The following is a 230,686-nucleotide window of genomic DNA, read 5'->3' as shown; positions in this document are numbered from 1 at the left end:
CCTGGAACCCTGCACCATCACCAAGGACTCCTTGTTCGTGAATGTGGGCGAACGGACCAATGTGACCGGCTCCAAGCGGTTCCTGCGCCTGATCAAGGAAGAAGACTACGATACCGCACTGGAAGTGGCCCGCGACCAGGTGGAGAACGGCGCCCAGATCATCGATATCAACATGGATGAGGGGATGCTGGAATCCGCCGAGTGCATGGTGAAGTTCCTCAATCTGGTGGCATCCGAACCGGAAATCTCCAAAGTGCCGATCATGATCGACTCCTCCAAGTGGGAAGTGATCGAAGCCGGGCTGAAATGCATCCAGGGCAAGGGGGTGGTGAATTCTATCTCCATGAAGGAAGGCGAAGCTGCCTTCCTTCACCAGGCACGTCTACTGCGCCGCTACGGTGCCGCCGTGATCGTCATGGCCTTTGACGAGGAAGGCCAGGCGGACACCCGTGAGCGCAAGGTGGAAATCTGTACCCGTGCCTATAAATTGCTCACTACAGAAGTAGGCTTTCCCCCCGAAGATATTATTTTTGACCCCAACATCTTCGCCATTGCCACCGGCATCGAAGAGCACAACAACTACGCCGTGGATTTCATCGAAGCGGTAGGCGACATCAAGCGCACCCTGCCCCACGCCATGATCTCCGGTGGGGTCTCCAATGTGAGTTTCTCATTTCGGGGCAATGACACGGTTCGTGAAGCCATCCACGCGGTCTTCCTCTATTACGCCATCAAAAACGGCATGGACATGGGCATCGTTAACCCCACCATGCTGGCCATTTATGCGGATATTCCCGACGAACTGCGCAATGCCGTGGAAGATGTGGTGCTCAACCGCAATGAAGACGGCACCGAAGTGCTGCTGGATCTGGCCGAGAAATACCGTGGCAGCGTCGGCGAAAAAGCCAAGAAGGAAGACCTGGCTTGGCGAGAATGGGAGGTAGAAAAGCGCCTTGAGCATGCTCTGGTGAAAGGCGTTGCCGACTACGTGGAAGAAGACACCGAGCTGGCCCGCCAGAATGCGGCCCGCCCGCTTCATGTCATCGAAGGCCCGTTGATGGACGGCATGAACGTGGTCGGGGACCTGTTTGGCGAAGGCAAGATGTTCCTGCCCCAGGTGGTCAAGTCCGCTCGGGTAATGAAGAAGGCGGTGGCCTACTTGATGCCCTACATGGAGAAGGAAAAAGAAGAGCTCGGCACCCAGGATGAAGCTAACGGCAAAATTCTGATGGCCACGGTGAAAGGCGACGTGCACGACATTGGCAAGAACATTGTCGGCGTAGTCCTGCAATGTAACGGCTATGACGTGGTGGACCTGGGCGTCATGGTGCCCTGCGACAAGATCCTCGAGGTAGCCAAAGAGGAAAAGGTCGACATCATCGGCCTGTCCGGGCTGATCACCCCTTCGCTGGAAGAAATGGTCCATGTAGCCAGCGAAATGCAGCGCCTGGAAATGGACCTGCCATTGATGATTGGTGGTGCCACCACCAGCCGTATTCATACGGCGGTGAAGATCGATCCGGCCTATAATGAGGCTGTGGTCCACGTGGCCGATGCCTCTCGTGCGGTCGGTGTAGCTTCCAAGCTGCTGTCCAAGACCGCCAAGGCCGACTACGTGGCTGAAATCAAGGAAACCTACGAGGCGTTGCGCGTACGCCGCAAGCAGCAGCAGGTAGATCGCAGCCTGATTTCCATCGATCAGGCTCGAGAGCACCGCTTCCAGCCCGACTGGAGTGATTACACGCCACCGGAGCCCAAGGTGAAAGGCCTGAAGGTACTGGACGATTACCCGCTGGACGATCTGGTGCAGCGTATCGACTGGACCCCCTTCTTCCGCGCCTGGGAGCTGGCCGGCAAATTCCCCAAGATCCTCGACGATGAAGTAGTCGGCACAGAAGCCACCAAGCTCTACCGGGATGCCCGGGACATGCTTGAGAAAATCGTTGAAGAAAAGTGGCTAACCGCCCGTGGTGTAATAGGTTTCTGGCCTGCAAACTCGGATATGGACGACATTCAGCTGTATCGTAATCCGGGTGACCAGGAGTCCTTCATGACTCTCCACCACCTGCGCCAGCAGCTGGACCGGAGCAAGAACGCCAAGCCGGATTTCTGTCTGAGTGACTTCATTGCCCCCAAGGAAACCGGACTCACCGACTGGCTGGGTGGCTTTGCGGTCACCGCCGGCATTGGTATCGACGAGCATGTGGCCCGCTTCGAGGCCGATCATGACGACTATTCCGCCATCATGCTCAAGGCACTGGCGGACCGGCTGGCGGAAGCTTTTGCCGAGCGCCTGCATGAAAAAGTCCGCAAGGACTACTGGGGTTACGCCAACGATGAAGCGCTGAGCAATCAGGATATGATCAGTGAAAAATACCGGGGCATCCGCCCAGCACCCGGCTACCCGGCGTGCCCGGACCATACCGAGAAAGCCCTGCTGTGGCAGTTGCTAGACCCGGAAACCCATGCTGGCATGACCCTGACCGAAAGCTACGCCATGCTGCCCACCGCCGCGGTATCCGGCTGGTACTTCTCACACCCGGAAGCCAAGTATTTCGGTACCGGCAAACTGGCGAAGGACCAGATGGACGACTACGCCGGGCGCAAAGGCATGACACGCAAGGAAATCGAGCGCATGGTGCCTCATCTTCTGGGTTACATGGACGAGAACTAGGCTCAAATCATTCAATGCTAAAAACGCGGGAACAGGATGGCCGACAAAGTCTCCGTTTCCGCATTGAGCGCTTAACTCGCGTCCTCAGCCGGAAGCTCAAAACGCGATTCCCACTCGCTGGCGTCAATCACTTCGCGGTAGGCGTGCCAGGTGGCATAGCCAAGCACCGGGAGTAGCACCACCAACGCCAGGTAGCCCGTTAGCAGCCCGACCAACAGGCAAATGCCAATCAGGCAGGCCCAAACAAACAATGCCGGCTTGTTACGTAACACCGCGTTGGTGCTGGTAATGACTCCGGTCACCATATCGGTCTTGCGATCCATGATCATGGGCAGCGAAAACGCACTGACTGTAAAGACAATGGCGCAGAACAGCGCACCCACACTACTGCCCACCCCGAAAAACAACAGCACATTGTCCATATGCCATTCGTTTACCGGGTAAAAGATATAAATGAGGTTCGCTGCCCGGGCCCACACCAAGAACACCACCACCAGAATCACCGTAAAGGTAAGCGCGTCCCCCATACAGGCGCGAGCCTGGCGTAAACTTTCGGACAGGCTGGGCACCCGCCCTTGTTGTAACTGAATGCTGATATCGTAGAGATTGAGCGCCAATAGCGGCCCAAGAAAAACAAAGCCGGAAAGCAGCCCCAGGTACAGCCCCATGTTACCGAACCACCAGGCCGCAGCACTGATCAGATAGCTAATAGCGACCATGATGCCGCCATACACCAGGCTTGGGCCCGGCGCCGCCTTGAAATCGTGCCAGCCCTTGCGCAACCAGCGCAGCGGCGCACGGGTATCTATCGTGTGGCACGGCGCCACGAACGGGCGAGTATCTTCTTCCTGATCCGGTGGTTGCGCCATGGAACCTGCCTCTGTGCGACAAGAGCAACACATGACCCGGTCGGGTCGTGTCCATTCGGCCAAGTCTTAGTTGGCGTTATCGTCATCCATAACCGGGGCGACATCAAGCTGGCCCTGGGTGGCATCCAGCGTGGCCTGCAAATTGTCCTGCACGCTATGCATCACATCACTGGCAGACCAGATAGCCGGAATGCCATACGTCACTGCCAGGCTGGCCGCACCGTTAGCCGGATCCTGCTCGGCAATCACCAGTCCCGCGGCCTGTACCAGCCAGGGCAGCCATGCGGGCTCCACCTGATCGACAACCACGATATCGCCGGGCTGGATCTTGTTAAGGCACCAGGCGCTGCACACCCGCCGAATCGGTCCTTCCACAGACCCGTTGACCAGTGGCAACCCGCGTAACAGCGGGCTGAGCCGCTGACCGCCACCGAAACCGTAACCCACCTGATCCATCTTCCAGTCTGGCGCACCTTGCAGTCCGTCATCCAGATAGCGGAGTTTGCGGTCGCCGATGACCTCTCTGCCCGCACTGGCTGGCAACTTTTGCCCCATCCAGAGCTGCCAGAGCTCATCGAAATACAGGAAATAGATATCGTCGGGGTGCTGCAGCATGCCCTGCTCCACCGCGATGGCACCCATGGATCGCAGCAGATGCCGCAGCCGATTACCGATAGCAAAACGCAGCCCGCGGGCCGTGCGCGCCATACGCAGCGCATTGGCGTCCTGCTCGCGAGGTTGCGCCAGCTGTGCGTCGCTGACCACGCCCGGTTGCTGCAAGCCATTCAGGGTAGCGGCCTGGGCCGGGCCTTCATTTAGCGGCGCGTGTACCGGATCGGCGCCAGGGCGCAGCGCGGTATGGCGCACCGACTCAACATCCCCCAGAGCCAGCGCTTGAACCGCCTGCAGTTCAGCAGGCGTAACCAGCAACGGTAACGGCAACGGTGCGCCATAGCCTGGCAAGGCATCCGCAAGGGTCAGATAAGCAAGTTCGCCGTCGACTCGGCTCAGTGCCTCACCCATGGCATCCAGTCGCATAAACGCACGCCACAGCCCTTCACGGGTCACGTCCGGTTCTTTCCAGTGGCGAATATCCAGAGACAACTGCGTCAGCGCCCAACGGTGGCGCCATTGGGTAACGGTGTTGCCAAGGCGCGAACGCGAACGCACCGCCTTTGCGTCATCGTGAATTTCCAGCTGCTGCCAGGCCGGCGGCACAAAACGGCCAGCCCCCTTGTGCTGCTTCTGAAGCTCGCGGAAAAAAGCACAATTCGTGTAGATATGGCTGTGCTGGCGTCGGTACGGCTCGATCTTGGCCAAACGGCTCCACCCGGCCTGTTCGACCAGCGGTTCCCAGAAAGCCGCTTTCAGCCAGCGACCCGCGAGGGTGTACCACAGTGGCGTTTCTACCTGGTTGAACAGACCCACGCCGGCTCGCCGCGTCCAGGCTTCCTTAGGTTCAGGAAGTGAGCCCACCGGCAACGTCTGCAGCAACCACAACTGCTCACCATCGAAAACCCACTCACCGGCCTGGGGTCGATCAAAGTTTTGTTTGAGCTGGGTATGAAGTTGGCACAGCAAGGTTTCATCCACCCGCTGACTCAGTGGCACCGCGGACTGCGTCGCATGCACCAGTCGGCTGTTGTCGTCAAAAATCAGCCGTTGACGCTCATTGCTGCCATCCACCATCCCTTCCACCACCATGTGTGGCAGGTCCTGGCGTAACGGATGACGGGTAAACAGCACGCCAGCCGCCTGTTGTCGCGGTAGCGCTTGAATCACCACGTGCTCCGGGCCCGGCTCGCGGTCAAAAATGCTTTGCAATGCCGCCGCCAGGGATTCGTCGGAATCCAGGTTCAACAAACTTTCGCGGCGGGAATCCGGGTTCATGGGCCCCTGCTGAAGGACCCAATAACGGTTATCGGTAAACATGCGCGGCAAGGCGCGCAATTGTTGGGTCAACGACGCGGCAGAACTCTCTGCCACCACGCTGCGATCAATACGCCAGCTGGGCGGGATTGGCAACCCCATGGCTGCCCAGCGTTGCAGATTTTCGCCACCCTCAACATCGGCAGTCAGTACTTCAATGCTCATGAGCCGTTTCTTATTGGTCGAAATTGGTCTGTTATGTACGCGAACGGTGTTATAGCCGCAAACCCGGCGCAAACCGTCGCACACCCCACAGGCCCAGCCAGTAGATGGCTGGCGTGAGCAGCAATGCCCCCAGAGCGATCACCGCCGCGATCCCGCCAAACAATACCGGTGCCTTCATCAGCGTACTCATCAGTGAGTCCTGCCAATAAAAAAACCATTGATGGTCAGCGGGGAAAATCCATAGATGAAACTGATAGAAAACCTGGGTCGGGCCGGCAATCAGCAACCACGCTAACACAGCCCCCACAGTGAAAACAGTAATGCCAAGCCGCCACCGCATGGGTGGTGGCTTGAGCCAGACGCAAAGCCAGGCAAGCGGCAACCAAAGCGCCAGCAACACCCAGAAAACCACGCGGCCCACATCGATAAAATCGGCCACATCCTGAAGGTGCTGCACTTCAGCCTTGTGCAGTAACGGGCGGGCTATTTTCCCGGGCGGCTGGTACTGAATATCCGTCAATCCCGCGCCGCCGTTATGCACGGCATCACGTATTTGCTCAAACGCCTTCCAGTGCTGCTCGGCGGGCAATTGTTCAAACCCGGATTTAAAGCGATTCTGAGGTCCATAAATTTGTATATGTTCGGCAATGTCGAGCTGCTGATACCAGAAGCGGTAGCCATAGCTCGACTGGCTGTACAGTGCCCAACACAATGTCACTGCCAGTAAAACGACAATGGCAGCATAAAAAAACCACACGAAAGTGGCAGTGGTCTGGCTTGGTTGAACCGTTTTTTTCATAACACCCTCACAGTAATAACAGAATAATAAACAGAGGACGTAGCCACATGCGACCGCTCTTCATGTCCATGGCCCTGTTGGCGGGCTTTTTTGTGTTATCGGGTTGTACCACCACCCTGCCTCAAACCCATTCGCCGCGCACGACCCAGGCGCAGAAACAGGATTATTACCAGGTTCGCATCCCTACCCGGGATGGCAAAAAACTGGCAGCCACCGTGTACCAGCCTGAGCTTCAAGCCGGAGAAAACGCTCCACTGATTATTGCCACGCACGGCTTTGGCGGCTTCCGCGCAAAGCGGCCCATGTCGATTTACGGAAAATCCATCCTCACCGGCGAAGCGGCCATTGCCGCATGGAAGGCCGGCTATTGGGTGGTGTTCTACGATCAGCGGGGCTGGGGCCAGTCCGACGGCCGAGTGCACATGATGGACCCGGACTATGAAGTGGCGGACCTGAGCAACGTGATCGACTGGTCTCTGGGGCACCTTCCTGGCGTCAAACGCATGCCAGACGGCCAACCTGCCATCGGCATGATTGGCGAATCCTACGGTGCCGGCTTACAAACGCTAGCCGCGTTCACCGAGCCGCGATTGCAGGCGCTGGTGCCACTCACCGGTTGGCACGACATGAACAGCATCGCCCCGAACGGCGAGTTCCGCAGTGCCTGGGGGGCCGTTTTGCTGGGCGTAGGTGGCATTAACAGCGGCTTTGATGTGGGAGTGATGTTTTCAGACCCGTGGCGAAGCGCCTTTGATGGCACCGTCAATCAGGATCTCAAAGACCTGATGTATCAACGCAGCCCCGCCGCCTTTTGCGATCAGGGCCAAGCCCCCCAAGCCGACGCCCTGTTCATTCAGGGATTCACCGACACCATGTTTCCGTTCCAGCAGGCCGAACGTAATTACGATTGTTGGCAGGAGCAGGGCCGCGATGCCCGCATTATCGGCATGCAAGCCGGTCACGTGATGCCCTGGCCCATGCAGCAATGGCGCGGCTGGTTGCCTTTCTACCAGACCGATCACATGGTGCACTGCGGCGATTACAGCGAAACCGCGGTGGATACCATCATGAACTGGTGGGATGAAAAGCTGCGGGATGGCGAAAAACAGGTGCCGCAGTATTGCGTTAATGTTACCGAGGATCGGGGCATCGCCCTGGAGGAAGGCCTTCCAATCAATAGCACTCAGTATGTGCTACCTCGCACCAAGGTTACCGTACCATTGGCCGGTGCGTTTGAATGGCTGATGGTGGGCGTGGATACCGGCACGGACCTGTTCCGTGCCATGTGGCCTGGGGCCGACCTGCGTGATATGAAGCCCAATGGCGGCTTTGGTCGTCCGAAATTCGTGCCCATGTATATCGCCCGCGGGGATGATGAAGTGCTGCTCGGCAAGCCGCACATTGATCTCAGCCTGGGTGGCACTTCCGGCGGGGACAGCATGCCCGTTTTTGTGGGCCTCGGCATTCAGCACGCCAACCGCCGTCGGGTCCATGTGGCCAGCGAACAGCTGACTCCCCTGCCGGAAAAAGGCATTTATGAACTGGAATTGCCTGCGGTTAGCCAGCCGCTGAAAGCCGGCGACCGTATCGGGTTGGTGATCTACGGATTTACCAGCCAGTTTCCGCTGAACTCTGCGTTTATCGCACGCAATGCCAGCGTCAAAGGGAATGTCTGGTTACCAATCACCCGTGAAGAGGTTCTCTCGCTGAAACCGGATCGGTCATTCTGATACCGGCTCATTGACTGCGTAGGGCACAGCAGCACTGCGCTGCTGTGCAAACGCCCCCGCCTCGATGCCATGCAGGCCTTCGTCAAAATACAGGCTGACGGTAAAACGCAATTCCTGCGGCTCCGGCCAACCTTGCAGGGAATACCCCAGATTAGGCAGCTGGCCTGTGAACTGCTCCGGTTCAACCCGCAGCGCACGATCGTCTTCATAGATCAGCTTTACCGGCGTATCCAGTAACTCGTCCGGTACGGTCATGGCCGTCAGCAGGGAAAATTGCTTGCGGCTGTCAAAGAGAATCCAGTTTTCATTCATGCTCAGTGACTGGTTCGCAAAGATCTCATCCGCATCATCCAGTTTGCCGTCCACGGTCACCGGCGTATCCGCAAAACGCGCGGTATAAACCCGCGCGCCGATCTGCGCATTGCCGTCCACGGTCACCGCCACTTCCGGATCCTTGAGGGTAGCGCGATACAGATCCGGGATGCGGGCAAAGGTGTGCGCTTCGTAATGGGCGGCATAGCGCATGGCTTGCACCTGAATCGTCATCACCGGAATACCGGCAAGCACTACCTTGGTACGCAAATGCATCACCGACCGGATCGGGCCCAGCAAATGCCCCACCTGCTTGGGGCGCAGGTTGTGGTTATCCAGGGACATCCGGGTAAAGCGAGAAAGCACCCCGGCGCTCATGCGCATTTTCAGGGTATCGATTATGGAGCCGTCACCCTGATAACCCTGATAGCCGAGATAGAGCCAGTTGAGTTCATTTTCCGGCTCCACGTTCAGTTCATAAAGCGCCGTACGCGTCTTGCCGTTATCGATGTCGTGGGCGACGTAGTAATTCTGGCTGCGCTGGCTGTTACCTTCAACCAGATAGAAATGGCAACGTTTCGCCACTTCCACATCGGCGACAATGGCACCCTGGGCTGGGCGAAGCGTGGCTGGCGCCTGCGGGCCTGCATCAGTAAGCATCATCAGCAGCTGATCTGCCGTATCCAAATGCCCGGCGTCCCCGGCCATGGAGAATTCACTTCCTTCAAACCACACCATGCCATGCTCATCCCGCTCATCGAACTGATAAGCCACTGGCACAAAGCGTCCCTGTTCAACGCGCATAACGGAAAGCGCGTTCAGCGCTTTACCCTGAACGCCAGGAAAATCCTGCCCGGAAAGTTTAACAACCCGGCCGCGATCCAGAGGGTCAAATCGGCACTCACCATGGGCAGTCAGTGCTGGAATAAAAAGGCCAAGCGCCAGAAACAGGCGTAGGGTCATAGTAATGGCTGCTACCTGGTTGTTTATTCTTGTTTGCCGGCTACTTCTGCAGCGTCGCTCGCACCGTGGCAGTCCCAGACTTCTCACCCGGTGTCATTTCCAGATTGGTCAACTGCACACCCTCTTGCTGGAGGGATTGCAGCCAGAGCATCGTTTGTGAGGCCGCCTGATTTTCCATCTGAATACGTACCGCGCGATTGCCGTCGGGGGAAAACCCTTTCAGGGTCAGACCAAACTGGTCCGCGCTGCGGCTCACGTTGCCGGTCCAGTTTCCGGTGGGACGCGCTGGTGACGAATCGCCACGCCGGGCCGCAATAACCGCGCTGCGGTTATCCTGAATCCACTGCAGTGTTTGTTGATTGGAAACAAAGCGATTCTTTGCCTGATCCCGCGCTGCCACCGAAGGCGCCCAAATCAACCAGTACAGCACCACCAGAAACGCCACCGCTGCCAACACCTGAAGAATACGTTGCTCTCGGGGCTCACGGCTTTCGTACCAGTTCACTGCCTGGTCGCGCCGGTGTGCGGCCAGTTTTTTCAGTTCTGCCGTATTACTCATCCTGGCTGCTCCACCTTGATACGGGCGCTAACGCCTTGGGCACCATTGCGGTAGTTGGCAATTGAGGCTCTCGCGCCCTGTTTTTTTAACGCATTCTGAAGCTGTTCCAGCTGGGCGTAATCCTTGGCGCCCACGTCCAGCAGCAGCGTATTGTCACGCTGGTCATACTGCAGCCGCTTAGGCTCAACCTTGATCTCTTTCAGCACCTGGGCCACCGGCGCCAGAAGCGGGAAAAAACGAGCCTGCCCGCCTTCACTACTACCGCCCAGGCGGGCAAGACGCCCCTGAAACTGCCGACTCAGGGCAGTGGTGGCCTTGTCACCGGGAAACAGCTGCTCGTAAAGGGTTTTCGCATCGGCAAAAGCCGCATGTGAAGCCTGATCATAGCGCCACTGCTGTACCCAGATTGCCACCAGCGCCAGCACAAACACGGACGCGGCCAGAATACTGACGGGTTTCCAGGGCGCAAACGCCGTGTTGTTGCCCTTTTTCTGCTTCGGGGCATACGGCCCGGTGAGCAGTTCCTGGCCCGACCCGCTTCGCAAGGCATCCACAAACGTCGAGGTGCCGGACAGAACGGTAGCGCCCGCCAGGCTGTCACCAAATAACGCCTGCATGCCGTCTCGCTGGTCGGCATCCACCACCAGGCAACGATCTCGATCGGCCATCAATAGCGCTTGCCCGCCATCCAGTTCGGCAATCAGTGGTGCCTGGCCCTGAAGCCGCTCGGCGTCCACCTGAAGCGAGCCCAGTACGGCCCCCTGTTCCGCCGCCCACTGCTCTAGCTGCACAATCAACTCGCGGGCAATGGCGGTCACTTCGTAGTCATCCCCTGCCCCTTTGCGGGAGACAAACCAGAGCGACTCCGGGCTGTCCAGCATCTGTTCTTCCAACAGATACGGCAGCACACGCTGCAAATGGCGCGCCTGCTTGCGGGTCAGGGAGACATGGGTTAACCGGGCAAAGGCCACGCTGATAATGACATGGAGGGTCTGGCCGGCAGACTGTGCCAGCGCATCACGCAAGCTGATGGCCTGTACGTCATCGGCTGCGTTGCGCTGCAACAGCACCGGAATATCGAGATTCGGTTCCGTTCCCCCTGCACCGCTTAAATAAATCAGTGGAGCATCTGCCACGCTGTTGTGTCCTTTCGTTGTTATCTGCGTTGTTATATCTGCCTGTGCCGCCGGGTCAGTGTACCAAGGCGAGCGTCATTCCGCAGTGCCGTTACTGTACATTGCAACCACTGAGCACCCATCTACTGCGTATTGTAGAAGGGATTACACGCCGGTTCGAGCGGGGTCAGCAGCGGGCTAACCTGCCGGCTGAAGACATCCGTCGACGCCTCACTACCGCTGCCGCTGCGTCGACGTAAACGGCTCACCAGACGGCTTAACTGGCCATCAACTTCCACGTCCACCATCACCTGGAAATACTCACTGCTGACGCCCAAAAGATCGCTAACCTTCTGTTTTTCGTCGGCGCTGAGGGTACTCAAGGGCGCAATCTGCATCAGATCGCTTACTGTAGTAACCGGCTCTTCTTCACGAGCTTTGACAATCGCTTCGGCAACGCCAGTACCTGCTATCCCGCCCAGCACCGCGTCCAGCACCTGGGGCGGCGCAGTATTCACATTCAATGTCGTACCCAGCGGTAGCGCCGTAAATAGCCCCCAGACCATGCTGTCCTGGGGCTGATTGGCCACCTGAAAGCTGAGCAAAGCGCGCATTTCCGATTCATGGGCGGCCGGCATATTGGGAGTACGGCGATTTCGGTAATCCGCGTCTTCCGCCCCTTCGACGCCGTCCACAATATTATTGGAATCCAGCCAGTCGGCCATTTCGTTGGCTAACCGGGAAGCATCGGTTTCCTGGGGGAAGGTGAGCTCGATCAGCCGGGTCAATCGATCAATCGCCTCAGGATCGCGAACAAACGTATCGCCTTGGGCGGTAATCAACCAATTCAGATTGAAGCGGCCTTGCAGGTCCTGAACGCTGGCGCTGAGAAAGGCATCTTCATAGGGTGTAGGCGGCAACTGCACCGCCCACTGCTCTTCTACGCAGTCATCCACCAGGGCGTTATTGTTCTGATCATCCTGCAGATCATCCACTAACCCCTGCTGTGCAACCACCTCTGCGGCCATGGCATATTGGTAGCGCTTATCCCATTGCAGCAGGTTATCTGCACGGGTGAGGAAGCGATCCTGGCGAAACAGCACTTCCACGGTAATGGTGGTCAACAGGGCCAGTAGCAACAACACAATCACCAGTGCCATCCCGCGTTGCCCATGCGCGGCCCTATGACGCTTGCGCAGCCTCAGCTCCATGGGTTCACCACTGTGCGGTAGAAACGGTGCACGATGTCACCGTTTTCCAGTTCAATCTCCAGCTCGATACTCTTGGGCAGGCGCTGCTGCCACACGGGAACAGGCGCCATTGCCACATCCGGCCACAGTTCCAGCCATTGCCATTCCCCCTGCGGGGTCAAGTCAAGGTAACGGACCGTAAAGCGCTCCACGTGATCGATGAGCACATCTTCCTGATATTCCGTGGCCACGTTGGTGTCGAGCACGGGCCAGTAACGGCGTAACAAGGAGCCATCTTCAAGGGTGTACACCACCCGCTGCATCTCACTGCGTTTTCGCAGCCCAAAGGGGTTTGACCAGCCAAGGCGGGTGAATTCCACATAATTGTCCCGGCCTAAAATGGCCGGTTGCGGGTCGCCGTAGGGGTCACGAACCGGGCGATTGATCAGTTGCTCGAAATCCAGGGTCAGGAAAGTGACTGCCCGCTGAGTCCGCTCCATTTCATCCGCGCTATCTTTCAGCTGTTCACGGCCCTGCAGGGCACTGCCAAGGAAACTGGCCACGGCCACATAAATGAACGCAAAGATGGCGATGGTGATAACCATCTCCAGCAGCGTAAAGCCCCGTTGAGCAAAACGCCGAGACGCAAAGGAGCAATGAATATTCATCCTGATGCCGGCTTTCCAATCAAACTGGCCAAGTGATACGCCATTTGCCCCTGATCATCGTTCTGCATCATGCCGACCTCGATATCCACGCGCCGGGTGTCCGGATAGGGGCCCTCGCTGACACGGGTATTGACCCACCACTCGCGCCCGTTGCGGGTCACCGTGGCGTCAGATTCGCCAGTGGAGGGCCACTGCTGATATACCTGCATTTCAACCAGCTTGTCGGAGGCCACCAGAAAGCCCAAGTGGGTTTCATTGATGTTGGTATAGGCACGGGCGGTGGCACCCATGGTCTGACCAAGTACAATCATTACCAACGCCAGAATGGAGACAGCAATCAGCACTTCCACCAGGGTAAAGCCGCGCTGTTGTTTCATTCAGGCACTTCCTCGATCATCCGAGCACGCCGCTCCAGCCATTCTTGCTTTTCCTGCTGGTCGTCCTCGTCTTCTTCAAGGTCCGGGTCGGAAATCTGCCCCAGTGCCGATATTTGCCAGCGCTGCACGTACTCCAGATCGTCCTGGCTTTGCATGGTCAGGGTTACCGGAGACACTTCGCCACTGGGGAAAAAGAAAACCTGCGGGAATGCTTTTTCTTCCTCTTCTTCGGATTCATCATTCCGTGCCCGCTGCGGTTCACGTTCCTCATCGTCGCCGCCCACGACGTCTTCGCCCAGATCCAGCGAGGTGTCTTTTTTGACCAGGGTCTCGGCAACCTGGCTGAGACTCGCCTGCTCTTCATCGGCCAGCTCGTCCAGTTGCCACACCAGCTCCAGCGCCGGCGGAATCTGGCGCGGCTTCAGGGCGGTATCCTCGATGGGCAAAAAATCGGCGGCGGTGATGTCGTAGGCCAGAGGTTCCCAGCCATCGTGGCGAAGACGCAGCGCCAGCAGCTGACCGGAGAACAGGCTGCGTTCGTTAAGCAGCGCCAGGGTATCCTTGAGCCGGGCAGACTCCTGCTCCAGCTGCCGGTCATCGGATGTCCAGTTGCCCTGGCTGACGACCACCGCGCTGAGCAGCGCAATCAGCCCCACCACCACCATGATTTCCAGCAGGGTGAAGCCGGACTGGAGTGTACGGGGCAAACGCATGTTACTGGACTTCGCGCCAGTTAATGTCCGCGTCAGAACCTTCACCGCCTTCAACGCCATCGGCGCCCATGGACAGCAGATCAAACGGCCCTTCTACACCGGGGCTGATATAAACGTAATCGTTGTTCCATGCATCCAGGGGGACTTTGGGCAGGTAGCCACCATCCGGCCATTTGCGAGCCGAATTAGGACGTTCAACCAAGCCGTTAAGCCCTTCTTCACTGGTGGGGTAGCTGCCATTGTTGAACTTGTACAAATCCAGCTGCTGGACGATTTTGCCCATGTTGGCTTTGGTCAGATCCACCTTGGCGGCTTCGCCCTGCCCGATCACGTTGGGGACAATCACAGCAGCCAACAAACCAATAATGGCCACCACCACCATAATTTCCAGCAGGGTAAACCCTGACATGGCACGCTTTGCTTTCATTCCTTCACCTTAACCGGCTAGTAAGTTATTCATTTGCATAATCGGCAGCATGACCGACAGGACGATCATGACAACCACCCCCGCCATCACCAACAGCATGATCGGCCCGAGCAGCCCCACCATAGTACTGATCGTGCTACTCAATTCTCGTTCCTGATAATCCGCCGCCCGGGTCAACATATTATCTAGCTCACCACTGGCTTCGCCGCTGGCAATCATCTGTACCAGCATCGGCGGAAAGTAACCGCTGGCATCCAGGGCACGGCTGAGGCTGCCGCCTTCTCGCACTTTGGCGGCGGCGTTTTTTACCGCATTGCGAACCGCAAGGTTGCCCACCACCTGGGCGGCAATAAACAAGGCATCCACTAACGGTACCCCGGAGCGGCCGAGAATGCCCAGGGTGCTGGCCAACCGGGCACTGTCACCAGCACGTAGCATGGTGCCCACCAGCGGCATATTCACCAGCCGCTGGTGCACCCGCAAGCGGAAACGCGGGTCGCGCATGGCACGCATGAAGATCACCACAGCCACCACGATCAACAGCACCAGCAACCAACCCCAGCCACGGGCAAAATCACTCATGGCCATGACAATACGGGTGAGCAGCGGCAACGCCTGATCACGCCCTTCAAACACGGCCACCAACTTGGGCACCACGAAGGTCATCATCAGCATGATAACGATGGAGGCAAACACCATGATAAAAGCGGGGTAAATCATCGCCTGGGCAACGGAACGGCCCGTGTCATGGCGGGTTTCCAGGTAATCCGCTAGCTGCTCAAGCACCTGCTCCAGGTGGCCACTCTGCTCACCCGCTGCCACGGTGGCACGGTACATTTCCGGGAACGCGCGGGGGAAGGACTCGAAACTGCGGGCCAGGCTGTAGCCCTCGCGGACCTTGGCTCGCACCGCAAGCATGATGCGTTCGATGCGATCATTGGCGGCCTGCTTGGAAACCGCAGACAGAGCCTGCTCCACAGGTAGGCCGGATTTCAGCAACGTGGCCAGTTGGCGGGTAATCAGCGCCTGTTCGGCGCCATTGATCTTGCCGGAACCGGCGAACCTGCCCATACCCTGGCTGCTGGTATCGCTGGCTTCGTTGACTTCAAGCGGCACCCAGCCCTTGTCACGAAGCTGCTGGCGCACTTGGCGGGCACTGTCTGCTTCCAGTGTGCCTTTGTTGATTTTGCCCCTGTGGTCCAGGGATCGGTATTCGAATGCTGGCATGCGGCTGCTGTCCCGTCAGTCCTCGCGGGTCACCCGCAGGACCTCTTCTACACTGGTATGTCCGCCGAGCACTTTTCGCCAGCCATCCTCACGGATGCCGCTGGTCAGTGTCCGGGCGTGGCGGTTGAGCTCCAGCTCACCGGCGCGGTCGTGGATCAATTGGCGCAAGGTGTCATCCACCAACACCAGTTCGTAGATCCCGGTACGGCCCCGGTACCCCTGATTATTACAGGCTTCACAGCCATTAGGGTGGTACAGCGTACAACTTTCATTGGCCGGGAGGCCCAGCATTTCCAGTTCGCTGGCACTGGCCTGATACGGGTTTTTGCAGTCCTCACAAAGCACTCTCACCAACCGTTGAGCCAGTGAGCCCAGCAAGGAGCTGGAGAGCAAAAATGGCTCGATGCCCATATCCTGCAAGCGGGTCACTGCGCCCACCGCTGTGTTGGTATGCAAAGTAGACAGTACAAGGTGGCCGGTCAGCGAGGCCTGAACCGCAATTTCGGCGGTCTCCAGATCCCGGATCTCCCCCACCATTACCACATCCGGATCCTGGCGGAGTATCGCGCGCAGGCCGCGGGCAAAGGTCATGTCCACCTTGGTGTTGACCTGGGTTTGGCCAATGCCTTCCAGCTGATATTCGATGGGATCTTCCACCGTTAGAATATTACGGGTGCTGTCGTTCAATTCGGTCAGCGACGCATAAAGCGTGGTGGTTTTACCGGAGCCCGTTGGCCCGGTGACCAGAATAATGCCGTGGGGCTTGTGGATCAGCTCGCGCATATGCGCATCACAGGTGTCGCCCATACCCAGATGGGATACCTGCAATCGCCCTGCCTGCTTGTCCAGCAGCCGCAGTACAACCCGCTCGCCATTACTGGCGGGCATGGTGGACACCCGCACATCTACATCCCGGCCACCAATGCGCAAGGAAATCCGGCCATCCTGGGGGATCCGTTTTTCAGCGATATCCATCCGCGACATCACCTTGATCCGCGATACCAGCAATGGTGCCAGCTCCCGTTTCGGCGTCAGCACTTCACGGAGCACGCCATCCACCCGCATGCGCACCACCAGGCGACGCTCGAAGGTTTCAATATGAATATCCGACGCATCCTCGCGAATGGCTTCCTGCAGCAAGGCATTGATTAACCGGATAATGGGGGCGTCATCTTCCTGTTCCAGCAGATCGGAGGTTTCCGGCAAGGCATCTGCCAAACTGGCCAGGTCGAGCCCTTCCAGATCATCCGCCGCTTCAGCGGCAGCGCCGCGCTGCTGTTCATAGGTAATCGCCATGGCCGCAGTGAAGGCGGTGTCGTCCATGGGCACCAGACGTGGCAGGCGACCAATGTGGCGCTGCACTTCACCCAACGCGGCTACGGAAACATCCTGCCGGTGGCACAGCTCTTTATGGCCATCGCGCTCACGCAACAGAACCCCAAAACGCCGCGCGAAGCCGTAAGGCAGCAGCGAAGGTGGAAGCTCCATATTGTCCAGCGTCTCCAGGTGCTCAGTCATAGCTCAATATTTTTCCATTAGGTTCTCGACCACATCCCGGGTGATCGGGTTCAACGTCTGAAACTGGAAACCCACCTGATATTCACCAGGCGCATCCAGGGTTTCAGCCCAGACCACCCGGGCGTCGAAACTGACCGTATTCACCCCGGCTATCTGGTCGGGAAGCACCATACCCAGCTGCAATTCTTCGCCATGGGGGAGTTCCCGGCGGGAAAACAGCTTGAAGCCGTCCACGCTCAGATTCATCAAGCGCCCCACGTTACCACCAGTACTGCGATCAAACACTACCATCTCACGGAACAGTTTCTTGCGCGGGTTTCGACGGTGGTCGCGGGCGCTGTCCTTAACGCCGTTTTCGTCATCGGCAGAACGCAGTACCACCACCACGCCAGTAAAGGTGCCTGAATCATCGGTAATGGCATTGGCGCGCACCGACAGAGCCAGCAACCCATCCTGGTCTGCCGTGTACAAGCTGTGTTCGTTTTTCCAGCTTTCGCCCTGTATACAGGCACTGCGCAATGGAGAGTCATCCCAGCTCCAGCGGAGCTTGCCGGCATCATCGTTGAAGAGCATGTCAGCGAGATCACGGCCCACCAGCGCATCACGGCTCTGGCGCAACAGGGCACAGGCGGCTTCGTTACAAAAGGTGACCCTGCCTTCGGCATTGGCGCCAATCAGGGCTTCGCCCAAGGCATGCAACAACCGTTCGTTTTCATCCTTGAGCCGTTTCATTTGCACCACGGCCTTCTGCAATTTCCGCCGCTGACGATCCAGCTCCAGGAAAACGCTGACCTTGGCTTCCAGTATTTTCTGGTCGATGGGTTTAAAAAGGTAATCCACAGCGCCACATTCGTAGCCCTTGAAGACGTACTTCTGCTCTTTTGAAATCGCCGTGACGAAAATAATTGGGATATGGCGCGTTTTCTTGTTCTTGCGCATGAGTTCAGCCACTTCGAACCCATCCATCTCTGGCATCTGCACATCCAGCAGCACCAGCGCAAAATCATGTTTTAGAGCTAGGGATAACGCCTCATTACCAGATTGAGCCATGACCAGATTGCGGCCGTCGGCATCCAGAATCGCTTCAAGTGCGATCAGGTTTTCCCTGTGATCATCCACAACCAAAATGTTTTGTTTCATAGGCTTACTACCCTGCAACCTGTTCCGCCAAAAAGGGCCCGATTGCCTCAAGATCGAGTACCCTGGAAATCGCACCTGTTGTTATTGCCGCTTCGGGCATTACGGGTGCTTCCGAGCTCACCGGTGATTGGGCGATGGTGACTCCGCCTCTTCGGTGTATATATTCCATGCCTGCCGCGCCGTCTTCATTGGCCCCTGTGAGGATCACTCCCAGCAGGTGACGGCCATAAACCGCGCCGGCAGAGTAAAACAGTTCGTCTATTGCCGGCCGGGAAAAGAGTACAGGCCTTCCTGTAGAGAAAGCCAGTGTCTGATCCTCTTCCACCAACATATGGTAGCCCGGCGGGGCCACATAAACGTGCCCGTCGAGGATGGGCTCCTTGTCTTCCGGGGCAATCACCGGCAGCGCACAATAGCGGGCCAGCAGCCACGGCATGCGGTTATCCGCGCTGGCATGCTGGTGTTGCACCAGCATGATCGGCAACGGGAAATCCGCAGGAAGCGCTGACAGGATACGCGTATAGGCATTCAGCCCACCCCATGACGCGCCCATTACGATTGCCCTGACTGCTCCCTTGCAAGTGTTCACGATGAGTGGCCGCTGCCCTCCTCGCCCCGCGTCTTGCCAGCTTCATAGGCTGCGCGGTGTGCCTGGGCTTCTTTGAGCTTGGCCTGCAGTTCTCGGCGCTGTTTGTCCAAACCCAGGAAGAAATCCACTTTGCTCTTGAGGATCAACGGGTCCAGTGGCTTGAAAAGGTAATCCACCGCCCCAGCCTGGTACCCTTTAAAGACGTACTTCTTTTCCTTGCTAATCGCCGTCACGAAGATAATAGGAATGGTCTGGGTGTCCTTGCGCTGACGCATCAGCTCGGCCACTTCAAAACCGTCCATGCCTGGCATCTGCACATCCAGCAGCACCAGGGAAATATCTTCCTTAAGCAGAATTTTCAGCGCCTCCTGGCCGGAGTGGGCTTTCAGGAGGGTGCGGTCCTCACCTTCGAGGACAGCCTCAAGCGACACCAGGTTGGCCGGCTGATCATCCACCAATAGCAGTTTCTGCTCAATCATCGGTTGTCTCTAATCATGCGTGGTGTGGAAACTGTCGCTTGCGAAAAATTCGCAACGACTTGTTGATAACATCGAACGCGTCTTCCTGGCCGCTGAACCGCAGGCTTTCCTTGGTTCCCAGGCATAGGTAGCCGCCCATATCCAGGCTCTCGCTGAACAGCCTGATCACCCGCTCCTGCAGGGGTCGATCAAAGTAGATCAATACATTTCGGCACAGGATAACGTGCATTTCACCAAAAACCTGGTCAGTGGCCAGGTCGTGATCGGCAAAAACGATATTGCGTTTCAGGCGTTGCTCCATGATCACGCTGTCATAACGTGCAGTGAAATAATCAGACAGGGAGTGCTTGCCGCCGGCGCGGCGGTAGTTGTCACCATACTGTTTGACCGCTTCAATGGAGTAAATGCCCTTTTTGGCCGAGGCCAATACATTCTTGTCGATGTCCGTGGCGTAAATCATGGCCCGGTCGTACAACCCTTCTTCTTCCAGCAAAATCGCCATGGAGTAGATTTCTTCGCCGGTCGAACAGCCGGCGTGCCAAATCTTTATGAAGGGGAAGGTCTTCAAAACCGGCACCACTTCTTCGCGAAAGGCACGGTAAAAATCCGGGTCTCGGTACATCTCCGTCACATTCACGGTCAGGTCGTTGAGCAACGTGACGAAAAATGGCCGGTCGCGCAGGACCTTGTCAGTCATTTCCATGATCGATGCAAAGCCTGACATGGTCAGGCGATGCATAATCCGCCGGCGCATCGACGCGCGGCTATAGAACCGAAAGTCGTAGCCGTACATCTGGTAAATCGCCTCCAGCAACAGGCGAATTTCGATGTCCTCGACACTGACTTCGTCATCGTCGATGGGGTATGTTTCAGCCATAACGCTATTCCGCCACGGTTCTTGTCTTTATAAAGTGACTGCGGGCACGTTTTGCGCCCACTACTTATGCAGCCAGACCCGTAGCAACGAGGTGAGCTTTGCCATATCAATGGGCTTGGAGCAGTAATCATTGGCACCGGCGTCGATACACTTCGCCCGGTCATCCTTCATGGCCTTGGCCGTCAGCGCCAGCATCGGCAGCTTGCTGAAACGGGCCTGTTCACGAATCCGCCCCATGGCTTCGTAGCCATCCATTTCCGGCATCATGATATCCATCAGCACAATATCGATGGATGGGTTGTCATCCAGTGATTCCAGGGCCTCTCGACCATTGTTGGCAATACTGATAGCAAAACCCAGCTCTTCCAGCTGAGCTGATAGCGCATAGATATTGCGCATGTCGTCGTCCACCAGCAGCAATTGCTTGCCTTCAAAAATGTCATCGCGATGCTCAATGGATTCTGCTGTCGGGCGACGATTGGCCGGCAAGGTGGATTCCAGCCAGTGCAGGAACAGGGACGCTTCATTGAGCAACCGCTCGTGTGAGCGCTCCGTCTTGAGGATGATGCGGTCCGCATACTTGCGCAGTTTCGCTTCTTCTTCGCGGGTCATGTCCTTGCCGGTATAGACCACCACGGGAACACTGTCGTAGTCGTCGCTGGCATGGAGTTTTTCCAGCAGCTCGAAACCGCTCATGTCCGGCAACGTCAAATCCAGGATCATGCAGTCGAACACGGTATTCTGCAGGGCATCCAGCGCTTGCAGACCACTGGTGGCGGCCGTAATCTCCACCCCTTTCTGATCAAACAACTCGCGAATGCTTTCGTGCTGGATTTCGCTGTCTTCCACCACCAGAAGCCGGCGCACATTGGTTTCGATGGCTCCCTCGATCTTGGCAAAAGCAGAAAGGATATCGTCCTGGTTGGCCGGCTTGGTCATAAAGTCCAGCGCACCCAGCTCCAGCGCCTTCTTGCGCTCATCACGCCCGGACAGGAAGTGCACAGGAATATCCTGAGTACGCGGGTCCGCCTTCAGCTTTTCCATCACTTCCCAGCCATCGATGCCCGGCAGCCCGATATCCAGAATAATGGCACTGGGGCGGTAATGGCTGGCGTATTCCAGCCCATCTTCACCGTCGTGGCAGATATGCCCTTCCAGGCCGTAATCGGAAGCCAGCTCCACCAGCACCCGAGCAAACTCTTCATCGTCCTCAACAATCAGCACGGTCTTCTCGCGGACCACAAAATCGTCGCCCCCGGTATCCAGCGGTGTCATCGACGCCGTATGCGCCTCGGCATTGCTACCAATACCTTCATCGGCATGGCCGGCAGCGGCATTATTGATTTCCAGCGCATCGGCACTACCGACAGGCAGGTAGAGCATAAAGGTGGAACCCTGCCCCTCGCCGTCGCTATACAGGCCGATCTCCCCGCCCAGCAATCGTGCCAGTTCACGGGAAATGGTCAGCCCCAGACCGGTGCCGCCGTATTTGCGACTGGTCGTGCCATCCGCCTGCTGGAAGGCCTCAAAAATCAACTTCTGCTTTTCATCCGCAATCCCGGTACCGGTATCGATCACCGCAAACTTCAGCGTCTGCCCCGGCACCAGGTGGCGGGACGGCAAGGCTTCGGAGGCATCCGGTTGCGTAATGCTCAGAGTCACCGAGCCTTGCTCGGTGAACTTCAGTGCATTGGAAAGCAGGTTCTTAATGATTTGTTCAAGACGCTGACGGTCCGTGTAGAAGTGTTCAGGCAACGTATCGCCAAGCTCGACCTTGAAATCCAGGTTGCGGCTTTCGGCCACGTGGGCGAAGTTGCGACGGAAGTGCTCTACGATTTCCGGCGGAGACAAATCGTCAATGATGACATCCATCTTGCCCTCCTCGATCTTGGAAATATCGAGGATGTCATTAATCAGGCTAAGCAGATCCGCACCGGCGGAGTGGATGACCTGGGCGTGCTCGACTTGCTTCTCTTCCAGGTTGCCGCGTTTGTTCTGCCCCAGGGCATTGGAGAGAATCAGAATCGAGTTGAGCGGCGTGCGTAGTTCATGACTCATGGTGGACAGGAATTCGGACTTGTAGCGGGAAGACATCTCCAGCTCGCGAATCTTGTCTTCCAGTTCATGGCGTAGCAGCTCAAGCTCGTCATTCTTCTGGGCCATTTCTGATTTCTGTTCAGTGAGCATGCGCGCCTGGGCTTCAAGCTCTTCATTGGTAACGCGCAATTCTTCCTGCTGGGCCTGCAAGCTTTCTTCCGAAGCTCGCAGCGCCTGAGTCTGCGACTCCAGTTCTTCGTTAATGGCTTTCAATTCTTCCTGCTGGTGTTGCAGGCGAGATTCGGACGCAGACAACTCCATGGCCTGCTCTTCCAGATCCTCGTTGGCCTGGGCCATTTCCGTTTTTTGCCGCTCCAGGGCATCGGCCTGGGACTGTGTCTGCTCCAGCATGAGAGCAAGACGGAAACGGCTTTGCGCGCTGTGCAACGACACGGAAATGACGGCCACACATTGCTCCATGAATGCCAAGTCGTCATTGCTGAAGTCGCGAAACGCGCCTATTTCCAGCACCCCTTTCACTTCGTCTTCATGGACAATGGGCATCACCATCACATTGCGTGGCTGGCCGGCTCCGGTGCCGGACGCAATGCTGATGTAATCATCCGGAACCTGCTCCAGCAGAATGCTCTTGCGCTCCAGGGCGCATTGCCCCACCAGGGATTCACCCAGACGGAATTCATTGGCCAGATGTTTGCGCCGCTGCATGGCATAGGAGCTGCTCAGGCTGAGCATCTGCGTATCCGGGTCATAGCTATAAAATGCGCCCACTTGCGCCTCAACAACCGGCACCAGGAAGCTCAGCATGTTGTTGCCCAGCTGCTCGAAGCCCATCTCTCCGCGCATGCGGTTATTCAGTTCGGCCAGATGGTTCTTCACCGTTTCCTGCCGACGATCTTCCGTATGGCGAGCCACCAGGGCATCGCGCATCTTACGAATGGCATGCAACAGGTGGCCGGTCTCATCCCGACCCCCTTTCTCAATACGGGTATCCCACTTGCCATTGGCAATATTGTCTGCCGCGTCCACAGCTCCTTCCAGCGGCAGCGTAATGGCCCGGGTAACACGTAAAGCGATCAGCGCCAACAAGGTAAAGGCGACCAGCCCCAGGAACAGCCCGATTTTTTGTGTGCCAAGATTGTCCGCACGGCTATTGTTGAGAGTCTCGCGGAACGCTTCATAGCGCTGTTTCTCGAACGCTTTCTGATTGCTCTCGTAGGTGTCCTGCAGCTCTCTCACATCTGCAATACGCTGGTACAGGTCCTCCGAGGTGCCGTTATTGGTAATTAGATTACGGGCCAGTGCGGTGGCTCCGTTGATATACGCGGTAAAATTGCGGCGTAATTCTTCCACGCCAGCAGAAAGTGTTGGGTCGGTGCGGCGAATGTCCGCCAGCCGTTGCTCGAAGGCCGACGCCCTGGACTGCGCTTCTTCAAGCAAATCCGGGTCAGCTTGGGTAATCGCCGCGATGTAGGACTCGCTGATGGCGATAAAATCCACATTGTTGGCGTTGATCAATTCCAGAACAGGAAAGTCCTGGCTCTCAATCCGTTTGAGATGATCGATATTGGTTTCGGCAATATAGAAGCTGTAGGCCGCATAGACCACAAACAGCACAATCCCCAGCCCGGCTACAGACAAAATCTTAAGCCGCACGGACAGGTTCTGGAACCAGTTCATTCAGATAGCCCTCATGCCTTTTCCGGCTTGTTGTTATCCAGGCCCACTACAGGGCTAAGACTAAAGTGTGAGGCTACCAGAAATTGACAGAAAGCGGCAATAAATCACATGAATACCGCAGGCTAGAAAGTTGATTTTTCAGGGATAAAATCAGACCAACCGACAAAGAAAAAGCAATAAAATGCAGTGATCGAACACAAACCGCATGTCGTTCAATGACTTGAGGTAGGTAGCGCAGTGGGTGATAAATCCGAATCAAGCAGTTTGGCTGTGGCTGAGCCACACGACAAAAAAGAAGGAGAAATTGGTGCGGGTAGCCGGACTTGAACCGGCATGACCTAATGGCCGACAGATTTTAAGTCTGTTGTGTCTACCAATTTCACCATACCCGCAGGAAGATCATCGTACGTGTTATGCGTGGAATAAAAATGAGATGGGCTAAGCGGCTGTTTTTACTTGTCTTTCTATCGAGATGATGACACATGATTGTGCCTGTCACCTCATCGACCGTATGGGTCGGTAATTGGAGGCGCGGGTCGGAATCGAACCGGCGTTAACGGAGTTGCAGTCCGCTGCATGACCACTCTGCCACCGCGCCATTTAACTGTATTACCAAGAAAAAACCTCGGCATAACCGAGGCTTTCAAAATCTTGGAGCGGGAAACGAGATTCGAACTCGCGACCCCAACCTTGGCAAGGTTGTGCTCTACCAGCTGAGCTATTCCCGCTTTTTTCTGCAACGCAGACATGCTGCGTTGCGGGAAAGAATTCTACTCATCACCCCTCGGGTGTCAACCCGACACCGGGTGTTTTTTCTGACTTTTCAGGACTTTGACTGACTTTTGAGCAATTGCGGCGCTGCAGCACGAAGATACGAGCCCATGGACCACAGAGTGAATGCCGTAGCCAGGTACAGCAAACCATAGCTGAGCCACAGCCACGGATTCATAATAATGTCGCCGTCCGCTGTAAAGGTCGGTTTTTGTGCCAACAGCAAGGTAATCGCCGTCATCTGGGTCACGGTCTTGATCTTGCCCAGCTGGCTTACCGCCACTTTCGCCCGCTGGCCGAGTTCCGCCATCCATTCGCGCAATGCCGAGACCGTAATCTCCCGGGACACAATCACCATGGCCGGCACCGCCAACCAGGCAGTGGCGTGAATCTGCACTAGCATCACCAGCGCTACACCCACAATCAGCTTATCTGCCACCGGATCCAGGAAGGCGCCAAAAGGGCTGGTTTGATTGAGCTTGCGCGCCAGATAACCATCCAGCCAGTCAGTGATGCCCGCGGCCAGAAATAACAAGGCGGCACACACATCACTCCAGTGAAACGGCAGGTAGAACACCAGCACCAGCACGGGAATTGCCAGCACCCGAATCAGGGTGAGGATGTTCGGCAAATTCAGGATGGGGTGCACTTTCTGCATAGGAGGGAACTACCGGCCATGAAAATAAGCCACCAGTATAGCGGAAAGCGAGCGGCGACTCATTTCTGATTTTAGATCAAAAACTGAACGCCCTATCGATGAAACCAGTCGTACAGCGTCTGCGCCATCTGATCATTGATTCCCGGCACCCGGGCCAGCTCGCTGGCTGAGGCATTGCGCATCTGCTTCAGCCCACCAAAGTGAGTCAACAACGCCTTGCGCCGCTTAGGTCCAATACCGGGAATCTCATCCAGTGTGGACTGTTTGCGGGCCTTGCCACGCCGGGCTCGATGCCCAGTCAGGGCAAACCGGTGCGCCTCATCGCGAACCTGTTGCAACAGATGCAACGCAGAGTCCGCCGGACCCGGAATCATTTCCTTCCCGCAAGGCAGATAGAGCGCTTCAAACCCAGGCCGGCGGCTGGGGCCCTTGCCGATCCCCATTACTCGCACCGTGGTTTGCAGGTCCAGCTCCTGAATGACCTTCCAGCCGCGCTGCATCTGCCCTTTACCGCCATCAATAAGCAAGAGATCGGGCAGCCTGCCCTCTTCCTTTAATACGCGCTGATAGCGGCGCCGGATTGCTTCTTCCAGTGCTTCATAATCATCCCCGGCTGCCGCAGGATTCACATTGAAATGCCGGTATTCCTGTTTTCGAGCACCTTGCTGGTCAAACACGACACAAGAAGCCACCGCTTTTTCGCCTTGCGTATGGCTGATATCAAAACACTCTATACGCCGTACCGGTTCACGGCTTTCCAGCAGCGTTTCCAGTGCCAGAAAGCGAGCCTCCATATGCTCGCGTGCGGCTAACTCCGAGGCCATGGACTGTTGGGCATTGGTCTGTGCCATGGTGATCCAGGCAGCACGATCACTGCGCACGCGCCAAGCTAGCCGGACTTTCTTGCCCCACTGACTTTCCAGTGCCTGCTGCAGCGCATCCGCGCCCGGAATATCCATGCTCAGCAATATTTCCTGCGGCTTAACCGGATCCTCCCGATCACCCAGGTAATACTGGGAGAGAAAAGCCTCCAAGATTTCGCTGCGATCTTCCTCGCCTCGGGTGTCCGGTCGGAAGGTACGGTGCCCCAGAATGCGGCCATCACGGATCATTAGCACCTCGATCACCGCCAGGCCATGGCGAGTTTCAATGGCGACCACATCCAGGTCGCCCTGCCCCGTTTCCGCGTACTGCTTTTGCTGCACAGATTGAATGGCGGCCAGCTGGTCCCGCAGTATCGCGGCTTTTTCAAATTCCAGCGCCAGCGAGGCTGCCTCCATATCCACACTGAGTTGCTCAACCACTTCCCGACTGCGTCCATCCAGAAAGTCCGCTGCCATCTTCACCTGGCGCGCATAATGTTCTTCGCTCACCAACCCCACGCACGGTGCCGTACACCGATTGATCTGGTGCTGGAGACACGGGCGGGTGCGATTACGGAAATAGCTATCGCTGCAATTACGTACCTGGAACACTTTTTCGATCAACGACAGGGCTTCGCGCACCGCGCCGCCACTGGGATACGGGCCAAAGTACTGGCTCCCAGCCCGACGCGTGCCGCGATGAAAGGTGACGCGGGGGAAACGGTCGGAGCGGGTAATACGAATGTACGGGTAGGATTTGTCGTCGCGCAGAAGGATGTTGTAAGGCGGTTTCAATTCCTTGATCAGTGACTGCTCCAGCAGCAGCGCCTCCGCTTCACTGCCGGTCACCGTCGTCTGGATATCGCGAATTTTCCCGACCAGTGCCCGGGTTTTCACGCTCGACACATTTTTCTGGAAATAACTGTTAAGGCGCGCCTGAAGGTTGCGCGCCTTGCCCACATACAAAACATCACCGCCGGCGTCCAGCATGCGATAGACACCGGGTTTGCGGGCACAGTGGTCAAGGAAATGCTTAGCGTCGAAATCGGGCAAGGAGGACATCTCAAAACAGGTTGGCAAACAGAAAGTGTATCAGCCCTGCCTAGATGATTTCCCCCTGTGACGAACCGATAATCAGGGAGCTGTATTTTCTACCGCATCAAGCATGCCGTGGCGCACGGCCAGTAACGCCATTTCCACATCGCTGGTCACGCCCAGCTTGTCAAAAATGCGGTACCGGTAGGTATTCACCGTTTTCGGTGACAGGCAAAGCTTGTCCGCCACATCCTGCACCTTGTGGCAGTTCACGATCATCATCATTATCTGCAGTTCGCGCTCGGACAACATATCCAGCAGCGAGCCTTCGTCACCGGTATAGGGCTTGAGCGCCATGGCCTGAGCAATTTCCGGGCTGATATAACGCTGCCCAGTGGCCACTACCTTTATAGCCCGGACCATTTCTTCCAAGTCGGCACCCTTGGTCATGTAACCGGCGGCACCGGCTTTCATCAGGCGGGACGGAAACGGCTCTTCTTCACACATGGTGACAGCGATAACGCGGATACCCTCATCAACGCGCAACAATTTACGGGTAGCTTCCAGGCCGCCAATTCCCGGCATTTTCAGATCCATCAACACCACTTCCGGTGTCAGTTCTCTGGCCATTTGCACGGCCATCTCACCTGAATTTGCCTCGCCGACAACCCGCAAACCATCCACTTCGTCCAGCATGCGAGCAATGCCCGTACGGACCAGATCATGGTCATCCACTACCAATACTTTGATCATTAACTGCTCCCCCCGGGTAGTTCCTTTACCCGTTAGTGTTCTGTTTTTGTTTGCTTGTAAACATAATGGTACCGCTTGTACACAGGCATGCATAGGACACCGTTATCAGACGACGCGACTCTCACAAACCCTGAGACGATTGATACCACAGACATTAGCCATTAGTCGCGTTGACCGCATAGTCAAAAAGACCAAACATAGGGCAACATTGGTAATGTCCAGTTGGCCACCGGTCAACGCTGACGACAACAGCGTAAACAATGACAAAAGGCAACCCATGAGCGCAATCATTTTGCTCCTGCTGGGGCTAGGTGGCATGGCCGCCGGCTACTTCGTCTACTCCCGTTTTATTGCATCGCGCATCTATAAACTGGATCCAAATTTCCGCACCCCTGCCCACGAATATGAAGACGGCGTGGATTTCGTGCCCACCAACCGGTATGTGCTATGGGGTCACCACTTTACTTCCGTGGCCGGCGCAGCCCCTATCGTCGGCCCTGCCATTGCCGTTATCTGGGGCTGGCTACCTGCTTTCCTCTGGGTCGTATTTGGCACAATTTTCTTTGCCGGGGTGCATGACAGTGGCGCCCTGTGGGCCAGTGTCCGCAACCGGGCAAAATCAGTCGGCGCACTCACCGGCGAGGTGGTCGGCCGCCGCGCTCGCACCGTCTTCATGATTGTCATTTTCCTGGTGCTACTGATGGTGAACGCCGTGTTTGGCGTGGTGATCGCCAAGCTGCTGATCAATAACCCCGGCGCGGTCGTCCCGGTGTGGGGCGCCATCGCCGTGGCATTGGTGATCGGCCAGCTAATATACCGCCGGATGATCGGCCTTGGGCTGGTCTCTGTCATCGGCGTTGCTGCCCTGTATAGCTTGATTTACGTGGGCCCCATGGTTCCCGTTACGCTGCCCGATCAGGTTATGGGCCTGTCGGCCAGTGCCAGCTGGATTTTACTGCTGTTTGCGTATGCGGCCGTGGCATCGCTGCTACCTGTCTGGATGCTTCTGCAACCTCGCGACTACATCAACGGTCTGCAGTTGTTCGTCGGCCTGATCCTGCTTTATGGCGCTGTGCTGCTGGGCAATCCCCAGGTTGTCGCGCCGATGATCAACAGTGACGTTCCTTCCGGCACGCCCTCGTTACTGCCGCTGCTGTTCGTAACCATCGCTTGCGGTGCCATCTCCGGCTTTCATGGCCTAGTCGCATCCGGCACCAGCTCCAAACAGCTGGACAAGGAAACGGATGCTCGCTTCGTGGGATATTTTGGCGCCGTGGGTGAAGGCGCGTTGGCACTGGCGGCCATCATTGCCGCCACGGCTGGCTTTGCCACCCTCGCTGACTGGCAGGCAGTCTATACGGCGTTTGGTCAAGGCAGCCTGACCGCCTTCGTGGATGGTGGCGCCAATATTCTTGCCAATGGCATGGGAATGGACGTTGGCGTTGCAGCCACACTGCTCACCGTCATGGCGGCGCTGTTTGCCGGCACCACCATGGACACCGGCCTGCGATTGCAGCGCTATATTTTCCAGGAATGGGGTGAAATTTATCAGCAAAAATGGATGACTCGCCCCCTGCCGGCCACACTGCTGGCGGTGGTCAGCTGTCTGCTGCTTGCATTCGGGGCAGGCGGCGCCGATGGCGCTGGCGGCCTGTTGATCTGGCCGCTGTTCGGCACCACTAATCAGCTGTTGGCCGGGCTAACCCTACTGGTGATCACCATCATGCTGGTGAAACGTGGCCGCCCGGCTATTTACACCCTGGCACCGCTGGTTTTCCTGTTGGTGATGACCCTTTTTGCCCTGCTGATCCAGCTTAAGAGCTTCTACGAGAAGGAAGACTGGTTCCTGCTGGGACTGGACCTTGTCGTGCTGGTTGCTGCTCTACTGGTCACACTGGAATGCACCTCCGCCCTGAAACGCGCCTTCAAGGCGCCGCCGGAGCCCAATTAATGGCAGAGCGAGGACAATCAACGCCAAGACAATGGTTCAAGCGCATGGGTGAATTGGGGGCGCAGTATTACAACGCGCCCTATCGCGCCGCCATAGCTCGAGCCAAACGTGACGAGGAAGACCTGTTTATGCTGCTGGTGTTCTCAGAAATGATGGGCGTGCCAAACCCGGCCGCCTGGAATACCCTGGAGCTACAACCGCTGCTAATGGACCGCTTTCATGACTGGCACACCCGCATGGGTATGGAGCGCTCACCGCTGGATCACTTTCGCTGCTGCTAATGACAGACACCCCTGTACAACATCACCTTGATCTGGATGCCCTGCTCGCCTCCCGCACTCTGCTCATGGTGGGTGGCAAGGGCGGCGTGGGCAAAACCACCACCGCCTCCGCACTGGCCGTCCGCGCCGCCTCGCAAGGTCGTAAGGTGCTGCTGGTCTCCACCGACCCGGCCCACAGTCTGGCTGACGCCTTTAATCACCCCATCGGCAACCGCCCCACCTGCCTGGCACCCAGTCTGACCGCACTGGAGCTGGACCCGGATGACGAGGTCGACGCTTACCTGGATCGGGTTAGCGCCCAGATGCGCCGGTTTGCCACCCCGGATCAGTTCCGGGAACTGGATAAGCAACTGCGCCTCAGTCGTCAATCCCCCGGCGCGCAGGAAGCGGCCTTGCTGGAACGCATCTCCCGGTTAATTGATGTGGACAGCCGCGACTATGACTTATTGATCTTTGACACCGCCCCCACCGGCCACACCCTGAGATTGTTAAGCCTGCCAGAAGTCATGGCGGCCTGGACCCAGGGTCTGCTGCGCCATAGCGATAAAGCCCGCAAGCTGGGACAGGTGCTGGGCCATCTGACACCGGACAAGAGCGTCGACAGCCCCTTGCAGGACCCCACCGAGCACGCCACCGCCGGCCTGGACCCGCGCAGCCAGGAGGTGGCGGATACCTTGATGGCCCGCCAGCGTTTATTCCACCGCGCACGCCGCAAACTGTCCGATGCCACCAATACCGCCTTTGTTTTTGTACTGACCCCCGAACGACTGCCCATTCTGGAAACTCAGCGCGCCGTTGCCTCACTCACAGAACATGGCATCCCCGTGGCCGGCGCCGTGGTTAACCGGGTACTACCGGATGCCGCAGACAGCGCTTTTTTCGCTGCCCGCCACGCGCGCCAGCAACGTCATATGGAAGAACTGGCACACGCCTTGGGCGCGCTGCCTCGCAAGGACTTGCCACTACAGGAAGATGACATTCAAGGACTGGAGGCAATTCGGGCATTTGCTGGATTGCTTGGCAATGCGGATCGCTGAGCCACACGCGACACGCTTGTAGCGTGCTGCGTGCACCACATTGATCTGAATACCAGCGTTTGATCGTAGTGACTCGGCCCGGCGGGTAAAAACCGGGACTTGGTAAGCCCCACCAAGGATTGAAACGCGGAAGTGAGACGGGGCTGTTTCACCCCTTATCGCGCCTCGGTATAGATCATCCTTCACCTGCTCCCGGTGGCAGTCAGAAGGATACCGGGTAAGCCGGAGAGTCGGCCTCCGGGCCGCTTTCTTATGCCTACCGGACAGCGAGTAATGACCACAGCAAGCAATGTTATCCAGATTGACCCTGGCGCTTTCGCCGATCACTAGGATCATAGCCAAGGCCCACTAATGACGCGAGACACTATGCTTGCTGTTAAGGGATGCCATGAATCACCACAGGAACGCCAAGATCTCGACCCACGTAAAGCTCTATGAGCTAGAGCAAGCCTATGATGACGTGGTTAGGTGCGGCCCTATGCTGCGCTGGTGCTGGGAGTGGCTGGAATGAGAGCCGGAGTGGATTACAGAACGGTTTTAAAGGTGGTGTGATGACAGCCAATTCAACGTGAGAGGCAACCAGCTCACCCTAATCAATTAATGACGCGGGACTGACACCAATCATATGCCTCAGAAAACCCTTCCAAGCTGAATGAGATAACTTCAGGTATTTTGTACTCGCCGGGACCTGCAATTTCAAATCTGATTACGCTGGCGTCATTAAGAGTTTCAACATCAAGTCCGGGTATAAACAGATTATTGGCGTTCGAGTCTGCATCGGTCAGCAGGGCTTTTTCAATCGCCGGGCGGCCATCAATTCGCATCAATGTTTTTTGATACCGGTAGCATTCTCCATCTTCGTCAGGGCAAATGGTCCCGTCAAAATAGAATGGATAGCCAGGCATACCAATTTGCACCACAGAGTAGCCACAACTCAGATTTAGGAAAACATCAACATATAGGTCGCTTTTACGAATATATAGTGGTGGTTCGCTTGGCGTCATAATCATTTCATGGATTGCATCCGTCATTAGGTCTTTGTCAGACACCGCTCGCCAGTCCTCGAACGTAATTTGATCTCTCGAACTTGCCTCACTTGCAACGAAGGTCAAAAATATCAACGTAAAATAGTAAACTGCGCGCATATCCCCTCCCTTTAATTTTCCGCATCGTAACGTCTTTGATCGACAGCGTTCAAATTCGCTATTGGAGCACAGGCACTATGCGGTAACGAGAGAGCCGTTGCGGATGTAAGCCGTGACGGCTTTTTTTGTGTGGGAGATTGGCTGGCACCTGTCTTTCTTTTATATTCGGGGATGCTTTCCAAGAAAGGGCTTAACCATGAGAAGAAAAGAAGAGTCCAAGCAACCCAATGAGCAAGAAGTGCCGGAAATAACTGGGTATGAGCGAGATCTACCCGTATCCATATATCAGAATGATGATACCGGCCACTTCACGCGAAAAGAGCGCTACCAACAATATCTCCAATCACCCGAATGGGCCCAGGTTAGAGATGACATCTTTGTCCGGGATCAAGGCATTTGCCTAGATTGTGGCAATCCAGCGGAGCAAATCCACCATCGGAGCTATCCTGAGGTAATGGGAGATGAGAACTACGACGACCTTGTTTCCCTATGTGGCTCATGCCACAGATATCGCCATGAAATTGGTTATTAACTCAAGGGTTATAAGTATCGGTGAAAACCTACTGCTGTGACGAACTTATGGAGCCTATGAGGCTTTGGATAAGTCCAAGCATGGGCAAGGCAAGGTCATTAGACAAAAAAAGCGCTCACAATTGAGCGCTTTTTAAATGTTGGGCTTTATGTTGGGTATATCGCAACATGGCTGATAACCCATTGACCGCACAACGAATTTGGCGGAGGGGGTGGGATTTGAACCCACGGACGGTCTCCCGTCGCCGGTTTTCAAGACCGGTGCATTCGGCCACTCTGCCACCCCTCCAAGGTGGCAGCAATAATACATGAGCAATAAGGCCAGTCAACGTCGAAGCCACAATAGCATGCACGACTGGTTGAGTTTTGATCGCTCAGACACATTCCCCCACTCAATCGGAATAACGGCGAAAGATGCGCTGTTTGGCACGCTCGTATTGCGCCTGACTGATAATTCGCTCAGTCACCAACCGGCGATGCTCTGCCATTTCTGCCGCCAGCCGCTCTTTCCTGTCGGGTAAAAGGTCCCAGGCCCGTTCACCCCGCAGCTGCAACGCGCTAATCACCTTGCCAAGGCGCTTGCTGTCACTGCGCTGCTCAAACAAGTCAAACATCACCACCCGGCCATTGCGGGTATAGAACAGCAAGCGTCGAGATGAGCCTCGCAGGCAGATGCCACCGCCCAACAACGCAACCCCCAGCGCCGCCAGGGCGGGAACGGGCTGTCCCACCACAAAAAACAGCCCGGCAACGGTCAACGCCAACAGCGCGACACTCAAGGACCGCCAGGCAATTTCTCGATAGTGACTTGGGGAACCTGCCAAAAACGCCAGATTAATAATCCGTGTCACCTCGCGCCGGCCACGCTGTTCCGCCCATTCCAGGTAGCGCCCATTGAACAGGATGATCCGACGATGTCGCCCCAGCAGCCGGTTCTTCTGTTCAAAAATCAACTCATGGCGACGCGACGCCAACCCTGGCACCTGCAGCAAATCTTCGTACAGCGAATGCCGGCCCTGTACTGCTGCCAGCTCAATCTGCTCACTATCTGTGCCAGCCAGCGATAATGCACCCATAAGACCCCCTTGGTTCAAATTTAGGCATTCTTGGTACGAAAATAGTATTACTTTGGCGCATCGCCATCCCACGATAAGCGTCACAAAAGTGCACATCCGCGGTCGCAAGCTAGCCACAGAGGATGACAAGCCACTATGTCATGGCGAAAAGCCGGTTTAACGCTTGATTTTGAGGCCCTCGCCCTTATGATCACAGGAACAATTCGCAATAATGAGTGAACGCATGAATAACCCGACGAACCCCTATACCGCCCCCCACCAGCACGGCGCTGCCGTTACTGGGGAGCGCGCGGCCCAGGTACTGAAAAACACCTACATGCTGCTGGGGCTGTCACTTGTTGTGGCCACCGGCGCGTCTTGGTTTGCCATGGCCAGCAATATCGGTTTTATCAACATCTGGCTGACCTTAGGCGTCTACATTGGCCTGCTATTTGCCACCAACGCTCTACGTAATAGTGCTTGGGGTATCCTCGCGGTCTTCGGCCTCACCGGCTGGCTGGGCTTCACCACCGGTCCCATTATCAACATGTATGCCCAAATGCCTGGCGGCATGGAAATTGTGACCACCGCTCTGGCAGGCACTGCCGGTATCTTTGTGGCCATGTCGGCCATCTCGTTGGTGACCCGCAAAGACTTCAGCTTCCTTACCAACTTCATCATGATCGGCATCCTGGTGGCATTTGGGGCAAGCATCGCCAATATCTTCTTCGCCATTCCGGCCCTGAGCCTGGCGGTGTCTGGCGCCTTTGTGCTGCTGTCTTCCCTGCTGATCATGTGGCAGACCAGCGCCATCATTCACGGCGGTGAAACCAACTACATCATGGCGACCGTGACCCTGTTCGTGTCCATCTACAATCTGTTCATGTCCCTGCTGCACCTGTTGACCGCACTCAGCGGCAACGATTGATGCGTTTCTCGCTTCTGGTCAATGCGGCGGCAGATTCTGCCGCCGCATTGACCGCCCTCCACACAGCCCAAGCCCTCCTCAAAAACCCTGATCACCAACTCCATTGCTTGTTTCTTTACCGGGATGCCGTGCATCTGGCGAACCGTCATGCCTGGACCGGTGATGGCAACCAGTCCAGCGCCGCCCAGCAGTGGCAGCACTGGCTTGCCCAGCATGACGTGAATGCGGTGGTCTGTGTGGGCGCCGCCCAGCGCCGGGGTATCGTCGCCACAGAAGCAGCCAGCACGCTGGCGGAAGGTTTCTCTCTGGCAGGACTGGGGCAATGGGCAGAGGCGCTCATCAACAGCGACCGGGTGATTCAGTTTGGCTAATCATACTCTCTACATCGCCACCGGGAGCCAACCGCTTTCCAGCCAATTCCAGGAAATGCTGGACATGTTGCTCACTGGTGCGGCGTTCGGGCAAGCTACGACGCTGTGGCTAACCCCCTCCGCCCTCGACACCTTACGCCTTTGCCCCAACGAGACCCTGATGCAGCTTGCTGATTTCGGTGTCCGTTGCGTCACGCAAAGCACGGAAAGAGTGGACAACCCCGCGCCAGCCGCAGACTGCCACGTCGTCGCCACCCCGCTCGGGCCTGATGAGCTGTTATCATTGCGCACCCAATGCGATCAAATACTGGTGTTCTGAATGTTGCACCTGCTTGGCTTTTCCCCTGACGATAACAATACACAGCAGCGCTTTGCCGCGCTCTATGCCCCAGGCGACATTTGTGTCTTTACCGATGCAGGCCTGTTACTTGCATCGCACCTGACACTGAAAGGAGACGGGTACTTGCTCGCGCATACCTCACTGGTATTGCCTGACAGCACCCTCCCGGTAATCGACCACGCTGAACTACTGACACTGGTCGCCGAGCACGGCCCGTGCACCAGCTGGTATTGAATCGACGCCTTCATGCATCACGCTTCACCAGCACGCCTTAAGCCCTATATGAGATGGAATCATGACTGAACACGCTTTTGCGCCATTCGTTCGCACCTTGGGCCGCGGTAAGCGGGCCCGCCGCAGCCTTACCCGCGAGGAAGCCTGCGATGCCATGCAATCCATTCTTGAAGGCAAAGTGGAAGATATTCAGCTTGGCGCCTTTCTTATGCTGTTACGGGTAAAAGAGGAAACCCCGGAGGAGCTGGCGGGCTTTCTGGATGCCTGCCGGCCTGTCTGCCACGACGCGCTTGCACAACTGCCAGACGTGCAACTGGACTGGCCCAGCTATGCGGGCAAGAAGAAACACCATCCCTGGTACTTGTTGGCCTCGGTGTTACTGGCAGGCCATGGCATCCGCACTTTTCTCCATGGTGGCCCGGCACACACACCCAATCGGGTGTATACCGATCAGCTTCTACCGCAACTGGGCCTGCCCGTTGCACAAACAGTCGCCCAGGCAAATACACACCTTGAGGCGCACGGGCTGGCCTATCTACCGCTAGAACAATTCTGCCCACCGCTGGCACGGATGCTCACGTTGCGCTATTTCCTGGGTTTGCGCTCGCCGATCAACACTCTGGCCCGCAGCCTCAATCCCGCCCAAGCGCCACTCTCCATGCAGAGCGTGTTCCACCCGGCTTACATCGAATTGCATCAAGGGGCCGCCACACTAGCCGGCGATCGGGACCTGCTGCTATTCAAGGGCGAAGGCGGCGAACTGGAAATCCGGCCAGATGCTCGCACGCAAATCCAGGGCATCCGTCACGGCGAGGCACTGCAAAGCGCGGTGATTGATAGCGCCATGCCCCGGCAAACCCCACCCGGCGACCCCAGCGCAGACACAGTGTTAAAGGTATGGCGCGGCGAAGCCCGTGATGAATACGGTGAACAAGCGGTTATTCATACCGTGGCCGTGGCCCTGTGGGGGCTCGACAAGGCAGACTCACTGGAAAGTGCGCGCAAAAACGCCGCAGCACTGTGGAAAAATCGCGACAAGGCAAGGCTTTAAGGTCCGCTGTCGGATTACGTCTTTCAGGCTCTCTGTGCCCTTGGGTAAATCTGACCTACAAAACCGTGTTCTGTAGTCGGTCGGGTTAGGCGTAGCCGTAACCCGACCTAGATCTTTTCAGGGTTTGAACCAACCAAACCTGGGATGCAAGCTGACCACGCTGCCAACGATAATCAGTGTGGGCGCGTGGATTTCCCGGCCTTCGATATCGTCCGGCAGCTGATCCAGCGATCCGGTAATGACTTCCTGCAGATTGGTCGTGCCCCGTGACACCAACGCAATCGGTGTATCACCCGCACGGCCATGGGCTATCAACTGGCTGCAGATTTCCCGCAATCCCACCAGCCCCATGTAGAACACCACGGTTTCGTGTTCACCAACCAGATGCTCCCAATCCAGATCCACCGAGCCATCCTTGCGATGCCCGGTCACAAACCGCACGGATTGCGCGTGATCGCGGTGCGTCAGCGGAATCCCGGCATAGGAAGCACAACCACTGGCGGCGGTAATACCCGGCACCACCTGAAAGTCGATCCCTTCTGCCACGATCAAATCAATTTCCTCGCCACCACGGCCGAAAATAAACGGGTCCCCGCCTTTCAGTCGGCACACCTTCTTGCCTTGCTTGGCGTAATGGACCAGCAATTCATTGATGTTGTCCTGGGGCAGCGCGTGTTTATCGCGGGCCTTGCCCACGTACACCAGTTCCGCGTCCCGGCGGGCCAGATCCACGATGCCCTTGCCTACCAGTCGGTCGTACAGCACCACGTCGGCTTTCTGCAGCAGGCGTAGCGCCCGGAACGTCAGCAAGTCTGGGTCACCGGGGCCTGCCCCTACCAAATACACTTCACCCCGGCTCAGGGTCGCCGCATCGGCGGACTCAATGGCGGCGGCCAGCATGGCCTCGGCTTCACTGTCTTTACCGGCCAGTACCTTTTCTACCACCGGGCTATCCAGTGTCTGCTCCCAGAACAGACGACGTGCGCCGATGTTATCGAGCTTGTCTTTAAGGGGCTGACGGAAACGGGCCATCAGGTCTGCCAGGCGCCCCCAGCGAGCAGGCAAGGACGATTCCAGCTGGGCGCGTAGCTTACGCGCCAGCACTGGAGAAGCACCGGAGGAGCTGATACTGATCAGCACCGGGGAACGATCCACGATGGCGGGAAAAATGAAATCGCCCAGGGATGGGTCATCCACCACATTCACCGGCAAGCCGCGTTGCTGCGCCTGGCTGGCAATCCCGGCATTGGTGTTGCGATCATCCGTGGCACAAATGACCAGCGCCACCCCGTCCAGATCCGCGCTCGCAAACGCACGATCCACACAGGCGCCACCACTTTGCACCACAATATCGCGCAACTCATCGCACACTTTCGGAGCAACCACATTGACCACTGCACCCGATCGGTGCAGAAGACGCCCTTTACGCAGCGCCACTTCGCCGCCGCCGGCCAATAGAGCTACCTTGCCCTGCAAGCGCCAGCTGATCGGTAAAAACTCCATGCTTGCTCCCAGTAAATGCCGGATGCCGGATGCAGGCGGCTAACGCAAACGGCAGGAACCCTGCATTACTACAGGCTTGCCGACATCTGCGCCAGAACAGCCTTACTTCAGGCGTTCCAGGCCTCTCATGTAGGGGCGTAATGCCTCGGGCACGGTCACGGAACCATCCTCGTTTTGATAGTTCTCCAGAATGGCCACCAGCGTACGCCCTACTGCCAGGGCAGACCCATTCAAAGTGTGTACCAATTCTGGCTTGCCGGTTTCCGGATTGCGCCAGCGAGCCTGCATGCGACGTGACTGGTAGTCCTGGAAGTTGGAGCAGGACGAGATTTCCCGGTAGCACTGCTGGCTCGGGAGCCAGACTTCGATGTCATAGGTTTTAGACGAGGAAAAGCCCAGATCCCCACCACACAGGATCACTACCCGGTAAGGCAAATCCAGTTTCTGCAAAACGGCTTCGGCATGCCCGGTGAGCGCCTCAAGCGCGGCATCGGATTCCTCCGGACGTACCATCTGCACCAGCTCGACCTTTTCAAACTGATGCTGGCGGATCATGCCACGAGTGTCACGGCCGTGACTGCCTGCCTCGGAACGGAAGCATGGCGTATGGCAGGTGTAACGGCGCGGCATGGTATCCGCGTCCAGGATCTCGTCGGCGGCCAAATTGGTGACTGGCACTTCCGCGGTGGGGATCAAATACAGCTCGCGCTCCCCTTCCATCTTGAAAAGGTCTTCCGCGAATTTAGGCAGTTGGCCGGTGCCGCGCAGCGCTTCAGGCCCCACCAGGAAGGGCACATACACTTCCTGATAGCCGTGCTCATCGCTGTGCATATCCAGCATGAAATCGATCAGCGCTCGGTGCATGCGCGCCAACCCGCCGCTCATTACCGCAAAGCGTGCGCCAGAAAGTTTGGCCGCGCGCTCAAAGTCCAGCCCGCCATCCAGCGCCTCACCGACATCCACGTGATCTTTGGGCTCAAACGGCAGCGTTTTCGGTGTGCCCCACTGGCGCACTTCCACATTGTCTTCTTCGTCGTTGCCCGCCGGCACCGCGTCTTGCGGCACATTGGGAATGCCCATCAGAAAGTCACGAATGTCTTCCTGAATCGCCTTGGCGCTAGCCACTTCCCGATCCAGTTCTGCATCAATGGTTTGCAGGGTGTCAGCTACCTGTGCCTTCGCGTCTTCTACCGCCATGCCGGACTTGATCAGTTCGCCCACCTGCTTGGAGGCTTTCTTGCGATCGGCCTGCAACTCCTGGGAACGGATGTCTGCTTGCTTGCGCTTGGCATCCAGGGACGCAAACGCTTCAAGATCCAAGGTGTAACCGCGTTTGCTCAGCGCCGTTTTGATCGCTTCACCGTCCTGCCGCAGGGCACGAATATCCAGCATGTTTCTTTTACTCCAAAATCAGAAAAGGCTGAGTTGAAAGTGTAAAGTTCAAAGTTGAAACGCGAACCAAGGCTTCACAATTGGCACTGTTTTCACTGCGCGTAACCCACGCTATGAAGGCCCTAAGCGCGAACACGGGCGCTTCTGTTTAGCTCCATGTTTTCCCGCGTTTCAACTTTGAACTTTAAACTTCCAACCTCCCCACATTATTCAAAAATCAGTCGTCCCAGTGCCAATCCCGCTATACCCAGCAGCAAGCAGACCGACACCGACGCCATCGCATAACCGGCGGCCAGCGAAAAGGCTTTGGCTTCCACCATCCGCACCAACTCAAACGAAAAGGTGGAAAAGGTAGTCAGGGCACCGAGCGTGCCGGTCATCAATGCCAACCGCCATACATCTCCCACCGGCAAGCTGGCCAGCATGATCGCCAGCAGGCCGAACAGAAAGCTGCCCACCAGATTCACACCGAATGTGGCCCAGGGCCAGGCAGGCATGGTTGGCACCCCAACCCACAGGGTGGTGCCAAAACGCAGACACGCGCCGATAGCTCCGCCGCAGGCCACCGCAATCCACGGCAGCATGCCTCCTTCAGTGATCGCTGATAGCGACATTATTTCCCCTTCCCGTAACGGGTCCAGTCGCTGCTGGCGTTCAGCCCACGCAAACGGGCCAACTTTTCCCCTACCTTGATTTCAAGCCCGCGATTTACCGGCTCATAAAGCCGGGTATGTTGCAGGCTCACCGGAAAGTAATTCTCCCCGGCCACAAAGGCCTCGGGAAAATCATGGGCATAATGATACTCGGCACCAAAGCCTTCGTCTTTCATAAGCTGGGTTGGCGCATTGCGCAAATGCAATGGCACTTCATCGGTAGGCTGCTGGCGAACCAGAGCGCACGCCTGATTATAGGCGTTGTAGACGGCATTGCTTTTCGGCGCAACGGCCAAGTAGGCAATGGCTTGGGCGATGGCCAACTCTCCTTCCGGGCTCCCCAGTCGCTCCTGCACATCCCAAGCCTGCAGGCACAGGGTCAATGCCCGCGGGTCCGCATTACCGATATCTTCACTGGCCATGCGAACCACGCGGCGGGCAATGTACAGCGGGTCACACCCACCGTCCAGCATGCGCGCAAACCAGTACAGGGCGGCATCCGGGTCGGAGCCACGCACGGATTTATGCATGGCACTGATCTGGTCGTAGAACAGGTCGCCGCCCTTGTCGAAACGACGTACTGCATCGCGCAGTACCTCGCGCATCAGCTCCGCATCGATTTGCGGTGTCTCCATGTCGGCAAGGTCCGCCGCCACTTCGAGCATATTCAATAACCGCCGGGCATCGCCGTCGGCGTAGTTGAGCAGCAGCTCCTGCGCCTCGGCATCCAACTGCATGCCGTTAAGACTCGGATCCTGCAGAGCTCGCTCCAGCAAACCGGTCAGGTCATCCGGGGCCAGCGCCCGCAACCGGTACACCCGGGCCCGCGACAACAGCGCGTTGTTTAGCTCGAACGAAGGGTTTTCGGTGGTGGCGCCAATAAAGGTGATGGTGCCTTCTTCAACATGAGGAAGAAACGCATCTTGCTGGGCCTTGTTGAAGCGGTGCACCTCGTCCACAAACAGGACAGTGCGGCGCCCCTGCCCCAGCCGAATCTGGGCCTGCTCAACCGCAGCGCGGATATCTTTTACACCTGACAGCACAGCAGATAGCGTAATGAACGCGGCATCCACGGTTTGCGCCATGATCAACGCCAGGGTGGTTTTGCCGGTACCCGGCGGGCCCCACAGAATCATGGAATGCAGCTGGCCTCGATCCAGGGCTTGGCGCAGCGGCTTGCCCTCGCCAACCAGGTGCTGCTGGCCCACATAGTCATCGAGCTGGGAGGGTCGCAGGCGCGCCGCCAGTGGCTGTGCCTGCTGGGCGGCATCGGCGGCAAAAAGATCGCTCATGGAAAACGCCTACTGGTAACCGGGCAGCGGCCGGGAGAGCCGGCCGTTACCCTCTATTACTGTTGTTGCTGAATGACATCTGTGCCTTCAGGCGGCTCGAAGTGGAACAGGTCGCTGTCGATGCCCCCGTTCAGGCTCAGGCTTTTGAAGTCGATCACCGTCTGCTGGCCCAGCGCGTCCTGCAGGCGCATGGACGCAGGCTCATCACCCTTGAAGGTGACATCCAGCTGATCGAACAGCGGGTCCTGGCCTTTCGGCGTGAGCCGGTAAGTGACTTCAGCACCCTGATTGTCTCGCTCGGAAATGCTGAACGCCTTGGCCACATCCGCAGGCTTGCCACCAAACAACAGAGCCGGTGTCTGGCCCAAATCCTGGCTCAATGGGCGCACTACCACCTGCTCCAGGTCCTTATCATAGACCCAGACGGTTTTACCGTCAGAGGCCGCCATCTGCTCGTAGGGAGATTCAGTGAGCCAGTAAAACTGGTTCCCGCGGGCCACCTGAAAACGACCCGTGGCTTCTTGCATGTGCGTGCCGCCCTGATCCAGCACCACCTGCTCAAACTCTCCTTTCATGGATTTGAGTGTCTGCAAGCGGTCCAGCAGATCATCCGTGGCGCCCGCCCATGCAGTAGACGCAAACAGCACAGCAGGCACCAACGTCAGGCTCAACAGCAACTTCTTCATTCAATCTCCTTATTTGACCGGCGGCGGCGCGATCACTTCGCGCTGGCCATTGTTACCGGCCTCAGTGACTACCCCTGCCATTTCCATAGCTTCCACCAGGCGGGCGGCGCGGTTGTAGCCAATTTTCAGTTTTCGTTGCACGGACGAAATGGACGCCCGTCGGGATTCGGTGACGATCGCTACCGCTTCATCGTAGAGCGGATCGTTTTCATCATCACCGCCGCCAGCCCCTTCCATGCCGGGCATCGGCGCGCTGAGGTCGCTCCCACCATCGAGAATTTCTTCCAGATAGTTTGGCTCGCCGCGTTTACGCCAATCGTCACAAACCCGGTGCACCTCTTCATCTGAGACAAAGGCGCCGTGAACACGTTCCGGAACACTGGTGCCGCCGGGCAAATAAAGCATGTCACCATGGCCCAGCAGCTGTTCAGCCCCGCCCTGATCAAGCACCGTGCGGGAATCGATTTTGGACGACACCTGAAAACCAATACGCGACGGCACGTTGGCCTTGATCAGGCCGGTAATCACATCCACGGACGGACGCTGGGTGGCTAGAATCAGGTGGATACCCGCGGCTCGCGCTTTCTGGGCGATCCGGGCGATCAGCTCTTCCACCTTCTTGCCCACGATCATCATCATGTCGGCAAATTCATCAATGACGATCACAATATAAGGTAGATGCTCAGCCAGCGGCGCCTCTTCCTCCAGGTTCATGGGATCGTCCGGCTTCCACAGAGGGTCCTTAAGGGGCTCACCTTTCTTCTTGGCGTCCTCTACTTTGCGGTTGTAGCCGGAAATGTTACGCACCCCCATGGAGGCCATCAGCCGGTAGCGGCGCTCCATTTCCCCGACCCCCCAGCGCAGCGCACCGGCCGCTTCCTTCATGTCGGTGACCACCGGGGTGAGCAGGTGCGGAATGCCATCGTAAACCGCCAGTTCCAGCATCTTGGGGTCAATCAAAATCAGGCGAACGTCATCCGGGCTGGACTTGAACAGCATGGACAACAGCATGGCGTTCACCCCCACGGATTTACCGGAACCGGTGGTGCCGGCCACCAGCAAGTGGGGCATTTTTGCCAAGTCAGCCATTACCGGGCCACCGGAAATATCCTTGCCCAGGGCCATGGTCAGGGGCGACGGTGCCTGATCAAACATCTGTGTGCCGACCACTTCGGTAAAGCGGATCATTTCCCGTTGCTCGTTGGGGATTTCGATCCCCACGGTGGTCTTGCCGGGAATCACTTCCACTACCCGCACGCTGATCACCGCCAGCGACCGAGCCAGATCCTTGGCCAGGTTGGTGATTTTAGACACCTTAATACCCGCAGCAGGCTGGATCTCGAAGCGAGTAATTACCGGGCCGGGCTGAACCGCGACCACTTCCGCGTCGATATTGAAATCCTTAAGCTTGATTTCCAGCAGTCGTGACATCCCTTCCAGGGCTTCTTCGGAATAACCGCCCTTGGACTCTTCCACCGCATCCAGCAGGCCCACCGGGGGCAACTCACCGGACACTTCCGTGGTAAACAGTTTCTGCTGCTTCTCCTTCTGAACCCGCACGCTTTTTTCCACCGGCTTGGCAGGTTTGGCGATTTTCGGCGGAGTTCGCGTCTCTGCCTTTTTCTTGGCCTCGGTGATTACCTTGGCGCGCTTTTCATGGGCTTCTTTCTTCTGCCGCTGTTCTTCGCGCTGACGTTTGCGCGCTTGCCACCAGGCTGGCACTTTCTCGATGGCTCCAAGCACCAGCGCCCCCAGCCCTTCGGCCAGCGCGATCCAGGACAGATCGGTAAAGATGGTCACACCGATCAGAAACAACGCCACCATCATCAAGGTGCCACCCAGCGGGTTGAACCCCGCCAGGGAGGCATCGCCGACCTCATGGCCGAGAATACCTCCGGCGCCTTCCGGCAACGCATCGCCCACGGTGAAATGCATGTACGACAGCGCCGTGCCCGCCAACATGGTCAGGATAAAACCCACCAACCGCAGGCTGAACAGCGGCCAGCTTCCCGGCAACCCGGCGTGACGCTCACGCAGCACCTTGCCGGCCCAAAAGCCCAGCAACACCGGAAACAGGTAGGCCATATAGCCAAAAAGGCCCAGCAGTAGATCAGCGCTGAACGCTCCCACACGGCCCATGGCATTGCGCACCGCGTCAACATTGCCCACATAAGACCAGCCAGGATCACGGCTATCGAAACTGATTAACGCCAGCAGCAGGTAAAGGGAAAAGGCGATCAGAGCAATGACCATGCCTTCCACCAAACCGCGTTTGAGATGGCGAGAAAACCCGGACTGTCCTTGCCCGGCAATCGTTTTACTCACGCCTTGCCCCTCAATAAAGTCAAACTATTGGATAAAGAATAGCTGATAACGGATTGAAATTATTGCGATTGTAGTCAATCACAGTGAGGGCGGCCAGCTTTGCCCCACCCGGTATGCCCGGGCGCACGGCATTATCGCACAAAATCGCCGGTTTCTGAGGCTCACACCCGCGGCAGTCGCCTCTCCCTATTGCATTGATAGCCCATGATCAGGCTTCACGACGCCCCTATTTTGCGGTAGTTTTCACTGCCTTGAATGTGCAGGCCTTGCCCCCACAACTGGACTCGCAAGAACGGACGCGGCATAACGTGCCCACCCACCTGCCCACCCTATATATTTACTGGAGTAACACATGAGCGACCTGCAGCACCACCGGCTGATTATTCTGGGTTCCGGCCCGGCGGGTTACACTGCGGCCGTCTACGCCGCCCGTGCCAACCTCAAGCCGGTTGTGATCACCGGTATCCAGCCCGGTGGCCAGCTCACCACCACCACCGAAGTGGATAACTGGCCCGGTGATGTGGAGGGTCTGCAGGGGCCGGACCTAATGGTGCGCATGCAGCAGCACGCCGAACGTTTTGACACGGAAATGGTCTACGACCACATCAACGACGTGGATCTGAGCAGCCGGCCGATCACGCTCAAGGGTGACAATGGCACCTACACCTGTGACGCTCTGATTATCGCCACAGGCGCCACCGCCATGTACCTGGGCCTGGAGTCCGAAGAAGCCTTTATGGGCAAAGGCGTATCTGCCTGTGCCACTTGTGACGGCTTTTTCTACAAGGGCCAGAAAGTGGCAGTCATCGGCGGCGGCAACACCGCCGTGGAAGAAGCGCTGTACCTGTCCCACATTGCCGAACACGTTACCTTGGTGCACCGTCGTGACAGCCTGCGCTCGGAGAAAATTCTCCAGGACAAATTGCTCGCCAAGGACAACATTTCTGTTGAATGGGACCACACCCTGGAAGAAGTATTGGGCGATGACAGTGGCGTCACTGGCATGCGCATCAAGTCCACCAAAGGTGAAGGCAGCAAGGATCTGGATCTGCAAGGGGTCTTCATTGCCATCGGTCACAAGCCGAACACGGATATCTTTACCGGTCAGCTGGACATGAAAGACGGCTACATCAAGATCGCCAGCGGCACCGAAGGCAATGCTACCGCCACCAGTGTTGAGGGTGTATTTGCGGCCGGCGACGTGGCCGACCACATCTACCGTCAGGCCGTAACCTCTGCGGGTGCAGGCTGCATGGCGGCGCTGGATGCCGAGCGCTTCCTGGACAGCCTGAACGACTGATAGACCGGAGGGCAACCACATGGTGCCATGGCTGGAAACTGGGGAGCCTTTCCCCGATACCCGCCTCGCCCTCACCGACCCGGACGGCCTGCTGGCTGCCGGGTCGGATCTTCACCCGCAGACCCTTCTGCGGGCTTATTCCGCTGGCATCTTCCCCTGGTACAACGCAGAAACCCAACCCATCCTGTGGTGGAGCCCGGCGCCCCGCTGTGTGATCTGGCTCGAACAGCTGCATGTCAGCCGCAGCCTGTCCCGGCATCTTCGTCAGGCGGATTTCACCGTCACCTTCGACCGCGACTTTGAAACAGTCATGCGCACCTGCGCCGCCCCGCGCCAAGGCGAACCCGGCACCTGGATCAGTGAGGACGTGATCGAGGCCTATTGCCGACTGCATCAGCTTGGTTACGCTCACAGCGTGGAGATCTGGCAAGACGGCACGCTGGCCGGCGGCCTTTACGGCATTCAACTTGGTCAGATATTTTTCGGCGAATCCATGGCCTCCCCGCAACGCAATGGCTCCAAGGTGGCACTAGTGGCACTGCGTCACTTGGCCCGCGCACTGGATATCCGCTTGCTTGATGCCCAGATCGAGAACCCTCACCTCATGTCGATGGGAGCGCAAATGATCGCTCGCGACACCTTTGAGATCTGCCTTCGGGATTGGATTCCTGCTCAGCCAGCCCCCACACCCTGGCCAGATAGCCAATTTGACTGGGCGACACTGCAAGCCCTGTAAACCGTATGTCAGGCTTTTTAGCACCCCGACGCTAGGCTACACTGGCAGCATGACCGACTTGTCCACGCTGCGCTTTTTCCGCACCCCCGCCCATAGCTGCAGCTACCTGGAAGACCGCCAGGCCTCCACCTTGTTTGTGGACCCCCAGGCACAGCTGTCACCGGAGCTCTATAGCGAATTGAGCCTGCTGGGGTTTCGCCGCAGCGGCGATTATCTGTATCGCCCCCACTGCGACAGCTGCAATGCCTGCATCCCCGCCCGGGTCCGCGTGGACGACTTCCGGCCCCGTCGCCGCCATCGTCGCATCCTCAAGAACAACGTCGACCTGGTCGTGAACCGGGAACCGGCCCGTTTCAGTCGAGAGCTGTACACGCTTTATGCCGCCTACATCAATGATCGCCATGGCGATGGCGACATGTACCCGCCTTCGGAGGAACAGTTCACCAATTTTCTGACCTGCGAATGGGCCGACACCCATTTCTACGGGTTTCGCCTGAAGGGCAAGCTGGTCGCCGTGGCCGTCACCGACCAGCTTGGTGATGGCCTCTCTGCGGTGTACACCTTCTTTGACCCCACGTTGCCCGAACGCAGCCTGGGCGTCATGGCGCTGCTATGGCAGATCGAACAGTGCCAGCGATTGCAGCTTCCCTACCTGTATCTGGGCTACTGGATTCGCCAATGCCAGAAAATGAACTACAAAAGTCAGTACCAGCCACTGGAAATTCTCGCCAGTGGCAGCTGGAAAGAGCACGTCGAACCCAGTGATTCCGGGGCTTAAGCCTCCGCCCCCACCCTTTTTCCAACTTCTTTTGCAGCCAAGGCTCTTTTCCTGCACAATTGCGCGTCGCTAATAGCCGGTAACCCAAGGTATTTGTTGGATGGCGAAAGAAGAGCAAATCGAACTCGAAGGTGTCATCGTTGATACCCTGCCCAACACGATGTTTCGTGTGAAGCTGGACAACGGTCATGTAATTACGGCCCATATCTCCGGGAAGATGCGTAAGTTCTATATCCGCATCCTCACAGGGGATCGTGTAAAAGTGGAAATGTCTCCCTATGACCTCACCAAGGGACGCATCACTTTCCGGATGAAATAACCCGGAACGGCTCCGGCCGAATACACCAACAAAAAAACCCGGCATTGCCGGGTTTTTTTGTTGTCTTTGCGTTGATGAAACAGCAGAGCATCTTCCGCAAAAGAAAGACGCACCGCTGTCTTTGGTTTACGCGGGTTCCGCTGTGGCCGCTTCCACGGAAAGCACCAAGTCCCCGTCTTTCTCGGTAATATTGACCTGCCCACCGGCACTGGCCAACTCCCCAAACAGCAGTTTCTCCGCCAACGGTTTCTTGATTTTCTCCTGAAGCAGACGCGCCATGGGGCGTGCCCCCATATCCTTGTCGTAACCCTTCTCGGCCAACCAGGTGCGGGCGGCGTCATCCACGTTCAGCACCACGCCGCGCTCATCAAGCTGGGCCTGCAGTTCCACAAGGAACTTGTCGACCACACCCAGAATGACCTTGCTGGTCAATGGCAGGAACTGGATGGTGCCATCCAGACGGTTGCGGAATTCCGGCGTGAATACCTTCTTGAGCATTTCCATGCCATCGGTGCTGTTGTCCTGCTCGGTAAAGCCGATAGAACGCTTGTTCAGCACCTCCGCACCCGCATTGGTGGTCATGATCAGAATCACGTTACGGAAGTCCGCCTTGCGACCGTTGTTGTCGGTCAGCGTGGCATTGTCCATCACCTGCAGCAGGATATTGAACACTTCCGGGTGGGCCTTCTCAATTTCATCCAGCAACAGCACACAGTGCGGCGTCTTGGTGATTGCCTCAGTGAGCAAGCCACCCTGATCAAAGCCCACATAACCGGGAGGTGCGCCAATTAGGCGGCTCACGGTATGCCGCTCCATGTACTCGGACATATCAAAACGCACCAGCTCGACACCCAGCGCACGGGCCAGCTGACGGCTCACTTCGGTTTTACCTACCCCGGTGGGGCCGGCAAACATGAAGCTGCCGATGGGTTTGTGCTCGCCTTTGAGGCCAGCGCGAGACAACTTGATGGCCGCAGAGATGGTGTCGATGGCCTCATCCTGGCCAAACACAGTCATCTTCAGATCGCGCTCCAGATTACGCAGCAACTCCTTGTCGGAGGATGACACCTGCTTGGGAGGAATTCGGGCGATCTTGGCCACCATATCCTCCACATCGGTTTCCTCGATGGTGTGCTTGCGCAGGTCTTCCGGGCGCAGCCGCTGCCAGGCACCCACTTCGTCGATCACATCGATGGCCTTGTCCGGCAGGTAACGGTCATTAATGTACCGGGCACTCAGCTCGGCCGCCGCTTTCAGGGCCGCATCCGTGTAACTCACATCGTGGTGGGCCTCAAAACGGCTTTTCAGCCCCTTGAGGATGCCCACCGTGTCTTCCACGGACGGCTCAACCACATCGATTTTCTGGAAACGGCGCGACAAAGCCCGATCCTTCTCGAACACGCCCCGGTATTCCTGGAACGTGGTCGAGCCCATGCATTTAAGCTCACCGGATGCCAGCAACGGCTTGAGCAGATTGGAGGCATCCATGACACCGCCGGAGGCCGCTCCGGCCCCGATGATGGTGTGAATTTCATCGATAAAGAGGATCGAGTTAGGCTCTTTCTTCAGTTCCGCCAGCAGGGTTTTCAGGCGTTTTTCGAAATCGCCACGGTACTTGGTACCAGCCAGCAGCGCGCCCAGATCCAGCGAATAGACCACCGCGTCCTGCAAGGGTTCTGGTACTTGCTTTTCCACGATCATCCGCGCCAAGCCCTCGGCAATGGCGGTTTTGCCGACACCGGGCTCACCCACCAGCAAAGGGTTGTTCTTGCGGCGACGACAGAGAATCTGCGCCGCCCGCTCAATCTCAAACGCGCGGCCCACCAGCGGGTCAATGCGGTCCTCGCGAGCCATCTCGTTCAGGTTGGTGGCGTAGTTGTCCAGCGCGCTGGCTGGCGCACCTTCTGCTCCCGCCTCCATTTCCTGCTCGGTCTCAATGGAAGGCGCGTCGTCTTCAATCTGGGAAATACCGTGGGCAATGAAGTTGACGATATCCAGGCGATGAATGTCCTGACAGTTAAGGAAATAAACCGCCTGACTCTCCTGTTCGTTAAAGATGGCCACCAGCACGTTCGCCCCGCTGACCTCTTTCTTGCCCGAGGACTGCACACTGAACACAGCACGCTGCAATACCCGCTGAAAGCCTAGTGTCGGCTGGGTATCGCGCTCCGGATCCGTGTCTGGCAAGAGCGGGGTTGAGTCCTCGATAAATTGGGATAACGCATCACGCAATTCATCCAGGTCTGCGGCACAGGCACGCAGGACCTCGACGGCCGCCTCGTTATCCAGCAGCGCCAGCAGCAAATGCTCCACGGTCATAAACTCATGACGGTGGCCACGTGCGTGGCGAAACGCTTCGTTAAGCGTCATTTCCAGTTCTTTGCTGAGCATAAGGCTACCTCACTGCATGGGCCCGCAAGGGCATCAGGCCTGTTCTACCTGACACATCAGCGGATGCTGATTCTCCCGGGCGTATTCCACCACTTGCGTGGCTTTTGTTTCGGCAATGTCCTGGGGGTACACCCCACACACCGCCTTTCCTTCAGTGTGCACCGTGAGCATGACCCGTGTGGCCTGCTCCCGGCCCAGATTGAAGAAGTCTTCCAATATCTCTACCACAAAATCCATCGGGGTGTAGTCGTCATTCAACATCAACACCTTATACATGGATGGGGGCTTAAGCTTTGGCTTGGCCTCTTCCACGGCCATGTCACCGTGTCGGTCCGGGTCTGAGGGGGAATCTGCCGGCCCGCCGCGTAGCGTGCCTGTTTCGTCAATCATTACCGGATGCCAATCTTGCTGATGCCAATTCATAAAGCCTCAAAACCGTTGTAACCCTGCTGGCGTCAGCAGGCAATGAAGAAATGATGGGTGGTCAGTGTTTTTTCAATCCCCCCGCTACAAATCAATTCCAATGGATGATTTCACGGGGTTGACACCCTGCTGTGCATGTTTAAAAGTTGCACAATAGACTCAGGCGCCAGTTTACCGCAGCGGGAAGCCAGAGGATAAAAATAAACATATTCGCCATTGGATAGGCAGAGGGAAGGACCATGGCAACGGGACGAGTAAAGTGGTTTAACAACGCCAAGGGCTACGGTTTTATACGCCCGGACGAAGGGGGCGAAGACTTGTTCGTCCACTATTCCTACATTCAAATGGATGGCTACAAAAGCCTGAAAGCCGGACAGCCCGTGGAATACGAGGTGCAACCGGCCAACAAAGGGTTCCACGCCATCAACCTGCGCGCCAACGAAGAAGCCAGTAATGAAGAAGGCGCCACTGAAGATCAGACGACGCCTTCCTGACCCGCCCTGCCTGCTGGCGGGTCTTCCACGCTAAAACCCTTATCGGTTCAACCGGGCGCCCTCAGGCGCCCATATGCCCCACCACTGCATCTCCGAACTCTGAACACTTCAGCAACGTCGCATCGGGCATCAGTCGCTCGAAGTCGTAAGTCACTGTCTTCGCCGCGATAGCACCTTCCACACCATTGATAATCAGGTCGGCCGCATCGTTCCAGCCCATGTGGCGCAGCATCATTTCCGCGGAGAGAATCAGCGAACCGGGGTTTACCTTATCCTGGCCAGCATACTTGGGCGCGGTGCCGTGAGTGGCCTCGAACAAGGATACGGAGCCGCCAATGTTGGCCCCCGGTGCGATCCCGATGCCCCCGACTTCCGCTGCCAGCGCGTCGGAAATGTAATCACCGTTCAGATTCAGGGTGGCAATCACGCTGTAATCCGCCGGGCGCATCAGAATCTGCTGCAGAAATGCATCTGCAATCACATCCTTAATGATGATTTCCTTGCCGGTATTAGGGTTTTTCATGGTCATCCAAGGCCCACCATCCAGCAATTCAGCACCAAAACGTTCACCGGCAAGCTGGTAACCCCAATCCTTAAAGGCCCCCTCGGTGTACTTCATGATGTTGCCTTTGTGCACCAGGGTGACGGAATCCTTGTCGTTGTCGATGGCATACTGGATCGCCTTGCGAACCAGCCGCTGGGTACCTTCACGGGACACCGGCTTAACGCCAATACCGCAGCCTTCCGGGAAGCGGATCTGGGTAACACCCATTTCTTCACGCAGGAAACGAATCAACTTGGTCGCTTCCGGGCTGTCGGCCGCCCATTCAATGCCCGCATAAATATCTTCGGAATTCTCTCGGAAGATAATCATATCAGTCAGCTCAGGGTGAACCACCGGGCTGGGCACCCCTTCGAAATAGCGCACCGGACGCATGCAGGTGTAAAGGTCCAGCTCCTGACGCAGAGACACGTTAAGGGAGCGGATGCCACCACCCACCGGCGTGGTCAGCGGCCCCTTGATGCCCACGGTGAACTCCCGCAAGGCTTCCAGAGTTTCTTCGGGCAGCCACTCATCGGGCCCATATACGACGGTAGCTTTTTCCCCGGCGAACACTTCCATCCAGGTGATGCCACGCTTGGTGCCGTAGGCTTTCTCCACGGCTGCATTAACCACTTTGATCATCACTGGTGAAATATCGACACCAATGCCATCCCCTTCGATATAAGGAATAATCGGATGATTGGGGACATTCAGGGACAGGTCCGCATTAACTGTGATTTTGTCACCGTCTGCAGGAACCGTGATCTTTTGGTATCCCATCTACACTTCTCCCTCTGAATAAAAGCAAATTCGGCCTCTGCTCGCGAGTATAGCATCGAGCCAAAGGCTGGGTGGAGCACCGGTTTGGCACTTAAGTGATCTGCGACAAGGGGCGTGTCGTAACGGAGGGCGCCCGGCGATTGGGCTCAATAGCGGGCATCAGGGGGATCATTGAAAAGCCTTGCAGGGCAGGCCCCGCAGCACACATCTGCTGTGCTTTGTGGCCAGGCGATTCGCCTGTCGCCACAAAACTCAACAGCTGTACGCTTCTTCAGGTCAGGCAACAGCCTGCTAGAGTTTCTCCAAAATGGCGTTAAAGGTTGCACTGGGACGCATGGCAGCCGAGGCCTTGCTGAAATCCGGGTTATAGTAACCGCCGATATCAGTGGGCGAGCCTTGCACAGCAACCATTTCCTTCACGATTTGCTCTTCGTTTTCGGCCAACGCAGCGGCAATTTCCGTAAACTTGCCTTTCAACTCAGCATCGTCGTCTTGTGCCGCAAGGGCTTGTGCCCAGTACATGGCCACATAAAAATGACTAACCCGGTTATCCGGCTGGCCGACTTTCCGTGACGGTGACTTGTTCTCCTCCAGGTACAGTTCATTAGCCTTGTCCAGCGCGGCCGCAATCACTTTCGCCTTGCTGTTTCCATACTTTTCGCCGAGCTCCTGGATGGAAACCGCCAGTGCCAGAAACTCGCCAAGCGAATCCCAACGCAGGTGATTTTCCTCGAGAAACTGCTGAACGTGCTTGGGGGCCGAGCCGCCAGCACCGGTTTCGTAAAGTCCGCCACCGGCCATCAAGGGAACAATGGACAGCATCTTCGCGCTGGTTCCGAGTTCCAGAATCGGGAACAGGTCGGTGAGGTAATCACGCAGCACGTTGCCCGTTACTGAGATGGTGTCTTTGCCGCGGATCATGCGCTCCATGGTATAGCGGATTGCCTGAACCGGAGACATGATGCGGATATCCAGCCCGTCCGTATCGTGCTCCTCAAGGTATTCTTTCACCTTCAGGATCAGCTGTGCATCGTGAGCACGCTCCTTATCCAGCCAGAAAATGGCCGGGGTATCACTCTGCCGGGCACGGACAACGGCCAACTTCACCCAGTCACGAATAGGCAGGTCTTTCGCCTGGCACATACGCCAAATATCCCCTTTCTCCACATCGTGTGTCAACAACACCTGGCCATCTTCACGAACGATACGCATGGTGCCATTCCCGCAGGCCTCAAACGTCTTGTCGTGGGAGCCATATTCCTCAGCCTTCTGCGCCATCAAACCAACGTTAGGCACGGAACCACAGGTCACGGGATCAAAGGCGCCGTGGGTTTTGCAGAAGTTGATGACTTCCTGGTAGATGGTGGCGTAGGTACTTTCCGGGATGACCGCCTTGGTGTCCTTGAGCTTGCCATCGGCGCCGTACATTTTGCCGCCCTGACGGATCATCGCCGGCATGGAGGCATCCACGATCACATCAGAGGGCACGTGCAGGTTGGAAATCCCGCGGTCGGAATCAACCATGGCCAGCTCAGGGCGGTGCAGGTAACAGGCGCGGATGGTTGTCTCAATTTCAAGACGCTGGGAAATCGGCAATTCTTCAATTTTCTGGTAGATGTGACTCAAACCATTATTCGGGTTAGCGCCAATCGCTTCCAACACATCGCCATGCTTATCAAACAGCTCCTTGTAGAAGCGCCTTACCGCATGACCAAACACAATGGGGTGAGACACCTTCATCATGGTGGCTTTTACGTGCAGGGAAAACAGCATGCCGGTGTTCTTGGCATCTTCAATCTGCTTGTCGAAAAAGTCGCTGAGCGCATTCTGACTCATGTACATGGCATCAATGACTTCGCCATCGAGAAGCGGTAGCTCTGGCTTCTTGACCGTGATATTGCCGTCTACATCTTCAAATTCGATGCGCACTTTGCAGGCCTTCTCGATAGTCGAGGAGGTCTCATGGGAAAAGAAGTCTCCGCCGCGCATGTGTGCAACATGGGTGCGCGAAGCCGGGCTCCAATACCCCATGCTATGCGGGTTTTTGCGCGCATAATTTTTAACCGCAATGGGCGCGCGACGATCAGAGTTACCTTCACGAAGTACCGGATTCACTGCAGAGCCAAGAATCTTGGTGTAACGGGCCAAGATGTCCTCTTCTTCCTCGTTCTGAGGTTCATCAGGGTATTCCGGCACGTTATAACCATGCTCATTCAGTTCAGCGATAGCGGCCCGCAGCTGATGAATGGAAGCACTGATATTGGGAAGCTTGATAATGTTGGCTTCCGGGTCTTGGGTCAGCTCCCCAAGCTCGGCGAGAGTATCATTCACCTTCTGATCGTCAGACAGATGCTCAGGAAAACTGGCGAGGATGCGGGTAGCGAGGGAAATATCGCTACTTTCAACTTCAATGCCGGCGATTGAAGTGAATTTTTCAATAATGGGTAAAAAGGAATAGGTCGCCAGCGCGGGCGCCTCATCGGTCATGGTGTAAATAATTTTAGGCGTGGTCATAGAATTACAAGGTCCCAATTGTATTGGTAGAGCTTTCCGCCTGATATCAGTCGGCTTTTGGCCGTCAGATCAGCGGGCACCCAACAGGAGTGCTCCCTCCGAATAAAACTGTATTCTGCATAGGCTGGCGAGTATAGCACTGACCGTTTAGCCTTGTTAGGACAAGCGGTAGCAACCGCAGACCAACAACAGTCATCGATACTCACCCCATGGCGCAATTGATCTTACTTAACAAACCGTTTCAGGTCCTCTCCCAGTTCAGCGACGACCAGGGCCGGCGAACACTGCACGAGTGCGTGCCGGTGCCCGGCGTATACCCGGCCGGTCGACTGGACTGGGATTCTGAAGGCCTGTTGTTGCTGACCGATGACGGCGCCCTGCAGGCACGCATCAGCGATCCACGGTACAAACTTCCCAAAACCTATCTGGTCCAGGTGGAAGGCAAGCCTGGTGAGCAGGAAGTGCAAAAACTGCGCCAAGGCATCACCCTGAAGGACGGCCCCACACGGCCAGCAAAAGTCGAACTGATTGAGTCTCCCACCTTGTGGCCGCGCAATCCGCCTGTCCGTTCGCGTAAAACCGTACCCGATAGCTGGCTCAGGCTCACTATAGACGAAGGTCGAAATCGACAAGTGCGGCGAATGACCGCAGCCATAGGACACCCCACACTGCGACTGGTTCGCTGGCAGATTGGCGAGTGGTGCATTGACGCCTTGGCGCCCGGGGAATGGCGCTCTATGACGGTTCATGCGCCGAAGCCGCCTGCAGCCAGGCAGCGGCGGCCTCGTCATCGCTCTGGCGGGCCTCGACCCAAATCCAGCGGCCGTCGATAAGCTCTTTCTTCCAGAACGGCGCACGGGTTTTCAGCAGATCCATGATAAAGGCACAGGCTGCAAACGCGTCCTGGCGATGCGGGGCGCTGACGGCCACCTGCACGATGTCCTCAGCGACCACCATGGTGCCAACTCTGTGCACCACCCAGGCACCATTGAGGTGCCATTCCCGTCCGGCCTGATCGACAATGGTGCGCAATGCGCCCTCCGTCATGCCGGGGTAGTGCTCCAGATGAAGGGCCTCTACCCTGCCCTGCTCATCACGCACCTGGCCGCAGAACTGCACCATGGCGCCGCTCAGGCCCGCGTCGCGAAGCCAGTCAGACGGCTGCGCAGGCACCAGCGCCGTGTCCGTGACGGCCACATGAATCTTCATCCGCCGGTCACCGGGGGAAACAAGGCCACCACATCGCCATCACTGATCACTGCCTGCTCCTGGCTGAGCGCCTCGTTCACCGCCACCATATAACGGGGGGTCGCCTCCAGCGCACGAGCCACCATCTCATTCTCGTCAGCCAGCCAGGACACCAGCATCGCCACCGTACCGACACCGTCCGGCGGGGTTACCGTCAGGCTGTCACTACCCACCCGCTCACGCAAAGCGGCAAAAAAACGTATCTCAATCACCTCAACTCTCCCGACGAAACTGGCCACTGCGGCCACCGGATTTTTCCAGCAGGCACACGTTTTCAATCACCATGCCCCGATCCACCGCCTTGCACATATCATAGAGGGTCAGGCTGGCCACCGATGCGGCGGTCAATGCCTCCATTTCCACGCCTGTAGTACCTTTGAGCTTGCAGGTTGCCTGGACGCTCAGCACATCCACCCCCTCCGGCTCGATAGTCACCGTAACCCCGGTCAGCAACAGCGGGTGGCACAATGGAATCAGATCCCAGGTCTTCTTTGCCGCCTGAATTCCGGCAATCCGGGCGGTGGCGAGCACATCACCCTTGGGGTGTTCGCTACCCAGTATCATTTGCAGCGTAGCCGGCTGCATACGTACCCGCGCCTGCGCAGTGGCGGTACGTTGAGTAGTGTCTTTGTCGGTCACATCCACCATCTGGGCCCGGCCGCTATCGTCCAGGTGGGTAAATCGTTGCTCTGTCATGCTCAGAGGAGTCTCCGCTCTGTTGTCTGTGGCGCCGCTGCGCTACCATTCCCGCCTTTCCAGAATTGAATGAAGCATCGCCATCAGCCTGTAACGGCACCCGGTGCTTCCTGTCCGGTAGGATACGCTATGAACAGCTTTGAGCCGCACATTACTGTGGCCTGCGTAGTCGAACAAGACGGCCGCTTCCTGTTTGTCCGTGAAATGAGCAAGGGTGAGGAAGTATTGAACCAGCCCGCGGGCCATGTGGAGTTCGGCGAGAACCTGATGCAGGCCGCCTACCGCGAAACCCTGGAAGAAAGCGCTTGGCAGGTGGAAATCACTGACCTGCTTGGCTGGTACATTTTCCAGCCGCACAAGGGCGCGGGGGTCTATTACCGCACCTGCTTCGTGGCCAGACCGATCAGCCACGACCCCAGACAGAAACTCGACACCGGCATTCTCGAAGCCGAATGGCTGACCCCGGACGAGTTCCGCGCCCGTCGGCACCAGCACCGTAGCGCCCTAGTAGAAAAATGCCTAGAGGATTATTTGTCCGGGCGCCGACTGCCCCTGGACAGCATTTATCAGCACCCCTGGCCTCTGCAGAGAGGATGATTTGTCATGAGTAAGGCCCCAAAAGACACCCATGTCATCGTCGGTATGTCCGGCGGTGTGGACTCCTCCGTGGCAGCGGCCCGCCTGATCGATGCGGGTTATCAGGTCGAAGGCCTGTTCATGAAGAACTGGAACGAGGACGACGGCACCGATTACTGCACCGCCCGGGAAGATTTGCTCGACGCTATGCAGGTGGCCGGCGTGCTGGGCATAGAGCTGCACACCGCCAACTTTGCCGAGCAGTACTGGGATCGCGTATTCGCCCACTTTCTCGCTGAATACAAGGCCGGGCGCACCCCCAACCCGGACATCCTCTGCAACAAGGAAATCAAGTTTCAGGCATTCCTTGATCATGCCATCACTCTTGGCGCCGACTACATCGCCACGGGCCATTACTCTCAGGTCAGCCATGGCGACAAAGCGCAGCTGTTACGCGCAGTCGACACCAACAAGGACCAGACCTATTTCCTGCACGCGGTGGACTACCAGAAATTCGACCGCACCCTTTTCCCGCTGGGCGATCTGGAAAAACCGGAAGTACGCCGCATCGCCGAAGAAAAAGGCTTCGACAACCACAAGAAAAAAGACTCCACCGGCATCTGCTTTATCGGTGAGCGCCGCTTCAAGGACTTCCTTGAGCAGTACCTGCCTGCCCAGCCCGGCACCATTGAAGATGATCAAGGCAATGTTATCGGCAAACACGACGGGCTCATGTACTACACCCTGGGCCAACGCCAGGGGCTGGGCATCGGCGGCCTGGCCAGTGCCAGCGAAGCGCCTTGGTATGTGGCCGGCAAGGACCTGGAGCGCAATGTGCTGCTTGCCGTTCAGGGCACCGATCACCCGTTGCTCTATAGTCGTGAACTGACCAGCGCGCCCATGCAGTGGGTTGCCCTGGAAGCACCGACGTTGCCAGCCCGGCTCACCGCCAAGACCCGCTACCGTCAACCCGACCAGGCCTGCACGGTCAGCGATGCCGGGGAAGGCCGGGTTCACGTCATATTTGATGAACCGCAACGCGCCGTCACCCCCGGTCAGTCCGTGGTGTTCTACGATGACCCGGTCTGCCTGGGCGGCGCCGTTATTGAGGAAACCGCATGAGCGAACGTTTCTCACCGGAACAACAGCAACTGCTGGCGCTGGCCGCCGTGTTAGAAGCCGCCCAGCTGGCTGACGATGTGGCCCAGCGTGGCGACTGTGACCCAAAGGCCTTCGAGGCGCTGATTGCCGGGGTCATGGCGCTGGATGCCGACGATTTCGATAGCATCTATGCCCAACCCGCTCGGCTCCGCGAAGGCGTCAGCCTGCTCAACCGCAGCCTGAACAAGGACTCCGCCGGCGCTAACCTGCGCCCACTGAACTACGGCCTGGCTCTGCTCCACCTGGCCGGCAAGTTGCGCAAAAACGACGACACCGTGAGCATTCTACGCAACCGGTTGCTGGCGCTAAGCGGTCAGCAAGCACACTTTGACAAATTCTCTGACGATGCTTTTTGTCACCGTATCGCCGGCATTTATGTGGATACCCTGGGCACCTTTCGCTTCCGCATTCAGGTCAAGGGCGATCCAGCCCACCTACAAGACGATGACAAGGCCGCCCGCATCCGCGCCCTGTTCCTCGCCGGGGTCCGCGCCGCCTTCCTCTGGCACCAGCTGGGCGGGCGTCGCTGGCACCTCCTGTTCCACCGAAAGCGCCTTCTTGCCCTTATTGATTCCATTGATATCAATAACTTATAGGCAGCTGTTAAAGCTATAAATAGCTTAGCTTTTACCCCTCGCCAACGGCGGCGCAGTTTACGGAATTTTGCTGTATGATTGCGCCGCCTTTGGAATGTACGTGTACGTACCTATTTGGACGATATTCGGGAGCCTGACATGTCCAGCCTTACCTCTTTGACTGCCATTTCACCGGTAGACGGTCGTTACGCCAGCAAAGTCGATGCACTGCGCAACACCACCAGTGAATACGGCCTGATCCGCTTCCGCGTCCATGTGGAAGTCAGCTGGCTGGAACAGCTGGCCCACGACAAAAGCATCCCGGAAGTCCCTCTGATGAGTGGCCAGGCCGCCTGGAACCTGCGTGGCATCACTCGCGATTTCGAACCTCAGCATGCCGAGCGCATCAAGGCCATCGAAGCCACCACCAATCACGATGTGAAGGCGGTGGAATATTTCATCAAGGAACAGATGGCAGAACACGACGAACTGGCCAACATGAGCGAGTTCGTGCATTTCGCCTGCACCAGCGAGGACATCAATAACCTGTCCTACTCCCTGATGCTGCGCGAAGCGCGGGAAACCCTGCTGCCGAAAATGGACCAGGTAATCAGCGCCATCCGCAAACAGGCCCACGCCCAGGCTGACCAACCGATGCTGTCGCGCACCCATGGTCAGTCCGCCTCCCCCACCACCGTGGGGAAGGAAATGGCCAACGTAGTCGCTCGCCTGCAACGCCAGCGCGACCAGTTCGCCGCCGTGGAATTGCTCGGCAAAATCAATGGCGCCGTGGGGAACTACAATGCCCACCTGTCCGCCTACCCAGACGTGGACTGGGAAGCCTTCGCACGCCGCTTTGTGGAAGGCCTGGGGCTCACCTTCAACCCCTTCACCACCCAGATCGAACCGCACGACTGCATCGCCGAATACTTCCACGCACTGATGCGTTTCAACACCATCCTGCTGGACTTCGATCGTGACGTGTGGGGCTACATTTCCCTGGGCTACTTCAAGCAGCGCACCGTGGAAGGCGAAGTCGGCTCCTCCACCATGCCGCACAAGGTCAACCCCATTGACTTCGAGAACTCCGAAGGCAACCTGGGCCTGGCCAATGCCATCATGGATCATCTGGCCGCCAAACTGCCCATGTCCCGCTGGCAGCGTGACCTGACCGACTCCACCGTACTGCGTAACGTGGGCGTGGGCTTGGCCCACAGCGTCATTGCCTTCGAAGCCAGCCTGAAAGGCATCAGCAAGCTGGAAGTGAACCCGGCGCGCCTGGACGAAGACCTGGATGCGGCCTGGGAAGTACTCGCCGAGCCAATTCAAACCGTCATGCGTCGCTACGGCATCGAAAAGCCCTATGAAAAACTCAAGGCCCTGACCCGCGGCAAGGACGGCATCAATCAGGATACCCTGACCGCCTTCATCAATGAGCTGGCGATCCCCGATGAAGCCAAGGAAATCCTGCTGGCCATGACCCCGGCCACCTATGTGGGCAATGCCGCCCAGCAAGCCCGCAGCATCTGATGCCCTCAAAGCACCCGCTGCCTACCTTCACGCTGCCGCTCACCCCGGCAGCGTTTTTGCGTGAACATTGGCAGAAAAAGCCCCTGTTCATGCCTGGTGCTGCCCGCGGGCTGGACCAACCCGACGCCAACACTCTGGCGGGGCTAGCCCTGGAAGAGTCCGTGGAAGCGCGCATCATCACCGGGACCGATAACGGCCCCTGGTCGGTGCTGCAAAGCCCGCTGGACGACAATGTCTTCGAGACCCTTGGCGAGGTGAACTGGACCCTTTTAGTCCAGTCCGTTGATCACTTCCTAACCGACACTTCACTGCTGCTGGATGATTTTGCCTTCCTGCCCAACTGGCGGGTGGAAGACATCATGATCAGCTACGCCGCCAAAGGCGGCAGTGTCGGCCCGCATTTCGACCGCTATGACGTCTTCCTGATTCAGGCCGCGGGCAACCGCCGCTGGCAGCTTGGCGACGTCTGCGACGAAAGCACACCCCGCCAATCCACCGATCAGCTAAAACTGGTGGCCGATATGCCGGTACGCGAAGAATTCGTCGCCGGCCCCGGCGACGTGCTCTACCTACCCCCGGGCGTGGCTCACCACGGCGTCGCCGAAGACAACGATTGTATTACCTGGTCAGTGGGCTTTCGTGCCCCGGATTACCAGATGCTGATGGCCGAGATTGCCGGCGAATGCCTGGCCGAATCCGACAGCCAACTGTTCGCCGACCCAGATCGGGGTGTCACGCCCGACCCCACGGTACTGGCCGACGCCGACCGTCAGCAGCTGATTCGCGGGGCCCTGGACCTGCTCCAACCGGATGCCATCGAACGGGCTGTTTATCGCTGGCTATCCACCCCCCGGCTGGATGGCCTTGAATTTGCGATAGATGATCACCATATCCGCGAACGCGATAGTAGCGTGGCCCTGGTTCGTCATGGCAGCGCGCGCCTGCTCATGCAGGGCAAACTGGCCTGGCTCAACGGCGACAGCCACACGCTAACAGAACAACAACGCCCGCTGGTGCAGCTATTGGCCAGCAAAAGACGCTACCAAGAAAGCGAGCTGGACGCAGTTATGACGCCCGCCGCAAGAGAATTGCTTCATGAATGGATTGAACAGGGCTACTTCGCCCCACTATAACGAGACCCCTATGGCTATCAGCATTATCGAAACCCGTTGGGACCAACACGAAGCCGCCCTGCGCAACCTCCGCCAGAACGTCTTTATCAATGAACAGCGTGTGCCGGAAGAGCTCGAGTGGGATGGCGAAGACAGCGCCGCCATTCACTTTCTCGCCCTGGACGCAGACCAACAGCCCGTGGGCTGTATTCGCCTCCTGCCCAGCGGCCAGATTAGCCGCCTGTGTGTGCTCTCCGAGCAGCGCAATAACGGCGTCGGCAGCTCCCTGCTGGTTGCCGCCGAAGAAGCAGCCCGCGGCAACGGCATGGAAGAAATCTTCCTCCACGCGCAGACCCACGCCACCAGCTTCTACGAAGCCGCCGGCTTCTCAGTGTCCGGGGGAATTTTTATGGATGCCAACATCCCCCACCGACAAATGTTCAAGCCGCTGATCTAGCCTATGCAGCTAGTCATCGGTGACGACGACACCCTGCATCACCCTGCCCGCAGTGACGCCGGCACGGCACTGGCGACGTTAATCGTCTCCAGTCGCCGCAGCCTGTGGCTTCGCGCTCCCGTACTGGACGCCCTGACCGATAACGTCGACGTGTGCAATGCCATCAAGACACTGGCCCTGAGCAGTGCCCGGGCCGATATCCGCATTCTGTTTGATCACCTGGGCAGCGCGGTGCGCAACGGCCACCGGCTGATTCACCTGTCACGGCGCCTGCCCTCAAGAATCACCCTGCGCCAGACCCAGCAAGACGACAACGATACCCAGCTGTGCTTTGCCATCGCCGACGGCACTGGCCTGTTTGAAGCCAGCGGCTGGCCCCGGCCCGCCCGACTCGACCTGAGTGGACACCGGCTGCCCCGTGCGCCGCGGCTAGGCAAACAGTTTAGGGAGCATTGGGAACGGGCTGGCGGATCACAGGAGCTGCGTGAGCTGAGGCTTTGAATGTCGGATTACGGCTACGCCTAATACGACCTACTTGGCTTGAAAGGTCGATTTTTGTAGGTCGTGTTTACCCAAGGGCACAGAGAGCCCGAAGGGCGTAACCCGACAATCTTTCAATCCACGATCAAACTGGCGGTCAGCTGCCAGATCGCCTGCCCGCTGGCCAGATACTTTTCCTCGAAATCCGTGGCGGCCTCCCCGTCTACCGCTAACGGCGCCAGCACCGCGTCAATCTCACTGATTGCCAGTGCCGCCTGAACCTCCTCAAGATACACCGGCCAGTTGCTGCGTAATTCCAGCTCACCCCCCAATGCCAGCACAGAGGGCCACACCGGGTGGCCCTGCCAGCGACGCTTGAGGTGGGCGCTTTTCGGCCAGGGGTTCGGATAAAGAATCTGATGGCGGGCAAGCTGCCAATTCGCCTGCTGCATCAAACGCCACAACCCGGTGCAATCCGCGCGCAGGAACAGCAGATTGTCCGGCGGCTGCAACCAACGGCGCCCGCCGCGCTCGAGCCGGTTAGCTGACTGATCCACACCGATCACCAGGGCATCCGGATTCGCGTGAGCCAACAGCACAGAAGAACGGCCCGTGCCACAGCCGGAGTCCAACATCAGCGCACGATCGTGACCACTATCATCGCGCCAGGCACGTGCCTGTTCGAATGCGGCACGGTCATGATCGGCAATGGGAGCTTGCCACACCGAAGCCAGATGTTTGCGCACCACCTTATCCAGATCATTATGAACGCCCGACTGGTTCGAGCTGACCGCACGGCTGTTGGCAAACATGGTATTCCTGACTGGCGAAGCGACTCACGGGAGGCACATTGTAGGCATGGCGGTCGCCAGTGCCACCCCTTGTTGGAATTTGGGTGGATTGGCGACTCCCATGGCACTGGCTAGCCAGCACAGGCAGCGCTACTGTAGGAAGCAAGAACGCCCTGCGCCGAACGCCAACTCAACGAGGACACCATGCGCCTGTGCCTGACACTGCTTGTCATCCTGCTCACCCTTCCCGGCCTCTCAACCGCGGACGACATGAGCATTCACGTGCTGGAGCGCCCGGATGCCCCCGCCCTGGTCCCTGTCATTGAGCCGTTATTACCGGCTGGCGGCTCCGTTCGCGCCTATCGCGGCAAACTGATTATACGTACCAGCGAAGCCAGCATGCGGGAACTGCAAAGCGTACTGGGCGGCCTGGAAGCCACACCTTCAACCCTGATCGTGCACCTGCGACGCCAGCAGAACAGCAGCCGCCAACAAGGCGGTATCGATAGCAACGTTCGCGGCCGAATTGAGTCCGGCCAAGCGCCAGTGATCCAGGGCGAGGTTCGCATCGGCCAGCAGAGCCAGCAACAGCAGCGTGAGGATCATTACCAGATTCGTACTCTCAGTGGTTACCCGGCCAATGTCAGCCAAGGCACCCTGGTTGCCCTCAGCGGCGGCTATTACGGCACCACCTTTGCGCAGCTGGATCAGGGGATTCAGGTCACCCCACAACTGAGCCCGGACGGCAGTGTGGTACTTCAGATCAGCCAGCGCTTTGACCAACCCACCCGCCACAACACCGCGCGCACCCAACACAGCGCCACCACCCTGCGGGTTACACCGGGCCACTGGCAGCCCATGGGCAGCATTAGCGTGACAGAAAGCGGAACCCGCCAAGGCATTGGCGACTACCAAAGTGGGCAGCGAAGCATGACCTTGCCGTTGGAAGTGATGGTGGAAAAGGAGTAGCTACAAGCTGCAACGCGGGTTGAGCCGCGTGCCAACACCTTGCTCGGTATGCCCGCGACATTCAGTTGAAAGTTCAAAGTGAAAAGTTGGAAAAGAAAACCAAGGAGCTTGTCCGGTTTTCCTATCCAAGCTTGTAGCTTGTAGCGCGCCCACAAAAAAGCCCCGACTTAGCGGGGCTTTTTCTGTGTGCTCGAAAGCCTTACTGGGCTTTCAGCTCACGGCGACGACGGTGCAGAACCGGTTCGGTGTAGCCGCTCGGCTGTGCGCAGCCTTCGAATACCAGCTCGCAAGCTGCCTGGAAGGCAACGGAGCCGTCGAAGTCTTTGGCCATCGGCACATAGTCCGGATCGTTGGCGTTCTGACGATCCACCACTTCCGCCATGCGCTTCATGGTTTCCAGTACCTGCTCTTTGCTGCAGATACCGTGGTGCAGCCAGTTGGCCACGTGCTGGCTGGAAATCCGCAGGGTCGCGCGGTCTTCCATCAGGCCCACATCCTTGATGTCCGGCACTTTGGAGCAACCGACACCACTATCAATCCAGCGCACCACATAACCCAGCATGCCTTGAGCGTTGTTATCCAGCTCCTGCTGGATTTCCTCAGCGGTCAACTCGCGGGTCAGCAATGGGATCGTAAGGATGTCGTCCAGAGATGCACGGGCACGGCTGGCCAGCTTTTCCTGGACCTCAGCCACATTGATCTCGTGGTAGTGGGTCACGTGCAGGGTCGCTGCAGTGGGTGACGGTACCCAAGCACAGTTGGCACCGGCTTTCGGGTGACCGGCCTTGTTGGCCATCATCTGCGCCATTTCGTCAGGCATGGCCCACATGCCTTTACCGATCTGGGCGTGGCCTTTCAGGCCGCATTCCAGGCCGATATCCACGTTCCAGTCTTCGTAAGCGCCAATCCACGGCAGGGATTTCATTTCGCCCTTGGGTGCCATGGGGCCCGCTTCCATGGAGGTGTGCATTTCGTCACCGGTGCGATCCAGGAAACCGGTGTTGATGAAGATGACACGCTCCTTCGCCTGACGGATACACTCCTTCAGGTTCACAGTGGTGCGACGCTCTTCATCCATAATGCCAATTTTCAAGGTGTTAGCGGCCAAACCTAATGCTTTTTCTACACGATCGAACAACTCAACGGCGAAGGCAACTTCTTCCGGGCCGTGCATTTTCGGCTTCACGATATACACGGAACCGGTGCGGCTGTTGCTCACCTTGTTGATCTTTTTCAGGTCGTGCATGGCGGCCAGCACGGTGACCATGCCATCCATGATGCCTTCCGGGGTTTCTTCACCGTTGTGCAGGATCGCCGGGTTGGTCATCAAGTGACCCACGTTGCGCACCAGTAGCAGGGAGCGACCGTGCAGGCTCAGGGAAGAGCCGTCCAGCGCGGTGTATTCACGGTCCGCGTTCATGGAACGGGTCAGGGTCTTGCCGCCCTTCTGGAAGCTTTCTTCCAGATCGCCTTTCATCAGGCCGGCCCAGTTGCGGTACACCTCGACCTTGTCTTCCGCGTCAACGGCGGCAACAGAGTCTTCGCAATCCTGGATGGTGGTAATGGCAGATTCCAGCAGCACGTCTTTCATGTTGGACGCATCGTCAGCACCGATCGGGTGGCTGGCGTCGAACTGGATTTCTGCGTGCAGGTTGTTGTGCTTCACCAACACACCGGTGGGTGCGGCAGCATCGCCCACGTAACCCTGCAGCTGGGAGGCGTCTTTCAGGCCGGTTTTCTCTGCGCCCAGAGAGACCACCAGTTTACCGTCTTCGATAGCGTAGCCGGTGCTGTCCTTGTGGGAGCCGCTGGCCAGCGGGAAGTTGTTATCCAGGAAATCACGGGCCCAGGCAATCACCTTGGCGCCACGTTTGGGGTTATACGCGCCGCCTTTCTCGGCACCGCCTTCGTCGGAGATCACATCGGTGCCATAAAGGGCATCGTACAGGCTACCCCAGCGAGCATTCGCAGCATTCAGCGCAAAACGGGCGTTTTTCACCGGTACCACCAGCTGCGGGCCGGCAATGGTGCCAATTTCGGCATCCACGTTTTCGGTGGTGACGTTGAAGTCTTCGCCTTCGGGCAGCAGGTAACCGATCTCGGTCAGGAACTGCTTGTACTCAGCCATGTCGATGGCCTGCCCCGCACGGGCCTTGTGCCATGCGTCGATCTGCTTCTGCAAATCGTCACGCTTGGCCAGCAACGCTTTGTTCTTGGGGGCGAGGTCATTGAGGATGCTTTCCAGCTCGGCCCAGAAGTGTTCCGGGTCAACGCCGGTACCCGGCGCAATCTCGTTGACTACCAGATCATGGAGTTCGGCGGCGATTTCCAGGCCACCCTTCTGAATACGATCGGTCATGGTGCTCCTACCCTTCTGGTCGAGAGAATCTTGGTTAATCGGGACGTTCGGGGTGAATCCAGCAGTCGGTCGGCGTCAGCGCGCCACCGTCTGGATTATCGCGAAAGCCCGGGGAACAGCTCAGGGCGCGTAAAGACGGGCACCCCGAAATAAGGCGACGGCATTTTACCGGAAACGGCGCCGTGAATCATGTGTAGCGGTAAACAAAGTCAGAACTGCTGCTTTTTTGATCAGGCAAACAGGTTCATCACATCCAGCCGATGAGCCTGCTCACCACCGCGCTGCTGCCCCTGTTCCAGGTTTTCAAAGTCGAACAGGCGGGTGTCTGCCAGCTGCGAGGGGGCGATGTTCTGCACGGCAGCAAAGATATTTTCAATGCGCCCCGGCTGCTGCTTATCCCACTGCTGCAACATCTCCTTGATTACCTGCCGTTGCAGGTTCTTCTGGGAGCCACACAGATTGCAGGGAATGATCGGGTATTCTTTCAAGGCAGAGAACTCGATGATGTCCTTCTCACGGCAATAGGCCAGCGGGCGAATCACCACATTGCGGTTGTCATCGCTGCGCAGCTTGGGGGGCATGGCCTTCATCTTGCCGCCATAGAACATGTTCAGGAACAGGGTTTCGACGATGTCATCACGGTGGTGACCCAGAGCAATCTTGTTGGCACCGATTTCCTCGGCAAAACCGTACAGGCTGCCCCGACGCAGGCGAGAGCACAGACCACAGGTGGTCTTTCCTTCCGGAACCTTCTCCTTGACGATGGAGTAGGTGTCCTTCTCCAGAATGTGGTACGCCACCCCTTCCTTTTCCAGATACTCAGGCAGGATATGCTCGGGAAAACCCGGCTGTTTCTGATCCAGGTTTACCGCCACCAGCTCGAAATTCACCGGCGCGGAGTGCTGAAGATTCCGCAGGATCTCCAACATGGTGTAGGAATCCTTGCCGCCGGACAGACACACCATCACCTTGTCGCCCTCGCTGATCATGTTGAAATCAGCAATGGCACGGCCCGTTTCCCGCCGCAGTTTCTTCTGCAACTTGTTAAGACGGGTACGCTTTTGGGTATCAGTGTTGTCCTGTGACATCAGGTGACCTTCATTTTGCGGATCAGTCGGCGGTACAGCGAGGGGGCCCAGCGTTTCAGGTAGATGCCCGCCCCTTCGCGGCCGGCGATGATAACCTGATCGCGGCCACGCTGCACGGCTTCGACCAGCCGTTTGGCGCATTCTTCCGGGGCCATGGCGGTCTGCTGGGCGTCATCCATGGTGCCCTGGCGACTGCCATCGGCGGTGAGCGCATTGATCGACACCTGGGTGCGAATAAAGCCGGGCATCACCAGCGTCACACGGATGCCCTGATCATACTCTTCCGCCCGCAGGGATTCGAAAAAGCCATGCAAAGCGTGTTTGCTGGCGCTATAGGCACTGCGCAGCGGGGTTGGCAGCTCCCCCACCAGCGATGTGATCACCACGAAACGTCCACCACCCTGCTCCTTGAACCAGGGAAGCACGGCCTTGGTCAGCGCCACGGTGCCAAAGAAATTCACTTCCATGATCTGGCGATCCACGGACAGCTCGGTGTCGGCCACCAGCGAACGCTGGGAAATACCGCCATTGTGCACCACCTGGTCGAGTCGGCCGCAGGCCTGTTTAACGCGCTCTACGGCAGGCGCCATGGCTCCGCTATCCGCCAAATCCAGCGGCAGCACCACGTGTGCCTCACTGTTCACCAACCCGGCACGCACTCGCTCCAACTCATCCTCCCGGCGGGCGGAAAGCACCAACCGCGCCCCGCGGCGGGCATACTCTTTCGCCAAGGCTTCACCAATCCCGGAGGACGCCCCGGTAATCCAGACCACTTTGTCAGCCAGTGATTCCGCCATGAACACTCCCTAAAACAACCACCAAACCCCAGCTTAATACCCTGCCCGAAAAACAAAAAGCGCGGACTCGCCGCGCTCTTCGTTTTTCGCTCGTAACTCGTCGCTATTTTTCTTATTTAAGCTCTTTCGACGACAGCCCCAGTAAGTGCCGGGCCACGATCAGTTGCTGGATTTGCTGTGTGCCTTCAAAGATGTCGATGATTTTGGAATCCCGTGCCAGCTTTTCCAGCAGGGTCCTCTCCGAATAACCCAGCTCACCACACAGCGCCACACACTTGAGCGTCACATCGTTACCCATCCGCCCCGCCTTGGCCTTGCACATGGAGGCTTCACGGGAATTGGGCTGGCCATTGTCCGCCATCCAGGCAGCCTTCAAGGTCATCAGGCGGGCCGCTTCCAGGTCAGCCTCCAGCCGGTACAACTCCAATTCGCGGGCCGTAGAGTTATAAGGTAATTTCGAGAAGTCAGCCTCAAGCCCTTCTTTTTTAAATACATCACGAGTGATTTCCAGCGCGGCACGGGCCACACCCAAGGCCATGGCAGCCACCTGGGGGCGGGTGTTATCGAACGTCTGCATCACCCCGCCAAAGGCTTTCTTGCGCGCCTCTTCGGTATCACCCACCTCGGCGGAACCGAGGATATGATCCTTGGGAATCCGGCAATTGTTGAACGCCAACGCGGCGGTATCCGACACCCGCAGGCCCATCTTATCTTCCACCCGCACCATTTGAACGCCGGGATTATCGCGGGGCACGATGAAAGACTTAATCGCCGCCTTACCCAGGGATTTGTCCAACGTGGCCCAAACGACAATGGCATCGCAGCGTTGCCCGGCGGTGCAATAGATTTTCTCGCCGTTAAGCACCCATTCATCACCATCGGCTACCGCAGTAGTCGCAACCGCAGCGGAATCGGAACCGGCGCCCGGCTCGGTGATCGCCATGGCGCAATACAGCTTGCCGTACTTCTCTTTCTGCTCCGGGGAGCCCACCGCCATGATCGCCGCGTTACCCAGCCCGCTGGCGCCCGGAATAGACAGCATCAGCCCCACATCGCCCCAACACATCGCCTCCACGCCAAGAATGCCCATCATGTTGCTGCCATTCTTGATTGCGTCGCTGGCCCCGTCTTTATTTCCGCCACTTTTTCCTTCACCGCGAGGCATGGCCGCCATCATCTGCGCCACCGGTTTCAGCTCTTCCGGGGTGTCACAGTGTTCAATAGCGTCGTACTTGCGCGCGATGGGACGAAAAACGCCGCTGGCCAGTTGCTGGGCCATTTTCTGGGTTTGTGTGAGTTTCTCAGGCAATTCCAGATTAATCATGTTGTTCTCCTACACCATCAGGCTGCCGTGAAGCACGGCAATGCTGCGCAAGTTCCGGTACCACATTTCCAGCGGGTAATCGCGAACGAAGCCCGCTCCGCCAAATAACTGGATACCGTTGGTGCCGATTTCCATGGCCTTTTCCATGCACAGCAGCTGCGCCAGATAGGCCTCCTTGTGGAAATCCAGGCCCTGTTCGGCGCGGCTGGCGGCACGCAGCATCATCAATCGCATCCCTTCAATCTCGATGGCCATGTTGGCCACCATAAATGCCACGGACTGGCGCCAGGCAATCGGTTCGCCAAACGCCTTGCGCTCATTCACGTAGGGAATGGCGTATTCCATCACCGCCTGGCAGCAGCCCACCGCCAGCGCACACTGACCAATACGCGACAGACCCAGCAGCCGGTCAAGATCGAAATGGACCAACCGGTCAGCCTCCGGCACGGTCACCGATTGCAGCGTTAGCGTGGCCGGTTCGGCACTGCGCAGCCCCATGTACGGCTCGGCCTGAATAGTCAGCCCGGTCGCGTCTTTCGGAACAATAAAGGCAGAGACGTCACCCTTTTCCGCCGCCACCACCACAAACCACTCACACTGCCCGGCCAGCGGCACCAGGCTCTTCACTCCATTGAGCACCACTTGCCCATCAACGCTTCGTGCCGTGGTGGCCGGAGCCGATGGCTCGAAGGTGGCGCGCGGTTCCGTCAGCGCGATGGCCGCACCCGTAAAGGTTTCCGTTGCCATGGCAGGCAACCAGCGCTCCTGCTGCTCTTCGCTACCGAAATCCACCAGGGCATTAACGGCAGCCATGGGCTGCAAGGCAGCCAGAGTATGAGAGATGTCCCCTTCGGCCAGATCTTCTACTGCTAACGCATTGGAGAGCGGCGATCTCGGCATAGCCACACCCCCCAGTGCCTCCGGCATGGGCATCAGCGCCAGGCCAAAACCGGCAATGCTGTTCAACAGTTCAGCACTCGCCTTCGCCGCGTCATCGGCGGCGCGGGACTGCGGGAACAGAGAATCGCGCACCAGCTTACGCATCCCTTCACGGGTCATTCGCTGCTCTTCAGTTAACGTCAGGTCAAAAAGCGGTGTGGTCATACAAGGGCCTCATCCCGGCAAGCAAACGGTTGTTTGAACAACAGTTTGTCACTGGCTATCGACCAGCGACAATGACAGATCTGTGACCTGCCACGATAAAAACGGTAAAGTTGAGCAAAAATACAACAACCTTCAGTCAGGCGTTTTTGCCCGTGTTTACACTGATACCCAAAGACTCCCCGGAGCTCGCGGTCCGGCTAAAACGCCAAATCATGGCGATCTATTCCTATTGTTTATTATGGGGCGGCACCTTTATTGGTGTAGAACTCACCGCTTTTGAACCCAACACGCCGCACCTGACCCTCTTCGCGGTGGTTTTTGCCGTCAACGCCCTGTTCTACCTGCTGATTCGCAGTGGCCTCAGCGAACGCTTCGGCGACCCCAGCCTGACCATGCTGCAAATGGCGGTGGGCATCCTGCTCACCACCACCATCCTGCATTACTCCCGCGAACTGCGCGGGGCCATGCTGAGCATCTACTTTATGGTCATGACGTTCGGCGTATTTGCCCTGGACCGTCGGCGCATGCTGCTGATGGCCGCCTTCACCCTGCTCTGCTTCACCGGACTGCTCATTTACGAATGGATCGACGCCCCGCAACGGGCCATCTTCTCTTATCTGGTCGGCCACTGGCTGATCCTGGCCCTTGGCCTGGGCTGGTTTATCTACATGGGCGGCTATATCCATAACCTGCAACTGCGGGTACGCGAGCAACGCGAACGGCTGCGTGAGGCCCACGACCGGCTCAGTGCCATTGCCGTGCGCGACGACCTGACCGGCCTGTATAACCGGCGCCACTTTCTGGAGCGTCTGGAAGAAGAAATGTCCCGTGCCAATCGTGAGGGCAGCCCGCTACACCTGGCCATCATCGATTTGGACCACTTCAAACAGGTCAACGATACCTACGGCCACCATGCCGGTGACGAAGTATTGCATCGCTTTGCGCAGCTCGCCGCCATGGGGTTGCGCAAATCTGACCTGCTCGCCCGCTACGGTGGAGAAGAGTTCGTTGTCTTGTTTCCTCACACCAGCCCCCAGGCCTGCTTGGCCGCACTGGAACGGCTGCGTCAAAGATTTTCGGAGCAGCACTACCCCTTTGCCGGGGAATTGAGCAGCGAGTTTTCCGCCGGGCTGGCGCAATACCAGCCCGGGGAAAGCGCAGAGCAATTTATAAAACGCGCGGATAATGCCCTGTATGAAGCCAAGGGCCTGGGCAGAAATCGCATCCAGCAGGCTAGCTGAGCAAAGCAGCGCAATTGGACGGTGGAGGCGCAGCCCGTCTATCGGTATGCTTGCTCGCCACCGGGAGAAAAGCATGTCTGAGATTACCAACCCAAGTCTGAAAAACACGGTCCGCCAGCATTTTGCCAACCTGGGGGAAGACGCACCGACCTGGACGGAAATTCACGGCATGCTGTGTGCCCTGGCCGCAGGCCCGCAAACCGATGATTCTGCCGTCGATTATGCCCACGAGCTGGAAATGCCGGTCCCCGATGAGGTGGCATTCGCCCTGAATCAACTGCGCCAACGCCTGGTTACCCAGCTGCTCAGCGGCGAAACGGTAAACCTGCCCTGCCTGCTCGACCCTTACCAGGAAGAAGATGGCCAGGATCTGGCCAGTTGGTGTGCCGGTTTCATGACCGGCGTCTTCGTGAATGAAGCGCACTGGTACGAGAATGACGAAGAAACCGTCGTCAATCTGCTGCTGCCCTTTATTCTGATTTCCGGCCTTGATGAAGATGAAGAGCTGGACGCCCTGTGGGACAACACCCAGGTAGTGCGCCAGATGGCCCTGGGCATCCCGGAGCTGATCGAAGAACTCTTTCTGTGTTTCCACGGACCAGATGAAGGGGGCGAGCCAGCCTAGCCCTCTTTCCGCTGACCCTGTCTCTTGCTCCACTGATCACTACCGTCAGACGTAACGTGACCCAGTTCCACGCCGTGGCCGCGCCAAGCCTCTAGGCTTGCAAGGTGAGCTACTGATACAAAAAAACCACGTAGCCACCAGGAAATAATTACCAGGGGGAACACGTGCGCGTCATTCTTTTGGCAACTCTACTGACGCCGTTGCTGGCGACAGCTCAAACCGAATCCCAGCCTGCCTGCCCGACACTGGCCCGGGCCAGCTTTACCACCGCGGTGGAAAACCGTGAGCCCACCAACACCGTTAGTCAGGTACCGGCGAACACCGACGAACTGCTTTTTTATACCGAAGTGCACGACGGCAGTAACCAGACGCTCTACCACCACTGGACCCTCAATGGTGAGCCCTTTGTGGATGTCACTCTGGAAATTGGTTCCGACTTCTGGCGAACGTGGTCGTCGAAAACACTTACCGGGCTGGGCATGAAAGCAGGCGATATCTGGGAGGTTTCCGTCACCGGCGCGAAAGGCTGCGAGTTGGGCCACTGGCAAGTAACGCTGACGGAAACCGGCAACGCACCAACGCCAACACCGGACACCACAACGCAGGGCAACCCCAACCCTGACCGCGCCTCAGAACCCACTCCCGCACAAGCGCCCGCCACCATTAAAAATGGTGGCAGCGATCCGGTGGATCTCAGTGCCAATTTCACCGTTATCGAAGAGTTACTCACCCTGGGCGATAGCCGCGGCGCGCGCTCCGCCATCAAGCGTGCACGGGCGCTTACCGACAACGCGCAGCAACTTGCTGAGCTGGATCAGATGGACAAGGACAATCAGGCATTTGCCGAACTGAATCAGCTGATCCGCCAGCGCGACATTTCTGCCGCCCGCCAGAAGCTGCAAGCGCTGATGGTCTCCGTGCCGCCGGAAAGCCCTGTGTACCCCGCCCTGCAAGGCCGCCACAAGCTGCTGGATCAACTCAATGAAATGAACCGTGACAGCGCCACCCTACAAGCCGCATCTACCCCGTAATTAAAACTTCTTTGCGGATTAGCGCGAAGGTCATCACCTTTCGTCCAAAGCCTTTCAGCTCTTGAATGAAACGTCAGGCATCTAGCGTCCAGCGGACGCTTATCCGTCGTCTTTCAGGGAAAGGTGGCTGATATCCGGTTGTGCCGGTGGTGGCGTCTTCGTGCGCTGCCCCAGATCCTCTCCGGGGGCCGCCATGCTCAGGTGGCTCACATCCGGCGCAGGTGGAGCGGGCGCGTGTTCCCCGTTATCCATATCTTCGCCCACATCCGCCACGGAAAAAGCACCGGAGAAACCGGTCCCCCCGGTACGAATAGTGCCGACGGTCTCCAGATCACCGCTACTCTGCTCTTGTGAACGGGCCTGGCCGGCGGGGGGCGGCGGGGACTGTGATGGTGCGGGTTGCGGCGATGGCGCGGCGGCCGGCTGCGCAGGCGCCGGCGTTTTCTCAGCACCGGACACAGGCCGAATCTCGCATTCCGCGCCAGCCTGCTTCATAAGCGCCCGAAATTTCATGGCCGTGGCCTGATCTGCGTCTTTCTTGATCACCACCGGTTGCCCGGAAAACAGTTTCTCAACCCGGGCATCGTCCATTTTGAACAAACGCCCCAGGTTACTCTTCACCGTCGCAAGGTCAGCACCGCCGACCAACTTTCCGGAAAACACGATATGGAAACGGGCATTACTCATGCGTTGCGTTTCTCCCTTCAGGCAATTCAGTTTTCACGCTATTCAATCCATCTGCGCCGCACAGTACTCCGCCAGCGCCGCAATGGTCCGTGACGGATTCAGGCCCAGTGCGCGGGGCACCATGGCGCCATCCACCACATAAAGATTAGGGTAATTGAACACTTCCCCGGCATGGTTCACCACCCCCTTTTCCACAGAATCCGCCATATTACAGCCCCCCAGAGGGTGGGGTGTGACCAGATTCTTGAACCAGGTCCAGGTAGCCGGGGTCATCGGGCTGCCGCCGGTGGCCGCCGTCAGCGCCAAATGGCGGTCAGCCAAGCCCTGTACCGCCTTTTCCGCCTTGCGGTAATCCCACTTGAGCTTTAAGTGATCGCGCTTCCAGGGCCAATACCAACGCCGGCCCAGGGAAAAGGTGCCGCCCGGATCATCCATGGCCTGGCCAAACCACGGCATCATTTTTCCGAAGGGATTACTGCTGTCGCCATATTCAAGCATGGCGGTGCCCAGCCGAGTGCCGGCAAAGCGGGATTGTTTGCCCAGGCGCTCCAGCCAGCTGCCGAGAAGATCCGGCAGGCCACCGTCTTCCACAAAATAGCGGGCGCCATTATCCGCACCATCCAGATAATCGATGGCGCTGGTGATGGTCGGCCCCCGAGTGGGTGAAATCTGGCGATCATCGTAAAACGCGGCAGTGGCAAAATCGCCGTTGCTGCTCCAGTTATGCCCGAGCTTGCGACTCAGCTTGGGCAAGGTCTTGTACTGATCGCGACAGCGCAGCAACAGCTCAGTAGACCCCATGGAGCCCGCGGCCACGATAACTTTTTCGGCACGGAATCCACGCCAACCACGGGCATCCAGATCCATGGCCTGCACTTCATAGCCCCCCGATGCCAGCGGGCGAATCGTGCGCACATGGTGCAATGGACGAATCTGCGCACCGGCGTTTTCCGCCGCTGCCAGGTAATTCAGGTCCAGCGTATTCTTGGCCTGCACCGGGCAGCCCAGATCGCAATTGCCACAATGCGTACAGGTGCCCTGCTGTTTACCTTGGGCGTTGACCCACGGTTTGCTGTGCCGTGCATCAAAAGAGTCGTCGTTCTCGGCGCGCCAGTCCGGGTCGAAGGTAATAGCCTGGGGCACCACAGTGAACCGACCCCCGTCGCCAAGCGCTTCCGCCGCTTCTTTCATCAGGTGGGTACGCGGCGTCCACTGGCTTGTCGGCAGTGTCTGTACGTTAAGCATCACACCAGTGATGTCGTAATACGGCTTCAGGGTGGCGTAATCAATCGCCTGAGGCCAACCATGATCAAAAGCCTCGGGCTTGGCTTCAATGCTGACGTTGGCGTAAATCAACGAACCACCGCCGACCCCGGCCCCCATGGCAATACTCATGTCACCAAAATTGCGAAAATCTATCCAGCCATTTTGTTTTTCCGGCTCATCTTCATCCCAGAACCAGTCTGCCTGTGAAACGGACGGGTAATCGCTGGGCAACCAACGCTTGCCTCGCTCCAACACCACCACCTTACGTCCCTTCTCAGCCAGGCGGCATGCCATCACAGCGCCCCCGAAGCCACTGCCGATGACCAGCACATCCACCTTTTCCATGTCGTCCCCAGTGTTTTTCTGCTTTTTGTTGTCAGCCGCCCAAGCGTTAAATGATTTTTTACTCTATTTTTTGCACTATAAATTTAAGCGCCAATCCTGTCCATTTACACCGCTTTCCAGTAACCTGACCAGCATCTTTGCCGGCCCACAGCAGCACCCATGGAACAGATCGATTTCGTTACTATTGAAGAGAAAAAACGCCCTCGCAAGCGGGCTGCTGCCCCGAAAAAGGTGGCCAACGCTTCACGTCCAGCAACACCGCGGCAAGGTGCAGTTCGTGAAGGCTACCGGCGCCTCACTGCCGACATTCCTGCCGATTTGCACAAACGCCTGAAAATGCAGGCGCTGATGGAGGACCGTTCGGTCACCGAATTGATCGTGCAAGCGGCTGAAAGCTTTCTGCGTAACCGCGACTGATTATCCCAAGCAATATTCTTTGCGTCTCTTTTTTAACGCTTCACCCTTCCACCTTGTCACTGAAGCGTCACCACCCTGTCATCCATTCGCACCCTTTTACCGGCAACCATGGCGAAAACTGTCGAGGGAGCTAGCTCATGGCTGCAGATCTGTTTCTGCTCGTCTGTGCCCTGCTATTCGGGCTTGGATTTCGTCAACTGTTCCGCCACCTTCCCGAGGAGCGTTGGCAATTCGTCGCCTCCCTGCCCTTGAAGAAAAACGGTGATGGTTCCTGGCAGGGCCTGAACCTGACCTTCTACGGGTTATTCACCGGCCTGGCCGGCGGGTTTGGCGTCGCCACCTTTATCCTGCTCACCGCCGCCGCCGGCGTTTCATTGATCACAGCCGTACTCCTGACACTGGGTGTTCTCGCCATTTGCCTGCCGGCTGCAAAGATCATCGCCACCGTGGTGGAAAAGAACCGCCACGGTTTCACCGTGGGCGGCGCCAGTTTTGTGGGCATCATCATTGCGCCGATTTTTCTATGGCTGGCAGACCAGGCCAGCCAGCATTGGTGGAACACGCCACTGCCCACCCTGCCAATGCTCGCGGCCATGTCCATTGCCTATGTGATGGGGGAAGGTATTGGCCGGCTGGCCTGTATCAGTTTTGGCTGCTGCTACGGTAAAGCGTTAAACGATTCACCTGTCTGGGCCCAGCGAATGTTTGCTACGCTCAATCATGTCTTTATCGGCAAAACAAAAAAAATCGCCTTCGCCGGTGAGATGGAAGCCGTCAAGGTTATTCCCATTCAGGCGGTTACCTGTGTGCTGTACACGGCGTTGGCCTTACTGTGCAGCGCGCTATTCTTTCATCAGTTGTTTGCACTGGCCTTTGCCCTGAGCCTGGTAGGCAGCCAGCTTTGGCGGGTGTATTCGGAAACGCTACGGGCGGATTATCGCGGTGGCAGCAAGCTGTTTTCGGTGTATCAGCTGATGGCATTGCTCGCCGCACTATACGGCGTGGCTATCAGCATCGCGCTGCCCGCCCACAGTGATTTGCAGCCACTACTGAGCGCCGGGCTTGCCGCACTGTGGACCCCGGAGGTCATCCTGTGCCTGCAGCTGATCACCGTTATCATGTTTTTCTTCTCAGGAACCAGCACCATCACCACCGGGGAACTGCGATTCGGGCTGGCCTCCGACTGGCGAAGCCAGGCCGGCTGCGACGACGATAATCACGAGCATGACAGCAAAGACGTGGGACAGCCGTCAGGCGCCTCTTCCCTGGGCGCCACCCTGCGTAGATCTACACCAGCGCCACGGCCTTGATCTGGGCATAGACCTCGGCACCGGGAAACAGGGAAAGCTGACGGGCAGAACGCCCGGAGATCCGGGCCAGAATGCACTGTCCGGCCAGGGTAAGCTGAACCAGGCATTGCCCTGGCCCAATCTCACGCAACCCCACCACCCGGGCCGGCAGGATATTAAGAATACTGCTATCGCCCGGAGCACTCAGACACAAGCTTACATCCCGGGCGGCAATGCGCAGCCGCACAGATTCACCGGCAACCAGAGCCTGCTCCACTGGCAGCCACAGCGTGGCATCGCCCACCGTAATGCCCTGAAGATGATCTTGACTGGCATAGTCCGCCACCTGCCCAGCCAGCAACGCGGTTGCGTCAGCGCGCTGGGCCAACACCCCGTCCAGCCGCGACAGCTCCTGACTGGCCGCCCCCTGGGCCGTCACCCGGCCCCGCTCCATCAACCAGACCTGATCCGCCAGGCGTAGTAACTCATCCATGTTGTGGGTGACGTAAAGCACCGGTACGGTACGCGCCGCCATGGCGATCAGATCCAGCAACTCACGCTTGTTCGCGTCATCCAAGGCCGACAGCGGCTCATCCAGCAACAACAGTTCCGGCGCCCCCAGCAAGGCCCGCGCCAAAGCCACCCGCTGGCTTTCCCCGCCAGACAGGCCCTCCACTCGCCGCGCCAACAGTGGGCCAATACCCGTCTGCTGGATCACGCGCTCCTGTTGCCCTGCCGGGCTATGACGACGCCGGGCTACATAGTCCAGATTGCCCTGCACGGTAAGGTGGTGAAACAGGGTGGGCTGCTGAAACAACATACCGATGGGCCGTTGCCACGGCGCCAGCGCCACGTGTTCCGATAACCACGTCTGGTCGGCAAAGCTGATCGAACCATCGCAGTGGTCGAGCCCGGCCACCATGCGCAGCAATGAGCTCTTGCCGGCCCCAGAGGGACCGAACAGCACTGTCACGCCCTGGGGTTTCAGGGTAGCTTCCACCTGCAAACGAAAACTGCCCCGCCGGCCCTGTACTGACAACTCCAGGCTCATGGCATCGCCCCCAGGCCTGGCCGGCGACGCTGCCAGCGGAACAGCCCCCACAGCAGTAGCAACGACAACCCCAACAACACCGCCGCAAGACGATGGGCACTGATATAGTCACCGGCTTCCACGTGTTCATACAGAGCCACAGAGGCAACTCGGGTTTCCCCGGACAGGCTGCCACCAATCATCAGCACCACCCCAAACTCACCCAGGGTATGCGCGAACCCCAAAATCGCCGCACTGGCATACCCCTCCCGACACTGGGGCAACACCAGGGAGAAAAAGCGGTCACGGGGACGGGCGCCAGCGACCGCTGCCATGTCCAGCTGTTGTGAATCGATGGAGGAAAATGCGTTTTTCAGCGGTTGCAAAACAAACGGCAGCGAATACACCACAGAGCCAATTACCAACCCGGTGAAGGTAAACGCCAGCGAGCGTTGCTCGAATGCATCAGCCAACCAGCCTCCCGGCCCGTTCGGGCCCAGACCAATCAGCAGATAAAACCCCAAGACGGACGGAGGCAACACCAACGGCAAAGCCAGCACCGCCTCCAACAGGGCCTGCCCGGGTAAACGCCGACGCGCCAACCACCAGGCCAGCGGCGTACACAGCCCCAGCAGTATCACCGTTGTCAGTAACGCCAGCTGAATGCTGACGCCTAAAGCTAGCCAGTCTCCCTCAGAAAGTATCATCGGGCACCCGGTAGCCAGCCTGATCGATCAAGGTTCGCGCCTGGTCACTGAAGAGGAAGTCGTAGAAGCGTTGCGCGGTGACATTGGTATTAGCGTGGGTATTGGCATTCAACAGGCCGCTCTGCTGGACGATCGGTGCGTACCAATCTGAAGGAACACGCCACTGGCTGCCGCCCTGCTGCTGCACCTGGCTCAACGCCACAAAAGCCGCTGCCGCTGCCCCGCTGTAGGCAAAGTGATAGCTCTGCCCCACATTCTCTGCAGTTACCCGCTTCACCACCGCGGGAAGGTTCACCCGCGACAAAGCCGATTCCGCCGCCACGCCGTAGGGGGCCGTACGTGCATTCGCCAGGGCCAGGGGCTGCACATTACCCAGACGCAAGCTCTCCGGCCCAAGCGACACACCGCGGGTCGGTGTCCACAGCACCAGAACACCCTGGGCATAGATGCGCAGCGAGGCCTCATCCAGCAAGCCTTCTTTCGCCAGTTCAGCAGGGCGGCGTTGATCCGCCGCGAGGAAAATATCGTAGGGAGCGCCTTGGCGAATTTGTGCCGCCAGTTTTCCGGTAGAGGCCACTGTCACGCCGATCCGGTCATCCGGATGGCCCTGTGTGTATAGCGCGATCAGTTGTTTGAGGGTTTGCGCAAAATTGGCCGCCACCGCCACCTGGGCGTCGCCGGCCAGCACCGGGGCGCTGAGCAAACTTGCCAAAAGAAACACCAGAATCCGCATCAGGCACTCCGCGACTATACCGGGACCGGTAATCGCTCAGTCTAAGTCAGCGCAGTAGCCCTGTCAGGAGGATTTACGCGGGTTCTGTCCACGATGTTGGCGGCCGCGTGCCCGGGCCAGCTCAATTTGTTTCTGCCGTTCCGCAAAGCGCTGCTTCTGTTCCGCTGAGGATTCGTCAAAACACTTCGGGCAGGACACACCGAGCTGGAACTGCGCAGTACTTTTGTCTTCTTCGCTAATAGGACGACGACAGGCATGGCATTGATCGAATTCACCAGGATTCAGGTCATGATCCACCGTTACCCGCTCATCGAAGACAAAACACTCGCCTTCCCACAGGGAGTTCTCTTGCGGCATTTCTTCCAGGTATTTGAGAATCCCGCCTTTGAGGTGATACACCTCATCAAAGCCCTGCTCTTTCAGATACGCCGTGGACTTCTCGCAACGAATGCCGCCGGTACAGAACATGGCGACCTTCTTGTGCTTGGCCGGGTCGAGCGTCTCTTTCACGTAGTCCGGGAATTCACGGAAGGTGCGCGTTTCCGGATTAATGGCTCCCTTGAAGGTGCCCACTTCCACTTCATAGTCATTACGGGTATCGATCAACACGGTATCGGGATCGGAAATCACCGCATTCCACTCTTGTGGCGACAGGTAGGTGCCCACGGTCCGGTTTGGGTCGATACCTTCCACGCCCATGGTGACAATCTCTTTCTTCAGCTTCACCTTGGTGCGCAGGAACGGGTGTTCGTCGTGAAAGGACTCCTTGTGCTCCAGTGCCGCCAGCCGCTCATCACTCTTGAGCCAATTGAGTACGGTATCGACCCCAACACGCGGACCCGAGATAGTCCCATTGATACCCTCATCCGCGAGCAGCAAGGTGCCACGCACATCGTTGGCATGCATCAGGTCCAGCAAGGGTTGCTGCAGTTGCTCGAAACCGTGTAGCCGAACGAACTTGTACAACGCCGCAACGACAATACTGTCCGGGGTTTCCACCCGATGCTGGGTACTCACTGTTTTTCTCCCACCGTTGTCTCGCTCTTGCTGAATTGCGGATCGTGTTTACTGCCGCCCAGGCAATCCGGCGACGCCAGTATCTCGCCACCCTTCGCTTGCCACTCCGCCGGGGTATGGGTGTGCAATGCCAGTGCATGCACCGGGCCGTCCAACTCGTCAGCCAGAATCTTGTACAGCATCTGGTGGCGACGTACCGGCATCATGCCGTCAAAGGCATCGCTCACCAGCACCAGCTTGAAGTGCGTTTCCGAGTTTGGCGGCACGCTATGCTTGTGGCTTTCATTTTCCAGCGCGAAATGTGCCACAGGCACCGCCTCGAAAACCTTGCGCTCGATCAATGTCGCTACACTCATGGTCCACCTCACAGATAAAACCCAGCTGGGCCGTTCCAGAAAACACCGCAATGGGGCGATTATACCAGCTGCAACACGGCGTAACGCCCCTCACGGGGGCGCGTATTCTACGGGGTTTACCGGTGCAGAGAAAATGCAGACAGTGGGCCTGTCATTAGACGGCGGGGATAATATCCTGCCAGAGCTGCTCACCGGCCTCATCCAGCAACAATGCCATCGGCTCGCCCGGGCCAAACTGGCGAACTTGCCGAGCGCCCTGCCAGCCATCCCAACCTGGCGCCTCCCCACGGGCGAAGGCGCCCCAGACATCCTGCACCTGCCGGGACAGCGCCCGCGCTTCATCGGTACCACCGGTGAAATACATGCCCGCCGGCGTATCGGTAACGCCAAACACAAAGGGCACATCCACCACATGGCACGCTCCCAGCGGAATGCCGAAAGGTTCGCTTTGCCAAGTGAATTGGAAGCCCCAGCAGTGTGCATTGTGCTGGCTCTGGGCATCCAGCAGCCGCACGGTCGGCACCCGGAACAGGCGATCCGACTCCATGGCCGACAGAAAATCCAGCCGGCTACGGCGGCTATCCGGCGCGACTATGGTTTGGTAATAATCCAGCGCCCGAGCGCCGTTGCCGGGCAGCGCCCGTTCAAAGCGCCGCAGGATTTCGTCGTCGTCAACCTGCTTCAGCGCATCCATACTCGTGGTGCCCGCGAGTACCCCGGCATATTGAAAGAAATGCCACTCATCCCGGCATACACCGGCCAACAGGCGTTTGTCCGCCGCCGCGCCAGCGGCAATGGCCTCGATTGGCAATTCCGGCAGCAAGTCACCATCGACCATAGGCAAAAAGTTCATACCGAACTGCGGCGTGGTGGTGCGCAGCCCCCGGTCAACCAGCACTTTGATGGCAGCGTTCTGCGCCTTAATCCAGCCTTTACTGTCGGCACTGACCAGCTTCTCTGCCGCACTACCGGTCCCTGGCAGCGCCTCCACAAAGGCATCGATAACCTTGCGAACCTGATCCGGGGCCAGCACAACATCAGCTGCACCAGACTGGGTGATCGCACCATGAAACAGATCTTTTGCCTGGGGGCAGGCCAGCAATGCACCAACACTGAATCCCCCGGCAGACTCACCGAAAATAGTGACCTTCCCGCGATCACCCGCAAACGCCTCAATGTTCTCCTGCACCCATTGCAGCGCGGCCAGCTGATCACGCATGCCCAGGTTGGTGTCCGCGCCCAGCTCCGGCGCCACCGCAGCGAAATCGGCAAAGCCCATGGCCCCCAGCCGGTAGGCAGCATTCACCACCACCACATTCTGGCTACGCGCCAGTTCCGCGCCATTGTAGAGAACCTGAGACACCGAGCCCGCCAGGTAGCCCCCGCCGTGGAACCACACCATCACCGGAAAAGGCCCCTCCCCGTCCGGCACCCAAATATTCAGGTACAGGCAATCTTCACTGGATTCCTGAATTCCCATCACCGGGCTTTTCATCTGCAGCGAGGGCAGCGGGTAATGATCCGCCATGTGTTCTGCTTCACTGTCAGGCAAGGGTTGAGGCGCCTTAAAGCGCAACTCCCCCAACGGCGCCCGCGCAAACGGCACACCGCGGTATTCGGTTACGCCTTTGTTGACCAGCCCTTGGTAACACCCCTGCCGAGTTACTGCCGTCATCTGTCCCTCTCCTCTTTTGCCCGCCTGACGCCGGCTTGAAAATTAATGTGCACCATCAAAAGTGAACGTCACGGCCGCCACATCGCCACGCATTCAGCACAAGCCATCCACCCTAGCAAAATACATACTAATGGGTAGGCCAATACACCTGTTTAATTGTTAGACAACATAAACAGTCTTGCCATATTAGTGACTTACACTTATCCACGCCCTCATCGAGGCACACCGAGGGCTTTGCAAGTCCATCGAATTTTCTAAGGAGGGAAGCCCCCATGAGCAAGACCACAACTATCGAGCAACGCTTGAACGAACGCTACGAGCAAGTGGCCACCGATGCCAAAGCAACTGTTGAAAAAATGAACAACGCCGTTCGTGGTGCTTATACTCGCCTGGAAAGCAACGGTAACGAGCTGTTCCAGAATCTGGTGAAAGCCGGCGAGAAGCGCCAGAAAGCCCAGAGCAAACCCCAGAAAAAAACCACTAAAGCCCAGCCTTCCCAGCTGGACGAAGTGCGCAGCAAAGTTGCCGCCGCACTGGGCCTGCCGACCCGCGACGAAGTCGAAGCACTGAACAAGAAGCTGACTTCGCTGACTCGCAAGGTCAACAAACTGGCCAAAGACGCCAAGTAAGCCCCAATTTGCCGGAGCGGCTCTGCCGCTCCCGGCACAATAATGCTACCCCTCCTTTTCCCTTTCTCGCTCAAACCGTCAGCCCAACCGGGCCATAAGTACGCCAACACGGTTAATAAACCAGCAATACACGCTTAACCCCACACCAAGTGTTGACTTGCCAGGCCGCGTCTCGTTATCTAGGTGGCTCTGTACCGGATAACAATAATTGCGAGCTCATGCCGTCCGCTAATTTATCTTCCTCCCTGAAACATAAAACCGTGGCGCCTTTCTGGCTGGAATACCTGCTGGATGCTGCCCTGCGCGCAGGCGTGGACCTGAGCTATACGCTGGTGGAATCCGGTATCCGCAATGAAGATCTGGAAGACCCGCAGTCCCGTATTTCCATGGGCATCGAAGATCAGCTCTTTAAACAGGCCATCACGGAAAGTGGCGATTCCCTGTTCGGGCTGCACATGGGCGAAGGTATTCGGCCCCGCTTCATGGGCGAACTGGGCTACGCCAGCATGTCCAGCGCCACCCTCGGTGATGCCATCGAGCTGATGATTCCGTTTATGAAAGTCACCACCGAGTACGCGCAACTGCGTTTCGAGTGGCGAGAAAGCGCAGACAAGAAAGCGTTGTGGCTCATTTGGGAAAGTGATCTGGAAGCATTGCCGACCTACCCGGCACGGGTGGACGCTAATTTTGCCGCCGCCATCGTCTACGGTCGCTGGTTAATTGGCCAGGCGCTGAACCCCCAACGGATTCTATTCAAGCATTCCCCGCAAGGGGACCCGGCAGAATACCAGCGTATTTTCCGCTGTGATGTCACCTTCGCCCAACCGGAAAACGCTATCGTCTTGCCCGGTCATTTACTGGATCTTCCCCTGCGCGATGCCGACCCGGAAGTCCACAAGGTGGCTCGCTCGCGCATGCAGCGCGCGGTGACCCAATACCACGCCCGCGACAATCTGCTGGAACAAGTACGCCTGGAAATTCAGAAACGCCTGCAACAGGGGGTCCCGCAACTCGAACCCATTGCCGATCAACTGGGGGTCAAACCCTGGACCCTGCGCCGACAACTACGGGCCGAAAACACCGATTTTTCCAGCCTGCTGGAAGATGAACGCCGCCGCCTGGCTTGTGACTGGCTACTGCACAGCGAGCGTTCCGTTAACCAGATCGCGCTGGATCTAGGCTACTCCGAACAAAGCGCCTTCAACCGCGCCTTCAAGCGCTGGTTTGATATTACCCCGGTGCAGTACCGTGACAGCCAAGGCAATCAGCCCTTCAACGATTGAGCTCCACGCCAATGGCGCTTGCATTGCCCCAGCGTCAGCCCCTGGGAAAAACCGTTGACCAGGCTGTCACCCAGCCGGCCCTGTAGCATCCGGGAGGAAACCGGGAGCAGTCCATAGAAAAGCCGCCCAAGCTGTGTGACTTGTTGCAGCTCTTCGCGCCACCCCGCCAATACGCGGGGATAGGACACATCCGGCCTTGCGCCCAGTACAGCTTGCGCGGCCAGTTGGCCGCTGATAACCGCCCCGTAGATCCCCTCGCCCAGCAACATTTCCGTGCAGCCCGCCGCATCGCCCGCAAACAGTACACGGCCATTGACCAGGCGCGTTTTTGGCAGCCAGGTTCCCAGCGGGTAGCCCGCCACGTGCTCAGCCGGGGTTCCCAAGCGGGCCTGACAATAACGCTGCAACGCAGCTCTCTCCGGAGCAGCCACGCCATGCTGCCAGACGTACAGCCCCACATTCACATGGTCGCCCTTGGGAAACAGCCAGCCGTAGCCTCCACGGACAACACCAAAATCCAGGGTCATGGGCGGGTAATCGCGTAGGTTTTTTCGCGGTACGCAGCCTTCGATGGCCATAGCGCCGGGCGGGTGCCTCTCCCCCAGCATTCGCGCCACAGCACTGTTGGCGCCATCTGCCGCGATCAGCCAAGGGGCAGAAAAGGATTCTCCCTCGCGGGTCTCAACACTGACACCATCGGCCTTCTGATGTATGACCCGCAGGCCTGCGGTGTCATGAAATACAGCGCCTTGTTGTTTTGCCTGGCCACGGCAGAAAGCATCCAGCTGCGTCCGCTCGGTCATGACACAGAACGGCGTGGCGGCCTTCAGGTGGCGAACCGGCGAAAGAGAATAACTCACCGCCAGCGAGGTGACGGCTTCACGAACCACCGGTTCGATGCTGAAGCGATAGCGTGCCACGGCTTTCTCTGTAACCCCGCCCGCACAAGGTTTTCCCCGTGAATGTGGGCGGGAAATCACCGCCACACGCAGTCCCGCAGCCGCCAAATCCCAGGCCGCTGCACACCCTGCCTGACCAGCGCCGACTACCAACACATCCCAGTTCGTCATATATCTCCCCCCGATTCCGTGCGATTAGGCGCCAGCTCCTTTATAATGCGCGCCGTCCGGGACCCTGACCGACGGACCTTGTTCAGCGGTCCTCTCGGTTTCAGCCATATAAGTTCTCCCGAATTAAAGCTAGGAGATTGTTCATGAAAGCACCCGTACGCGTAGCCGTCACCGGCGCCGCTGGCCAAATCAGCTATTCCCTGCTGTTCCGCATCGCTTCCGGCGATATGCTCGGCAAAGACCAGCCCGTTATTCTGCAGCTGCTCGAAATCACCCCTGCTCTGGAAGCCCTGAACGGGGTCATCATGGAGCTGGAAGATTGCGCATTCCCGCTGGTTGCCGGCATCGAAGGTACCGACGATGCCAACGTGGCCTTCAAAGACGCCGACTACGCGCTGCTGGTTGGTGCTCGTCCGCGTGGTCCGGGCATGGAGCGTAAAGACCTGCTGGAAGCTAACGCAGCTATCTTCTCCGCCCAGGGTAAAGCCATCAACGACAATGCCAGCAAAGGCATCAAAGTTCTCGTTGTCGGCAACCCGGCCAACACCAACGCCCTGATCGCCCAGCGCAACGCGCCGGACATCGATCCTCGTCAGTTTACTGCCATGACCCGCCTGGACCACAACCGTGCCATGGCACAGCTGGCCAACAAGCTGGGCAAAACTGTCAATGACGTGAAGAAAATGCTCATCTGGGGCAACCACTCTTCTACTCAGTACCCGGATCTGCACCACTGTGAAGTGGATGGCAAAGTCGCCATCGATCAGATTGAGCAGGACTGGTACGAAAATGACTACATCCCGACTGTTCAGCAGCGTGGTGCAGCCATCATTAAAGCCCGTGGCGCTTCCTCTGCCGCGTCAGCTGCCAACGCCGCCGTGGACCACATGCGTTCCTGGGCACTGGGTACCGACGAGGGTGACTGGGTTTCCATGGGCATCTACAGCGATGGCTCCTACGGCATCCAGGAAGGCCTGATCTACTCCTTCCCGTGTACTTGCAAAGACGGCGACTGGACTATCGTTCAGGGCTTGGACGTCAACGACTTCTCCCGTGGCAAGATGCAAGCCACCGAGAAAGAATTGGCTGAAGAACGTGACGCTGTTTCTCACCTGCTGCCGTAAGGTTCAGGTCGAGAATAAAAAAAGGGGCTCTTCGGAGCCCCTTTTTTTATGCCGCTACGCGGCTGCTACACGGTTTACGCAACAGGCAAAACGCGATCAATATTCGGAATAATCCATCTGCTGCATCTGAGCCTGTTGTGCATACTGCGCGTAGTTAGCCATGGTGATCGGGAACAGCACGCCGAAGTAGCCAACCATCAACAATAGAACAATCACAAACGCCGCTTTCACACCGCCGGAATTGCTGACTGGCGCTGCACCGTACTGGTTGCTGCCTTCGCTACCGCGCTTGAACAGCATCACCAAGCCGAGTACCAAGTTGGCAATCGGCACCAGCATCAGCAGGCTCAGCCAGCCGCTGGCATTAATATCGTTGAGACGACGCACCATATAGCCCCAGCTCATCACCATCACACCGATAAAGGCCACTGTGGCGATCAGGCCCATAATCATGGCACCAACGCCAATGGCACTATCACCGGCACCCATGATGCCCGGGATAATAATAGCAGCGGCGACACCCAGCACCAGATAGAAAAGTAGTGTCAGGCCGGCGGCGTACACGAAATAGCGCATACGACCGATACGCCCTGACAGAGACAAAAACTTGGGTTGATAGGCGTCCTGATTACCGGCAACGGCAACATCTGCATTGGGCGCTTGATACGGTTGGTTCATGGTGACTCCCCCTGGAGTTCAAGTTTAAAAAAACGTTCAAAAGTTATGTGCCGCGAGTCTTATAACGTGTGGCGTCGACCAAAGTCATCCATGGCACGCAGCAAATCCCGACGGCTGATCTGTCCGATCAGCTTTCCGCTGTCCAGCACCGGCAGCCGTCGGCGATGATCCGCGAGAAAAATTTCTGCCACATCGAGAATGGAATCTGAGCCTTCCACGGTCTGCAGATCCACACTCATATACTCTTTTACCGAACCGATTTCCGTGCCGTGGTAGCTTGCTTCCAGCGCCCCTTTCAGACAATCGGATTCGGAAAAGACCCCAACCACACGGCCTGTTTCATCCACCACAGGGCCACCGGAAATTTGATTTTCCAGCAATACGCGAATGGCTTCACTAACAGACATGTCGGGGGAAAAGGTGACCAGACGGCGGCTCATGTACTCCGCCACGAGCATGGACTTAAGCATAATGCTTCCCTGTGCGGTGGTAGCCGGCATCATGCCGGCCATTTGTGATTTTATTCTTTATAGCAGCATTCGTAACAACAATCGCTAACAGATGGACTTACACCAACGCCTTCGGCGCGGTGATAATGCCGTTGTTATCCGCATAGACAAATTCGCCAGGACGGAACGTTACACCACCGAAGGTGATGTCGATATTTAGCTGCCCTTCGTCGCGACGAACAGATTTAATTGGCACGCAGCCTTGCGTGACAACACCGATATCCAGTGCTGCCAACGCATCCACGTCGCGGCAGGCACCGTAAATGATCACCCCTTCCCAGCCGTTTTTCACCGCGTTTTCCGCGATCATGTCACCGATCAACGCATTACGCAGGCTGCCGCCGCCATCAACCACCAGCACCTTGCCTTTGCCATCGGTGCCCAAGTGCTCTTTGACACGACTGTTGTCTTCAAAACATTTTACCGTAACGATTTCACCGCCGAACGCAGAACGGCCACCGTAACTGAGCCAGTTAAGACCGGTTACCACGGAGACACTGTCCGCATTGTCATCACAAAGATCGCAAGTCACAAAGGTCATACTGACTCCTTCGGTTTCGTTTCAGGTTACGGCCAACACTCAGGCGGCCTTGGTCATTTTCTCGTGGAATTTACCGGCAAACACCAGAAAATCCCGGTAACGCAATCGGTACAACCCGGTATCCGGACCGATCAACGCCATACCGACCATGGCATCAGCCACCTTGCGGCTATCCACGGGCAGCCAGTGAGCATCGGTCCAGCGTGTTAGTGGCTCGACAATACGGTTGACGATGTTGCCCCAGTCTTCCGCGAGGCGCTTATCTTCTCGCTGACCGCGTAATAGCGAAGGCTGCAGGATAGCCAGCAACGGCAAATCCAGTCGGATTAGCGCACGTTCCATCTGCCCTTTGACCCGTGAATAAAAAAACGGAGAACGGGCATTGGCATTCACCGCGGAAACCACCAGAAAACGTTGCACGCCAGCACGGCGGGCCATGTTGCCCGCCAGTACCACCAAGTCGTGGTCTACATGACGAAAGGCTTGCCGGGATCCGGCTTTTTTCATGGTGGAGCCTAAACAGCAAAACACATCGTCAACCTGAAACTGGGGCTGGCATGCTTCGATATTATCGAAGTCCACCTGATGCACATCCAGCTTGGGGTGCTCCACGGATAAGGGCCGGCGAGTCAGAACACACACGCGCTCGTAATCATCACTGGCCAGCAGGTTATCCAGGCAATCGCGACCGACCAGCCCGGTTGCCCCCAGCAGCAAGGCTTTTCTTGTCATTGTTCGTCCTCGTCTTTGGCGGGCTGCTCTGGCAGCCAGCGCCGTAATACGGTTTCCAGCGCATCCAGATGCACCGGTTTGGCAAGAAAGTCATCCATACCGGCGGCCAGGCAACGGGCCTGAACCCCTTCCGCTGTATTGGCAGTCACCGCCACAACCGGCGTACGCAAATTGGCTTTATTCTGCTCCATTTCTCGCAAACGCCGGGTGACTTCAAACCCATCCATTTCCGGCATCATGCAGTCCATCAACACCAAATCGAACGGTTCCTGCTCCAGTAACGCCAGCGCGGTTTCGCCGTTACTGACGGTTTTCACCTGGAACCCAAGCTTGCTTAGCATGCCCCGGGTTACCAGCTGGTTAACCTCGTTGTCTTCCACCAGCATCAACCGGAAGCGTTTGCGTCGCTGACGCTCTTCCGGCGTCTGCAGCGGGGCATCCCCCACCGGTATTTGCCGTTGCAGGCCAACCAGCCGCGCCAGCCCTTGCCGCAATACGGTTCGGTGCGCAGGACGGACCAACACAACCAGATCATGCTTATCAATAAGCTGCTGCACCGCCGCGTGGCTGCGTTCTTCAATGGTCGCCAGCAGCACCAGGCGAACCGGACGTAGCGAGGGGTCTTCAAGCACATTTCGGCACAGGTTCAGTGCCAGCTCGGGGCGCGACCAGGTATCGACAAACAGCACATCAAAATCGCTTTGCTCGCGATGTCCTGCGCGAAGGGCCTGCAAGGCGTGATCGTAGCCCATGGCGGAAGACGCCTGACAGTCCAGCGCCTCCAGTTCTTCCTGGATGCTGGCGACGGTGCCAGAAGCGGCCCCCACAACCACGGCCTGGGCGCCATCCAGCGCCCGGATCAAGCTCTGGGCTTCGCGCATGTCCGGCTGCATTTGAACCGGCACGGTAAACCAGAAGGTGGACCCCTCACCCGGCACACTTTCCGCCCCGAGTGCACCGCCCATGGCATCAATCAGGCCTTTACAGACCAGCAGGCCAAAACCGGTATGGTGGCTGCTGTAGACATCCTGGCTATCTTCGATAAAACGGTCCTGAAACAGGTGGCGCAAGGTTTCCGGGTCCATGCCGGCCCCCTGATCACTGACCCGTACCCGCAACACACCGCCACTTTCCCCTTCCACCGTGAAGTCCACATCGAGACGAATTTCACCGCATTCACTGAATTTGATGGCATTGCTGAACAGGTTATTAAGCACCTGCATCAGCCGTTCACGATCACCGCGGATGCGCTTTGGCAGCATGCGGTCAATCACACAGGTGAGTTCCAGCCCCGTGGATTGAGCCATAGGGCCAAAGGCTTCCAGCGATTGCTCGATCGCGGCCCGGAAATCGAAAAAATCCGAATTGAGGGTAATGCGTCGGGAAAGAATGCGGGAATAATCCAGCACGTCATCAATCAATGACAGCAACAGCTTGCCGCTCTGCCCCGCCACCTGCAGGTAATCTTTCTGTTCATCATTGAGCCGCGTGTCTTCCAGCAACGACATCATGCCCATCAGGGAATTCATCGGCGTGCGCAGTTCATGGGCCAGCCGATACACCAGGCTGAGCTGCACTTCGGTACTGCTGCGCACCGGCTGCTTGCGATCCTGCGGGCCTCGACGTTCACGGGTCATGGCATGCCAGAACGTTTCATATTGGCCACGATAAAGCCGGAACAGATAAAACGCATAAGCGCCTATCAGTGCCGCCAGCACCCAGTCGTGCAGGGTTCCTGTGAATAATAAAACCGCCAACGTCGGCAGGAACATCAGCACAATATACGCTTGGCGAACCCGCAGCCCGGCCATCCAAGAACTGCCCAGTGCCGTGGTCACGCCCACGTTATAAAGGATGACAACAAAGAAGTTGAAGCCGGTGCCCAGCCGCCATATCAACCAGGCAGGCAGCAGGCCCCACAGCAATGCATGTAGCGCCAGACCCAATCCGAACAGACGTCGCCAGCGAGCCGGGCCGGCCCCATAGAGGGCATCAAAGCGCGCCACCAGCCACAGCCGGTAAGCAGTGACCACCAGGACGGCACCACCACCTACCAGCGCTTCCAATTCGAAGCTCTGGTAGACCTGGCCCCAGGCAAAGACAAGCGCATAAACCAGAAGGGCCGCCAGGACTCCCATCAAGGAGTTCTTGGCGGCCCCGTAATCTACGCGTTTAAGAACCTTTCGATCTTTCTTGTATGGCACTGTGTTTTGTTCCGCGGAAACTGGAAAAACCGGTTTCGCGCTACGTTAACACCGCCTCATCAGACTGGCTAGAGCCTATTACGCGCTGCCTCCAGTCCGCTTGCGGCGGTCCAGTGCAACCAGTAACGGCACAAAAAAGAAGAAATCCACAATCAGTGCCATGGCAATGGTGATCGCAGACAACTGACCCATGCTGGAATTGGGGTAAAAATGGCTGGTCCCGATCACGGCAAAGTTCGCCACCAGCACCACCGATGTGGCCACCAGGGCGACGCCAACGGTACGGAATGCGTACTCCACCGCCTGCTCGGTTTTGAGCCCCAATTCACGTTTGGCGCGCACGTATTTGCTCAGGAAGTGCACCGTGTCGTCCACCACGATACCCAGCGTCATGCAGGCCACCACTGAGACCGCCAACCCGATTTCCCCATTCACCAGCCCCCACAGACCAAACGCCATGGCCGCCGGAAGCAAATTCGGTAACAACGACAGGATGCCATAACGCACCGAGCGCAACGCGATAACCAGCAGCACCGACACGCTGACCAGCGCAATCAAAGCGCCGGCGAGCATGCTCTGAATATTGCGCATGGTCACCCGGCCAAACAGAATATCCATGCCTGTGCCTTTGGTTTGCATGGTTTGCGGCCAGTTGTCCTGCATCCAGGCTTCGACTCGATCATTGAATTCCAGCACCGGGTGCGAGCCAATATTCTCCAGCATCACAATCACCCGGGCCTGCTCCTTGTCGATGTCCAACTGGTCCTCCAGACCCAGCCCCTGGGGCAGCGACAGCTCATACAGCAAGGTGTATTGGGAGATCAGCTCGCGGGATTCAGGAATGCGATACCAGTCCGCATCACCGCCATGCATGTCCCGGTTGAGTCGCTTGATCACATCCGTATAGGCCGTGGCGTACACCACCTCATCCTGCTGCTCCAGCCACACTGTCAAATCATCAATATGCTGCAGATAGGCCGGCTCCATGGCACCGCCAGACTCCCCGGAATGCACGGCGTAGTCGATACGGTGCATGCCGGTGAGATTGTTCATGGCGAAGTCATTGACCTGCCGTACCTCGAAAGTCTCATCAAAATATTCGTTAAACACATCGTTGATGCGATTCAGACCGATACAGGCAGTCAGCACCACGACCACCACCGACATACCCAGCAGCCAAGGTTTGAAGTGACGGCTCAGGTGCCCGGCCAAAGCCCCCATAAGGGGCGCAAAATCCCGCTGCTTGCCCGGCTCGATCCGGTGTGGCAACAACATCACCAGCGCCGGCAACAGAATCACCGAGAACACAAATGCCAGCAGCACCCCGATCAGCACCACATTGCCCAGCGCTCGAAATGGCTGCGATTCGGAGAAATTGAGAATGGCAAAGCCAATGGCCGTGGTGAAGCTGGTCAGCCAGACTGGCTGCATATTGATACGCAGGCTTTCCAGCATGGCAGCCGCCCGGGCCTTGCCTTCCAGGCATTCATGGCGGTAACTGGCGAGAATGTGTACGGAGTCCGCCACGGCCAGGGTCAGGATCATGGCCGGGGCCATGCCCACGATGGGCGAAAATTCGATACCCAGCCACATGGCAACACCCATGGCAGAGGCGATGGAGAAACCAATCACCATCACCGTGACCACCACAAACATGCCACTGCGCAGGATCAGCCACAGGCACAACAGCATCACCACAAAGGCCAGCGGCAAGGTGGTCGCCATGGATTGCTCGGTGGCATCCGCCGATGCCTGGGAGAACACCACGGTGCCCGTCACCATGAACTCGATGTCCGGATAGCGCTCGCGATAGGTCTGTGCCATGTCGCGGGCGGCCTGGGTAATCACCGGCGCTTCGGTATTGCCCTCATCCATGGTCACCGTGGCCACAATACCGGCCACATGCCCTCGGTCAGACACCAGCCGGCCCACCAGCGCGGGCTCTTTCAAGGCGATGTCACGGGCCCGGGCAATCGCGTCCGGGGCCATCTCGGTGGCATCCTCCACCAGCGGTGCCACATACAGCTCGTCACCTTCGACTTCGGTATGCTGAAAATTGGTTAGCGAATCCACCCGGGTGGAGTATGGCAAGGTCCAGGCATCATCAGTCAGGGACTCGATGGCATCCAGAGTCTGCGGTTCGAATACTTCACCGCTTTTGGGATTAACCACAAACAGCACCACCTCATTGGCGGTAAAGCTATCTTCCAGCGCTACAAACCGTTTGAAGTCCGGGTTTTCTTCAGTGAAAAAAATACGCGGATCGTTGTTGTTGCGGAAACTCTGCAACCCGGCGGCCATGGCGGCACACAACGCGATACAAATCAGCAGTACCCACACCGGATGAGCAATCACCCAGCGACTCCATGTCTCTTTCATTGTTATTCCCACCGTCCCCTTACATTGAGCCCGGAGTCTAGGCACCGGTAAACACGGTGTCACGCACCAAAAAGGCCAAAACGCATACTTTACGTTAACGTAAACTTCCCCTAGGATTTCGCCATGAGTAAAAAACAGACCTACAGCATCGGCGAGCTGGCCCGGGAATTTGACGTGACCACCCGTACGATTCGCTTTTATGAAGACCAGAACTTGGTTAACCCGGCTCGCCGGGGTCAGACCCGTGTCTACTCCCCGGCGGACCGGGTCACCCTCAAGCTGATTCTGCGCGGTAAACGGCTGGGTTTTTCCCTGGCCGAATCCCGCGAGCTGATCCAGATGTACCAACCCAGTGGCGACAACCGCAATCAGCTACTCGCCCTGCAGGACAAAATTCAGCAACGCCGAGACCAGTTGAACCAGCAACTCAGAGATATACAGGCCCTGCACCAGGAGCTGGACGACGCCGACCAGCGCTGCGAACACGCCCTCACCGCTTTGGAGAACCCCGACCATGTTTGACAGCACCTTCAATTTTGGCCTGGACGAAACCCTGGTCGCCCTGCGTGACAGCGTGCGCCATTTCGCCCAGAAGGAAATCGCCCCGATCGCCGCAGAAGTCGACAGTAGCAACCAGTTCCCCCTGGACATGTGGAAGAAGCTCGGTGATTTAGGCGTGCTCGGGGTCACCGTCAGTGAAGAGTATGGCGGCGCCAACATGGGCTACCTGGCCCATACCCTGGTGATGGAAGAGATCTCCCGCGCCTCCGCTTCAATCGGCCTGTCCTACGGCGCCCACGCCAACCTGTGCGTCAACCAGATCTACCTAAACGGCAACGATGCCCAACGCGAGAAATACCTGCCCAAGCTGGTCAGCGGCGACCATATCGGCGCCCTGGCCATGAGCGAACCCGGTGCCGGTTCCGATGTGGTCAGCATGGGGCTACGGGCCGATAAGCAAGGCGACCACTATGTGCTGAACGGCAACAAAATGTGGATTACCAACGGCCCGGATGCCCACACCTATGTGATCTACGCCAAAACCGACACCAGCGCCGGTCCGCGCGGCATTACCGCCTTTATCGTGGAACGCGGCTTTGCCGGTTTTTCACAAGCCCAGAAACTCGACAAACTCGGCATGCGCGGCTCCAACACCTGTGAGCTGGTATTCGAAGACTGCCACGTGCCAGAAGAAAACGTACTTGGCACGGTTGGCGAAGGCGTCAAGGTATTGATGAGTGGCCTGGACTACGAGCGCACCGTGCTGTCCGGCGGTGCCACCGGCATCATGCAGGCCTGCATGGATGTGGTCGTTCCCTACGTCCATGAACGCAAACAGTTCGGCAAGGCCATCGGTGAGTTCCAGCTTATGCAAGGCAAAATCGCCGATATGTATGTAATGCTCAACGCCAGCCGCAGCTACCTCTACAACGTAGCCAAAGCCTGCGATCGCGGCGAGACCAACCGCAAGGACGCCGCCGGGGTGATCCTCTACTGCGCCGAGAACGCCACCAAAATGGCACTGGAAGCGATCCAGACCCTGGGCGGCAACGGCTACATCAACGAGTACCCCGCCGGCCGCCTGCTGCGCGACGCCAAGCTCTACGAAATCGGCGCCGGGACCAGCGAAATCCGCCGCATGCTCATCGGTCGCGAGTTGTTTAACGAGACGGCCTGATGCCCAACGCCGGACAAACACTACGGCGTCAGGCGCTTTGCGTCTGGCGTCCAGCGAGATAACCCATGCCCAAGATCAATAGCCAGATCAATCCCAACAGCCCGGACTTCCAGGCCAATCGGGAACACAACCTGCTGCTGCGTCAGCAATTGCAGGACAAGCTCGACCACATTGCCCATGGCGGTGGCGAAGCGGCGGAACAGCGCCTGCGAGAGCGTGGCAAATTACCGGTGCGCGAACGCATCAATCTGCTGCTGGACCCCGGCTCCCCGTTTCTGGAAATCTCCGCCCTGGCCGCCGAAGGCGTCTACGGCGAAGACGTGCCCGCCGCCGGTTGTGTCGGCGGCATCGGCCAGGTGCAAGGCGTGGAATGCATGATCGTCGCCAACGATCCCACTGTAAAAGGCGGCAGCTACTACCCGCTTACCGTGAAGAAACACCTACGCGCCCAGGCTATTGCCGCGGAAAACCGCTTGCCCTGTATTTACCTGGTGGATTCCGGCGGCGCCAATCTGCCCCGCCAGGACGAGGTATTCCCGGACCGCGAACACTTCGGGCGCATTTTTTTCAACATGGCCAACATGTCCGCCCGTGGCATTCCGCAGATCAGTGTAGTGCTCGGTTCCTGCACTGCCGGCGGCGCCTATGTGCCCGCCATGGCAGACGAAGTGATCATGGTGAAGGAACAGGCCACTATCTTCCTGGCCGGCCCCCCGTTGGTGAAAGCGGCCACCGGTGAAGTGGTTACCGCTGAAGATCTGGGCGGTGCCAACCTGCATTGCGAACAATCCGGTGTGGCGGATCACCTGGCCGACGACGAACCCCATGCCTTCGAGTTAGCGCGCCAGTGCATCGCCCACCTGAACTGGCACAAACCGGATCAAGTAAAACGCCTGCCCGTTCAAGCACCCGCCTACGATCCACAAGAGCTTTACGGTGTGATCCCCACCACCACTCGCCAGCCCATGCCCGCCCGCGAGTTGATTGCACGCATGGTGGATGGCTCAGAACTGGACGAATTCAAATCCCGTTACGGCACCACCCTAGTGTGCGGCTTTGCCCGTATCCACGGTTACCCGGTGGGCATTCTCGCCAACGACGGCGTACTGTACTCGGAATCTGCCCAGAAAGGCGCGCACTTCATCGAGCTGTGCAACCAACGCAAGATTCCCCTGCTGTTCCTGCAGAACATCACCGGTTTCATGGTCGGCCAGAAATACGAAGCCGAAGGCATTGCCAAGCATGGCGCCAAGATGGTCAACGCGGTGGCCTGTGCCACCGTGCCCAAGTTTACCGTGATTACCGGCGGCAGCTTTGGCGCGGGTAACTACGGCATGTGCGGCCGCGCCTACGACCCACGCTTCATGTTCATGTGGCCCAACGCCCGCATCTCAGTAATGGGTGGCGAACAGGCCGCCAGCGTACTTACCCAGGTGAAACAGGCCTCACTGAAGAAAAAGGGCCAGGCGTGGAGTGATGAAGAGGCCGGGAAATTTCAGGCTGACATGACCGAACGCTATGAAGAAATGGCTCAACCCTGGTATGCCAGCGCCCGCCTGTGGGACGACGGCGTTATCGATCCCACCGATACCCGCGATGTGCTTGGCCTGGCCATTTCCGCCAGCCTTAATGCGCCGATCGAAGAAACACGCTACGGCGTGTTCCGGATGTGATTGAGAGACGCTTGCACGCAACACGCAACACGGCTAAAGAGAGCAAGACATGAGTGTTACGACAAACATTGAAGGCCCGGTTGCCCGAATTACGCTGGATAACCCGGACAAGCGTAATGCCTTCGATGACATCATTATCGCCTCGCTGACCGAGGCGTTTAAAAAAGTTGGCCGCGATGGCAGCGTGCGTGTTGTGGTGTTGCAGGCTGCCGGCAAGCATTTCTCTGCCGGGGCGGACCTCAACTGGATGCGTGCCATGGGCAAGCTGGACGCAGAACAAAACCAGCAGGACGCCCTGCGCCTTGCCGCCCTGATGCAGACCATCGATCAATGCGCCAAGCCGGTTATCGCCCGCGTCCAGGGTGCAGCCTTCGGTGGCGCCCTGGGTTTGATCTGTGCAGCGGACATGGCGGTGGCTGCAGACAATGCGCGCTTCTGTCTTAGTGAAGTGAAGCTGGGCATTGTGCCCGCAGTGATCAGCCCCTATGTGGTTCGCGCCATGGGCGAGCGCCAGGCCAACCGCTATTTCATGACAGCAGAAGTGATTGCCGCCGAGCGCGCTCAACAGATTGGCATTGTTCACGAGGTGGTCAGCGAAGACGCATTGGATAGCGCCGTTGATGGATTGATTAACGTGCTGCTTGCTGGTGGCCCCCAGGCCCAGGTGGAAACCCGGGCACTGATTGCCCGTGTCAGTGACGGCCCCATCGACGACGCCATGCTCAACGACACCGCCGCCCTCATCGCCCGACTACGCACCGGCGAAGAAGGTCAGGAAGGGCTCAGTGCCTTTCTGGAAAAACGAAACCCCAATTGGGTCTGACCCACTATTCGCAGGAGCGACGCTAGCAGCGCGATAACCCACGCTGGAATCGCGCCGCCAGCGTCGCTCCTACGGCAGGACAAAGGCATCACCATGGCAAAGATAAAAAAACTCCTGATCGCTAACCGAGGCGAAATTGCTCGTCGCATCATGCGCACTTGCCGCCAGCAAGGTATAGCCACCGTGGCGGTCTATTCTGAACCGGACGCGACCCTTCCCCACGTCATGGAAGCCGATCAGGCCGTTTGCCTGGGCCCGGCAGCCGCACGGGAAAGTTATCTGGTTATCGACAAGGTCATCGCCGCCGCCCGAGCTACCGGGGCCGACGCCATTCACCCCGGCTACGGTTTTCTGTCTGAAAACACCGCTTTTGCCGCCGCCTGTGATCAGGCCGGCATCGTCTTTGTGGGCCCCAATGCCCGCGCCATCGACGTCATGGGAGACAAGGCTGCCGCCCGCCAATTAATGGCTGAAAGCGGCGTCCCGGTTCTGCCAGGCTTCGACAAGGAAGGCGCCAGTGACAGCGAGTTAATCGCAGCCGCCACCGAGGTCGGTTTCCCACTACTGATCAAGGCCGTGGCCGGCGGCGGCGGCAAGGGCATGCGGGTGGTGAACAGTGCCGGCGAATTTGATGAAGCCCTGGCCGCCGCGCGGCGCGAAGCAAGCAACGCCTTTGGCGACGACCGAGTACTACTGGAGCGCTACCTGGCTACCGCCCGCCACGTGGAAGTGCAGGTGTTTGCTGATAACCACGGCAACGCTGTTCACCTGTTCGAACGGGACTGTTCCGTGCAGCGTCGCCACCAGAAAATTATCGAAGAAGCGCCGGCACCGGGTCTTGACGACGCCACCCGCCATGCCTTCGGGGAGGCCGCGGTACAAGCCGCAAAAGCCATCGATTACCGTGGCGCGGGAACGGTCGAATTTCTCTACGGCGATGACAGCCAATTCTACTTCATGGAAATGAACACCCGCCTGCAGGTGGAACACCCGGTCACCGAAATGATCACCGGCGAAGACCTGGTGGCCTGGCAGCTGGCCGTGGCCGCCGGCGAACCGCTACCAAAACAGCAGGATCAGATTCAGCGCCACGGCGCCGCCATGGAAGTGCGCCTGTATGCGGAAAACCCGGAACAAGGGTTTCTGCCCTCCTCCGGCCTCCTGAGCCATCTTCGCTGGCCCCATCCCCTGAGCCGTGTGGATGCCGGCTACGAACAGGGTGACCGGGTAGACGAACACTACGATCCGATGATCGCCAAACTGATCTGTCACGGCGCGGACCGCAACGCCGCAAGGCAACAACTGGTTCAGGCATTGGACGCCCTGGAGCTGGAAGGCATCCACCACAACGCCGCCTTCCTGCGCCGGGTGCTCAACGACAATGCCTTCGCCGAAGCCGACCTGGATACTCGCCTGCTGGAGCACCGTCCGCACTTGATGGAAGCCACCGCCGAGGATTCCGGCTTGTTGGCGCTGGCCGCTGCGCGCTTGCACGCTGCCAAGGCCTGCGGAGACAGCCCCTGGCAATCGCTCAATGGCTGGCGACCGCTCAATCAACGCCTGCGCCAAACCCGGGTGGAAGCAAACGGCGAACAACTCACCGTGCGCGATGACGGCCAGCAAACCACCATTGGCGACCGCCGTGCCGCAGTCAGTTTTGCCGTGGACCCCACCGCACAAAGCTTGAGCCTACACTGGGGCACGGACAGCCTGACGGCCCGTTTCGCCTGGCAAAACACGCGCACCGTGGTGCTGTTTGTGGGCGGCCAGGCGTACCCGGTCACTCTGAATCCCAGCCGTGATACCGCCCAACATGCAGACGCCGGCGGCTTCAGCGCGCCCATGAGCGGCACCATTGTTGCCTTGCACGCCGCCACCGGCGATACGGTTGAAGCCGGTGATGCGGTGATTACACTGGAAGCCATGAAGATGGAACACACCCTGCGCGCCACCGTGCCCGGCACAGTGAATGGCTTTGCCGTCGCCGTTGGCGACAGTGTCAGCGAAGGCACAGTTTTGGTGGAGTTCACCGCCACTGACAGCACAGGAGAGACAGAATGAGCGCCCCTCTCTGGCAACCCGGTAGCGACAGCCAACACACACAGCTGGCCGCTTTCTGGCAGCAGGCACGCACCAACAGTGGCCTGCCCTTAACGGATTATCAGGCCTTGCATCGCTGGTCCGTGGAGCAGCCCGATGCCTTCTGGCAACAGGTCTGGGACCACTGCGATGTGGTCGGTCGCCCCGGTGACACCGTGCTGACACCCGGTGAAACATTCCAAAGCACTCGCTGGTTTGCTGGCGGCGAACTCAATTACGCGGAAAACCTGCTCAAACGTAACGACACCCACACCGCCATCATAAGCGTGCTGGAAGATGGTAGCCGCAGCACCATCAGCTATGCGCAACTGCGGGTGGCAGCAGGCAAAGTAGCCGCCCAACTACAGGCCGCCGGCATCCAGCCCGGTGATCGGGTGGCGGGCTATATGCCCAACCGCACCGAAACCTTGATTGCCGCCCTGGGCGCCGCCTGGATCGGCGCAGTCTGGTCCTCCTGCTCACCGGATTTTGGCGTCTCTGGGGTGCTGGATCGGTTCGGCCAGATCGAACCCAGGGTGCTGCTGACCTGCGATGGTTACCATTACAACGGCAAATGGGTTGATCTGGGCGAGCGTATCGATGCGCTCCATGACGCCCTGAAACCCGAGTTGCTGATTGTGGTCCCCGGGCGCGGAGACAGCAGCACGGTTCCCAAAGCCCTGATCTGGGGAGCCTGGTTGGACGCCGCTGGCCCGCCCCCCGCGTTTGTGCGTCTGCCCTTCAACCACCCACTCTTTATTCTCTATTCCTCCGGCACCACCGGGCAGCCCAAATGCATTGTTCATGGTGCCGGCGGCACCCTGCTCCAGCAGACCAAAGAGCTGCACCTGCACGGCGATGTGCGTGACACCGACACGCTGTTCTACTTCACCACCTGCGGCTGGATGATGTGGAACTGGCTGATCTGCGGGCTGCATACCGGCGCCACGCTGGTGCTGTACGACGGCAACCCGGCCTATCCGGATACCGGCAGGTTGTTTGACCTGATCGACGCAGAAGGCATTACCCATTTCGGCACCAGCGCCAAGTTTGTTCAGGCGGTGGAGAAATCCGGACTGTGTCCCAAAGACAGCCACGATCTCTCCACACTGCGCACCCTATTCTCCACCGGTTCGCCGTTGCTCCACGAAAGCTACGACTACCTTTACCAGCAGGTAAAATCGTCACTTTTGGTGAGCTCCATTTCCGGCGGCACCGACATCATTTCCTGCTTTGCACTGGGTAACCCGATGCTGCCGGTGTATCGCGGCGAGCTGCAATGCCCGGGCCTGGGAATGGATGTGGCGGTGTTCGACGATAACGGCCAACCGTTAGCCGACAGCAAAGGCGAACTGGTCTGCCGGACGCCCTTCCCTTCGTGCCCGGTCAGCTTCTGGAATGACCCGGACGGCCAGCGTTTTCACGCTGCCTACTTTGCCCGCTTCGAGGGCATCTGGGCCCATGGCGATTACGCCCAGATGGCACCCCATGAGGGCCATCAAGGGCTGATTATTCATGGCCGTTCCGATGCAGTTCTCAACCCCGGCGGAGTGCGTATCGGCACTGCGGAAATCTATCGTCAGGTGGAAACCCTGTCAGAAATCCGTGAAGCCATTGTGGTGGGCCAGCAATTCGACGGTGATGTTCGGGTAATATTATTTGTGGTTCCCGCAGACGGCGGGGAGCTCGATGACACGCTGCAAACCCGAATTCGCAAAGCCATTCGCCAGGGCGCCACGCCACGGCACGTGCCCGCCGTTATTCTGTCGGTTCCGGAAATTCCCCGTACCGTTAGTGGCAAAATTGTGGAGCTGGCGGTGCGCGAAGTGATTCATGGACGCCCGGTCACCAACCGCAACGCCCTGGCTAACCCGGACGCCCTGGCCCACTTCGCCAATCGCATTGAGCTTGAAGACTGACCGTCCGGTCGCCGGGTCATTGACGGCCCGGCGCAAAGGCGCATCATGGGCGCTGTATCGACAGCCATGACAGACCATAATGATAAAAAATACCGTCGTCCGCGCACTGGCTACCGCCTTACTGCTTTGCGCCTCCCCAGCTCTCTGGGCACAGATCATTACGCTCACCGGTGCCGACTTCAAACCATTAATCGGCAAACAAACCGGTCTGTACTCCTTCTTTGCCATGCAGGATGGCCGCCTTTCACCGGTTCCCCATCAGTGGGTTCAGTGGTCAAAAGAGGGGTACCCCTACTTTGAGGAAGACGACAGCACCCATCTGATTGGTGACCCGCGCCGCATCGATAGTGAAGACCGTTTACTGCTGCGCTTCGAAGATGGCGGCCCGGCGCTCAGCGGTAACGTTTCAGAACAAGTCGCCGCCGACCTGGTGGTCTCCCATAACGACAAAGAGCATCATTTCTACCTGGTCAAAAACGCCTACCTGCAAAGCACCGAACGTTATGTGCAGTTCGATCCCGACAGCATGACGATCAAGAGCACTGACTTTGCCCTGAGCATGGCAGACCAAAACCTGTTTAAGTGGAACGACTTTTATTTCCGCGGTTTCGAAGGGGAAAACGGTCAGCGCCAGAGTATTCTTGATACGCTAAAATTACGCCTCAGCGCCGGTGTATTCGGCGAAAACAACCGCGTTACTTTGAACAACAACAACCTGGACCCGACAGTAAAACAGATCATTAGCGGCCCACTGGCCGCCATGGTCTATGCCACCACCTCCGTCAAGGTGGCACGGGTGCCTGTGCTGCGCATTCACAACTACTTCCTGGTGATGCCTCAGCAAGTCGACATCCATAGCCGCTTCACCCTGCCCGGTATCGCCGACACCGTGCTGGAACGCCCTGCTCTGGATATTTCCCTGGATGGCAACGATCTGTACGACAGCAAACTGGTGACCAGCTGGACGGGCAGCCACGTGGGCATCACCGATGGGCTGCTCTCGGAATCGGAAAAAGCCATGCTCGCCATGCCACTGAAAGGGAATAACTGGATCTGGTTTGGTACCGGCCGGGGCTTCGACATGCTCGCCCAGCTGGCTTTCGTAAAGGGCTTTGATACCCCCGCCCGACTGCTGTACCAGGACGATGCCAGCCAGGTGAACGAGCCGGAACGGTTTGCCGGGCAATTACCCAATGTGGGATTTTCGTTGACCGATATTCCGTTTGGTAAGGAATTTTATTTCATCACCCGAATGTATTATAGCCATGACAGCAATGGCCTGCCGCCGGGTGTCTATGCAAAAAATCTACTCTCGGAACCCAAAGCTAGATTGCTAATGAAGTAAATGAAAAAAGCCTCTGATCACAGAGGCTTTTTCTTTTAGTGATGGCTTAACCGATGGTAGACCTCGTCCTTCAGCCTTATTCGATCCTGTTTTAACCGTTCCATCTCAGGATCCGAAATCGGGCTCTCGCGCATCTCCAGCCCCCGTATCTGTTTGTCCAGTTTGTCGTGCTCCAGAATGAGTGCCTTGAACGTGGGATCTGCGTTAGCAAGCTCGTCTATCTTCTGGTGAAAATCGGGAAATTCGTGATGAATGCTGTGATTTTCGCCCAACATGAAAGTCGCTCCTTTAACGGAAATGGCAGGCCAGCCAATACAGCCGACCCTGTATTATGCGACAAGCAGAAACGGCTCACCGTTCCCCTTAAGACTCAAATCACCACATTTTCTGATTAGATTCAATCGTCCGTGGTCGTAAGATAAAAGTGAGCATGACGGCACGGTCATGCCGGACTCTGCGCTACGTAGTCCCCCTGCAGCCTTGCCCTGCAGTGTTTGGTGGTAGTCGGTAAACCCTATCCATCTGCAGAACGGAGGCGTGCACATGGCATTACCGAAATTAATCACCCGAGATCACCTGGAACACGGTCTGTTACGCACCAACGACCGCTGCCATCACCCTGATGCCGGTCTGTTCGGCCCCGGCTCTGTGTGCTGGCAGCTAATGCGCGAAAACCTCATGTGCCTGGCTCAGGGCCGCGTATTGTTGCTGGCACTGGCAGACAGCCGCACAGCACAACTGGCCACCTCAAAGAACGACATGGTTCAGCGCCTGCAACACACTCAGGTATTCATGCTGAAGCTGGTTTTCGGCAATCTGGACCAGGCACTACTGACTCTGAAAAGTACCCTTACCCGCCGCAAAACCCTGTTTGATGTGGAAGACAGCGACACCCTGCTGTACATGCTTAGCGCCTGGATGGATTCGTGCCTGCGGGTTTATCAAAGCGTGATTGAACCGCTCTCCACCGCACATCAGGAACGCTTGTTCGAAGAAACCATGGTGATGGCCGAGGCACTGGGCATACCGCCACAGCGGTTGCCCGCACACTGGCACGCCCACCAGCGTTGGTGGAATAAGCGGCTGGCCCGCAACGGCGATATTCCCCGCCACCGTCGGCAACTGGGTCACACCCTGATTCGCGAACAGGGTTATCCCGGCCGGCTCCCCTACGGGAGCTACCTGGGCTTGGCGTCTTTCCAGATTCCGGAGCACTTGCGCGAACAGTTTCGGCTGCCACAGACCGGGCTGGATGCCCACCGCCGCTACCAGAAACAGATTCACCGGTTGATGGACCTGACCTGCCGACTGCCCGAACGGTTGCGCTACCAGCCGGCCTACCATGAAGCCCAGCAACGACTTAGTGGCCGCGCCCGGGCAGATCTGCCTACTCGCTTGCTGAATCGCTGGTGGTCCGGGGAGTCCGATCTGGTCAGCAGTGGCTGGTCGATTCCGAAAATCGATCGTTTGCAAACCGTGGGGTAGTAGTCGAGCGAGAGACGCCGGGCATGATTCCCGGCGTCTTCTTTCGGTTTATTTAAACCCGCGATGGTCCTTGATCATCTCGTAGGCTTTACTGATTTCCGCGGTTTTTTCCGTTGCCACGCGAATCATTTCCTCCGGCACGCCTTTGGCGGCCAGTTTGTCCGGGTGGTGTTGGCTCATCAGCTTGCGATAGGTTTTCTTCACTTCCTGATTGCTGGCGCTATCGGTGATACCCAGCACCTGATACGCCTGCGACAGTGACGGCCGTGACGGCCCGGCAGCCTGCTGCCCACCTTGATAGGAGTAGCCACCACGGGCACCGGAGAATTGCGCCTGGGCCAGCAGCATATTGAGAATCTGCTGGAACTGGGCACGCGGCACGCCCAGCCCTTCTGCCACTCGCACCAGGATCGCTTCTTCGGCCGGGTCCAGTTCGCCGTCGGCCAGCGCGGTTTGCAGCAGAATTTCCAGCAATACCAAAATCAGCTGTTTGCGGTGCTTCACCGTTGCCGCAAACGTGGCCACCGCGTCATCCAGCGGGAAATCACCCTGCTTGCCCTGATTAAACAGCGCGACAGCCTGCTTGCGTTGCTCCTCGGAGAGCTGCATGCGGTCCATGACCGCCCTGGCCTGGGCAATTTCGTCCTCACTGACGCGGCCATCGGCCTTGGCCAAGTGCCCCATGATCGTAAACGCGGTATCGAATAGCGCCGACTGGACCTGCGATTGTTCGCCCGGTCCATAGGGCCGAAACGGATTAAAGGTCTGTACCCGTTCGGCGCCCTTGTCGAGCATGTGCCCAATCAGCACGCCGATACCCAGGCCAATGGGCCCACCCGCCAGCATGCCGAGCAGGCCAAGGATGATCTTTCCACCCCAATTGAATTGCATCACGGTTCCTGTTTGGTTGCGTTAAACCAGCCCAGGCTGGTTATCGTGTCGGCCTGTGGCCGGTACTCCGCACTCACCCAGCCCGCATAGTCCAGCGAGTCGATATGAGCAAACACGGTATCAAAATGAATTTCGCCGCTACCCGGCTCATGGCGCCCCGGATTATCAGCAAACTGAATATGTCCTATATGGGGACAAAGTTTCGAAAGGGAACGGCACAAATCCCCTTCCATGATCTGCATATGATAAAGATCGTACTGCAGGCGGATATTATCGCGACCTGCCGCTTCGATTACCGCCATGGCCATGGCCGAGGTATCGACCAGAAAACCGGGCATATCGACCCGGGAATTGATCGCTTCCAGGGTTAATGTCAGCCCCTTGGCGGCGAACAGATCCGCGGCAAAGCGCAGATTGTCCACCAACGTCTCGAACGACACATCTGACGGCAAGGCTTGCGGTTTCAGGCCAGCCAGACAATTTACCTGCCCGCAGCCCAGCGCCTCGGCATAGTCCATGGCGGTGAACACGCCTTCACGAAAGGCCTCCACCCTATCCGGCAAGCAGGCAATACCGCGCTCGCCAGCATCCCAGTCACCGGCCGGCAGATTGAATAGCACCTGGGTCAGCCCATTATCCGCCAGCAATGACGCCAATTGGTCAGCAGGCCAGTCATACGGGAACAGGTATTCCACCCCCTTAAAGCCGGCAGCCGCCGCCGCGGCAAAACGATCCGGAAATGGCATTTCGGTGAACAACATGGACAGGTTGGCGGCAAAACGTGGCATTACCCACTCTCCTCATCAGAAGTCGCGCCACCCGTGCCAGTGGGCAAGCGCACGCCGTTGAGCCTTTCCAGCTCCAGCAACAAACCACTGTGGTCCACATCACCATGGCCGCTGGCCAACAGCGCTTGATACTCCTCAAACACCCGTTGGCTCAGGGGCAAGGTCAGCCCTTCGGCCCGCGCCTCATCCAGAATCATGCGCAGATCCTTAAGCTGAATCCGCGCCGCAGCCCCGGGTTCAAAATCCCGCGACAGCATGCGCTCACCATGCTGCTCAAGAATTTTGCTGCCCGCAAAGCCGCCCAGCAAGGCTTCACGGACTTTTTCCGGGCGCGCACCGCCCTTGGCCGCCAGCAACAGGGCTTCTGAAACGGCACCGATGGTGATACCGACAATCGCCTGATTCGCCAGTTTGGCCAGCTGACCGCTGCCCACCGGGCCAATGTGCGTCGTCTTGCCCAGGGCCTGAAAAACCGGGGCTGCCCGGTCGAAATCCGCATCACCACCGCCCGCCATAATTGACAGCGTCCCAGCCTCCGCCCCGCGGGTGCCACCGGATACTGGCGCATCCAGATAACCACCGCCCAGCTTCGCTACCTGCTCGCCGTGACGGCGCGCGGTTGCCGGCTCAATAGAGCTCATGTCGATCACCAGCGTCCCCGGACGCAGCCCGGCAATGGTCTCCTGCTGGTACAACACCTGATCCACCACCGCGCCATCTTCCAGCATGGTGATCACCACATCGGCTTCGGCCACCGCTTGCGCAGGCGTTGTAGCAATCCGCGCCCGGCCAGCAAACGGCTGCGTCTTTTCAGGGCTACGATTCCAGAGGGTGAGGGAAAAACCGGCATCCAGCAGTCGCGCCACCATGGGCGCACCCATCAGGCCGATGCCGAGAAAGCTGATGTGAGGCATGACATTTCCTGAATGAACGGAACGAAAAGTCTACGCGATTCACACCGGTGACTGTAGGCATCAGCAGTCTCTGAAATCAAAAAAGCCGCCCGAAGGCGGCTCTTTCAATCCGGGACACGACACCCGGAGCAACTTGGTGCTCAGGCCGACTGGCCGCGACGTCCACGCAGCCAGAAAACCACGGCCAGGATAATCGCCACTGATTGTGCGACCACACCTTGCACGGTCGGGTAGAGACCCAGCCACTCGATGGTGGGCACGTTCAGATAGAATGCACTGATCAGCCCAGCTTCCTGCAGGGCGGCAATGCCGTTGCCAAGCAGAATCACCGACAGGATCAGCAAAACAATGCTGGTCACGCGGAAGAACAGACTCAGCGGTAAGCGCATGCCAATGCGGAAGAACAGGAAACATACCACCGCCAGCGCCAAAATGGCCGCACCCATACCGTAAAAAAGATAAGGCTGAGTCGTCGCCGTCACCTGGCTCAACAGTGCCTCATAGAACAAGATGGTCTCGAAAATTTCGCGGTACACGGAAATAAAGGACACGAACGCCAACACCCAAATGGTGCCACTGCCCAAGGCATTGTCCACCTTGCTCTTGATGTACCCCATCCACTTCTGGCTATTGCTGTTGCTATGCATCCAGAAGCCCACGTAAAACAGAATCAGCGCGGCCACGACACCGGCAAAGCCTTCGGTCATTTCCCGTGATGCCCCGCTGAAGGTAATCAGCGTGTTGGCCACGTACCAGGTCAGCACGCCGGCCACTAGCGCCGTAATCCAGCCGTAGTGAATATGACGAGTAGCTTTCGCGGCGTTCGCCTTGCGGGTAAACGTCAGCAATGCGGCCACCACCAGCAAGGCTTCCAAGCCTTCGCGGAACAGGATAAAGAAGCTGGCAGACAGGGTCGCGGCCGGACTCAGGCCATCACCGGACAAGGCGTCGCCGGCTTGCGCCAGGCCCTGTTGGGCTGCGGCCACCTTTTCTGTCACTTCGCTGGCATCACGGCCACGGTCGATGGCTTCGCGTACGGCCATGAAGCGCGCCTCGGCACTGCGCATCAGCTCGCTGTCCACTGCGGCCAGCTGCTGTTCAATCATTTCGAAACCGTCCAAATAAGCAGACAATGCTGCCGCTTTGGCGGCGCCTTTGTCGCCGGCCTGGTAGGCACTGTCAGCGTCGCTCAGCTTGTCATGGCTCAAGGCAATAAAACGGTTCTTATTGAAGAGCGCCCCCGGGGTGCGGCGCAAATACCCTAAGGCCGCATAGGCTTTTGGCCCCTGCTCCTTGAGCACATCTTCCGGCGCTTGGGCCACAAGGGTATCCAGCGTCAGTGCGCTTTTCATACCCGGTACAGTGGTGAAAACCTGTTCACCCTCTTGCGCCACATCGTCCTCAACCGCCTTGGCACCCACATAAAATGCCAGCGCCCAGCGGTCTTCTTCGCTCAGGGTATCGCCATAGGCGGCCATCCCCGTACCTTCCACCCCTTGGGTGATGGTGGTGTGCAGCCCCAGCAGTGAACGGCCGTTATAGCGCCCCACCTCGGTAAAGTCGGTGGGTGCTGGCTCCAGCGCCACGCCGGCAGGGCCATCGCCCTTGCCCTGCGCACCGTGGCAGGCCGCACAGTGGCTCTGATACAACGCCGCTGCATGTGCCTGATCCGGCGCCTGCTTGGGTGACACAGGAATGCCGTACACGCTCACCAAGGTCGCACGGATAGACTGCGCCAAAGCCTTGATCTCACTCTCGGCCGCTTTGCCGGCCACCGCTTGTTGCAGGTCACTGGCTTGGGTTTGCAACATCAGCTTGCCTTCAGCCTCAGGCAGTTCTGCCACCCCTTCGGCCAACAGCACGGAGAATTCTGACATTTCGGCATATTCTGCCGGGCTGACAATCTCACCATCCACCACGGCATTGATATAGTCCGCTCCCACATACTCGACCAGCTGGACAAGGGCGGTCTGATTGGCGGCATGGGCAGGCAGGGAAAAACAACAAAACGCGAGCAGGGCCCCGAGAAATGGTCGGGCCAGGAAAGTGCGCGGCATAAGAATGAACCTAGTTCAGAAGATTAAGGCGAGTCATTATCATTTATGTTCCCGCCTGCATCAAGGAAACCGCCACTCTTAATAAAGAAGGGGCTAATACAGCACGAGGGTACCAGTAATTTTCAGCCCACCGTAAACGCCAATACCTTGCTGATGTGTGCCTGTGGTCGACCGCTTTCCGCCTGCCAGGTATTAAAGGCCCCTTGAGCGGCTTTCTGGTCCCGCTGACTCGCCGGGGCCTTGTCGATAATGTTCTGCGCCTTCAGGGCGGCCACCACATCGCCAGTGGGATACCAGGTATCGCGACCCACCATGCGCAGGAATGCGGCGCCGGAATTGCCGCCCAGCTGCTTGCCCCGCTTCTTCAGCAACAGCCACATGCCCACGGTGTCGTCTGCCGGCCAGTCCGCCAGCCAATTCCCCACGCTGCCGTATTCTTCAGCTAGATCGAGCACCAGCTGGGCGTTATGGCGGATCGCCTTCATCTTGCCCCAGTGGCGAATCAAGCGGGTATCCTGCATGCGCTCATCGAGCATCGTGTCGGGCATCAGCACCAGCTTTTCCGGGTCGAACCCAAAAAAAGACTCCTCAAATGCCGGCCATTTGTTATCCACCAGGGAATGCTTCAAACCGGCGCGAAAAATTCGCCGGGTCAGCGCCGACATATAAAACGCATCGTCACGACCGCGCAGGGTCTGTGCATCGGCCACGGCGGGCAACTGTGACTGCACCGCCTTCAGCGAGCCTTTGCGGTTCACCGCCAGGGCCAGTAAATCCTTGAATGGGGTCACGCTCTACTCCGGTTTGCGCCTTTGTATGCAGGCGGCAGAAATACAGTGTCGGATATACAGTGAAAAGGACGCATTGTAGAATCACTTCCCTGCCCTCTACGAGTCGACCTGCGGGAACTTCATGACAAGCGATCAATACCACGTCAGCAAATCCGACAAACTCAAAGGCGTATGTTACGACATCCGCGGTCCCGTGCTCCGTGAAGCGCACCGGTTGGAAGACGAAGGCCACCGCGTCATCAAGCTCAATATCGGCAATCCGGCACCGTTCGGTTTCGAAGCACCGGAAGAGTTGCTCCAGGACGTGGTTGCCAATCTGGCGGATTCTACCGGTTATTGCCATTCCAAGGGCCTGTTCCCGGCCCGGAAGGCTGTAATGCAATACACCCAGACCAAGGGCATTGAAGGCGTCACCGTGGATGATGTGATCATCGGCAACGGGGTGTCCGAGCTGATTGTCATGGCCATGCAGGCACTACTCAACAGCGGCGACGAAGTACTGCTGCCCGCTCCAGACTACCCGCTGTGGACCGCCTCGGTACGCCTTTCCAGCGGCACCCCGGTCCATTATTTGTGCGATGAGCAGCAAGATTGGCAGCCGTCTCTGGAAGATATTCGCGCCAAGGTGAACAAGAACACCAAGGCACTGGTGATCATCAACCCGAACAACCCCACTGGTGCCAACTACGAGCCGGCCATGTTGCGCGAGCTGTTGCAGATCGCCCGCGAAAACAACCTGATCGTGTTCGCTGATGAAATCTACGACAAGATTCTCTACGACGGTGAAGAGCACACATCTATTGCCTCCATGGCTGACGATGTACTGTTCATCACCTTTAACGGCCTGTCCAAAAACTACCGCGCCGCCGGTTTCCGTGCCGGCTGGATGGTGATTTCCGGCGCCAAGCATCGTGCGCAAAGCTATATCGAAGGGCTGGATATGTTGGCCAGCATGCGCCTGTGCGCCAACGTACCCAGCCAGCATGCCATCCAGACTGCTCTGGGCGGCTACCAGAGCATCGGGGATCTGGTGCTGCCCACCGGACGCCTGGGGCGCCAACGAGACTTGGCCTGGGAAATGCTCGACTCGATTCCCGGCGTCAGCTGCGTGAAACCCAAATCAGCACTGTACCTGTTCCCCAAACTGGACCCGAAGGTGTTCCCGTTTGAAGACGATGAAGCCTTTGCACTGGACCTGCTCCGCGAAGAAAAAGTGCTGATCGTTCAGGGCACCGCTTTTAACTGGCCGGACCCGGATCACTTCCGCGTGGTGTTCCTGCCCCGCCCGGATGATCTGGAAGATTCCATCGGCCGGATTGCCCGCTACCTGGACCGGGCCCGCAAAAAATAAAAACTGCCCGCCGGAGCATCGCGGGCAATGCGATGTATTGAGTTAAAAGTTCCAAGTTGAAAGTTCAAAAGCGCGGCACGGGATCATCATTTTCATACCGTGCCTGCAATTCAAGTACTGTGAGCTCGGAGAGCCAAACCCTGAGCAAAAATCACAGCTTTTGCCTCGCGCTTCAACTTTAAACTTTACACTTTCAACTGTTTCTCATCGCACCGCCAGCCACGCGCCTGCCACATTAAAGAGCTGCCTATGTCCCACCTACATATCGATGATTTCACCCACGACGTGGCCCGCATTCTGATGCAGTGCTACATGAGCTTTCCGCGCCCGGGCGCTCTGTACGTGGAAGATATTATCGGCCCCACCGAGGTCGATGATGTGGGGCTGTACAGCACTCGCCACATGAGCTGTCTGGGCGCCATGCTGTGGTTGGCCGATGAAGGCTACCTGCGTTACCAGGCGACGATTTTTCAGGAAGGCCTCGAACAAGCGGTTTTAAGTAATCGCGCCTTTGTGCTGCTCACCGCGCTCAGCGATCTGCGTTTCGAAGAAACTGACCCACAGCTACCCGCCACCGTACAGCTGGAAAAGGCCACGCTTGCCGAGCAGATTATTCAGGCGATACGTGCCCAGGATTCCGTACACACCACCGCACTGGTGCGCTATTTCCTGTCACGCAGCCCACAGCCAGTGAACAAAGAAGAGTTCGCAACGATCGGTGCCCAGTAAACAGGGCCACGCCAAACCCTTCGTGATACCGGCTACCTCCCCTGCCCGCATTCCTTTGATGGCTCCGGCGCCACTGGCCGCTCATAACGATAATGCAGCGTTTTCAAGGCAGGCTCTCCTGCTTCATCAAACCCGTTGGCACCCGGCAGAGCAGACTGCAGCACAGCACCAGACAGGTTCTCCGCCACGCACTGCTGCAACCAGGCGTAATCTAGCCAGGGCGCATTAAGACAGATAAGCAACTCTGCCTCCGGCGCCAATAGTTTATGCAGCTTACGCAAGGTTTTCGGGTAATCCCTTGGCGCCATAAAGCTGCCCTTCTGAGCACTGGGCGGGTCAACGATGATGAGGTCATACGGCCCCAGGTTCTGGAGCTTTTTCCAACTACGGAAAATGTTGTGCGGCAGATAGTGCACGCGGGCGTCCTGGAAACCGTTTAGAGCGTGATTCTGCTTGCCCAACGTCAGCGCGGCATCGGATAAGTCGATATTGACCACGGACTGCGCCCCGCCTGCCAGTGCCGCCACAGAAAAACTGCAGGTAAAGCTAAACAGGTTAAGAACCTTTTTCCCCTCGGCGCGCTCACGCACCCAACACCGCCCTTGTGCCATATCCGCAAAGAAGCCCAGATTCTGACCACGCTGGAAATCCAGTTTGTAATCGAGCCCCTGCTCAGTCGCCACCGGCGTCTGGGGTAATGCACCACACACCACTGCATGATCGCTCTTACCGTCGTAACGGTGCTGAAACACCAGCACATCACAGCCCAACCCAGTGAGCGCCTCACGGAGGCAGGCTTCCAATGCCGCTAACACCGCGTCGTCCTGAGGCCGGAACAGCGTTGCCACCAACATTGGCGGGAAACAGTCCACTGTCAGCCATTCCAGCGGTGGCACGGTTTTGCCGCGGCCATGAAAAAGGCGAAGTTTTGTCTGGGACGAAGGAACCAGGTATGGGGAAAGCAGGTCTGACAAGGAGGACGAAAGCATAGGGATCAATACAGGCAGAAAGAGAGGCAGATAAGCGCTAATTATAGCCCAAGCCTTGAACCCTTTCGCCCCGCCCCCAATAAATGATTACCTATCTGATGGAGACAACCCACGATGATGCGCATCGCGCTTTATCTGCTCACTAACCTGGCGGTTATTGTGGTCGCCAGCATTACCCTTAGTCTGCTGGGCGTTAACAGCTATTTCGCGCAGAGCGGCGGCGGCCTGGACCTGACCAGCCTGCTTATTTTCAGCGCCGTATTCGGTTTCGCCGGTTCATTGATATCCCTGCTGATCTCCAAGCCCATGGCCAAATGGTCCACCAAGGCTAAGATCATCAAGGAACCCGGCAACCAGGCGGAACGCTGGTTACTCGATACGGTGAAAGAGCTGTCGGACAAGGCTGGCATCAAAATGCCGGAAGTGGCTATTTTCCCGGCCCAGCAATCCAATGCGTTTGCGACCGGCTGGAACAAGAATGATGCGCTGGTGGCGGTTTCCCAAGGGCTGCTGAGCCGTTTCCGCCCCGAGGAAGTTCGCGCGGTGTTGGCCCACGAAATCGGCCATGTGGCCAACGGCGACATGGTCACCCTCAGCCTGATTCAGGGCGTGGTAAATACCTTTGTGATATTCGCCGCCCGCGTGGTGGGCTATGTGATCGACAGCTTCCTGCGCCGCGACGGTGGCGGCGGCCTGGGCTTTGGTTATTACATTGTGGTGATCGTGGCGGAAATTATTTTCGGCATTGCCGCCAGCACCATCGTGATGAAGTTCTCCCGCTTCCGGGAATATCGGGCCGATGTGGCCGGGGCCCAACTGGCTGACCGCCGTGACATGATTTCTGCGCTGCAGCGCCTGAAAGCCGAGTCCAAGGTGCCCAACCAGATGCCCGACACCCTGGTAGCTTTCGGCATCAACTCCGGCGTCAAACAAGGCCTGAAAGCCCTGTTTTCCTCGCACCCGCCCCTGGATGACCGCATCGCGGCACTACAGGAAAAGCGCCACGGGTAATGGGTCGATTGAATGCGGGGAGTTCGCACCTGACGTTCACTAAAACCAAGACGAAAGAGGCCGCGCTCATGGCCATGGGCGCGGCCTCTTTATTGTCAGTTGATAACCCGGTCCATTGGCACAGGCCTCAATTATCCGCTCTTAACCCTTTCTCAAGCGTCAACAGCTTCTGTGCTCACTCGGTAAAGAATCTGATCCTCATACCCGGTAGTCACCGGCCATAAGCCACACAGCTGCTTGTCCAGATCCGGATCACCACTGTCCACCAGCAAGGGCCGCCCCTCCAGCGTTTCCAGTTTTGTACGGGTAGCCAGTATCTGAATATTCTCCTTACCCAGACGTCGAATCAGTGCAGGGCTGAATTGCTGGTTGCCGCGGCCAAACAGATGCCCCTGGCCGCCAATCACAGTAACCACCGCGTTGGCAGGCTCATCGCCTATGCGCTCCAGTAACTGTTGCGCCCCCAGATCGGCAGCAACCACTTCACCATTGCGAACCAGATCCACGCCCAGCAGCGTATTCTCCAGCCCCAACTGCTCCATCACCACGGCCACCGTGGAACCAGATCCCATCAAGTACCAAGTGTCGTCCTCCAGGCTATCCGCCACCCAGGCCGCCACTTCGGTAATCACCAGGTCTTCGACTTCCCGGCCGCCGCATTTTACCTGTTGCAGGTAACGGGCCTCTGCCGGTACTTGCAGTTCCCCATAGTGACGAGCCTTAACCACACCCTCACGAAACGCGGCTTCGTCGATATCACGCACTTCGGCACTTTCCAGCGCCACCAAACCGCCGCCGGCCAGTTCCGCCAGCAAGCTTCCCGCTGCCTCAGGGTTCACCGCATACACGGCAGAATGCATCTTGCAGCCAGCCGGCACGCCCAACACGGGCGTACCGAGGCCAATGGCATCCACCAGATCCCGGGCGGTGCCATCGCCCCCGGCAAACAGGATCAGCTCGGCCCCCGCCGCTTTCAAGGCGGCAGCAGCGGCACGGGTGTCATCCGGGTTGCTAGGCATGGGCGACTCGCCAATCACGGTGCAGGGCACATTCGCTGCTCGGCAACTGTTCTCGCCCATATCACCGCCCCAAGTCAAAACAGTCACATTGGAGACGGTGGACAGTGCTTTCAGTGCCCGGCTCATTCGGGCGGGTGCCTGGGGCTCAGCCCCGCGACGCAGGGCTTCATCACGGGTTTGCACCCCGTCGCTCCCCTTCAGGGCCACGCTGCCACCGAGCCCGGCATAAGGGTTGACCAACACACCGAGACAAAGACCTTGATCGACTTTCATAAAAGGGTCATATCCAGATACAAAAATGGCGTTGCTGTCACTGACAGTCGCTAAGTAAATTTAAAGGCCAACTGCACAGGCAGGGATGACACATGAACCTGAACAATACTTCTTCAGCATCGCCTTTCCATGGCGCAGCCATCATTGATGACGACGGCAGGGAAATCCCCATTACCGAAGACATGATCCAACGCGCCTGTGAGCACCTGGAAGATCAGTGGCAATACCCTACCGCGCAACACCATCGGGCTCAAAAAGTCGGCTAACCACAGCCGTCCAGGCGTCCGCCACAGGCCCGTCGTGCTGCCAGTGGTGCAATTCATGACGGACCGGATACTGTTTGCGCAGGCGATCAAACGCCGCATCAGGCGCAGCCTCATTCAAGCTGTCACCCAGCCGCCGGTAATCGTCTTTCAGCCGATAGGCCGTTTGCAGTAACGCCAACAGGTCCTCATTACTTGTCACTGGCTGGCGTAGCACCGAGGCATCTGCCCCACCGCTTTCTGTCACCGCTTCCCTGCCAGACCATTCGCACACCGCGTCGTAGAGCATGCGGGTTCCTTTGAGTTTGCCTTCCAGGCTGTAACCGGCAATGTGCGGGGATCCCATCAGGACCTGTTGATACAGTGTCGGCGGCACCGTCGGTTCGGTTTCCCATACATCCAGCACCGTTAACGGCCCTGTGTCGTCGGTAAGCTGCTGCGACAATGCCTCATTGTCGATCACCGGCCCACGGCAGGTATTGATCAGCATCTGCTCAGGCCCCAGCCGGGAGAGCCGGTCCGCATCCAGCAAATGCCGGGTGGCGTCATCGCCCGTCTGGGTCAGCGGCACATGCAAGGTGATGATATCCGCCTGGAGCAGCTGATCCAGCGGCGCCAGCGGCACCGGCCCCGCGTAACCGGCTCGCTCCAGCAGAGGGTCACAGCCCTGCACCGTCATGCCCAGTGCGTCCAGCCAATCCGCCACACGACGCCCCACATTGCCCAGGCCCACCACCGCCACACGGCTTTCCTGTGGGCTGCGGCCCTGGGCGGCGCACAGTAACAACACCGCCTGCAGCACATATTCCGCCACCGCGCGGGCGTTACAGCCCGGCGCATGAGCAAACTCGATATCCGCTTGCGCCAGATAAGCCAGATCCACGTGATCTGTCCCGATGGTGGCAGAGCCCACGAAGCGCACCCGTGAACCGGCCAGCAAGGTGGCATCGACGCGGGTGACGGACCGCACCAGCAGGATTTCGGCTTCGCCCAGCTGCTCCCGGGTCAGGGTGCGGCCGTCCACTCGCTCAACGGTAGCAAAGTCCTCAAAGGGCTCCAGGCCCGGCATATTGGCATCGGCAATAATGTGCATCGATATCCTTGGATCAACATCAGTCGTGGAGCAGGCTATTCCAGCTCCCGGCAGAGTATTGCGGCCGTATCGTTCACGGCCGAGAAATAGGAATGGCCAAACAGGTTGAAGTGATTCAGCCAGTGATACAGGTCATACACCGGCCATCGTGCCCGTTGCTCCGGCGTCGGCAAATGCCCTTGATAACCATCATAAAACGCTTGGGGCGGTCGGCCGAACAGGTTAAGCATGGCCAGGTCCACCTGCGGGTCGCCATAGTAACAGGCTGGATCAAAGAACACCGGCGCTCCACCACCAACCTGCCCCAGATTCCCGATCCAAAGATCACCATGCAGCAACACACTGGCAGGTTGCTGCGGCAACCAGCGCGGCAGATGTTCAATCACCCGGCGCACCGCTCGGCAGACTTGCGGAGGTAGCCCCTTCTGCTGCGCCCACTGCAACTGTGGGTGCAGCCGCTGACGGGCAAAAAAACGGGGCCAGTTGCTGTCGTCCGCATTATGCTGGGGCATGCCGCCGATAAAATTATCCGCCACACCGCCATAAACGGCGTGAGTCGCCTGAGAGTGCAATCTTGCCAGCGCCTTACCGGCGGCCTCCCAGCCGTCCAGACCTAATGGCTCCAGCGTCAGGGGTTCAAGAAACAACACCCCGCCCGTGTCGTCGGTAAACCGGCCCTGCACCCGAGGTACCGGCAGCCACTGCGCCAGTAACTGCAACCCCATCTCTTCCGCCGCCAGCAGCGCCGAATCCGGGTGTATTTTAACAAAACAGCGACCCCGCGAATGGGACAGCAAACCGCTACTGGCGGTATCCCCTCCCGCGCCGGGCTGATATTGCACCTGCAGGTTCCAGCCCTTGTCAGACAGCGCCCGGCTCAGCACTAGTGGCAAATTCGTATCATTGCTATCCATAAACTTGACTATAGAGGCCTCCGCCAGTGGTGCTAAGGGCCAATCATGACCGATGGTTACCCTTGATTTAAGCCGTTCTTCTGATTACAACTAAGCACTAAAGAATGCCGCGTTGCCGGCCCATAACAACAAAAGAAGCGATCGCCACCCCATGAAAGCATTTTTGCCCTTCTGCGGCGCCGTGTTAGTGAGCCTGTGTTCCATTGCCGGTGCGGCTGACGATGATGGTCTCTCCGAGCAAATTCGCCAACTCAAGAGCGAAGCCCTCAACCTGAACCGGGATCTCACCCTGCTGGAACAGGAGTTACTTTACGCCAGCCCCCAAACCAGCATTTTTGTCTCCGTCGACGTGGGCACACCGATTCGTCTGGTAGATATCAATTTGACCATCGACGGTGACCACGTTGGCTATCACTTCTACTCCGATCAGGAGTTCGAGGCGCTCACCAAGGGCGGTATTCAACGCTTGTATACCGGTAACCTGACCAGTGGCCGCCACGTCATGGAAGCCACCATTACCGGCTACGACCCTCTCGGCAAGGACTACCAGAAAACCACTCGCTACGACTTCACCAAGGGCCCCGGCCGAAAAATGGTGGAAATGCAGGTGGTCGATGACCTAAACAGCCAGCAGCACAAATTCGAATTCCGTGAATGGAATCAGCAATGACACACCCCAGGATGAAAGGGTGGCTGTTATATGCGCTGCTTGCCTTCAATCTATCGCCGGCCCAGGCCGCAAAGGTCGAATTCTTTGATGAGATAGACACCGGCCCACAGACCCTTGGCGAAGAGGAGCATCGTTACCTGGCGTTCGGTGAAGTCATGTATGACTACTATCGCGAGGACAACTTTGACGCCATCAACCTGCTGCTGACCAACCAACAGCAGCAGGTATTCAACGAAAACACCGATTACGCCGAGTTGGTCCTCGGGGACCTCTATGTCACCTACGGCCTGCCGGGTAAAGCCGAAGTCATTTTTAACCGGCTACTGGCCAAGGATATCCTCAGCCGTACCCGCGCCCAAACGTGGCTCCACAAGGCTGCCCTGCACTACCGTGAAGGCAACCATACCGATGCCGTCATGATCCTCGATGGCAAGAATGTGGAAGGGTTGGAACCCGCGAACGAAGCCCGCCGCCGACTGATGCTGGCCAATATCTTCATGGCCGAAGGCGACTTCACTGGCGCACTGGACTATCTCCACTCTGTGCCCCTCAACACTGACGAAGGCCGTTACGCCAGCTACAACATGGGCGTAGCACTAATCCGGGCTGGCCACCAGAACCAAGGGCTTCAGTTGCTCAAATCGCTTTTATCTGCCGGAGGCAGCAGCCAACAAGCGCTGGCACTGCGCGACCGAGCTGCGCTGGCATCTGGCCTGACAGAGCTGAAAGACGGCAAACTGGAAAACGCCCGTTCCGATCTGCGCCAGGTGCGCAGCGACGGACCTTTTTCCGAAGATGCCCTACTCGCCCTGGGCCTGGCGAACTACCGTGCAGGCGACGTAAAGCGTGCCCTGCCCCTGTGGCTGGAAGCCGTGCGCCGCAACAGTAGCCACCCGTCCGTGCAGGAAGCCCTGATGCTGGCGCCCCGTGCCTACGAAGAGCTAGGCGGCCTGCCCCAGGCCTTGTCTGGCTACCAGTATGCGGCCACTCAATACCGCGAGGCGCTCAAGGACATTCAACGCGCCATCGACAACATCGCCAAACCCGGCTGGTCTGAAGCCTTGCTGCCAGATGACGAAAACGCCGCCGGCATGCTCCCGGCCAACACCAATGACATGGCCAAAGGCGGCGAGCTGTCTTACTTGTACAAGCTGTTTTCCAGTAATCATTTCGCCCAACGTTTTGAGCATTACCGACAAATCCAGCAGATCAAAACCATGGTGGAGCACTGGCAGCAGTCATTGCCCGCCTTGCAGCAGAGCTACCAGCAACAACGTGATACGCTGAACCGCAACCTGCCGCATGTGCGCGGACAGGTCACCGGCTTGATGAGCAGGCAGGAAACCCTCAGTCTCGCCAGTGACACATTAGCTAACCGGATTCCCAACGACGTGGACATGGAAAAACCCGCCGACGTGGCCACCGCGGAACAGGCCATCATGTGGAAAAAAGTCGACGCCCTGGCCCATCAGTTCGGGCGTATCCCAGGTTCCGACCACGACAATGCCATTCGCCTGCGGCGGGTTCGCGGCCTGTTACTTTGGGATATTGCCCACCAGTCGGTGGAACAACGTGAGCAACAAGTGCAAGCTACTACCCAATTACGTGAAGGAAGCCAGGTACTGTCACAACGCATTGCGGCGATAAGCCAGCAAATCCGTGACGCCACCCTGCGCACCCGTGACGACGTAGGGCAACGCCTCGCGGCACAAGACCAGAAAATACAACAAATAAAACACCTGACAGAAGACACCCTGCTGGCCCTGGAGCAAAACATGCAGGCCGACGCCCTCGCCCTGCTGCACACCAACCAGCAAAAGCTGGCGGACCAGTTGGCCGAAGCACACCTGGCCATTGCCCGCCTGCAGGACTCGTCTGTTTCCGGTGAGAAAAACCAGAGGAAAGGATCGTGAACCGATTTCGCCTGCACAGTCTGGCTGCAGCGATGGTGGCCTTGGGGGGCTGCGCATCCGCACCGCCAAGTGGCACCCTGGAGCAACAGGCCCGTTTCGGGGGAACTACCCTGGCGGACCTGGAAAGCACAGACATTGTCATTGAAGAGCAGCAACTGGAAAGCGCGTCCACCCAGGATGCCCTGAACAGCTACCGTCAGGCAGCTGAACTGTTCGATGATCCGCAGCGCCGGGCCAAAACCCTGCGACGGATGGCCGATCTGGCGTTGTCCTCAGCCACTGAGCAGGACATGCAGATTGCCCAGCAGGAAGACGAACAGCTGGAGCAAAAAGTCGACCAGCTCGTCTACGACAACACGATGTCCCAGGTGAATACCACCGACGACACCGAGCGAAAACTGGCCCTGCTGGACTTGGCAGGCACCATGTCCCCCACGCTTACCGACGAGGATGTGGACTACAGCACGGCGATCCAGCTGTATCAGGAGCTTCTCAACAGCACCAACAATGCCAACGAACGTGCGGAAGCCTACTATTTGCTCTCCAAGGCCTACGCCATGGATGGGGACCTGGACAAGGCCCGCAGCAGCCTGGATTCCCTGGTAGAGCAATACCCCAACAGCGAATGGGCACTGGAATCCCAGTTCCGCCGCGGCGAAATGCTATTCTCCGAAGGTGATTACGAATACGCGGAAAAAGCCTACGCTGATGTCATTGAACGGGGCGAGCGCAACGAGTTCTATAACCAGGCGCTGTACAAACACGGCTGGAGTTACTACAAACTGGGCGAATACGAACGCGCCCAGGACAGCTTCTTTACCCTGCTGGACAACCTCAATGGCCAGTCTGTTCTGGCAGACAACACCAGCATGGAAAGCAAACTGTTCGGCGATACCCAACGGGTTGTCAGCCTTAGTTTCAGTAATCTGAACGGCGCCAAGTCCGTCAAAACGTGGTTTTCCCGCAACGGTAACCGGGATTACGAGCCGGATATTTACCGCAACCTGGGTGACGTTTACCTAAACCAGGAACGCTTTCGCGATGCGGCGGAAACCTACGACATGTTCGTTCAGGTCTATCCGGATTCTCGCCTGGCGCCGGAATTCTCTACCTTGCAGATCGAGTCTTACCAGAAAGGTGGCTTCCCGACCCTGGTACTGCCCGCTAAAGAAAAATTCATCGACCATTATGGGGTGAATAGCGAGTACTGGAATCGCCACCCGGATATCCGCCAGCAATATGTGGGCCTGCTCAAGGGGCACATCCTCGATCTGGCTGAATATCAGCACGTGCTCGCCCAAAAAAGCGGCAAGCCTGCGGATTACCAGGCACCGGCACGCTGGTATAAGGAATACTTGGATACGCCGCCCGTCAGCACCAACCAAGGTGACGTGAACCATCGCTACGCGGATGTGCTGTTCGCCGCCAATGACTATCCGGCAGCAATCAGCGAATTCGAACGTACCGCCTATGGCTACCCGGAATATACTACCAGTGGCGACGCTGCCTTCTCCGGTCTGGTTGCCTACCAAAAAGTACTCGATAGCGAGTTGGAGCCTGAACAGGAAACCCTGTGGCGCCAACAGAAAATCGCCAGCGCCCAGAAGTTTGGTCAACGCTTCCCGCAACACCCGCAAGCCGCCAACGTCTTGCACAACACCGCCGAGGACCAGCTGGCCCTGGGTGACGTGGAAGGCGCAGTAAAAACCGCCGGCATTCTGGTCAACCGCGACCCCGCCCCTGCACCGGAAATGCTCCGTTACGGCTGGGCCACCATCGCCAACGGTGAATTCGATCTGGGCCGCTTCAAAGTGTCCGAGATGGCCTACAATAAACTGCTGCTACAAGAACAAATACCGCCGGAACAGCTCGCCGAATACCGCGAAAAACTGGCACTCAGCATCTATCGCCAGGGCGAACAGCAACGGGACCAAGGCAGCCTGGATGTGGCAGCAGCCACCTTCCTGCGCGTTGGCCAAGCCGTACCCGAAGCAGCCGTGCGCAAAAATGCCGAGTTTGACGCCGCCACCCTGTTCATTCAGCAACAGCGTAGCGCCGATGCCATTCCGGTACTGGAAGCCTTCCGTCAGCGTTACCCGAATGACCCGCTCACCGATACCATCCCGGACAAACTGGCAGTGGCCTACGAACAGCAAGGCAACTACACCGCCGCCGCAGGCGAGCTAACCCTGATTGCCGCCAACCATAAAGGCGAAAACGATGAATTGGCCCGCCAGGCCATGTGGCGCGCAGCAGAAATGCAAGACCGGGCCGAGAAGCCGCAGGCGTCCATCGCACTCTACGAGCAGTACTTGCAGGAGTGGCCGCAGCCCTACGACTTCCGCTCTGAAGCGCAGTTCCGGCTGGTCGAGCTAAACCGAAAAACTGCCAACAGCGAACAGGAAACCTACTGGTTGAAGCAGCTGGTCACCAGCTACCAGGATGCCGGCAACAATGCCGACGACCGCGTCGCCTGGCTGGCCGCCTACGCCAGTTTCACCCTGGCGGAACCGAACTTTCAGGAGTTCAATCGCATCAAGCTTGAGCAGCCGCTGAAAACCTCCCTGGCAGCCAAGACCACGGTGATGAAAAAAGCCCTGGCGGATTACCAGGCCATTGCCCAGATCGGCGTCGCCGAATACGCCACCGCAGCCAACTACAAAATTGGCGAGATGTACCGCGTGCTGGCCAATGACCTGATCAATTCAGAGCGCCCCACCGGTATGGATGAGCTGGAGCTTGAGGAGTACACCATGCTGCTTGAAGACAAGGCCTTCCCCTACGAGGATCAGGCCATCGATATTCTTATCGCCAATGCCAACCTGGTCACCGATGACATCTATGATCAGTGGGTGAAAAAGAGCTTTACCGCGTTAGCAGAGCTGATTCCCGGCCGTTATGCGAAGTTTGAACAGGTTGAGAGCCATGTCGACATTATCTATTAACGCAACACGTAACACGCAGCACGCAACACGTGGCACTTGCCTCTTGCTTGTACTGCTATTCGCTGGCTGTGCCACCAACCAAGGTGGCGGACTGGACGGCATCGCTGAAGGCCATACCAGTAAATATGAGCAGCAAAAAAGTGGCGGCTCGGCGGCCAGCAGCGATGCCGTGCATATTCCACCAGTGCCCCACGACCCGAAAGTAGAAAAGATCGCACAGCAGGCCATGGGCGAATACGCCCGCGCCCTGCAAACCCGGATGGCAGGCAACAACAAACAGGCACTGGTCATGTTCCAGTCCCTGGCGGAACGCTATCCGCAGCTGTCCGGCCCACAACTCAACATCGGCCTGATACAGATGGAGCTGGAGGACTACGAAAAAGCTCAGGCGGCCTTTGAGCAGTCCTTGTCCATCAATGATGCCAACCCCTATGCCCACAATGGGCTTGCCCTGGCTCTTCGCGAGCAAGGCGAGTTCGATAAGGCCCGCATTCATTATGAACGCGCCTTGGTGCTCGACCCCAAGTATGCCCGTGCCCATTTCAACTTGGCCGTACTCGGTGAGCTCTACCTGCAGGATATGAACCTGGCGCTCAATCATTTTCGTGCCTATCAGAACCTGCAAAAACTGCCGGACGAAAACGTAGCCAACTGGATTGTCGATCTGGAACGTCGTGCGCCGGAACAGCCCAGCCAACCGGTGGCCGAGAACGGCTCTACCCTTAACCCCGGGGAGATGAACTGATGCGAAGCCTGTTGACCCTTGTTGCACTGCTGCTGGCCACTACCAGCCATGCAGCCGATGATTCAAGCGAACCCTCTACCAACGTGATCGGCACCCAGGAAGCGCCTACGGTACTGAACGTGGTGCCCTGGAAAGACCGAGAAGTAAAACTGGAAAAGAAAGATCCCACGTCATCACTACTCAATCGGGTGCTTGAGCCTCTGGACCAGGAAGTACTGATGCGTGAAATTGAGTACCACCAGTTGCTGACCCAGGAACCGGACAATGACGGCCTCTTTCTGGATTAAATAAAGACGGTAAATAGCATTAGCGTGCGTACACGCTTTTTTTCTGATAAAAACGAACACTTTGGGGAAAGGCGCCAGCACGTTCACATCAGCCAAACGTCGCGGCGCCCAACAATAACGCTAAACAGAAACATCGCAGGAGAAGTTCATGCCCACCACCGCCGCTGCCGCCCAAAACCTGGGTGTCATTGAGACCTCTATCAAATTTATTCAGGACGGCGGGTTCTTCATGTACCCCATTCTGATTGTATTGGCACTGGGTCTGGCCCTGTCTCTGGAGCGCATCATCTATCTCCAGGCCACCAAGGCAAAAAACCAGAAGACCTGGAAAGACGTTTACCCACTGATTGCCAAAGGCCAGTTCCGCCAGGCACTGGACGTAGTCAGCAACAGTAACACCGGTATGGCCAAGGTGATTGGCTATGGTCTGGAGCGGGCCAAATCCGCCAAACGCCACGATGATATCGAGCTGGCCATGGAAGAAGGCCTGATGGAAATCATCCCGCGTCTGGAAACCCGCACGCCCTATATCGCTACTTTTGCGAACATTGCCACCCTGCTCGGCCTGCTCGGTACCATTCTGGGCCTGATCAGCGCGTTTACCGCGGTTGCCAGTGCCGACCCGGCCCAGAAAGCCGATCTGCTGTCAGCCTCTATCTCTGTGGCCATGAACACCACCGCGTTCGGCCTTATCGCAGCGATCCCGATGCTATTGGCTTTTGCCTTTATCAATTCCATGACCGGCAAACTGGTCGACAGCATGGAAATGGCCTCGGTGAAATTCGTTAACGTATTCCGCCAGGTTTCTGCCCAGCAAGAGCGCAAGAACGACGGCCAATAAGCCGATTTCTTGTTTTCGCTAACCTGGTGTAAGGATCTGGTATGCGTTTTCGCAGACGACGTTCGCACGACACCGAGGTGGAACTGAACATCACTGCCTTTTTGAATTTGATGGTAGTGCTGATTCCCTTTCTGCTGATCAACGCGGTCTTCGCGCAGGTATCCATCCTGCAGCTCGACCTGCCCGCGGTGAATGACAGCAGTACGCCCTCGGAAGACGACGAAAAAGACAAGCTGGTGCTTGAAGTGCTGATTTATGGCAACCGCTATGAAGTGGTCGACCGTAATACCAGCGCGGTACTCAAAATTGTGAAAAGCGATGGCGAGAAACCCAATAGCACCGGCCTGCACGACTATCTTGTGCAAGTAAAAGAAAAGTTTCCCCAGGAAACCGCCATTACCCTGCTGTGCGAGGATGACACCCCCTACGAGGTGATGATCCAGACCATGGACGCTGTGCGTCTGTACAACAGCGAGGTCAACGGCCAAACCATCAAGAAAGAGCTGTTCCCGAGCATCAGCATCGGCTCAGCCCCCAAGGATCAAAGCGCCAACAACGCCGGCCAAGGAGGTGATGCATGAAGAAGTCATCCCGCGCCCGGCGTATGGCCCGGCACCACGGTAAGCACAAGGCCGTTGCCACGCTGAACCTGACATCGTTGATGGACATTTTCACCATTCTGCTGATCTTTCTGCTGGTGAATAACAACAATGCGGCCAAGTTGCCTGACAATCAGGATATCCAGTTACCGGAATCCATTGCCCAGGAATTGCCCACCGAGGTGCTGACCATTCAGGTAAGCCCCATGGACATCATTGTTGAAGGGCAGAAAATCGCCGATACCGAGTCGGTAAGAAACCAGGAAGAGCGCACTGTCGCCTCCCTGGTGGAAGAATTGAACTTCCGTGCCTCACAGGGGCTGGCGATCAGCCCGGACGAAGACCGGGAAATCATGATTCTCGCAGATCGCTCGGTGCCCTACTCGGTGATCAAGAAGCTGATGCGTAGCTGTATGGAAACCCCGTACACACAAGTCGCCTTCGCTGTGCTGAAAGTCGCAGAGGAGGAAGAGGAATGACGCAGAAAAACAATAACAAGCTGCGCATACTCATCGACGGGTCGCTGCCTTGGGACAAACAGGAGGGGGAAGACCGACGCCTCTATGGCATCGTGGTCGTTCTGCTGATTCTTTCTCTGCTGATTATGATCATGGTGAATGCGGTGACCATCGAGAAGCCGGACCGCCGTGAGCAGCAAAAAATTCCGGAGCGTCTTGCGCAACTGGTCATGGAGAAGAAAAAGGAACCACCACCGCCGGAGCCAGAACCGGAACCCGAGCCGGAAGAAAAAAAGGAAGATCCCAAGAAAGAGGAACCCAAATCGGATCCCAAGCCTGAGCCAAAACCCGAGCCCAAGCCCAAACCGGTACCGGAACCTCAGGAGCGCGAGCAGGCCCGTGAAAAAGCACAGGCCAAGCTGGAAGAGGACCTAGGGGATTCCCTAGCCGGGCTGGACGACATCGGCCCATTGGTGAACTCTGGCAGCGACCTGCGAACCGGCGGCAGCACCACTGCCAAGGCTGAGCGTGACTTGATCGGCACCCGGGCCGGCAGCGGTTCCGGCGGCGTGGCGGTAGCGCGTGCATCCAGCGGCGGCGGTGGCGGCGGTACGCTATCCTCCGGCACCGTGGGCAGTGGCGGCAAACAAGTGGACAGCAAGATTGCCCAGGCCGGTGAAGCCGCTAGCACCTCACGCAAAGGCAGCGACGGCAAGAGTCGCCGTACCCAGGAGCAATTACGCCGCGTATTCGACCGCTATGCAGGCAAGTTCAACAGCCAGTATCAGCGGGCATTACGCAGCAATCCTGCCCTGCAAGGTACCGTGGTACTTGCCCTGACCATCGCTCCCAGTGGTGACGTGCTGAACGTGAAGATTAAGTCCAGCCAGCTGGGTGACGACAAGCTTGAACGGCGGATCCTGTTGGTGGCCCGAAAAATGAACTTCGGCGCCATGAATGTGGAAACCTGGAAAGGCGATTACAAGCTGAACTTCTTCCCCAACTAAGAAGCGGCACGCAACACGCCGTATGCAACACGAAAAAGGCGGAAATGGACTAACACCCATTTCCGCCTTTTTTCTATCATCGCCATGTAGGTCGCATTTACCCAAGGGCACAGAGAGCCTGAAAGGCGTAATCCGACATCCGGCACGCAAAGCAACGCAAACGGCTTATTGTCGGCTTACGGCTACGCCTAAGTCGACCTACATGAACAAGCTGTTCTTGCCTATCGCTTCTTTCAGACAACGCAACGATAACGCACTATTGTGCCAATCGCGCTAACGCTTCGCGCAGAGCATCGGGAATCGCCACAGGCCGCCCTGTCGCTCGGCTCACAAACACATGCACAACAAAGCCCGTGGCCTTGGCAGGTCCGTCACTGCCGAATAGGGCCAGGCCATAGCGTACTGAGCTGTTCCCCAACTTATCCACCTTCATCCCCACCACCAGCGATTCCGGATAGGCTGCGGCTTCCAGGTAGTCACAACCGGAGCTGACCACATAGGCGATGTGCTCTCCTTCGTGGATATCCAGTCCGCCTTCGTCGACCAGGTACCGGTTGATGGTGGAATCAAAATAACTGTAATACACCACGTTGTTGATGTGGCCGTAGATATCGTTATCACTCCAGCGGCTATCCACCGAGCAGAGATAGCCGTATTCCTCACGCAGAGGGCGGCTTTGCTTGTCACTCATTCGTGTTATCCCCAGAAGGCCACAGCCCGTGTCGCGTGCTGCATATCACGTGTTGCGTCTCTTGAATCAATAAACTGTCTTATAAATATTCAGGGCATCCGCCTCCGTCACTTCACGGGGGTTATTCACCAGCAGTCGTTGCTGCAGCATGGCATCCGAGGCCAGCGTTTCCAGACTGTCCTCGGTGACCCCTGCATCGCGCAGGCGTACCGGCAGGCCTACCTCACGGATCAGCGACTCCAGCGCCGCGACCAATACTCCGGCGCCATCTTCATGGTCAGCAAAGGGGCGGTCACTGAGAATCGGCGCCAATTCAGCATAGAGCGGCGCCGCCTTGGGCAAATTAAAACGCAGCACTTCAGGCAACACCAGAGAGTTGCTCAAGCCATGGGGGATGTGAAAATGCCCTCCCAGAGGATAAGCCAGCGCATGAACAGCCGCTACCGGGGCATTAGCAAACGCCTGCCCCGCCATCATTGCGCCCAACAGACAGGCTTCACGGGCAACCAGATTGCTGCCCTCTTTCACCGCCGTGGCCAGGTTACCCCCCAACAAGCGAAGCGCTTCGCGGGCCAGCATGTCGGAATACGGATTTTTCTTGTGCGCACTGGTATACGCTTCGATGGCGTGCACCATGGCATCCACACCGGTGGCGGCCGTCACATGAGGCGGCAGGCCGAGGGTGAGTTCCGCATCCAGCACCGCCAAATCCGGCAGCAATGACGGCGCCACAACACCGGCCTTGGTGGTTGCCCCGGTGGTCACAATCGCCACCGAGGTAACTTCAGAGCCTGTGCCCGCGGTCGTGGGTACCTGCACCAGTGGCAAGCGTGGGCCCGTCGCCAGGCCAACGCCGTAGATATCCGACAATTGCTGGTTGGCCTTGGGATGAGACAACAAGGCAACCAGCTTGGCCACATCCATGGACGAGCCACCGCCAAAACCAATCACCAGGTCTGCTCCGGCGTCCTTGGCCTGGGCGGCTGCATCCAGCACGACCGAGTCGGCCGGGTCCGCACTCACCTTGTCGAAAATCGCCAACGGCATGTTCGCGCGGCGAAAGCTCTCTTCCACCGGCCCCAGCAAAGGAGTGCTGCGAATACCGGGATCGGTGACCAGCATGACCCGACTGGCACCCAGCTGTTGACACAATTCAGGCAGCCGGGCTGCGGCACCGGCTTCCACCAGCACGCGGTGCGTGGTGGCAAATTCAAACCCCACCATGGTGTCTCTCCATCGAAATTTGGAATGTAATTTTATGCTAGCACAGGTGGCGATGGGCAATGGCGCCAATCCCCGCAGGTTTTACGCCAACAGTATTTCTGTTTATTCATAAAAAACGCGCCCGAAGGCGCGTTCTGTGTCGTCGTGATGGACCCGATCAGCCGATAAAATAACTGCTCGCCTTGGCGTTGATCTGGTCACTGACATACTTGGCCAGCGCCTGCACCGTCCACTGCGGCGGCGCACTCATGGGCTCGGGAATCAGGCTCGCATCCGCTACAAACAGCCCGGCAGTGCCATGGACTTCCCCATTGGGCGCCACCACGGAATCATAGCTGTCAGCGCCCATACGACATGTACCATGAGGGCTGAAGCTGTTTGAGCGGAAGGTGTACATGCCCTTGATGCCATAATTCACTTCCGCCAGTTTCTCATCGAGACTGAAGACGGAATCCACTTCCAGGCTTTGGAAGGTGGGCATGAACACTTTCTCGGCGCCACCGGAAAAAAAGATTCGCGCAGCCAGCGCCGCTGAGGCTTTCATGTTTTCAAACTCTTCACGATTGGGATTCCAGTGAATAGTCTTGCCACCCGTATAGGCATCACCGTCCCACTGCACATAGCCACGACCCTGGTCAGTACTGAAAGCGTTCACCCCAGCGTAGTACTTGTAGTCCTTCATGAAATCGATATGCGCTTTGCCGGCTTTCATATCCCCTTGTGCCATCAAGGATTCTGGCTCGGCTAGGCCCGAAAAAATGGTGTAGCCGTCAGTACGGGTAAACTCATCTACCTGCACGCCCACCAGGGCACCACGAAAACCGTAAAGCGGTTCCTTGAATTTTCCCATCACCTGAGTAAATGGCTGGATAGACAAATTACGGCCCAGTTGCCCACTGCGATCTTTGATCTCACTTCGCTGCATGATCAGCGGGCTGTGAATCGCCCCCGCCGCCAACACGACCAGGTCCGCATCCACCTGCATGTCTGCCACATGGGCGCCGCTATCCGGGTCGGTCACGCGGGCTTCCACCCCACTGGCCCGACCATTTCGAGTTCGGACTTTTACCACTTCCGTATCTGAGAAAATGCGCGCGCCGTGGGCCGCTGCCCAGGGAAGATGGGTCACCAGGGAACTCATTTTGCGGTCCGACGGGCATCCCGCCAGACAATGCCCGGTGAGCGCACATTGCTTCACATTACGCTGCGCCGGTTTCCAGGAGAACTGCATCTTCTCACAACCCTGAATCACCTTGTGGGCGCAGGCATTGATTTCATGAGCTTCGTTGATATGAATCTGTAGTTGATCGGCCACCGTATCCAGGTAGGGCTTAAATTTTTCCGCAGACAAATTGTCCAGCCCGTACTTGCTGGCCCAACCATCCAGCACGTCATCACCGGGCTTCTCCATGACGCAGGCACCAATAACGGTGGAGCCGCCCACGCAGGCACCCTGGACAAAAATGATATCCGCGGTGGTGTTCACCTGGCCCACCTGATCCTGGTAGATCTTGGTCATGGTATCGCCCAGATGCTCGGTAAATTCCGAGCTGGGGTAATACCGCCCGGATTCCAGCACCAGTACATCGCGGCCGGCCTTGGCCATTTCATAAGCCACCATGGCGCCGGCTGCACCGGAGCCCACCACCACCACATCGGTTTTCAGTGTGAATCGCTTGCCCAGACTGGCATCCAGGGCCATATCTTTTGCTTGAGTGACCGGCACCCCGTCCCGGGGTATTCGTACAAACGCCATTATTATTCTCCGCCCTTACGCCCGTGGTAACGGGGCATTCCCCAATCGTCGTACACCCCACAACTCTGTCACCGGCCCGTGGTATTCAAGACCCGGCCAGGTTCGCTCATCACGCCAGTAGTTCAAGGCCACCAACGCTTTCAGGGTAGTCATCAGCCCGCGCTCGAAGAACGAGCCTTCCTGCATGGCGTTCACATAATCCAACGCCTTGTCATCGGACAAGCTGGTAAAGCGACTGAACTTGAAGCTAACCATGGGCCGGTTATTAAACACCCAGACGCCCAACCCCAGCAGTTCACGGGTTTGGGGGGGCATGCGCTGAGTCATGGCATCTACATTCTTCACCGTGGGAACCACATCGGTACTGGAAGGAAGGCCATATCGCTCGGCAGGGATCATCACCTCGGTCAGGCGGGTGATCACCTCAACTTCGTCGTTATTCAGACTATGATATTGGAGGGTTTGCGGTGCCTCACGGCGACCAAGCAGGCTGGAACAGCCGGTAGTGAACGCGGCCCCCGCCAGTACACTGGTGCGCAGGAACCCGCGGCGGCTCAGCGGCTCAAGACCAGCCAGAAAGCCGGGCAGCGGCGCACGGTTATTCTTCTTCATTCAGACCCTCTCCTGGGCAGGCCTGTTTTTGCTCAGGCCCTTGTTGTTATTGGTGGAGCGGTACTTGCCATCATTGTTATGCGTTGAGTCTATAACAAACCGTTACAAACGCCAAAACCACCAGAGCAACCGGGGGTGGGCGTTATGATCAAGAGTGAATACAGGGTTACGGGGGGTTGGCGTGCGGGCATCTTTGCCCGCTGCCATTACGCCATTTGCCGAGCGATACGGGTCGCCAGTGCATACACTGTGATTTGCGGGTTAACGATAATGGAGGTCGGTAACAGGCTGGCGTCAGCCACATATAATCCAGGCACATCGTGGCTTTGCCCATCGCTACCAACCACACTGTTATCAGGGTCTGCCCCCATCCGGCAGGTGCCTTGTGGGTGGTAACTGACCATGCGCAGGTGCTGCGGCAGGTTTTCCAGACTGTCGACCATAACGTCGATATCCGCCTCACTACGAATTACCCGGTTATCACTGGCCGGCACATAGACTTCCTCAGCGCCCGATGCCAGATGCAGGCGAGCCGCCGCCTTCAAGGCCCGCTGCATGGACGGAAAATCCATATCACTGAGCTGATAGTTGATCTTCTTGCGCTCCCCATCCCACTCGATGGTCCCCACATTATGATCGTGTATCAGGGTAACCAGCGCTCCCAGATGCTTGGCATCCTCCATGTAGTCCATGAAGGGTTTACCCGTGCCCGGTTCTGCCGTCATAGTCAGTTCCACCAAGCCGGCACCGCCATCTTCAAGAACAAAGCCCCCCTTGTCGGGATGCATAAACTCGTCCACATACACACCCAACATGGCGCCGCGCCAAGGGTAAACAGGTTCTGGGTAACGGGCCGTTACAAATAGCGACGGGTGGCAGGCAAAGTTCTGCCCCACTTGCCCCGACCGGTTCGCCAGCCCACTTTTCAGCAATAGCAGCGGACTTTGCACGGCGCCAGCGGCGACGATCACCCGAGGTGCGGTTACAGTCATGCGTGCTGCAACGGAACCGTCACGGTGAGTGACAGTCGCTTCAACACCGCTTGCCTTACCGTTTTCGGTGAGAATCTTCTCAACCCGTGTATCCGCGTAAATTTGTGCGCCATGGGCAGTGGCCCAGGGCAGATACGTGACTAGCATGGACTGCTTGCGCTCAGTCTTGCAGCCGGACAGACAGTGCCCGGTAAGACCACATTCGCGGATATTGCGCTGCAACGGCTTCACCGACCACCCCAGGCTATTGGCACCGCTTCGAATCAAGCGCCCGTGACGAGGGATCTCATGTTCACCGTTTTCGTGAACCGCCAAATTCTTTTCCACTTCATCGAAGTACGGGGTCAATTCCGCTGTCGTCAGGTCATCCAGACCAAAATCCCGCTGCCAATCCTGGAGAATGAAATCCGGGGTGCGGAAACACACACAACCATTCACCACCGTGGACCCCCCCACACAAGCGCCCTGCAATACCAGCAGATCGCCACTGGTATTGGCCTGCCCACCGTGGTCCTGGTACAAGGTGTCCAGGCTTTCGGTGAAACGTTCGGTAAAGTCTTTAGAAGGCACATAGGCACCCGCTTCCAGAACAACAACCTTAAAGCCGCGCCGGGCCAGCTCATAGGCACTAACCGCACCACCCGCGCCCGAGCCGACAATCACCACATCCGCATGAAGATCGATGTGCTCATTAGCCACATCACTGGCTTGGTGCACAGCAAGCCCTTGGGCCTGCCAGCCGGGCTTGTCTGACATTGTGGTTGTTATCGTGTCACTCATGCCTGCCCCTCCGGCTGCTTAGCTCGCAGCTCATCATTTTCCGGTAGCGGTGCATTGCCCAAATAGGCAAGCCCCCACTTATCACTAACCGGGCCATCGAAATCCACCGGCGCCCAAGTGGTCGGTTCCTGCCAGTAGGCACTGTAGGTGAGCTGCTTGATCACCGTGGCCAAGGTGCGCTGAATCACGCTGGCACGGCCCCAGCTATCAAAATAGGCCCGCGCCTCCTCGTCGGATAAATCCACAAACCGACGGCCATGGCTGAGCACTGCTGCGTTATCGAACAATCCCAGACCAGTGCCCATTTCCTTGCGCGTGGCCGGGTCCAGGTTATTCAACAATGCCTGAACATTACGCACCACTGGCACCTGGTCACTGGGGGTCAGCGCGGTGCCTTCCACCGGTAACAACACCTGGCGGGCACGATCAAAAAGGTGATATTCCGCAGCGGAAAGCCCGGTGGCCCACGCCGGCGCAGGCTGGTTGTCCAGCGGGGAGCGGCGCAGAAAGGCAAAACCGCCGGCGGCCACGGCAGCGACACCGGCGGAACCCAGCAGGCTCCATTTCAGAAAGCGCCGTCGGGCCATGCCCTGCTGCCAGATTGCCGCCACGTTGGGGGCGGAATGGGGGCTTTTCATGGTCTATCCTCAACACAAACAAGTCAGTGATGAAGCTACTGAAAAGCCCCTATGAAAACAATGTGTTTACCTGCACAGCCAAGTTTGACCGCACAGTACAGCCCTGCATTGGCGCGGGGTTGGGAGGAGTCGTCAGGTTGGAGGGCGGTCGTCGAGGGTCACTTTTGGCCCAACGGCTACCGGATCTTGATGGATAATCACATCCGCCATGGGAAACGCCTCCTGAATACGCGTTTCAATCCGGGTAGCCAGATCGTGAGCCTGCAATAGGGTCAGGTTCTGATCCATATCCACATGCAGCTGAATAAACTGGGTGCGCCCGGACTGGCGGGTGCGCAGATCATGAAACCCCAGCGCCTGCGGATGATCCGCCACAATCGCGGAAATCACCTCTCTCACCTCCCCCGGAATTTCCCGGTCCAGCAACAGCTGTGCAGATTCATAGGCAATGTGCCAGGCGCTGAACAGAATAAAGACCGCAATCACCAGCCCCACCACACCGTCCAGCCATAGATAGCCAAACTGACTGACCACCAACACGACAATGATCCCCACATTCACCGCCAAGTCTGACAGGTAATGCAGCGAGTCCGCCTCAATGGCGGTGGAGCCGGTTTCCCTAACCACATACTTCTGGATCAGCAATAACCCGAATGTCAGCACGATGGAAAACAGCATCACCACCACCCCAGCACCATTTTCGCTGATGGGCTGCGGGTCCATCAGCTTGCCCACCGATTGGTGAATCAGGAACACCGAGGAGCCGGCAATGAAGACCGCCTGCCCCAGGCCGGCCAGCGCTTCGGCCTTGCCATGCCCGAAGCGGTGCTCTTCATCCGGAGGCACCAGCGAATAGCGAATGGCGAAAAAATTGATCAGCGAGGCAATGGAATCCATCACCGAATCCACCAGCGAGGCCAGTAGACTGACAGAGCCGGTCATCAGCCAGGCAATGGCTTTTGCCGCAATCAGAATCAGTGCCGTCAGGACGGATGCCAACCCTGCCATAAGCAGCAGACGATGTTCACGGCGATCATCTCGACGCATAAAGGTATTCCGTTCCAATCGGTTGAGGAAACGCGGAGCCGGGGAATCAGCGCTTGGGCAAATAACCCATGGGGTCGACGGGTTTACCGTCTTTGCGAATTTCAAAATGCAGCTGCGTGCGGAAAGTCCCACTGGCGCCCATGGTGGCAACCTGCTGCCCCCCTTTCACTGCATCCCCTTCCTTGACCATCATCTTATCATTATGGGCATAAGCGCTTAACCAGCGTTCGCTGTGTTTGATGATCAGTAGATTACCGTAGCCTGTGAGGCCGCTACCCCGGTAAACCACGCGGCCCGGAGCAGCCGCCACCACCGGGCTGTTCCGGCGCCCGGAAATGGCAATCCCCTTGCGGCCCTGACTGGCGTTGGAAAACGATTCCACCACCTCGCCACTTGCTGGCCAGCGCCATTCCACTGGGCCAGTCGTTACTGAAGGCTTGGAAGCAGGCTTTGCCGCCGGGGCCGGTTTGGACGCGAGTTTTGACACTGCGGGTTTACTGGCAGGTTTTGTAGAAGAGGTAGCCGGTTTACTGGCCACCACCGGGCTGGACGTTTTGATGCCCAAAGAGATGCGCTGGCCGGGATAAATGGTGTACGGGGCCGGAATATTATTGGCCCGGGCCAACGAACGAAAGTCCCAGCCGTAACGCCAGGCAATGGAATATAACGTCTCCCCTTCACGTACATGGTGAGTACCGGAGGTGACTTTGCGCGGCTTGGGCTCCTGGCCGTAAATATCCACCACCGGCGCAAAATTGCCGGCACTGCAGCCACTGACCAAAATCCAGACCATGAACGCTGCCAGTGCGCGCATCAGTAAGTGTCGGTGCCTGTGTGAAGATTTACTGCCATCAACCACCCCGTTGCCAGGAAACCTGAATTGAAATTGCTCAAACCTAATCTGTCCCCGTTGGCTTCACGGAGCCAGTATTCAGCCTTGCGGTGTCTGTGCAGCATTATGCACTGGCGCGGCCCGGTAAAGTAACCACACCAATACGGCCGCAACGGCCACCATGGCCAGTGCCAAAGGCAACTGTGCTGACTGATCAGTAAGCGTCGCATACTGTGACGGCCACAACCATGTATCACCCAGGCCGTGCTCACCGCTCAATCGCCACGGCCACAATTTCAGTAACGAACCGGCCATAAAGCCGGCAAGCAACGCCATGACCGTGTCATGGAAACGGTGCAACGTCCACTTGAGCACATGCACAAAGCTCAACAGGCCCACTGCGCAACCCGACAGAAACGCGAAGAGCAGCGCGAACTCAGCCTGCTTCACAGCTTCCAGCACAGGCTGGTACATGCCCAGTAAAAGAAGGATAAAACTGCCGGAGATGCCCGGCAGGATCATGGCGCAAATGGCGAGCATGCCGCTGAAGAAAAACACCAGGGCGCCACTCCCCGCTGCCGACAGTGCCGGTGCCAGACCGATGACTACTGCCACGCCGGAGCCAACCAGAAAGGCCCCTATTTGCATCGGGCCACGCTGCTGCAGGGGTTTCAACACCAGGAGAATGCTGGCGAGAATCAGGCCACTAAAAAAAGCCCATACCGGTACCGGATGCGTATCCAGCAGCCAGGTAATCAACCGAGCCAGCACGGCAATGCTGGTGAAGATACCGGCCAACAAGGTGAACAAAAACGTGAAATTGCCCTGTTGCCAGGCGGCAACGAATCCCTGCTGACGCCACACAACCAACAAGCGCGGCGTAATACTGCCCAGAGTGTTGATCAATTCTTCATAGATGCCCGTAATCAGGGCCAGGGTGCCACCGGACACACCCGGCACTACATCGGCAGCTCCCATGGCCATGCCGCGAAAAAAAATACCGGGTCGAATCATGTTTAGGCCTCACGCATCACGCTGCACGCAACAACGCAGATTGGGGGTTAGTTGTCTCAAACGCCTGGAGCGGGCAACAAGCGACAAGCTTCAAGCTGCAACACGAATCAAGAATCGCAGTTTCTCAAACCTTTCAGCCGCGCCCAAGCAGTAAAGCGCGGGCAAGGCCTACAAGACGGCACGTACCGGGATCGCGCCTTGTCGCGTAGGCTTGAGGCTTGTCACTGCCCTATCGCATCACCCCGCGCTGGAACGGCACAAACCGTACCGGGTCCAACGTTTGGGTATGAAATTGATCCCCCTCACGATCGACCACGGTAAGAATTTGCTGGCGATCACCGCCAACGGGCATCACCAGGCGACCGCCATCTGCCAGTTGAGACAATAAATCGTCCGGAATATCTACACGGGCACACGCCGCGAGAATACCATCGAACGGCGCCTCCGCTGTCCAGCCAAAACCGCCATCCGCATGCTTGAGCTGCACCTTGGCCAAGCCTAACTGCAACAGGCGCTTACGGGCCTGATCCTGCAAAGGGCGAATCCGTTCCACAGAGTAAAGCTCATCACAAAACGGGGCCAACACCGAGGTCTGGTAACCACAACCGGTACCGATTTCCAGCACCTTGCGTGGCTTCCCGTTGGCGATCAACAGCTCGGTCATGCGAGCTACCACCCAGGGCTGGGAAATGGTTTGCCCATGACCGATCGGCAAGGCGGTATCGTCATAGGCCTGATGCGCCAAGGCCTCTTCGATGAACAAGTGTCGTGGTGTATTGCGGATGGCATCCAGTACGCGCTCGTCCTGGATACCGGCATCACGCAGCCGCTGCACTAACCGATCCCGGGTCCGTGCAGACGTCATGCCGATGCCGCTGAGTTGGATATCCATCTGTGTTCGTTTGCCTCAATGCGAGTTAATCAGCCGGTGAACTGATCAGCTCTGCCATTACTGTCGTGGCAAAAGCGCCTGTGGGTAGCGTAAACGCCAGCTCCAGGCAGTCTTCCCCTTCCCGTTCCGAGTCTTTATGCCAGACCCATTGCAAGTCCCGTACCGGTAGCCTTGTGCTTCGGCGGGCTTCTTCTACCTTGATCTGGCGCAGGCCCTCAATCACCGGGGCATGGGGCGCCAGTATCTGCTGTTCGAGTATGTTACAGGGGCCAGATGATGCCATGCCGGGCAAGCCCGGCAAAGGGGCGGTGGGATGCACCTCCCCGCTCGTTACCCGTTCCACTGCCTCGGGATCATCATCGGCCAGAAATAATCCGCGGCTGCCTTCCGGTTGCAAAATATCGCCGGCCAGGACCCTGTTCCAACAATCGCGACGTACTCGTTCAGCCAATACCTGATTGAACAGATTGCTGCGCACGGCGGACAACCACATACCCCGCAGGGCTTTCTTGCGCGGCGCCTCCCCGCCCAGTAGCCATTCGGTGCCACGCACCAGATTGCCGGCCCCGCGACCAAAACGCTGCTCGCCAAAATAATTCGGCACCCCTTGCGCCATGATGGTGTGCAGCTGGGTTTCCAGCACATCCCGGTCCCCTTGGAAACCGGTAACGCGTAGCCGAAAATCGTTGGCACGATGGGTGCCACGATTGAGCTTGCGGCGGTGACGCCCGGATTGCAGCACCGTCAGCCCTTCGGGCCAGTCGAACGCAGGGTCATCCTTACCCGGCAAATGCAGACTGAACCATTGCCGGGTCACCGCGTGTTTGTCTTTCAAACCGCTGTAACCCACGGACAAACGGTGCACACGGGCCTGTTTGGCTAGCAACATGGCCACGTCTTCGGTATTCCAGCGGGTTTTCTCGATTTCCAGCCAGAGGTGCTCCCCCTTCCCGTCCAACGTCACGTGCATCTGTTCTGCAACATAAAAATCGTCTGGCCGAGCCTTTAATACCCCTTGGCATACCGGGCCGCCGTGTGCGCAGGGCAAGCCTTCATGAAGAATTTCGGACGAGGAATTCACTGGCTCTCCAGCAGCACAACAGCTTGCACCGCGATGCCTTCCTTGCGACCGGTAAAACCGAGTTTTTCCGTGGTCGTCGCCTTGACGGACACTTGCCCCATATCACATTGCAGCAGTTCAGCGACCCGCTCACGCATGGCGAGAATGTGCGGTGCCAGCTTGGGGGCCTGACAAATCACCGTAAGGTCCGCATTACCCAGTCGCCATCCGGCGTCCAAAATGGATGAATAAATGGCGGTCAGCAGCTGGCCGGAATCGGCACCTTGCCATTGCGGGTCGGTATCCGGGAAATAATGCCCGATATCCCCCAGCGCCAGGGCGCCGAGCAAGGCATCGGATAAAGCATGCAACGCCACATCGCCATCGGAATGCGCCTTGAGCCCATGACTGTGGGGAATGGCAACGCCACCGAGCATGACATGGTCGCCCACATCGAAAGCATGAACATCAAACCCCTGGCCAATACGCACGCTCAACACTGCTCTCCTTCATTAATGCCATCGCCCTGCTGTCGGCTCAGATAAAACCGGGCCAGCGGCAGATCGTCGGGTACCGTTATTTTGATATTGTCACTGTGGCCCGCCACCAGCCCGGGCTGCCAACCGTCACGTTCCATGACAGAGGCTTCATCGGTAATGGTGGCCAAGTCTCCACTCAATGCCGCCAGCAAAGCCTGGGCCGGAAAGAGCTGAGGTGTCAGGGCCCGCCAAATATGCGCACGGTCCAGGGTGGCAGCGATACGCTGTTCACCCAGGGTCTGCTTGATGGTATCCACCACCGGCAAGGCGAGAATGGCGCCCTGAGGGCCTGTCTGATCCAGCAGGGATTGAATATCCGAGAGTCGGATCAGCGGGCGCGCCATGTCGTGCACCAACACCCAAGCGTCGGCTCCTCCCTCATCCAACACCGCCGTAACACCATTGCGTACCGAGTCGGCACGGGCAGCCCCCCCGGTCACCGTCTGAATGCGCGGATGGCGCGATACCGCCAACGTGGGCCACCAGGGGTCGTCAGCAGACACCGCCACCACCACTTTGTGGATCGGTGCGAACGAGAGCAATCGGTTCAGGGTGTGTTCGGCCAAGGTTTGACCGGCCAGGGAAAGATACTGCTTGGGAAAACCCGCGCCCATTCTGCTCCCAACGCCAGCAGCGGGAACAACGGCATACAGCGGGCCAGAAATAACAGAGTTCACTTGCTGCCCCGGGGCTGCTCAAGAATCAGGAAAAACGTTTCTCCCTTGCGAACCATGCCCAGGTCCTTACGCGCGATTTCTTCCACGGCTTCCGTGCCCTGCTTCAAGTCGTTCACGTCGGCGGCCATCAGTCGATTGCGTTCAGCCAGCTTCGCATTGCTTTCCTTCAGCACCGCCACGTCTTTTTTCAGCGCGGCCACATGCCGAAGGCTGCCTTCACCAAACCACAAACGGACCTGTAGACCCAGAAACAGCAGCGCCAGCAACGCCAGAGCGACTTGCCGGGCGGGTGACACTTTCAATGTCATCCGCTCGGCATTGCCCTTGCTGTTGCCGGCGCTGGGTTTTGCCTTGGGAGCTGGCATCGCTTAGCCGAGCAGCTTGAACTCTTTGCGACCGTGGTAAGCCGCACGGCCCAATTCCTGCTCAATGCGAATCAAGCGGTTGTACTTGGCAACACGGTCAGAGCGACACAGGGAACCGGTTTTGATCTGACCCGCTGCAGTCGCTACCGCGAGATCCGCGATAGTCGTGTCTGCCGTTTCACCACTACGGTGGGAAATGACTGCGGTGTAACCGGCATCCTTGGCCATCTTGATGGCGTCCAGGGTTTCGGTGAGAGAGCCGATCTGGTTGAACTTGATCAGGATGGAGTTAGCCACTTTCTCGTCGATACCGCGCTTGAGAATTTTGGTGTTGGTCACGAACAGATCGTCACCCACCAGCTGGATTTTCTTGCCCAGTTTTTCGGTGAGAATTTTCCAGCCATCCCAATCGGATTCGTCCATGCCATCTTCAATGGAGATGATCGGGTAACGGTCGCACAGCTCCGCCAAGTAGTCGGCAAACTCTTCCGAGTTCATGCTGCGGTCTTCACCGGCCAACACGTACTTACCATCCTTGTAGAATTCGCTGGCCGCGCAATCCAGGGCCAAGGTCACATCATCACCAGCCTTGTAACCGGCAATCTCGATGGCTTCCATGATGGCTTCCAGTGCCGCTTCGTTGCTCGGCAGGTTCGGCGCAAAGCCGCCTTCATCACCAACCGCGGTATTCAGGCCACGCTTCTTCAGCACGCCTTTCAGGGCATGGAATATTTCCGCCCCGTAGCGAATCGCTTCCGCCACCGTGGGGGCGCCCACTGGCTGAATCATGAATTCCTGAATATCCACGTTGTTATCGGCGTGCTCGCCCCCGTTGATGATATTCATCATCGGCACCGGCAAGGAATACTCGTTGTCATCATCCTGCAGGTCGGAAATATACTCGTACAGGGGTTTGCCCTGATCCGCCGCCGCGGCTTTAGCCGCCGCCAGTGACACAGCCAGAATCGCGTTGGCGCCCAGGTTCGCCTTGTTCTCGGTGCCATCGGCATCCAGCATCGCCTGATCCAGCGCCTTCTGGTCGCTGGCATCTTTGCCCACCAGCAGTTCACGGATGGCGGAGTTCACATTACCCACCGCCTTGGTGACGCCTTTGCCCAGGTAACGGGACTTGTCGCCATCACGCAGTTCCAGTGCTTCGCGGGAACCGGTGGAGGCACCACTGGGCGCGCAGGCACTGCCACTGGCACCGGACTCAAGAATCACATCGGCTTCGATGGTCGGGTTGCCACGGGAATCCAGAATTTCGCGGGCCTTGATATCAACGATCTTGGACATGTCGATCAATCTCCAAACTCTAATCAGTTATTTTCAAAGGCAGGCAGTGCCTTGACGGTATTATCCAGGGTTTGCATCTGTGCGAGGAATGGCTCCAGACGATCCAGTCTCAGGGCGCAAGGGCCATCGCATTTGGCATTATCCGGGTCCGGGTGAGCTTCCAGGAACAGGCCGGCAATGCCTTGGCTGATCCCCGCCCGGCCCAGTTCCGCCACCTGGGCACGACGGCCATCGGCGCTGTCGGCTCGGCCGCCAGGTTTCTGTAAGGCGTGGGTCACGTCGAAAAAGACCGGATAGTTGAATTGCTTCATGATGCCGAAGCCGAGCATGTCCACCACCAGGTTGTTGTAACCAAAGCTGGAACCGCGCTCACAAAGAATCAGCTGGTCGTTACCGGCATCCTCACACTTGTGCAGGATATGCGACATTTCATGGGGCGCCAGAAACTGGGGTTTCTTGATATTGATGATGGCGCCGGTTTTCGCCATGGCTTCCACCAGATCCGTCTGCCGCGCCAGAAACGCTGGCAGCTGGATGATATCCGCCACTTCCGCCACCGGTGCGGCCTGATAAGGTTCGTGCACGTCGGTGATCACCGGGCAGTTGAAGGTCTTCTTCACTTCTTCGAAGATCTTCAGGCCCTCGTCCAGGCCCGGCCCCCGGTAGGAACTCAATGAAGACCGGTTGGCCTTGTCGAAACTGGCCTTGAATACCCAGGGCATGTTCAGCTTGCTGGTCACTTCCGCGTAAGCTTCGGCCACTTGCATGGCCATGTCCCGGGACTCCAGTACATTCATGCCACCGAACAAGGCCATGGGCTTGTCGTTGGCGAACTCCAGCCCGTTCAGGGCAATAGTCTTCTGGCTACTCACGGATCACTTCTCCTTGTGGGCCTGCTGTTCCGCCAAGGCGGCTGCCACATAGCCTTTGAACAAACCGTGACCGTCACGGGGGGTGGAAGTGAACTCCGGGTGGAACTGGCAGGCGACAAACCACGGATGGTCGCCCACTTCGATCACTTCCACCAATTCACCGTCCACGGAACGGCCAACGATGTTCAAACCTGCCGCTTCCAGCTGCGGCAGGTAATTATTGTTTACCTCATAGCGATGGCGATGGCGCTCCACGATATGCGTGTTGCCATAGCACTGAGCCGCGCGACTGCCTTCTTCCAGCACACATTCCTGGCCACCCAAGCGCATGGTACCACCCAGGTCGGAGTCCGCAGAACGTTGTTCCTTCTGGCCATCTTCGGTGGTCCATTCGGTGATCAGCCCCACCACCGGGTCCGGGGTGTTCGGGTTCAGCTCCGAGGAATGAGCTTGCTCGATGCCCGCCACGTGGCGGGCATATTCGATTACCGCCAACTGCATGCCCAGGCAGATACCCAGATACGGCACCTTGTTCTCACGGGCATAACGGATCGCGGCAATCTTGCCTTCCGTACCCCGGTCACCGAAACCACCGGGTACCAGAATGGCATCCAGGCTTTCCAGCACACTCGTGCCCTCACGCTCGATATCTTCCGCATCCAGATACAGGATATTGACCTTGGCGCGGTTGCTGATACCCGCATGGATCAGGGCTTCGTTGAGTGACTTGTAGGCATCGACCAGTTCGATGTACTTGCCCACCATACCGATGGTGACTTCGTTTTCCGGGTTCAGCTGCGCTTCCACCACACGATCCCACTCGCTGAGATCCGGTTCGGGCAGGTCCAGGCCAAACTTTTCCACCACGATGGCGTCCAGGCCTTGCTCGTGCATGCCACGGGGGACCTGGTAAATGGTCTTGCAGTCCGGTGAGGAAATCACCGCCCGGGCTTCCACGTTGGTAAACAGGGCAATCTTGTCCCGGGCGCTCTGCGGAATCGGGTCATCTGCACGACACACCAGGATGTCTGGCTGCAGGCCGATGGAACGCAGCTCTTTCACGGAATGCTGGGTCGGTTTGGTTTTGATCTCACCGGCGGTGGCGATGTACGGCACCAGCGTCAGGTGCACCAAAAGCGACTGGCTGGAGCCCAGCTCCACCCGCATCTGACGAGCCGCTTCCAGGAAAGGCAGCGATTCGATATCGCCCGCGGTGCCGCCAATTTCGACAATGGCCACATCCGCATCCCCTGCCCCTTCGCGGATTTTCAGCTTGATCTCATCGGTGATATGAGGAATTACCTGGACGGTGGCGCCCAGATATTCACCACGGCGCTCTTTATCCAGCACATGCTGATAAACCCGGCCGGTGGTAAAGCTGTTGCGGCGGTTCAGGCGAGTGCGAATAAAACGCTCGTAATGACCCAAATCCAGGTCGGTTTCGGCGCCATCGTCGGTCACAAACACCTCACCGTGCTGGTAAGGGCTCATGGTTCCGGGATCCACATTGATGTAGGGATCCATTTTAATCAGGGTGACGTTGAGGCCGCGGGCTTCCAACAGAGTGGCCAGGGACGCAGAGGTAATCCCCTTTCCCAGAGACGACACCACACCGCCGGTGACAAAGATGAAACGAGACATGCACTCACCAGATCGCTAGTGGGTTGATAGCACCATCGTCAGTTTGTACTGGCCCCCATAAAAAAAACACCCTGCACGTTACAGACGCGCAAGGAGCTTTCGTGAATCGGGTTGGCCAGCTACGCAAGAGACGATTGAACACCTGAAAATTCAGGAGCTTGCGCTACATCAGGACGGGAGAAAATGTTAACAGAAGCCGCCCCGCGCCTCAATCGGAATCGCTCTCAGGAGCGTAAAAAGTGATAACGGCAGACGCCAAGAGCGACATAACGAAGATCAACTCACGCCTAACTCGGCCATTCCACGTTTCACACCCGGCCTCAGTCCCTCTCACACGCCGACAGCACCTCGGCAAAAGGAGCATCGATCAGCGACGCAAAGGCGGGATGCCGCGCAAGACGGGCGCGGCTGGCGCGGGGGCTGCTAATACCACACAGAAAGCGGGCCAGTTGCCGGGGCGTCGCCAGCGCCCCATGCCCCTCTGCTCTCACCGCCCGAATCATCGCCTCATCAGGAATACGGTGACGGCGCGTAGTCATCGGCCAATGTTCACCCTTGCAGTTATTGCACTGACCACAGGGCTCGGGCAAACGCTCACCAAAATAGTCCACCAGAGCCTGTTGATAGCACTCGCCTCCCTCGGCCCAGGCACAGACTTGCTGTAAACGCTGGATATCACGCTGTTCGCGCACTCGAAACTGCTCTTGCATTCTTGAGGCCAGCGCTTGCGCACCCTGCGGCCGATTGATCATCCGATAGCCCTGACGCACCCCGGCCACCCGCATCTCAATCATCCCCTGCTGCTCCAGATAGCCCAAGGCCTTGAGGATGCGAAGTCGATCAACCTGCAGCTCCTCCGCCGCCGCAATGGGCTTCAACGTGAGCCAGATACGCCCTTGCTTCCCGGTGGCGAAAACCCGCTGCAGAAAATCAGCCCTGTCGCTGTTGAACTGACCAATAACGTCATCCTGCGGGGTCTGAAAGGCCAGTTTGTACTCCGTATAAAACGGTGCCGTGGCGCGAATCACTTCTGCCAGCTCCAGGTAAGTCAGCAGTGTATTGATCACCAAAGGGCGCACATCGAACTGCCCGGACAATTCATGTACCGACAGGTCAAACTGGTCAGGCTGGCCCACCAGCCAGTCAATCAATCCCGCCAGCGATTCACTGTCCGGCGTGTCCCCGTAACTGAAATTTTCCAGCACCGTCAGATCGTCCGAGCTGGCCAACAGCACGCACCGGGAAGGCTGGCCGTCGCGCCCGGCCCGGCCGATTTCCTGCATGTAGTTTTCCAGGGACTTGGGCAGGTTGTAATGATAAATGGCACGAATATCCGCCTTGTCGATGCCCATCCCAAAGGCAATGGTGGCAACCACAATATTCACCTGACCGGCCATAAAGGTTTCCTGGGCCTGGTGGCGCTCATCATCCTTCAGCCCGGCATGGTAGGCCTGTGCAGACAACCCCTGTGCTTGCAGAAACCCGGCAACCCGCTCTGCGGTTTTCTGTAAGGTGACATAAACGATGGCGGGCTCCGACGGCCGGGCCTGCAATACCTCCAGCAACGCCTGATCTCGCTCACGGGCATCATGTGGCTGAACACTTAACGCCAGATTGGGACGAAAAAAGCCTGTCTGCACGTGGTCCTTACCCGCAATCGCGAAACTATCGCAGATCTGCTTCGCCACCTGGGGCGTGGCAGTGGCCGTCAGCGCCAGCACCCGGCCCACATCGAGATCTTTCGCCAACTGTGCCAGTTTCAGGTAATCCGGGCGAAAGTTATGCCCCCATTCCGAGACACAATGCGCTTCATCCACGGCCATCATGCTGATGGACAACCGTTTCAACCGAGCCAGAAATCGCTCGTTGGCCAGGCGCTCCGGCGCCACGTACAACAGCTTGATAGTGCCATCATCCAGGCCTCTGTAGATCTCCTGCAATTGTTCCGCATCCACGCTGGAATCCAGCCGCGCCGCTGCAATACCCAACCGCTGGAGCTGATCCACCTGGTCTTTCATCAGTGCGATCAGTGGTGACACCACCAGGGTTACGCCATCCAGCATTAATGCTGGCAATTGATAACACAGGCTTTTCCCGCCACCGGTGGGAAACACCGCCAGCGCCGATCGGCCGGCCAGCAAAGCATCGATGATCGCCTCTTGGCCAGGTCGAAAAGACTGAAGCTGGAATGTCTGCTGTAAATGCTGCTGAAGGGCCTGCATGGCACTCTCTTTTTGGCTGTGAGGGTGGACTTGGGTCCGGGCAGGGCAAGTTTGGCAAAGGAGGAACGCTGAGGCGAGGTGGTGTTGCGTATTTAACTGTCCGCCAGCACGGACAACCACCCGGCGGCAGAGTCACACACGGACAGGTTTTCTAGTGCGCCGTTGAGTCGCCAGGCAGCAAATACCAACGCTCACTGTGGCCAGGTTCTTCCCCATCAGCCACCCCGATCAGCGGCACACTCACCACCTCACCATGACGAAAAAGCAGTGGCCACTGTCGCCGTTGCCAGGGAGGCACCCCTGCCGCCCGCCACAACTCCTTGATCTGTTGATGCAAACCATTACGGAGCAGGCTCCGGGAGCCAGACAGTGGCCGAAGCCGCAGGTCGCCCGGAGGCCGAAGCACCCAGACAGCGCCTTCCTTGGCTTGTTGTGTCCAGTGCCAGTGGGGCACGGCCGGCGGCGGCGCCCCTTCCGGCCAACACGCATCTCCCTGCCAAGGCTGAAATGTATCACGCAGGGCCAGATACAATGCCCCCTGATACAAACGCACCGCGTATCCGCCCCACTCCACCCGTGCCTGGCTATCTGCGGCGGCCAGATGCAACGTCCGCATCTGCTCAAGCACGGCGGCACTGGGAGCGGTGACCCGGTTTTCTTTCAGCCACCAACGCAGCACATTGCGCTGACGCGCCAAAGACAAGTCTGACAACCCGGTGAGCGGCAGGACCGTCCCGGTCACGCCGAGCCGGTCTGCATCCTGTACCGCGATTTCATGGAGCAGCTCACTGGCTTCAGCCATATGGTCAGCGGCCCGGGCCAGCGTGGCGTCGGCACCCGGCCAGCGCTCACGCAATGCTGGCAGAATGGCATGGCGCAGATAATTACGGCGCAGGGACTGATCCTGATTGCTGGGGTCTTCGCGCCAACGTAGCGATAACGCAGCACCCCAGTGCTCGAGTGACTCACGGCTCAGCCCCAACAGCGGGCGCCAGAGGGAAACATCCTGCTGTTTGCTATGCTCGCCCATGGCCGACAGTCCCCGGACACCGGCCCCGCGCAGAAGCCTGAACAACACTGTTTCCGCCTGGTCGTTGCGATGGTGTGCCATGACCAGCGTCGCCCCCTTGGCCCGTGCCAGCGGTAACAACACGCCGTAACGGGCATCACGGGCGCCGGCTTCCAGGCCCTCCGCGCTGTCGACAGCCACCCGTTCAATAACAAGCTCAATACCTTGCTCATCTGCCAGCGTCTGGCAAAAGCGCGACCAGCTCTGGCTATCGGCCTGTAATTGGTGGTCCACATGCACCGCAGACAGGCGCGAGCCCAAACCCGCGTTGATCAGGAGGTAAAGCAATAGGGAGGAGTCCAGCCCACCGCTGAGGGCCAGCAAAAGAGGCCCATCAGGGGCCTGCTCAGCCAGCGACTGGCTGAACGCGGCAGCATCGGACATGGTTATTCGTCAGCGGGATCGCTGACCACGTTGCCGTAGCTCATCAGGCGCTCGTAACGGCGGTCAATCAGCGCGTCCATATCCAGGGCGCGGAGCGATTGCAGCTGTGTTTCCAGTGCCTTGCGAATGGCATCGGCCGCCTGGTCGTGATCGCGATGAGCGCCACCCAGTGGCTCCTTGATCACCTGATCTACAATACCAAGTTCATGCAGCCGCCCGGCCGTAAGGCCCATGGCTTCTGCCGCTTCCGGTGCCTTGTCGGCACTGCGCCAGAGAATGGAGGCGCAGCCTTCCGGAGAAATCACCGAATAAGTGGAAAACTCCAGCATCTGCAAATGATCGCAGACACCAATGGCCAAAGCGCCGCCGGAGCCGCCCTCGCCAATAACCGTAGCGATAATCGGCGTTTTCAGCTGGGACATGACACGCAGGTTACGGGCAATCGCTTCGGACTGGCCACGCTCTTCGGCGTCAATGCCGGGAAACGCACCGGGGGTATCAATAAAGGTGAGCACGGGCAGCTTAAAACGTTCGGCCATCTCCATCAGGCGCAACGCCTTTCGGTAGCCTTCCGGTTTCGGCATGCCGAAATTACGGCGCACCTTCTCTTTCACTTCGCGGCCTTTCTGGTGGCCAATCACCATTACAGGCTGACCCGCCAAGCGTGTCATACCACCGATGATGGCAGGGTCATCGGCAAAGGCGCGATCACCGTGCAGCTCATCGAAATCGGTGAAAATCCGCTTGATGTAATCCAGCATGTAGGGACGTTTGGGGTGCCGGGAGAGCTGGGAGATCTGCCAGGAGCTGAGGCCGCGAAAAATGCTTTCGGTGAGCGTAATGCTCTTTTCCTGCAGCTTGGCCACTTCCTCGGAAATGTTCACCTCGCTGCCACTGCCCACCAGACGCAGTTCCTCGATTTTCGCTTCCAGGTCGGCAATCGGTTGTTCAAATTCGAGGAAATTGGGATTCATATTCTGAGCCTGTTCAAGGTGTTATCAGCATGCGCCCGGACCAGAATGGCCGTTCCCTGGCGCCAAAACGGCAGAAACGCTACGTCGGCAAACCCCGAACGCAACCTGCCCATAAAAGAATGCAACAAGTGTAGCCCCAACCCAATGACAACGTCGAGACATGGCCGGCATGGCTAGGTTGCAAACTGTTTCAGTAAGAGACGCAGCACGCCCCACGCTTCACGCAACAACGCGGGAGAGCATCGAGCGCAAAGAGCGGCCCCGCCCTCGCGTCCAAGCGTTTGAATCGCGAAACTCGACACCCTGGTCATCACTCAGCTTTCTCGTGTTGAAGCATGCTGCGTGCTGCCTGCTGCGTCTAGCGTTAATACTCCATCCGCACGGCGCCTTCGCCGAAACGGACGCGCAGCTCTTCCACCAGTGATTCGTGGGGGCTGATTTTCCATTCATCGCCCAGCCAGAAACTGGCAGCGGCGATGTTATGGTCCAGATCCAGCAATACCGGGGTATTACCGCCCTGGTACGGTGACAGCATCTGCTGGAGCTGCTGAGGCAGATCGTCCGCCACCGGCACCGCCACTCGCAAACGGCGGGCAAAGGTTTCACGGGCCTGGCGCATATCCATGATTTCATCGGCAATCAGATTAAAACCGCCAGTATATTCGTCGTTGCGCACCCCGCCCTTGAAGATCAACAGGGTATCCTTCTGCACCAGCTCGCCGTATTCGGCAAAGGTTCTGCCGAATACGGATACTTCCACCCGCCCGGTCTTGTCATCCAGGGTGATGAACGCCATCCGTTCACCACTGCGCTTACTGCGGGTAATGCGCAGTGCCACCACCAGCCCGGCGATCGTGGCTGCTTCGCCCTTGCCGGTAGGCTGCAGGGAATTGATCCGGGCGGTGACAAACTGGCGCACTTCTTTTTCGTACTGGTCGATGGGGTGGCCGGTCAGGAACAGGCCCAGGGTATCGCGCTCTCCGTTCAGGCGAGTTTCGTCATTCCATGAACGAGCCGGCTTCCACTCCACTGCCGTGGCCGGGCTGTCATCCACCGCGCCAAACATATCCATGATGCCGGCGGCTTCGTTGCGGGCATCTTGGTCGGCGGCAGCAATGGCATCCGGCAAGGTGGCCAATAACTGTGCCCGATCGTGGAAACTGCTGTTGGGACCCAGCTTGTCCAGCACCCCGGCGCGCACCATGGCTTCCAGGGAACGGCGGTTGATCTTTTTCAGATCGATGCGGCGACAGAAATCAAACAGGTCTTTGAACTCACCGCCATCGGCACGCGCCGACACGATGGCATCGATGGGGCCTTCACCCAGCCCCTTGATGGCACCCAACCCATAGACGATGTCGCCCTCCGGGTTCACGGTAAAGCGGTAACCACAGGAATTCACATCCGGTGGCAGCACCTGCAACCCCATGGTTTTGCATTCATCAATGAAGGTCACCACCTTGTCGGTGTTCTGCATATCTGCAGAGATGGTGGCGGCCATGAATTCTGCCGGGTAGTGAACCTTGAGCCAGGCGGTCTGGTAGGCGACCAACGCATAGGCCGCGGAGTGGGATTTGTTGAAGCCGTAACCGGCGAATTTTTCCACCAAGTCGAAAATCTTCATGGCCAGGTCCGGGTCCACGCCCTTCCCTTTTGCCCCTTCTTCGAAAATTACCCGCTGCTTGGCCATTTCTTCCGGCTTTTTCTTGCCCATGGCCCGGCGCAACATGTCAGCACCACCCAGCGTATAGCCGGCCAGCTCCTGGGCAATCTGCATCACCTGCTCCTGATACAGGATAACTCCGTAGGACGGCTTCAGGATCGGCTCCAGCCACTCGTGCTGGTATTGGGGGTCCGGGTAGGCCAGCGGTTCGCGACCGTGCTTACGGTTAACGAAGTTGTCCACCATGCCGGATTCCAGCGGCCCCGGGCGATACAGGGCAACCAGTGCAATAATGTCTTCGAATACATCGGGCTGGAGCTTTTTGATCAGCTCCTTCATGCCCTGACTTTCCAGCTGGAAGACCGCCGTCGTGTCGCCTCGCTTGAGCAGATCGAAACTGGGGCTGTCATTCAGTGGAATATGGTCGATGACCAGATCATCCAGCCCTTCGCGCCCACGCTTCACGTTGGCGGCTTTGACGGCCCAGTCGATGATGGTCAGGGTTTTCAGGCCGAGGAAGTCAAACTTCACCAGCCCGGCGGACTCCACATCGTCCTTGTCGTACTGGGTGACCAGGTTGGTGCCGTCTTCTTCACAGTACAGCGGCGCGAAATCAGTCAGCTTGCCCGGTGCAATCACCACGCCCCCGGCGTGCTTGCCTACGTTACGGGTCAGGCCTTCCAACTTGAAGGCCATTTCCATAATTTCGTTGGCGGCATCCTTGTCGGAGTTTTCATCGCTTTCCAGGAATTCACGCAGGGTTTCTTCCTGCTCCAGCGCCTTGGTCAGCGTCATGCCTGGAATGCCGGGGATCATCTTGGACAGGCGATCGGCAAGACCATAAGGCTTGCCCTGCACCCGCGCCACGTCTCGCACTACCGCCTTGGCGGCCATGGTGCCGAAGGTTATGATCTGGCTCACCGCATCACGGCCGTATTTATCCGCCACGTAGTTGATCACGCGGTCGCGCTTTTCCATGCAGAAGTCGACGTCAAAGTCAGGCATGGAGACCCGTTCCGGGTTCAAGAACCGCTCGAACAGCAGGTCGTAGCCGATGGGATCCAGGTCGGTAATTTTCATGGCATACGCCACCAGCGAGCCGGCACCGGAGCCCCGGCCTGGGCCCACTGGCACCTCGTTGTCCTTGCCCCACTGAATAAAGTCGGCAACGATCAGGAAGTAACCGGGGAACCCCATCTGGTTGATGATATCCAGCTCGAATCGCAGCCGGTCATCGTAGTCCTTTCGCTTAATCGCATACTCGGGATCATTCACATCCAGCAGCGCCTTGAGACGCTCTTCCAGCCCATCGCTGGAGACTTTTTCAAAGTACTCCTCGATGGTCATGCCATCCGGAATCGGAAAGTCCGGCAGGAAGTTTTCCCCAAGGCGAATATCCAGGGTGCAACGACGGGCAATTTCCACCGTGTTCTGCAGCGCTTCAGGCAGGTCAGCAAACAGCTCCGTCATTTCCTCGGCGGACTTCAGGTACTGCTCTTCGGAATATTTTTTCGGCCGGCGCGGATCATCCAGGGTGTTGCCATCGTGGATACACACCCGCGACTCGTGGGCTTCAAAATCTTCTCTGCGCAGAAAGCGTACATCGTTGGTCGCCACCACGGGCAGCCCCAGCTGCCCGGCCAGCGCAACGCTGGCATGCAGGCAGTCTTCATCGCCCGGGCGCGAGGTGCGCTGCACCTCCAGATAAAAGCGGTCGCCATACACAGAAGCAAGCCAGCTCGCATATTGCTGCGCCTGTTCGTGCTTTTCGGCCAGCAGTAGCTGCCCGACTTCGCCCTGGGAGGCCGCAGAAAGCACAATCAGACCTTCATTCAGCTCTGCTACCCATTCCGGCTTCACCAAGGCCCGGCCGCGATCCTGGTTGGTCTGCCAGGCGCGGCTGATCAACAGGGTCAGGTTCTGGTAACCCACTTCGTTGAGCACCAGAAACGACAGGTAGGCAGGCTCCTCAATGTGCGTACCCTGCACCCACAGATCCGCACCCAACAGCGGTTTGATCCCGGCGTTCATGGCATTCTGGTAAAACTTGATCAGGGCAAACAGGTTCGAATCGTCGGTGACCGCCACCGCCGGAATCTGCTCGTTCACACAGGTCTTGGTCAGTTCCTTGACCCGCACCACTCCATCGACCAGCGAATAGTCGGTATGCAGTCGCAGGTGGACAAATTTGGGGTCACTCAAAACAGGTTCCCTTGTTCAATGGCTGCGGCGACCGGGGCAAAAGAGCGGCGATGCTCGGCCAGGGCGCCATGTTGTTTCAGGGCCGCCATATGTACCGCTGTTGGGTAGCCTTTGTGGCGGTCGAAACCATATTGGGGGTAGCGGGCATGCAGCGCATGCATTTCACGGTCTCTCGCCACTTTGGCCAGAATCGATGCGGCGGAAATAGCCGGTACGCGGCCATCTCCCTTTACGACAGCTTGCGCTGGGCATGGCAGCTCCGGCACCCGATTGCCATCGATAAGTACGGCCTGCGCCGCCACGGGCAAGCCAGCCACCGCGCGCTGCATGGCCAGCATAGTGGCATGCAGGATATTCAATTCGTCAATTTCATCGGGCTCGGCCCGGCCCAGCGCCCAACCAAGGGCATGAGACTTTATCTCAGCTTCCAGCAATAACCGCTTCTTTTCACTTATTTTTTTGGAGTCAGCCAAGCCGGCAATGGGGTGCTGAGGATCGAGAATAACAGCCGCCGTCACCACCGCGCCAACCAGCGGGCCACGACCGACTTCGTCCACCCCTGCCACCAGCATACCGGGCTGCCAGGCAAATACAGAAGGAATGAAAGGGTCCGCCAGGGGGTATTCCGCAAAAGGGTCACCCGGTTGCGATTGTGCCATCAGGCCTCCAGCAATTGAGCGACCGCAGCCGCCGCTTTCTCGCTGGCGCCACCGCGAAGCTGTTGGTGCACGTCCTGGAACCGCGCTTTCAGGGCCTGGGCCTGCTCAGGCTGATCGAACCAGCGGCGCACGGCGGTAACGATGGCATCCGTAGTCAACGCCTCCTGAATCAGCTCAGGCACCATTTCCTGCCGACACAGCAGGTTCGGCAGCGAGACAAATTCACTTTTTATTAAGCGACTGACGATGGCGTAGGTCACCGCGCCAACCCGGTAGCCAACCACCATGGGCTTGGTCAGCAACAAGCCTTCCAGCGTGGCGGTCCCTGATGCCATGAGCACCACATCGGCGGCGGCCATTACCGTCCGGCTCTGGCCATCCACCAAGGATACGGGTAAGTCAGGCTGGGCATCCAGCAATGCCTGGATTTGCTCACGGCGAGCCTTGTTGGCCGCCGGAATCACGTAATGTAACGCGGGATCCTGCTGGTTCAACATCACCATGGCCTCGAGGAAAGCGGGCATCAACTGCCCCACTTCTCCGCCGCGGCTTCCCGGCAGCACCGCGAGAATGCGCGCTTGCGCATCCAGCCCCAGCGCCTTGCGAGCGCCCAGCACATCAGTTTCAAGCGGAATGCGGTCAGCAAGAGGGTGCCCCACAAAAGCCACCGGCACTTGGTGCTGTTCATAAAAACGGGCTTCGAACGGCAACAGGGTCAGCATCAGATCAATGCTTTTCTTGATGCCTTTAATACGTCCCTGCCGCCAGGCCCAGACTGACGGGCTCACATAATGCACGGTTTTCAGGCCGCGATCGTGAAGCCGGCGAGCAATGGGTAAGGTAAAATCCGGGGAATCAATGCCGATGACCACATCCGGCTTCTGCTCCAGCAGGAAGCGGACCAGGGACTTTCGCAGACGCAGCAATTCAGGCAGATGGGACAACACTTCAGTGATGCCCATCACCGACAGCTTTTCCATGGGAAACAGGCTGGTGAGCCCTGCCTGAGCCATCTCTTCACCACCGACGCCGATAAACCGGGCACCCGGATAGCGAGCAGTAAGGGCCTGCATCAGGCCCGCGCCGAGAATATCCCCGGAAGCTTCCCCGGCAATCAGCGCAACCAGCGGTGCATCCTTGCGGCGTGCCATATCAGCGGGTGATACCGCGCTCGGACGCTTTCAAGGAATCGATAAAGATTTGTAGCGCGTCCGACGGCTCCATGGCTTCCAGTTCGGCCAGCGCTTGCTCCAGCGTCAGGCCCTGACGGTACACCAGCTTGTAAGCCTGACGCAGGCTGCTCACCACTTCCTTGGACCAGCCACGACGACGCATGCCTTCAAAGTTCATGCTGCGCGCACTGGCCGGGTTGCCGGAAACCATCACGTATGCCGGAATATCTTTCAGCACCAACGAGCAACCGGAGGTCATGGCGTAAGAGCCAATTTTGCAGAACTGGTGTACACCGGTCATGCCACCGAGAATCACACCATTGCCCACATGAGCATGGCCCGCCACCGACGCATTGTTGGCAAAGATGCAGTCATCGCCGATCATGCAATCGTGCGCCACATGCACATAGGCCATCAGCAAATTACGGCTACCGATTTTGGTCAGGGAATTATCCTGAATGGTGCCGCGGTGGATGGTGACCGATTCACGGATAACATTATCGTCACCGATTTCCAGCCGGGTCGGCTCCCCGTTGTATTTCTTGTCCTGGCAGTCCTCGCCAACGGACGCGAACTGGAAGATGTGGTTGTTGCGACCGATAGTTGTCGGCCCTTTAATGACCACATGGGACGCCACGATGGTACCAGCGCCGATTTTTACATCGGGGCCAATGATCGAATAGGGACCCACCTGCACATCCTCTGCAAGCTCCGCGGCCGGATCAATAAGGGCGGTCGGATGAATCATGGACTAGTCACTTTTATTTTGATGATGAAGGCAGGCAGTATACGCCAGCTGGACACTGGCGTACGGGTGGGGATCAGACTTTTTGCTCAGCCACGAGCATTTCTGCGCTCGCCACGGTTTTCCCGTCTACCTGCGCCTCACAGGTGAATTTCAGAATATTACGCTTTACCACCACGTACTCGGCGAACAGGTGCAGGGTATCGCCCGGTATCACCCGGCGTTTGAAGCGCGCCTTGTCAGTCCCCACCAGCAGGTAGATATAGCCGTCAGAGGGCTTCTTGTTTTCCGTCACAAACCCCAGAATGCCTGCAGCCTGCGCCATCGCTTCAATGATCAGCACACCGGGCATGATGGGTTCTTCGGGAAAATGGCCGTTGAAGAACGGCTCATTAATCGTCACGTTTTTCAACGCTTCGATCCGTTTCCCGGGCTCGAGATTCAACACCCGGTCAATCAACAAAAAAGGGTAACGATGGGGCAGGTATTCCCTGACCGCTTGGATATCCATCATCATGTGTTCCACACAGGCAAGTACCGCAAATCGCGGAAATTTAGTCGCTTAAACGCTCAAGCTTGCGCACACGGCGGGCCAGATCATCCAGATTCCGGAAACGCGCCACGTTCCTACGATAGCGGGATTGGCTATCCACAGGCAACGCAGAACCATAGGTACCCGGTTCCTTGATAGAGCTGGAGACTAGTGACATGGCCAGGATTTGCACCTTGTCACACACCTCAATGTGGCCAGCAATACCAGCCGCTCCGCCGATCAGGCAGAAAGAACCGATTTTGGCTGAACCAGCGATGCCAGCTTTCCCGGCGATAGCGGTATGATCACCAATGACAACGTTGTGAGCGACCTGAATCTGATTATCCAGAATCACGCCGTTGCCAATAATGGTGTCTTCGATTGCACCACGATCCACTGTGGTGCCGGCACCGATTTCTACATCGGCACCGATGGTGACGCCACCGACCTGGTGAAGCTTGGTCCAGCCCGCGCCATTAAAGGCGAACCCGAAACCATCGCCACCGATCACGCAATTGGCGTGTATGATAGTGCGTGGACCCAGTGTGACACCATGGTAAATTGTAACATTTGGCCAAATTCGACACTGGTCACCGATACGGGAACCGGCTCCCACCACGCTGTTGGCCATAATCACAGCGCCCTCTCCTACCGTCACATCCGCTTCCACCACCGCATTTGGACCGATTGAAGCTGAAGCAGCGATCTGAGCCGTGGCATCAACCACCGCAGCAGGATGCACCCCCGCTTGCGGTTGCGGTGCCACCTCAAAATACGCACTGGCTTTGGCAAAGGACAGATACGGGTCTTTAACGATCAGGGCGGCAACCGGGCAATATTCCCGCTGGGATTCAGGAATCAGCACCGCCCCTGCACCGGTCTGTTCAAGAAACGACCGGTAGCGAGGGTTGGCAAGAAAGGTAAGCTGGCTGGATGCCGCGGACTGGATCGTGCCCAGGGCGTCCACCACATGGCTGGCCTCACCGACCAGCTCCGCATCCAGCTTTTCTGCAAGCTCTCCGAGAGTCAGCATTATTTCATGCTGTTCAGTTGTTTGCCCACAGCCTCGGTAATATCCAGGTCAGGTTTTGTGTACATCACTGCCTGGGCATTGAGAACCACATCCAGTTTTTCACGCTTGGCCACCGCTTCCATGGCGGTTTTCAGTTTCGGCTGCATTTCTTCCAGAATTTCACGCTGCGCTTCGTTGGCACGTTTTTGCAGCTTGCGCTGCAGGCTCTGGATTTCGATCATCTTCTGCTGACCTTGCGTCTTCAGCGTTTCCTGCTGATCAGCGGACATGGTCATGGCTTCTTTCTGCAGTTTTTGCTGCAACTTTTGCACATCACTCTGCAGAGAGTTGAGCTTTTGCTCGTCGGCAGACAGTTCATTTTCCAGTGAGGACATTTTTGCCTTCACGTTATCCGAGGATTGCAGTGCAGCAATCGGATCGAGAACCCCAATAGTGCCATCGGCCATAGCCAGAGCCGGAAGAATAAGTGTCAGTGCTACCAGTGTTTTTTTCATCATTATTAAACTCCTAAAAAGTCTGTCCCAGGGAAAATTGGAATACTTCCGTGTCATCGCCAGACTGGTCGTTCAGCGCCTTGGCGAGGTTGAAGCTGAGCGGCCCGATGGCCGTCAACCAGGTCAGCCCGATACCGGCAGAGGTGCGAATGTCCTGCGCCTCGAAGTCCGCAAAAATATCATCTCGCTCGGTTTCAAACACGTTCCCCGCATCCACGAACAGGAAGGTTCTCACGCTTCGTGACTCCGGCGCAAAGGGCGTCGGAAAAATCAGCTCCATGCTCGCTTCTGTCAGGAAGTTACCACCGATAGGATCCGGGCTTGGATCCGTGGTGCCATTGAGGGCATAGCTCAAGCCTTCAGAGCGCGGCCCCAGCGAGCGGGACTCATAGCCACGCACGGAACCGATACCGCCCGAATAGTAGTTCTCGAAGAACGGCAATACCGCATCATCGCCATAGCCATCACCATAGGCCACATCAGCCCGGGTACGTAATGTCCAGCGCTGGGTAATCGGGAAATACTTCTGCCCGGTCCAGTTGAGCTTGTAGAAGGCAGCATCCGAACCTGGGACAGCAACCTCAAGACCCAAGGTGCTGGACCAGCCGCGATCAGGAAGAATGCCCCGGTTCAGGGTACTCGTCTGCAGCGATGCATTGGCCTTGTACTCGTTGAATTTGGTCCCTTCCTCAATCAAATACTTGGCAATATCCACCGCGACAAAATCACCAACGGTAATATCCGTTTTCTCGTAAGTGCCGCCGAAGCTCAATCGGGAATATTCGGAAATCGGATAGCCAAATGTCACCGAGCCACCCAGACGGTCCGCCGCGTAGGACGCCACCGTGGTTTCATCGAAATCAATTTCGGAATAGAACAGGCTGAAGCCCCGGCTGACCCCGTCCAGCGTGTAATACGGGTTGTAATGGGAGAAGCTGTAAGAATCGCGAATATCGGAACGGCTCAGAGCAAAAGACACCCGGTTGCCACTGCCGCGCCAGTTATTCTGGGTCACGTTGGCACCGAAGATGAAACCGGAAGCATCGGAGAAACCCACGTTGGCACCGATGGACCCGGAAGGCTGCTCTTCCACCTTGTAGTTCACATCCACCAAATCATCGGCATTGGGCACCCGCGGCGTGTCCGCTTCTACCACGCTGAAGTAACCCAGACGCTGCAAACGCTGGCGGGATAAATCCACCAATGAAGTGTTTGCCGGCGCCTGTTCAAACTGACGCAATTCACGGCGCAGCACTTCGTCATCAGTCTTGGCGTTACCACTGAAGTTGATCCGGCGGACATAGACCTTACGTCCCGGATCCACATAGAAGGTCACATCAACCGTGTGATCTTCATCGTTGGCATTATGCTCACGGCCGTTAACTTCCGCGAAAGTGTAACCTTCATTGCCGAGACGACGCTTGATCAGATCGTTGGTATAGGTCACCAATTGCTGACTGAACACCTGGCCTTTCTTCACGATCAGCAAAGGCCGTAATTGGTCCTCTTCCACCACCAAATCGCCAGCGAGATTTACCTCATTCACCGTGTACTGTTCACCTTCGGCCACATTCACGGTGATAAACACACTACGGCGGTCCGGCGTCACCGACACCTGGGTCGATTCGATGGAAAAGTTGATGTAACCGCGATCCAGGTAATAGGAGCGCAACCGCTCCAGGTCACCGCCCAGTTTTTCCCGGGAATATTTGTCATCACCCTTGATGAACGACCAGAAGCCGGAAGAATGCAGCTCGAAGTCTTCCAGCAAAATCTCATCGTCAAACAACTGATTGCCGACGATGTTGATGTTACGAATCCTGGCGGCTTTGCCTTCATAAATCTCGATTTTAAGACCCACCCGGTTGCGCGGCAGCGCCACCGATTCGGTCTTGATATCTGCCCCGTAGCGGCCCTGACTCACATACTGACGCTCCAGCTCGCCCGCGATCGCTTGCAAAGTGGAGCGCTGGAATACTTCGCCTTCCGCAAGCCCGGCTTCTGTCAGACCCTTGCGCAGGTTCTCTTCATCAATGGATTTGTTACCTGACAGTTCAATACGCGCAATGCTTGGGCGCTCGGCAACGATCACCACCAGGTCGTCACCATCGCGACCCAGCTGCACATCCTCGAAATTGCCGGTGGCAAAAAGGCGCTGGACCGCATCAACTACCTGATCACGATTGACCGTGTCACCGGCCTGAATCGGCAGGGAGGCATAGACCCGTTCGACGGGCAGACGCTGGAGCCCCTCTACACGAATGTCGTGGACCGTAAACGGTAACTGTGTGTCCGCATTTAGCAGCGGCGCTGCCAACAGGCAAAAAACCGCTAGCAGGCCCTTCAGGGGGCTGCTCAGAATGTCCCCAAATCTCATGAAAACTGCTTCACCAAGTCGTTGTAAATGGCCAATAACATGAAGCTGACCACGAGCGTCAGCCCAACACCTTGTGCGGCCATCAAGAACCGCTCCGGTAAACTGCGACCGCGAATCATTTCAATGATTCCAAAGAAAATCCAGCCGCCATCAAGCATTGGTACAGGAAGAAGGTTAATCACCCCCAGCGTAATGCTGAGGTAAGCCAGCAATGCCAGGAAACTGGCAATGCCGATAGAGGCACTCTCACCGGCCACCTGGGCGATGGTAATAGGGCCACCCAGATTATCGAGAGAGAGCTTCCCGGTAACCAGTTTCACCAGGCTCGCGCCCACCACGTTGACCTGCTCGACAAAGCGGCCACTCGCGGCACCGACGGCGCCGAACACACCAAATTCCTGCTGGTAAACGCCGCCCAGACCCACACCGATACGCCCGAAGGATTCACCGTTCTCGGTCCGCGTGGCGGGTACCACCTGAAGTGTCTCGATGCGCGTTCCACGCAACAGGCCTACAGTGAGGGATTCACCCGGCGCCGCCATGATGCTTTCCTGCCACTGGGACCAGCTGAATACCGGCTCACCATTCAGTGAGAGCACCTGATCGCCGCCGGTCAGCCCAGCCTGTTCTGCCGGGCTATCCGACTGGATATCACCAATCACTACGGCTTGATTGAGACCCAGAGCTTCCAGTGGCGGTTTATCCAGATCAGCGGACCAAGGTGAGGTATCCAGCTCACGGACCGTAGAGCCCCCACCCGCCTGCTGCACCGTGATGGACAAAGTCTCGGGCTCGCCCAAGTGCAAAATCAGCTCATTGTAGAAAGCGCGCCAACCTGCCAGTTCAGTCTCGCCCACCGCCACAATGCGGTCACCGGGCATAAACCCGGCCTGTTCAGCCACGGAATCCGGCGTGACCGGACCCACCACAGCCTCCAGTCCGCGTTGGCCGTAGCTGAACATCAGCACCCAATAGATCAGCATGGCGAGGATAAAATTGAACACCGGGCCTGCCGCATAGGTAATCACCCGCTGCCAAGCTGGCTTGCCGGAAAACTCACCCGGGGCGCCTTCCGCCGTTTCATCTTCGCGCAGATCCAGCGGTTTCACATAACCGCCCAGAGGGATCGCACTGATCACCCACTCCGTACCTTTTTTGTCGGTAAAACGCAGAATTTTCGGACCGAAACCCACGGAAAAGGTCAGAACACGAACACCAAAGGCGCGCATGGCAAGAAAGTGGCCCCACTCATGGAAGGCCACAATAATCACAATCGTGACGACGAATGCCAGCAACGTCAGCATCCACGCTCCTTAATCCAGCGGCAAGCAACTTGCCGCGCCTGGTGATCAATATCCATGACCGCATCTACATCCCGGCAGGCTGGCGCATCCTGTTGTTCCAGGGTCCGCGCCACCACATCCGCAATGCCCATAAAATCGAGCTGGCCAGCCAGAAAAGCCGCCACAGCCTCTTCATTGGCTGCATTGAGCACCGCCGTTGCCGTCCCGCCAGCCGCCATGGCATCACGCGCCAGGCCCAGGCAGGGAAACCGCTTCAGGTCAGGCAATTCAAAATCCAGACCGGCCAGCGTCGCAAAATCCAGCCGCTTGGCCCCGGACTCCACACGCTCGGGCCATGACAGACCGCAGGCAATGGGCGTGCGCATATCCGGTGTGCCCATTTGTGCCAGCACCGAGCCATCCCGGTAAGCGACCATGGAGTGAATCACACTCTGAGGATGCACCACCACATCCACCATGGCGGGCGGCACATCGAACAACCAGCAAGCCTCAATAAACTCCAGCCCCTTGTTCATCAGGGTGGCGGAGTCCACGGAAATCTTAGGCCCCATATCCCAGTTAGGGTGTTTAATCGCCTGCTCCGGGGTCACCGCCTTCAGCTGTTCTGCACTGAACTCCCGGAAAGGGCCGCCAGACGCCGTCAATAACAGGCGCTCTACTCCGGCATTCACGCCTTCCGTTGGCAGGCACTGGAAAATCGCGTTGTGCTCGGAATCCAGCGGTAACAATGTGGCCCCATGACGCTTGACCGCGTCCATAAACAGGGAGCCTGTCACCACCAACGCTTCCTTGTTGGCCAGCAGCACTCGCTTGCCCGCCGTAACGGCAGCCAGTGTCGGGCGCACACCGGCAGCGCCAACAATACCCGCCACCACCGTATCAGCATCCGGGTGGGCAGCCAGTTCACAAAGGGATTCAGGGCCCGCCAGAACCTCTACCTGTGACCCAACCTCCCCTAGATGGTTCCGGAGGGCCGCTGCTGCGGCAGAGTCCGCCATGGCGGCATAACGCGGCTGCACGGTTTCGCAGAGCCGGGCCATGGCCTGCCACTGCGTGCCGGCGGTGACCGCAAACACCTCATAGCGTTCCGGGTGGCGCACCACCACATCCAGGGTTTGCTGACCAATACTGCCAGTGGCACCCAGCAGCGTCAGACGCTGCCTGCCGGAGCGAACAGCGCGGTGTGAATCGCCTGCAGAGGGTGTCACAAACTGCCCCCCGGCAGGGCAAACCAGTTAAATCCTGCTAAAGCGATGGGCATAGCGGCAGTGACGCTGTCGATGCGATCGAGCATCCCACCGTGGCCCGGCAGAATAGTGCCACTGTCCTTGAAGCCCCGCTCGCGCTTCACCATGCTTTCAAACAGGTCGCCCAAAGCCGACGCCAGCACAGTGAACAAGGCAACCAACATCAGCGGCCACAACTGGGCATCCAGCAGGCCTGCGGCGTAGACGCCCGCCACCACCGCCAGAGCCAGGGCCACACCACCCAGCAGGCCTTCAATGGTCTTGCCCGGACTCACCCGCGGTGCCAGCTTGTGTTTGCCAAAGGTCCGGCCAGCAAAATACGCACCGGTATCCGCCGCCCACACCCACAGAAGAATAAACATCAGCGCCCAGGGGCCCGCCAGGCCCAAAGCGCCATTGCTCTGCAGCTGCACAATGGCAGCCCAGGACGGCACCAGCAGCAGCAGGCCCACCAGTGCCATCAACGCAGGGCGGTACCAGACGCGGGCATTGCCCGGATAGCCCACCACCAGCACCAGCGCCAACAACCACCACACAGGAATGGCATTCAGCAGCCAGGCGGGATGGAAATACTCCGCTGCCGCCATTACCACAGCCAATGCCACCACCCAGGCCAGGCGCACAGCCATGCCGACCTTGCCCATCATCGCCGCCCATTCCCAGCCAGCCAAGACAAAGAACACCCCGGCCACAAGGGCAAACGGCAGGCGGTCCAGCCCGAAAACGGCGCCCAGCACGATTGGCAGCAGCACCAGCGCGGTAATCACGCGCAGCTTTAACATTATTGTTCTCCACTCAAGCTGGCGACTTCATCACCGGAACGACCGAAGCGTCGCTGGCGGCCAGCAAAGTCCTGTAACGCTGCATCAAAGGCTTCAGCGTCAAAATCTGGCCACAATAACGGTGAGAAATACAGCTCACTGTAAGCCAGTTGCCACAACAAAAAGTTGCTTATTCTTTGGTCGCCACCGGTCCGGATCAGCAAATCCGGCGGCGGCAAATCTGCCATCGACAGATGCGGGGCCATGGACTCAGCGTTGACCTGTTCCGGCTGCATTTCGCCGGCGGCCACTTGTTCAGCCATTATTCGGGCCGCATGCGCTATATCCCACTGGCCACCGTAATTCACCGCAATCACCACGGTCATACGGTTATTCACGCCGGTCAGCGACTCCGCCTCGGCCATGCCGTCCTGCAAATCCGGCGCGAACGCCGAGCGGTCACCAATAAACCGGATACGCAGACCGTGCCCGTGCAGCTCTTCAACCCGGCCACCCAATGCCTTCAGAAACAAGGCCATCAGGTGATCCACCTCAGCCTGGGGGCGGCGCCAGTTTTCCGAGCTGAACGCGAACAGGGTCAGGGCTTCCAGGCCCCGGTGAGCAGCCTGGCGAATGATCGCCTGGACCGTGGCCTCCCCCGCGCGATGCCCTTCCTCACCCGGCAAGCCCCGCTTACGGGCCCAGCGGTTATTGCCGTCCATGATGATCGCCACATGGCGAGGCACGGAACCCTGATGGGAATCGAAATCGGGGGCGCTGGAATGCGGTTGATTGTCGGCCATACTGCATCCGCCAATAATAAAAACGGGCTGACGCGCAGCCCGAAATGTCAGTCAGATCACCGTTCGCAAGCAGCGATTAAACGGTCATCAATTCCTCTTCTTTCTCTTTCAGAACACTTTCCACTTCCGCCACCATTTTGTCGGTGAGCTGCTGGATCTGTTCTTCGCCACGGCGCTGCTCGTCTTCGGAGATTTCTTTTTCCTTGAGCAGCTCTTTCAAATCGCCATTGGCATCACGGCGCACGTTGCGCACGGATACTCTAGCCTTCTCCGCTTCCGCACGAACCACTTTAACCAGATCCCGACGAGTTTCCTCGGTCAGCGGCGGCAATGGCAAACGAATCAGCGTACCTGAAGTAGACGGGTTAAGGCCCAGATCAGACATCATGATGGCGCGTTCAATTTGCGGAATCAGAGACTTGTCGAACGGTGAGATCGTCAGCGTTCGGCCCTCTTCCACGGAAATGTTGCCCATCTGGTTGAGGGGCGTCTCTGCGCCGTAGTACTCGATGGTAATGTTGTCCAGCAGGCTGGGGTGTGCCCGGCCAGTACGCACCCGTTTCATGGCCGTATCCAGCGCCTCTAGACTCTTTTTCATGCGGCTTTGCGCATCACTACGAATATCGTCAATCACCGTTGTTCCTCGCTTCTATCAGCGGCTATCGCCAGCGCTTATTGCGCGGCTTCCACCAAGGTACCTTCACTGCCGCCCAGCATCAGGTTGAGCAAGGCACCCTTCTTGTTCATATCAAAAACACGCAGCGGCATGGCATGATCACGGCACAAACAAATCGCCGTCAGATCCATGACACCCAGCTTCTTATCCAGCACTTCATCATAGGTCAAGGTGTCATACTTGACCGCATCCGGGTTTTTCACCGGATCGTCATTATAGACCCCATCCACCTTGGTCGCCTTCAATACCACATCGGCGCTGATCTCAATGCCGCGCAAGCACGCAGCTGAATCCGTGGTAAAGAAGGGGTTGCCGGTACCCGCGCAGAAGATGACCACTTCACCGTTTTTCAGGTGGCGGTTGGCATTGCGATGGTCGTAGTGCTCTACCACACCGCTCATGGGAATGGCTGACATCAGGCGGGTGCGGATATTGGAACGCTCCAGCGCATCGCGCAGGGCCAGGCCATTCATTACGGTAGCCAGCATGCCCATATGGTCCCCGGCGACCCTGTCCAAGCCGGCGCTCTGCAACGCGGCACCACGGAACAAATTGCCACCACCAACGACCAGGCCGACCTGAACGCCAATGCCAACTAATTGGCCGATTTCCAGGGAAATGGCATCCAGCACCTTCGGGTCAATTCCGAAGCCCTCTTCACCCGCCAGTGCCTCACCGCTCAGCTTGAGCAGAATACGGTTATAGCGCGGTGAGCGCTCCTTGTTCGTCGGCATGTCTTTCTCTCCACCACTCATACGAAACCGCCACCCATGAATAACCCGCCATCATCATCATTTTCACCGGCCCAGGCCGGCCTTTCGCTGCATTCAGACGCGCGAGCCTGCGCTGCATAGCACAGTACCGCCCCGCACGATGGTTGCAAGCGCTTTTCACTTTTCGTCATTCAACAGGCGAAAAAAACGCCCTGCTGATCAAGTCAGCAAGGCGTCTTTTCACACATCGAACTCGCAAGCCTTAGCCTTTGGCCGCAGCTTCCACTTCGGCAGCGAAGTCGACTTCTTCTTTCTCGATACCTTCGCCGACAACCAGACGCTCGAAAGCGACGATTTCAGCACCGGCCGCTTTAACCAGCGCACCAACTGTGGACTCCGGATTTTTTACGAACGGCTGATCCAACAAGCTCACCTCTTTCAGGTACTTGTTGATACGGCCGCCGAGCATTTTTTCAACGATCTCAGCCGGCTTGCCTTCCATGTCAGGCTGGGCACGGATGATCTCTTTCTCTTTTTCCAGCACATCGGCAGGCACCTGATCGCCGCTGACGACCATCGGGTTAACGGCAGCCACATGCATGGCCACGTCTTTACCCAGCTCAGAATCGCCACCTTTCAGGGCAATCAGAACACCAATACGGCCGCCGTGAACGTAAGCGCCAATGGCACCTTCCGCTTCCAGCTTGGCAGCACGACGGATCTGGATGTTCTCGCCGATTTTCTGAACCAGCGCCTGACGGGCTTCTTCAACCGTCGCGCCGTCTTCCAGTTTCAGCTCGCCAATTTTAGCAGCGTCAGTTTCACCGGCAACCAAAGCAGCGTTAGCCACTTTGTCGCAGAAGCCCAGGAAGTTTTCATCACGGGCAACGAAATCGGTTTCAGAGTTGATTTCCACCATCACGCCAACAGTGTTCGCGTCGTTAGTAGCAATCACAACACCACCTTCAGCGGCGGTGCGACCGGCTTTCTTGGCCGCTTTGGCCTGGCCGGATTTACGCATATCGTCAATGGCTTTTTCGATATCGCCATCTGCTTCGACCAGCGCCTTCTTGCACTCCATCATGCCAAGACCGGTACGCTCACGAAGCTCTTTAACCATTGCAGCAGTGACAGCAGCCATGATTATCCTCTTAAATTGGGTATGTTTCGGTAAAGCGGGCGAGCCAGAGGCTCGCCTACCATAGATTAACCTTCGGCTTTTTCGCCTTGGGCTTCATCTGCTACCTCGACGAACTCGCTCTCGCCACCGGTCTGGTTCTGGGCGTACTGCTTGCCTTCCAGAATCACGTCAGCTGCTGCTTTCACATACAGCTGAATGGCGCGGATTGCGTCGTCGTTGCCGGGAATGACGTAATCAACGCCATCCGGGTTGGAGTTGGTATCAACCACCGCAACAACCGGGATACCCAGCTTGCGAGCTTCCTGCAGCGCAATATCTTCGTGATCCACGTCGATCACGAACAGTGCGTCAGGCAGGCCGCCCATATCCTTGATACCACCGATGGAACGCTCGAGCTTATCCATCTCGCGCTTACGCATCAGGGCTTCTTTCTTGGTCAGCTTGTCAAAAGTGCCATCTTGGAACTGGGCTTCCAGCTCACGATACCGCTTGATGGACTGACGAATGGTTTTCCAGTTGGTGAGCATGCCGCCCAACCAACGGTGATCCACATAGGGCATACCGCAACGCTGAGCTTCTTCGCTCACCGCTTTCTGCGCTGCACGCTTGGTACCAACAAACAGGATCTTGTTGTTGCTGGCAGCCAGCTTGTTCAGAAACGCCATGGCGTCGTTGAACAGGGGCAGGGTCTGCTCCAGGTTGATGATGTGAATCTTGTTGCGGGCGCCGAAGATGTAAGCATTCATCTTCGGGTTCCAGTAACGGGTTTGGTGACCGAAGTGCACACCCGCTTTCAGCATATCGCGCATCGTTACGCTAGACATTGTTAGTACTCCACTTTGGGTTAGGCCTCCACGCCCCCGCATAAACCCAACCAAATCGGTCTGACTTAAAGACCAGAAGGCACCCAGGGCTATGTGACGGGGCATGTGTGATTTCCTTCCCCACTCATCGGCGGTTACAATGCGACACCGTCGTGTGTTGACCGACGCAGAGCGGGAAAGCGCGCGCTTTATACCACAGCCGCCCCTCGCAGGCAACGAAAAGGTGCCTACCCGGCCCGAAACGCTTTGCCCAAGCCCCGCCCAACTCACTGAAAAAGCAGGAGTTTCCCCAAGCATCATGAATGTCGTCATTAAAACCCCCGAGCAAATCGAGCAAATGCGTGAAGCGGGCAAGCTGGCCGCCGAAGTCCTGGAAATGATCGGCGAGTACGTCAAGCCGGGGGTCACCACCGAGGAACTGGATCGTATCTGCCACGAGCATATCGTCAATAAGCAGCAGGCAATCCCTGCTCCGCTAGGCTATGGCGGCGCCCCAGGTCGCATGCCCTTCCCCAAATCGGTTTGCACCTCGGTAAACCATGTGGTCTGCCACGGCATTCCCAGCGACCGCAAAGCCCTGAAAACAGGCGATATCGTCAACATCGATGTCACTGTCATCAAAAACGGCTGGCATGGCGACACCTCAAAGATGTTTTACGTGGGCGAACCGTCTGTATTGGCCCGCCGACTGGTGGAAACCACCCGCGAATGCATGTTGGCCGGTATCCGCATGGTCCGGCCGGGCATACAGCTTGGCGACATTGGCCATCGGATTCAGAAAATGGCCGAGGGCGAACGCTTCTCTGTGGTGCGGGAATACTGCGGGCACGGTATCGGCGAAGGCTTCCACGAAGAGCCCCAGGTGGTGCACTACGGCAAGCCAGGCACGGGTCTTGAATTACAAGAAGGTATGGTGTTCACCATCGAGCCCATGATCAACGCCGGCAAAGCCGCCAATAAACTGCTGCCCGACGCCTGGACCGTGGTCACTAAAGACCGCAAGTTGTCCGCCCAGTGGGAACACACCATCGCCGTCACTGCCGATGGCTACGAAGTCCTCACTGCCCGCAGCGAAGAAACGGACCTTTATTAAGTGTCATTGCTACCCGCAATATCTCAGGACTCCCTGCTCGACGCTCTGCAGGAAAACGCCCAACCCGGCCAATACGCCCGTCAATATCTGGCTCAGGGGCAAGAACGCCTGAACCAGGCGTTTGAAGCCACCAACATTACCGAGCTGGTCCAGGCCCGAGCGACCATGGTGGATCAGGTGATGATCGCGGCCTGGTCCCTGTTTGGCATGGCCGAACGGGATGATGTGGCGCTGGTTGCCGTAGGCGGCTATGGCCGCGGGGAACTGCACCCCTGCTCCGATGTGGATTTGCTGGTGCTGCTCGCTGACACGCCGGAACAGGCGCTATGCGATAGCCTTGAGCGTTTCGTCGCCTTCCTTTGGGATATGGGCCTGGAAATTGGCCATGCGGTGCGCACCTTGGACGAGTGCGTGGACCTGGCACGGGAAGACATCACCGTGGCCACCAACATCATGGAAGCGCGTACCCTGGCGGGAAACGACACCCTGCGCGGGCATCTGGAAGACCGCACCGGCCCGGAACATATGTGGGACTCCGCCGCCTTCTTCGCCGCCAAGTGGGAAGAACAGACCGCCCGCCACAAGCGCTTCAATGACACCGAATACAATCTCGAACCTGACCTGAAAAACGCCCCCGGCGGCCTGCGCGATGTGCAGATGATCGCCTGGGTCGCCAAACGCCACTTCAATGCCGACAGCCTGGAAGCACTGGTCAACGACGGCTTCCTGACCCCGGAAGAGTACGGTGTGCTGCGCAAGTGCCTGGACTACCTCTGGGAAGTGCGCTGGCAGTTGCATGTGCAAACCGACCGTAACGAAAACCGTCTGCTATTCGATCACCAGCGGCAACTGGCTAGCCGACTAGGCCACGAAGACACCAGCGCCAACCTGGGGGTGGAGCACTTCATGAAGGGCTTCTACCGAGTCGCCCTTGCCCTGTCCGTACTCAACGAAATGCTGCTGCAGCTCTTTGATGAAGTGATACTGCGCAGCGACACCCAGGAGCAGGTGCGCCCACTCAATCGCCGTTTCCAGGTGCGCAACGATTACCTGGAAATCAGCAGCCCGGATGTCTTAGAGCAACACCCAAGCGCCCTGCTGGAAGCCTTTGTCCTGATGGCACAGAACCCGGACCTGAAAGGTATTCGCGCCTCCACGGTCCGCGCCCTGATCTACAATCGCCGCCAGATCGACGACGCCTTCCGCAACAATCCGGTTAACACAGACCTGTTCATGCAGCTGCTACGCAGCCCCCATGCCCTGTTCTCCCAACTGCGCCGCATGAAGCGCTACGGCATTTTGGGTAAGTACCTGCCGGAATTCGGCGGCATCATTGGCATGATGCAGTACGACCTGTTCCATATTTATACCGTGGATGCCCACACCCTGCTGGTGATCAAGAACATGCGCCGGCTACGCTACGAAGACCTGCGCGAAGAGTTTCCGCTGGCCAGTGAAGTGTTCTACCGCCTGCCCAAGCCCGAGTTGCTGTACGCCTCCGGCCTCTACCACGATATCGCCAAAGGCCGTGGCGGCGACCACTCCCAGCTCGGCGCAGAAGACGCCATCGCTTTCTGCCAGCGCCACGGGCTCACCGCCTGGGACGGCAAGCTGGTGGCCTGGCTGGTACGCAACCACCTGACTATGAGCGTGACCGCCCAGCGCAAGGATATCTCCGACCCGGACGTGGTCTACGATTTCGCCCGCAAGGTGGGCGATCTGGTGCATCTGGATTATCTCTATGTGCTCACCGTGGCGGACATCAACGCCACCAACCCCACCCTGTGGAATTCCTGGCGCGCCTCCCTGTTGCGTCAGCTGTATACCGAAACCAAGCGCGCCCTGCGCCGTGGCCTCAACAACCCGGTGGAAAAACAGGACTGGATCGACGAAACCCGCGATGCGGCCCTGCGACTGCTCACAGACCGGGATCACGACGGCGGCAAAATCGAAGCCCTGTGGAGCAACATCGGGGATGAATACTTCCTGCGCGAAACCCCGCGGGATATTTCCTGGCACACCGAAGCGCTGCTCGACCGGGAAGACCCGGACGATCCACTGGTACTGATTCGCGAATCCAGCCAGAGCGTGCTGGCCGGCGGCTCACAGATCTTCATTTACACCCCGGACACCCGCAACCTGTTCAGCGCCACCGTGAACGCGCTGGACAGCCTGGGCCTGACCATTATGGATGCGCGCATTATCACCAGCGTGGACGGTTTCAGCCTGGATACCTACATCGTGCTGGACGAACACGGCACCCCCATCGGCGAAGACTGGGCGCGCATCGAACAGATCCGCAAAACCCTCACCGAAACGCTGAAGTACCCGGACCGCTATGCCACCACGGTGAGCCGCCGTATGCCTCGGCGCAACAAGCACTTTGATGTACCCACCCAGGTGGTAATCAGCAACGACATCGTCAACGATCGCACGGCCGTGGACATTCAGACCCTGGACCGCCCCGGCCTGCTCGCCCACATCGGGCGCATTTTCATGCGCTTTGAAATTCTGGTTCAGAACGCCCGCATTGCCACCCTGGGCGAACGCGCCGAAGACGTTTTCTTCATTACCGACCTTGATGGCGAACCGGTTTCCGACTCAACCTTGTGCCAGGAACTGCAGCAAACCCTCAAGCAAGAACTCGACGACAAGAACAACGGAAACACCTGACCCTATGAATCCAGATCTGGAACGGTTGCACCCCTACCCGTTTGAAAAACTGAAAACCCTGTTCAGCGGCTTGCCCCAATCGGACAAGTCGCCCATTGCCCTGTCCATCGGCGAACCGAAACACCCGTCGCCGGATTTCGTGCAACAGGTATTGAAAGACAACACCGCGCGGTTATCCAACTACCCGACCACCGCCGGCATACCGGAATTGAGCGAGGCCATCGGCCAGTGGCTCAAGCGCCGCTTTCACCTGCAAAATATCGACCCGGCCAGCCAGGTGCTGCCGGTAAACGGCACCCGGGAAGCCCTGTTTTCCTTTACCCAGGCAGTGGTAGACCGCCAGCGTCAGCCGCTGGTGCTAATGCCCAACCCCTTCTACCAGATTTACGAAGGGGCAACGCTGCTGGCCGGCGGCGAACCCATGTACCTGCCCTGCACCGATGCCACTGGCTTGCAGCCGGACTTCGATGCAGTCAGCGAAGACACCTGGATCCGTACCCAGCTACTGTTTATCTGCACCCCGGGGAATCCCACCGGCGCCACACTCAGCAAGGCCCAGCTCAAGGCCCTGATTGAGCTGGCCGACAAGTACGATTTTGTCATCGCCTCGGACGAGTGCTATTCGGAAATCTACCGCGACAAGCCCCCCGCCGGGCTGCTGGAAGCCTGCGCTGAAATGGGCCGCCACGATTACCGCCGCTGCGTAGTCTTTCATTCCCTGTCCAAACGCTCCAACCTGCCGGGCCTTCGTTCTGGCTTTGCCGCCGGTGACAGCGAAGTGTTGAAACGTTTTTTGCGCTACCGTACCTATCACGGCTGCGCCATGCCGATTCACCACCAGCTGGCCAGCATCGCCGCCTGGAACGATGAAAAACATGTACAGACCAACCGAGCCCTGTATCGGGAAAAATTTGACGCGGTACTGGACATTCTTGGCGGCCCCCTTAAGGTATCCGCCCCGGCAGCGGGCTTCTACTTATGGCCCAAAACGCCCATCAGTGACGAAGTGTTTGCCCAGCGCTTGCAAGCAGAACAGAACGTCACCGTACTACCCGGCCGCTATTTATCACGCACCATCAATGGTAAAAACCCGGGAGAAAATCGAGTGCGCATGGCCTTGGTGGCACCGCTGGATGAATGTATGGAAGGCGCCAAACGCATCAAGGCGTTGCTGGATGAGTTACAAGATGAAAGTTAAAAGTTGAAAAGCGCGTGACAGGACAGGCCTGGGCAGGAATCAAATACCCTGCCCGAGAAACAGATGAGCCCAAGCGTGAGTAAGACATCGAGCTTATGCAGGACCATGATCGCGTTTCAACTTTGAACTTTGAACTTTCAACTGCTTTATAGGTTTTCCATGGAACTGACCGTCTTTGGTATCAAGAACTGCGATACCATGAAGAAAGCCATGAAATGGCTGGATGACAACGGCGTGGCCTATCACTTTCACGACTACAAGAAAGAAGGCGTGCCGGAACAACGTTTACGCCAATGGCTGGAAGCGCTGGGCTGGGAAACCGTGATCAACAAACGCGGCACCACCTGGCGTAAACTGGACGATGCGGTCAAGGAATCCATGAACACGGAAAAATCCGTCAATCTGGCCATGGAAAACGCGTCAGTCATCAAGCGCCCGATTTTGCAGAACAACGATTTCATTCTTGCCGGCTTCAAGGCCGACGAGTGGGAAGCCACATTGAAATAACGCCGGACGCCCAGCCGGATGCCCGACGCTCCCTAAATCAGCGTCCGGCCTCCTGCATCAGGCCTCCAGCTCGACGTCAGGAGACATCATGAGTAATTTTTTCGCCATCGCACTGGGGTGCGGCACCAAGAACCGTAACGATAACTGGCTCGAAGTCTTTTACCCGGACCCGGCTCTTAACCCGGACGACAAACTGATCGACGTGATTCGCGACGAGCTGGATTACCAGGGCGGCAACGCAGCCATGGAACTGACCCATCGCCAGGTTCAGCATATTGCCCGCGAATGGCGTGAAGCCGGTTTCGAGCACGAAGCCAGCTATGCCGTAGCGTTTCAGGAATCCGATCGCCCGGTGGTGCTGACCGTTCTGGAAACGGACGCCGAGCCCGCCACCACCCCGGAAGCCTATCTCAAGCTGCACCTGATCTCGCACCGTCTGGTGAAACCCCACGGCGTTAACTTGTCCGGCATGTTCCCGCTGCTGCCCAACGTGGCCTGGACCAATGAAGGTGCCGTAGATCTGGAAGAGCTGCCCGAGCGTCAACTGCTGGCCCGCCTGAACGGCAAGGTGCTGGAAGTGAACAGCGTGGACAAATTCCCCAAGATGACCGACTACGTGGTCCCTGCCGGTGTACGCATCGCCGATACCTCCCGGGTTCGCCTGGGCGCCTACGTGGGCGAAGGCACCACCATCATGCACGAAGGCTTCATCAACTTTAACGCCGGCACTGAAGGCCCGGGCATGATCGAAGGCCGCATCTCCGCTGGTGTGTTTGTGGGTAAAGGCTCCGACATAGGCGGTGGCGCGTCCACCATGGGCACCCTGTCTGGCGGTGGCAATATCATCATTTCCCTGGGCGAAGGCTGCCTGCTCGGCGCCAATGCCGGCACCGGTATCCCACTGGGCGACCGCTGCACCATCGAAGCCGGCCTGTACATCACCTCCGGCTCCAAGGTGCAACTGCTGGACGACAAAGGCGAGATCGCCAACACCGTCAAAGCCCGAGAGCTGGCCGGCCAATCCGACCTGCTGTTCCGTCGTGACACCCTCAGCGGTGCCGTGCAGTGCCTCACCAACAAGAGCGCCATTGCCCTGAACGAAGAGCTGCATAAGCATAACTGAGCCGCAGCACGCACCACGCCTCATGCAGCACGCTTTTCCGTGTTGCGTGTTGCGTGAGACGTGCCAGCGAAGCTGGAGCGTATATTAATGTCCCGCACCCTCGACTACACCAAGGAACTCATCCGCCGCGCTTCCGTCACTCCGGAAGATGAAGGCTGTCAGGACTGGATGATCGAAAAGCTCGAAGCGCTGGGTTTCGAGTGCGAAACCCTGTGGTTCAAGGAAGTGCGAAACCTGTGGGCTCGCCGCGGCAAGCAAGGACCGTTATTCGCCTTTGCTGGCCATACCGATGTGGTGCCCACCGGTGACGTCGCCGCCTGGAAATACGATCCGTTCACGCCCACCGAAGAAGGCGATTTGCTGTACGGGCGTGGGACCGCGGATATGAAAGGCTCCATCGCCGCCATGATGGTGGCCATGGAAGATTTTATCGCCGCCCACCCGGACCATAACGGCAGCCTGGCGTTTCTGATTACCGCTGACGAAGAAGGTCCGTCAGTGAACGGTACCGTCAAGGTGGTAGAGCACCTGGAAGCCCACCAGGAACATATGGATTACTGCCTGGTTGGTGAACCGTCCTCCACCAACACCGTGGGGGACGTGATCAAGAACGGCCGCCGCGGTTCATTGGGTGCAAAGCTCACCGTGAAGGGAATCCAGGGACATGTGGCCTACCCACATCTGGCCCGCAATCCGGTCCACGATGTGGCCCCCGCTCTGGCAGAACTAGCAACGACCGAATGGGATCAGGGCAACGATTTCTTCCCCGCCACCAGTTTCCAGATTTCCAATATCAACGGTGGCACCGGTGCCACCAATGTGATTCCCGGCACCTGCGAAATCATTTTCAATTTTCGTTTTTCCACCGAGCTCACTGACGCCATTTTGCGCGAGCGTACTGAGGCGATCTTTGCCAAACATGGCCTGGACTATGACCTGAAATGGACCCTGTCCGGCCAGCCGTTTCTCACCGATCGCGGCGCGCTGGTGGATGCAGCGGTGGACGCCATCCGTGATGTCACTGAGCTGGACACCGAACTGTCCACCGCCGGCGGCACCAGCGATGGCCGTTTCATCGCCCCCACCGGCACTCAGGTGGTGGAACTGGGCCCCACCAATGCCACCATTCACAAGGTGGACGAGCACACCAGCATCAGCGAACTGGACACCCTCACACAGATTTATCAGCGCCTGCTCCAGCACCTGATGACCAACGGATAACCCCGTTACGACAAAACCATGAAAACAACGTGCCTGATGCCTGCCTGAACGACGGCATCAGGCAAGCGCAGCGCCCCGCTACACATTCAGGCAAACTGCCCCTACTATAAAAACGTCATCACGGATCGGGAGTCACCATGTGGCTGCATGAAATCCCTGTGGGCGGCATGCTGTTCAGCCCCATGGTGCTGCTTGTACTGCTAGCGCTTACGCTCACGTTAATCAGCCACCTATTGCTGCGACAACTGGGTTGGCACAATCAAGTCTGGAAAGGCGCCTGGTTCTACCTTTCCCTGTTCATCTGTTTCGTCGCCCTCTCCCTGCGACTGTTGAGCTAACCTTTACTGAGTGACACAAGGACGCGCCATGCGACAATCGTTTCGAATTCTGGTCACCGTCGTGCTGGTCATTCTGGCCTTAATCGCCGGAAACTGGGTGTGGAATTACTATCTCTATGCTCCCTGGACCCGGGACGGCAAAGTGCGGGCAGAAATTATCACCCTGTCTCCGGATGTGTCCGGCTGGGTCCGCGAACTCAACATTGAAGACAACCAGACCGTCAGCCACGGCGACCCACTGTTCAGCATCGATGACACTCGTTATCAGGCCGCGCAGGCCAAAGCCGAAGCCCAGCTGCTCTACCAGCAGGAAGCACTGCGTCTTGCCCAACACCAATACCAGCGACGCCAAGACCTGCACCGCAGCAACAACAACAGCATCAGCAAGGAGGCCCTGGAAAGCGCCGGCATTCAGGCCCAGCTGGCGAAAGCCAATGTGGCCTTGGCCAACGCCGAGCTGGACAGCGCCAACATCAACCTTGAGCGCACCCGTATTCATGCACCGGCAGACGGCACCATCGTCAATCTGACCCTGCAGGAAGGTAACTTTGTAAACCAGGGCAACCCGGTAGTGTCGATGGTTAAAGCCGACAGCTTCTATGTCACCGGCTATTTCGAGGAAACCAAATTGCCGTTGGTGCACCTGGGCCAGAACGCATCCGTGATTCTCATGAATGGCTCGCGCACCCTGCAGGGAAAAGTCACCAGCGTGGGACAAGCCATCGCCAACGCCAACACCCAGACGGACCGCCAATTACTTCCACAAGTACAACAAACCTTTAACTGGGTGCGACTGGCCCAACGCATTCCGGTGCATATCGAACTGGAATCGGTGCCCGATGACATCCTGCTTGCCGCCGGCATGACCGCCACCGTGCGCCTGCACGACGCACCAGCCAAAAAATGATTTTCCTGCCATGACGTTACCGCCTCGCTTGGCCGTGATCCTCACCCCCGAGCGCCACTCGGTGCTCTTTGCGCTCAAAGGCATTATTGCCATGAGCCTGGCGCTCTACCTGTCCATGCTCATGCAACTGGAGCGCCCCTACTGGGCGCTTATTTCTGCAGTGTTTCTGCAGGTGCGCCCTGAAACCGGCCTGGTGATTGAAAAAGGCCTGTGCCAGATTGGCGGCACCCTGGTGGGCGGCGCCATGGGCCTACTGATCCTCGCCACCTTGTTGCCCTACCCGTTCATGGCACTTTTGGCACTGACCCTGTGGATCGGCCTCAATGCGGCTGCTTCTGCCTGGGTGCGGCAAGCCAATTTCATTTATGGCTTTGCCATGGCCGGCATTACCGCAACCCTGATTGTGGTGATCTCCATCGCCAACCCGACCACCACTTCCAGTGTGGGCATTTTTCATGTGGCCAACGCTCGTGTCAGCGAAATTATTGTCGGCGCGGTTTGTGCAACCCTGGCCAGTAATCTGCTCTGGCCGGCCCGCGTCAGCCATCTGCTACAAAAACACGCCCGTGGTGCCCTCAATAAAACCCTTGCCTATCTGGAACTGGAGCTCAACCCGACCGGCACCCACGCCCAACGTCACATCCAAGTGGACACCCTGTTGCAAAGCATTTTCCCCTTGAGTGATGACAGCAGCGCCGTCCTGTACGAAGGCGCCCAAGGCCCGGGCCGGGCCCGCGCCGCCACCGTCATCTGCCACAAGACCCTGTCGCTGATTGCCCGCATTCGGGTCATCGGCCGCCTGATGCGTAACCACAGTGAATTACTGACACCCGCTCTGCAGGACATGCTTGAATCATTACGTCAGTCATTCAAGCGCATGCGCGAAACTCAATCCGCCGAAGACGCCATGGAAGAAGTGCAATCCCTGCGTCAACAATTGCGTACCGCCAGCGGCGAACAGGACGACGACGCCTCACCACTACAAAGACGTTTTTTCCAGGTCGCCCTAAATTTGACCGCTGACATCATTCTCGCTCTGGAAGCCAACCGGGCCCTGCATTTCAGCAAGGAAATGCAACTGCGCCCACAGGGCCTGAAACCCTACCGTGACCTGCAAATCGCCGCCGCCGTAGGGGTTCGCAGTGCGCTGGTGTTCATGATTGCCGCAGGATTGTGGATCGGCACAGCGAGCCCCATGGCCATCATGCTGATGATCATGCCGGTGATCTTCACCATTCTTTTTGCCCGCCTGCCCGAACCAGATGTAGTACTGCGCCGGGCTACCATTACCTCGGTGCTCGCCGCCCCCGTCGCCCTGTTTTTCACTCTGCCCCTGCTGGCCCTGAGTAATGGAGACTTCCCCCTACTTATCCTGATTCTGGGCGCACCGTTGTTCGTAGCGTTGCTGGCCATCAGCAACCCGTCCACCCTGGCTTATGGGCTCGGTTTCTGCACCCCCTACATCATCTTGGTGCAGCCCGGTAACGCCATGGATTTCGATGTGGCCCGTGTCGCCAGCAACGGCCTGGCCATTTCCGGTGGCATCTTCATCGCCTTCATGATGTTCCGCTTAATCACACCACCCAGCGGGCCCAGCCTTCGCCGACGATTAATTCGCGATACCGCCGCGGACCTGGCGATGATTGGCCATCATCGCCACCGTATCAATGAAGAAGGTTTCAATGCTCGCATGGCGGACCGCCTTCGTTGGCTCACTATCTGTGACAAGGCTCTGCCCGAAGAGCAGCGTCACTTCACCGACCTGGGGCTGACCGGTCTCAACCTGGGTCAGGTTTCGTTATGGGTACAAGGGCGTATCAATACCCAGACATCCCCCACCCTGCAAAACAGCGCCGCACAATGGCAACAGTCCCTGGCCGATGCCTACCAGGCCTGCGCCAGGGGACACGCGGACGGAGGTTTTCGAGACGCCTCCGAGCACCTGAAAGCGGCCATGGCCGAAGCCGGTAATCTGGAGCAACGCAACCAGGAGCTGATTGCCGGCGCCGTGGAACGCATAGCGCTGACCTTCGAGCGCATGGCCTCTCGCCTGGCCGGGACTGCACAGCTGGATGGCACAGCAGGGAATGCTTCCGGTACCGGCTAGGCGGAACTCCCCCAAATTCCTGTCGACAGGCCCTAGCCAGCGTGTTTACTCTATGTTTCCCTAGCGATCGTTTATACGCCCCGAATAGCCCGCTGGCCGCCCACTGCGGCCCGCCGTGATGGAGCCCCCCTTCACATGACTGCACAAGAGAAACTCACCGCCAATGTGGTGGTAGATACCAATCCGGCCACCGGCACCGCCGTCGCTGAATTGAGCGAAACCAATCTTGAAGCCCTGCCACAAATGCTGGCAAAGGCCCGCGAGGCGCAAGCCATCTGGGCGGCCAAATCCTTCAAGGAGCGAGCCCACCATATTCAGATGATGCGCAGCTACATCGTAGACCGTGCGGACGACCTGGCCCGCACCGTCAGCGAGAGCAACGGCAAAACCCTCACCGATGCCCTGGCCACCGAAGTGCTGCCCTGTGCGCTGGCCTGCAAATGGTATGCAAAAAACGCCGAACATTACCTGAAAGAACGTAACCGCCCCGCCGGCAGCATCCTGTTCTTCAACAAGCGCACGCACATGCTGCGTGTGCCGCTCGGTGTGGTGGGCATTATCAGCCCGTGGAATTACCCACTGTCGATTCCCTTCGGTGAAATCATCATGGCCCTGATGGCCGGCAACGGCGTGATGCTGAAAGTCGCTGCCGCCACCCCGGCGGTGGGCCGCGCCATTGAGCAAATCGTCGCGGCCGGCGAACTTCCTGAAGGCTTGTTCCAGCACATCGTTGGCTCTGGCTCCAAAGTGGCCACTGGCTTTTTTGATAACGGCATCGACAAGCTGTTCTTCACCGGCTCAGTCCCTGCCGGCAAAACGCTCATGGCCCAGGCAGCTCAGACGCTGACCCCGGTATCGCTGGAACTGGGCGGCAACGACCCCATGCTGGTTCTGGAAGACGCAGACCTGGAGCGCGCCACCAACGGCGCCGCCTGGGGCGGCTACCAGAATGCCGGGCAAAGCTGCGGTGGCGTGGAGCGCGTCTATGTCGTGGATGCGGTATACGACCAATTCGTGGACCTGCTGGCCAAGAAGACTCGCCAACTGCGCCACGGCATCGGCTGCAGCGGTTTTGATGTGGATATCGGCAGCCTGACCACCGCAGGGCAACTACGTACGGTGCAGCAGCATATGGAAGATGCGCTAGCCAAAGGCGCGCGTATCGAAGCCCAGTCTCGCCCAGTGGGCAATGTGGAGAACGGCTTCTTCTTCCCGGCCACCCTGCTCACCCAGGTCACCGACGACATGCTCACCCTGTGCGATGAAACCTTCGGGCCATTGATTGCCGTGCAGCGCGTGGCCAATGAAGAAGAAGCTATTCGCAAGGCCAACGATTCCAACCTGGCCCTGACGTCCTCTGTGTGGACCAAAGACAACAAACGCGGCCGCGCCATTGCCGCCCGATTGCAAACCGGTGTCACCACAGTGAACGATCACCTCTACAGCCACGGCCTGTCCGAAACTCCCTGGGGGGGTTGGAAGGAATCCGGCATTGGCCGCACCCATGGCCCGGAAGGGCTGGAAGAAATGACCCAAGTGAAAGTGGTCAACTGGGATATTCTGCCGGCCAAGCGCAATATCTTCTGGTACCCGTTTGATGAAGCCACCTACAACGGCATCAAAAATGCCCTGCTGTTCGTCTTCCCGTCCAGCATCGGCCAGTGGCTTGGCGCGTCCCTGAAGCTCACCCCCTTTCTGGTGAAGAAAATGTTCACCGGCTGGAAAACCGGCGACTAAGGTCATGCTGCTGCCGGATTCCCGGTGGCAAACTTGACCTGTGTCATCACCATCCTCCCTGCTCCTGTCATGCTAGAACGACAGGTACAGGGAGGATTTTTTATGTATATGGATACCGTGGTATTGGCAGGCATTGCCGTTATTGCAGGAATTTTGCTGTTTGCGGGCTGCTTTGCCCTGTTTATCTGGCTCGACTCCGGCAATGAAGACCATGCGTCACCGAGCGACAAGGACTGACCAAGGCAGCCACTCTGCCGAGATAGGCTCTCACGCCCCCCCTCCAACTGAATTACCAGGATGGCCAAGGCGGAAATCAGCGCTAGCCGATCTCCGCCATGGTGGTAGACGTCAAAGTGCTTCCAGCCAATCCTGGGACGGGGCATACCACCAGGAACCCATCACCGGACGAGTGAAGTCCAGCAAGCGATCCTTCACCGAATCATCGGCAATGCCATACATACGGCGCATCAGAAAATCGTAGCGGTCAAGCTCGCAACAAAACGCCAGGAAGTACAAACCGTGTTGGCCACTGTCTCCGTAAGGGACCGAGCGACGCCACATTTTCTGCGGCACACCATCTCTGTCCACATCCACACGCCCCACATGGGCATTTGCAGGCATTCGCTCATCATCGAACTCCACCGCATCTTCCTTGGTACGGCCAAACACGTTCTCTTGCTCACTAACCGCCAGCTGGTTGAATTTAGCCAGATCGTGTATCCACTTCTGGGTCAGCACCCAGCTACCACCGGCCCCCGGATGCGGCTCGGCAATAAACGCGGCCTGTTCTGCCTTTTCTCCGGTAGGGTTACCAATGCCATCCACAAAGCCGGTCAAATCACGCATGTCGTGATAGACAAAAGCCGTCAGCTCCAGCTGGGTGGCGAGCAAGTTACCCACGGCCTGGCGTACCCGCATGGTGGTATCGAACAAATCCCCCGCTTCACGAGCTTGCACCCACACCCACAAATCGCCTTGCGTGGCCGGAATATGCCCTTCCAGGGAGAACGCAGGAAAACTGAAACGGGAATCGAAACAAGCCCAGAGGTCCGGACCGAAAGCCAATAAAACCGGCGTTGTTTCACTCTTCAGCGCAACCAGATCACGCAGAACCTGGCGCAATGACTCCGTTTTATGGCCACTACCAAGGCTAAACTCGAAAAACACATGATGGGCGTAACTGCGGTCAAAAATACCGGATTGCGGTGTCGACACCGGAGGCTCCTTCACTTTGCGTGGTAATTATCTCCACAATTATAGCAGGTGAACCCAGAGCAGACCCCTGTCATACACGTATGATGGTGCCTTTCGCAGCAATTCTGAAACAAATTGAAATATCCACTGGTGTTCCGGGATCAGGGCTTTCGATACACTTGGCACACATTCGTTAACTGTACCCGACTATGACACCGTGGCTTGGCCTGGATCGACTAGGTTTCTTTCTCATACGCGTATTTTTACGCCTGTGCACCCGCGCCAATGCGCTCCCTTCAGATCCCAAGGAACTACAACTCGCCGCCAACACCCCGGTGGTGTATGTGCTTAGCGACCGTTCTGCGGCCGATGCCGCCGTGGCCGACCAAACCGCCCGCCAGCTGGGACTCTCTTCTGCCCTGCGCGGCCTGACGCTGGGTAAAACGCACCTGAGCCACAGCTATTTCCAGCTCTACCGCCGCCAGCTGGGTAACCGCCGGCAGCGCCGCGCCGTGTCCCCTCCCCGGCTGGAAAAACTGGTTGCGGCCCTGCGTGCCAACCCGGAGGCAGATGTACAGCTTGTGCCAGTATCGGTGTTCTGGGGCCGCCGCCCGGAAAAAGAAAACTCCATGTGGCGCATCCTGTTTTCGGATAACTGGTCCCCCGCTGGTTTCATCAAGAAATTCTTTATCATCATCACCCAGGGGCGCCAGCTGTACGTACAGTTCAGCCGCCCCATGTCTTTGCGCACTCTGGTAGATCAATGCCAGAAAGACGACCAGGCAGTGCGCAAGGCTTCCCGCATTCTGCGTGTCCACTTCCGCCGCCAGCAGGAAGCGGCCATCGGCCCGGACCTGTCACACCGGCGCACCCTAACCAACACCGTGGTGGACTCCATTCCCGTGCGCGAAGTGATTCGGGCAGAGGCAAAACGCCAGGACGTTAGCGAGGAAAAACTGGAAGCCAAGGCACGCAGCTATGTCATGGAAATTGCCGCGGATTATTCCCACACGGTGATCCGGGCTCTGGAGTTGCTGCTCAACTGGGTTTGGAACCGTTTGTATGGCGGGATTCGTCTGTACAACATGGACAACCTAACCAAGGTCGCCGGCGATCACGAAATCATCTATGTGCCTTGCCACCGCAGCCACATCGACTACTTGCTACTGTCCTTTGTGATGTTCCGCAACGGCTTGGTGCCCCCGCATATTGCTGCCGGCATCAATTTGAATCTGCCCGTTGTGGGAACGATTCTACGCCGTGCTGGCGCCTTCTTTATGCGCCGCAGCTTCCGCGACAATCCTTTGTACGCAGCGGTGTTCAGCGAATACCTGCACACCATTACCGCGCGCGGCTTCTCCATTGAATACTTTGTTGAAGGCGGTCGCAGCCGCAGCGGACGAATGCTCAAACCGCGCACCGGTATGCTGGCCATGACCGTTCGCAGTTTCCTGCGTGATTCGCGCAAACCCATTGCCTTCGTCCCCGTGTATGTGGGTTACGAAAAAGTGATTGAGGCAGGCTCGTACATCGGCGAACTGCACGGCAAGAAAAAGCAAAAAGAATCCGTGGGCGGGCTAATGAAGTCACTGTCCGTTCTGCGCAGCCACTTTGGGCAGGTGCATCTGAATTTTGGTGAGCCGATTAAACTGGTGGACTACCTGGATCAGCACAATTCGAAATGGCGTAACGAAACCGTGGCCGCCGGTGACACCCCCCCCTGGTTCAAACATGTGGTGCAAGAACTGGGTCAGGAAGTGGTCGAATCCATCAACGCCGCCGCCGTAGCCAACCCGATCAACTTACTCAGTTTGGCATTGCTGGCGTCCCCGAAACACACCATGGATATTGCCCAGCTTCGCCAACAGCTGGATCTGTATATCTCACTGCTCAAACAGGCGCCTTACAGCGACAGCGCCGCACTGGCCACGGACGATGCCAACGCCATCATCGAATACGGCCTGGAACACGATTTTCTGGATCGCATCGAACACAAACTGGGCGACGTGGTCACCACCGATGAGAAAACGGCCCTGCAGATGGCCTACGTGCGCAACAACAGCCTGCACCTCTTTATTCTCCCCGGCCTGATCTGTTCGCTTGTGATGAATGCGCGTTCCATCAGCATGGATGTGCTGCAAAGCATGGTGCGTCTGCTCTACCCCTTCCTGCGTAACGAGTACTTCTTGCACTGGCAGGATGACGAGGAACTGGCTGCCGCGGTCAACAATCTGGTGACTGTGCTGCAACAGGAACAACTGATTGGCCGGGAAAATGACTGCCTGCATGGCGCCGCGATTCATACCCATGAATCCGACATGCTCGACCATCTGGGACAAACAGTGATGCCCTCGCTGGAGCGCTACTACCTGACCATTCGGTTGCTGGTGCAGTACGGATCCGGGATGCTCACCGCCGAACAATTGAGCGAGCTGGCTCACCAGACCGCCCAACGACTGTCGTTACTCTATGAATTCAACTCCCCCGAATTCTTCGACAAGGTAGTACTGAAAAACTTTATCGCCCAGCTGTATTCCACCGGCCTGGTAACGCCCGATGACAATGGCGCACTGGAATTTGGGGAAAAACTGGAAGCGCTGGATGACGAAGCCAATCGCATCCTCAGCCCGGATATCAGTGATGCGATTCAGCGCGTCACTCGGGTAACCAACCTGGGGAATTTGGTCACAGCATCGTCAGATGCATCGTGATATCCGATAGCCGGCCATCGCGGCTGGCCTGATTGACCGACGCGTTATCGCGCTGAAAAAAGAGGAGAAAACATTCTAGGGGCAGGTATAAATATCGAAACGTACAGCCTTGCCCTTTTGGCTGAATGACGGCATAACGCCGGCCAGATAGCCAGCCTTTACCGGACGCTTCACCACCACACGAGCGGGTTCAAGCCCACGGGCCCACGCCAGCAGCAAATGCTCTTCATCGGCGTCAGGATAAGCACAGAGACGTTGTAACCACTGCAGGTCTTTCTTCACCGCCGCACTTTTTTCCCGGGCAGGAAACATGGGGTCCAGGTACACCGCGTGTAAATCACTCACCTGTCGCGTTCGGCTGTCCTCGCAACCGAGCAGCTCCATGTTGGCAGCAAGGCCAGCAGGCGCCCGTTGTAGGCCATCTGCAAGCATAGCGTGCAGTACAGGTGAGCGTTCCGCCAGCAATACCTGAAATCCCGCTTGCGCCATTAAGGCGGCGTCGCGCCCCAACCCCGCCGTGGCATCCACCACGCGATTACGGTCGTTTTTAGGCTTACCCAGCGCCTTGATCAAACGCTCATGGCGCACCCTCTCCGACGTCAGCCGGTAACCCTGCTTCCCCTCGCAGAAACTGACCGTCAGCGGCGTTTCCTTGCCCTGCGGACGCCACAGGCTCAGGCACTCATTGTGCCAACCCAGCACCAGTTCAAGCTCGGCAGCACAGGCCAGTGCTTCACTGTCCACGGGCCTTCCGGGCAGCCCTTCCGGGCAGCCAGGCAACAGACCCAGTATGGCATCCAGAGACCCGCTCAACGTCATGCCAACCAGAACAACAGTGCTACACCCAACACCAGCCGGTAGATGACAAACGGCAGCATACCGATGCGCTCCAGCAGGCGGATGAAGAACACAATGGTCAGATATGCCGTCACCGCGCTAACCAATACGCCCAGTGCCATCATTCCCCAATCCACCGCAATTTGCTGTTCGATCAGGTCTTTGGTTTTCAACAACCCGGCACCCAGAATTACCGGAATGGACAACAAAAAGGAAAAGCGGGCCGCGTCTTCCCGGCGATACCCCAGCGCCAGTGCGGCGGTAATGGTGATGCCACTACGGGACGTGCCGGGGATCAGCGCCAGTGCCTGGGCCAGGCCAATGAAAATCGCACCGGCAATGCCCAAGCGGGCCAATGAAAACTCCCGCTTTCCGAAAGCATCCGAGGCCCATAACAGGGCGCCAAATACCAGGGTAGTGATGGCAATCACCAGTGCCGAGCGCAACTGATGTTCAATAAAATCATCACCGAGAAAACCAAACACCACTGCCGGTATAGTGGCCAATACCACCAGCAAACCCAGTTTGAGATCATCATTCATGCGGCGCTGTTGCACCGCCACACCGGCACCGCCGACCATGGCTACCAGATCACGGCGGTAATACACCATCACTGCCAGCAAGGTGCCCAAATGCACCGCTACATCAAAGGCCAGGCCCTGATCGGGCCAGCCCAAAATTTGTGACGGAAGAATCAGGTGGGCAGAACTGGAAATAGGGAGAAACTCGGTGAGCCCCTGTATCAGAGCAAGAACCAGAGCCTGAAACCAATCCATGGAATATCCTTGTTGAATGAAACGTCAGTGACGAGTCACGAGTTTCGAAGAGCGAAAATCAAAACCGGTTTGGTTTTACGAAACTCGCTTCTCGTCACTCGTAACGTTTTCTATTCGTCAGCGGTAATCTGATAACCCTTGAGGAACTCCGGGGGCATGCGGCGAGGCTTGCCAGAATCCAGCGCCACACACACCCAGCGGGTACGGCCGCGAAGCAAGGTGCGGCCGTCGGATTCACGCACAATCTGGTAACGACGAGTAATGCTGATGCGCTCATCATTTTGCACGATCCAGGTACCGATTTTCAGGTTTTCACCCTCAAAAGCCGGCGCCAGATAATCCACTTCGGTATGACGTGCCACCATGCCCCGATTAAGCTTCTGATACAGGTCCCAGCCCAACCCCAATTCGGTGGTGTGATGCCAGGCGATCTGCTCCATGAAGCGCAGGTACTCGGTGTTGTTCACATGCCCCATCACATCAATGGCTTCGGCAGGTACGGTCACCGTCAACTCGTGCACATTGGGAAGGTCCCAGTTGATCATCGTGCTGCTCCCTGAATCACTTGGTCACGCAGATACACCGGCTGTGCTTGTTCAGCACTCACACCGTCTCCGCGTTCAAATGCTGATAATGCCAGTTGCGCCACCGCTTTCGCATGGGGATGGGCGTCAGCAATGCAGCAGCTTGCGCCATAGGCTTCCACCAGTGCGTCCTGATACACCAACCCGGAGCCCACTATCATCCAGTCCGCCGACGGCAAATCCGGCAAGTCATCGGGGTTGAACAGGCCATCGTTGAAGATGGCACTGGCTGCAGCCTCCTCACAGGCATAAGCGCCCAGGTACACCTCGCCCATGCGCGCGTCAAAACAGGCAATCACATGAGAATGTGCCTGTATGGCCTGTGCACTGAGCGCGCAGGCAGCCAAGGTGGAGATGCCCACCACGGGCAGATCCGCCGAAAAAGCCAGACCCTGAGTCACCGCGGCAGCCACGCGCACGCCAGTGAACGCGCCCGGGCCGTGGCCAAACGCAATGCCGTCCAGGTCTTTCAACCGGACCCCGGCATCGGCCAGCAGCCCTTCCACCATCGGCAGTACCAGCTCGGTCTGTCGCCTTGGCGCGTGCTCAAAGCGTTCGAGCACATTGCCATTGTCCAGCAGTGCCACCGAGCAGGTTTCGCCGGCGGTTTCCAGTGCGAGTATGCGCGTCATGATTCCATTTTTTCCGCTTCCAGGCCCTGGCGGGCCAGATAATCAAAGAACCGTTCTACCACGTCCAGCTTACGGGTGCGGGTCATGTTGGGCAGACTGTTGACGAAAAGTTTGCCATAACTGCGCGTCAACAGCCGTGGGTCCGCAACCACCAGCAGGCCAGTATCTTTGGGGTCGCGAATCAATCGCCCGGCTCCCTGTCGCAAGGCCAGCACCGCCTGGGGCAATTGGTAGTCACGGAACGCATTACCGCCATTGCGATTAATGTGTTCGATACGTGCTGCGGCTACCGGATCACCGGGCGAACCAAACGGCAGCTTGTCGATAATCACACAACTGAGTGCTTCACCGCGCACATCAATGCCTTCCCAAAAGCTGCTGGTACCCAGCAGCACTGCATTCCCTTTTTCCCGGAATGACTCCAGCAGTTCACGCCGACCGGATTCCCCCTGCACCAACAAAGGGAAATCGATTTTCCCGCGCAGGATGCCAGCGGCTTCGCGTAGTGCCCTATGACTCGTAAACAGGAAAAAAGTGCGCCCTTTCGCCGCATTAATCACCGGCACCATGGCATTGGTGAGTTGCGCTGTGTACTCGCGGTCGTTCGGCGCCGGCAGGCCTTCCGGGGCATAGAACACCGCCTGGCGTTTGAAATCGAAGGGGCTTTCCAGCCGCAGCGTGCGGGCCGAGTCCAGCCCCAGGCGATGCTGAATATGTTCAAAGCGCCCGCCCACCGACAGGGTGGCCGAGGTAAGAATCCAGCTGCAAGGATGACGTTCCCGCTGGGCTCGCAACTGCGCGGCCACGGACAACGGCGTGCTGTGCAATACAACGGAACGTTTGAAGGTCTCAAACCAGTACACGCGATTAGGCTGGCCGCCTTTCAGGTAGGCCGCCAGGCAGTCCACCTGTTCGCTGGCACGCCGGGAACAAGCATCCATGCCCCTGCTCGCCTTGGCCAATGGTCCAAGAAATGCGTCCAACTCTTGCAAGGCTTGCAACAGGCCTTCCCCCGCCTCAACCACCGCCTTGTTTTCGGCCACTTCGGTCCAGGGTTCACGGCGCTCGCCATCCCCAAGGCTCAGGCGTAAATCCATGCCGCCTTTATCCACGGCGGCGACCAGGCGGTTCAACTCCGCCAAATCGGCGGCGGTGTGTCCGGCTTCGGACAGGCTGTCGCGCCCCAGCTCCTGAATCTGTCGTGTGCTCAGGGTGTCTGCAAAAAACGCCGCGGCAATTTCGGGCAGTTGATGCGCCTCATCGAAAATCACCGTGTTTGCCGTAGGCAGTAATTCAGAAGCCGCACCATTGCCACGCAAAGCCGCATCGGCAAAAAACAGATGATGATTCACTACCACCAAATCCGCTTCCTGGGCCTCTTTGCGCGCCTTCATCAACGGGCATTCATTATAGCGAGGGCACTCCGTACCCAGACAATTGTCCGCGGTACTGGTGACCCAGGGCCACACGGGAGCATCTTCTGGAATCTGCTGTAGTTCGGCGATATCACCGGTGCGGGTGCGCCCAGCCCAGTGCGCCACAATCTGCATCTGCCCAACGGTTTCACGGGTTAGAAAACGGGCGTCTTCCTGATGCAATTCCAGCCGGTACGGGCATAGATAGTTGGCGCGACCTTTTAACAGCGCCACTTTTCTTGGCAAGTTCAGGGCTTTCTTGACCATGGGCAGGTCTTTGAAGAACAGCTGGTCCTGCAAGCTCTTGGTGCCAGTGGATACCAACGTCGGGCCTTCAGACAGCAGCGCAGGCACCAAGTAAGCCAGCGTCTTGCCTGTGCCGGTTTCCGCTTCCACCAGCAAAGTGGCACCACTGCCAATCACGTCCTCCACCGCATCAGCCATTTCCAGCTGCGGTTCACGCGGCTGGTAGCCGGGCAGGAGCGGCGCAAAGCGCGCTAAATCGGTAAGATGATTACGGGCGGTAGTCACATAATTTCCCTGAAACGTGTCTGCACCTGGGGCCGGCACACCGGAACCCGCCGGGATAGCCCAAAGCGCGCGCAGAGCATAGCCCATTCGCCCCCGGAACCCAACGCGAGAGCAAGACGAGAAGGCAATATGATCGACTATACCTTAATCATTCTGGCCGGCGGACAAGGGCGACGCATGGGCGGTGCCGACAAGGGACTGGTGGCAGTGGACGGGAAACCCCTGGTCGCCCATCTGATCACGCACCTGTCGCCCCGCCCTGCCCGTATTATCATCAGCGCCAACCGCAACCAAGACCGCTACAGACGCTGGGGAAATCAGGTGGTCGGCGATCGCCGCGAAGGATTTATGGGCCCCCTGGCCGGGCTTGAAGCCGCGCTAGGCGAAGCCCACGGCCTGTGCCTGTGCCTGCCCTGTGATCTGCTTGCGCCACCCGCTGCCATGATTCGCGATTTGCTGGCAGCTGCATCAGCGGAACACATCTGCGTCGCCCACGATCCGTTACGTCGGCAACCGCTATGCCTGGCCTTGTATGCCGAGCCCTGGCAAGCGTCGCTTAGGGATTATCTTGATGCGGACAAGCGTAGTGCGCACGGCTGGCTAGACCAGGTATCCGTTCACCCCGTGGCCGTGGCCACGCCATTGCAGAACCTGAATCACAGAGAAGGGCTCACGAGAGACACATAACTCGCTACGGGCGTGCCGCCGGCTCCACGCCTAAAACAACAATGCCCGCACGAGGCGGGCATTGTGTTGGTGCAAGAACGCGAAATTACGCGGTCTGCTCCTGGATCTGCTTCATCAGGGCTTGCTGATCAGCAGAAGGCTGTGCAGTTTGCAGCGCCATCAGCTTGCTCATGTCCCCTTCGATGCGGATCTGGCCGCTCATGAAACCCTGCATGCCTGCAGACTGGTCACCTTCAATGAAGATGCGCTTGGCCAGGTCGGCCGGCAGGATCATGGTAGTTGGGGCATCAGCGTGATGACCTTCTTCGATCATGCCGCCCACCAGAGCCATTTCTTTGTCGCCACCGTCAGCATTGACGGTGATGTTGATGACCAAGTCAGCCAGGGCTGCCGGCGTTTCAACATCGCCCGCGCCTTCACGGATTTCTTTTACTTTTGCAAACCATTCATCAGACAAAAATTCCAGGCTCATTGCTATCTCTCCATAACGTATCGTTGCGGCGTTGACGCCCCTGTTTACAGGGCCTGCCAAGGCCTAGCCATTCAAACGAGCGTTCGAAACTTACCCGTACCTTATAGAAAGGCTCAGAGGGTGGCAATAGCCGCAGATGAGTCCTTACGGGACAAAAAAGCCCGGCAAAATGCCGGGCTTTCCGAGGGTCTGAGAGCCAGCCTCAAGCGTAACAATCAGAGGTCGTAGCCTCGCTCTTCATGCAGCGCGATATCCAGCCCCTGGGTCTCTTCATCACCACTCACACGCAGCGGCGCAAACAGACTCACTAGCTTGAGCAGCCCCCAGGTCACCAACGCCGTATAAACAAAGGTTGCCACTACACCGAGAGCCTGCACACCGAGCTGATCCAGCATGGTGTATTCAGGCTTGGCAAAGCCGTAGCCTGAGAACAGGCCCAACTCGGTGGAGGCAAACACACCCGCCAGCAAGGTGCCGAGAATGCCGCCAATGCCATGAACCGGGAAGACATCCAGGGAATCGTCAATCTTCAGCTTGTGCTTGACGAAAATCACCATGTAGAAACAGATCACGCCGGCAGACAAACCGATCACCAATGCGGCTGCCGGGCTGACAAAACCTGAGGCCGGGGTAATCGTACCCAGGCCCGCCACCATGCCGGTAGCAATGCCCAGCGCAGATGGCTTACCGAATTTTTTCCATTCCATGGCCATCCAGGCCAGAGAACCGGCAGCCGCAGAAATGTGCGTCACCAGCATGGCCATGGCCGCATCGCCATTGGCCGCCAGCGCCGAACCGCCATTGAACCCGAACCAACCGACCCACAGCATGCCGGCACCGGTGACGGTCATAGTCATGTTATGGGGCATCATGCCCTGGGTGGGAAAACCCTTACGGTTACCCAACACCAGCGCCGCCACCAGCGCAGCCACACCTGCGGTGATATGCACCACGGTTCCGCCAGCAAAATCGTACAGGCCCAGTTGCGCCAGCCAGCCACCACCCCAGACCCAGTGACACACCGGGATATAAACGCCCAGCAACCAGAGAACGGAAAACGCCAGCATGGGACCGAAACGCATGCGCTCGGCAAAAGCACCGACGATCAGCGCCGGGGTAATGATGGCAAAGGTCATCTGGAACAGCCCGTGCAGGCTTTTCGGCAAGGTGCCTTCCAGGGTGTCCCGGCCAATCCCGGAGAAGAAGATATGGTCCAGCCCACCGATCCAGGCATTCATGCTGCCGCCATCGGAAAACGCCAGGGAATAACCGCAGATCAGCCACACCAGCGACACGACACAGGTAATGGCGAAACACTGCATCAACACGGACAGAATGTTCTTCGCCCGCACCAGCCCGCCATAGAACAAGCTCAGGCCCGGCAGGGTCATAAACAGTACCAACGCGGTGGCGGTGAGAATCCAGGCACTATCACCGGAATCCAGGCCGTCGGCCAGCGCCAGCGAGGGCAGCATCAACAGTACAGCAATCAATTTTTTCATCATGGGCCCCTTAAATGGCTTCGCTGCCGGTTTCACCGGTACGGATACGGATCACCTGCTCCAGGTCGCTAACGAAAATCTTGCCGTCACCGATCTTGCCGGTCCCCGCCGCCTTCATGATGGCCTCGATTGCCTGATCTAATTGCTCTTCACGGACCGCCAGCTCCAGCTTCACCTTGGGCACAAAATCCACCACGTATTCAGCGCCCCGGTACAATTCGGTGTGGCCTTTCTGGCGACCAAACCCCTTCACCTCGGTAATCGTCATGCCCTGCACCCCAATCTGGGCCAACGCATCACGCACTTCTTCGGCCTTAAACGGCTTGACCACCGCTGTCAGCATTTTCATTCGGTATCTCCTCGTCCTCATGCACCAACACAACACGTGCCGGAAAGTTGCACCGACAAGGAGCATTCAAGAATCAGGCCACAAAATAGTGCACTATTTTTCAGTCACTTACCCATGAATAGCATTCACTTCGCACCACTCACGAACACTGCACCATTTAAATGCACCATATCGGTACAAAGGAAAGATCCCTCATAGGGCATATCGCAGTCGGTGTGTCGCTTTACACAAATAACGCGCACCAAAAAACACCATCTGCAACGACGCTCAGAGACAGACAAGAAGAGAAAGGGAGAGGAAGAGGAAAAAGCAAAGCGATGAAATAGCGACAGGGAATAACCCTGTCGCCAGCAAAGGTCTCTCAATCAATACAGATAATTGAACATCTTGCGGCGGTACTCACTGGCAAGCGGATCTCCTTTGGGAAGGCATTCGAAAACTTCCAGCAATGCAGCACGTGCAATGCCATCTTTGAAATCCCGATGATCACGCAACAATTGCAGCAAGGCTTCAAGCCCCGGCTGAAACTGCCCGGCAGCGGCGGCTTGCAGACCGTAGGCATAAAGGTCGTCAGCCGTGGCGTTGTCGGCAATGCGAGCGGCCAGCGCGTTCAGCGACTGCCCTTCCCCTTCCAGTTTTTCCAGCAGCGCAAAACGCGCCCTGAACGGGCGCAGGGGCTCGGCATCCTCGGTAACTTCCGCGAGCACCGACTGGGCATCGTCCAGACGGCCTTCACCCAAGAGAAGCTCCACCAGCAAGGCACGAATAGCGTGCTTGTCCGGGCTCTGCTCCAGTGTCTGGCGCAAGGCGCCTTCTGCTTGCTCGCTGTGACCCGCCTCAATGGCCATGCGCACCTGCTCGATAAACCCTTCTTCCTGCTGCTGCTGGGCAGCTTCCGGATCAACCACCGGTGCCAACCACTCGCGCAGGGCGCCTTCCGTCTGGGCGCCATCCAGTTCACTGACCAGCTGCCCCTGGTACACCAACTTCAAGCTCGGCAGGCTGCGCACGCCAAACTGACTGGCCAACATTTGCTGCTCGTCGGCATTCACTTTCGCCAGGATTACCTTGCCCTGATATTCATTGACCAATCGCTCCAGTATCGGCGCCATCTGCAAACACGGCTGGCACCAGCTGGCCCAGAAATCCACGATCACCGGAATTTGCTGAGACTGCTCAAGAATTTGCTGAATATTCTGCTCGGTGGCTTCGATGATAGGGCTGTTCGGCTGCAACGCTATTGCTCCTGAAAACGCATTCAAAGTGTCGCCAAGTGTAAGGCATCATCTAGATTAAATCCGGTTAAATCCTGTGCAAGAGATGGCATCTGCGCGTTAGACTGAAAGTGAGTATGCGGTTTCGGTCCCTGGCGACAGCTTCACGCCCTCCCCATGGCCGTGCCCGTATGCTGGAAGGTATTCCACCCAGGCAAAGGAGATCACCATGCTTAGCCTATTGGCTATTGTGTTGTTAATTGCCACGCTGATGACCCTCTTCTATCAGCAAATCAGTCGAGGCATTGGCAGTGCCGTTTTCGTTATCGTCTGGCTGCTCTGCGGCTTTCTCGCTTCTTGGCTGTTCCACCCCGTTTCCCTGATTTTGCTTGCCGCCGGCGTCACTGTGCTCAACCACGTGGACCTGCGGCAGAAATTCATTACCAAACCGGTCTACAACGCCTTGGCCAAGGTGATGCCGACTATTGGTGATACTGAACGCGAGGCCATTGAAGCGGGCACCACCTGGTTCGAGGCTGACCTGTTTTCCGGCCGCCCGGACTGGGAAAAGTTCGCCCACATCCAGTTCAGCACCCTCAGTGATGAAGAGCAGTCGTTCATCGACAACGAAGTGGTACAACTCTGCGACATGCTTGATGAATGGCAGATTTTCCACGAGCTGCGCGATCTGCCTGAAGAAGTCTGGGACTTCCTCAAGCACAAGGGCTTCTTCAGCCTGATCATTCCCAAAGAGTACGGCGGCAAAGCCTTCACGCCCTATGCGCAGAGCCGCATTATGAGCAAGATTGCCACCCGCTCTCTCACCGCTGCAGTCACGGCCATGGTGCCCAACTCCCTGGGCCCGGGTGAGCTGCTGGCCGAATATGGCACCCAGGAGCAGAAAGACCGCTGGTTACCCGGCCTTGCCAAAGGCGACGAAATTCCCTGCTTCGGCCTCACCGGACCAGAAGCCGGCTCCGACGCCGGCGCCATCCCCGATACCGGGGTAATCTGCAAAGGCAAGATCGACGGCAAGGAAGTGCTGGGCATGCGCCTGAACTTCGCCAAACGCTGGATTACCCTGGCCCCGGTGGCCACCGTGGTGGGGCTGGCGTTCAAACTCTATGACCCGGAAAAACTGCTCGGCGACGAAGAAGATCTGGGCATTACCTGCGCGCTGATTCCCGCCGATACCCAAGGCGTGGAAATTGGTCGCCGCCATTATCCTGGCTCGCCGTTCATGAACGGCCCCATCAACGGCAAGGATGTGTTTGTGCCGCTGGACGCCATCATCGGTGGCCCAGACATGGCTGGCAAAGGCTGGCGCATGCTGATTGAGTGCCTCGGCGCGGGGCGCGGTGTCTCGCTGCCGGCACTGGCCACCGCCAGTGGCGAAATGGGCTATCGCATGACCGGCGCCTTCGGTCGTATTCGTCGCCAATTCAACACCGCCGTAGGTGAATTCGAAGGGGTACAGGAAGCGTCCGCCGATGTGGCCGCGCTGGCCTACACCCTGGAAGCCTATCGCCACCTGGTCACACGTTCACTGGAAGATGGCGCACCCTCCGTGGTCACCGCCATGGCCAAGTACCACGCCACGGAAATGATGCGCGAACTGATCAATCATGGCATGGATATCGCTGGCGGCCGCGGCATTCAGCTCGGCCCGCGTAACTTCCTGGCTCTGCCGTATCAGTCCACTCCCATTGCCATCACCGTGGAAGGGGCGAACATTCTTACCCGTTCGCTGATGATTTTTGGCCAGGGCGCCATGCGCTGCCATCCCTACCTTTATGATGAATTGCAGGCGATTCAGGCAGAGGACAAAAAGCAGGGGCTGCAGGATTTCGACGACCTGTTCTTCACCCATGCCGCGCATACCCTGGGCAATATGAGCAGCGCCATCGTGCAGGCCGTCACAGGCCCTTACTTGTCTGGCGCGCCAGGCAACTCCGACGCCTTCAGCGCCCCCTGGTACCGGTTGATCAGCCGCTATAGCGCCGTATTGGCCAGCACTTCGGACATGGCCCTTGCCCTGCTGGGCGGTGACCTGAAGCGCCGCGAACTGCTCTCCGCCCGCCTGGGGGATGTGCACAGCCAGCTGTTGATTGCCTGCTCTATTCTCAAGTATCACGCCACGCTCCCCAGGGACGAGGCCAACGACGCCCACGCGCAGTACGCCCTGCGGCTGTCCTTCAGCCGGGCCCACGATTCCCTGGAAGCCTTCTACAGCAACTTTGGCTTCTTCGGCATCGGGCATGTGCTCAAGCGCCTGTTCTTCCCCTGCGGTCGCCCGTGCAAGGCACAGGCACCCAGTGACGATCAGATACGCACCCTGGGGCAAATGATCATGGAGCCCACCTCCGTGCGCGATGCGCTGGCGGAGCCGGCCTATATCTCTCAGGATCCGGAGGATTCCATTGGCCGCGTAGAAGCTACCTACAGCAAATTGCTGGAAGTGGAACCCGGCTTCCTTGCCTACCTGAAAGCGGAAGGCAAAGGCCAACTGGAAGGCAAAACGGTGCTGGAGAAACTGCAGGACGCTGCCAGCAAAGGCATCATCAACGAGAGTCAGGTAGACGCCATCAACGAGTACGACGCCATGCGTTACGACTGCCTGCTCACGGATGCCTTCGACAAGGACCTCAAAGAAGTGCAGGTCCATGCCGAACGGCCAATGATGTAACTCACCCGGGCGCAATGGCCTCGCCATTGCGCCCGTCTTCCCATGCCTAAACATTAACCAGCGCACATTTTCACAAAAACGCAACGCCGGCGCTTCCTTTCAAAATGCTGCTTTTTCCAGCAGTTAATCCCCCGTTTATCCCATCTCACAGAGATTTAACATTCAGATCACCCTTTTGGCGCTTTTACGCATGGTCGCTTTCGTCTAGTCTTGCCCAAATTACGCCCCACCGGGCCTGGAGCGCCGTTACGCCTCCCTTTGCCCCTCGGACAACAGGTCAGTAATGACAGCAGTCGTCGAAGAAAAAACCGCAATCGAATTCAAGGGCCGCATGTTGATGATGACGGTCCTCCAGTTGAAAGACCTGGATGCCAACGTGCTCCACCAACAGGTGAGCCAGCGTCTGGATGACGCCGCCCAATGGCTGCAGGAAGCCCCCGTCGTCATCGATGTGAGCCCCGAACTGGACCCGGATCCGGTAGCCCTGATGGCCGCCGTAGACACGCTGCGCAGCTTGGGCGTGAACATGGTCGCCCTGGCCCGCAGCGAGAACATTGATGCGGACACCGCCACCATGTTGGGGCTTGGCACCTTGAGTCTGGCCGGCGGTCGTGATGTGCCCCGCCGTGCGGAACCGGCACCCGCTGCCGCAGAGAATAATGCCGTCAGCGACACCGACACTACGCCGCCCCCGCAACAGGCCGACACCATGGTGATCGACCAACCGGTACGGTCCGGTCAGCAGGTCTACAGCCGCGGTGACCTGATTGTGCTCGCCCCGGTCAGCACCGGGGCCGAAATCATGGCCGACGGCAACATCCACGTGTATAGCAACTTGCGTGGCCGTGCCCTTGCCGGGGTTCGCGGCGACACCAGCGCACGTATTTTTTGCCAGCAACTGAATGCCGAATTGGTATCCATTGCCGGCCATTATCGGGTAGCCGAAGATCTGCCCGAGTCATTCCGTAACAAGCCCGTGCATCTTTGTATGCAGGGCGACGCGATGCATTTTACCGCGCTTAACTAGCGTGCATGAAACATGGAAGGTAAGGAGAAGAGCGTGACGAAGATCGTGGTCGTGACATCCGGCAAGGGTGGCGTCGGCAAAACCACCACCAGTGCAGCGCTGGCCACAGGCCTTGCCCTGCGCGGTTTTAAAACCACTGTGATTGATTTTGATGTAGGCCTGCGCAACCTGGACCTGATCATGGGGTGCGAACGTCGTGTGGTCTATGATCTGGTCAACGTGATCAGTGGCGATGCCAACATCAAGCAGGCGCTGATCAAAGACAAGAAGGTGGACAACCTGTTCATCCTTCCGGCTTCCCAGACCCGCGACAAGGACGCCCTCACCATTGAAGGCGTGGAAGGCGTGCTCAACGCCCTTCGTGATGACATGCAGATGGACTACATCATCTGTGACAGCCCCGCCGGCATCGAAAAAGGCGCACTCATGGCCGCCTACTTTGCTGACGAGGCCGTTGTCGTCACCAATCCGGAAGTCTCCAGCGTGCGGGACTCCGACCGCATCATCGGCATTCTGGCCAGCAAGACCCGCCACGCCGAACTCGGCGACGGCGACATCCCGTCCCGCCTGCTACTGACCCGCTACTCCCCGGAACGGGTGGAAAACGGACAGATGCTGTCAGTGGAAGATGTGCAGGAAATTCTCGCCATCGAACTGCTTGGCGTGGTCCCGGAATCCCAGGCGGTGCTTAATGCCAGCAACTCCGGCAGCCCTGTGATCCTGGATACGGATTCCGATGCCGGCCAGGCTTACAGCGATGCGGTTGCACGTTTTCTGGGTGACCAGCTGCCGCACCGCTTTCTCACCACTAACAAGAAAGGTCTATTCGGCCGTCTGTTTGGAGGCTAAGGGATGAGCATCTTCAGTTATCTGCTTCCTAAAAGGCAGAACACGGCATCTGTGGCAAAAGAACGCCTGCAGATCATTGTCGCTCGTGAACGATCCACCCGGGGCGGTCCGGATTACCTGCCGCAGCTTCAGGAAGAGCTACTGCAGGTGGTGCGCAAGTATGTGCCAGTGGGTCAGGACGCCGTTAACGTCCAGGTTGACCGGGAATCCGGGTGTGAAATTCTCGAATTGAATATCACCCTGCCGGAAGGCTGATTCCACGGCGAAGACCCTGGGCTGGCAAAGACTGCAGCTCAGGGGCTAACCGCCTCTGCCCACCGCTCACCGCTAAACAACCCAACGACTCAAGGCGGCAACACCTGCCATTCAGGCTCGTCGTACTCCCCAATCACGGTGACCTCTACCACCTTCGCATGCTTTTCCAGTATTGCCTTTACCCTGGCGCTACGACTGTCGTCTTTGGCATCCCGATGTGCCTTGCTCTCCCAGTGAGCGATAGCCAGCACGGTATCAGGATGGCCGATCTTGCGGTGCAGATAGGTGCCTTTTGCTCCCTCGCTCTGCTGAATAATTTCACTGGCTTCCACCCAGCCCTGGGCGTATTCCTCCACGCTAAAGCCCGCCTTTACGCGTACCTCAAAAATAAATTTCATCATCGTTCTCCCTGCCGATAAAACTGGGCCAACAGGCGATAGAGGGTCGGCCAATCCTTGTAGAGCTGATCTGGCCCTTCGAAAAAGGCTTCACTGCACACCGCAAAAAACTCGCCCGGCCCGGTCAACGCGTAGGAATCCACGGGCATGTGCCTATGGTGCTGGTAATCGCTCAGCAACTCTTCCCAACAAGCGGTGAAGGTGTCATGCCATTGCTTCGGGTTCATCCCTCTATGCAACGGCGGCCTGCCGTTGGCCCCATTGCGGCGCATATCCAGTTTGTGGGACATCTCGTGAATCACCACATTACTGGCCTGGTTGTCCATCTCACAGGCATCACAGATTGCGTCCCAGGACAGGATCACCGGCCCCTGGTGCCAGGCTTCACCCGCCAGCACCGGCCCCTGGGCATGCACCACGCCATCTTCGCTGAGGTGTGGCCGATTGGGAATGAACGCGCCTTCATACAAAATCACCGTATACCAGCCGTCATACCAGTCCAGCCCCAGGTACAGAATCGGCACGCAGGCCATGGTGGCCACTTTTAGACACATGGCATCGGTATAAACGAAGTCGCCACCGGAGGCGATGCTCTTGCGGGCCAGAAAACGCAACGACAGATCAAACAACGCGCTCCGCTCTTCACCCTCAAACTGGGCCATCAACGGCCAGTCCGATACCGCGGCTTCCCACTCCCCCCGGGTATAGCCCATTTTTTTGACTCGCCGTGCATCACGCCAGTTTTTCCAGGCTGCAAACATCCACCCTCCTTTTGCTGTAGATCACTCTCTATCCGTAGACCACAATGACTAACCCGTGTTTCATCAATCGTACACAATCAATGATGGCTACTTTGACCATGAGAGCGGCGTTTCACCAGCCGTTACCGGTCACCGTGGCTGTGCTACCATCGCCGGCCAGTCCTTAATGCGAATATTGTTCAGTGCCTATCCGCCCCGCCCATAAAGCCGATTTGCTGCTTCTGGTGGTCACGCTCCTGGCCGCCATCAGCTGGATGTTCTCCAAAGAAGCCGTGCTGGCCATGCCGCCTCTGCTGTTCATGTCGCTGCGCTTCCTGTTGGCCTCATTACTGCTGGCCTGCGTGGCCCACCGCCAGTTGCGTCGGCTCAGCCGTCAGCAACTGATGCGCAGTATGCGTGTAGGCCTGGTATTTGGCACCGCCATGAGCTTTTGGATTACCGGGCTGGCCGTGGGCAACCATGTGGGTGAAGGCGCCTTCCTGACCAGTCTGGGCGTGGTGCTGATACCGGTGATCGCCCGTATCTTCTTTGCCGAAGCGGTGCCCGGTAGTACCTGGCTGGCCCTGCCAGTGGCCGCTGGCGGGCTGGCGTTGTTGTCACTGGAGCAAGGGCTGCATCTGGAAGTCGGCCAGCTCTGCTTTGTGGCGGCCGCCACCATTTTCGCGTTGTACTTCAATCTGAACACCCGCGCCGCCAACACCATCGCCACTGAGTCTGCCGACGGTGAACGCATCGAACACCCCCGCATTCCCGCCATGGCCCTGACCACCGTCGTGCTGGCCGTCGTGGGGCTGGTTACCGGCATCCTGTCCGCCTTCAATGAAGCATGGAAGCCCGTGTTTACGTCGATGCCCCCCACCCTGGTGATGTGGATCGTTCTCAGCGCCACTATCGGCACGGCTCTGCGTTTTCTCGTACAAACCTATGCCCAGAGCCTGTCCCTGCACAGCCATGGGGTGGTCATCATGGTACTGGAACCCATGTGGACAGCCCTCATCGCTGCCGCCTGGTTTGGCGAAAGCATGACGGGTACGCAGCTGGCGGGCTGTGCGCTAATCTTTGCATCACTACTGGTGAACCGTTGGCGAGCGGTGCGCACCTTGCTCAAGTCACTGATCGCACCGAAACACCGTCAGAACCGTTAATTTAACGCATTGCCGCCAAGGCGGTACTACCCAAGGAGACAACATGGAACCGGATTTCCTCACCCTGCTGATTATTGCGACCCCGGGCGCCCTGATCAGCCTCCTCTGTTTTGTCCTCGCCGGCGTCTTTATGGACCGCGCCCGCACTCCCGCCATGCTGGTCATGCTGGCCGGGCTGCTCACTGCCATGCAGGCAGGCTTTACCATTCTCAACCAACTCTTGCTGATGCCCCTGCTGATGGATGGTGTGCTCTCCAACGACGTCTATAGCGTGCTCGTCAATGGCGCCTACCATTTGCTGTATCTGGGGATCACCGCCAGCTTGCTGACCGCCGCCTTTATTGGCCGCTCTCGGCCACCCGCACCCTCTCAGGCACCCGTGCATGCCACAGCAACCGGCGGCGGCGACACATCCACGCTAAGCTCTCCCGCCATGGTAAGCGCCCAGCGTCCCCATCGCGGCGGGCTGGTACTCGTACTGGGCATCCTCAGCATGCTCATGTTCGCCCCTCTGGGTATCGCCGCCTGGATCATGGCAAACGGCGATTTGCGGGCCATGCGCGCTGGCCAGATGGACATCACGGGTGAAGGCATGACCACCGCCGGCAAAGTGCTGGGTATTCTGGCAACAGTACTGATGGTCATCGGTATTTGCCTGGCCATCGGGATCATGGCGCTGGGCCTTTCTATGCATCGCGGTTTCTGACACCGGCCCCCGCAGCCATAAAGTGCACAAAATTGTGTAATATCCTGTGATCTGGTTCCCTCATTGGCGCGCCAGTTGGCGCACCATTTGGAGCCGATAACGCCAATAATAAAAAGACTGACATGATGACGGGATTCTTTTCACGTACGGCGATTGCCAGCCTGACCCTGACACTGCTGCCCCTTGGCGCCATGGCCGACTCGGCCTGCCTGAGCGCTGCCTCCTCGGCAGCCTCATCATCCTCACTGACCATCAGCCAGAATGATGAACAACTTCTGAAACTACTGGGTCACCAAGCCACGGCCACACACGCCGGCACCCTGCTGGCCTATAACCAGCACGCCAACAGCATAAACAAACCCATACTGGGGAATTACGCTCGCCTGCGGCTGGCCGCGCTGGCCCTGAAAGACGGCGATACCGACTTTGCTCGTCAACAACTCAGTGAAGTGGAACAGAACAGCCCAGCGGCTGTGGATGCCGCTTTCCTGCTGGCAGAGAGCTACCGTCGCGACGGCGATAAGGAGCGAGCCAGAGCCTGGTTTATCCGTATCGCCGCACGCTTCCCGGGTAACCCCCGAGCGGTATCCGGGCTAGTTCTCGCCGGCGATGACTGGCGTAACCAGGGCGCCGATGCGCTAGCGCTACCGGTGTATAATCTGGCGCTGACCAAGGCTGCAGAAAACCTCAACGCCCTGGATCAACTCGCCAACGAGCCGGAGCAGCTGTACCGTACTCTGACCAACACCGTCGCCGGCAACAGCACTACAGTAATGGACCAGCTGGTACTGGCCATGGTCCGCGATGACGATAGCCAGGTGCTCGCCGCCACCCGCCAACTCATGGCCGCACACCATCAGCACAAGTGCCTGGCGCACCAGGAAACCGACCTAAATAATGCCATTCAGCATGCCACCGCCAGAGACCTGACCAATGGCGCCTTTCGCACTGCCGCAAAGCGGGAAAAAGCGGCAACGGAACAGGAAGTGGCCGATTTGCAACGCATCCTGCAAAACGCCCCGGATGCCAATGGGTTAAGCGCACGGCTGGCCGACGCCCAGGAACGACTAGAGCGGCTCAATACCCGGCTCAATAAACTCGGCGGCACCGCACTGCCAGCGGCCCTTCAGCAACGCAAAGATCTGCTCGCACTGGAGAAACAGCAGGTGGAATCGAATCTGACCAAGGCACGGCGCCAAGTACGTGACGCGCTGGAAGCACAGCTTCCGGAATTGGAAACGTTCTACCGGAACCTGGCGGGGGAAGCGCAGCTGGGCAAGGCCCAGCTGCTGCAGAAAAAATCCTGAAAGGAGCGCCTAATGCGGGATGCCTGAGCCACGCTGACCATCGTCACAGGCTCCCGCACCCTCACCCCTTGTGGCTTTTCAGCAGGGCATCCACTTTGTCGATATATTTCTGTTTGGCTTCATCTGCCCCCAACCCTTTCAGCTTCGCCCAAGCGTCATACTTGGCGCGACCCACCATATCCAGCATTCCCGGGCGCTTGCCGGACACGTCCCCTGCGCTTCCCTGCTTGAAGTGAGCATAGAGAAACAACAGGTCATCATTGGACGGTTTGCTGTCGAGGGTTTTGACATCTTTCTGAGCTTGTTCAAATCGGGCAGTATCGGTCATGATGTTTCCTGTCATATGTGATCATCGATGTATAAGGCACAAGCCGTAATCTGTGCAGGAAATAGTGCGCTGTGATCACGGATGAATCAACATACCAACAAAACCAAAACGAAGAACAATCAGGTTACGCCATGAGCGACGCAGGGCAATCCCAGGCCAGCCAGACCCTCGACCCACAGCAAGAGGGCATCCTTCGCAATGCCATCAATACCTTTCTGGTGCAGTTTGATCGTGCCCTGGAACGCCGTTATAGCGAGCACGCGCATCAGCGCGCCCGCGATCTAATCAATCGCTCCGTCTACCTGTTGATGGGGCTGTATCTGCTGGTCGTACTGCCGGTCATTCTGCTGGTGAAAACGCCGGAGATGGACGCTTGGCGAAACTACGGCGTATACCCCATCGCCGTTGCACTGATGGGGCTCTGGTGCTGTACCCGCCTGGCCTGGCTTCGCCCCCACGCCATTGGCGTCATGTACCTGGCGTTGGGATTATCCCTGTCCGGAACGGTTCTAGGGGCTATCCGATTCAATGGCAGTTTCCCCGGGCAAATTTCTTCTTTTGAAACCATTTACCTGCTCATTATCGGCTTCTCAATTCTGCGGCTGCCGCCCCTCCAGACGCTGATCACTTGCACCGTTGCCGCCGTCGCCGCCTTCGCAATCAGCCTGCTTATGCGGCTGGACCTTCCGCTGCTGCTGGTGTCCCTCTCATTCGGTATCCCGCTGATCATCTGCACCGTGAACGGCTACATCCTGGATATCAGTGCACGCCGCAATTTTGCCAACAACCTGTTACTGGCCCATGAATCCGAGCAGCTGAAACACTGGCGGGAACAGGCAGAAAAAGATACCCGCCGGCAACAACAGCTCAATACCTTTATGGAACAAATCGCCGGCAACCTGACACCTACACAATTACTGGAACGGGTGCTGGGTTATCTGGTTCAGCAAGTGAACGCACAGGTGGGCGCCGCCTACACCCTGGAAGAGGACACACTGGTGCGCCAAGCCGGCTGGGCACTAAACGACGCGGCGCAAACCCGGGACACCCTCCCCGCTGGCGAGGGCCTGCTGGGCGCCGCGCTTAACCAGCGGCTACTGATGCAGCAACATCACGTACCACAGAATTATCTGGATCTGGAGACCGGCCAGGGCAAACGGCCACCGGGCGCCGTGCTGCTATGGCCACTGATACAGGGAGACCTCCCTCTGGGCATTATTGAAATCGCCAACACTCAAGGGTTTGATCAGGAGCAGCAAACACTGATCAGCGAGCTCCATCGCCCACTCGCCTTTGCGCTGCAATCCGCCCAGCGCCGCCAGCAGTTTCTGGATCAGGCCGCCAGCGCTAACGCATAAAGGCCCTTCCCGGTTACGTCAGTCAATACCACGGGCGGCTTTGGCCGCCTTCAGAGGGGCAGACAGCAGCGCAGGCTTACGCGGCACGATATCGGCCAGCGATGCCACCATCCGAGCCATGTCCGCATCCATGTCACCCGTCGGCAAAAAGCAATCGACGATGCGCACCTGACGGCGCCGGTAGCAAAAGCCCAACACCACAATCGGTACCGACATCTGTTCGGCAATACGGTAGAACCCGGTTTTCCAGCGCTTGGCGCCGGTACGCGTACCCTCCGGAGCCAAACCCAGCCAGAATGGCGTATCACGCATGACCGCCGTAGTCTGATCGACCACATCCCGAGCGCTGTCACGGTCCACCGGGATCCCCCCCAGCCAGTACATAAATCGCCCCAGACGTCCCTCAAACAGGGTGTGCTTACCCATAAAGCGCACCTGTACCCGTAGCGACTGGATGGCGCTGATACCAATCAGCCCGTCAATGTTCGAGGTATGCGGTGCCACCGCCAGAACCACACGGGAGGTATTGGGCAGGCTACCAACAATGCGCCAACCCATGGCCCCCAGAATCAGCCGGCCCAGGCCCGCTAGCAGCCAGTGGCCGCGCCGGGGTACCTGAGCCCCCAATGTTCGCGCTGTCAGCGGTGCCAGTTCTGATTTCATGCAAATACCGTAAAGGTTTGTCGACTCAGAGCCACGGGCTTGCCGGCCGCATCCCAAATCACCGCCTGGCTTTGCCCATAACCATCACTACACTGGTCAGTGTTGACCCGATACTGCCACAGCGTATCCGCCGGGCGAGCCCCCGGATCATCCAGTAACTCCATGGTCCAGGTCAGGGAGCTGGCAGGGGCCGGGCCTTTGAGCAACGGCAGCACCGAAGGCGGCCAGGTGTCCACCAGGGCAATTAGCGCCGCCGTGCTCATAGTCGCCGGCGGCACCACAAAGCCCATATAACCCGCAAAATCCGGCACCGCGCTGGCGCTGAACGGCGGCATACCTTCTGCGTAACGAATATCAAAATGGGAGAGGAAATCCGGTGTCAGCCCGTTGATAAACGGCAATGCGATACTCTCATCAGCCGCTTTCAGGGTGGGCGCGGCAGGTCCTTCTACAACAACCCTCGACTCCCGGCCCACGCCAAAGCTGGCCAGCATAACTGCCACAACCTGCTCCCCCTGACGGGCAGACACCATGGCCTGCATCACCGATTTTCCTTCCCGCAACACAGTGGCCTCCAGGGCAACCGGTCCTGGCGTGGCCGGCGCCACAAACGACAGGGAAAAGCTGCGCAAAAATCGCTCTGCCGCCACCGTCTTCTGTAGATGATCAAACAACACGGCTCCCACCAGGCCACCAAACAATGCCCGGCCCTGCCCCCACCCTTCCGGAAACGAAGCATTTCCCTTGCCATCTACCGTGGCCAGAATTTCATCGAATGTCATGGTCTCTCTCTATTCTGCATACCTGAAATCAGCGGCACTTTATTTACCATCCCAGCCGCATCAGTAAAAGTCATTATCCCGACGCAAAGGTGACCAACGGCGCCATAGCCAGCAAGACTACGCATAAAACCACCGTAAAACGCGTTTTCCCCATGCGCTTGGTCCCCCTTGTCGGTAGCATAGGCGCCTCTTTTTCAGTTTCGCCAGTACGGAGATAAACGCATGACCTGGTTGAAATCCCGACGCCTGCAGTACCTGTTGGCCATCACCGCGCTCTTTTTCTCGCTGATGGTAGTACTGCGCGCCGTGTTTTATTTCGGCTTTTCCCCTTTATCCGGTGACAGTGATATCGCCACCGACACCATTCTCACCGCCTGGGGCATTGGCCTGCGCTTTGACTTGCGCCTGGCCCTGCTGATGATGCTCCCGTTGGCCGCACTGGCCTACCTGCCCTGGCTCAACCTGTTACGCAGCAGCATTGCCCGCTTTGTCAGCCATGCCTACCTGCTGCTGGCCCTGTTGCTGCTGGTTCTCACCTATATTCTCGACTTTGGCCACTACGCCTACCTGGCCGACCGGCTCAATGTCACCGCGTTACGCTTTCTGGAAGACACCGCCATTTCCACCCAGATGGTCTGGGAGAGCTACCCCGTTATCTGGATCACCCTGGGCTGGCTGATCACCACCGCGCTCACTTTCTGGGCCGCCCTGTGGATTGAGAAAACCTTGCTCGGCCGTCCGCAGACTCGCATCTCCAAAAGCCAGGCCACATTAGGCTTTTTTATCTGCTTCGCCCTGTTTTTCTTCGCCATTCTTGGCCGCGTCAGCAACATCAATTTTTCCAACCCGATTCCGCTGCGCTGGAGCGAAGCCTTTGCCACCGGCAACAAGGCCGTAGGGTCCCTGGGGCTGAATCCGGTACTGTATTTCTACGACACCACCCTCATTCCTGCCTCGCCCTACGACAAGGACGCGGTGAAAGAGTATTACCCTCTGATGGCGGATTATCTGGGCATTCCGGCAGACCAGCGCGAGGACCTTAACTTCGACCGTATTGTGGATGTGCAGTCCCACAAGCTGGATTACGATCAGCCGCCAAACGTGGTGTTCGTAATGCTGGAGTCTCTCGGCGCCAGCCGTGTCGGCGCCTATGGCACCCCCTTTAACCCCACTCCTAATCTGGATCAGATTGCCGATGAAGGCTGGTTCTTCAAACACTTCTACGTACCGGTTACCGGCACCGCCAAAACCATCTGGGCCACCTTCACCGGCATTCCTGATGTGGCCCCCACGGAAAGTGCCAGCCGTAACCCTCTCACCGGCCATCAACGCATGGTGTTGAACGAATTCAAGGGCTACCGCAAGTTCTACTTCGTCGGCGGCAACGCCGGCTGGGCCAACATCGACGGGCTGATTCAGCAAAGCATTGACGGAATAGAGTTATACGAGGAAGGCGACTGGAAGGCCCCCAATGTGGATGTATGGGGAATATCCGACTTGGAGCTATTCCGCGAGTCCAATCAGATACTGGCCGATCTGCCAAACGATCAGCCCTTCTTCGCCTTTATCCAGACCGCCGGCAATCACCGCCCCTTCACCATTCCTGAAAAAAACGGGGACTTCGAAGCGCGGGATATACCGGAAGAAGAACTGAGAGAACACGGGTTCCGTAATCCCGCGCAATACAACGCCGTACGCCTGCTCGACTACAACGTGGGCGCATACATGAAAATGGCGCGCACCAGTGATTATTTCGATAATACGATCTTTGTGTTCTTCGGGGATCATAACAACCGCATTACCACCATCCCCCACATGCCACCGGCCATGGAAAAACTGGGACTGGAGAGCAATCATGTGCCTCACATGATTTATGCACCCGCTTACCTGAAACACCGTGTAATTGAACAGTCAGTCGGGCTGACCGATGTGATGCCCACCGTCGCCGGCATGCTGGGCCTGACCTACCGCAACACCACCCTGGGCCGAGACATTCAGAGCCCGGCACCGGAAGGCGACCGAGCCAGCTTTGTGGTGATGCAGGAAGGGCCACGCCCGGTGTATGGCGCCTTGACCAAGGATTACTTCGTGCGCATGAACCACGATGGCAGCAACGCCACCCTTCACGATCTACACAGCGATGACCCGGAAACTGACCGCGCCGAGCAACACCCCGAAGTCTTTGAAAAACTGTACGACCTGGCCCGTGGACAATACGAAACGGCCCGTTATATGTTCTACGACAACGTGGATGACAAAGACGGAAAAACCGGGAAATAAAACACCTGACGCTTGAGGCTGGAAGCCTGACGAAACACATACCGGATAACCTGTGTTTTCGTCGGGCATCTGCCGTCAATTCACTTTAGTGATGGCGCCCCATTACTGAGCCCGCTAGCCGTGCCACCCAGGCGCCCGGCAATACACGCGTCACCGCGACCATAAGCTTATAAAGCACACCAGGCACCACAACCGCTTTTCCACTGGCAAGCCCCTGCAACCCTGCAGCAGCTACCCTGTCCGCTGGCATCATCGCTTTCTCCAAATCCGGATCCATTTTTTCACGGGCCAGGGAAGAAAATTCCGTACGAGTGCCGCCCGGACACAACACACTCACGATAATGCCGAACGGCTTTAATTCTTCATGGAGCGCCCGACTCAGGTGTAGCACCGCCGCTTTACTGGCCGCATAAGTGGCCATGCCTGGAATAGGAAACCACGCGGACACCGAACTCACATTCAGCACCCAACCCTGCCCGCGTTGCACCATGGGGGCGACAAAACGTTGGGTTAACGCCAGCAGGCTGCGCACGTTCACATCCACCATGCCCAGCTGATCCGTCATGGGCAGTGACAACAAGGGTTTCTGAAAACCAAAACCGGCATTGTTGATCAAAATATCCACCTGCCGCCCCAACGCCTGGGTTCGTTCAAACACATCATCGGCGGCGAGTGGATCAGCCAAGTCCGCGGTAATCACATCAACAGTGACCGCACCAAGCTCGCTGGCCAACGCATCCAGCCTGTCCGTACGCCGCGCCACCAGAATCAGGTGGCAGCCACCAGCCGCAAGCTGTCGCGCCATTTGTTCACCAATACCGCTGGAGGCGCCTGTGATCAGTGCCGTTTTTCCGTTGAAAGTTTGCATCGGGTATCTCGGAGGGACGATGAGTTGAAAGTTCAAAGTGCAAAGTTAAAACGCGACCAAGGGCCGAGAATCCTGCCGGGTCGTCACCGCGATTATCGTTAATGGCGCGAGCACGGCCACTCAAAACCAGAGGGGGTCCCCCACGCTTTTTAACTTTACACTTTGAACTTTTAACTGGCTTTTCTTCTGACCAGAAACAAAAAACCCGGCACAAGGCCGGGTTTTTCTGGTGCTTAACTGCGAGCTGTTTTTACAGCTTGCCGTCCAGCTCCGGTACTGCTTCGAACAGGTCAGCCACCAGGCCGTAGTCCGCCACCTGGAAGATGGGGGCTTCTTCGTCCTTATTGATAGCAACGATGACCTTGGAGTCTTTCATGCCGGCCAGATGCTGGATGGCACCGGAGATGCCAACCGCAACGTACAGGTTCGGCGCAACGATTTTACCGGTCTGACCGACCTGCATGTCGTTGGGTACGAAACCTGCGTCAACGGCGGCACGGGATGCACCCACGCCAGCGCCCAGCTTGTCAGCCAGCTTGTACAGGATTTCGAAATTTTCGCCGTTACCCATGCCGCGACCACCGGAGATCACGATCTCGGCAGCGGTCAGCTCAGGACGGTCAGACTTGGCGAGCTCTTCACCTACAAAGGAGGAGATGCCCGCGTCTTTAACAACGTCCAGGCTCTCAACAGAGGCGGAACCGCCTTCTGCTGCAACACCATCGAAAGAGGTACCGCGCACGGTGATCACTTTCTTGGCATCGCCACATTTCACGGTAGCAATGGCATTACCGGCGTAGATCGGACGCTTGAACGTATCCGCATCGACCACGTCGGAGATCTCGGAGATCTGAGCCACGTCCAGCAGAGCCGCCGCGCGGGGCGCGAAGTTCTTACCGGTGGTGGTGGCAGCCGCCAGAATGTGGCTGTAATCGGCGCCCACTTCAGCAACCAAATCACCAATATTTTCAGCCAGCTGATGCTCGTAGGCATCGTTGTCTGCGCACAGTACCTTGGAAACGCCATCAACCTTGGCCGCTTCTTCAGCAACAGCGCCACAGCCTTTACCGGCTACCAGCACAGTGATGTCACCGCCGATATCTTTGGCAGCAGCAACCACACTCAGGGTAACTTTGTTGAGCGCGGCGTTATCGTGTTCGGCGTAAACTAATACACTCATCAGATCACCTTCGCTTCGTTCTTCAGTTTCTCGACCAGCTCGTCAACAGAGCCAACGATGATGCCAGCCTGACGCTCGGCCGGTGCTTCCACTTTCTCGGTGGTAACACGCGGAGTCAGGTCAACGCCCAGATCAGCTGCGGTCTTAACGTCCAGCGGCTTCTTCTTGGCTTTCATGATGTTCGGCAGAGACGCGTAACGCGGCTCGTTCAGGCGCAGGTCAGTGGTAACCACTGCCGGCAGGCTCAGCTCAACGGTCTGCAGGCCGCCGTCGATTTCACGGGTAACCTTCACTTTACCGTCAGCCACATCCACTTCGGATGCGAACGTGCCCTGCGGCAGACCAGCCAACGCAGCCAGCATCTGGCCGGTTTGGTTGTTGTCGCCGTCGATAGCCTGTTTGCCCAGGATAACCAGCTCAGGCTTCTCTTCATCAACAATGGCTTTCAGCGCTTTGGCAATGCCCAGCGGCTGAACGTCTTCGTCGGTTTCGACCAGGATGGAGCGGTCAGCGCCCAGAGCCATGGCAGTACGCAGCTGTTCCTGAGCGGTCTTTGGACCGATAGAAACGGCAACGATTTCGGTAACCACACCCTTTTCTTTCAGACGCACTGCTTCTTCTACAGCGATTTCACAAAAGGGATTCATGGCCATTTTAACATTGGCGAGATCAACACCAGTGTTATCAGCCTTCACGCGAACCTTGACGTTGTAATCAACGACCCGCTTGATGGGTACAAGAACCTTCATAGGATCCTCGGAATGTTCCATTGGGTGACTTGTAGAAGGAGGCGACATGACGCCGTTGCCGGGTCCACCCCCGCGAAAGAGCCGCTATCTTGAACGCTCGCCCACAGCAGGTCAATAGGCCGAAAATCTGTAAGCAGATGATTTTGCTGCAAATAGACCACACAAACTGTCCACTTTTTGTGACCTGTCGGTCGGCGATTTTGTTGAAAATCAACCATCTAGCAAGAGATAATCCAAACACTTGTTTGAAAGTGTCCCGCGGCTGTTCAAATGTTGACACAGGTTCACGTCAGCGGGGTCAACCCCAATAGTGGTGTGGTTTCTTCTATCTCTATATACTCCGCGCCACCCCAAGGTTGGTCTCGGTCGGCCACTGAGAAAGATTTTCTGTTGCTGCAAATGTCAGAACATCTTTCTCAGTGGCTCCCGGGCCAAACACGCAATTGATAGCGAGGAGACAGGCTGTGGAACGCGAATCTATGGAAGTCGACGTAGTCATCGTTGGCGCCGGTCCTTCCGGTCTGGCAACCGCCTGCCGTCTGGGCCAGATTGCCCAGGAAACCGGTCAGGAAATCAGTGTTGTTGTTGTAGAGAAAGGCTCCGAAGTTGGCGCCCATATTCTTTCCGGTGCTGTGCTCGAGCCACGCGCCCTGAATGAATTGTTCCCCAATTGGCAGGAACTGGGTGCGCCGGTGAACACCAAGGTCACCGGTGATGAAATCTTCTTTCTCACCGGCCCGGAAAAGGCACAGAAAGTGCCTAACATGTTCGTTCCTAAAACCATGCACAACGAAGGGAACTACATTATTTCCCTGGGTAACCTGTGCCGCTGGTTGGGTGAGCAGGCCGAAGGCCTGGGTATCGAAGTGTTCCCCGGTTTCGCCGCTAGTGAAGTGCTGTATAACGAAGATGGCTCGGTAAAAGGTATCGCCACCGGCGATTCCGGTATCGGCCACGATGGCGAGCACAAACCCAGCTACACGCCGGGCATGGAGCTGCACGCCAAGTACACCATTTTCTCCGAAGGCTGCCGTGGCCACCTGGGCAAGCAGCTGCAGGAAAAATTCAACCTGCGCGAAGGCACCGACCCGCAACACTACGGCCTCGGCATCAAGGAACTGTGGGACATTGATCCGGCCAAGCACCAGGAAGGCCTGGTGGTTCACACCGCTGGCTGGCCGCTGACCGAATCCGGCTCCCCGGGTGGTGCGTTCCTGTACCACATCGAGAACAACCAGGTTGCCTTGGGCCTGATCACCGATCTGGCCTACTCCAACCCGCACGTCTCTCCGTTCGATGAGATGCAGCGTTGGAAGACCAACCCGGAAATTCAAAAGCATCTGGAAGGCGGCAAGCGTGTCTCTTATGGCGCTCGTGCCATCTCCAAAGGTGGTCTGCAATCTCTGCCGAAGATGACCTTCCCCGGTGGTCTGATGGTGGGCTGTAATGCCGGCACCCTGAACTTTGCCAAGATCAAGGGCACTCACACTGCCATGAAATCCGGCATGATTGCCGCTGAAATCCTGGCTGAAGCCCTCAAGGGTGGCCGCGGCAGCGACGAGCTGACCGAATATAAAGACGCCTTCGAGAAAAGCTGGGTTTACGAAGAACTGCACGCGCAGCGTAACTTCGGCCCGGCCCAGCACAAGTTTGGCAACCTGATCGGTTCCGCCTTTGCGTTCGTAGACATCAACCTGTTCAACGGCAAACTGCCCTTCACCATGCGCGATACCACCCCGGATCACGCGACCCTGAAGCCAGCGGACCAGAGCAAGAAGATCGACTACCCGAAACCGGATGGCAAGATCACCTTCGCCAAGTTGGACAGCGTATTCCTGTCCAACACCAACCACGAAGAAGATCAGCCGTGTCACCTGACACTGAAAGATCCAAGCGTGCCGCTGGAAGTCAACCTTCCCAAGTGGGACGAGCCGGCTCAGCGTTACTGCCCGGCTGGCGTGTATGAAGTGGTAGAGGACGAGAACACCGGCGAAAATCGTTTCCAGATCAACGCCCAGAACTGCGTCCACTGCAAAACCTGTGACATCAAGGACCCCACCCAGAACATCAACTGGGTGGCACCGGAAGGCACCGGCGGCCCGAATTACCCGAACATGTAATTCGCCACGGATTCCGTGTCACAAACAAAAAAGGCGCCCATTCAGGCGCCTTTTTTGTTGCCGGGTGTCAGGGGAAGCACCCGAGCAATGCAGAGACAGGGTTAAGCCAACGGCCTTTGCAGGCGCTGAATCACCTGAGCACGCTGCGCCGCGCGATTCTTGCGCAGGCGGTACCAAGCCAAACGAATGCGATAATCCAACGCATCCATCATCGCCAGCGGAGGCATGGCAGGCATGTGCAAATCCGGTTTGCGGGACTGAATCTGTACCGGGGCTTCAAGTGTCTGGGTTTCGTTGTGCTTCATGGTCTCCTCCCTGTCTGGTGACAATATGGAGTGGTTGAATTGAGCAGCTGGGCTGTGATTGGCCTCCATAATGCAATCCGGTTTATGATCAGTAAATCGAAAAGAACTGCACCTATCGTTCAATTTTTCTGAAAGGTCAATCATGCCACCCAGCCCCCCTCTCCAGCCCCTGCTGGATACGGAAATCCTGCGCAGTTTCGTGGCCATTGCTGAAACCGAGAGCTTCACCCAGGCCGCCAACGAAGTGTTCCGCACTCCTTCCGCGCTGAGCATGCAAATCAAGCGCTTGGAGGAACAGGTTGGCCAACGGTTATTTCTCCGCGAAGCCCGGCGAGTCAGCCTGACCGCCGAAGGAGAGGCCATGCTCGGTTACGCCCGGCGGCTACTAAAACTGAACCAGGAAGCGATCAGCCACTTCACCGCCCCGGAGCTGGAAGGCACCGTGCGGCTCGGCACTCCGGATGATATCGGCACCCGCATTCTGCCCCAGGTGTTGACCCAATTTTCCCGCTCCCACCCTGCCGTACAGGTGAATGTTCTTGTCGGACGCAGCGCCGACATGTTGCAGCAACTGGATGCCGGCAAACTGGACCTGATTATGGTGACCACGGGCAAGCAAGCGCGACCAGCACGGGGGGAAGTGGTGCATAGCGAACCGTTGGTATGGGCAGGCGCCCAGAGTGGTATCGCGGTCACCCAGAATCCGCTGCCGCTGGCTTTGGCCAGCCAAGGCTGCCCTTGGCGCAAAATAGCGCTGGAAGCGCTGGACCGCAGCGAGTATCGCTACCGGGTCGCCTATACCAGCGAACATTGTGCCGGCCAGGAAGCTGCCATGCAGGCAGATCTGGCCATCGGTCCCTTCCCTCTTAGTCTGATCCAGCCACCCTTGCAGCAGCTGGATGACGAATACCCCCTCCCCGAACTGGGCGATTACCAAATCGCTATGCTTTATCGGGGCGAGGAAGGCTCTGCCACCCATGTGCTCGCCGGCCATGTGCGAGCGGTTTTCCGGGCATTGCGGCTATAAGCAGCCAGAAAAAGGCAACATGATACAGATAGTTTATTTTGTCTCATTGTTTGATGGCGTACTCCTCGCTAGCATGAAATGAAGCAGGCGCATGAACCCGCTGACCGCGAGGAAAAAAAACAATGACCGCTCAAGCCAACCTGAAAAGCCGCCAGGCGCGACTGGAACACGAATGGCCCACTCCCCTCACAGCCGGGGAACTGGACCAGCAATTCCCCGGTATCTTCGATGGCGCCATGCTGTTGGCCGGTGGCGCCAACATCATCCTGCAACTGGCTCTGCCAGCAGTGGGGTATGGGGTGGTGGAAAGCCGGGTGGAAAGTGGCTCAATCCTGCATCATCCTGTCAAACGCTCGCGCACCACCTTCACCTACCTGGCCGTCGCCATGATGGGCACCAGCGAAGAGAAGCTGTCCTACCGCAAGGCAGTGAATCGTTCCCATGCCCAAGTACACTCCACCGAAGATTCACCGGTGAAATACAACGCCTTCGATGAAAACCTGCAGATGTGGGTCGCCGCCTGTCTCTACTGGGGCTTCGTGGACACCCACCAGAAACTCCATGGGCCAATGAGCCAGGAGGAACAGGAAATCTTTTACCAGCTGGCCCACCCGCTGGGGACCACCCTGCAAGTGCGCCAGGATACCTGGCCGAAAGATCTGGAGGCGTTTGACGCCTACTGGCAGGAGAGTCTCCAGAAGCTCCACATCGACGAGCGCATTCGCCAGTATCTGATGATCATTGCCGACCTGACATTCCTCAGCTCGCCAACCCGGTTTCTGCTGGGGCGTTTCAACCGGTTTGTGACCACCGGTTTCCTGCCAGTCGAGATCCGTGAGCAAATGCAGCTGAAATGGAATGACAAGAAACAGCGGCGTTTCGAGCGTACCGTGCGCACCATTGGCCGCATCAGTCTGCTGCTACCGCGCGTCATCCGACAGGCACCCTACAACCTGGTGTTATGGGATTTCCGCCGCCGCCTGAAGCATGACAAGCCGCTGGTTTAACGACTCAAATCCGGGACACCGGAACCTTTTGGTGACGCTCATCCCCTGCGCCTTGTGAACAAGCCTCCAACAATAATCATTGATCGCTGTTGGAGCCTTGCCCGCAAAGTGAATGCTTTCCCTTGCCCTCAGGAAAAATCGAGGAAAGCTCCAGCGACGAAAGCTCTCGCCACTCGCCCGGCTTCAAGCTGTCATCCATCACAAGATGACCTATTGCCAACCGATGCAACGTCAGCACCTTGTTATCGAACCGCCCGAACATTCTCTTGATCTGGTGATACCGGCCTTCGCACAACCAGACATCCGCTTCGTAAGTACCAAGGATCCTGATCGTTGCCGGGCGTGTCTTTATGCCCTCGAATTCGAACCACATGCCTTCCGAAAACGCGGCCACATAATCCTCCGTCAGAGGCTGCTCCACCGTCACCCGGTAATGCTTGCGAACCTGATTCTCCGGCTGGCTCAGCTGCCGGGACCAGGCGCCATCGTTCGTCAGCAACACCAGGCCAGTGCTGTTGAAATCCAGCCTTCCTGCCAGGTGTAAACCCTCGCGCTGGGACGCGGGCAACAAATCCATCACGGTGGTGTGTCGGTCATCGCTGGTGGCACTGACCACGCCGGCTGGCTTATTCACCATCAGATAACGTGGCGCTTCACTTTGCAGTAGCTCACCATCCAGCTCTACCCGGTCGAAGGGGCCGATTCTCTGCTGGCGGTCACGTACCGGCACACCGTTCACCTGGACACGCCCCGCAGCCAACACCGGCCGCAGTCCACTGCGGCTGACTTGCAGAGCCTGGCTGAGAAAACGATCGAGACGATGGTAGCGGGTTGGCATCGGCGCAGTTTACCTGTCAAGAATCGAGATGGTGATAGCTAAATGCTATTTATGCATTAGAAAATATCATTATGAAAAGAGAACACAAACAGTTCTTATTAGTAATCATAATTTTATCAAGAGCACACTGAATAACGCTTTGCGCCACTGCCGAGCCGGGCCGTTATCCAAATACTCCCTCCGCTGCCACTACAGGATTGCCATGTCGACCTTCCCCTATCGCCTGACCGCACTGACGCTCGCCTGTATCACCGCCCCCTTTGCTCATGCAGCCGATGAAGAAGGCCATGTTCTTGAAGCGGTAAAAGTACAAAGCAGTGCTGATGCCTCCAAAGAAGGGCTCAGTGACGCCTATGCGGGTGGCCAAGTAGCCGAGGGCGGATCCCTGGGAGTTCTGGGCAAGCAGGACACACTGGAAACGCCTTACAATTTCACCAACTACACAGAGTTGCTGATCGAAGACCAGCAGGCCGAAAGTGTCGGTGATGTACTTTTGAATGACCCTGCGGTTCGCGTTGCCCGTGGCTTCGGCAACTTCCAGCAGGTCTATCTGGTACGCGGCCTGCCGGTGTATTCCGACGACATGAGCTACAACGGCCTGTATGGCCTGCTGCCCCGCCAATACCTGTCCTCGGAGTTCATTCAGCGCGTCCAGGTATTCCGCGGTGCTAATGCGTTCCTGAACGGCGCCGCGCCCGGCGGCAGTGGACTGGGCGGTGCAATCAACGTACTGCCCAAACGCGCCCCCAACTATGCGGTGAACCAGTTTACCCTCGGCGTGGAGAGCGGCGGCCAGGGTTACGGCGCAGTAGACTTGGCACGCCGCAGTGATGATGGCCGTGCCGGCATCCGTATCAACGCCGCCCGCCGCGATGGCGACACCGCTGTGGATGGTGAGAACCAGAAAATATCCATGTCACATATCGGTGTGGATTTCCGCGAAGAAAACCTGCGCTTATCCGCTGATCTGGGCTTTCAGAAGGTCAGCATGGATGCATCCATGCCCAGCATCACCTTTGCCTCCGGCGTGCCCATCCAGAAAACCCCGGATGCCGACAAGAGCGTCGCCCAACCCTGGACTTACTCCAACTCTGAAGACCTGTTTGGCACCCTGCGCGCAGAATATGACTTTGCCGATAACGTCACCGCCTGGCTTGCTGCCGGGGTCCGCCAAGGCGACGAAGACGCCATCTTCGCCAACCCCACCGTGAACAATACCGCTGGCGATTACACCGCGAACCGTTTCGAGAATGTCCGGGAAGATACCGTCATCACTGGCGAAGCCGGGGTTCGCTGGGAACTGGCAACCGGCGAGATAGGCCACACCCTGAGCCTGTCCACCGCCAGCTATGAACTGGACTCCAAGAACGCCTTTATCTTTGGGGGAGGCATCACCGGCAATATCTATAACCCCCAGACGGCTCCCATGCCGGCGTTGGGTTTCGCCGGTGGCGATCTGAACGATCCCAAAACTACCATCAAAACCCAGATGCGCAGCGTCGCACTGGCTGACCAGCTTGCCATGCTGGACGATAAACTCCTGGTGACGCTCGGTGCCCGCTACCAGGAAATCGAAGACACCAGCTACGATTACAACACCGGTGATCGAAGCAACAAGTACGAAGATAACGATGTGACCCCGTCCGTTGGTGTGCTGTACCGACTCACCAATTCCGTCTCCCTCTACACCAATTACATCGAAGGCCTGGTGAAAGGCGGTAACGCCCCCGCCAACAACAACAGCCAGCCGGTGGCTAACGCCGGGGAAACCATTGCCCCCTTCACCACCGAACAGACCGAACTGGGTATGAAGTTCGACGCCGGAAATCTGGGCGGCAGCATTTCACTGTTCCAAAGCAAGAAACCCATTACCGGCTACGACGGCAACAACACATTCAAAATCGTGGATGACCAGACAAACAACGGCCTGGAACTGATGGCCTACGGTAAGCCACTGGACAGCCTGACGGTGCTCGGTGGTGTCAGTTTGCTGGATACCGACGTGGATGGTGAAGACGCCATTGGCTCCCCGGACACCCAGGCCAACCTGAATGTGGACTGGGCTGTCCCCGGCACGGAAGGCCTGTCCCTGGACGGCCGCGTGATTTACACCAGCTCCCAGTATGCGAATGCCGCCAACACCCAGAAGATACCGGACTGGACCCGCCTGGATCTCGGTGCCCGCTATCTGATCCCAGTCGGAGACGCTAAGATGCTAACCCTGCGCGCCCGGGTCGAAAATGTGGCAGATGCGGACTACTGGGCTTCCGCCGGCGGCTTCCCCGGTTCCAGCTACCTGACCGTAGGCGCGCCACGTACCGTTATGCTATCCGGCACCTACGAATTCTGATCCCTGGGAAACGCCCCGGCTTGTGCCGGGGCAATCTTTTATGAAACAAAGCACGTTCCGAACCTGGTCCTCGCTGCACACCTGGACCAGCCTGATCAGCACCGCTTTCCTGTTGATGCTTTGTATCACCGGACTACCCCTGATCTTTCATGATGAACTCGACAGCGTTCTCCACAGTGACCACTGGCAACCCGCCAACCCTGACGGTGCGCTGCTAAGTCTGGACGATATTCTCGAGCAGGCGGCGCAGCACCGCCCCGGCGAAGTCCCGCTGTACATGAGCTTCGATATCGACCGCCCGGTGATTAACGTCACCAGTGGTCCCGCTCCGGATTCCCCCGGCCGCGATATGACCATGGCGTCCTTCGATCGAACCAGCGGTGAACCGGTACCCGGGCACGATGGCTTCGACATCATGGAATTCCTGCTGCAACTGCACACCGACATGTTCCTGGGCTTACCCGGCATGCTGTTCCTGGGCGCTATGGGCCTGCTGCTGATCATCGCCATTGTGTCCGGCGTTGTGCTCTATGCCCCCTTCATGCGCAAGCTGGAATTCGGTGCCTTGCGCACCCAGCGCGCCAAACGCATCAAGTGGCTGGACTATCACAACCTGCTTGGCATCGTGACCGTCGCCTGGCTCACCGTGGTGGGCCTCACCGGAGTGGTGAACAGCCTGGCTGACCCCATCACCACTACCTGGCGAACCCAGGCACTGGCCGACCTGACTGCCGGCTACCAGGACGACACTGTTCCCACCCCGGCTGAGATGGCCTCGCTGGATGATGCCGTCAAGCAGGCAGTGGAAGCAGCGCCAGACATGACCCTGCAATTCGTGGCCTTCCCCGGTGGCTCCTGGTCTACCAACTATCACTACGCCATTTTCCTGCACGGCAACACGCCGTTGACCTCGCACATCACCACACCGGTGCTGATTGATGCACGCACCGGAGAGTTTGCCGGCATGCGCGAGATGCCCTGGTACAACAAGGCACTCGCCCTTTCCGGGCCACTACACTTTGGGGATTACGGCGGATTACCGCTGAAGATTCTCTGGTTTGTACTGGACCTGTTTACCATTGTGGTGCTGGTGACCGGTCTGTACCTGTGGTGGGTGCGGCGACGAAATCGCACAACAGGAGGTGCATGATGGGCCGTATTTTTGCCCTTCCCCTGCTGATCGGCATCACCAGTATCGTGGGATTGCTGGCCGCCCTGCTCGGCGATGGTGTCTACGACACCGTGTCGTGGTTAGGCCTGGGCCTCCCGGTTGCCGCCGTGATTTACGCCTACGCCAAACGACACTGACACCCGCCATAGGCTACTGTAGGAGCCACCCCACGCTGATATACCCCAGCGCGACGACAGCCCCGACAACCTGAAACATAGTGGCCATGACAGCGGCTGGCCGCGTCCACGGATATCGATCCAGCACAAAAAGAGCTACGCCAAGGGCAAGGCAGAACGTAGCAGGGATCTTGAGTTCAAGAGACGAGCCAGAAACCGTAGTGAGGTTATTACTCGACACAGGCGACCCGATATCGGCAGCCCAAAACATCACGCCGAGAAAAACGTCCAGAATAGCGACGGTCCTGACCATCCAAACGTTAATCATCCCGCACCTTTTTTTAACGAGAAATCCGCTGCTTCACAGCCACGGCCAGCCAGGCAGCACGCCTACGGCTGCCTGTCGAAGGTTTTCACCCCTTCCGGAATCTTGAACCAATCCTGTTTTTCGCTGATCCAGATATGCGCCTGAGGCTCAAGAATACTGGTATCCGCCAGATTGGCTGGTTTGAGCTTAATACTATCGGGGTCATCCGGGTTAACGTGGTAAATGCGATTGCCGCAGGTGGGACAGAACATGGCCGCACTGGTATTGCCACTGTCAGCGGTACGCAACCATTCGCGCATTTCACCGTGAAACACGATGTCTTTGGCGTGTACAACGGCAGTCAGGCTGAACGCACTGGTGGACAGCTTCTGGCAGGCCTTGCAATGGCAGGCCAGCACCTTCTGGGGTTCAGCCAATAACTGGTAGGTCACCTCGCCGCACTGGCAAGCGCCTTGGATCGGATAAGTTGCCATCGTTTCCTCCGCTTATTCAGTCATCTGATTGACGGGCCTTTTCGGCACGCCCATAACAGGCTAAATCGTCCCTGCCTGATTGTCTGGCCCATTCATCAGCCCACTGAGCCAACGGCCCTATGGACTCCATGAGCTGGCCCCCCAATTCGGTAAGGGCGTAGCCGCTGCTCTCTTCCAGCACCACGATTCCCGCCTCGCGAAGCTCCTTGAGCCGCGACATCAACACGTTGGGCGAGCTGATACCGCATTCCTGTTGCAATACGCGGGTGCTCTTTTGCTGATGGTCTCGCAGGCACCAGAGGATACGCAACGCCCAGCGACGACCCAGCAGATCCAGAGCCACCATGATGGGCTGGCCGGATTGAGAATTACGGACCGGCTGGCCCGGTTTAACAGGTCGACTTTGCGCCACGCTTGATCTCCTGACAGATCGCTATTACTTTAATAGCGTTATCCATTTAATAGCACCATGCTAGCACACGCGAGGAGCAAACCATGATCATTGATGCCTGGGCCCAACACCCCACGTTGCGTCACCTACAGGACCCTATCTTCGATTCGCTACGGCGCTGGACGAAAATGCCAAAACCGCAATCGGAGCTTCCCGTGTCCACCACGATTGCCCTGATGGATGCCGGCAACGTGGATCAGAGTTTGATTTCTGCCTGGGAAGCCCCCGGCAAGAGCATGATTTCCAATGATGAAGTCGCTCAGTTCGTTGATCAGGCGCCAAACCGATTAATTGGGGTCGGCTCGGTGGATATCTCACGCCCCATGGCAGCGGTACAGGAAATTCAACGCTGCGTTAATGAACTGGGCTTCAAAGCCATACGCGTACTGCCCTGGCTATGGGAAGTGCCGCCCACCGATCGGCGCTTTTATCCGGTGTATACGGCCTGTGCCGAACTCGGCATTCCTTTTTGTACCCAAATTGGCCACACCGGCCCGTTAATGCCCAGCGAAGTGGGCCGTCCCCTCTATCTGGATCAGGTCGCGCTGGATTTTCCAGAATTGAACATTGTCGCAGGCCATATCGGCTACCCATGGACCGAAGAAGCCATCGCCGTTGCCACCAAGCACGAAAATGTCTACATCGACACTTCCGCCTACACCGCCAACCGCTATCCCGCCGCACTGGTAGATTTCATGCGCCACCACGGCCGTAGCAAGGTATTGTTCGGGACCAATTACCCCATGATCACTGCCGAAAAGGCACTGGAAGGGCTCGACGCCCTCGGCCTGGATGAGGAGGCAAAATCGCTATTTCTCGCCGGCAACGCCCAACGGATTTTTGGCCTGTCCTAACAGGCAATGATTTACCGGGTGTTCCCAGCGTTCGATGAGGGACGGTAACGGTAGTGCCCGGTAATCGGATAGTCGAACAGCATGTCCTCCAGTTCGGGGCCGGCACCAATGTTATGCACAATTAGCGGGTTGTCGCTGCCCTCGCTTGTCCGGTCTGTAACAATGCCGATGTGCGGCAGGTTACCCGGCAACATCCAGGTCACCAGATCCCCCGGCACATAATCCGCGGGGCTATCACTGACGGGCAATGACTCACCATGGCGACTGAAGAAAGCTTGCAGATTGGGCACGCGGCGGTGGTCGATATTGCGATCAGTGGAAGCTAGCCCCCAGATCCGTTTGGACGGATAAGCTGCGAAGTTAGCGACCATATCCTCATGGACTTTGACCTGCAGATCCGTGCCAACGGCACGGTAAGCACGGATGATGACATCCGTGCAGACACCAATATTGGCCGGCACATCGCCATTGGGGTAATCCAACCGGTAATAGGCACCGTTGTAGCTCACCTGATGCTGCGTGCGCTCAAGGGCCGCCGACACCAGCTCCTGTTGAAAAGCGTTAGCCTGCACAGCGCCTGACAACAGCATCCAAAGTAACGCTAACCCACGTGCCAAGCGTAGCGGCATATTCCTGCCCCTCTTTCCCTCATCCATTTAACGGGTTCTTTCCTGTCGGTTAGCAGAGATTCAAAATGAATGGTTAGCTATTAGAGCGTTGCGAAAACGCCACCCAACCAAAGAACAACATAAAGGCCACGTCATTGAGCCCATAGATGCTAAAGAAAGCCCCGGCGAAAAGGTCTTGCTCGTACAAAGCACCAAGGTCATTGCCAGAGATCCACAACACCCAGGCCACAACGTACACCAGCTTCTCAATGGCAAAGGCCGCCGCTAACCAGCGAAGATTCCCCTTAATAAAGGCCGCCCCCAAATACGCCAGCCCCCACACCACAATCATCAAGAGCCCAAAGTTGGACATCACCACCGGATCGGCCTGGTTGATGGCGTCATTGGTAAAGGCACGGGAAAAAAGCAGCACACCACCGATATTCATGGCAGCAGCGGCGATAAAACCGTTTCGGATCAGGTTGGCGTTCATTATCTCTCCAAAATATTTCAGGGTTATTTTGATTTCATTCGGCTTGCCAGAGAACGACAAGATCACTATTTCTACGCTGGTGCGAAAGCCTGCTGTAGGAGCTCCGCTTGAGGCGCGAACAGCCGAGCCATCAACGCTCCCCTCCGGGTTCGATGAAATACACGGAGCAAGACCTGCGCCCACATCATGTTAGTGCTCTTATTTCTACGATATTATTTGGATTGACAGGGACAGACTGGTACCCGTCTTGATCAATACGGCAAGCTTCGGGATTTACCATAAAATGGTACGAGGATACCAACATTTTCCCCCAAGGATATTCGATAAACGTTTTCACTAAGGATGGCTGAAGTACACACTTTACTACCAGAGGCTGTCCAATCTTTGCGAGCTTTTGGCCAATGGGCTCATCAAGTTCGAAGCACATACTGACCTGCTCACCGCCATAAAGGCCAAGAAGGTATTTCGTACCGCTTTTGCCTAGCTCCTTTTCAGTAAAGTTAAAGAATATACGTCCATCTCTCCCATCGCTTTGGCTACCAGAAAAATAGCTTCCCCATCGTTTCTTGATCTCATCGATCTCGGATGATGAAAATATATAGCCATGATCCTTCAAGAAGGATTGCCTGATATCCTCGCCATTTCTTACCAACAACCCGCGCGTTCGGATACTGGCGGGGATAGCTCTAGTGTAGTGAACGCCTATCACTTGATTCATATTACAAAAGCGGTCGATATCGTGGACTAGGGAAACCACCTCTGGGTTACCAACCAGCTCCTCGGAAAATTCCGTCTCTTCGCAAAGCCGCCGAATGGATTCTAACTTTGAAGCAAACCGTTCGGGCAGATCTTTTGGTTTGGTGAGATCTATATTCATGCGTGTATCACTCACAATTCCGGGGGCAGGTCTTGCCTTTTTCTACTTGGCGCACGGGGCAAGACCTGACCCCGCATCGCGCCATAAACGGCCGAGTGAAACGAGGTCAGGCGACCGCAGGGAGCGAATTTAATGGCTTTTTTATGTGTGGATTTCAAAGAGAAGCTCGCCTCCCTTAATGCTAAGGTTTCCGAAATCACCTGAAACTTCGAACCCGTCTTCCAGTAAGAAAAGCGAGTCAATATTCCCAAAGTCTATCTCTCCCACCTCATCAGTGGACTTTGGCGCACTTGCCATGGGTAACAACCCTACGCATTCACTAATATTCTCGAACGCCAGCGTAGCTCTGCGATAGCAAGTGTATTCATTGGCCTTCGGTGTCATGTAATGCTCAGAAGATGGCCAAATGCTTGCTTCAATATCGAAAATGACATTCCAACCTTCGTGACGCCACCCCAAAACGAACGAATCATTGAGATCAATGCCCTGGAACAGTTTAAGCTCAGTCCACTCCATACTTGCCTACACTTAACAGGTATTAGAAAGCCCGCTCGAACATCCAATAAAAGCGCCGGCGTCATATCCTATTTATCGAAATCATATATCGACCGATAAAAGCAGAAATCTCAACGGGTTACAACGGCATGCTTTCCGGGCGGCTGTGATATGAGGAAGGTGCTAGCGGGGGTCCAAGTTTTAATACCCGTTTGGGCGAATTTTTCTGACGAAGGTGGCTTTTGAAAGGGTGTTCGCGGCTCAAGCGCCGTATTCGCTTCGCTCACCCTTCGGGCCGCACGGAACTACGTGCGTTACTTCGCTACGCTACGTTCCTACAGAAACAAAGGTAACAGGCAGGGCCGGACGGCCCTGCCCTGAGGGTTTAGTCTTTCTTCTTCCAATCCAGGCTATAAAGATCGTCCCGACGATCCCGCAGGTTGGTCACCGACCCTTCCCGGTGCAGCAGTTTCAGTTTTTCCAAATCCACATCCGCAAACATCAGCATTTCGGTGTTGGGCACCGACTCACTGATGATGGCATCGTGGGGGAAGTAGAAATCACTGGGAGAAAACACCGACGACTGGGCGTACTGGATATCCACCGCGTCCACTCGCGGCAGGTTGCCCACGGAGCCGGAAATGGCCACGTAGCATTCGTTCTCGATGGCGCGGGCCTGGGCACAGTGACGCACGCGCAAGTAGCCGTTTTTGGTGTCGGTCCAGAACGGCACGAATAGGATGTCCATTTTCTCGTCGGCTAGGATGCGGCCCAGTTCAGGGAATTCCACGTCGTAGCAGATCAGGATACCCACCCTGCCCGCGTCGGTATCGAACACCTGCAACTTGTCACCGCCCTGGATCACCCAGTCACGGCGCTCGTGGGGGGTGATGTGAATTTTGTACTGGGATTCTACCGAGCCATCGCGGCGCATCAGGTAGGCCACGTTGTAAACCTTGTCATCTTCAATCACCGGCATGGAGCCACCAATGATGTTGATGTTGTAGCTCACTGCCATATCCGCCAGCGCATCGCGGACTTCTTCGGTGAAGCTGGCCAGGAAACGTACCGCTTCCACGGAATTAAGCTCCGGGCGCAGGCCCATCAGCGGCGCACTGAAGAACTCCGGCAGCACGGCAAAATCGGCGCGATAATCGGACAGCGCGTCGATAAAGAATTCCACCTGATTGAGCAGGTCCTGCACGTCACGAGCGGCGCGCATGCGGCGCTGGACCACGCCCACACGCACCACGGTACGGCGCGGCCATTCGGCGTCGTCGTCTTCCGGTTCGTAGAGAATGTTGTCCCATTCCAACAAGGTCGCGTAGCCGTGGGAGTCTTCATCTTCCGGCAGGTACGCTTTCATCAGCCGTTTTACGTCGAAACCGTTGGAGAGCTGAAATGACAGAATCGGATCATAAATGGCGCGCGATTCCACCTGCTCGATGTACTCGGTGACCTTCATCTGGTCAGCGTAGTTGGTGAACCCCGGCAGGCGCCCCCCGGCCAGAATGGCGCGCAGGTTTTCTTCCCGGCACAGCTCTTTGCGCGCTTCGTAAAGACGACGCCCCAACCGGTAGCCGCGGTATTCCTTGTCCACGAACACATCCAGGCCGTAAAGCGCATCCCCATTTTTGTCGTGGGAACGCACCTTGTCATCGGTAATCAGGTCTTCGTAGCGGTGCGGGTTGGAGAAACGGTCGTATTTGACCTTGATGGTCAGCGCCGTGGCCACCAGCTCGCCATTGTCTTCGATCACCAACTGCCCGTCCTGAAAAATACGGATCAGGGTCTTGATGGTATCTTCCGGCCAGGCGCCACCGATATCGTGATAGACCTGATTCATCAGACGCGCCAACGCCGGGTAATCGTCTTCGGTAAGCGTACGCAGACGCAGGCGAGTGGTTTCTTCGGCCATATAAAACTCCGTTTTTCGCTGCACGCGTCACGCTCAACGCAACAACGCGATACAGGTCAATTCATCTCTTCAATGCCGCAACCGCGCTTCAATGCTGCAGGTTACGACGTTTTTTGCTTTTCCGTGTTGCGTGCCGCGTGTCGCATGCTGCGTCTCTTCTACGCATTCAATGGCGGGAAAGGAATCAGCCAGCTCATATCCCGATTCTGCAACGCATGCATGCCACTGGGATAGAGCGCCACGCCGTCCGGACGAATAAAAATCACCCCATCGCCGTTCAGCCCCACAAAACCGGACTGGTGCTCACGGACAAAGCCGCATTCGCTGCTCCACTGCGGCTGTAATGAAGGTGGAATGGTTTCGTAGCCGATGACACCATTGGCCAGAGGGTCATCGATGGCGACCCGGTCGCGATACAGGCCCACCGCATCTTCGCCGACCAGCAGCACCATGCCCTGATGAAAGTGCAGCAGGCTCACGTTACCGCGCGGTGGCAGGCTGAGGTTTTCCTGTAGGTCGATAATGGTATCCATAGAGTCTCAAACCTTACGTAATACGGGCGGATAAATGGCTGAAAACATTGTAATACTTACCGGCGCCGGAATCTCTGCGGAATCCGGTATCAAGACCTTCCGCGCCGCTGACGGGCTGTGGGAAAACCACCGGGTGGAAGATGTGGCCACCCCGGAGGCATTTCTGCGCAACCCCCTGCTGGTGCAGAACTTCTACAACCAGCGCCGCCAACAGCTGCTCACGCCGGCTATTCAGCCCAATGCGGCTCACCGGGCGCTGGCCACGTTAGAGAAAGCGTTTCCGGCGGGCAAGGTGCTGTTGGTGACCCAGAACATCGACGACCTCCACGAGCGGGCCGGCAGCCGCAACCTAATTCACATGCACGGCGAACTGCTCAAGGGGCGCTGCCAAACCAGCGGCGGGCTGGTGGACCTGGACCACGACCTGACCGTCAGCCTGCCCTGCCCCCTTTGCGGCGGCAAAGGCTGCCTGCGCCCCCATGTGGTGTGGTTCGGGGAAATGCCCTTGCAGATGGAAACGATCTACCGTGCTCTGGCCCAGTGCGACCGTTTTATCAGCATTGGCACCAGCGGCAATGTGTACCCGGCCGCCGGCTTTGTGGAAGAAGCCAACCGCCATGGGGCGCACACCGTGGAGCTGAACCTGGAGCCCTCCCAGCGGCTTACCGCCTTCGCGGAGCACCAGCATGGGCTGGCCTCGGAATTAGTGCCGGCCTATGTGGAAGCGTTAATAGCCGGTTTATAGCTACAAGCTACAAGCTGCAACACGAGGCTGGATTCACAGTATCCGCCAGGGATGGATCTTCGCGCTGATACGCCGCAACGCGGGCACTACCCGTTCCATTACCCGAGACCTATCCCGCGCCTTGTAGCTTGCAGCTTGTGGCTTGCTAAATTGCCCCCATCTATTTCTCCCAGAGCCCACCCCGTATTTCTCTAGCCGCCTGATTCCGCTAGACTGCTGAACCTCTACAAAAGGAGTGTCAGCCAGAGCCCGCCGCGCAAGAACGGGGTACGGGGCCTCCAGCAACTACAGGTAGCAAAGCACATCATGACCGACAAGCAGGTAGACGACCTCAACATTGCCTCGCAGGACGTACTGGTTACGCCCAACGCCCTGAAGGAAAAGCTGCCTCTCAGCGAGAATGCCCTTCAGACAGTGATCAGCGGCCGCGAGACCATCCGTAATATTCTGGACCGCAAGGACCATCGCCTGTTCGTGGTGATTGGCCCCTGCTCGATCCACGATACGGACGCCGCCATGGAATATGCCGCCAAGCTGAAGAAGCTGGCCGATGAGGTGAGCGATACCATCTACCTGGTGCTGCGTGTCTACTTTGAGAAGCCGCGTACCACTGTCGGCTGGAAAGGGCTGATCAACGACCCTTACATGAACGATTCCTTCAAGGTGGAAGACGGCCTGCATATCGCCCGCAAGTTGTTGCTGGATGTGGCTGAACTGGGCCTGCCTGCTGCCACCGAGGCGCTGGACCCGACCACCCCGCAGTACCTGCAGGATTTGATCGCCTGGAACGCCATTGGCGCGCGCACCACCGAAAGCCAGACACACCGGGAAATGTCTTCCGGCCTGTCCAGCCCGGTGGGCTTCAAGAACGGCACCGACGGCAGCCTGGATGTGGCCGTGAACGCCATGCTCAGCGTGAAGCACCCGCACCGCTTCCTGGGCATCGACCCGGAAGGCCGCGTGGCGCTGACCACCACCAAGGGCAACCAGTACGGCCACGTGGTATTGCGTGGCGGTGGCGGCAAGCCAAACTACGATTCCGTGTCCGTGGCGCTGGCCGAGCAGGCGCTGGAGAAAGCCGGCGTTTCCACCAACATCATGGTGGATTGCTCCCACGCCAACTCCAACAAGGACCCGGGCCTACAGCCGCTGGTGATGGAAAACATCGCCAACCAGATTCTGGAAGGCAACGAGTCCATCCTCGGTTTGATGGTGGAATCACACCTGAAATTCGGCAACCAGAAGATCCCGCCGAACCTGGACGACATGGAATACGGAGTGTCCATCACCGACGGCTGTATTGCTTGGGACACCACCGAAGAAGCCATTCGCAGCATGGCCGACAAACTGCGCGAGGTACTGCCGAAACGGCAGAAATAACGCCCCGCAGTATACGAAAAGCCGCCCTAGAGGCGGCTTTTTTGTGGGTGTCGCCCTTCGCCCTATGAGGTTTGCTGCTGCCTATCGATCCACTTCGCTTGCAGACCAGCTCCCGGCGCAACACTCTTCCTGGAAAACAGAACAAAAAAAGCCCGGCAATTGCCGGGCTTCTTCAAACGGTTAGCAGGGCTAACTTCAGCCGCCGAACAAGCCGGCCAAGCCAGAACCGCCTTCCAGCAGACACTCGAATGCCAGCGTCGGGCTAAGGCCACCCGCTGCCGCATCAGGGCAGATTCCATCAAGGATCGGATCCAGCGGCGTACCATTACCTCCAGCGCCACCACTGATCGCTTCCATGAAACATGCCGCAGGGTCCACAGTACCGTCAGCCGATTCTTCTGAACAAATCTGCTCGGTCAACGGATTAGAACCTGAGATAGCCTCTTGAATGTCGCCAAAGGCGGAACCCGCTTCGATCAAGCATTCAAACGGCACCGTCGCGCCAAGGGCCGCTTCAGCGGTTTCTGGGCAGAACGGTTCCAGCACCGGACCAAATGGATTTCCGTCTGTGCCTGGCAAACCGCCGCCATCTGGGGCAAGCCCTTCGGCCGCTTCCATGAAGCACGCTGCCGGGTCAATCGGGCTTTCAGCAGACGCTTCCGGGCACAATTGCTCGGTCAGCGGATTGCTGCCCAACAATAGGTCCTGCACGTCACCGAAGTTGCCGCCCGCTTCGATCAAGCATTCAAACGGCACCGTCGCGCCAAGCTCCGCTTCAGCGGTTTCTGGGCAGAACGGTTCCAGCACCGGACCAAATGGATTTCCGTCTGTGCCTGGCAAACCGCCGCCATCTGGGGCAAGCCCTTCGGCCGCTTCCATGAAGCACGCTGCCGGGTCAATCGGGCTTTCAGCAGACGCTTCCGGGCACAATTGCTCGGTCAGCGGATTGC

At 57.7% G+C, this 230,686-nt stretch carries 216 protein-coding genes, 4 tRNA genes and 1 pseudogene (1 of these 221 cut by a window edge); 85 read left to right on the top strand and 136 right to left on the bottom strand.

All coding sequences use genetic code 11. The features are described from left to right. Positions 1–2,674, top strand: partial view of a methionine synthase gene (gene metH / locus ABNH18_RS08440; protein WP_349382394.1) — the 3' portion only. Its footprint begins 1,028 nt before the window's first position; the window shows 2,674 of its 3,702 coding nt (coding positions 1,029–3,702); the start codon falls outside the window, past its left edge; its stop codon occupies positions 2,672–2,674. 71 nt (positions 2,675–2,745) lie between these two features. Here the strand turns inward: metH and ABNH18_RS08435 are convergent, their stop codons facing one another. The 3 genes from ABNH18_RS08435 to ABNH18_RS08425 all read right to left on the bottom strand — a co-directional run bounded on the left by ABNH18_RS08435 (position 2,746) and on the right by ABNH18_RS08425 (position 6,436). Continuing rightward, the gene (locus tag ABNH18_RS08435; protein WP_349382393.1) at positions 2,746–3,543 is read right to left on the bottom strand and encodes a DUF2189 domain-containing protein; all 798 of its coding nucleotides are present in this window, start codon (positions 3,541–3,543) and stop codon (positions 2,746–2,748) included. 66 nt (positions 3,544–3,609) lie between these two features. Further along, the gene (locus ABNH18_RS08430; RefSeq protein WP_349382392.1) at positions 3,610–5,637 is read right to left on the bottom strand and encodes a PEP-utilizing enzyme; all 2,028 of its coding nucleotides are present in this window, start codon (positions 5,635–5,637) and stop codon (positions 3,610–3,612) included. A gap of 49 nt (positions 5,638–5,686) precedes the next feature. Next, complete coding sequence (locus ABNH18_RS08425) at positions 5,687–6,436, bottom strand: lipoprotein intramolecular transacylase Lit (protein ID WP_349382391.1); 750 nt, start codon at positions 6,434–6,436, stop codon at positions 5,687–5,689. Between the two features lie 47 nt (positions 6,437–6,483). On the opposite strand from ABNH18_RS08425, the gene ABNH18_RS08420 reads away from it, so the two are divergent. After that, positions 6,484–8,166, top strand: a complete 1,683-nt coding sequence (locus ABNH18_RS08420) for a CocE/NonD family hydrolase (protein ID WP_349382390.1) — start codon at positions 6,484–6,486, stop codon at positions 8,164–8,166. On the opposite strand, the gene ABNH18_RS08415 is transcribed toward ABNH18_RS08420, so the two are convergent. The 21 genes from ABNH18_RS08415 to uvrY form a co-directional block, all read right to left on the bottom strand. Next, positions 8,158–9,441 (bottom strand): hypothetical protein, encoded by a 1,284-nt coding sequence (locus tag ABNH18_RS08415; RefSeq protein WP_349382389.1) that lies wholly within the window; start codon positions 9,439–9,441, stop codon positions 8,158–8,160. The genes ABNH18_RS08420 and ABNH18_RS08415 overlap by 9 nt on opposite strands. A gap of 40 nt (positions 9,442–9,481) precedes the next feature. Further along, positions 9,482–10,000 (bottom strand): type II secretion system protein M, encoded by a 519-nt coding sequence (locus tag ABNH18_RS08410; RefSeq protein ID WP_349382388.1) that lies wholly within the window; start codon positions 9,998–10,000, stop codon positions 9,482–9,484. Next, a complete protein-coding gene (gene gspL, locus ABNH18_RS08405) occupies positions 9,997–11,136 on the bottom strand; it encodes a type II secretion system protein GspL (protein ID WP_349382387.1) in 1,140 nt (379 codons plus the stop codon). Before gspL ends, ABNH18_RS08410 begins: the two co-directional genes overlap by 4 nt. A 122-nt stretch (positions 11,137–11,258) precedes the next feature. Next, positions 11,259–12,275: a type II secretion system minor pseudopilin GspK gene (gspK, locus tag ABNH18_RS08400; RefSeq protein WP_349382386.1), complete on the bottom strand. Its 1,017-nt coding sequence runs from the start codon at positions 12,273–12,275 to the stop codon at positions 11,259–11,261. A 41-nt stretch (positions 12,276–12,316) separates the two neighbouring features. After that, on the bottom strand, positions 12,317–12,973 hold the full coding sequence (gene gspJ, locus ABNH18_RS08395; RefSeq protein WP_349382385.1) for a type II secretion system minor pseudopilin GspJ: 657 nt from the start codon (positions 12,971–12,973) through the stop codon (positions 12,317–12,319). Beyond that, positions 12,970–13,350 carry a type II secretion system minor pseudopilin GspI gene (gspI, locus tag ABNH18_RS08390; RefSeq protein ID WP_349382384.1) on the bottom strand — a complete coding sequence of 127 codons (381 nt, stop codon included), beginning with the start codon at positions 13,348–13,350 and terminating at the stop codon, positions 12,970–12,972. Before gspI ends, gspJ begins: the two co-directional genes overlap by 4 nt. Next, the gene (gspH, locus tag ABNH18_RS08385; protein ID WP_349382383.1) at positions 13,347–14,063 is read right to left on the bottom strand and encodes a type II secretion system minor pseudopilin GspH; all 717 of its coding nucleotides are present in this window, start codon (positions 14,061–14,063) and stop codon (positions 13,347–13,349) included. Before gspH ends, gspI begins: the two co-directional genes overlap by 4 nt. A gap of 1 nt (position 14,064) precedes the next feature. Beyond that, positions 14,065–14,490 (bottom strand): type II secretion system major pseudopilin GspG, encoded by a 426-nt coding sequence (gene gspG, locus ABNH18_RS08380; RefSeq protein ID WP_349382382.1) that lies wholly within the window; start codon positions 14,488–14,490, stop codon positions 14,065–14,067. A gap of 9 nt (positions 14,491–14,499) precedes the next feature. Further along, the gene (gene gspF, locus ABNH18_RS08375) at positions 14,500–15,717 is read right to left on the bottom strand and encodes a type II secretion system inner membrane protein GspF (RefSeq protein WP_349382381.1); all 1,218 of its coding nucleotides are present in this window, start codon (positions 15,715–15,717) and stop codon (positions 14,500–14,502) included. A 15-nt stretch (positions 15,718–15,732) separates the two neighbouring features. Then, a complete protein-coding gene (gene gspE / locus ABNH18_RS08370; RefSeq protein WP_349382380.1) occupies positions 15,733–17,235 on the bottom strand; it encodes a type II secretion system ATPase GspE in 1,503 nt (500 codons plus the stop codon). A 3-nt stretch (positions 17,236–17,238) separates the two neighbouring features. Continuing rightward, entirely contained in the window at positions 17,239–18,375 is a 1,137-nt protein-coding gene (locus ABNH18_RS08365) for a response regulator (RefSeq protein WP_349382379.1), read from the bottom strand. Between the two features lie 7 nt (positions 18,376–18,382). Then, positions 18,383–18,928 (bottom strand): chemotaxis protein CheB, encoded by a 546-nt coding sequence (locus ABNH18_RS08360; protein ID WP_349382378.1) that lies wholly within the window; start codon positions 18,926–18,928, stop codon positions 18,383–18,385. Positions 18,929–18,960: 32 nt separating this feature from the next. Further along, entirely contained in the window at positions 18,961–19,443 is a 483-nt protein-coding gene (locus tag ABNH18_RS08355) for a response regulator (RefSeq protein ID WP_349382377.1), read from the bottom strand. Between the two features lie 13 nt (positions 19,444–19,456). Continuing rightward, positions 19,457–20,320, bottom strand: coding sequence for a CheR family methyltransferase (locus ABNH18_RS08350; protein WP_349382376.1), 864 nt, complete (start codon positions 20,318–20,320; stop codon positions 19,457–19,459). 60 nt (positions 20,321–20,380) lie between these two features. Continuing rightward, on the bottom strand, positions 20,381–24,055 hold the full coding sequence (locus tag ABNH18_RS08345) for a response regulator (protein WP_349382375.1): 3,675 nt from the start codon (positions 24,053–24,055) through the stop codon (positions 20,381–20,383). A 305-nt stretch (positions 24,056–24,360) separates the two neighbouring features. After that, a tRNA-Leu gene (locus tag ABNH18_RS08340) sits at positions 24,361–24,447 on the bottom strand. Positions 24,448–24,579: 132 nt separating this feature from the next. Next, positions 24,580–24,653 (bottom strand) — tRNA-Cys (locus ABNH18_RS08335). A gap of 54 nt (positions 24,654–24,707) precedes the next feature. Continuing rightward, a tRNA-Gly gene (locus ABNH18_RS08330) sits at positions 24,708–24,783 on the bottom strand. A 95-nt stretch (positions 24,784–24,878) separates the two neighbouring features. Further along, positions 24,879–25,484, bottom strand: coding sequence for a CDP-diacylglycerol--glycerol-3-phosphate 3-phosphatidyltransferase (gene pgsA / locus ABNH18_RS08325; protein ID WP_349382374.1), 606 nt, complete (start codon positions 25,482–25,484; stop codon positions 24,879–24,881). Between the two features lie 92 nt (positions 25,485–25,576). After that, the gene (gene uvrC, locus ABNH18_RS08320; RefSeq protein WP_349382373.1) at positions 25,577–27,409 is read right to left on the bottom strand and encodes an excinuclease ABC subunit UvrC; all 1,833 of its coding nucleotides are present in this window, start codon (positions 27,407–27,409) and stop codon (positions 25,577–25,579) included. A 72-nt stretch (positions 27,410–27,481) separates the two neighbouring features. Next, positions 27,482–28,135 carry a UvrY/SirA/GacA family response regulator transcription factor gene (gene uvrY / locus ABNH18_RS08315; RefSeq protein ID WP_349382372.1) on the bottom strand — a complete coding sequence of 218 codons (654 nt, stop codon included), beginning with the start codon at positions 28,133–28,135 and terminating at the stop codon, positions 27,482–27,484. A gap of 277 nt (positions 28,136–28,412) precedes the next feature. Here uvrY and ABNH18_RS08310 point away from each other — a divergent pair, with 277 nt between their 5' ends. Genes ABNH18_RS08310 through ABNH18_RS08300 form a run of 3 tightly spaced genes read left to right on the top strand, consistent with a single transcriptional unit; the run spans position 28,413 to position 31,404 of the window. Beyond that, a complete protein-coding gene (locus ABNH18_RS08310) occupies positions 28,413–30,086 on the top strand; it encodes a carbon starvation CstA family protein (protein ID WP_349382371.1) in 1,674 nt (557 codons plus the stop codon). Between the two features lie 44 nt (positions 30,087–30,130). Further along, positions 30,131–30,367: a cory-CC-star protein gene (locus tag ABNH18_RS08305; protein ID WP_349382435.1), complete on the top strand. Its 237-nt coding sequence runs from the start codon at positions 30,131–30,133 to the stop codon at positions 30,365–30,367. Next, a complete protein-coding gene (locus ABNH18_RS08300) occupies positions 30,367–31,404 on the top strand; it encodes an ArsA family ATPase (protein WP_349382370.1) in 1,038 nt (345 codons plus the stop codon). The genes ABNH18_RS08305 and ABNH18_RS08300 overlap by 1 nt, the downstream gene beginning before the upstream one ends. A gap of 593 nt (positions 31,405–31,997) precedes the next feature. On the opposite strand, the gene ABNH18_RS08295 is transcribed toward ABNH18_RS08300, so the two are convergent. Further along, a complete protein-coding gene (locus ABNH18_RS08295; RefSeq protein ID WP_349382369.1) occupies positions 31,998–32,549 on the bottom strand; it encodes a hypothetical protein in 552 nt (183 codons plus the stop codon). A 112-nt stretch (positions 32,550–32,661) separates the two neighbouring features. Between ABNH18_RS08295 and ABNH18_RS08290 the strand changes: the two genes are divergently transcribed. Then, a complete protein-coding gene (locus tag ABNH18_RS08290; protein WP_349382368.1) occupies positions 32,662–33,081 on the top strand; it encodes an HNH endonuclease in 420 nt (139 codons plus the stop codon). Between the two features lie 200 nt (positions 33,082–33,281). Here ABNH18_RS08290 and ABNH18_RS08285 read toward each other — a convergent pair. Together ABNH18_RS08285 and ABNH18_RS08280 are read right to left on the bottom strand one after the other, a co-directional pair. After that, positions 33,282–33,369: transfer RNA gene (locus tag ABNH18_RS08285), tRNA-Ser, on the bottom strand. A 103-nt stretch (positions 33,370–33,472) separates the two neighbouring features. Next, on the bottom strand, positions 33,473–34,156 hold the full coding sequence (locus ABNH18_RS08280; RefSeq protein WP_349382367.1) for a hypothetical protein: 684 nt from the start codon (positions 34,154–34,156) through the stop codon (positions 33,473–33,475). A 223-nt stretch (positions 34,157–34,379) separates the two neighbouring features. Here ABNH18_RS08280 and ABNH18_RS08275 point away from each other — a divergent pair, with 223 nt between their 5' ends. The 5 genes from ABNH18_RS08275 to ABNH18_RS08255 all read left to right on the top strand — a co-directional run bounded on the left by ABNH18_RS08275 (position 34,380) and on the right by ABNH18_RS08255 (position 37,059). Further along, positions 34,380–35,063 (top strand): Bax inhibitor-1/YccA family protein, encoded by a 684-nt coding sequence (locus tag ABNH18_RS08275; protein ID WP_349382366.1) that lies wholly within the window; start codon positions 34,380–34,382, stop codon positions 35,061–35,063. Continuing rightward, positions 35,063–35,434 (top strand): sulfurtransferase complex subunit TusD, encoded by a 372-nt coding sequence (tusD, locus tag ABNH18_RS08270; protein WP_349382365.1) that lies wholly within the window; start codon positions 35,063–35,065, stop codon positions 35,432–35,434. The genes ABNH18_RS08275 and tusD overlap by 1 nt, the downstream gene beginning before the upstream one ends. Beyond that, entirely contained in the window at positions 35,427–35,753 is a 327-nt protein-coding gene (locus ABNH18_RS08265; RefSeq protein WP_349382364.1) for a hypothetical protein, read from the top strand. Before tusD ends, ABNH18_RS08265 begins: the two co-directional genes overlap by 8 nt. Further along, positions 35,754–36,008, top strand: a complete 255-nt coding sequence (locus tag ABNH18_RS08260) for a hypothetical protein (protein WP_349382363.1) — start codon at positions 35,754–35,756, stop codon at positions 36,006–36,008. It abuts the gene before it with no gap. A gap of 61 nt (positions 36,009–36,069) precedes the next feature. Further along, a complete protein-coding gene (locus ABNH18_RS08255) occupies positions 36,070–37,059 on the top strand; it encodes a glycosyl transferase family protein (RefSeq protein WP_349382362.1) in 990 nt (329 codons plus the stop codon). Between the two features lie 117 nt (positions 37,060–37,176). On the opposite strand, the gene cysG is transcribed toward ABNH18_RS08255, so the two are convergent. The 6 genes from cysG to ABNH18_RS08225 form a co-directional block, all read right to left on the bottom strand. After that, complete coding sequence (gene cysG, locus ABNH18_RS08250; protein WP_349382361.1) at positions 37,177–38,562, bottom strand: siroheme synthase CysG; 1,386 nt, start codon at positions 38,560–38,562, stop codon at positions 37,177–37,179. Between the two features lie 102 nt (positions 38,563–38,664). Then, positions 38,665–39,954, bottom strand: a complete 1,290-nt coding sequence (gene serS / locus ABNH18_RS08245; protein WP_349382360.1) for a serine--tRNA ligase — start codon at positions 39,952–39,954, stop codon at positions 38,665–38,667. A gap of 206 nt (positions 39,955–40,160) precedes the next feature. Beyond that, entirely contained in the window at positions 40,161–40,568 is a 408-nt protein-coding gene (locus ABNH18_RS08240) for a fluoride efflux transporter FluC (protein ID WP_349382359.1), read from the bottom strand. Further along, positions 40,568–41,899, bottom strand: coding sequence for a replication-associated recombination protein A (locus ABNH18_RS08235; protein ID WP_349382358.1), 1,332 nt, complete (start codon positions 41,897–41,899; stop codon positions 40,568–40,570). Before ABNH18_RS08235 ends, ABNH18_RS08240 begins: the two co-directional genes overlap by 1 nt. 56 nt (positions 41,900–41,955) lie before the next feature. Beyond that, a complete protein-coding gene (gene lolA, locus ABNH18_RS08230) occupies positions 41,956–42,585 on the bottom strand; it encodes an outer membrane lipoprotein periplasmic chaperone LolA (protein WP_349382357.1) in 630 nt (209 codons plus the stop codon). A 9-nt stretch (positions 42,586–42,594) separates the two neighbouring features. Continuing rightward, the gene (locus ABNH18_RS08225; protein WP_349382356.1) at positions 42,595–44,910 is read right to left on the bottom strand and encodes a DNA translocase FtsK; all 2,316 of its coding nucleotides are present in this window, start codon (positions 44,908–44,910) and stop codon (positions 42,595–42,597) included. 352 nt (positions 44,911–45,262) lie between these two features. Between ABNH18_RS08225 and trxB the strand changes: the two genes are divergently transcribed. From trxB to infA, 4 genes are all read left to right on the top strand, one after another. Beyond that, positions 45,263–46,210, top strand: coding sequence for a thioredoxin-disulfide reductase (gene trxB / locus ABNH18_RS08220; protein ID WP_349382355.1), 948 nt, complete (start codon positions 45,263–45,265; stop codon positions 46,208–46,210). A 19-nt stretch (positions 46,211–46,229) separates the two neighbouring features. Next, positions 46,230–46,946, top strand: a complete 717-nt coding sequence (gene aat, locus ABNH18_RS08215) for a leucyl/phenylalanyl-tRNA--protein transferase (protein ID WP_349382354.1) — start codon at positions 46,230–46,232, stop codon at positions 46,944–46,946. A gap of 49 nt (positions 46,947–46,995) precedes the next feature. Beyond that, positions 46,996–47,724: an arginyltransferase gene (locus ABNH18_RS08210; protein WP_349382353.1), complete on the top strand. Its 729-nt coding sequence runs from the start codon at positions 46,996–46,998 to the stop codon at positions 47,722–47,724. Between the two features lie 100 nt (positions 47,725–47,824). After that, positions 47,825–48,043: a translation initiation factor IF-1 gene (gene infA / locus ABNH18_RS08205; protein WP_007149029.1), complete on the top strand. Its 219-nt coding sequence runs from the start codon at positions 47,825–47,827 to the stop codon at positions 48,041–48,043. A 126-nt stretch (positions 48,044–48,169) separates the two neighbouring features. Here the strand turns inward: infA and clpA are convergent, their stop codons facing one another. Both clpA and clpS read right to left on the bottom strand, forming a co-directional pair. Further along, the gene (clpA, locus tag ABNH18_RS08200; protein WP_349382352.1) at positions 48,170–50,434 is read right to left on the bottom strand and encodes an ATP-dependent Clp protease ATP-binding subunit ClpA; all 2,265 of its coding nucleotides are present in this window, start codon (positions 50,432–50,434) and stop codon (positions 48,170–48,172) included. Between the two features lie 33 nt (positions 50,435–50,467). Next, positions 50,468–50,824 carry an ATP-dependent Clp protease adapter ClpS gene (gene clpS / locus ABNH18_RS08195; RefSeq protein ID WP_050760192.1) on the bottom strand — a complete coding sequence of 119 codons (357 nt, stop codon included), beginning with the start codon at positions 50,822–50,824 and terminating at the stop codon, positions 50,468–50,470. Positions 50,825–51,096: 272 nt separating this feature from the next. Between clpS and ABNH18_RS08190 the strand changes: the two genes are divergently transcribed. After that, positions 51,097–51,351: a cold-shock protein gene (locus ABNH18_RS08190; RefSeq protein ID WP_349382351.1), complete on the top strand. Its 255-nt coding sequence runs from the start codon at positions 51,097–51,099 to the stop codon at positions 51,349–51,351. Between the two features lie 61 nt (positions 51,352–51,412). Here the strand turns inward: ABNH18_RS08190 and icd are convergent, their stop codons facing one another. After that, complete coding sequence (gene icd / locus ABNH18_RS08185; RefSeq protein WP_349382350.1) at positions 51,413–52,675, bottom strand: NADP-dependent isocitrate dehydrogenase; 1,263 nt, start codon at positions 52,673–52,675, stop codon at positions 51,413–51,415. A gap of 291 nt (positions 52,676–52,966) precedes the next feature. Then, positions 52,967–55,189, bottom strand: a complete 2,223-nt coding sequence (locus ABNH18_RS08180; RefSeq protein WP_349382349.1) for an NADP-dependent isocitrate dehydrogenase — start codon at positions 55,187–55,189, stop codon at positions 52,967–52,969. Positions 55,190–55,398: 209 nt separating this feature from the next. On the opposite strand from ABNH18_RS08180, the gene ABNH18_RS08175 reads away from it, so the two are divergent. After that, complete coding sequence (locus ABNH18_RS08175) at positions 55,399–56,022, top strand: pseudouridine synthase (protein WP_349382348.1); 624 nt, start codon at positions 55,399–55,401, stop codon at positions 56,020–56,022. Here the strand turns inward: ABNH18_RS08175 and ABNH18_RS08170 are convergent. From ABNH18_RS08170 to moaC, 3 genes are read right to left on the bottom strand one after another with little or no spacing between them, the layout of a single operon-like run. Then, positions 55,925–56,398 (bottom strand): molybdenum cofactor biosynthesis protein MoaE, encoded by a 474-nt coding sequence (locus tag ABNH18_RS08170; RefSeq protein ID WP_349382347.1) that lies wholly within the window; start codon positions 56,396–56,398, stop codon positions 55,925–55,927. The genes ABNH18_RS08175 and ABNH18_RS08170 overlap by 98 nt on opposite strands. Further along, positions 56,395–56,649 carry a molybdopterin converting factor subunit 1 gene (moaD, locus tag ABNH18_RS08165; protein ID WP_349382346.1) on the bottom strand — a complete coding sequence of 85 codons (255 nt, stop codon included), beginning with the start codon at positions 56,647–56,649 and terminating at the stop codon, positions 56,395–56,397. The genes ABNH18_RS08170 and moaD overlap by 4 nt, the downstream gene beginning before the upstream one ends. A 1-nt stretch (position 56,650) precedes the next feature. Further along, on the bottom strand, positions 56,651–57,133 hold the full coding sequence (gene moaC, locus ABNH18_RS08160) for a cyclic pyranopterin monophosphate synthase MoaC (protein WP_349382345.1): 483 nt from the start codon (positions 57,131–57,133) through the stop codon (positions 56,651–56,653). A gap of 129 nt (positions 57,134–57,262) precedes the next feature. On the opposite strand from moaC, the gene ABNH18_RS08155 reads away from it, so the two are divergent. The 7 genes from ABNH18_RS08155 to ABNH18_RS08125 all read left to right on the top strand — a co-directional run bounded on the left by ABNH18_RS08155 (position 57,263) and on the right by ABNH18_RS08125 (position 63,045). After that, positions 57,263–57,730, top strand: coding sequence for an NUDIX hydrolase (locus ABNH18_RS08155; protein ID WP_339343955.1), 468 nt, complete (start codon positions 57,263–57,265; stop codon positions 57,728–57,730). A gap of 6 nt (positions 57,731–57,736) precedes the next feature. After that, positions 57,737–58,831: a tRNA 2-thiouridine(34) synthase MnmA gene (mnmA, locus tag ABNH18_RS08150; protein WP_349382344.1), complete on the top strand. Its 1,095-nt coding sequence runs from the start codon at positions 57,737–57,739 to the stop codon at positions 58,829–58,831. After that, entirely contained in the window at positions 58,828–59,466 is a 639-nt protein-coding gene (hflD, locus tag ABNH18_RS08145) for a high frequency lysogenization protein HflD (RefSeq protein WP_349382343.1), read from the top strand. The genes mnmA and hflD overlap by 4 nt, the downstream gene beginning before the upstream one ends. Positions 59,467–59,604: 138 nt before the next feature. Then, entirely contained in the window at positions 59,605–60,975 is a 1,371-nt protein-coding gene (gene purB / locus ABNH18_RS08140; protein ID WP_349382342.1) for an adenylosuccinate lyase, read from the top strand. After that, positions 60,975–62,108 (top strand): JmjC domain-containing protein, encoded by a 1,134-nt coding sequence (locus ABNH18_RS08135; protein ID WP_349382341.1) that lies wholly within the window; start codon positions 60,975–60,977, stop codon positions 62,106–62,108. Before purB ends, ABNH18_RS08135 begins: the two co-directional genes overlap by 1 nt. A gap of 10 nt (positions 62,109–62,118) precedes the next feature. Then, complete coding sequence (locus ABNH18_RS08130) at positions 62,119–62,544, top strand: GNAT family N-acetyltransferase (RefSeq protein WP_349382340.1); 426 nt, start codon at positions 62,119–62,121, stop codon at positions 62,542–62,544. 3 nt (positions 62,545–62,547) lie between these two features. After that, positions 62,548–63,045: a DUF7931 domain-containing protein gene (locus tag ABNH18_RS08125; protein ID WP_349382339.1), complete on the top strand. Its 498-nt coding sequence runs from the start codon at positions 62,548–62,550 to the stop codon at positions 63,043–63,045. Between the two features lie 113 nt (positions 63,046–63,158). Here ABNH18_RS08125 and trmB read toward each other — a convergent pair whose 3' ends face one another. Further along, positions 63,159–63,836, bottom strand: coding sequence for a tRNA (guanine(46)-N(7))-methyltransferase TrmB (gene trmB / locus ABNH18_RS08120; protein WP_349382338.1), 678 nt, complete (start codon positions 63,834–63,836; stop codon positions 63,159–63,161). Positions 63,837–64,019: 183 nt separating this feature from the next. Here trmB and ABNH18_RS08115 point away from each other — a divergent pair, with 183 nt between their 5' ends. Continuing rightward, positions 64,020–64,784, top strand: coding sequence for a hypothetical protein (locus ABNH18_RS08115; RefSeq protein WP_349382337.1), 765 nt, complete (start codon positions 64,020–64,022; stop codon positions 64,782–64,784). A gap of 199 nt (positions 64,785–64,983) precedes the next feature. Here ABNH18_RS08115 and ABNH18_RS08110 read toward each other — a convergent pair whose 3' ends face one another. The 5 genes from ABNH18_RS08110 to ABNH18_RS08090 all read right to left on the bottom strand — a co-directional run bounded on the left by ABNH18_RS08110 (position 64,984) and on the right by ABNH18_RS08090 (position 71,456). Beyond that, complete coding sequence (locus ABNH18_RS08110; RefSeq protein WP_349382336.1) at positions 64,984–67,143, bottom strand: malate synthase G; 2,160 nt, start codon at positions 67,141–67,143, stop codon at positions 64,984–64,986. Positions 67,144–67,373: 230 nt separating this feature from the next. Next, positions 67,374–68,231 carry a tRNA 2-thiocytidine(32) synthetase TtcA gene (ttcA, locus tag ABNH18_RS08105; RefSeq protein ID WP_349382335.1) on the bottom strand — a complete coding sequence of 286 codons (858 nt, stop codon included), beginning with the start codon at positions 68,229–68,231 and terminating at the stop codon, positions 67,374–67,376. Continuing rightward, positions 68,231–69,028 carry an SDR family oxidoreductase gene (locus ABNH18_RS08100; protein ID WP_349382334.1) on the bottom strand — a complete coding sequence of 266 codons (798 nt, stop codon included), beginning with the start codon at positions 69,026–69,028 and terminating at the stop codon, positions 68,231–68,233. Before ABNH18_RS08100 ends, ttcA begins: the two co-directional genes overlap by 1 nt. Before the next feature lie 112 nt (positions 69,029–69,140). Next, a complete protein-coding gene (locus tag ABNH18_RS08095; protein WP_349382333.1) occupies positions 69,141–70,352 on the bottom strand; it encodes an acyl-CoA dehydrogenase family protein in 1,212 nt (403 codons plus the stop codon). A gap of 9 nt (positions 70,353–70,361) precedes the next feature. After that, complete coding sequence (locus ABNH18_RS08090) at positions 70,362–71,456, bottom strand: acyl-CoA dehydrogenase family protein (RefSeq protein ID WP_349382332.1); 1,095 nt, start codon at positions 71,454–71,456, stop codon at positions 70,362–70,364. Between the two features lie 152 nt (positions 71,457–71,608). On the opposite strand from ABNH18_RS08090, the gene ABNH18_RS08085 reads away from it, so the two are divergent. The 3 genes from ABNH18_RS08085 to ABNH18_RS08075 all read left to right on the top strand — a co-directional run bounded on the left by ABNH18_RS08085 (position 71,609) and on the right by ABNH18_RS08075 (position 74,353). After that, complete coding sequence (locus ABNH18_RS08085; protein ID WP_349382331.1) at positions 71,609–72,697, top strand: GGDEF domain-containing protein; 1,089 nt, start codon at positions 71,609–71,611, stop codon at positions 72,695–72,697. A 73-nt stretch (positions 72,698–72,770) separates the two neighbouring features. Continuing rightward, a complete protein-coding gene (locus ABNH18_RS08080; RefSeq protein ID WP_349382330.1) occupies positions 72,771–73,322 on the top strand; it encodes a YecA/YgfB family protein in 552 nt (183 codons plus the stop codon). 164 nt (positions 73,323–73,486) lie between these two features. Then, a complete protein-coding gene (locus ABNH18_RS08075) occupies positions 73,487–74,353 on the top strand; it encodes a DUF2914 domain-containing protein (protein WP_349382329.1) in 867 nt (288 codons plus the stop codon). Between the two features lie 99 nt (positions 74,354–74,452). Here ABNH18_RS08075 and ABNH18_RS08070 read toward each other — a convergent pair whose 3' ends face one another. Continuing rightward, entirely contained in the window at positions 74,453–75,040 is a 588-nt protein-coding gene (locus ABNH18_RS08070; RefSeq protein WP_349382328.1) for a hypothetical protein, read from the bottom strand. A gap of 42 nt (positions 75,041–75,082) precedes the next feature. Continuing rightward, complete coding sequence (locus ABNH18_RS08065; protein ID WP_349382327.1) at positions 75,083–76,651, bottom strand: GMC oxidoreductase; 1,569 nt, start codon at positions 76,649–76,651, stop codon at positions 75,083–75,085. A gap of 159 nt (positions 76,652–76,810) precedes the next feature. Between ABNH18_RS08065 and ABNH18_RS08060 the strand changes: the two genes are divergently transcribed. Both ABNH18_RS08060 and ABNH18_RS08055 read left to right on the top strand, forming a co-directional pair. Beyond that, the gene (locus ABNH18_RS08060; protein ID WP_349382326.1) at positions 76,811–77,068 is read left to right on the top strand and encodes a hypothetical protein; all 258 of its coding nucleotides are present in this window, start codon (positions 76,811–76,813) and stop codon (positions 77,066–77,068) included. 137 nt (positions 77,069–77,205) lie between these two features. Then, positions 77,206–78,378 carry a prolipoprotein diacylglyceryl transferase family protein gene (locus ABNH18_RS08055; RefSeq protein ID WP_349382325.1) on the top strand — a complete coding sequence of 391 codons (1,173 nt, stop codon included), beginning with the start codon at positions 77,206–77,208 and terminating at the stop codon, positions 78,376–78,378. On the opposite strand, the gene modC is transcribed toward ABNH18_RS08055, so the two are convergent. The 6 genes from modC to ABNH18_RS08025 all read right to left on the bottom strand — a co-directional run bounded on the left by modC (position 78,356) and on the right by ABNH18_RS08025 (position 83,875). Continuing rightward, positions 78,356–79,408: a molybdenum ABC transporter ATP-binding protein gene (modC, locus tag ABNH18_RS08050; RefSeq protein WP_349382324.1), complete on the bottom strand. Its 1,053-nt coding sequence runs from the start codon at positions 79,406–79,408 to the stop codon at positions 78,356–78,358. The two genes, ABNH18_RS08055 and modC, sit on opposite strands and share 23 nt — an antisense overlap. Next, positions 79,405–80,094, bottom strand: a complete 690-nt coding sequence (gene modB, locus ABNH18_RS08045) for a molybdate ABC transporter permease subunit (RefSeq protein WP_349382323.1) — start codon at positions 80,092–80,094, stop codon at positions 79,405–79,407. The genes modC and modB overlap by 4 nt, the downstream gene beginning before the upstream one ends. Continuing rightward, on the bottom strand, positions 80,081–80,827 hold the full coding sequence (modA, locus tag ABNH18_RS08040; protein WP_349382322.1) for a molybdate ABC transporter substrate-binding protein: 747 nt from the start codon (positions 80,825–80,827) through the stop codon (positions 80,081–80,083). The genes modB and modA overlap by 14 nt, the downstream gene beginning before the upstream one ends. Positions 80,828–80,890: 63 nt before the next feature. Next, on the bottom strand, positions 80,891–81,844 hold the full coding sequence (gene trhO / locus ABNH18_RS08035; protein ID WP_349382321.1) for an oxygen-dependent tRNA uridine(34) hydroxylase TrhO: 954 nt from the start codon (positions 81,842–81,844) through the stop codon (positions 80,891–80,893). Then, a complete protein-coding gene (locus tag ABNH18_RS08030) occupies positions 81,841–82,200 on the bottom strand; it encodes a BolA family protein (protein ID WP_349382320.1) in 360 nt (119 codons plus the stop codon). The genes trhO and ABNH18_RS08030 overlap by 4 nt, the downstream gene beginning before the upstream one ends. Before the next feature lie 154 nt (positions 82,201–82,354). Next, positions 82,355–83,875, bottom strand: a complete 1,521-nt coding sequence (locus ABNH18_RS08025) for a carboxylesterase/lipase family protein (protein WP_349382319.1) — start codon at positions 83,873–83,875, stop codon at positions 82,355–82,357. Positions 83,876–84,147: 272 nt separating this feature from the next. Between ABNH18_RS08025 and ABNH18_RS08020 the strand changes: the two genes are divergently transcribed. Beyond that, on the top strand, positions 84,148–84,504 hold the full coding sequence (locus tag ABNH18_RS08020; protein WP_349382318.1) for a poly(hydroxyalkanoate) granule-associated protein: 357 nt from the start codon (positions 84,148–84,150) through the stop codon (positions 84,502–84,504). 218 nt (positions 84,505–84,722) lie between these two features. Further along, complete coding sequence (locus ABNH18_RS08015) at positions 84,723–85,787, top strand: AraC family transcriptional regulator (RefSeq protein WP_349382317.1); 1,065 nt, start codon at positions 84,723–84,725, stop codon at positions 85,785–85,787. On the opposite strand, the gene ABNH18_RS08010 is transcribed toward ABNH18_RS08015, so the two are convergent. After that, positions 85,769–86,857: a geranylgeranyl reductase family protein gene (locus ABNH18_RS08010; RefSeq protein WP_349382316.1), complete on the bottom strand. Its 1,089-nt coding sequence runs from the start codon at positions 86,855–86,857 to the stop codon at positions 85,769–85,771. The genes ABNH18_RS08015 and ABNH18_RS08010 overlap by 19 nt on opposite strands. Positions 86,858–87,000: 143 nt before the next feature. On the opposite strand from ABNH18_RS08010, the gene ABNH18_RS08005 reads away from it, so the two are divergent. Beyond that, positions 87,001–87,981, top strand: a complete 981-nt coding sequence (locus ABNH18_RS08005; protein WP_349382315.1) for a malate dehydrogenase — start codon at positions 87,001–87,003, stop codon at positions 87,979–87,981. Positions 87,982–88,077: 96 nt separating this feature from the next. Here the strand turns inward: ABNH18_RS08005 and ABNH18_RS08000 are convergent, their stop codons facing one another. From ABNH18_RS08000 to ABNH18_RS07975, 6 genes are all read right to left on the bottom strand, one after another. Continuing rightward, positions 88,078–88,659 (bottom strand): DUF805 domain-containing protein, encoded by a 582-nt coding sequence (locus tag ABNH18_RS08000; RefSeq protein ID WP_349382314.1) that lies wholly within the window; start codon positions 88,657–88,659, stop codon positions 88,078–88,080. A gap of 59 nt (positions 88,660–88,718) precedes the next feature. Continuing rightward, positions 88,719–89,129 carry a CBS domain-containing protein gene (locus ABNH18_RS07995; protein ID WP_349382313.1) on the bottom strand — a complete coding sequence of 137 codons (411 nt, stop codon included), beginning with the start codon at positions 89,127–89,129 and terminating at the stop codon, positions 88,719–88,721. Positions 89,130–89,226: 97 nt separating this feature from the next. Next, positions 89,227–89,709, bottom strand: a complete 483-nt coding sequence (gene rraA / locus ABNH18_RS07990) for a ribonuclease E activity regulator RraA (RefSeq protein ID WP_349382312.1) — start codon at positions 89,707–89,709, stop codon at positions 89,227–89,229. A gap of 39 nt (positions 89,710–89,748) precedes the next feature. Beyond that, complete coding sequence (locus ABNH18_RS07985) at positions 89,749–90,441, bottom strand: NAD(P)H-binding protein (protein ID WP_349382311.1); 693 nt, start codon at positions 90,439–90,441, stop codon at positions 89,749–89,751. Further along, complete coding sequence (locus tag ABNH18_RS07980; RefSeq protein WP_349382310.1) at positions 90,438–92,579, bottom strand: response regulator; 2,142 nt, start codon at positions 92,577–92,579, stop codon at positions 90,438–90,440. Before ABNH18_RS07980 ends, ABNH18_RS07985 begins: the two co-directional genes overlap by 4 nt. A gap of 144 nt (positions 92,580–92,723) precedes the next feature. Next, positions 92,724–95,024, bottom strand: coding sequence for an efflux RND transporter permease subunit (locus tag ABNH18_RS07975; protein WP_349382309.1), 2,301 nt, complete (start codon positions 95,022–95,024; stop codon positions 92,724–92,726). Positions 95,025–95,147: 123 nt separating this feature from the next. Here ABNH18_RS07975 and ABNH18_RS07970 point away from each other — a divergent pair, with 123 nt between their 5' ends. From ABNH18_RS07970 to ABNH18_RS07940, 7 genes are all read left to right on the top strand, one after another. After that, positions 95,148–95,546, top strand: a complete 399-nt coding sequence (locus ABNH18_RS07970; protein ID WP_349382308.1) for a MerR family transcriptional regulator — start codon at positions 95,148–95,150, stop codon at positions 95,544–95,546. Continuing rightward, positions 95,539–96,702 carry an isovaleryl-CoA dehydrogenase gene (locus tag ABNH18_RS07965; protein ID WP_349382307.1) on the top strand — a complete coding sequence of 388 codons (1,164 nt, stop codon included), beginning with the start codon at positions 95,539–95,541 and terminating at the stop codon, positions 96,700–96,702. Before ABNH18_RS07970 ends, ABNH18_RS07965 begins: the two co-directional genes overlap by 8 nt. Positions 96,703–96,767: 65 nt before the next feature. Next, positions 96,768–98,375 carry a carboxyl transferase domain-containing protein gene (locus ABNH18_RS07960; protein WP_349382306.1) on the top strand — a complete coding sequence of 536 codons (1,608 nt, stop codon included), beginning with the start codon at positions 96,768–96,770 and terminating at the stop codon, positions 98,373–98,375. Between the two features lie 49 nt (positions 98,376–98,424). Further along, positions 98,425–99,198, top strand: coding sequence for an enoyl-CoA hydratase/isomerase family protein (locus ABNH18_RS07955; RefSeq protein WP_349382305.1), 774 nt, complete (start codon positions 98,425–98,427; stop codon positions 99,196–99,198). Positions 99,199–99,291: 93 nt separating this feature from the next. Beyond that, complete coding sequence (locus ABNH18_RS07950; protein WP_349382304.1) at positions 99,292–101,259, top strand: acetyl/propionyl/methylcrotonyl-CoA carboxylase subunit alpha; 1,968 nt, start codon at positions 99,292–99,294, stop codon at positions 101,257–101,259. Further along, positions 101,256–103,196: an acetoacetate--CoA ligase gene (locus tag ABNH18_RS07945; RefSeq protein WP_349382303.1), complete on the top strand. Its 1,941-nt coding sequence runs from the start codon at positions 101,256–101,258 to the stop codon at positions 103,194–103,196. The genes ABNH18_RS07950 and ABNH18_RS07945 overlap by 4 nt, the downstream gene beginning before the upstream one ends. Positions 103,197–103,275: 79 nt before the next feature. Next, positions 103,276–104,541, top strand: a complete 1,266-nt coding sequence (locus tag ABNH18_RS07940; RefSeq protein WP_349382302.1) for a hypothetical protein — start codon at positions 103,276–103,278, stop codon at positions 104,539–104,541. 35 nt (positions 104,542–104,576) lie between these two features. Here the strand turns inward: ABNH18_RS07940 and ABNH18_RS07935 are convergent, their stop codons facing one another. Further along, the gene (locus ABNH18_RS07935; protein ID WP_007149535.1) at positions 104,577–104,816 is read right to left on the bottom strand and encodes an HP1242/YdcH family protein; all 240 of its coding nucleotides are present in this window, start codon (positions 104,814–104,816) and stop codon (positions 104,577–104,579) included. 268 nt (positions 104,817–105,084) lie between these two features. Between ABNH18_RS07935 and ABNH18_RS07930 the strand changes: the two genes are divergently transcribed. Continuing rightward, a complete protein-coding gene (locus ABNH18_RS07930; RefSeq protein ID WP_349382301.1) occupies positions 105,085–106,026 on the top strand; it encodes an oxygenase MpaB family protein in 942 nt (313 codons plus the stop codon). 48 nt (positions 106,027–106,074) lie between these two features. Here ABNH18_RS07930 and djlA read toward each other — a convergent pair whose 3' ends face one another. The 5 genes from djlA to ABNH18_RS07905 all read right to left on the bottom strand — a co-directional run bounded on the left by djlA (position 106,075) and on the right by ABNH18_RS07905 (position 111,467). Next, positions 106,075–106,917: a co-chaperone DjlA gene (gene djlA / locus ABNH18_RS07925; protein ID WP_349382300.1), complete on the bottom strand. Its 843-nt coding sequence runs from the start codon at positions 106,915–106,917 to the stop codon at positions 106,075–106,077. Then, positions 106,917–107,705 (bottom strand): hydroxypyruvate isomerase, encoded by a 789-nt coding sequence (hyi, locus tag ABNH18_RS07920; RefSeq protein ID WP_349382299.1) that lies wholly within the window; start codon positions 107,703–107,705, stop codon positions 106,917–106,919. The genes djlA and hyi overlap by 1 nt, the downstream gene beginning before the upstream one ends. Then, positions 107,705–108,619: an NAD(P)-dependent oxidoreductase gene (locus tag ABNH18_RS07915; RefSeq protein ID WP_349382298.1), complete on the bottom strand. Its 915-nt coding sequence runs from the start codon at positions 108,617–108,619 to the stop codon at positions 107,705–107,707. Before ABNH18_RS07915 ends, hyi begins: the two co-directional genes overlap by 1 nt. Before the next feature lie 140 nt (positions 108,620–108,759). Then, positions 108,760–110,676: an FTR1 family protein gene (locus ABNH18_RS07910; protein ID WP_349382297.1), complete on the bottom strand. Its 1,917-nt coding sequence runs from the start codon at positions 110,674–110,676 to the stop codon at positions 108,760–108,762. Between the two features lie 122 nt (positions 110,677–110,798). Beyond that, complete coding sequence (locus tag ABNH18_RS07905) at positions 110,799–111,467, bottom strand: DNA-3-methyladenine glycosylase I (RefSeq protein ID WP_349382296.1); 669 nt, start codon at positions 111,465–111,467, stop codon at positions 110,799–110,801. Between the two features lie 121 nt (positions 111,468–111,588). Between ABNH18_RS07905 and ABNH18_RS07900 the strand changes: the two genes are divergently transcribed. Together ABNH18_RS07900 and ABNH18_RS07895 are read left to right on the top strand one after the other, a co-directional pair. Beyond that, positions 111,589–112,818: a pyridoxal phosphate-dependent aminotransferase gene (locus ABNH18_RS07900; RefSeq protein WP_349382295.1), complete on the top strand. Its 1,230-nt coding sequence runs from the start codon at positions 111,589–111,591 to the stop codon at positions 112,816–112,818. A gap of 249 nt (positions 112,819–113,067) precedes the next feature. Continuing rightward, the gene (locus ABNH18_RS07895; RefSeq protein WP_349382294.1) at positions 113,068–113,547 is read left to right on the top strand and encodes a hypothetical protein; all 480 of its coding nucleotides are present in this window, start codon (positions 113,068–113,070) and stop codon (positions 113,545–113,547) included. Between the two features lie 32 nt (positions 113,548–113,579). Here the strand turns inward: ABNH18_RS07895 and ABNH18_RS07890 are convergent, their stop codons facing one another. Continuing rightward, a complete protein-coding gene (locus ABNH18_RS07890) occupies positions 113,580–114,536 on the bottom strand; it encodes a class I SAM-dependent methyltransferase (protein WP_349382293.1) in 957 nt (318 codons plus the stop codon). Positions 114,537–114,650: 114 nt separating this feature from the next. Here ABNH18_RS07890 and htpX point away from each other — a divergent pair, with 114 nt between their 5' ends. After that, the gene (gene htpX, locus ABNH18_RS07885) at positions 114,651–115,547 is read left to right on the top strand and encodes a protease HtpX (protein WP_349382292.1); all 897 of its coding nucleotides are present in this window, start codon (positions 114,651–114,653) and stop codon (positions 115,545–115,547) included. Between the two features lie 152 nt (positions 115,548–115,699). On the opposite strand, the gene ABNH18_RS07880 is transcribed toward htpX, so the two are convergent. Then, positions 115,700–116,839, bottom strand: coding sequence for an ATP-NAD kinase family protein (locus ABNH18_RS07880; RefSeq protein ID WP_349382291.1), 1,140 nt, complete (start codon positions 116,837–116,839; stop codon positions 115,700–115,702). Positions 116,840–116,931: 92 nt separating this feature from the next. Here ABNH18_RS07880 and ABNH18_RS07875 point away from each other — a divergent pair, with 92 nt between their 5' ends. Further along, entirely contained in the window at positions 116,932–117,105 is a 174-nt protein-coding gene (locus tag ABNH18_RS07875; protein ID WP_349382290.1) for a PA1571 family protein, read from the top strand. Here the strand turns inward: ABNH18_RS07875 and ABNH18_RS07870 are convergent. Continuing rightward, positions 117,068–118,195, bottom strand: coding sequence for a 4-phosphoerythronate dehydrogenase (locus ABNH18_RS07870; protein WP_349382289.1), 1,128 nt, complete (start codon positions 118,193–118,195; stop codon positions 117,068–117,070). The genes ABNH18_RS07875 and ABNH18_RS07870 overlap by 38 nt on opposite strands. Before the next feature lie 35 nt (positions 118,196–118,230). Next, a complete protein-coding gene (locus ABNH18_RS07865; RefSeq protein WP_349382288.1) occupies positions 118,231–119,109 on the bottom strand; it encodes a fructosamine kinase family protein in 879 nt (292 codons plus the stop codon). A gap of 151 nt (positions 119,110–119,260) precedes the next feature. On the opposite strand from ABNH18_RS07865, the gene ABNH18_RS07860 reads away from it, so the two are divergent. The 9 genes from ABNH18_RS07860 (at position 119,261) to ABNH18_RS07820 (ending at position 128,574) form a co-directional block, all read left to right on the top strand. Beyond that, positions 119,261–119,779 carry a hypothetical protein gene (locus tag ABNH18_RS07860; RefSeq protein WP_349382287.1) on the top strand — a complete coding sequence of 173 codons (519 nt, stop codon included), beginning with the start codon at positions 119,261–119,263 and terminating at the stop codon, positions 119,777–119,779. Next, on the top strand, positions 119,776–121,692 hold the full coding sequence (locus ABNH18_RS07855) for a tetratricopeptide repeat protein (RefSeq protein WP_349382286.1): 1,917 nt from the start codon (positions 119,776–119,778) through the stop codon (positions 121,690–121,692). Before ABNH18_RS07860 ends, ABNH18_RS07855 begins: the two co-directional genes overlap by 4 nt. Then, on the top strand, positions 121,689–124,637 hold the full coding sequence (locus ABNH18_RS07850; RefSeq protein ID WP_349382285.1) for a tetratricopeptide repeat protein: 2,949 nt from the start codon (positions 121,689–121,691) through the stop codon (positions 124,635–124,637). The genes ABNH18_RS07855 and ABNH18_RS07850 overlap by 4 nt, the downstream gene beginning before the upstream one ends. Before the next feature lie 43 nt (positions 124,638–124,680). Further along, positions 124,681–125,382: a tetratricopeptide repeat protein gene (locus tag ABNH18_RS07845; RefSeq protein ID WP_349382284.1), complete on the top strand. Its 702-nt coding sequence runs from the start codon at positions 124,681–124,683 to the stop codon at positions 125,380–125,382. Further along, positions 125,382–125,669, top strand: a complete 288-nt coding sequence (locus ABNH18_RS07840) for a hypothetical protein (RefSeq protein ID WP_349382283.1) — start codon at positions 125,382–125,384, stop codon at positions 125,667–125,669. The genes ABNH18_RS07845 and ABNH18_RS07840 overlap by 1 nt, the downstream gene beginning before the upstream one ends. Before the next feature lie 148 nt (positions 125,670–125,817). Then, a complete protein-coding gene (locus tag ABNH18_RS07835) occupies positions 125,818–126,510 on the top strand; it encodes a MotA/TolQ/ExbB proton channel family protein (RefSeq protein ID WP_007151030.1) in 693 nt (230 codons plus the stop codon). Between the two features lie 41 nt (positions 126,511–126,551). Beyond that, positions 126,552–127,091 (top strand): ExbD/TolR family protein, encoded by a 540-nt coding sequence (locus ABNH18_RS07830; RefSeq protein WP_349382282.1) that lies wholly within the window; start codon positions 126,552–126,554, stop codon positions 127,089–127,091. Continuing rightward, on the top strand, positions 127,088–127,588 hold the full coding sequence (locus tag ABNH18_RS07825) for an ExbD/TolR family protein (protein WP_349382281.1): 501 nt from the start codon (positions 127,088–127,090) through the stop codon (positions 127,586–127,588). The genes ABNH18_RS07830 and ABNH18_RS07825 overlap by 4 nt, the downstream gene beginning before the upstream one ends. Further along, on the top strand, positions 127,585–128,574 hold the full coding sequence (locus tag ABNH18_RS07820) for an AgmX/PglI C-terminal domain-containing protein (protein ID WP_349382280.1): 990 nt from the start codon (positions 127,585–127,587) through the stop codon (positions 128,572–128,574). Before ABNH18_RS07825 ends, ABNH18_RS07820 begins: the two co-directional genes overlap by 4 nt. Before the next feature lie 256 nt (positions 128,575–128,830). Here the strand turns inward: ABNH18_RS07820 and ABNH18_RS07815 are convergent, their stop codons facing one another. The 36 genes from ABNH18_RS07815 to rpsB all read right to left on the bottom strand — a co-directional run bounded on the left by ABNH18_RS07815 (position 128,831) and on the right by rpsB (position 168,497). Then, positions 128,831–129,265 (bottom strand): acyl-CoA thioesterase, encoded by a 435-nt coding sequence (locus tag ABNH18_RS07815; RefSeq protein WP_349382279.1) that lies wholly within the window; start codon positions 129,263–129,265, stop codon positions 128,831–128,833. A 66-nt stretch (positions 129,266–129,331) separates the two neighbouring features. Then, on the bottom strand, positions 129,332–130,489 hold the full coding sequence (locus ABNH18_RS07810; RefSeq protein ID WP_349382278.1) for an iron-containing alcohol dehydrogenase: 1,158 nt from the start codon (positions 130,487–130,489) through the stop codon (positions 129,332–129,334). 157 nt (positions 130,490–130,646) lie between these two features. Then, entirely contained in the window at positions 130,647–132,245 is a 1,599-nt protein-coding gene (locus ABNH18_RS07805; RefSeq protein ID WP_349382277.1) for an FAD-dependent oxidoreductase, read from the bottom strand. A 15-nt stretch (positions 132,246–132,260) separates the two neighbouring features. Then, entirely contained in the window at positions 132,261–132,857 is a 597-nt protein-coding gene (locus tag ABNH18_RS07800; protein ID WP_349382276.1) for a transcriptional initiation protein Tat, read from the bottom strand. A gap of 206 nt (positions 132,858–133,063) precedes the next feature. Beyond that, a complete protein-coding gene (locus ABNH18_RS07795) occupies positions 133,064–134,629 on the bottom strand; it encodes an FAD-dependent oxidoreductase (RefSeq protein ID WP_349382275.1) in 1,566 nt (521 codons plus the stop codon). Continuing rightward, positions 134,626–135,267: a gluconate 2-dehydrogenase subunit 3 family protein gene (locus tag ABNH18_RS07790; protein ID WP_349382274.1), complete on the bottom strand. Its 642-nt coding sequence runs from the start codon at positions 135,265–135,267 to the stop codon at positions 134,626–134,628. Before ABNH18_RS07790 ends, ABNH18_RS07795 begins: the two co-directional genes overlap by 4 nt. A gap of 132 nt (positions 135,268–135,399) precedes the next feature. Next, on the bottom strand, positions 135,400–136,314 hold the full coding sequence (locus ABNH18_RS07785) for a cation diffusion facilitator family transporter (protein ID WP_349382273.1): 915 nt from the start codon (positions 136,312–136,314) through the stop codon (positions 135,400–135,402). Between the two features lie 46 nt (positions 136,315–136,360). Next, complete coding sequence (locus ABNH18_RS07780) at positions 136,361–137,128, bottom strand: peptidoglycan DD-metalloendopeptidase family protein (RefSeq protein WP_349382272.1); 768 nt, start codon at positions 137,126–137,128, stop codon at positions 136,361–136,363. 117 nt (positions 137,129–137,245) lie between these two features. Continuing rightward, positions 137,246–138,160 carry a DUF368 domain-containing protein gene (locus ABNH18_RS07775; RefSeq protein ID WP_349382271.1) on the bottom strand — a complete coding sequence of 305 codons (915 nt, stop codon included), beginning with the start codon at positions 138,158–138,160 and terminating at the stop codon, positions 137,246–137,248. A gap of 229 nt (positions 138,161–138,389) precedes the next feature. Further along, entirely contained in the window at positions 138,390–139,052 is a 663-nt protein-coding gene (locus ABNH18_RS07770; RefSeq protein WP_349382270.1) for a protein-L-isoaspartate(D-aspartate) O-methyltransferase, read from the bottom strand. A gap of 25 nt (positions 139,053–139,077) precedes the next feature. Beyond that, positions 139,078–140,133, bottom strand: coding sequence for a tRNA pseudouridine(13) synthase TruD (truD, locus tag ABNH18_RS07765; RefSeq protein ID WP_349382269.1), 1,056 nt, complete (start codon positions 140,131–140,133; stop codon positions 139,078–139,080). Next, complete coding sequence (gene ispF, locus ABNH18_RS07760) at positions 140,130–140,612, bottom strand: 2-C-methyl-D-erythritol 2,4-cyclodiphosphate synthase (RefSeq protein ID WP_349382268.1); 483 nt, start codon at positions 140,610–140,612, stop codon at positions 140,130–140,132. The genes truD and ispF overlap by 4 nt, the downstream gene beginning before the upstream one ends. Then, on the bottom strand, positions 140,606–141,328 hold the full coding sequence (ispD, locus tag ABNH18_RS07755) for a 2-C-methyl-D-erythritol 4-phosphate cytidylyltransferase (protein WP_349382267.1): 723 nt from the start codon (positions 141,326–141,328) through the stop codon (positions 140,606–140,608). The genes ispF and ispD overlap by 7 nt, the downstream gene beginning before the upstream one ends. Continuing rightward, entirely contained in the window at positions 141,325–141,693 is a 369-nt protein-coding gene (locus tag ABNH18_RS07750; protein WP_502876780.1) for an FtsB family cell division protein, read from the bottom strand. Before ABNH18_RS07750 ends, ispD begins: the two co-directional genes overlap by 4 nt. 3 nt (positions 141,694–141,696) lie before the next feature. Then, positions 141,697–142,989 (bottom strand): phosphopyruvate hydratase, encoded by a 1,293-nt coding sequence (eno, locus tag ABNH18_RS07745; protein WP_349382266.1) that lies wholly within the window; start codon positions 142,987–142,989, stop codon positions 141,697–141,699. Between the two features lie 23 nt (positions 142,990–143,012). Further along, entirely contained in the window at positions 143,013–143,861 is an 849-nt protein-coding gene (kdsA, locus tag ABNH18_RS07740) for a 3-deoxy-8-phosphooctulonate synthase (RefSeq protein ID WP_349382265.1), read from the bottom strand. A gap of 3 nt (positions 143,862–143,864) precedes the next feature. Then, positions 143,865–145,502 carry a CTP synthase gene (gene pyrG / locus ABNH18_RS07735; protein ID WP_349382264.1) on the bottom strand — a complete coding sequence of 546 codons (1,638 nt, stop codon included), beginning with the start codon at positions 145,500–145,502 and terminating at the stop codon, positions 143,865–143,867. A 320-nt stretch (positions 145,503–145,822) separates the two neighbouring features. Further along, positions 145,823–147,724 (bottom strand): RecQ family ATP-dependent DNA helicase, encoded by a 1,902-nt coding sequence (locus tag ABNH18_RS07730; RefSeq protein ID WP_349382263.1) that lies wholly within the window; start codon positions 147,722–147,724, stop codon positions 145,823–145,825. Positions 147,725–147,875: 151 nt separating this feature from the next. Next, on the bottom strand, positions 147,876–149,177 hold the full coding sequence (gene tilS / locus ABNH18_RS07725) for a tRNA lysidine(34) synthetase TilS (protein WP_349382262.1): 1,302 nt from the start codon (positions 149,175–149,177) through the stop codon (positions 147,876–147,878). A gap of 2 nt (positions 149,178–149,179) precedes the next feature. After that, positions 149,180–150,151 (bottom strand): acetyl-CoA carboxylase carboxyltransferase subunit alpha, encoded by a 972-nt coding sequence (locus ABNH18_RS07720; protein WP_349382261.1) that lies wholly within the window; start codon positions 150,149–150,151, stop codon positions 149,180–149,182. Between the two features lie 364 nt (positions 150,152–150,515). Continuing rightward, a complete protein-coding gene (gene dnaE, locus ABNH18_RS07715; RefSeq protein ID WP_349382260.1) occupies positions 150,516–154,016 on the bottom strand; it encodes a DNA polymerase III subunit alpha in 3,501 nt (1,166 codons plus the stop codon). Then, positions 154,013–154,675 (bottom strand): ribonuclease HII, encoded by a 663-nt coding sequence (gene rnhB, locus ABNH18_RS07710; RefSeq protein WP_349382259.1) that lies wholly within the window; start codon positions 154,673–154,675, stop codon positions 154,013–154,015. Before rnhB ends, dnaE begins: the two co-directional genes overlap by 4 nt. Then, a complete protein-coding gene (lpxB, locus tag ABNH18_RS07705) occupies positions 154,675–155,826 on the bottom strand; it encodes a lipid-A-disaccharide synthase (protein ID WP_349382258.1) in 1,152 nt (383 codons plus the stop codon). The genes rnhB and lpxB overlap by 1 nt, the downstream gene beginning before the upstream one ends. A gap of 1 nt (position 155,827) precedes the next feature. Continuing rightward, positions 155,828–156,595, bottom strand: a complete 768-nt coding sequence (gene lpxA / locus ABNH18_RS07700; RefSeq protein WP_349382257.1) for an acyl-ACP--UDP-N-acetylglucosamine O-acyltransferase — start codon at positions 156,593–156,595, stop codon at positions 155,828–155,830. 73 nt (positions 156,596–156,668) lie between these two features. Beyond that, complete coding sequence (gene fabZ / locus ABNH18_RS07695) at positions 156,669–157,109, bottom strand: 3-hydroxyacyl-ACP dehydratase FabZ (protein WP_502876779.1); 441 nt, start codon at positions 157,107–157,109, stop codon at positions 156,669–156,671. A 37-nt stretch (positions 157,110–157,146) separates the two neighbouring features. Next, complete coding sequence (gene lpxD, locus ABNH18_RS07690) at positions 157,147–158,157, bottom strand: UDP-3-O-(3-hydroxymyristoyl)glucosamine N-acyltransferase (protein ID WP_349382255.1); 1,011 nt, start codon at positions 158,155–158,157, stop codon at positions 157,147–157,149. After that, positions 158,157–158,654, bottom strand: coding sequence for an OmpH/Skp family outer membrane protein (locus ABNH18_RS07685; RefSeq protein WP_349382254.1), 498 nt, complete (start codon positions 158,652–158,654; stop codon positions 158,157–158,159). The genes lpxD and ABNH18_RS07685 overlap by 1 nt, the downstream gene beginning before the upstream one ends. 10 nt (positions 158,655–158,664) lie before the next feature. Next, positions 158,665–161,028, bottom strand: coding sequence for an outer membrane protein assembly factor BamA (gene bamA, locus ABNH18_RS07680; RefSeq protein WP_349382253.1), 2,364 nt, complete (start codon positions 161,026–161,028; stop codon positions 158,665–158,667). Then, entirely contained in the window at positions 161,025–162,332 is a 1,308-nt protein-coding gene (gene rseP, locus ABNH18_RS07675) for an RIP metalloprotease RseP (protein WP_349382252.1), read from the bottom strand. The genes bamA and rseP overlap by 4 nt, the downstream gene beginning before the upstream one ends. Then, on the bottom strand, positions 162,326–163,540 hold the full coding sequence (ispC, locus tag ABNH18_RS07670) for a 1-deoxy-D-xylulose-5-phosphate reductoisomerase (protein WP_349382251.1): 1,215 nt from the start codon (positions 163,538–163,540) through the stop codon (positions 162,326–162,328). The genes rseP and ispC overlap by 7 nt, the downstream gene beginning before the upstream one ends. After that, positions 163,537–164,361, bottom strand: coding sequence for a phosphatidate cytidylyltransferase (locus ABNH18_RS07665; RefSeq protein ID WP_349382250.1), 825 nt, complete (start codon positions 164,359–164,361; stop codon positions 163,537–163,539). The genes ispC and ABNH18_RS07665 overlap by 4 nt, the downstream gene beginning before the upstream one ends. Further along, a complete protein-coding gene (gene uppS, locus ABNH18_RS07660; protein WP_349382249.1) occupies positions 164,361–165,143 on the bottom strand; it encodes a polyprenyl diphosphate synthase in 783 nt (260 codons plus the stop codon). The genes ABNH18_RS07665 and uppS overlap by 1 nt, the downstream gene beginning before the upstream one ends. Positions 165,144–165,219: 76 nt before the next feature. Continuing rightward, a complete protein-coding gene (gene frr / locus ABNH18_RS07655) occupies positions 165,220–165,777 on the bottom strand; it encodes a ribosome recycling factor (RefSeq protein WP_349382248.1) in 558 nt (185 codons plus the stop codon). A 38-nt stretch (positions 165,778–165,815) separates the two neighbouring features. Then, the gene (gene pyrH / locus ABNH18_RS07650) at positions 165,816–166,553 is read right to left on the bottom strand and encodes a UMP kinase (RefSeq protein WP_039925879.1); all 738 of its coding nucleotides are present in this window, start codon (positions 166,551–166,553) and stop codon (positions 165,816–165,818) included. 241 nt (positions 166,554–166,794) lie between these two features. Next, entirely contained in the window at positions 166,795–167,673 is an 879-nt protein-coding gene (gene tsf, locus ABNH18_RS07645; RefSeq protein WP_349382247.1) for a translation elongation factor Ts, read from the bottom strand. Positions 167,674–167,738: 65 nt separating this feature from the next. Then, a complete protein-coding gene (gene rpsB / locus ABNH18_RS07640) occupies positions 167,739–168,497 on the bottom strand; it encodes a 30S ribosomal protein S2 (RefSeq protein WP_039925878.1) in 759 nt (252 codons plus the stop codon). A 298-nt stretch (positions 168,498–168,795) separates the two neighbouring features. Between rpsB and map the strand changes: the two genes are divergently transcribed. The 11 genes from map (at position 168,796) to ccoM (ending at position 181,638) form a co-directional block, all read left to right on the top strand. Next, complete coding sequence (map, locus tag ABNH18_RS07635; RefSeq protein ID WP_349382246.1) at positions 168,796–169,590, top strand: type I methionyl aminopeptidase; 795 nt, start codon at positions 168,796–168,798, stop codon at positions 169,588–169,590. After that, complete coding sequence (locus tag ABNH18_RS07630; RefSeq protein ID WP_349382245.1) at positions 169,591–172,263, top strand: [protein-PII] uridylyltransferase; 2,673 nt, start codon at positions 169,591–169,593, stop codon at positions 172,261–172,263. 4 nt (positions 172,264–172,267) lie between these two features. After that, complete coding sequence (dapC, locus tag ABNH18_RS07625) at positions 172,268–173,461, top strand: succinyldiaminopimelate transaminase (protein ID WP_349382244.1); 1,194 nt, start codon at positions 172,268–172,270, stop codon at positions 173,459–173,461. Positions 173,462–173,620: 159 nt separating this feature from the next. Continuing rightward, positions 173,621–173,968 (top strand): ArsC family reductase, encoded by a 348-nt coding sequence (locus tag ABNH18_RS07620; protein ID WP_349382243.1) that lies wholly within the window; start codon positions 173,621–173,623, stop codon positions 173,966–173,968. A gap of 88 nt (positions 173,969–174,056) precedes the next feature. Beyond that, entirely contained in the window at positions 174,057–175,091 is a 1,035-nt protein-coding gene (dapD, locus tag ABNH18_RS07615; protein ID WP_349382242.1) for a 2,3,4,5-tetrahydropyridine-2,6-dicarboxylate N-succinyltransferase, read from the top strand. An 87-nt stretch (positions 175,092–175,178) separates the two neighbouring features. Next, a complete protein-coding gene (dapE, locus tag ABNH18_RS07610; protein ID WP_349382241.1) occupies positions 175,179–176,312 on the top strand; it encodes a succinyl-diaminopimelate desuccinylase in 1,134 nt (377 codons plus the stop codon). Between the two features lie 137 nt (positions 176,313–176,449). Then, complete coding sequence (locus ABNH18_RS07605; RefSeq protein WP_349382240.1) at positions 176,450–176,650, top strand: DUF1656 domain-containing protein; 201 nt, start codon at positions 176,450–176,452, stop codon at positions 176,648–176,650. Positions 176,651–176,678: 28 nt separating this feature from the next. Then, the gene (locus ABNH18_RS07600; RefSeq protein WP_349382239.1) at positions 176,679–177,557 is read left to right on the top strand and encodes an efflux RND transporter periplasmic adaptor subunit; all 879 of its coding nucleotides are present in this window, start codon (positions 176,679–176,681) and stop codon (positions 177,555–177,557) included. Positions 177,558–177,567: 10 nt separating this feature from the next. Beyond that, a complete protein-coding gene (locus tag ABNH18_RS07595) occupies positions 177,568–179,664 on the top strand; it encodes an FUSC family protein (protein WP_349382238.1) in 2,097 nt (698 codons plus the stop codon). A 135-nt stretch (positions 179,665–179,799) separates the two neighbouring features. Next, complete coding sequence (locus ABNH18_RS07590) at positions 179,800–181,401, top strand: aldehyde dehydrogenase family protein (protein ID WP_349382237.1); 1,602 nt, start codon at positions 179,800–179,802, stop codon at positions 181,399–181,401. A 102-nt stretch (positions 181,402–181,503) separates the two neighbouring features. Then, on the top strand, positions 181,504–181,638 hold the full coding sequence (gene ccoM / locus ABNH18_RS07585) for a cytochrome c oxidase subunit CcoM (RefSeq protein ID WP_349382236.1): 135 nt from the start codon (positions 181,504–181,506) through the stop codon (positions 181,636–181,638). Between the two features lie 111 nt (positions 181,639–181,749). On the opposite strand, the gene ABNH18_RS07580 is transcribed toward ccoM, so the two are convergent. Next, complete coding sequence (locus tag ABNH18_RS07580) at positions 181,750–182,616, bottom strand: Dyp-type peroxidase (protein ID WP_349382235.1); 867 nt, start codon at positions 182,614–182,616, stop codon at positions 181,750–181,752. A gap of 188 nt (positions 182,617–182,804) precedes the next feature. Between ABNH18_RS07580 and plsB the strand changes: the two genes are divergently transcribed. After that, a complete protein-coding gene (gene plsB, locus ABNH18_RS07575) occupies positions 182,805–185,306 on the top strand; it encodes a glycerol-3-phosphate 1-O-acyltransferase PlsB (RefSeq protein ID WP_349382234.1) in 2,502 nt (833 codons plus the stop codon). Between the two features lie 75 nt (positions 185,307–185,381). On the opposite strand, the gene ABNH18_RS07570 is transcribed toward plsB, so the two are convergent. The 5 genes from ABNH18_RS07570 to yoaA all read right to left on the bottom strand — a co-directional run bounded on the left by ABNH18_RS07570 (position 185,382) and on the right by yoaA (position 190,081). Then, positions 185,382–186,125, bottom strand: coding sequence for a class I SAM-dependent methyltransferase (locus ABNH18_RS07570; protein ID WP_349382233.1), 744 nt, complete (start codon positions 186,123–186,125; stop codon positions 185,382–185,384). Beyond that, complete coding sequence (locus ABNH18_RS07565) at positions 186,122–186,919, bottom strand: undecaprenyl-diphosphate phosphatase (RefSeq protein ID WP_349382232.1); 798 nt, start codon at positions 186,917–186,919, stop codon at positions 186,122–186,124. The genes ABNH18_RS07570 and ABNH18_RS07565 overlap by 4 nt, the downstream gene beginning before the upstream one ends. Before the next feature lie 110 nt (positions 186,920–187,029). Next, positions 187,030–187,464 carry an acyl-CoA thioesterase gene (locus ABNH18_RS07560; protein ID WP_349382231.1) on the bottom strand — a complete coding sequence of 145 codons (435 nt, stop codon included), beginning with the start codon at positions 187,462–187,464 and terminating at the stop codon, positions 187,030–187,032. Further along, on the bottom strand, positions 187,461–188,135 hold the full coding sequence (gene tsaB, locus ABNH18_RS07555) for a tRNA (adenosine(37)-N6)-threonylcarbamoyltransferase complex dimerization subunit type 1 TsaB (RefSeq protein ID WP_349382230.1): 675 nt from the start codon (positions 188,133–188,135) through the stop codon (positions 187,461–187,463). The genes ABNH18_RS07560 and tsaB overlap by 4 nt, the downstream gene beginning before the upstream one ends. Beyond that, entirely contained in the window at positions 188,132–190,081 is a 1,950-nt protein-coding gene (gene yoaA / locus ABNH18_RS07550; RefSeq protein WP_349382229.1) for a DNA repair helicase YoaA, read from the bottom strand. The genes tsaB and yoaA overlap by 4 nt, the downstream gene beginning before the upstream one ends. A 129-nt stretch (positions 190,082–190,210) precedes the next feature. On the opposite strand from yoaA, the gene mobA reads away from it, so the two are divergent. After that, positions 190,211–190,768 carry a molybdenum cofactor guanylyltransferase MobA gene (gene mobA / locus ABNH18_RS07545; protein WP_349382228.1) on the top strand — a complete coding sequence of 186 codons (558 nt, stop codon included), beginning with the start codon at positions 190,211–190,213 and terminating at the stop codon, positions 190,766–190,768. Between the two features lie 85 nt (positions 190,769–190,853). On the opposite strand, the gene ABNH18_RS07540 is transcribed toward mobA, so the two are convergent. From ABNH18_RS07540 to ABNH18_RS07525, 4 genes are all read right to left on the bottom strand, one after another. Beyond that, on the bottom strand, positions 190,854–191,240 hold the full coding sequence (locus ABNH18_RS07540; protein WP_349382227.1) for an SCP2 sterol-binding domain-containing protein: 387 nt from the start codon (positions 191,238–191,240) through the stop codon (positions 190,854–190,856). Between the two features lie 215 nt (positions 191,241–191,455). Then, on the bottom strand, positions 191,456–192,742 hold the full coding sequence (locus tag ABNH18_RS07535; protein WP_349382226.1) for an ammonium transporter: 1,287 nt from the start codon (positions 192,740–192,742) through the stop codon (positions 191,456–191,458). A 10-nt stretch (positions 192,743–192,752) separates the two neighbouring features. After that, positions 192,753–193,091, bottom strand: a complete 339-nt coding sequence (locus ABNH18_RS07530) for a P-II family nitrogen regulator (protein ID WP_349382225.1) — start codon at positions 193,089–193,091, stop codon at positions 192,753–192,755. Between the two features lie 365 nt (positions 193,092–193,456). Beyond that, positions 193,457–194,326, bottom strand: coding sequence for a tetratricopeptide repeat protein (locus ABNH18_RS07525; RefSeq protein ID WP_349382224.1), 870 nt, complete (start codon positions 194,324–194,326; stop codon positions 193,457–193,459). Between the two features lie 208 nt (positions 194,327–194,534). Between ABNH18_RS07525 and ABNH18_RS07520 the strand changes: the two genes are divergently transcribed. From ABNH18_RS07520 to minE, 4 genes are all read left to right on the top strand, one after another. Beyond that, positions 194,535–196,991 (top strand): acyl-CoA dehydrogenase, encoded by a 2,457-nt coding sequence (locus tag ABNH18_RS07520; protein WP_349382223.1) that lies wholly within the window; start codon positions 194,535–194,537, stop codon positions 196,989–196,991. A gap of 283 nt (positions 196,992–197,274) precedes the next feature. Next, positions 197,275–198,018, top strand: coding sequence for a septum site-determining protein MinC (minC, locus tag ABNH18_RS07515; protein ID WP_349382222.1), 744 nt, complete (start codon positions 197,275–197,277; stop codon positions 198,016–198,018). 33 nt (positions 198,019–198,051) lie between these two features. Continuing rightward, positions 198,052–198,867 carry a septum site-determining protein MinD gene (gene minD, locus ABNH18_RS07510; RefSeq protein WP_039925873.1) on the top strand — a complete coding sequence of 272 codons (816 nt, stop codon included), beginning with the start codon at positions 198,052–198,054 and terminating at the stop codon, positions 198,865–198,867. A 3-nt stretch (positions 198,868–198,870) separates the two neighbouring features. Further along, positions 198,871–199,122 (top strand): cell division topological specificity factor MinE, encoded by a 252-nt coding sequence (minE, locus tag ABNH18_RS07505; RefSeq protein ID WP_349382221.1) that lies wholly within the window; start codon positions 198,871–198,873, stop codon positions 199,120–199,122. Between the two features lie 89 nt (positions 199,123–199,211). Here minE and ABNH18_RS07500 read toward each other — a convergent pair whose 3' ends face one another. Both ABNH18_RS07500 and ABNH18_RS07495 read right to left on the bottom strand, forming a co-directional pair. Further along, on the bottom strand, positions 199,212–199,520 hold the full coding sequence (locus tag ABNH18_RS07500; RefSeq protein ID WP_349382220.1) for an antibiotic biosynthesis monooxygenase family protein: 309 nt from the start codon (positions 199,518–199,520) through the stop codon (positions 199,212–199,214). Further along, a complete protein-coding gene (locus tag ABNH18_RS07495; RefSeq protein WP_349382219.1) occupies positions 199,520–200,281 on the bottom strand; it encodes a M90 family metallopeptidase in 762 nt (253 codons plus the stop codon). Before ABNH18_RS07495 ends, ABNH18_RS07500 begins: the two co-directional genes overlap by 1 nt. Before the next feature lie 182 nt (positions 200,282–200,463). On the opposite strand from ABNH18_RS07495, the gene ABNH18_RS07490 reads away from it, so the two are divergent. The 3 genes from ABNH18_RS07490 to ABNH18_RS07480 all read left to right on the top strand — a co-directional run bounded on the left by ABNH18_RS07490 (position 200,464) and on the right by ABNH18_RS07480 (position 203,439). Further along, positions 200,464–201,426 carry a DMT family transporter gene (locus ABNH18_RS07490; RefSeq protein ID WP_349382218.1) on the top strand — a complete coding sequence of 321 codons (963 nt, stop codon included), beginning with the start codon at positions 200,464–200,466 and terminating at the stop codon, positions 201,424–201,426. A 43-nt stretch (positions 201,427–201,469) separates the two neighbouring features. Further along, a complete protein-coding gene (locus ABNH18_RS07485) occupies positions 201,470–202,132 on the top strand; it encodes a hypothetical protein (protein ID WP_349382217.1) in 663 nt (220 codons plus the stop codon). A gap of 122 nt (positions 202,133–202,254) precedes the next feature. After that, entirely contained in the window at positions 202,255–203,439 is a 1,185-nt protein-coding gene (locus ABNH18_RS07480; RefSeq protein WP_349382216.1) for a tetratricopeptide repeat protein, read from the top strand. Between the two features lie 61 nt (positions 203,440–203,500). Here the strand turns inward: ABNH18_RS07480 and ABNH18_RS07475 are convergent, their stop codons facing one another. Further along, complete coding sequence (locus ABNH18_RS07475) at positions 203,501–203,767, bottom strand: acyl-CoA-binding protein (protein ID WP_349382215.1); 267 nt, start codon at positions 203,765–203,767, stop codon at positions 203,501–203,503. A 131-nt stretch (positions 203,768–203,898) separates the two neighbouring features. Between ABNH18_RS07475 and ABNH18_RS07470 the strand changes: the two genes are divergently transcribed. Continuing rightward, complete coding sequence (locus tag ABNH18_RS07470; RefSeq protein ID WP_349382214.1) at positions 203,899–205,125, top strand: GAF domain-containing protein; 1,227 nt, start codon at positions 203,899–203,901, stop codon at positions 205,123–205,125. 18 nt (positions 205,126–205,143) lie between these two features. Here ABNH18_RS07470 and ABNH18_RS07465 read toward each other — a convergent pair whose 3' ends face one another. Both ABNH18_RS07465 and ABNH18_RS07460 read right to left on the bottom strand, forming a co-directional pair. Continuing rightward, positions 205,144–205,788: a 1-acyl-sn-glycerol-3-phosphate acyltransferase gene (locus ABNH18_RS07465; protein WP_349382213.1), complete on the bottom strand. Its 645-nt coding sequence runs from the start codon at positions 205,786–205,788 to the stop codon at positions 205,144–205,146. Then, entirely contained in the window at positions 205,785–206,570 is a 786-nt protein-coding gene (locus ABNH18_RS07460; RefSeq protein ID WP_349382212.1) for an acyl-CoA thioesterase, read from the bottom strand. The genes ABNH18_RS07465 and ABNH18_RS07460 overlap by 4 nt, the downstream gene beginning before the upstream one ends. 222 nt (positions 206,571–206,792) lie before the next feature. On the opposite strand from ABNH18_RS07460, the gene ABNH18_RS07455 reads away from it, so the two are divergent. Then, on the top strand, positions 206,793–208,850 hold the full coding sequence (locus ABNH18_RS07455) for an LTA synthase family protein (protein ID WP_349382211.1): 2,058 nt from the start codon (positions 206,793–206,795) through the stop codon (positions 208,848–208,850). 85 nt (positions 208,851–208,935) lie between these two features. Here the strand turns inward: ABNH18_RS07455 and ABNH18_RS07450 are convergent, their stop codons facing one another. The 3 genes from ABNH18_RS07450 to ABNH18_RS07440 form a co-directional block, all read right to left on the bottom strand. Then, positions 208,936–209,718, bottom strand: a complete 783-nt coding sequence (locus tag ABNH18_RS07450; RefSeq protein ID WP_349382210.1) for an SDR family NAD(P)-dependent oxidoreductase — start codon at positions 209,716–209,718, stop codon at positions 208,936–208,938. A gap of 250 nt (positions 209,719–209,968) precedes the next feature. After that, positions 209,969–210,898 carry an electron transfer flavoprotein subunit alpha/FixB family protein gene (locus ABNH18_RS07445; protein WP_349382209.1) on the bottom strand — a complete coding sequence of 310 codons (930 nt, stop codon included), beginning with the start codon at positions 210,896–210,898 and terminating at the stop codon, positions 209,969–209,971. Next, positions 210,898–211,647, bottom strand: coding sequence for an electron transfer flavoprotein subunit beta/FixA family protein (locus ABNH18_RS07440; RefSeq protein ID WP_349382208.1), 750 nt, complete (start codon positions 211,645–211,647; stop codon positions 210,898–210,900). The genes ABNH18_RS07445 and ABNH18_RS07440 overlap by 1 nt, the downstream gene beginning before the upstream one ends. Positions 211,648–212,111: 464 nt before the next feature. Between ABNH18_RS07440 and ABNH18_RS07435 the strand changes: the two genes are divergently transcribed. Further along, a complete protein-coding gene (locus ABNH18_RS07435) occupies positions 212,112–213,767 on the top strand; it encodes an electron transfer flavoprotein-ubiquinone oxidoreductase (RefSeq protein WP_349382207.1) in 1,656 nt (551 codons plus the stop codon). Positions 213,768–213,868: 101 nt separating this feature from the next. On the opposite strand, the gene ABNH18_RS07430 is transcribed toward ABNH18_RS07435, so the two are convergent. Further along, a complete protein-coding gene (locus ABNH18_RS07430; RefSeq protein WP_349382206.1) occupies positions 213,869–214,072 on the bottom strand; it encodes a hypothetical protein in 204 nt (67 codons plus the stop codon). Positions 214,073–214,214: 142 nt separating this feature from the next. On the opposite strand from ABNH18_RS07430, the gene ABNH18_RS07425 reads away from it, so the two are divergent. Together ABNH18_RS07425 and ABNH18_RS07420 are read left to right on the top strand one after the other, a co-directional pair. Then, positions 214,215–215,099, top strand: coding sequence for a LysR substrate-binding domain-containing protein (locus ABNH18_RS07425; RefSeq protein ID WP_349382205.1), 885 nt, complete (start codon positions 214,215–214,217; stop codon positions 215,097–215,099). Between the two features lie 122 nt (positions 215,100–215,221). After that, positions 215,222–216,106, top strand: coding sequence for an oxygenase MpaB family protein (locus ABNH18_RS07420; protein ID WP_349382204.1), 885 nt, complete (start codon positions 215,222–215,224; stop codon positions 216,104–216,106). A gap of 76 nt (positions 216,107–216,182) precedes the next feature. On the opposite strand, the gene ABNH18_RS07415 is transcribed toward ABNH18_RS07420, so the two are convergent. Next, on the bottom strand, positions 216,183–216,944 hold the full coding sequence (locus tag ABNH18_RS07415) for a pseudouridine synthase (protein ID WP_349382203.1): 762 nt from the start codon (positions 216,942–216,944) through the stop codon (positions 216,183–216,185). Positions 216,945–217,146: 202 nt separating this feature from the next. Between ABNH18_RS07415 and ABNH18_RS07410 the strand changes: the two genes are divergently transcribed. The 3 genes from ABNH18_RS07410 to ABNH18_RS07400 are packed head-to-tail and all read left to right on the top strand — an operon-like array spanning position 217,147 to position 220,602. Next, positions 217,147–219,294 carry a TonB-dependent receptor gene (locus ABNH18_RS07410; RefSeq protein ID WP_349382202.1) on the top strand — a complete coding sequence of 716 codons (2,148 nt, stop codon included), beginning with the start codon at positions 217,147–217,149 and terminating at the stop codon, positions 219,292–219,294. A gap of 40 nt (positions 219,295–219,334) precedes the next feature. Further along, positions 219,335–220,444, top strand: a complete 1,110-nt coding sequence (locus tag ABNH18_RS07405) for a PepSY-associated TM helix domain-containing protein (protein ID WP_349382201.1) — start codon at positions 219,335–219,337, stop codon at positions 220,442–220,444. Further along, entirely contained in the window at positions 220,441–220,602 is a 162-nt protein-coding gene (locus ABNH18_RS07400) for a hypothetical protein (protein ID WP_349382200.1), read from the top strand. The genes ABNH18_RS07405 and ABNH18_RS07400 overlap by 4 nt, the downstream gene beginning before the upstream one ends. A 369-nt stretch (positions 220,603–220,971) precedes the next feature. Here ABNH18_RS07400 and ABNH18_RS07395 read toward each other — a convergent pair whose 3' ends face one another. Both ABNH18_RS07395 and ABNH18_RS07390 read right to left on the bottom strand, forming a co-directional pair. Continuing rightward, positions 220,972–221,382: a GFA family protein gene (locus tag ABNH18_RS07395; RefSeq protein WP_349382199.1), complete on the bottom strand. Its 411-nt coding sequence runs from the start codon at positions 221,380–221,382 to the stop codon at positions 220,972–220,974. A gap of 16 nt (positions 221,383–221,398) precedes the next feature. Then, positions 221,399–221,794: a winged helix-turn-helix transcriptional regulator gene (locus ABNH18_RS07390; protein ID WP_349382198.1), complete on the bottom strand. Its 396-nt coding sequence runs from the start codon at positions 221,792–221,794 to the stop codon at positions 221,399–221,401. A gap of 83 nt (positions 221,795–221,877) precedes the next feature. Here ABNH18_RS07390 and ABNH18_RS07385 point away from each other — a divergent pair, with 83 nt between their 5' ends. Continuing rightward, positions 221,878–222,687, top strand: a complete 810-nt coding sequence (locus tag ABNH18_RS07385) for an amidohydrolase family protein (protein ID WP_349382197.1) — start codon at positions 221,878–221,880, stop codon at positions 222,685–222,687. Between the two features lie 11 nt (positions 222,688–222,698). Here ABNH18_RS07385 and ABNH18_RS07380 read toward each other — a convergent pair whose 3' ends face one another. The 6 genes from ABNH18_RS07380 to ABNH18_RS07355 all read right to left on the bottom strand — a co-directional run bounded on the left by ABNH18_RS07380 (position 222,699) and on the right by ABNH18_RS07355 (position 227,611). Further along, positions 222,699–223,316, bottom strand: a complete 618-nt coding sequence (locus ABNH18_RS07380) for a DUF1287 domain-containing protein (RefSeq protein ID WP_349382196.1) — start codon at positions 223,314–223,316, stop codon at positions 222,699–222,701. Between the two features lie 73 nt (positions 223,317–223,389). Then, positions 223,390–223,788 (bottom strand): hypothetical protein, encoded by a 399-nt coding sequence (locus ABNH18_RS07375; RefSeq protein WP_349382195.1) that lies wholly within the window; start codon positions 223,786–223,788, stop codon positions 223,390–223,392. Between the two features lie 184 nt (positions 223,789–223,972). Next, positions 223,973–224,665: a hypothetical protein gene (locus ABNH18_RS07370; RefSeq protein ID WP_349382194.1), complete on the bottom strand. Its 693-nt coding sequence runs from the start codon at positions 224,663–224,665 to the stop codon at positions 223,973–223,975. A gap of 141 nt (positions 224,666–224,806) precedes the next feature. Then, entirely contained in the window at positions 224,807–225,181 is a 375-nt protein-coding gene (locus ABNH18_RS07365) for a hypothetical protein (RefSeq protein ID WP_349382193.1), read from the bottom strand. Between the two features lie 364 nt (positions 225,182–225,545). After that, positions 225,546–227,078 carry a GNAT family N-acetyltransferase gene (locus ABNH18_RS07360; RefSeq protein ID WP_349382192.1) on the bottom strand — a complete coding sequence of 511 codons (1,533 nt, stop codon included), beginning with the start codon at positions 227,076–227,078 and terminating at the stop codon, positions 225,546–225,548. Positions 227,079–227,236: 158 nt separating this feature from the next. Continuing rightward, complete coding sequence (locus ABNH18_RS07355; RefSeq protein WP_349382191.1) at positions 227,237–227,611, bottom strand: hypothetical protein; 375 nt, start codon at positions 227,609–227,611, stop codon at positions 227,237–227,239. Positions 227,612–227,645: 34 nt separating this feature from the next. Here ABNH18_RS07355 and cobB point away from each other — a divergent pair, with 34 nt between their 5' ends. Together cobB and ABNH18_RS07345 are read left to right on the top strand one after the other, a co-directional pair. After that, a complete protein-coding gene (cobB, locus tag ABNH18_RS07350; RefSeq protein ID WP_349382190.1) occupies positions 227,646–228,356 on the top strand; it encodes a Sir2 family NAD+-dependent deacetylase in 711 nt (236 codons plus the stop codon). 306 nt (positions 228,357–228,662) lie between these two features. Further along, a complete protein-coding gene (locus tag ABNH18_RS07345; RefSeq protein WP_349382189.1) occupies positions 228,663–229,736 on the top strand; it encodes a 3-deoxy-7-phosphoheptulonate synthase in 1,074 nt (357 codons plus the stop codon). Between the two features lie 195 nt (positions 229,737–229,931). On the opposite strand, the pseudogene ABNH18_RS07340 reads toward ABNH18_RS07345, so the two are convergent. Then, a pseudogene (locus ABNH18_RS07340) lies at positions 229,932–230,686 on the bottom strand (hypothetical protein); the annotation flags it as partial.

Origin of the sequence: Alcanivorax sp. (assembly GCF_040118815.1) — a bacterium.
Taxonomy (GTDB): Bacteria; Pseudomonadota; Gammaproteobacteria; order Pseudomonadales; family Alcanivoracaceae; genus Alcanivorax.
The sequence above is the reverse complement of the archived record's forward strand: the minus strand, read 5'-3'. Positions and strand labels throughout refer to the sequence as shown.

Excerpts from the sequence above, each read along its gene's own strand:
- ABNH18_RS07600 (WP_349382239.1), top strand. The coding sequence starts at position 176,679 with ATGCGACAATCGTTTCGAATTCTGGTCACCGTCGTGCTGGTCATTCTG.
- rpsB (WP_039925878.1), bottom strand. The coding sequence starts at position 168,497 with ATGTCTAGCGTAACGATGCGCGATATGCTGAAAGCGGGTGTGCACTTC.
- fabZ (WP_502876779.1), bottom strand. The coding sequence starts at position 157,109 with ATGATGATGGATATCCAAGCGGTCAGGGAATACCTGCCCCATCGTTAC.
- moaC (WP_349382345.1), bottom strand. The coding sequence starts at position 57,133 with ATGACAGAGCAACGATTTACCCACCTGGACGATAGCGGCCGGGCCCAG.
- ABNH18_RS07425 (WP_349382205.1), top strand. The coding sequence starts at position 214,215 with ATGCCACCCAGCCCCCCTCTCCAGCCCCTGCTGGATACGGAAATCCTG.
- pyrG (WP_349382264.1), bottom strand. The coding sequence starts at position 145,502 with ATGTCTCGTTTCATCTTTGTCACCGGCGGTGTGGTGTCGTCTCTGGGA.
- ABNH18_RS08420 (WP_349382390.1), top strand. The coding sequence starts at position 6,484 with ATGCGACCGCTCTTCATGTCCATGGCCCTGTTGGCGGGCTTTTTTGTG.
- ABNH18_RS07410 (WP_349382202.1), top strand. The coding sequence starts at position 217,147 with ATGTCGACCTTCCCCTATCGCCTGACCGCACTGACGCTCGCCTGTATC.
- ABNH18_RS07795 (WP_349382275.1), bottom strand. The coding sequence starts at position 134,629 with ATGAGTGACACGATAACAACCACAATGTCAGACAAGCCCGGCTGGCAG.
- ABNH18_RS08435 (WP_349382393.1), bottom strand. The coding sequence starts at position 3,543 with ATGGCGCAACCACCGGATCAGGAAGAAGATACTCGCCCGTTCGTGGCG.
- ABNH18_RS07860 (WP_349382287.1), top strand. The coding sequence starts at position 119,261 with ATGAAAGCATTTTTGCCCTTCTGCGGCGCCGTGTTAGTGAGCCTGTGT.
- infA (WP_007149029.1), top strand. The coding sequence starts at position 47,825 with ATGGCGAAAGAAGAGCAAATCGAACTCGAAGGTGTCATCGTTGATACC.
- ABNH18_RS07560 (WP_349382231.1), bottom strand. The coding sequence starts at position 187,464 with ATGATCAACTGGGACCTTCCCAATGTGCACGAGTTGACGGTGACCGTA.
- gspE (WP_349382380.1), bottom strand. The coding sequence starts at position 17,235 with ATGACTGAGCACCTGGAGACGCTGGACAATATGGAGCTTCCACCTTCG.
- ABNH18_RS08240 (WP_349382359.1), bottom strand. The coding sequence starts at position 40,568 with ATGTCGCTATCAGCGATCACTGAAGGAGGCATGCTGCCGTGGATTGCG.
- dapD (WP_349382242.1), top strand. The coding sequence starts at position 174,057 with ATGAGTAATTTTTTCGCCATCGCACTGGGGTGCGGCACCAAGAACCGT.
- ABNH18_RS07800 (WP_349382276.1), bottom strand. The coding sequence starts at position 132,857 with ATGAAGAAGAATAACCGTGCGCCGCTGCCCGGCTTTCTGGCTGGTCTT.
- ABNH18_RS07385 (WP_349382197.1), top strand. The coding sequence starts at position 221,878 with ATGATCATTGATGCCTGGGCCCAACACCCCACGTTGCGTCACCTACAG.
- hyi (WP_349382299.1), bottom strand. The coding sequence starts at position 107,705 with ATGCCACGTTTTGCCGCCAACCTGTCCATGTTGTTCACCGAAATGCCA.
- ABNH18_RS07570 (WP_349382233.1), bottom strand. The coding sequence starts at position 186,125 with ATGACGTTGAGCGGGTCTCTGGATGCCATACTGGGTCTGTTGCCTGGC.
- ABNH18_RS08355 (WP_349382377.1), bottom strand. The coding sequence starts at position 19,443 with ATGATTGAGCAGAAACTGCTATTGGTGGATGATCAGCCGGCCAACCTG.
- ABNH18_RS08055 (WP_349382325.1), top strand. The coding sequence starts at position 77,206 with ATGGCTGCAGATCTGTTTCTGCTCGTCTGTGCCCTGCTATTCGGGCTT.
- ABNH18_RS08305 (WP_349382435.1), top strand. The coding sequence starts at position 30,131 with ATGGGTGAATTGGGGGCGCAGTATTACAACGCGCCCTATCGCGCCGCC.
- ABNH18_RS08365 (WP_349382379.1), bottom strand. The coding sequence starts at position 18,375 with ATGAAACAAAACATTTTGGTTGTGGATGATCACAGGGAAAACCTGATC.
- ABNH18_RS07465 (WP_349382213.1), bottom strand. The coding sequence starts at position 205,788 with ATGAAATCAGAACTGGCACCGCTGACAGCGCGAACATTGGGGGCTCAG.
- ABNH18_RS07900 (WP_349382295.1), top strand. The coding sequence starts at position 111,589 with ATGACAAGCGATCAATACCACGTCAGCAAATCCGACAAACTCAAAGGC.
- bamA (WP_349382253.1), bottom strand. The coding sequence starts at position 161,028 with ATGAGATTTGGGGACATTCTGAGCAGCCCCCTGAAGGGCCTGCTAGCG.
- tilS (WP_349382262.1), bottom strand. The coding sequence starts at position 149,177 with ATGTCCGATGCTGCCGCGTTCAGCCAGTCGCTGGCTGAGCAGGCCCCT.
- hflD (WP_349382343.1), top strand. The coding sequence starts at position 58,828 with ATGAGCGAACGTTTCTCACCGGAACAACAGCAACTGCTGGCGCTGGCC.
- tsf (WP_349382247.1), bottom strand. The coding sequence starts at position 167,673 with ATGGCTGCTGTCACTGCTGCAATGGTTAAAGAGCTTCGTGAGCGTACC.
- ABNH18_RS07880 (WP_349382291.1), bottom strand. The coding sequence starts at position 116,839 with ATGAAAGTCGATCAAGGTCTTTGTCTCGGTGTGTTGGTCAACCCTTAT.
- ABNH18_RS07520 (WP_349382223.1), top strand. The coding sequence starts at position 194,535 with ATGCTTAGCCTATTGGCTATTGTGTTGTTAATTGCCACGCTGATGACC.
- ABNH18_RS07380 (WP_349382196.1), bottom strand. The coding sequence starts at position 223,316 with ATGCCGCTACGCTTGGCACGTGGGTTAGCGTTACTTTGGATGCTGTTG.
- ABNH18_RS07400 (WP_349382200.1), top strand. The coding sequence starts at position 220,441 with ATGATGGGCCGTATTTTTGCCCTTCCCCTGCTGATCGGCATCACCAGT.
- ccoM (WP_349382236.1), top strand. The coding sequence starts at position 181,504 with ATGTATATGGATACCGTGGTATTGGCAGGCATTGCCGTTATTGCAGGA.
- ABNH18_RS07805 (WP_349382277.1), bottom strand. The coding sequence starts at position 132,245 with ATGGCGTTTGTACGAATACCCCGGGACGGGGTGCCGGTCACTCAAGCA.
- ABNH18_RS08280 (WP_349382367.1), bottom strand. The coding sequence starts at position 34,156 with ATGGGTGCATTATCGCTGGCTGGCACAGATAGTGAGCAGATTGAGCTG.
- gspF (WP_349382381.1), bottom strand. The coding sequence starts at position 15,717 with ATGCCAGCATTCGAATACCGATCCCTGGACCACAGGGGCAAAATCAAC.
- ABNH18_RS07540 (WP_349382227.1), bottom strand. The coding sequence starts at position 191,240 with ATGAGCCTGGAATTTTTGTCTGATGAATGGTTTGCAAAAGTAAAAGAA.
- ABNH18_RS07970 (WP_349382308.1), top strand. The coding sequence starts at position 95,148 with ATGAGTAAAAAACAGACCTACAGCATCGGCGAGCTGGCCCGGGAATTT.
- ABNH18_RS07475 (WP_349382215.1), bottom strand. The coding sequence starts at position 203,767 with ATGACCGATACTGCCCGATTTGAACAAGCTCAGAAAGATGTCAAAACC.
- ABNH18_RS07965 (WP_349382307.1), top strand. The coding sequence starts at position 95,539 with ATGTTTGACAGCACCTTCAATTTTGGCCTGGACGAAACCCTGGTCGCC.
- ABNH18_RS07955 (WP_349382305.1), top strand. The coding sequence starts at position 98,425 with ATGAGTGTTACGACAAACATTGAAGGCCCGGTTGCCCGAATTACGCTG.
- ABNH18_RS08360 (WP_349382378.1), bottom strand. The coding sequence starts at position 18,928 with ATGGGCGCGTCATGGGGTGGGCTGAATGCCTATACGCGTATCCTGTCA.
- ABNH18_RS07815 (WP_349382279.1), bottom strand. The coding sequence starts at position 129,265 with ATGAGTGACAAGCAAAGCCGCCCTCTGCGTGAGGAATACGGCTATCTC.
- lolA (WP_349382357.1), bottom strand. The coding sequence starts at position 42,585 with ATGAAGAAGTTGCTGTTGAGCCTGACGTTGGTGCCTGCTGTGCTGTTT.
- ABNH18_RS08170 (WP_349382347.1), bottom strand. The coding sequence starts at position 56,398 with ATGAAGATTCATGTGGCCGTCACGGACACGGCGCTGGTGCCTGCGCAG.
- plsB (WP_349382234.1), top strand. The coding sequence starts at position 182,805 with ATGACACCGTGGCTTGGCCTGGATCGACTAGGTTTCTTTCTCATACGC.
- ABNH18_RS07365 (WP_349382193.1), bottom strand. The coding sequence starts at position 225,181 with ATGGAGTGGACTGAGCTTAAACTGTTCCAGGGCATTGATCTCAATGAT.
- ABNH18_RS07915 (WP_349382298.1), bottom strand. The coding sequence starts at position 108,619 with ATGCCTCACATCAGCTTTCTCGGCATCGGCCTGATGGGTGCGCCCATG.
- lpxD (WP_349382255.1), bottom strand. The coding sequence starts at position 158,157 with ATGCTGACTCTCGGAGAGCTTGCAGAAAAGCTGGATGCGGAGCTGGTC.
- ABNH18_RS08020 (WP_349382318.1), top strand. The coding sequence starts at position 84,148 with ATGAGCAAGACCACAACTATCGAGCAACGCTTGAACGAACGCTACGAG.
- minE (WP_349382221.1), top strand. The coding sequence starts at position 198,871 with ATGAGCATCTTCAGTTATCTGCTTCCTAAAAGGCAGAACACGGCATCT.
- ABNH18_RS07865 (WP_349382288.1), bottom strand. The coding sequence starts at position 119,109 with ATGGATAGCAATGATACGAATTTGCCACTAGTGCTGAGCCGGGCGCTG.
- ABNH18_RS08415 (WP_349382389.1), bottom strand. The coding sequence starts at position 9,441 with ATGACCCTACGCCTGTTTCTGGCGCTTGGCCTTTTTATTCCAGCACTG.
- clpA (WP_349382352.1), bottom strand. The coding sequence starts at position 50,434 with ATGCTCAGCAAAGAACTGGAAATGACGCTTAACGAAGCGTTTCGCCAC.
- ABNH18_RS08005 (WP_349382315.1), top strand. The coding sequence starts at position 87,001 with ATGAAAGCACCCGTACGCGTAGCCGTCACCGGCGCCGCTGGCCAAATC.
- ABNH18_RS07830 (WP_349382282.1), top strand. The coding sequence starts at position 126,552 with ATGCGTTTTCGCAGACGACGTTCGCACGACACCGAGGTGGAACTGAAC.
- trmB (WP_349382338.1), bottom strand. The coding sequence starts at position 63,836 with ATGTTTGCCAACAGCCGTGCGGTCAGCTCGAACCAGTCGGGCGTTCAT.
- ABNH18_RS07940 (WP_349382302.1), top strand. The coding sequence starts at position 103,276 with ATGATAAAAAATACCGTCGTCCGCGCACTGGCTACCGCCTTACTGCTT.
- gspG (WP_349382382.1), bottom strand. The coding sequence starts at position 14,490 with ATGAAAGCAAAGCGTGCCATGTCAGGGTTTACCCTGCTGGAAATTATG.
- ABNH18_RS08180 (WP_349382349.1), bottom strand. The coding sequence starts at position 55,189 with ATGACCACGCCTAAAATTATTTACACCATGACCGATGAGGCGCCCGCG.
- uppS (WP_349382249.1), bottom strand. The coding sequence starts at position 165,143 with ATGGCCGACAATCAACCGCATTCCAGCGCCCCCGATTTCGATTCCCAT.
- ABNH18_RS08095 (WP_349382333.1), bottom strand. The coding sequence starts at position 70,352 with ATGATTAATCTGGAATTGCCTGAGAAACTCACACAAACCCAGAAAATG.
- ABNH18_RS07790 (WP_349382274.1), bottom strand. The coding sequence starts at position 135,267 with ATGAAAAGCCCCCATTCCGCCCCCAACGTGGCGGCAATCTGGCAGCAG.
- ABNH18_RS07445 (WP_349382209.1), bottom strand. The coding sequence starts at position 210,898 with ATGAGTGTATTAGTTTACGCCGAACACGATAACGCCGCGCTCAACAAA.
- modC (WP_349382324.1), bottom strand. The coding sequence starts at position 79,408 with ATGAGCCTGGAGTTGTCAGTACAGGGCCGGCGGGGCAGTTTTCGTTTG.
- ABNH18_RS07910 (WP_349382297.1), bottom strand. The coding sequence starts at position 110,676 with ATGCCGCGCACTTTCCTGGCCCGACCATTTCTCGGGGCCCTGCTCGCG.
- serS (WP_349382360.1), bottom strand. The coding sequence starts at position 39,954 with ATGCTGGATATTCGTGCCCTGCGGCAGGACGGTGAAGCGATCAAAACG.
- ABNH18_RS07995 (WP_349382313.1), bottom strand. The coding sequence starts at position 89,129 with ATGCTTAAGTCCATGCTCGTGGCGGAGTACATGAGCCGCCGTCTGGTC.
- ABNH18_RS08345 (WP_349382375.1), bottom strand. The coding sequence starts at position 24,055 with ATGAACTGGTTCCAGAACCTGTCCGTGCGGCTTAAGATTTTGTCTGTA.
- ABNH18_RS07605 (WP_349382240.1), top strand. The coding sequence starts at position 176,450 with ATGTGGCTGCATGAAATCCCTGTGGGCGGCATGCTGTTCAGCCCCATG.
- ABNH18_RS08295 (WP_349382369.1), bottom strand. The coding sequence starts at position 32,549 with ATGCGCGCAGTTTACTATTTTACGTTGATATTTTTGACCTTCGTTGCA.
- modA (WP_349382322.1), bottom strand. The coding sequence starts at position 80,827 with ATGCGGATTCTGGTGTTTCTTTTGGCAAGTTTGCTCAGCGCCCCGGTG.
- pgsA (WP_349382374.1), bottom strand. The coding sequence starts at position 25,484 with ATGCAGAAAGTGCACCCCATCCTGAATTTGCCGAACATCCTCACCCTG.
- ABNH18_RS07495 (WP_349382219.1), bottom strand. The coding sequence starts at position 200,281 with ATGTTTGCAGCCTGGAAAAACTGGCGTGATGCACGGCGAGTCAAAAAA.
- uvrC (WP_349382373.1), bottom strand. The coding sequence starts at position 27,409 with ATGTCCTCCTTGCCCGATTTCGACGCTAAGCATTTCCTTGACCACTGT.
- rnhB (WP_349382259.1), bottom strand. The coding sequence starts at position 154,675 with ATGGCACAATCGCAACCGGGTGACCCTTTTGCGGAATACCCCCTGGCG.
- ABNH18_RS07665 (WP_349382250.1), bottom strand. The coding sequence starts at position 164,361 with ATGTTAAAGCTGCGCGTGATTACCGCGCTGGTGCTGCTGCCAATCGTG.
- ABNH18_RS07720 (WP_349382261.1), bottom strand. The coding sequence starts at position 150,151 with ATGAATCCCAATTTCCTCGAATTTGAACAACCGATTGCCGACCTGGAA.
- ABNH18_RS08425 (WP_349382391.1), bottom strand. The coding sequence starts at position 6,436 with ATGAAAAAAACGGTTCAACCAAGCCAGACCACTGCCACTTTCGTGTGG.
- ABNH18_RS07950 (WP_349382304.1), top strand. The coding sequence starts at position 99,292 with ATGGCAAAGATAAAAAAACTCCTGATCGCTAACCGAGGCGAAATTGCT.
- ABNH18_RS07370 (WP_349382194.1), bottom strand. The coding sequence starts at position 224,665 with ATGAATATAGATCTCACCAAACCAAAAGATCTGCCCGAACGGTTTGCT.
- ABNH18_RS07345 (WP_349382189.1), top strand. The coding sequence starts at position 228,663 with ATGACCGACAAGCAGGTAGACGACCTCAACATTGCCTCGCAGGACGTA.
- ABNH18_RS07825 (WP_349382281.1), top strand. The coding sequence starts at position 127,088 with ATGAAGAAGTCATCCCGCGCCCGGCGTATGGCCCGGCACCACGGTAAG.
- ABNH18_RS07820 (WP_349382280.1), top strand. The coding sequence starts at position 127,585 with ATGACGCAGAAAAACAATAACAAGCTGCGCATACTCATCGACGGGTCG.
- ABNH18_RS07685 (WP_349382254.1), bottom strand. The coding sequence starts at position 158,654 with ATGATGAAAAAAACACTGGTAGCACTGACACTTATTCTTCCGGCTCTG.
- mnmA (WP_349382344.1), top strand. The coding sequence starts at position 57,737 with ATGAGTAAGGCCCCAAAAGACACCCATGTCATCGTCGGTATGTCCGGC.
- rraA (WP_349382312.1), bottom strand. The coding sequence starts at position 89,709 with ATGACCTTTGTGACTTGCGATCTTTGTGATGACAATGCGGACAGTGTC.
- ABNH18_RS07455 (WP_349382211.1), top strand. The coding sequence starts at position 206,793 with ATGACCTGGTTGAAATCCCGACGCCTGCAGTACCTGTTGGCCATCACC.
- ABNH18_RS07855 (WP_349382286.1), top strand. The coding sequence starts at position 119,776 with ATGACACACCCCAGGATGAAAGGGTGGCTGTTATATGCGCTGCTTGCC.
- ABNH18_RS07835 (WP_007151030.1), top strand. The coding sequence starts at position 125,818 with ATGCCCACCACCGCCGCTGCCGCCCAAAACCTGGGTGTCATTGAGACC.
- ABNH18_RS07420 (WP_349382204.1), top strand. The coding sequence starts at position 215,222 with ATGACCGCTCAAGCCAACCTGAAAAGCCGCCAGGCGCGACTGGAACAC.
- ABNH18_RS08275 (WP_349382366.1), top strand. The coding sequence starts at position 34,380 with ATGAATAACCCGACGAACCCCTATACCGCCCCCCACCAGCACGGCGCT.
- ABNH18_RS07590 (WP_349382237.1), top strand. The coding sequence starts at position 179,800 with ATGACTGCACAAGAGAAACTCACCGCCAATGTGGTGGTAGATACCAAT.
- ABNH18_RS07415 (WP_349382203.1), bottom strand. The coding sequence starts at position 216,944 with ATGCCAACCCGCTACCATCGTCTCGATCGTTTTCTCAGCCAGGCTCTG.
- ABNH18_RS08350 (WP_349382376.1), bottom strand. The coding sequence starts at position 20,320 with ATGGCTGAAACATACCCCATCGACGATGACGAAGTCAGTGTCGAGGAC.
- ABNH18_RS08210 (WP_349382353.1), top strand. The coding sequence starts at position 46,996 with ATGACCGACTTGTCCACGCTGCGCTTTTTCCGCACCCCCGCCCATAGC.
- ABNH18_RS07930 (WP_349382301.1), top strand. The coding sequence starts at position 105,085 with ATGGCATTACCGAAATTAATCACCCGAGATCACCTGGAACACGGTCTG.
- modB (WP_349382323.1), bottom strand. The coding sequence starts at position 80,094 with ATGATACTTTCTGAGGGAGACTGGCTAGCTTTAGGCGTCAGCATTCAG.
- ABNH18_RS07480 (WP_349382216.1), top strand. The coding sequence starts at position 202,255 with ATGATGACGGGATTCTTTTCACGTACGGCGATTGCCAGCCTGACCCTG.
- ABNH18_RS07960 (WP_349382306.1), top strand. The coding sequence starts at position 96,768 with ATGCCCAAGATCAATAGCCAGATCAATCCCAACAGCCCGGACTTCCAG.
- cobB (WP_349382190.1), top strand. The coding sequence starts at position 227,646 with ATGGCTGAAAACATTGTAATACTTACCGGCGCCGGAATCTCTGCGGAA.
- ABNH18_RS08115 (WP_349382337.1), top strand. The coding sequence starts at position 64,020 with ATGCGCCTGTGCCTGACACTGCTTGTCATCCTGCTCACCCTTCCCGGC.
- htpX (WP_349382292.1), top strand. The coding sequence starts at position 114,651 with ATGATGCGCATCGCGCTTTATCTGCTCACTAACCTGGCGGTTATTGTG.
- ABNH18_RS07730 (WP_349382263.1), bottom strand. The coding sequence starts at position 147,724 with ATGCAGGCCCTTCAGCAGCATTTACAGCAGACATTCCAGCTTCAGTCT.
- ABNH18_RS07530 (WP_349382225.1), bottom strand. The coding sequence starts at position 193,091 with ATGAAAATGCTGACAGCGGTGGTCAAGCCGTTTAAGGCCGAAGAAGTG.
- ABNH18_RS07770 (WP_349382270.1), bottom strand. The coding sequence starts at position 139,052 with ATGGATATCCAACTCAGCGGCATCGGCATGACGTCTGCACGGACCCGG.
- ABNH18_RS07935 (WP_007149535.1), bottom strand. The coding sequence starts at position 104,816 with ATGTTGGGCGAAAATCACAGCATTCATCACGAATTTCCCGATTTTCAC.
- gspK (WP_349382386.1), bottom strand. The coding sequence starts at position 12,275 with ATGGCACTGGTGATTGTGTTGTTGCTACTGGCCCTGTTGACCACCATT.
- gspJ (WP_349382385.1), bottom strand. The coding sequence starts at position 12,973 with ATGAATATTCATTGCTCCTTTGCGTCTCGGCGTTTTGCTCAACGGGGC.
- tsaB (WP_349382230.1), bottom strand. The coding sequence starts at position 188,135 with ATGACGCGCATACTCGCACTGGAAACCGCCGGCGAAACCTGCTCGGTG.
- ABNH18_RS08135 (WP_349382341.1), top strand. The coding sequence starts at position 60,975 with ATGCCCTCAAAGCACCCGCTGCCTACCTTCACGCTGCCGCTCACCCCG.
- ABNH18_RS08025 (WP_349382319.1), bottom strand. The coding sequence starts at position 83,875 with ATGACGGCAGTAACTCGGCAGGGGTGTTACCAAGGGCTGGTCAACAAA.
- ABNH18_RS07360 (WP_349382192.1), bottom strand. The coding sequence starts at position 227,078 with ATGGCCGAAGAAACCACTCGCCTGCGTCTGCGTACGCTTACCGAAGAC.
- ABNH18_RS07890 (WP_349382293.1), bottom strand. The coding sequence starts at position 114,536 with ATGCTTTCGTCCTCCTTGTCAGACCTGCTTTCCCCATACCTGGTTCCT.
- ttcA (WP_349382335.1), bottom strand. The coding sequence starts at position 68,231 with ATGTCACAGGACAACACTGATACCCAAAAGCGTACCCGTCTTAACAAG.
- ABNH18_RS07985 (WP_349382311.1), bottom strand. The coding sequence starts at position 90,441 with ATGACAAGAAAAGCCTTGCTGCTGGGGGCAACCGGGCTGGTCGGTCGC.
- aat (WP_349382354.1), top strand. The coding sequence starts at position 46,230 with ATGGTGCCATGGCTGGAAACTGGGGAGCCTTTCCCCGATACCCGCCTC.
- ABNH18_RS07405 (WP_349382201.1), top strand. The coding sequence starts at position 219,335 with ATGAAACAAAGCACGTTCCGAACCTGGTCCTCGCTGCACACCTGGACC.
- ABNH18_RS08155 (WP_339343955.1), top strand. The coding sequence starts at position 57,263 with ATGAACAGCTTTGAGCCGCACATTACTGTGGCCTGCGTAGTCGAACAA.
- dapC (WP_349382244.1), top strand. The coding sequence starts at position 172,268 with ATGAATCCAGATCTGGAACGGTTGCACCCCTACCCGTTTGAAAAACTG.
- ABNH18_RS08080 (WP_349382330.1), top strand. The coding sequence starts at position 72,771 with ATGTCTGAGATTACCAACCCAAGTCTGAAAAACACGGTCCGCCAGCAT.
- ABNH18_RS07840 (WP_349382283.1), top strand. The coding sequence starts at position 125,382 with ATGCGAAGCCTGTTGACCCTTGTTGCACTGCTGCTGGCCACTACCAGC.
- ABNH18_RS07875 (WP_349382290.1), top strand. The coding sequence starts at position 116,932 with ATGAACCTGAACAATACTTCTTCAGCATCGCCTTTCCATGGCGCAGCC.
- ABNH18_RS07450 (WP_349382210.1), bottom strand. The coding sequence starts at position 209,718 with ATGCAAACTTTCAACGGAAAAACGGCACTGATCACAGGCGCCTCCAGC.
- ABNH18_RS07470 (WP_349382214.1), top strand. The coding sequence starts at position 203,899 with ATGAGCGACGCAGGGCAATCCCAGGCCAGCCAGACCCTCGACCCACAG.
- eno (WP_349382266.1), bottom strand. The coding sequence starts at position 142,989 with ATGTCCAAGATCGTTGATATCAAGGCCCGCGAAATTCTGGATTCCCGT.
- ABNH18_RS08260 (WP_349382363.1), top strand. The coding sequence starts at position 35,754 with ATGTTGCACCTGCTTGGCTTTTCCCCTGACGATAACAATACACAGCAG.
- purB (WP_349382342.1), top strand. The coding sequence starts at position 59,605 with ATGTCCAGCCTTACCTCTTTGACTGCCATTTCACCGGTAGACGGTCGT.
- ABNH18_RS07810 (WP_349382278.1), bottom strand. The coding sequence starts at position 130,489 with ATGGTGGGGTTTGAATTTGCCACCACGCACCGCGTGCTGGTGGAAGCC.
- ABNH18_RS07395 (WP_349382199.1), bottom strand. The coding sequence starts at position 221,382 with ATGGCAACTTATCCGATCCAAGGCGCTTGCCAGTGCGGCGAGGTGACC.
- ABNH18_RS07750 (WP_502876780.1), bottom strand. The coding sequence starts at position 141,693 with ATGCCAGCTCCCAAGGCAAAACCCAGCGCCGGCAACAGCAAGGGCAAT.
- ABNH18_RS08100 (WP_349382334.1), bottom strand. The coding sequence starts at position 69,028 with ATGGCGGAATCACTGGCTGACAAAGTGGTCTGGATTACCGGGGCGTCC.
- ABNH18_RS08235 (WP_349382358.1), bottom strand. The coding sequence starts at position 41,899 with ATGAGCGATCTTTTTGCCGCCGATGCCGCCCAGCAGGCACAGCCACTG.
- ABNH18_RS07535 (WP_349382226.1), bottom strand. The coding sequence starts at position 192,742 with ATGAAAAAATTGATTGCTGTACTGTTGATGCTGCCCTCGCTGGCGCTG.
- uvrY (WP_349382372.1), bottom strand. The coding sequence starts at position 28,135 with ATGATCAAAGTATTGGTAGTGGATGACCATGATCTGGTCCGTACGGGC.
- ABNH18_RS08175 (WP_349382348.1), top strand. The coding sequence starts at position 55,399 with ATGGCGCAATTGATCTTACTTAACAAACCGTTTCAGGTCCTCTCCCAG.
- djlA (WP_349382300.1), bottom strand. The coding sequence starts at position 106,917 with ATGCAATTCAATTGGGGTGGAAAGATCATCCTTGGCCTGCTCGGCATG.
- icd (WP_349382350.1), bottom strand. The coding sequence starts at position 52,675 with ATGGGATACCAAAAGATCACGGTTCCTGCAGACGGTGACAAAATCACA.
- ABNH18_RS07895 (WP_349382294.1), top strand. The coding sequence starts at position 113,068 with ATGTCCCACCTACATATCGATGATTTCACCCACGACGTGGCCCGCATT.
- ABNH18_RS07440 (WP_349382208.1), bottom strand. The coding sequence starts at position 211,647 with ATGAAGGTTCTTGTACCCATCAAGCGGGTCGTTGATTACAACGTCAAG.
- map (WP_349382246.1), top strand. The coding sequence starts at position 168,796 with ATGAATGTCGTCATTAAAACCCCCGAGCAAATCGAGCAAATGCGTGAA.
- ABNH18_RS08060 (WP_349382326.1), top strand. The coding sequence starts at position 76,811 with ATGGAACAGATCGATTTCGTTACTATTGAAGAGAAAAAACGCCCTCGC.
- ABNH18_RS08000 (WP_349382314.1), bottom strand. The coding sequence starts at position 88,659 with ATGAACCAACCGTATCAAGCGCCCAATGCAGATGTTGCCGTTGCCGGT.
- ABNH18_RS08255 (WP_349382362.1), top strand. The coding sequence starts at position 36,070 with ATGACTGAACACGCTTTTGCGCCATTCGTTCGCACCTTGGGCCGCGGT.
- pyrH (WP_039925879.1), bottom strand. The coding sequence starts at position 166,553 with ATGCCGACGAACAAGGAGCGCTCACCGCGCTATAACCGTATTCTGCTC.
- ABNH18_RS08030 (WP_349382320.1), bottom strand. The coding sequence starts at position 82,200 with ATGAGTGTAGCGACATTGATCGAGCGCAAGGTTTTCGAGGCGGTGCCT.
- ABNH18_RS07775 (WP_349382271.1), bottom strand. The coding sequence starts at position 138,160 with ATGATTCGACCCGGTATTTTTTTTCGCGGCATGGCCATGGGAGCTGCC.
- ABNH18_RS07870 (WP_349382289.1), bottom strand. The coding sequence starts at position 118,195 with ATGCACATTATTGCCGATGCCAATATGCCGGGCCTGGAGCCCTTTGAG.
- ABNH18_RS08130 (WP_349382340.1), top strand. The coding sequence starts at position 62,119 with ATGGCTATCAGCATTATCGAAACCCGTTGGGACCAACACGAAGCCGCC.
- gspH (WP_349382383.1), bottom strand. The coding sequence starts at position 14,063 with ATGCGTTTGCCCCGTACACTCCAGTCCGGCTTCACCCTGCTGGAAATC.
- trxB (WP_349382355.1), top strand. The coding sequence starts at position 45,263 with ATGAGCGACCTGCAGCACCACCGGCTGATTATTCTGGGTTCCGGCCCG.
- gspI (WP_349382384.1), bottom strand. The coding sequence starts at position 13,350 with ATGAAACAACAGCGCGGCTTTACCCTGGTGGAAGTGCTGATTGCTGTC.
- ABNH18_RS07595 (WP_349382238.1), top strand. The coding sequence starts at position 177,568 with ATGACGTTACCGCCTCGCTTGGCCGTGATCCTCACCCCCGAGCGCCAC.
- tusD (WP_349382365.1), top strand. The coding sequence starts at position 35,063 with ATGCGTTTCTCGCTTCTGGTCAATGCGGCGGCAGATTCTGCCGCCGCA.
- ABNH18_RS07355 (WP_349382191.1), bottom strand. The coding sequence starts at position 227,611 with ATGGATACCATTATCGACCTACAGGAAAACCTCAGCCTGCCACCGCGC.
- ABNH18_RS07780 (WP_349382272.1), bottom strand. The coding sequence starts at position 137,128 with ATGCGCGCACTGGCAGCGTTCATGGTCTGGATTTTGGTCAGTGGCTGC.
- ABNH18_RS07485 (WP_349382217.1), top strand. The coding sequence starts at position 201,470 with ATGGAACCGGATTTCCTCACCCTGCTGATTATTGCGACCCCGGGCGCC.
- ABNH18_RS08090 (WP_349382332.1), bottom strand. The coding sequence starts at position 71,456 with ATGACCACACCGCTTTTTGACCTGACGTTAACTGAAGAGCAGCGAATG.
- ABNH18_RS07500 (WP_349382220.1), bottom strand. The coding sequence starts at position 199,520 with ATGAAATTTATTTTTGAGGTACGCGTAAAGGCGGGCTTTAGCGTGGAG.
- ABNH18_RS07980 (WP_349382310.1), bottom strand. The coding sequence starts at position 92,579 with ATGGGAGTCCTGGCGGCCCTTCTGGTTTATGCGCTTGTCTTTGCCTGG.
- ABNH18_RS08070 (WP_349382328.1), bottom strand. The coding sequence starts at position 75,040 with ATGAGTAATGCCCGTTTCCATATCGTGTTTTCCGGAAAGTTGGTCGGC.
- ABNH18_RS08125 (WP_349382339.1), top strand. The coding sequence starts at position 62,548 with ATGCAGCTAGTCATCGGTGACGACGACACCCTGCATCACCCTGCCCGC.
- mobA (WP_349382228.1), top strand. The coding sequence starts at position 190,211 with ATGATCGACTATACCTTAATCATTCTGGCCGGCGGACAAGGGCGACGC.
- ABNH18_RS08065 (WP_349382327.1), bottom strand. The coding sequence starts at position 76,651 with ATGGAAAAGGTGGATGTGCTGGTCATCGGCAGTGGCTTCGGGGGCGCT.
- ABNH18_RS07430 (WP_349382206.1), bottom strand. The coding sequence starts at position 214,072 with ATGAAGCACAACGAAACCCAGACACTTGAAGCCCCGGTACAGATTCAG.
- ABNH18_RS08310 (WP_349382371.1), top strand. The coding sequence starts at position 28,413 with ATGAGCGCAATCATTTTGCTCCTGCTGGGGCTAGGTGGCATGGCCGCC.
- ABNH18_RS08015 (WP_349382317.1), top strand. The coding sequence starts at position 84,723 with ATGCCGTCCGCTAATTTATCTTCCTCCCTGAAACATAAAACCGTGGCG.
- ABNH18_RS07975 (WP_349382309.1), bottom strand. The coding sequence starts at position 95,024 with ATGAAAGAGACATGGAGTCGCTGGGTGATTGCTCATCCGGTGTGGGTA.
- clpS (WP_050760192.1), bottom strand. The coding sequence starts at position 50,824 with ATGATTGACGAAACAGGCACGCTACGCGGCGGGCCGGCAGATTCCCCC.
- ABNH18_RS08430 (WP_349382392.1), bottom strand. The coding sequence starts at position 5,637 with ATGAGCATTGAAGTACTGACTGCCGATGTTGAGGGTGGCGAAAATCTG.
- ABNH18_RS08110 (WP_349382336.1), bottom strand. The coding sequence starts at position 67,143 with ATGACCGATCGTATTCAGAAGGGTGGCCTGGAAATCGCCGCCGAACTC.
- ABNH18_RS07460 (WP_349382212.1), bottom strand. The coding sequence starts at position 206,570 with ATGACATTCGATGAAATTCTGGCCACGGTAGATGGCAAGGGAAATGCT.
- rseP (WP_349382252.1), bottom strand. The coding sequence starts at position 162,332 with ATGCTGACGTTGCTGGCATTCGTCGTCACGATTGTGATTATTGTGGCC.
- lpxA (WP_349382257.1), bottom strand. The coding sequence starts at position 156,595 with ATGATTCATCCGACCGCCCTTATTGATCCGGCCGCGGAGCTTGCAGAG.
- ABNH18_RS08010 (WP_349382316.1), bottom strand. The coding sequence starts at position 86,857 with ATGACGAACTGGGATGTGTTGGTAGTCGGCGCTGGTCAGGCAGGGTGT.
- minC (WP_349382222.1), top strand. The coding sequence starts at position 197,275 with ATGACAGCAGTCGTCGAAGAAAAAACCGCAATCGAATTCAAGGGCCGC.
- ABNH18_RS07375 (WP_349382195.1), bottom strand. The coding sequence starts at position 223,788 with ATGAACGCCAACCTGATCCGAAACGGTTTTATCGCCGCTGCTGCCATG.
- ABNH18_RS08410 (WP_349382388.1), bottom strand. The coding sequence starts at position 10,000 with ATGAGTAATACGGCAGAACTGAAAAAACTGGCCGCACACCGGCGCGAC.
- ABNH18_RS07620 (WP_349382243.1), top strand. The coding sequence starts at position 173,621 with ATGGAACTGACCGTCTTTGGTATCAAGAACTGCGATACCATGAAGAAA.
- cysG (WP_349382361.1), bottom strand. The coding sequence starts at position 38,562 with ATGGAGTTTTTACCGATCAGCTGGCGCTTGCAGGGCAAGGTAGCTCTA.
- ABNH18_RS07785 (WP_349382273.1), bottom strand. The coding sequence starts at position 136,314 with ATGCGTCGAGATGATCGCCGTGAACATCGTCTGCTGCTTATGGCAGGG.
- ABNH18_RS08300 (WP_349382370.1), top strand. The coding sequence starts at position 30,367 with ATGACAGACACCCCTGTACAACATCACCTTGATCTGGATGCCCTGCTC.
- dapE (WP_349382241.1), top strand. The coding sequence starts at position 175,179 with ATGTCCCGCACCCTCGACTACACCAAGGAACTCATCCGCCGCGCTTCC.
- lpxB (WP_349382258.1), bottom strand. The coding sequence starts at position 155,826 with ATGGCACGCCGCAAGGATGCACCGCTGGTTGCGCTGATTGCCGGGGAA.
- ABNH18_RS07565 (WP_349382232.1), bottom strand. The coding sequence starts at position 186,919 with ATGGATTGGTTTCAGGCTCTGGTTCTTGCTCTGATACAGGGGCTCACC.
- ABNH18_RS07945 (WP_349382303.1), top strand. The coding sequence starts at position 101,256 with ATGAGCGCCCCTCTCTGGCAACCCGGTAGCGACAGCCAACACACACAG.
- ABNH18_RS08190 (WP_349382351.1), top strand. The coding sequence starts at position 51,097 with ATGGCAACGGGACGAGTAAAGTGGTTTAACAACGCCAAGGGCTACGGT.